This window comes from Chryseobacterium sp. 22532, from assembly GCF_052044665.1.
GTDB classification, from domain to species: domain Bacteria; phylum Bacteroidota; class Bacteroidia; order Flavobacteriales; family Weeksellaceae; genus Chryseobacterium; species Chryseobacterium lathyri.
The window spans coordinates 222,570-453,255 of sequence record NZ_JBQENJ010000003.1 but is presented as its reverse complement, the minus strand read 5'-3'; the positions used below and the strand labels follow the sequence as shown (position 1 = coordinate 453,255).

The 230,686-nt window shown below is 37.5% G+C and carries 192 protein-coding genes and 1 tRNA gene (1 of these 193 running past the window's edge); 102 read left to right on the top strand and 91 right to left on the bottom strand.

Going from position 1 to position 230,686, the window contains the following annotated elements:
* Positions 1 to 542 carry the 3' portion of a polyribonucleotide nucleotidyltransferase gene (locus tag ACTJIV_RS09875; RefSeq protein ID WP_440627159.1) on the top strand. 1,738 nt of this gene lie to the left of the window's left edge, so only the last 542 of its 2,280 coding nucleotides appear in the window; its start codon lies off the left edge, out of view; its stop codon occupies positions 540 to 542.
* A gap of 303 nt (positions 543 to 845) precedes the next feature.
* Here ACTJIV_RS09875 and ACTJIV_RS09870 read toward each other — a convergent pair whose 3' ends face one another.
* From ACTJIV_RS09870 to ACTJIV_RS09855, 4 genes are all read right to left on the bottom strand, one after another.
* The gene (locus ACTJIV_RS09870; RefSeq protein WP_440627157.1) at positions 846 to 4,013 is read right to left on the bottom strand and encodes a M1 family aminopeptidase; all 3,168 of its coding nucleotides are present in this window, start codon (positions 4,011 to 4,013) and stop codon (positions 846 to 848) included.
* Positions 4,014 to 4,015: 2 nt separating this feature from the next.
* Complete coding sequence (locus ACTJIV_RS09865; RefSeq protein ID WP_440627155.1) at positions 4,016 to 4,888, bottom strand: ABC transporter ATP-binding protein; 873 nt, start codon at positions 4,886 to 4,888, stop codon at positions 4,016 to 4,018.
* A gap of 203 nt (positions 4,889 to 5,091) precedes the next feature.
* Entirely contained in the window at positions 5,092 to 5,295 is a 204-nt protein-coding gene (locus ACTJIV_RS09860; protein WP_040995723.1) for a helix-turn-helix domain-containing protein, read from the bottom strand.
* 1 nt (position 5,296) lies between these two features.
* Positions 5,297 to 5,812, bottom strand: coding sequence for a DUF2975 domain-containing protein (locus ACTJIV_RS09855; RefSeq protein WP_440627152.1), 516 nt, complete (start codon positions 5,810 to 5,812; stop codon positions 5,297 to 5,299).
* 161 nt (positions 5,813 to 5,973) lie between these two features.
* On the opposite strand from ACTJIV_RS09855, the gene ACTJIV_RS09850 reads away from it, so the two are divergent.
* Positions 5,974 to 6,318, top strand: a complete 345-nt coding sequence (locus ACTJIV_RS09850) for a TfoX/Sxy family protein (RefSeq protein ID WP_440627150.1) — start codon at positions 5,974 to 5,976, stop codon at positions 6,316 to 6,318.
* A 68-nt stretch (positions 6,319 to 6,386) separates the two neighbouring features.
* Here ACTJIV_RS09850 and ACTJIV_RS09845 read toward each other — a convergent pair whose 3' ends face one another.
* The 5 genes from ACTJIV_RS09845 to ACTJIV_RS09825 all read right to left on the bottom strand — a co-directional run bounded on the left by ACTJIV_RS09845 (position 6,387) and on the right by ACTJIV_RS09825 (position 10,346).
* Positions 6,387 to 7,445, bottom strand: a complete 1,059-nt coding sequence (locus ACTJIV_RS09845; RefSeq protein ID WP_440627148.1) for a nucleotidyltransferase domain-containing protein — start codon at positions 7,443 to 7,445, stop codon at positions 6,387 to 6,389.
* Positions 7,446 to 7,513: 68 nt separating this feature from the next.
* A complete protein-coding gene (locus ACTJIV_RS09840; protein WP_440627146.1) occupies positions 7,514 to 8,263 on the bottom strand; it encodes a nucleotidyltransferase domain-containing protein in 750 nt (249 codons plus the stop codon).
* A 162-nt stretch (positions 8,264 to 8,425) separates the two neighbouring features.
* Positions 8,426 to 8,563 carry a hypothetical protein gene (locus tag ACTJIV_RS09835; RefSeq protein WP_165570718.1) on the bottom strand — a complete coding sequence of 46 codons (138 nt, stop codon included), beginning with the start codon at positions 8,561 to 8,563 and terminating at the stop codon, positions 8,426 to 8,428.
* A gap of 285 nt (positions 8,564 to 8,848) precedes the next feature.
* Positions 8,849 to 9,868, bottom strand: a complete 1,020-nt coding sequence (locus tag ACTJIV_RS09830; protein WP_440627144.1) for a helix-turn-helix transcriptional regulator — start codon at positions 9,866 to 9,868, stop codon at positions 8,849 to 8,851.
* A gap of 145 nt (positions 9,869 to 10,013) precedes the next feature.
* Positions 10,014 to 10,346 (bottom strand): HopJ type III effector protein, encoded by a 333-nt coding sequence (locus ACTJIV_RS09825; RefSeq protein WP_440627142.1) that lies wholly within the window; start codon positions 10,344 to 10,346, stop codon positions 10,014 to 10,016.
* Positions 10,347 to 11,061: 715 nt separating this feature from the next.
* Here ACTJIV_RS09825 and ACTJIV_RS09820 point away from each other — a divergent pair.
* The 3 genes from ACTJIV_RS09820 (at position 11,062) to ACTJIV_RS09810 (ending at position 14,029) form a co-directional block, all read left to right on the top strand.
* On the top strand, positions 11,062 to 11,862 hold the full coding sequence (locus ACTJIV_RS09820) for an RtcB family protein (RefSeq protein ID WP_373865954.1): 801 nt from the start codon (positions 11,062 to 11,064) through the stop codon (positions 11,860 to 11,862).
* Between the two features lie 104 nt (positions 11,863 to 11,966).
* A tRNA-OTHER gene (locus tag ACTJIV_RS09815) sits at positions 11,967 to 12,078 on the top strand.
* Positions 12,079 to 12,274: 196 nt separating this feature from the next.
* Positions 12,275 to 14,029: a hypothetical protein gene (locus tag ACTJIV_RS09810; RefSeq protein ID WP_440627140.1), complete on the top strand. Its 1,755-nt coding sequence runs from the start codon at positions 12,275 to 12,277 to the stop codon at positions 14,027 to 14,029.
* A 175-nt stretch (positions 14,030 to 14,204) separates the two neighbouring features.
* Here ACTJIV_RS09810 and ACTJIV_RS09805 read toward each other — a convergent pair whose 3' ends face one another.
* Positions 14,205 to 15,389 (bottom strand): DUF1501 domain-containing protein, encoded by a 1,185-nt coding sequence (locus ACTJIV_RS09805; protein WP_440627138.1) that lies wholly within the window; start codon positions 15,387 to 15,389, stop codon positions 14,205 to 14,207.
* A 185-nt stretch (positions 15,390 to 15,574) separates the two neighbouring features.
* Positions 15,575 to 16,954, bottom strand: coding sequence for a DUF1800 domain-containing protein (locus ACTJIV_RS09800; RefSeq protein ID WP_440627136.1), 1,380 nt, complete (start codon positions 16,952 to 16,954; stop codon positions 15,575 to 15,577).
* A 236-nt stretch (positions 16,955 to 17,190) separates the two neighbouring features.
* Between ACTJIV_RS09800 and ACTJIV_RS09795 the strand changes: the two genes are divergently transcribed.
* The 6 genes from ACTJIV_RS09795 (at position 17,191) to ACTJIV_RS09770 (ending at position 22,731) form a co-directional block, all read left to right on the top strand.
* A complete protein-coding gene (locus ACTJIV_RS09795; protein WP_223558637.1) occupies positions 17,191 to 17,754 on the top strand; it encodes a hypothetical protein in 564 nt (187 codons plus the stop codon).
* 115 nt (positions 17,755 to 17,869) lie between these two features.
* Complete coding sequence (locus tag ACTJIV_RS09790) at positions 17,870 to 18,919, top strand: glucokinase (RefSeq protein ID WP_440627134.1); 1,050 nt, start codon at positions 17,870 to 17,872, stop codon at positions 18,917 to 18,919.
* Between the two features lie 145 nt (positions 18,920 to 19,064).
* On the top strand, positions 19,065 to 19,631 hold the full coding sequence (locus ACTJIV_RS09785) for a YceI family protein (protein WP_111956120.1): 567 nt from the start codon (positions 19,065 to 19,067) through the stop codon (positions 19,629 to 19,631).
* A gap of 78 nt (positions 19,632 to 19,709) precedes the next feature.
* A complete protein-coding gene (locus ACTJIV_RS09780; protein ID WP_111956122.1) occupies positions 19,710 to 20,339 on the top strand; it encodes a YceI family protein in 630 nt (209 codons plus the stop codon).
* A gap of 300 nt (positions 20,340 to 20,639) precedes the next feature.
* Positions 20,640 to 21,281 carry an alpha/beta hydrolase gene (locus ACTJIV_RS09775; protein WP_440627131.1) on the top strand — a complete coding sequence of 214 codons (642 nt, stop codon included), beginning with the start codon at positions 20,640 to 20,642 and terminating at the stop codon, positions 21,279 to 21,281.
* Between the two features lie 106 nt (positions 21,282 to 21,387).
* Entirely contained in the window at positions 21,388 to 22,731 is a 1,344-nt protein-coding gene (locus tag ACTJIV_RS09770) for an ammonium transporter (RefSeq protein ID WP_111956126.1), read from the top strand.
* 77 nt (positions 22,732 to 22,808) lie between these two features.
* Here the strand turns inward: ACTJIV_RS09770 and ACTJIV_RS09765 are convergent, their stop codons facing one another.
* The gene (locus tag ACTJIV_RS09765; protein ID WP_440627129.1) at positions 22,809 to 23,432 is read right to left on the bottom strand and encodes an FMN-dependent NADH-azoreductase; all 624 of its coding nucleotides are present in this window, start codon (positions 23,430 to 23,432) and stop codon (positions 22,809 to 22,811) included.
* A 60-nt stretch (positions 23,433 to 23,492) separates the two neighbouring features.
* A complete protein-coding gene (locus tag ACTJIV_RS09760; protein WP_223558639.1) occupies positions 23,493 to 24,071 on the bottom strand; it encodes a Crp/Fnr family transcriptional regulator in 579 nt (192 codons plus the stop codon).
* A 189-nt stretch (positions 24,072 to 24,260) separates the two neighbouring features.
* On the opposite strand from ACTJIV_RS09760, the gene ACTJIV_RS09755 reads away from it, so the two are divergent.
* Positions 24,261 to 25,679 (top strand): L-serine ammonia-lyase, encoded by a 1,419-nt coding sequence (locus ACTJIV_RS09755; RefSeq protein WP_336380045.1) that lies wholly within the window; start codon positions 24,261 to 24,263, stop codon positions 25,677 to 25,679.
* Positions 25,680 to 25,871: 192 nt separating this feature from the next.
* On the opposite strand, the gene ACTJIV_RS09750 is transcribed toward ACTJIV_RS09755, so the two are convergent.
* The gene (locus tag ACTJIV_RS09750; protein WP_111956134.1) at positions 25,872 to 26,714 is read right to left on the bottom strand and encodes a prephenate dehydrogenase; all 843 of its coding nucleotides are present in this window, start codon (positions 26,712 to 26,714) and stop codon (positions 25,872 to 25,874) included.
* A gap of 358 nt (positions 26,715 to 27,072) precedes the next feature.
* On the opposite strand from ACTJIV_RS09750, the gene ACTJIV_RS09745 reads away from it, so the two are divergent.
* Both ACTJIV_RS09745 and ACTJIV_RS09740 read left to right on the top strand, forming a co-directional pair.
* The gene (locus ACTJIV_RS09745; RefSeq protein ID WP_440627126.1) at positions 27,073 to 27,810 is read left to right on the top strand and encodes a hypothetical protein; all 738 of its coding nucleotides are present in this window, start codon (positions 27,073 to 27,075) and stop codon (positions 27,808 to 27,810) included.
* A 183-nt stretch (positions 27,811 to 27,993) separates the two neighbouring features.
* On the top strand, positions 27,994 to 28,659 hold the full coding sequence (locus ACTJIV_RS09740; RefSeq protein ID WP_440627124.1) for a hypothetical protein: 666 nt from the start codon (positions 27,994 to 27,996) through the stop codon (positions 28,657 to 28,659).
* A 127-nt stretch (positions 28,660 to 28,786) separates the two neighbouring features.
* On the opposite strand, the gene ACTJIV_RS09735 is transcribed toward ACTJIV_RS09740, so the two are convergent.
* The 7 genes from ACTJIV_RS09735 to tsaE form a co-directional block, all read right to left on the bottom strand.
* Positions 28,787 to 31,069, bottom strand: a complete 2,283-nt coding sequence (locus tag ACTJIV_RS09735) for a cation:proton antiporter (RefSeq protein WP_440627122.1) — start codon at positions 31,067 to 31,069, stop codon at positions 28,787 to 28,789.
* Positions 31,070 to 31,394: 325 nt separating this feature from the next.
* Positions 31,395 to 31,784: a hypothetical protein gene (locus ACTJIV_RS09730; RefSeq protein ID WP_440627120.1), complete on the bottom strand. Its 390-nt coding sequence runs from the start codon at positions 31,782 to 31,784 to the stop codon at positions 31,395 to 31,397.
* A 109-nt stretch (positions 31,785 to 31,893) separates the two neighbouring features.
* Positions 31,894 to 32,604, bottom strand: coding sequence for a LytR/AlgR family response regulator transcription factor (locus ACTJIV_RS09725; protein ID WP_111956142.1), 711 nt, complete (start codon positions 32,602 to 32,604; stop codon positions 31,894 to 31,896).
* Positions 32,579 to 33,352: a histidine kinase gene (locus ACTJIV_RS09720; protein ID WP_111956144.1), complete on the bottom strand. Its 774-nt coding sequence runs from the start codon at positions 33,350 to 33,352 to the stop codon at positions 32,579 to 32,581. Before ACTJIV_RS09720 ends, ACTJIV_RS09725 begins: the two co-directional genes overlap by 26 nt.
* 49 nt (positions 33,353 to 33,401) lie before the next feature.
* Positions 33,402 to 33,773 (bottom strand): hypothetical protein, encoded by a 372-nt coding sequence (locus tag ACTJIV_RS09715; protein WP_111956146.1) that lies wholly within the window; start codon positions 33,771 to 33,773, stop codon positions 33,402 to 33,404.
* The gene (locus tag ACTJIV_RS09710) at positions 33,773 to 34,966 is read right to left on the bottom strand and encodes an alanine dehydrogenase (RefSeq protein ID WP_111956148.1); all 1,194 of its coding nucleotides are present in this window, start codon (positions 34,964 to 34,966) and stop codon (positions 33,773 to 33,775) included. The genes ACTJIV_RS09715 and ACTJIV_RS09710 overlap by 1 nt, the downstream gene beginning before the upstream one ends.
* A 68-nt stretch (positions 34,967 to 35,034) precedes the next feature.
* Positions 35,035 to 35,442 (bottom strand): tRNA (adenosine(37)-N6)-threonylcarbamoyltransferase complex ATPase subunit type 1 TsaE, encoded by a 408-nt coding sequence (tsaE, locus tag ACTJIV_RS09705; RefSeq protein ID WP_111956150.1) that lies wholly within the window; start codon positions 35,440 to 35,442, stop codon positions 35,035 to 35,037.
* Between the two features lie 292 nt (positions 35,443 to 35,734).
* Between tsaE and dnaG the strand changes: the two genes are divergently transcribed.
* The 3 genes from dnaG (at position 35,735) to ACTJIV_RS09690 (ending at position 40,137) form a co-directional block, all read left to right on the top strand.
* Positions 35,735 to 37,717, top strand: a complete 1,983-nt coding sequence (dnaG, locus tag ACTJIV_RS09700) for a DNA primase (RefSeq protein WP_111956152.1) — start codon at positions 35,735 to 35,737, stop codon at positions 37,715 to 37,717.
* Between the two features lie 122 nt (positions 37,718 to 37,839).
* Positions 37,840 to 38,526 carry an ATP-dependent Clp endopeptidase proteolytic subunit ClpP gene (gene clpP, locus ACTJIV_RS09695; protein ID WP_047487818.1) on the top strand — a complete coding sequence of 229 codons (687 nt, stop codon included), beginning with the start codon at positions 37,840 to 37,842 and terminating at the stop codon, positions 38,524 to 38,526.
* 345 nt (positions 38,527 to 38,871) lie between these two features.
* Complete coding sequence (locus ACTJIV_RS09690; protein ID WP_440627115.1) at positions 38,872 to 40,137, top strand: esterase-like activity of phytase family protein; 1,266 nt, start codon at positions 38,872 to 38,874, stop codon at positions 40,135 to 40,137.
* A gap of 92 nt (positions 40,138 to 40,229) precedes the next feature.
* Here ACTJIV_RS09690 and tpiA read toward each other — a convergent pair whose 3' ends face one another.
* The 6 genes from tpiA to ACTJIV_RS09660 all read right to left on the bottom strand — a co-directional run bounded on the left by tpiA (position 40,230) and on the right by ACTJIV_RS09660 (position 45,931).
* Positions 40,230 to 40,991, bottom strand: coding sequence for a triose-phosphate isomerase (gene tpiA / locus ACTJIV_RS09685; RefSeq protein ID WP_111956156.1), 762 nt, complete (start codon positions 40,989 to 40,991; stop codon positions 40,230 to 40,232).
* A 66-nt stretch (positions 40,992 to 41,057) separates the two neighbouring features.
* Complete coding sequence (locus tag ACTJIV_RS09680) at positions 41,058 to 43,184, bottom strand: S9 family peptidase (RefSeq protein ID WP_223558644.1); 2,127 nt, start codon at positions 43,182 to 43,184, stop codon at positions 41,058 to 41,060.
* A gap of 27 nt (positions 43,185 to 43,211) precedes the next feature.
* Positions 43,212 to 43,562 carry a TerB family tellurite resistance protein gene (locus ACTJIV_RS09675; RefSeq protein WP_223558645.1) on the bottom strand — a complete coding sequence of 117 codons (351 nt, stop codon included), beginning with the start codon at positions 43,560 to 43,562 and terminating at the stop codon, positions 43,212 to 43,214.
* 1 nt (position 43,563) lies between these two features.
* Positions 43,564 to 44,244: a DUF6058 family natural product biosynthesis protein gene (locus ACTJIV_RS09670; protein WP_440627112.1), complete on the bottom strand. Its 681-nt coding sequence runs from the start codon at positions 44,242 to 44,244 to the stop codon at positions 43,564 to 43,566.
* A 4-nt stretch (positions 44,245 to 44,248) separates the two neighbouring features.
* Entirely contained in the window at positions 44,249 to 45,361 is a 1,113-nt protein-coding gene (locus ACTJIV_RS09665) for a BT_3928 family protein (RefSeq protein ID WP_440627110.1), read from the bottom strand.
* Between the two features lie 6 nt (positions 45,362 to 45,367).
* Positions 45,368 to 45,931, bottom strand: coding sequence for a DUF1599 domain-containing protein (locus ACTJIV_RS09660; protein ID WP_111956166.1), 564 nt, complete (start codon positions 45,929 to 45,931; stop codon positions 45,368 to 45,370).
* A gap of 406 nt (positions 45,932 to 46,337) precedes the next feature.
* Here ACTJIV_RS09660 and folP point away from each other — a divergent pair, with 406 nt between their 5' ends.
* From folP to ilvA, 7 genes are all read left to right on the top strand, one after another.
* The gene (gene folP, locus ACTJIV_RS09655; RefSeq protein ID WP_440627108.1) at positions 46,338 to 47,225 is read left to right on the top strand and encodes a dihydropteroate synthase; all 888 of its coding nucleotides are present in this window, start codon (positions 46,338 to 46,340) and stop codon (positions 47,223 to 47,225) included.
* 336 nt (positions 47,226 to 47,561) lie between these two features.
* Positions 47,562 to 48,434, top strand: coding sequence for a branched-chain-amino-acid transaminase (gene ilvE / locus ACTJIV_RS09650; protein WP_440627106.1), 873 nt, complete (start codon positions 47,562 to 47,564; stop codon positions 48,432 to 48,434).
* 209 nt (positions 48,435 to 48,643) lie between these two features.
* Positions 48,644 to 50,326 carry a dihydroxy-acid dehydratase gene (gene ilvD, locus ACTJIV_RS09645; RefSeq protein ID WP_440627104.1) on the top strand — a complete coding sequence of 561 codons (1,683 nt, stop codon included), beginning with the start codon at positions 48,644 to 48,646 and terminating at the stop codon, positions 50,324 to 50,326.
* Between the two features lie 7 nt (positions 50,327 to 50,333).
* Positions 50,334 to 52,061: a biosynthetic-type acetolactate synthase large subunit gene (gene ilvB / locus ACTJIV_RS09640; RefSeq protein WP_440627102.1), complete on the top strand. Its 1,728-nt coding sequence runs from the start codon at positions 50,334 to 50,336 to the stop codon at positions 52,059 to 52,061.
* A 19-nt stretch (positions 52,062 to 52,080) separates the two neighbouring features.
* Positions 52,081 to 52,362 carry an ACT domain-containing protein gene (locus tag ACTJIV_RS09635; protein ID WP_111956172.1) on the top strand — a complete coding sequence of 94 codons (282 nt, stop codon included), beginning with the start codon at positions 52,081 to 52,083 and terminating at the stop codon, positions 52,360 to 52,362.
* A gap of 47 nt (positions 52,363 to 52,409) precedes the next feature.
* The gene (ilvC, locus tag ACTJIV_RS09630) at positions 52,410 to 53,456 is read left to right on the top strand and encodes a ketol-acid reductoisomerase (RefSeq protein WP_072922848.1); all 1,047 of its coding nucleotides are present in this window, start codon (positions 52,410 to 52,412) and stop codon (positions 53,454 to 53,456) included.
* Positions 53,457 to 53,467: 11 nt separating this feature from the next.
* Positions 53,468 to 54,724, top strand: a complete 1,257-nt coding sequence (ilvA, locus tag ACTJIV_RS09625; RefSeq protein ID WP_440627559.1) for a threonine ammonia-lyase IlvA — start codon at positions 53,468 to 53,470, stop codon at positions 54,722 to 54,724.
* A 494-nt stretch (positions 54,725 to 55,218) separates the two neighbouring features.
* On the opposite strand, the gene ACTJIV_RS09620 is transcribed toward ilvA, so the two are convergent.
* The 4 genes from ACTJIV_RS09620 to alaS all read right to left on the bottom strand — a co-directional run bounded on the left by ACTJIV_RS09620 (position 55,219) and on the right by alaS (position 62,142).
* Complete coding sequence (locus tag ACTJIV_RS09620; protein ID WP_440627100.1) at positions 55,219 to 56,688, bottom strand: M20/M25/M40 family metallo-hydrolase; 1,470 nt, start codon at positions 56,686 to 56,688, stop codon at positions 55,219 to 55,221.
* Positions 56,689 to 56,697: 9 nt separating this feature from the next.
* The gene (locus ACTJIV_RS09615; protein ID WP_111956178.1) at positions 56,698 to 56,934 is read right to left on the bottom strand and encodes a hypothetical protein; all 237 of its coding nucleotides are present in this window, start codon (positions 56,932 to 56,934) and stop codon (positions 56,698 to 56,700) included.
* A gap of 30 nt (positions 56,935 to 56,964) precedes the next feature.
* Complete coding sequence (locus ACTJIV_RS09610) at positions 56,965 to 59,379, bottom strand: hypothetical protein (protein ID WP_440627098.1); 2,415 nt, start codon at positions 59,377 to 59,379, stop codon at positions 56,965 to 56,967.
* Positions 59,380 to 59,538: 159 nt separating this feature from the next.
* Entirely contained in the window at positions 59,539 to 62,142 is a 2,604-nt protein-coding gene (gene alaS / locus ACTJIV_RS09605) for an alanine--tRNA ligase (RefSeq protein WP_440627096.1), read from the bottom strand.
* 306 nt (positions 62,143 to 62,448) lie between these two features.
* On the opposite strand from alaS, the gene ACTJIV_RS09600 reads away from it, so the two are divergent.
* From ACTJIV_RS09600 to msrB, 4 genes are all read left to right on the top strand, one after another.
* Positions 62,449 to 63,003, top strand: coding sequence for a sigma-70 family RNA polymerase sigma factor (locus ACTJIV_RS09600; protein WP_440627094.1), 555 nt, complete (start codon positions 62,449 to 62,451; stop codon positions 63,001 to 63,003).
* A gap of 12 nt (positions 63,004 to 63,015) precedes the next feature.
* Entirely contained in the window at positions 63,016 to 63,288 is a 273-nt protein-coding gene (locus ACTJIV_RS09595) for a hypothetical protein (RefSeq protein ID WP_223558654.1), read from the top strand.
* A gap of 79 nt (positions 63,289 to 63,367) precedes the next feature.
* Positions 63,368 to 63,811, top strand: a complete 444-nt coding sequence (locus ACTJIV_RS09590) for a DUF417 family protein (RefSeq protein WP_223558655.1) — start codon at positions 63,368 to 63,370, stop codon at positions 63,809 to 63,811.
* 20 nt (positions 63,812 to 63,831) lie between these two features.
* Positions 63,832 to 64,923 carry a peptide-methionine (R)-S-oxide reductase MsrB gene (gene msrB, locus ACTJIV_RS09585; protein WP_440627091.1) on the top strand — a complete coding sequence of 364 codons (1,092 nt, stop codon included), beginning with the start codon at positions 63,832 to 63,834 and terminating at the stop codon, positions 64,921 to 64,923.
* A gap of 190 nt (positions 64,924 to 65,113) precedes the next feature.
* Here the strand turns inward: msrB and ACTJIV_RS09580 are convergent, their stop codons facing one another.
* Positions 65,114 to 65,959 carry an ABC transporter permease gene (locus ACTJIV_RS09580; protein ID WP_440627089.1) on the bottom strand — a complete coding sequence of 282 codons (846 nt, stop codon included), beginning with the start codon at positions 65,957 to 65,959 and terminating at the stop codon, positions 65,114 to 65,116.
* Positions 65,952 to 66,863, bottom strand: a complete 912-nt coding sequence (locus ACTJIV_RS09575; protein WP_440627086.1) for an ABC transporter ATP-binding protein — start codon at positions 66,861 to 66,863, stop codon at positions 65,952 to 65,954. Before ACTJIV_RS09575 ends, ACTJIV_RS09580 begins: the two co-directional genes overlap by 8 nt.
* 203 nt (positions 66,864 to 67,066) lie before the next feature.
* Here ACTJIV_RS09575 and ACTJIV_RS09570 point away from each other — a divergent pair, with 203 nt between their 5' ends.
* The 5 genes from ACTJIV_RS09570 (at position 67,067) to ACTJIV_RS09550 (ending at position 72,957) form a co-directional block, all read left to right on the top strand.
* Positions 67,067 to 68,053: an alpha/beta fold hydrolase gene (locus ACTJIV_RS09570; RefSeq protein ID WP_440627084.1), complete on the top strand. Its 987-nt coding sequence runs from the start codon at positions 67,067 to 67,069 to the stop codon at positions 68,051 to 68,053.
* Positions 68,054 to 68,177: 124 nt separating this feature from the next.
* Positions 68,178 to 69,542: an AAA family ATPase gene (locus ACTJIV_RS09565; protein WP_440627082.1), complete on the top strand. Its 1,365-nt coding sequence runs from the start codon at positions 68,178 to 68,180 to the stop codon at positions 69,540 to 69,542.
* A gap of 184 nt (positions 69,543 to 69,726) precedes the next feature.
* The gene (locus ACTJIV_RS09560; RefSeq protein WP_440627080.1) at positions 69,727 to 70,833 is read left to right on the top strand and encodes an NAD(P)/FAD-dependent oxidoreductase; all 1,107 of its coding nucleotides are present in this window, start codon (positions 69,727 to 69,729) and stop codon (positions 70,831 to 70,833) included.
* 228 nt (positions 70,834 to 71,061) lie between these two features.
* Positions 71,062 to 72,174: a peptide chain release factor 2 gene (gene prfB, locus ACTJIV_RS09555; protein ID WP_111956201.1), complete on the top strand. Its 1,113-nt coding sequence runs from the start codon at positions 71,062 to 71,064 to the stop codon at positions 72,172 to 72,174.
* An 87-nt stretch (positions 72,175 to 72,261) separates the two neighbouring features.
* The gene (locus ACTJIV_RS09550; protein ID WP_111956203.1) at positions 72,262 to 72,957 is read left to right on the top strand and encodes a DedA family protein; all 696 of its coding nucleotides are present in this window, start codon (positions 72,262 to 72,264) and stop codon (positions 72,955 to 72,957) included.
* 40 nt (positions 72,958 to 72,997) lie between these two features.
* On the opposite strand, the gene ACTJIV_RS09545 is transcribed toward ACTJIV_RS09550, so the two are convergent.
* Positions 72,998 to 73,867 (bottom strand): alpha/beta hydrolase, encoded by an 870-nt coding sequence (locus tag ACTJIV_RS09545; RefSeq protein ID WP_336380018.1) that lies wholly within the window; start codon positions 73,865 to 73,867, stop codon positions 72,998 to 73,000.
* Positions 73,868 to 73,970: 103 nt separating this feature from the next.
* Positions 73,971 to 75,362: a serine hydrolase gene (locus ACTJIV_RS09540; RefSeq protein ID WP_440627078.1), complete on the bottom strand. Its 1,392-nt coding sequence runs from the start codon at positions 75,360 to 75,362 to the stop codon at positions 73,971 to 73,973.
* Between the two features lie 165 nt (positions 75,363 to 75,527).
* Between ACTJIV_RS09540 and ACTJIV_RS09535 the strand changes: the two genes are divergently transcribed.
* Positions 75,528 to 76,427, top strand: coding sequence for a DUF808 domain-containing protein (locus ACTJIV_RS09535; RefSeq protein ID WP_111956209.1), 900 nt, complete (start codon positions 75,528 to 75,530; stop codon positions 76,425 to 76,427).
* 95 nt (positions 76,428 to 76,522) lie between these two features.
* On the opposite strand, the gene dnaJ is transcribed toward ACTJIV_RS09535, so the two are convergent.
* The 5 genes from dnaJ to proS form a co-directional block, all read right to left on the bottom strand.
* The gene (gene dnaJ / locus ACTJIV_RS09530) at positions 76,523 to 77,641 is read right to left on the bottom strand and encodes a molecular chaperone DnaJ (RefSeq protein WP_111956211.1); all 1,119 of its coding nucleotides are present in this window, start codon (positions 77,639 to 77,641) and stop codon (positions 76,523 to 76,525) included.
* A gap of 105 nt (positions 77,642 to 77,746) precedes the next feature.
* On the bottom strand, positions 77,747 to 78,283 hold the full coding sequence (locus ACTJIV_RS09525) for a nucleotide exchange factor GrpE (protein WP_111956213.1): 537 nt from the start codon (positions 78,281 to 78,283) through the stop codon (positions 77,747 to 77,749).
* Positions 78,284 to 78,843: 560 nt separating this feature from the next.
* Entirely contained in the window at positions 78,844 to 80,175 is a 1,332-nt protein-coding gene (locus ACTJIV_RS09520; protein WP_111956215.1) for an Nramp family divalent metal transporter, read from the bottom strand.
* Positions 80,176 to 80,289: 114 nt separating this feature from the next.
* A complete protein-coding gene (locus ACTJIV_RS09515; protein WP_440627076.1) occupies positions 80,290 to 81,600 on the bottom strand; it encodes a DUF937 domain-containing protein in 1,311 nt (436 codons plus the stop codon).
* Between the two features lie 118 nt (positions 81,601 to 81,718).
* A complete protein-coding gene (proS, locus tag ACTJIV_RS09510; RefSeq protein WP_111956267.1) occupies positions 81,719 to 83,194 on the bottom strand; it encodes a proline--tRNA ligase in 1,476 nt (491 codons plus the stop codon).
* Between the two features lie 145 nt (positions 83,195 to 83,339).
* Here proS and ACTJIV_RS09505 point away from each other — a divergent pair, with 145 nt between their 5' ends.
* Together ACTJIV_RS09505 and ACTJIV_RS09500 are read left to right on the top strand one after the other, a co-directional pair.
* Positions 83,340 to 84,401 carry a prolyl-tRNA synthetase gene (locus tag ACTJIV_RS09505; protein ID WP_440627074.1) on the top strand — a complete coding sequence of 354 codons (1,062 nt, stop codon included), beginning with the start codon at positions 83,340 to 83,342 and terminating at the stop codon, positions 84,399 to 84,401.
* Positions 84,402 to 84,430: 29 nt separating this feature from the next.
* Positions 84,431 to 85,834 (top strand): OmpP1/FadL family transporter, encoded by a 1,404-nt coding sequence (locus tag ACTJIV_RS09500; protein WP_440627072.1) that lies wholly within the window; start codon positions 84,431 to 84,433, stop codon positions 85,832 to 85,834.
* A 78-nt stretch (positions 85,835 to 85,912) separates the two neighbouring features.
* Here the strand turns inward: ACTJIV_RS09500 and ACTJIV_RS09495 are convergent, their stop codons facing one another.
* Complete coding sequence (locus ACTJIV_RS09495) at positions 85,913 to 86,638, bottom strand: ZIP family metal transporter (protein WP_111960944.1); 726 nt, start codon at positions 86,636 to 86,638, stop codon at positions 85,913 to 85,915.
* The gene (locus ACTJIV_RS09490; protein WP_223558667.1) at positions 86,638 to 87,366 is read right to left on the bottom strand and encodes a class I SAM-dependent DNA methyltransferase; all 729 of its coding nucleotides are present in this window, start codon (positions 87,364 to 87,366) and stop codon (positions 86,638 to 86,640) included. Before ACTJIV_RS09490 ends, ACTJIV_RS09495 begins: the two co-directional genes overlap by 1 nt.
* 135 nt (positions 87,367 to 87,501) lie before the next feature.
* On the opposite strand from ACTJIV_RS09490, the gene ACTJIV_RS09485 reads away from it, so the two are divergent.
* Complete coding sequence (locus tag ACTJIV_RS09485; protein WP_440627070.1) at positions 87,502 to 88,668, top strand: THUMP domain-containing class I SAM-dependent RNA methyltransferase; 1,167 nt, start codon at positions 87,502 to 87,504, stop codon at positions 88,666 to 88,668.
* A 583-nt stretch (positions 88,669 to 89,251) separates the two neighbouring features.
* Here ACTJIV_RS09485 and ACTJIV_RS09480 read toward each other — a convergent pair.
* Positions 89,252 to 90,058 carry a helix-turn-helix domain-containing protein gene (locus ACTJIV_RS09480; protein ID WP_440627068.1) on the bottom strand — a complete coding sequence of 269 codons (807 nt, stop codon included), beginning with the start codon at positions 90,056 to 90,058 and terminating at the stop codon, positions 89,252 to 89,254.
* A gap of 39 nt (positions 90,059 to 90,097) precedes the next feature.
* Complete coding sequence (locus tag ACTJIV_RS09475) at positions 90,098 to 91,111, bottom strand: SDR family NAD(P)-dependent oxidoreductase (RefSeq protein WP_440627066.1); 1,014 nt, start codon at positions 91,109 to 91,111, stop codon at positions 90,098 to 90,100.
* 194 nt (positions 91,112 to 91,305) lie between these two features.
* Here ACTJIV_RS09475 and ACTJIV_RS09470 point away from each other — a divergent pair, with 194 nt between their 5' ends.
* The gene (locus ACTJIV_RS09470) at positions 91,306 to 92,310 is read left to right on the top strand and encodes a glycosyltransferase (RefSeq protein WP_440627064.1); all 1,005 of its coding nucleotides are present in this window, start codon (positions 91,306 to 91,308) and stop codon (positions 92,308 to 92,310) included.
* Positions 92,311 to 92,362: 52 nt separating this feature from the next.
* Here ACTJIV_RS09470 and ACTJIV_RS09465 read toward each other — a convergent pair whose 3' ends face one another.
* Positions 92,363 to 93,589: an aminotransferase class I/II-fold pyridoxal phosphate-dependent enzyme gene (locus tag ACTJIV_RS09465; protein ID WP_440627062.1), complete on the bottom strand. Its 1,227-nt coding sequence runs from the start codon at positions 93,587 to 93,589 to the stop codon at positions 92,363 to 92,365.
* A gap of 159 nt (positions 93,590 to 93,748) precedes the next feature.
* Between ACTJIV_RS09465 and ACTJIV_RS09460 the strand changes: the two genes are divergently transcribed.
* On the top strand, positions 93,749 to 94,207 hold the full coding sequence (locus ACTJIV_RS09460) for an Lrp/AsnC family transcriptional regulator (RefSeq protein ID WP_440627060.1): 459 nt from the start codon (positions 93,749 to 93,751) through the stop codon (positions 94,205 to 94,207).
* A 1-nt stretch (position 94,208) separates the two neighbouring features.
* Here ACTJIV_RS09460 and ACTJIV_RS09455 read toward each other — a convergent pair whose 3' ends face one another.
* From ACTJIV_RS09455 to ACTJIV_RS09445, 3 genes are all read right to left on the bottom strand, one after another.
* Positions 94,209 to 95,234 carry a bestrophin family protein gene (locus tag ACTJIV_RS09455; protein WP_111960932.1) on the bottom strand — a complete coding sequence of 342 codons (1,026 nt, stop codon included), beginning with the start codon at positions 95,232 to 95,234 and terminating at the stop codon, positions 94,209 to 94,211.
* A 127-nt stretch (positions 95,235 to 95,361) separates the two neighbouring features.
* Entirely contained in the window at positions 95,362 to 97,434 is a 2,073-nt protein-coding gene (locus tag ACTJIV_RS09450; RefSeq protein ID WP_440627057.1) for an alpha-ketoacid dehydrogenase subunit alpha/beta, read from the bottom strand.
* Between the two features lie 76 nt (positions 97,435 to 97,510).
* On the bottom strand, positions 97,511 to 99,625 hold the full coding sequence (locus ACTJIV_RS09445) for a S8 family peptidase (protein WP_440627055.1): 2,115 nt from the start codon (positions 99,623 to 99,625) through the stop codon (positions 97,511 to 97,513).
* 289 nt (positions 99,626 to 99,914) lie between these two features.
* Between ACTJIV_RS09445 and dnaE the strand changes: the two genes are divergently transcribed.
* From dnaE to ACTJIV_RS09430, 3 genes are all read left to right on the top strand, one after another.
* Positions 99,915 to 104,579 (top strand): DNA polymerase III subunit alpha, encoded by a 4,665-nt coding sequence (gene dnaE, locus ACTJIV_RS09440; RefSeq protein WP_440627053.1) that lies wholly within the window; start codon positions 99,915 to 99,917, stop codon positions 104,577 to 104,579.
* A 332-nt stretch (positions 104,580 to 104,911) separates the two neighbouring features.
* Positions 104,912 to 108,010 carry a T9SS type A sorting domain-containing protein gene (locus tag ACTJIV_RS09435; RefSeq protein WP_440627051.1) on the top strand — a complete coding sequence of 1,033 codons (3,099 nt, stop codon included), beginning with the start codon at positions 104,912 to 104,914 and terminating at the stop codon, positions 108,008 to 108,010.
* Positions 108,011 to 108,244: 234 nt separating this feature from the next.
* Positions 108,245 to 109,837: a GEVED domain-containing protein gene (locus ACTJIV_RS09430; RefSeq protein ID WP_440627049.1), complete on the top strand. Its 1,593-nt coding sequence runs from the start codon at positions 108,245 to 108,247 to the stop codon at positions 109,835 to 109,837.
* Between the two features lie 259 nt (positions 109,838 to 110,096).
* Here the strand turns inward: ACTJIV_RS09430 and ACTJIV_RS09425 are convergent, their stop codons facing one another.
* Positions 110,097 to 110,924, bottom strand: a complete 828-nt coding sequence (locus tag ACTJIV_RS09425) for an ion transporter (protein ID WP_111960938.1) — start codon at positions 110,922 to 110,924, stop codon at positions 110,097 to 110,099.
* 62 nt (positions 110,925 to 110,986) lie between these two features.
* Between ACTJIV_RS09425 and ACTJIV_RS09420 the strand changes: the two genes are divergently transcribed.
* Positions 110,987 to 112,084 carry a Nif3-like dinuclear metal center hexameric protein gene (locus tag ACTJIV_RS09420; RefSeq protein ID WP_440627047.1) on the top strand — a complete coding sequence of 366 codons (1,098 nt, stop codon included), beginning with the start codon at positions 110,987 to 110,989 and terminating at the stop codon, positions 112,082 to 112,084.
* A gap of 2 nt (positions 112,085 to 112,086) precedes the next feature.
* Positions 112,087 to 112,863, top strand: a complete 777-nt coding sequence (locus tag ACTJIV_RS09415) for a zinc ribbon domain-containing protein (RefSeq protein WP_111960940.1) — start codon at positions 112,087 to 112,089, stop codon at positions 112,861 to 112,863.
* 158 nt (positions 112,864 to 113,021) lie between these two features.
* Here the strand turns inward: ACTJIV_RS09415 and ACTJIV_RS09410 are convergent, their stop codons facing one another.
* A complete protein-coding gene (locus tag ACTJIV_RS09410; RefSeq protein ID WP_111960941.1) occupies positions 113,022 to 114,800 on the bottom strand; it encodes an AMP-dependent synthetase/ligase in 1,779 nt (592 codons plus the stop codon).
* Positions 114,801 to 115,020: 220 nt separating this feature from the next.
* On the opposite strand from ACTJIV_RS09410, the gene ACTJIV_RS09405 reads away from it, so the two are divergent.
* Both ACTJIV_RS09405 and ACTJIV_RS09400 read left to right on the top strand, forming a co-directional pair.
* Positions 115,021 to 116,160 (top strand): acyl-CoA dehydrogenase, encoded by a 1,140-nt coding sequence (locus ACTJIV_RS09405; RefSeq protein ID WP_062652654.1) that lies wholly within the window; start codon positions 115,021 to 115,023, stop codon positions 116,158 to 116,160.
* A gap of 23 nt (positions 116,161 to 116,183) precedes the next feature.
* Entirely contained in the window at positions 116,184 to 116,549 is a 366-nt protein-coding gene (locus ACTJIV_RS09400; protein WP_111960942.1) for a hypothetical protein, read from the top strand.
* 244 nt (positions 116,550 to 116,793) lie between these two features.
* Here ACTJIV_RS09400 and ACTJIV_RS09395 read toward each other — a convergent pair whose 3' ends face one another.
* Complete coding sequence (locus ACTJIV_RS09395; RefSeq protein ID WP_440627044.1) at positions 116,794 to 117,738, bottom strand: DUF4349 domain-containing protein; 945 nt, start codon at positions 117,736 to 117,738, stop codon at positions 116,794 to 116,796.
* A gap of 536 nt (positions 117,739 to 118,274) precedes the next feature.
* Between ACTJIV_RS09395 and ACTJIV_RS09390 the strand changes: the two genes are divergently transcribed.
* Complete coding sequence (locus tag ACTJIV_RS09390) at positions 118,275 to 120,581, top strand: reprolysin-like metallopeptidase (RefSeq protein ID WP_440627042.1); 2,307 nt, start codon at positions 118,275 to 118,277, stop codon at positions 120,579 to 120,581.
* Positions 120,582 to 120,646: 65 nt separating this feature from the next.
* Here the strand turns inward: ACTJIV_RS09390 and ACTJIV_RS09385 are convergent, their stop codons facing one another.
* Complete coding sequence (locus ACTJIV_RS09385; RefSeq protein ID WP_440627040.1) at positions 120,647 to 122,242, bottom strand: peptide chain release factor 3; 1,596 nt, start codon at positions 122,240 to 122,242, stop codon at positions 120,647 to 120,649.
* A 334-nt stretch (positions 122,243 to 122,576) separates the two neighbouring features.
* Here ACTJIV_RS09385 and ACTJIV_RS09380 point away from each other — a divergent pair, with 334 nt between their 5' ends.
* The 8 genes from ACTJIV_RS09380 to ACTJIV_RS09345 all read left to right on the top strand — a co-directional run bounded on the left by ACTJIV_RS09380 (position 122,577) and on the right by ACTJIV_RS09345 (position 135,435).
* The gene (locus ACTJIV_RS09380) at positions 122,577 to 123,407 is read left to right on the top strand and encodes a CPBP family intramembrane glutamic endopeptidase (protein WP_336380000.1); all 831 of its coding nucleotides are present in this window, start codon (positions 122,577 to 122,579) and stop codon (positions 123,405 to 123,407) included.
* 57 nt (positions 123,408 to 123,464) lie between these two features.
* Positions 123,465 to 124,052 (top strand): RdgB/HAM1 family non-canonical purine NTP pyrophosphatase, encoded by a 588-nt coding sequence (gene rdgB / locus ACTJIV_RS09375; RefSeq protein ID WP_262901771.1) that lies wholly within the window; start codon positions 123,465 to 123,467, stop codon positions 124,050 to 124,052.
* An 87-nt stretch (positions 124,053 to 124,139) separates the two neighbouring features.
* Positions 124,140 to 125,054 carry a ribonuclease Z gene (locus tag ACTJIV_RS09370; RefSeq protein ID WP_336379999.1) on the top strand — a complete coding sequence of 305 codons (915 nt, stop codon included), beginning with the start codon at positions 124,140 to 124,142 and terminating at the stop codon, positions 125,052 to 125,054.
* A gap of 7 nt (positions 125,055 to 125,061) precedes the next feature.
* On the top strand, positions 125,062 to 125,832 hold the full coding sequence (locus ACTJIV_RS09365; protein ID WP_223558685.1) for a TIGR02757 family protein: 771 nt from the start codon (positions 125,062 to 125,064) through the stop codon (positions 125,830 to 125,832).
* 12 nt (positions 125,833 to 125,844) lie between these two features.
* Positions 125,845 to 126,375, top strand: coding sequence for a DUF1003 domain-containing protein (locus tag ACTJIV_RS09360; protein ID WP_111960357.1), 531 nt, complete (start codon positions 125,845 to 125,847; stop codon positions 126,373 to 126,375).
* Positions 126,376 to 126,816: 441 nt separating this feature from the next.
* Complete coding sequence (locus ACTJIV_RS09355; RefSeq protein ID WP_440627036.1) at positions 126,817 to 129,177, top strand: choice-of-anchor L domain-containing protein; 2,361 nt, start codon at positions 126,817 to 126,819, stop codon at positions 129,175 to 129,177.
* A gap of 171 nt (positions 129,178 to 129,348) precedes the next feature.
* Positions 129,349 to 132,948, top strand: coding sequence for a choice-of-anchor L domain-containing protein (locus ACTJIV_RS09350; protein WP_440627034.1), 3,600 nt, complete (start codon positions 129,349 to 129,351; stop codon positions 132,946 to 132,948).
* A gap of 108 nt (positions 132,949 to 133,056) precedes the next feature.
* Complete coding sequence (locus ACTJIV_RS09345) at positions 133,057 to 135,435, top strand: choice-of-anchor L domain-containing protein (RefSeq protein ID WP_440627032.1); 2,379 nt, start codon at positions 133,057 to 133,059, stop codon at positions 135,433 to 135,435.
* Between the two features lie 73 nt (positions 135,436 to 135,508).
* Here ACTJIV_RS09345 and rsmA read toward each other — a convergent pair whose 3' ends face one another.
* A complete protein-coding gene (rsmA, locus tag ACTJIV_RS09340; protein WP_111960365.1) occupies positions 135,509 to 136,279 on the bottom strand; it encodes a 16S rRNA (adenine(1518)-N(6)/adenine(1519)-N(6))-dimethyltransferase RsmA in 771 nt (256 codons plus the stop codon).
* 91 nt (positions 136,280 to 136,370) lie between these two features.
* Between rsmA and ACTJIV_RS09335 the strand changes: the two genes are divergently transcribed.
* From ACTJIV_RS09335 to ACTJIV_RS09300, 8 genes are all read left to right on the top strand, one after another.
* Positions 136,371 to 137,270 (top strand): cell division protein FtsX, encoded by a 900-nt coding sequence (locus ACTJIV_RS09335; RefSeq protein WP_111960367.1) that lies wholly within the window; start codon positions 136,371 to 136,373, stop codon positions 137,268 to 137,270.
* A gap of 2 nt (positions 137,271 to 137,272) precedes the next feature.
* Positions 137,273 to 137,569 carry a DUF3098 domain-containing protein gene (locus ACTJIV_RS09330; RefSeq protein WP_111960369.1) on the top strand — a complete coding sequence of 99 codons (297 nt, stop codon included), beginning with the start codon at positions 137,273 to 137,275 and terminating at the stop codon, positions 137,567 to 137,569.
* Positions 137,570 to 137,670: 101 nt separating this feature from the next.
* Positions 137,671 to 138,489, top strand: coding sequence for an undecaprenyl-diphosphate phosphatase (locus ACTJIV_RS09325; RefSeq protein WP_111960371.1), 819 nt, complete (start codon positions 137,671 to 137,673; stop codon positions 138,487 to 138,489).
* Between the two features lie 4 nt (positions 138,490 to 138,493).
* Positions 138,494 to 138,943: a hypothetical protein gene (locus ACTJIV_RS09320; RefSeq protein ID WP_440627029.1), complete on the top strand. Its 450-nt coding sequence runs from the start codon at positions 138,494 to 138,496 to the stop codon at positions 138,941 to 138,943.
* Positions 138,943 to 139,641 (top strand): tRNA pseudouridine(55) synthase TruB, encoded by a 699-nt coding sequence (gene truB / locus ACTJIV_RS09315; protein WP_336379996.1) that lies wholly within the window; start codon positions 138,943 to 138,945, stop codon positions 139,639 to 139,641. Before ACTJIV_RS09320 ends, truB begins: the two co-directional genes overlap by 1 nt.
* Positions 139,642 to 139,721: 80 nt before the next feature.
* On the top strand, positions 139,722 to 140,216 hold the full coding sequence (locus ACTJIV_RS09310) for a hypothetical protein (protein WP_440627027.1): 495 nt from the start codon (positions 139,722 to 139,724) through the stop codon (positions 140,214 to 140,216).
* Positions 140,216 to 140,938, top strand: coding sequence for a 23S rRNA pseudouridine(2604) synthase RluF (rluF, locus tag ACTJIV_RS09305; protein ID WP_111960379.1), 723 nt, complete (start codon positions 140,216 to 140,218; stop codon positions 140,936 to 140,938). The genes ACTJIV_RS09310 and rluF overlap by 1 nt, the downstream gene beginning before the upstream one ends.
* 242 nt (positions 140,939 to 141,180) lie before the next feature.
* Complete coding sequence (locus ACTJIV_RS09300) at positions 141,181 to 142,404, top strand: hypothetical protein (RefSeq protein WP_336379994.1); 1,224 nt, start codon at positions 141,181 to 141,183, stop codon at positions 142,402 to 142,404.
* Between the two features lie 81 nt (positions 142,405 to 142,485).
* Here ACTJIV_RS09300 and ACTJIV_RS09295 read toward each other — a convergent pair whose 3' ends face one another.
* Complete coding sequence (locus ACTJIV_RS09295) at positions 142,486 to 143,754, bottom strand: hypothetical protein (RefSeq protein WP_336379993.1); 1,269 nt, start codon at positions 143,752 to 143,754, stop codon at positions 142,486 to 142,488.
* A gap of 236 nt (positions 143,755 to 143,990) precedes the next feature.
* Positions 143,991 to 144,335, bottom strand: coding sequence for a MerR family transcriptional regulator (locus ACTJIV_RS09290; protein ID WP_034704939.1), 345 nt, complete (start codon positions 144,333 to 144,335; stop codon positions 143,991 to 143,993).
* Positions 144,336 to 144,532: 197 nt separating this feature from the next.
* Between ACTJIV_RS09290 and ACTJIV_RS09285 the strand changes: the two genes are divergently transcribed.
* Positions 144,533 to 145,414 carry an AraC family transcriptional regulator gene (locus ACTJIV_RS09285; RefSeq protein ID WP_440627024.1) on the top strand — a complete coding sequence of 294 codons (882 nt, stop codon included), beginning with the start codon at positions 144,533 to 144,535 and terminating at the stop codon, positions 145,412 to 145,414.
* Between the two features lie 141 nt (positions 145,415 to 145,555).
* Here ACTJIV_RS09285 and ccoG read toward each other — a convergent pair whose 3' ends face one another.
* Positions 145,556 to 146,998: a cytochrome c oxidase accessory protein CcoG gene (ccoG, locus tag ACTJIV_RS09280; RefSeq protein ID WP_440627022.1), complete on the bottom strand. Its 1,443-nt coding sequence runs from the start codon at positions 146,996 to 146,998 to the stop codon at positions 145,556 to 145,558.
* Positions 146,999 to 147,266: 268 nt separating this feature from the next.
* Here ccoG and ACTJIV_RS09275 point away from each other — a divergent pair, with 268 nt between their 5' ends.
* Positions 147,267 to 148,160 (top strand): SMP-30/gluconolactonase/LRE family protein, encoded by an 894-nt coding sequence (locus tag ACTJIV_RS09275; protein WP_440627020.1) that lies wholly within the window; start codon positions 147,267 to 147,269, stop codon positions 148,158 to 148,160.
* Between the two features lie 235 nt (positions 148,161 to 148,395).
* On the opposite strand, the gene ACTJIV_RS09270 is transcribed toward ACTJIV_RS09275, so the two are convergent.
* Together ACTJIV_RS09270 and ACTJIV_RS09265 are read right to left on the bottom strand one after the other, a co-directional pair.
* Complete coding sequence (locus tag ACTJIV_RS09270; protein WP_440627018.1) at positions 148,396 to 149,703, bottom strand: DEAD/DEAH box helicase; 1,308 nt, start codon at positions 149,701 to 149,703, stop codon at positions 148,396 to 148,398.
* A gap of 176 nt (positions 149,704 to 149,879) precedes the next feature.
* Complete coding sequence (locus tag ACTJIV_RS09265) at positions 149,880 to 151,145, bottom strand: hypothetical protein (RefSeq protein ID WP_440627016.1); 1,266 nt, start codon at positions 151,143 to 151,145, stop codon at positions 149,880 to 149,882.
* A 278-nt stretch (positions 151,146 to 151,423) separates the two neighbouring features.
* On the opposite strand from ACTJIV_RS09265, the gene rpsA reads away from it, so the two are divergent.
* From rpsA to ACTJIV_RS09245, 4 genes are all read left to right on the top strand, one after another.
* On the top strand, positions 151,424 to 153,220 hold the full coding sequence (gene rpsA, locus ACTJIV_RS09260; RefSeq protein ID WP_111960397.1) for a 30S ribosomal protein S1: 1,797 nt from the start codon (positions 151,424 to 151,426) through the stop codon (positions 153,218 to 153,220).
* A gap of 281 nt (positions 153,221 to 153,501) precedes the next feature.
* Complete coding sequence (locus ACTJIV_RS09255) at positions 153,502 to 156,132, top strand: T9SS-dependent M36 family metallopeptidase (protein WP_440627014.1); 2,631 nt, start codon at positions 153,502 to 153,504, stop codon at positions 156,130 to 156,132.
* A gap of 126 nt (positions 156,133 to 156,258) precedes the next feature.
* A complete protein-coding gene (locus tag ACTJIV_RS09250; RefSeq protein ID WP_111960401.1) occupies positions 156,259 to 157,239 on the top strand; it encodes an EamA family transporter in 981 nt (326 codons plus the stop codon).
* An 80-nt stretch (positions 157,240 to 157,319) separates the two neighbouring features.
* Positions 157,320 to 158,315 (top strand): alpha/beta fold hydrolase, encoded by a 996-nt coding sequence (locus ACTJIV_RS09245; RefSeq protein ID WP_336379985.1) that lies wholly within the window; start codon positions 157,320 to 157,322, stop codon positions 158,313 to 158,315.
* A 400-nt stretch (positions 158,316 to 158,715) separates the two neighbouring features.
* Here ACTJIV_RS09245 and rplS read toward each other — a convergent pair whose 3' ends face one another.
* Positions 158,716 to 159,072 carry a 50S ribosomal protein L19 gene (gene rplS / locus ACTJIV_RS09240; protein ID WP_034704964.1) on the bottom strand — a complete coding sequence of 119 codons (357 nt, stop codon included), beginning with the start codon at positions 159,070 to 159,072 and terminating at the stop codon, positions 158,716 to 158,718.
* A gap of 281 nt (positions 159,073 to 159,353) precedes the next feature.
* On the opposite strand from rplS, the gene ACTJIV_RS09235 reads away from it, so the two are divergent.
* Positions 159,354 to 162,092, top strand: a complete 2,739-nt coding sequence (locus ACTJIV_RS09235; RefSeq protein ID WP_440627011.1) for a fibronectin type III domain-containing protein — start codon at positions 159,354 to 159,356, stop codon at positions 162,090 to 162,092.
* Between the two features lie 109 nt (positions 162,093 to 162,201).
* Here the strand turns inward: ACTJIV_RS09235 and ACTJIV_RS09230 are convergent, their stop codons facing one another.
* Together ACTJIV_RS09230 and ACTJIV_RS09225 are read right to left on the bottom strand one after the other, a co-directional pair.
* Positions 162,202 to 162,798, bottom strand: a complete 597-nt coding sequence (locus ACTJIV_RS09230) for a DUF3667 domain-containing protein (protein WP_440627009.1) — start codon at positions 162,796 to 162,798, stop codon at positions 162,202 to 162,204.
* Between the two features lie 435 nt (positions 162,799 to 163,233).
* On the bottom strand, positions 163,234 to 164,757 hold the full coding sequence (locus tag ACTJIV_RS09225; RefSeq protein WP_440627007.1) for a membrane-binding protein: 1,524 nt from the start codon (positions 164,755 to 164,757) through the stop codon (positions 163,234 to 163,236).
* Between the two features lie 372 nt (positions 164,758 to 165,129).
* On the opposite strand from ACTJIV_RS09225, the gene ACTJIV_RS09220 reads away from it, so the two are divergent.
* Positions 165,130 to 165,831 (top strand): CoA transferase subunit A, encoded by a 702-nt coding sequence (locus ACTJIV_RS09220; protein ID WP_440627005.1) that lies wholly within the window; start codon positions 165,130 to 165,132, stop codon positions 165,829 to 165,831.
* A 144-nt stretch (positions 165,832 to 165,975) separates the two neighbouring features.
* On the opposite strand, the gene ACTJIV_RS09215 is transcribed toward ACTJIV_RS09220, so the two are convergent.
* On the bottom strand, positions 165,976 to 167,781 hold the full coding sequence (locus ACTJIV_RS09215; RefSeq protein WP_111960413.1) for an ABC transporter ATP-binding protein: 1,806 nt from the start codon (positions 167,779 to 167,781) through the stop codon (positions 165,976 to 165,978).
* A 121-nt stretch (positions 167,782 to 167,902) separates the two neighbouring features.
* Here ACTJIV_RS09215 and ACTJIV_RS09210 point away from each other — a divergent pair, with 121 nt between their 5' ends.
* Positions 167,903 to 168,556, top strand: coding sequence for a CoA transferase subunit B (locus ACTJIV_RS09210; RefSeq protein ID WP_111960415.1), 654 nt, complete (start codon positions 167,903 to 167,905; stop codon positions 168,554 to 168,556).
* A gap of 480 nt (positions 168,557 to 169,036) precedes the next feature.
* On the opposite strand, the gene ACTJIV_RS09205 is transcribed toward ACTJIV_RS09210, so the two are convergent.
* Positions 169,037 to 169,855: a DUF4197 domain-containing protein gene (locus ACTJIV_RS09205; RefSeq protein WP_440627002.1), complete on the bottom strand. Its 819-nt coding sequence runs from the start codon at positions 169,853 to 169,855 to the stop codon at positions 169,037 to 169,039.
* A 102-nt stretch (positions 169,856 to 169,957) separates the two neighbouring features.
* Between ACTJIV_RS09205 and ACTJIV_RS09200 the strand changes: the two genes are divergently transcribed.
* From ACTJIV_RS09200 to ACTJIV_RS09155, 10 genes are all read left to right on the top strand, one after another.
* Positions 169,958 to 172,225: a glycoside hydrolase family 20 protein gene (locus tag ACTJIV_RS09200; protein ID WP_440627000.1), complete on the top strand. Its 2,268-nt coding sequence runs from the start codon at positions 169,958 to 169,960 to the stop codon at positions 172,223 to 172,225.
* Positions 172,226 to 172,406: 181 nt separating this feature from the next.
* On the top strand, positions 172,407 to 173,399 hold the full coding sequence (locus tag ACTJIV_RS09195; protein ID WP_440626998.1) for an isoaspartyl peptidase/L-asparaginase family protein: 993 nt from the start codon (positions 172,407 to 172,409) through the stop codon (positions 173,397 to 173,399).
* Between the two features lie 100 nt (positions 173,400 to 173,499).
* The gene (locus ACTJIV_RS09190; RefSeq protein ID WP_440626996.1) at positions 173,500 to 174,057 is read left to right on the top strand and encodes a hypothetical protein; all 558 of its coding nucleotides are present in this window, start codon (positions 173,500 to 173,502) and stop codon (positions 174,055 to 174,057) included.
* 20 nt (positions 174,058 to 174,077) lie between these two features.
* The gene (locus tag ACTJIV_RS09185; RefSeq protein ID WP_440626994.1) at positions 174,078 to 174,740 is read left to right on the top strand and encodes a copper homeostasis protein CutC; all 663 of its coding nucleotides are present in this window, start codon (positions 174,078 to 174,080) and stop codon (positions 174,738 to 174,740) included.
* Between the two features lie 365 nt (positions 174,741 to 175,105).
* Positions 175,106 to 175,492, top strand: a complete 387-nt coding sequence (locus ACTJIV_RS09180; RefSeq protein WP_440626992.1) for a GxxExxY protein — start codon at positions 175,106 to 175,108, stop codon at positions 175,490 to 175,492.
* Complete coding sequence (locus ACTJIV_RS09175) at positions 175,485 to 177,971, top strand: beta-mannosidase (protein WP_440626990.1); 2,487 nt, start codon at positions 175,485 to 175,487, stop codon at positions 177,969 to 177,971. Before ACTJIV_RS09180 ends, ACTJIV_RS09175 begins: the two co-directional genes overlap by 8 nt.
* 155 nt (positions 177,972 to 178,126) lie before the next feature.
* Complete coding sequence (locus ACTJIV_RS09170; RefSeq protein ID WP_223558714.1) at positions 178,127 to 179,038, top strand: AEC family transporter; 912 nt, start codon at positions 178,127 to 178,129, stop codon at positions 179,036 to 179,038.
* 330 nt (positions 179,039 to 179,368) lie between these two features.
* Positions 179,369 to 181,816 carry a replication restart helicase PriA gene (priA, locus tag ACTJIV_RS09165; RefSeq protein WP_440626988.1) on the top strand — a complete coding sequence of 816 codons (2,448 nt, stop codon included), beginning with the start codon at positions 179,369 to 179,371 and terminating at the stop codon, positions 181,814 to 181,816.
* 160 nt (positions 181,817 to 181,976) lie between these two features.
* Positions 181,977 to 183,446 (top strand): D-alanyl-D-alanine carboxypeptidase/D-alanyl-D-alanine endopeptidase, encoded by a 1,470-nt coding sequence (gene dacB, locus ACTJIV_RS09160; protein ID WP_440626986.1) that lies wholly within the window; start codon positions 181,977 to 181,979, stop codon positions 183,444 to 183,446.
* Positions 183,447 to 183,532: 86 nt separating this feature from the next.
* Positions 183,533 to 185,461, top strand: a complete 1,929-nt coding sequence (locus ACTJIV_RS09155) for a M1 family aminopeptidase (RefSeq protein WP_440626984.1) — start codon at positions 183,533 to 183,535, stop codon at positions 185,459 to 185,461.
* A 223-nt stretch (positions 185,462 to 185,684) separates the two neighbouring features.
* Here ACTJIV_RS09155 and ACTJIV_RS09150 read toward each other — a convergent pair whose 3' ends face one another.
* A complete protein-coding gene (locus tag ACTJIV_RS09150) occupies positions 185,685 to 186,563 on the bottom strand; it encodes a cupin-like domain-containing protein (protein ID WP_440626982.1) in 879 nt (292 codons plus the stop codon).
* Between the two features lie 160 nt (positions 186,564 to 186,723).
* On the opposite strand from ACTJIV_RS09150, the gene kbl reads away from it, so the two are divergent.
* From kbl to gldG, 4 genes are all read left to right on the top strand, one after another.
* The gene (gene kbl, locus ACTJIV_RS09145) at positions 186,724 to 187,920 is read left to right on the top strand and encodes a glycine C-acetyltransferase (protein WP_440626981.1); all 1,197 of its coding nucleotides are present in this window, start codon (positions 186,724 to 186,726) and stop codon (positions 187,918 to 187,920) included.
* Between the two features lie 190 nt (positions 187,921 to 188,110).
* Positions 188,111 to 188,662 (top strand): CopD family protein, encoded by a 552-nt coding sequence (locus ACTJIV_RS09140; protein ID WP_440626979.1) that lies wholly within the window; start codon positions 188,111 to 188,113, stop codon positions 188,660 to 188,662.
* A gap of 57 nt (positions 188,663 to 188,719) precedes the next feature.
* Positions 188,720 to 189,448 carry an ABC transporter permease gene (locus ACTJIV_RS09135; RefSeq protein WP_440626977.1) on the top strand — a complete coding sequence of 243 codons (729 nt, stop codon included), beginning with the start codon at positions 188,720 to 188,722 and terminating at the stop codon, positions 189,446 to 189,448.
* Positions 189,449 to 189,452: 4 nt separating this feature from the next.
* A complete protein-coding gene (gene gldG / locus ACTJIV_RS09130; RefSeq protein ID WP_440627556.1) occupies positions 189,453 to 191,123 on the top strand; it encodes a gliding motility-associated ABC transporter substrate-binding protein GldG in 1,671 nt (556 codons plus the stop codon).
* Between the two features lie 47 nt (positions 191,124 to 191,170).
* Here the strand turns inward: gldG and ACTJIV_RS09125 are convergent, their stop codons facing one another.
* The 3 genes from ACTJIV_RS09125 to ACTJIV_RS09115 all read right to left on the bottom strand — a co-directional run bounded on the left by ACTJIV_RS09125 (position 191,171) and on the right by ACTJIV_RS09115 (position 193,729).
* Positions 191,171 to 191,989, bottom strand: a complete 819-nt coding sequence (locus ACTJIV_RS09125) for a DUF2314 domain-containing protein (RefSeq protein ID WP_440626975.1) — start codon at positions 191,987 to 191,989, stop codon at positions 191,171 to 191,173.
* 146 nt (positions 191,990 to 192,135) lie between these two features.
* Positions 192,136 to 192,774: a hypothetical protein gene (locus ACTJIV_RS09120; protein ID WP_440626973.1), complete on the bottom strand. Its 639-nt coding sequence runs from the start codon at positions 192,772 to 192,774 to the stop codon at positions 192,136 to 192,138.
* 526 nt (positions 192,775 to 193,300) lie between these two features.
* Positions 193,301 to 193,729 (bottom strand): DUF4268 domain-containing protein, encoded by a 429-nt coding sequence (locus ACTJIV_RS09115; RefSeq protein WP_223558722.1) that lies wholly within the window; start codon positions 193,727 to 193,729, stop codon positions 193,301 to 193,303.
* A 131-nt stretch (positions 193,730 to 193,860) separates the two neighbouring features.
* Between ACTJIV_RS09115 and ACTJIV_RS09110 the strand changes: the two genes are divergently transcribed.
* The 3 genes from ACTJIV_RS09110 to ACTJIV_RS09100 all read left to right on the top strand — a co-directional run bounded on the left by ACTJIV_RS09110 (position 193,861) and on the right by ACTJIV_RS09100 (position 195,721).
* The gene (locus tag ACTJIV_RS09110; RefSeq protein WP_111957926.1) at positions 193,861 to 194,268 is read left to right on the top strand and encodes an RrF2 family transcriptional regulator; all 408 of its coding nucleotides are present in this window, start codon (positions 193,861 to 193,863) and stop codon (positions 194,266 to 194,268) included.
* Positions 194,269 to 194,455: 187 nt separating this feature from the next.
* The gene (locus tag ACTJIV_RS09105) at positions 194,456 to 195,343 is read left to right on the top strand and encodes a sulfite exporter TauE/SafE family protein (protein WP_223558723.1); all 888 of its coding nucleotides are present in this window, start codon (positions 194,456 to 194,458) and stop codon (positions 195,341 to 195,343) included.
* A gap of 87 nt (positions 195,344 to 195,430) precedes the next feature.
* Complete coding sequence (locus ACTJIV_RS09100; protein ID WP_111957874.1) at positions 195,431 to 195,721, top strand: putative quinol monooxygenase; 291 nt, start codon at positions 195,431 to 195,433, stop codon at positions 195,719 to 195,721.
* A 177-nt stretch (positions 195,722 to 195,898) separates the two neighbouring features.
* Here the strand turns inward: ACTJIV_RS09100 and ACTJIV_RS09095 are convergent, their stop codons facing one another.
* Together ACTJIV_RS09095 and ACTJIV_RS09090 are read right to left on the bottom strand one after the other, a co-directional pair.
* Positions 195,899 to 197,194: a T9SS type A sorting domain-containing protein gene (locus tag ACTJIV_RS09095; protein WP_440626970.1), complete on the bottom strand. Its 1,296-nt coding sequence runs from the start codon at positions 197,192 to 197,194 to the stop codon at positions 195,899 to 195,901.
* 201 nt (positions 197,195 to 197,395) lie between these two features.
* The gene (locus ACTJIV_RS09090; RefSeq protein ID WP_440626968.1) at positions 197,396 to 198,214 is read right to left on the bottom strand and encodes a T9SS type A sorting domain-containing protein; all 819 of its coding nucleotides are present in this window, start codon (positions 198,212 to 198,214) and stop codon (positions 197,396 to 197,398) included.
* A 93-nt stretch (positions 198,215 to 198,307) separates the two neighbouring features.
* Here ACTJIV_RS09090 and ACTJIV_RS09085 point away from each other — a divergent pair, with 93 nt between their 5' ends.
* The 9 genes from ACTJIV_RS09085 to def all read left to right on the top strand — a co-directional run bounded on the left by ACTJIV_RS09085 (position 198,308) and on the right by def (position 207,825).
* On the top strand, positions 198,308 to 200,413 hold the full coding sequence (locus tag ACTJIV_RS09085; protein WP_440626966.1) for a TonB-dependent receptor plug domain-containing protein: 2,106 nt from the start codon (positions 198,308 to 198,310) through the stop codon (positions 200,411 to 200,413).
* Between the two features lie 12 nt (positions 200,414 to 200,425).
* Positions 200,426 to 201,535, top strand: a complete 1,110-nt coding sequence (locus ACTJIV_RS09080; protein WP_440626964.1) for an HmuY family protein — start codon at positions 200,426 to 200,428, stop codon at positions 201,533 to 201,535.
* A gap of 20 nt (positions 201,536 to 201,555) precedes the next feature.
* Positions 201,556 to 202,434, top strand: a complete 879-nt coding sequence (locus ACTJIV_RS09075; protein WP_440626962.1) for a heme/hemin ABC transporter substrate-binding protein — start codon at positions 201,556 to 201,558, stop codon at positions 202,432 to 202,434.
* Positions 202,418 to 203,458, top strand: coding sequence for a FecCD family ABC transporter permease (locus ACTJIV_RS09070; RefSeq protein ID WP_440626960.1), 1,041 nt, complete (start codon positions 202,418 to 202,420; stop codon positions 203,456 to 203,458). Before ACTJIV_RS09075 ends, ACTJIV_RS09070 begins: the two co-directional genes overlap by 17 nt.
* Complete coding sequence (locus ACTJIV_RS09065) at positions 203,458 to 204,231, top strand: heme ABC transporter ATP-binding protein (protein ID WP_440626958.1); 774 nt, start codon at positions 203,458 to 203,460, stop codon at positions 204,229 to 204,231. The genes ACTJIV_RS09070 and ACTJIV_RS09065 overlap by 1 nt, the downstream gene beginning before the upstream one ends.
* Before the next feature lie 2 nt (positions 204,232 to 204,233).
* Positions 204,234 to 204,884 (top strand): class I SAM-dependent methyltransferase, encoded by a 651-nt coding sequence (locus ACTJIV_RS09060; RefSeq protein WP_440626956.1) that lies wholly within the window; start codon positions 204,234 to 204,236, stop codon positions 204,882 to 204,884.
* Positions 204,885 to 204,888: 4 nt separating this feature from the next.
* Positions 204,889 to 205,917 carry a hemin-degrading factor gene (locus tag ACTJIV_RS09055; RefSeq protein ID WP_440626954.1) on the top strand — a complete coding sequence of 343 codons (1,029 nt, stop codon included), beginning with the start codon at positions 204,889 to 204,891 and terminating at the stop codon, positions 205,915 to 205,917.
* Between the two features lie 132 nt (positions 205,918 to 206,049).
* A complete protein-coding gene (locus ACTJIV_RS09050) occupies positions 206,050 to 206,922 on the top strand; it encodes a ChaN family lipoprotein (protein WP_440626952.1) in 873 nt (290 codons plus the stop codon).
* Positions 206,923 to 207,195: 273 nt separating this feature from the next.
* Positions 207,196 to 207,825 carry a peptide deformylase gene (gene def / locus ACTJIV_RS09045; protein ID WP_111957852.1) on the top strand — a complete coding sequence of 210 codons (630 nt, stop codon included), beginning with the start codon at positions 207,196 to 207,198 and terminating at the stop codon, positions 207,823 to 207,825.
* 18 nt (positions 207,826 to 207,843) lie between these two features.
* Here def and ACTJIV_RS09040 read toward each other — a convergent pair whose 3' ends face one another.
* The 5 genes from ACTJIV_RS09040 to ACTJIV_RS09020 all read right to left on the bottom strand — a co-directional run bounded on the left by ACTJIV_RS09040 (position 207,844) and on the right by ACTJIV_RS09020 (position 210,804).
* Positions 207,844 to 208,404, bottom strand: a complete 561-nt coding sequence (locus ACTJIV_RS09040) for a YdcF family protein (RefSeq protein WP_336379872.1) — start codon at positions 208,402 to 208,404, stop codon at positions 207,844 to 207,846.
* A gap of 41 nt (positions 208,405 to 208,445) precedes the next feature.
* On the bottom strand, positions 208,446 to 209,168 hold the full coding sequence (locus ACTJIV_RS09035) for an NERD domain-containing protein (RefSeq protein ID WP_440626950.1): 723 nt from the start codon (positions 209,166 to 209,168) through the stop codon (positions 208,446 to 208,448).
* Between the two features lie 115 nt (positions 209,169 to 209,283).
* Positions 209,284 to 209,706, bottom strand: a complete 423-nt coding sequence (locus ACTJIV_RS09030; RefSeq protein WP_223558734.1) for an organic hydroperoxide resistance protein — start codon at positions 209,704 to 209,706, stop codon at positions 209,284 to 209,286.
* The gene (locus ACTJIV_RS09025) at positions 209,703 to 210,140 is read right to left on the bottom strand and encodes a MarR family winged helix-turn-helix transcriptional regulator (protein ID WP_336379874.1); all 438 of its coding nucleotides are present in this window, start codon (positions 210,138 to 210,140) and stop codon (positions 209,703 to 209,705) included. The genes ACTJIV_RS09030 and ACTJIV_RS09025 overlap by 4 nt, the downstream gene beginning before the upstream one ends.
* A 31-nt stretch (positions 210,141 to 210,171) precedes the next feature.
* Complete coding sequence (locus ACTJIV_RS09020) at positions 210,172 to 210,804, bottom strand: NAD(P)H-dependent oxidoreductase (RefSeq protein ID WP_111957842.1); 633 nt, start codon at positions 210,802 to 210,804, stop codon at positions 210,172 to 210,174.
* A gap of 249 nt (positions 210,805 to 211,053) precedes the next feature.
* Between ACTJIV_RS09020 and ACTJIV_RS09015 the strand changes: the two genes are divergently transcribed.
* Positions 211,054 to 211,806, top strand: coding sequence for an SDR family oxidoreductase (locus ACTJIV_RS09015; RefSeq protein WP_440626947.1), 753 nt, complete (start codon positions 211,054 to 211,056; stop codon positions 211,804 to 211,806).
* Between the two features lie 98 nt (positions 211,807 to 211,904).
* Here the strand turns inward: ACTJIV_RS09015 and ACTJIV_RS09010 are convergent, their stop codons facing one another.
* The 17 genes from ACTJIV_RS09010 to ACTJIV_RS08930 all read right to left on the bottom strand — a co-directional run bounded on the left by ACTJIV_RS09010 (position 211,905) and on the right by ACTJIV_RS08930 (position 228,524).
* Positions 211,905 to 212,180 (bottom strand): hypothetical protein, encoded by a 276-nt coding sequence (locus tag ACTJIV_RS09010; protein WP_111957838.1) that lies wholly within the window; start codon positions 212,178 to 212,180, stop codon positions 211,905 to 211,907.
* A 105-nt stretch (positions 212,181 to 212,285) separates the two neighbouring features.
* Positions 212,286 to 213,239: a protein-glutamine glutaminase gene (locus tag ACTJIV_RS09005; RefSeq protein ID WP_440626945.1), complete on the bottom strand. Its 954-nt coding sequence runs from the start codon at positions 213,237 to 213,239 to the stop codon at positions 212,286 to 212,288.
* A 301-nt stretch (positions 213,240 to 213,540) separates the two neighbouring features.
* Positions 213,541 to 214,587 carry a serine hydrolase domain-containing protein gene (locus ACTJIV_RS09000; RefSeq protein ID WP_440626943.1) on the bottom strand — a complete coding sequence of 349 codons (1,047 nt, stop codon included), beginning with the start codon at positions 214,585 to 214,587 and terminating at the stop codon, positions 213,541 to 213,543.
* A 178-nt stretch (positions 214,588 to 214,765) separates the two neighbouring features.
* Positions 214,766 to 215,494 (bottom strand): lipoyl(octanoyl) transferase LipB, encoded by a 729-nt coding sequence (gene lipB / locus ACTJIV_RS08995; protein ID WP_440626941.1) that lies wholly within the window; start codon positions 215,492 to 215,494, stop codon positions 214,766 to 214,768.
* An 80-nt stretch (positions 215,495 to 215,574) separates the two neighbouring features.
* Entirely contained in the window at positions 215,575 to 216,309 is a 735-nt protein-coding gene (gene trpA / locus ACTJIV_RS08990) for a tryptophan synthase subunit alpha (RefSeq protein ID WP_440626939.1), read from the bottom strand.
* Between the two features lie 84 nt (positions 216,310 to 216,393).
* A complete protein-coding gene (gene trpB / locus ACTJIV_RS08985) occupies positions 216,394 to 217,578 on the bottom strand; it encodes a tryptophan synthase subunit beta (protein ID WP_440627555.1) in 1,185 nt (394 codons plus the stop codon).
* Between the two features lie 532 nt (positions 217,579 to 218,110).
* Positions 218,111 to 218,635 (bottom strand): hypothetical protein, encoded by a 525-nt coding sequence (locus tag ACTJIV_RS08980; protein ID WP_111957828.1) that lies wholly within the window; start codon positions 218,633 to 218,635, stop codon positions 218,111 to 218,113.
* 26 nt (positions 218,636 to 218,661) lie between these two features.
* Complete coding sequence (locus ACTJIV_RS08975) at positions 218,662 to 219,321, bottom strand: phosphoribosylanthranilate isomerase (RefSeq protein WP_440626936.1); 660 nt, start codon at positions 219,319 to 219,321, stop codon at positions 218,662 to 218,664.
* Between the two features lie 18 nt (positions 219,322 to 219,339).
* Complete coding sequence (trpC, locus tag ACTJIV_RS08970) at positions 219,340 to 220,119, bottom strand: indole-3-glycerol phosphate synthase TrpC (RefSeq protein ID WP_440626935.1); 780 nt, start codon at positions 220,117 to 220,119, stop codon at positions 219,340 to 219,342.
* A 112-nt stretch (positions 220,120 to 220,231) separates the two neighbouring features.
* Positions 220,232 to 221,221 (bottom strand): anthranilate phosphoribosyltransferase, encoded by a 990-nt coding sequence (trpD, locus tag ACTJIV_RS08965; protein ID WP_440627553.1) that lies wholly within the window; start codon positions 221,219 to 221,221, stop codon positions 220,232 to 220,234.
* A 32-nt stretch (positions 221,222 to 221,253) separates the two neighbouring features.
* Positions 221,254 to 221,862, bottom strand: a complete 609-nt coding sequence (locus tag ACTJIV_RS08960; RefSeq protein WP_440626933.1) for an anthranilate synthase component II — start codon at positions 221,860 to 221,862, stop codon at positions 221,254 to 221,256.
* Between the two features lie 40 nt (positions 221,863 to 221,902).
* Positions 221,903 to 223,327: an anthranilate synthase component I family protein gene (locus tag ACTJIV_RS08955; protein WP_440626931.1), complete on the bottom strand. Its 1,425-nt coding sequence runs from the start codon at positions 223,325 to 223,327 to the stop codon at positions 221,903 to 221,905.
* A 250-nt stretch (positions 223,328 to 223,577) separates the two neighbouring features.
* Positions 223,578 to 224,222: a hypothetical protein gene (locus tag ACTJIV_RS08950; RefSeq protein WP_336379884.1), complete on the bottom strand. Its 645-nt coding sequence runs from the start codon at positions 224,220 to 224,222 to the stop codon at positions 223,578 to 223,580.
* 224 nt (positions 224,223 to 224,446) lie between these two features.
* Entirely contained in the window at positions 224,447 to 226,789 is a 2,343-nt protein-coding gene (locus ACTJIV_RS08945) for an outer membrane beta-barrel family protein (protein WP_111957816.1), read from the bottom strand.
* Positions 226,779 to 227,663 (bottom strand): HTTM domain-containing protein, encoded by an 885-nt coding sequence (locus ACTJIV_RS08940; protein ID WP_111957814.1) that lies wholly within the window; start codon positions 227,661 to 227,663, stop codon positions 226,779 to 226,781. Before ACTJIV_RS08940 ends, ACTJIV_RS08945 begins: the two co-directional genes overlap by 11 nt.
* On the bottom strand, positions 227,656 to 228,270 hold the full coding sequence (locus tag ACTJIV_RS08935) for a DUF5819 family protein (RefSeq protein ID WP_440626928.1): 615 nt from the start codon (positions 228,268 to 228,270) through the stop codon (positions 227,656 to 227,658). The genes ACTJIV_RS08940 and ACTJIV_RS08935 overlap by 8 nt, the downstream gene beginning before the upstream one ends.
* Before the next feature lie 62 nt (positions 228,271 to 228,332).
* The gene (locus ACTJIV_RS08930; protein WP_146896856.1) at positions 228,333 to 228,524 is read right to left on the bottom strand and encodes a hypothetical protein; all 192 of its coding nucleotides are present in this window, start codon (positions 228,522 to 228,524) and stop codon (positions 228,333 to 228,335) included.
* 502 nt (positions 228,525 to 229,026) lie between these two features.
* On the opposite strand from ACTJIV_RS08930, the gene ACTJIV_RS08925 reads away from it, so the two are divergent.
* From ACTJIV_RS08925 to rlmF, 3 genes are read left to right on the top strand one after another with little or no spacing between them, the layout of a single operon-like run.
* Positions 229,027 to 229,248 carry a hypothetical protein gene (locus ACTJIV_RS08925; protein ID WP_440626926.1) on the top strand — a complete coding sequence of 74 codons (222 nt, stop codon included), beginning with the start codon at positions 229,027 to 229,029 and terminating at the stop codon, positions 229,246 to 229,248.
* Positions 229,248 to 229,622, top strand: coding sequence for a c-type cytochrome (locus tag ACTJIV_RS08920; protein ID WP_111957806.1), 375 nt, complete (start codon positions 229,248 to 229,250; stop codon positions 229,620 to 229,622). Before ACTJIV_RS08925 ends, ACTJIV_RS08920 begins: the two co-directional genes overlap by 1 nt.
* Before the next feature lie 3 nt (positions 229,623 to 229,625).
* Positions 229,626 to 230,552 (top strand): 23S rRNA (adenine(1618)-N(6))-methyltransferase RlmF, encoded by a 927-nt coding sequence (rlmF, locus tag ACTJIV_RS08915; protein ID WP_440626924.1) that lies wholly within the window; start codon positions 229,626 to 229,628, stop codon positions 230,550 to 230,552.
* Positions 230,553 to 230,686: the final 134 nt, after the last annotated feature.

The window sequence follows — 230,686 nt, the reverse complement described above, 5'->3', positions numbered from 1 at the left end:
GTGGAAAAATCATTCAACAACTTCAAAAAGATACAGATACTGTTATTGCTATTGAAGAAGTAGGAGAAATCGGAAGAATTGAGATTTCTGGTGTAAGCAGAGAGAAAATCAATGCAGCAATCGCCAGAATCAACGAGATTACATTTGTACCTGTAGTAGGTGAAGTATACCAAGGAAAAGTGGTAAAAGTAATGGATTTCGGAGCTTTCGTAGCCATTGCAAAAGGAACTGAAGGACTTCTTCATATTTCTGAAATTGAGTGGGCTCGTCTGGATAAGGTACCTTATAACGAAGGTGACGAAGTAGAAGTGAAGTTCATGGGTTACGATGACCGTAAGAAAATGAAACTTTCAAGAAAAGTTCTTTTACCAAGACCTGCAAGACCTGAATCTAAACCAAGACCAGAAGGACAGGACAGACCACAAGGTGACAGAAGACCGGAAGGACAGGGTAGACCTGACAGACCGTCAAGAAGAGAAGAGAATACAAGACCGGAAGGGGAAAAACCTGCCGGAGATCAAAATCCTTCTTCTGAAGCTTAATCAAAATCTTTAGATATAATAAATCCCTCAATTTTTTGAGGGATTTTTTTTTTGCATTACATGTATATCATTACAACTCATATTCCTACGATTAATTAATGAGGATTTCGCTGGGCGGAGCGGAGCTGAATTGTTCTATTTTTCTTCAGCTGATATTCCCTGATTGAAAAAAATTAGGTTGAAGAAACTTGAAGTCATACAGTTTGAATAGTAGAAAAAAGAAATCTGCTCAATCTGCGAAAAAATATTTTAATCTCTCGCAGATTAAGCAGATGTTTGTGTAAAGTTTTGTTGGTGAATGATTTATATGGTTTTAAATAATAGGTCAACCTGCTTTCTTGTGGCTTCATCAGGGCAGACTTTATAAAATTCATTGAGTAGATCCAGAGAAGAAGGTTTTTTAGGGTACTGATTGTTCTGTAGAAAATTCTTTAACGCTTTATTTACTTTTTCTTCCCCGATCAGTTCACTTAATTTTACCATGGCCACAGCCCCTTTTGAATAAGATATATGAGTGGTGTCTCCCGTTACTTTATAAATCGGAATATTTTCAGAAAAACCTTTTTCACTGTCGTAGATCTGCTGGTGCATTTTTATTCTTTCCAACATTTTTTCTCTGCCGTGCATTTTTTTGTAGAGCATCATTTCGGTGTACATAGCGAGTGTTTCGGTAAGCATTACTGCGCCTTCCCTGTCATCAGGATCAATCTGGTTATTTCCCCACCACAGATGGGAAAGCTCGTGCCCGGCAAGTTCGTTGATCACATCCTGCTTCTTATCTGCATGAATATTGGCATGGAAAATCATATCCTCAGGCATAAAAACAGCAGACGGATAAGCGGTAGCTGCAAATCCTCTGGTAAAAGATGAAATTTCAGCAAAACTGACTGTTTTGAACGGATATTTTCCAAAGTTCTTTGTACAGTAATCCAATGTAATTTTTGCATTTTCAAGGAGATGATCTGTATTTTCAAAATGGTTTTTCTGATAAAATATATTCACTGTAATTCCTTTGTATAAAACACTTTTCATGGTATAATCTGCCGAAGAGACGGCAAACCGGAACGGAATATTTCCTGCCTTGTACTGAAAATAGCTGCGTCCTGATTTTGTCCATTTTCTAACCAGATCCCCTGTGCCTATTGCGGTCTGGCTTCCTTCTGTAGAAATGATCATGTTCAAATTAATAAAATCCTTTTTAAAGACTTCAGGGGCTTCTGTTTTTTTCAATGCGTCCAGTTTTCCGAGACGATTTTCTTTTCTGAGCTTTTCATCCTGAATTTCTTCTGATTTCTGGTATCCGATCACCGGATAATATCTGCTAATCCTCATAAAAGAACCGTTGCCTATGATTGCATTGAAAGACTGATGCCCGTTTACGGCATACCATTTATAAGATAGTTTGAATTCAAGATGAGCGGTTCCGTTGGGTTTCATTGGTTGGTTTAATTCAACTTCCGATATATTTTTATTAATTCTCAGAGATTCGGATCCGGATTGAAAAACAGCGGATTCTAATTTGAGATCAGGGTTAAAATTGATGAGGATTTTATTGATCTGCTGATCGGTAAAGTTGACCAAAGTATATTTTCCAATGATCTCGTATGCATTTTCTGAAGGATACAACCTGATTTCGGTGATAACATCTGAAATTTCAGGCTGTGGCAGGTTTTCATATTTCTTAAACGCTTTTTCGTACCGGATAGCTTCTGTTAATGCTTTTTCTTCATTTTCAGGGATATAACCTTTCGTGAAAAATATACCGGAAAAAATCCCTGACGAGAGCAATAGAATACTGGCAATAAGAACAATAGTGCTGAGCTTTTTAGTTCTGAAAATTCTATTGATCATCCAAAGAAATGCAATAATTCCGGAACTGAATAAAAGTCTTTCTGCAAAAGCAAGAACGTAAGGTCCATATCCGTTAAAATCACTGTAAGTCCCTTTAAAATCTGAAAATATTCTGAAAAGAGGATAAGGAAGTATTTTACCGGAAACCGGGCCGGTCAGAAGGAATACTGCTAAAACGGAAACGCCCAAAGCAATAAACTTATTTCTGATACAAGCATTAACCAAAAGGATCAATCCTGAAAAAAGCATTAACGGAAAAGTATTAAAAAGAAAAACACCCAGATAGGCACTCCAGTCGATATGAAGGTAATGATACGATGCCTGAAATAAGATGCCTTCGGTTATTAAGATTCCGGTAAAGAAAAAAAGAAGAATACTCATGGAAATAAAATGGCCCATAAGTTTGCTTTCCGAAAAAAATGTTGTGTTTTCGATGGGTGAAAAACCTGATGAGTGACTTCTCCAGTATAAATCATTGATAAAATAAGCTGTAAGGAGAAAGCCGAACAGAGGAAAATTTTCTGAAATGGTTGTTGCCATAAGACCTGATCCCGCATATTTTTGTGGAAGACGGATGCCTTTTTCAATCTCAGCATACATTTCCATCCCGATAAAGAAAAGCAGAAGTATGGAAGCAGAAGGAATGATAATGCCTCTGAAAAGGTAGAGCAGATCAATCTTTACAAAGGACAGCATCGATCTGAGGGCGTTTTTCCGGCCGAAATCTGTTTGTGATGTCACATAAGAAAATGTTGGACTGTTTGTGATTTCGGATTCCGGTAATGCTTTTTTTACTTTTTGTTTTGAATGATCTGAGAAAGAAAATAAATGGTAGGTAAGTAAAAGAAATACTGCAGAAGTGAGTAGATAAATTACCCTGTTAAGTAATAAATATCCTGAAAGAGGAACAATTAGCGTGTTTTTCTGTTGAAAAGAGAATGTTCCTGCTTCAAAGAAATAAGACGATAATCCGAATGGGTCCAAAATGGATGAAAGCTGCTGTGTTTCTATTGACTGGGGTAGGCTTCCTGTCATAAACGGAGAATTGGAAAAGACCAAAACAACCATATACAATACATATAAAAGCAGCCCGCCTACAACGACCAGCAGTTTTTTCTTAGCCGTGAATGAAACAAAAAACAGAAAGCTGCATACAAAAAAACAGTTGATAAACCCGAAAATCAGCATAGGATAAAGATAATATCCTATATTAAAGTAAGTCTGCATCTCACTTCCGGTCCGCAGAACCTGGCCTATGAGAAAGCCTGTCATTAAAAAAGAAAAACTAAGGAAAGTCTGCAGAAAATAGACAAAGAATTTTCCACTCAGATAAGTCCATCTGGAAAAAGGAAATGAAAATAATACAAGATCAAATTTTGAATCATAATCCTTAAAAAGAAACTGAACAGCATAAATTACAGCCATAAACAGGATGGACAGGCTTAGCATTCCTGTCATAAAACCGATGGTATAGGGTGAATTCAGATAGATCCCGTCTCCAACGGTAAGGTTGAATTTGTTACCGCAGAATATACCTGTACTTACCAGGATCAGGGCTATAAGATAGGCTGGCCAGTGCTTGGAAATGCGTCCGGCTTCGAATAAAAATAAAGCATTCATAGTTAAGGTTTTTGGGTAAGGGTATGGAAGTAAACGTGTTCCAGCAGTGGATTTACGGGATCAAAATCTTCAGGTTTTTCTTCTGAAAATATGGTGATGTGGAGTTCTCTTTCAATCAGCTGCCTGCTGATGATCTCATGGCTTGAATAGTAACTTTCCAGCTCATCTTTGCTGATCGGTTTCGACCAGATCCTGTTTTCCAGTTCGGAAATCAATACTGCAGGTTTCCCATGCCGGAGGATCTGCCCTTTGTTCATGACTGCCATCTCCGAGCAGAGGTTTCTGACATCCTCCACCAAATGGGTGGAAAGAATTACAATAACATCCTGGCTGATTTCATTCAGTAGAGCATTGAAACGGTTGCGCTCCTCAGGATCTAGACCAGCGGTAGGTTCATCCACGATAATAATCTTCGGATTTCCCAATAGAGCCTGGGCCACCCCGAAACGCTGCTTCATGCCTCCGGAAAAAGTATGGACCTCCTTCTTCCTGAATTCTGAAAGGTTAACTTTTTCAAGCAGGCTCAGGATCTGTTTTTTACGTTCTGCACTGTTCGTGATTCCCTTTAATATGGCAATATGTTCCAGGAGATCATAAGCTGACACTTTTGGATAAACCCCAAAATCCTGTGGAAGGAAACCCAGATTTCGCTTAATATGATCAGGATCTTTTAAAACATCCGTCCCATTAAAAATAATATTTCCGGAAGTAGGTTTTTGCAATCCTACAATAGCTTTCATCAAAGATGATTTTCCGGCGCCATTGGGTCCAAGCAGACCGAATATTCCGTTTGATATTTCAAGCGATAGGTCTTTAACTGCCTGATATCCATTTTTGTAGATAAGGCTGAGATTGTTGATTGTTAAGGTATTCATAGGTTAAGGTTTGGATAATAGAAGGGTAGAGCAGACCTGTACGGTTGCTTAAAAAGATGAAAAAGGAAGATGGAGGGGGACGTTATCGAGAGAGTCAAGAATCAAGAATCAAGAATCAAGAGCCAAGAGCCAAGAATCAAGATTTTTTTTAAGATTAAGAGATTATTTAAGACTTTTTCACTCTCAAACCTCGCAACTCGAACCTATTCCCGGTACTCAAGAATATCGCCGGGTTGGCATTCCAGAATTTTGCAGATGGCTTCCAGGGTATCAAAACGGACACCTTTTGCCTTGCCGGTTTTAAGAATGGAAAGATTAACGGGGGTGATTCCCAGTTTTTCTGCCAATTCCTTACTCTGCATTTTTCGTTTGGCCAGCATGACATCTAAGTTGACTATAATTGGCATTTTATATAAATAGATCTTGTTCGTTTTGCAAATGTAGTCCTTGCTTAAAGATATTTGCAAGAAACAGACAGAAAATTCCCAACATGAAATGGATAAAAACCAATCCCCAGACAATACTTTCGACCTCCACAAAAAAGCTTGCCGTGATGACCACAGGCAGTGGAATAAAAATATTATACATGTAAAATCTCTTAAGGTGAAGTATATTTTCCTTTGTAAACAGTTTTGACTGAAAAAATACTCTGAAAACTAAAGCTGAAAGCCAGAAAAAAATTCCGTAAGAAACTAAAACCAACAAAAAAGAGAAGATGATATACGAATTATTGTTTTCAATATTCATAAACGGATTTTCTGTAAAAGGATAATTGATATGAAGGTATTGATCATTCTTGTAAGGTGTAACAGAAAAACCTGTAGTCAGGCAAAAAACTGAGTAGGCTAAAGTGATCAGGTACCCTGCAGACAAGAGGATGCAGATATAGTAAAGTATCTTCGAAATAATTTTGGTCTGGTTCATGGCAATAATTATTTAAGTATTGCAAATGTATAATTAATTATCGTAAAACAATAATTATTTTAAATAAAATTTTATTTATATAGATATGATTAAGTTTATTAACAATGAAAATAAGCCTTCTTAACGCGTTTTTTGCTAAATTTAATTCTAAAAATTATTTTATGGCTTACAGTACAGATCTTGCAGACAGAATCCGGGAAAGGCTTTCTGAAGTGGCCGGAATTGAGGTCAGCGAAAAGAAAATGTTCAGCGGATTATCATTTTTGGTGAATGGTAAGATGTGCATTAATGTAAGCCATGATAACCTGATGTGCCGTTATCATCCTGATCTGGAAGAGGAGGTTTCGGAAAGAGCAGGATTTCTTCCGATGATGATGAAAGGAAAGCAGCTTAAAGGATATTGTTACGTGGAACCTATAGGTTTTCAAAAACCTGATGATTTTGAATACTGGATTAAAATATGCCTGGAGTATAATTCGATAGCCAAAGCTTCAAAGAAAAAATAACCTTAATATTCCTGACATTTTAAAATTTAACCATTAAGGTAAAGTTTAGTTATTAAGAATATTAAGATTTAACTATATAAGTTTTCACGTATCTCTATTAAGATTTTCTCCGTCTTTTTTACATCCGGATAATCGGGAAGGGTAGAAGCTGCATACTCATGTTCTATAGACTTTATCAGATCTTCTGCCTTTTGCATGACTGCTTCATAGGACCAGTTTCCGGCTTTGATATCAAGTAATTCCTCTCTGTTGTCTACACGGATATGTAACGAATTTGTTTTGAATATATGCTCGCAGGACTGTAATAAACGGATAGTGTGCATCATATTCTTACTGTCATAATTCTGGCCGTGTTCCTGATTAACGTTATAACGGTCTTCATTGCGCTCGGAAACCCATTTCCAGTATTCCCTGTAATCTTTACAGTACGTAGAATAGGCATCCAGATTGCAAAATAAATAGGCAACAGACTGTTCTCCTTTCGGGAGTGAAGATACGGATACCTGATTGGCTTCTTCATTCTGAATAATTCCTCTGTAACCTGAACTTCCCGATTCATCATAAAAAAGAGCAAACATGCCTTTTGTATGATCAATGCTTACCAATCCACATTTTTCCTGAATTTTTCCATTATCTGAAAGCCATTTTTTCAATGGAACAGAAGTATCGTTCTGAAGGATATAGCAGAAATCAAGAATAGACTTTCTTTCCTTTTCTACAGGATTGAGGATTTTTTTATTCAGTCCCTTTGCTTTTTTAATCTGAGAAACGGCATAACCGGCAAAAGTATCCTTACACAATTTGGAAAGAAAATCTTCCGGACGGAGAAGATCTATCAACGAATCTTTATGGAGGATACAGTCTTCCGGGCTTGCCAGAACTTCCATAATATTGGGATTGTTTTTCTGTAACAGCTCTATAAATCGTCCGATCTCATAATAGGTAATATCATTGGTTTCATTGGAGATCTGCGGGATATAATTCAGACCGAAGAAGTCTTCTTTTGGTAGATAATATATCCCACGGATATCTGTGTCAGAGTTTTCAGTGGCCAGCCCGAAAGAGCGGCTTCCGGAGATGGCTTCGAGGAGGATGAAGTTATTAGTTTTTAGAAATTCAATAGTCATAATTTGTTTTTTTTCTTTGGATACATGAGTTTCTTCCTTTTCTTTAAAGTTAAACATTGTAGTAGTTTCTAGGCCTTTAATATCTCCCTAAAAACCCTTTCCATTTCATTTTTATCAGATTTTCCTCCGGTCAAACTCTTTGCTCTTTCTTCATTATCGAGTATTGTTTTCTCTAAAAACCCAAAAAGCTTCCAGTCATTCGGGTGGTAGTAGGATTCTCCTTTAGTAGCTTTTAAAGCGATAAGGTCTTCTATCTTTTTTCGGGTATAATCATCAACCAAAACTAACAATTCGCTGAATAAAACTGGAGGAACCGTTCCTTTTTCTATGATCCATTTACCGGTCAGTGCCGTTCTTAAGCAGTAAAAATAGCTTTTCAGTTTTATTTCTTCGTTTCTGCAGGCTTCCAGATACTTTTTGCTCATGCTCAGATAGTGGAAAGAAACCGCTATCGGAGAAAAACAGGCATCCGCTAAAGGCCTGAAAAGCTCCACAAACTTGTCGTCCTTTTTGTAAACGATGGGAGAATAAAACCAGCTCAGTAAAGCTGCATTCGACTTCAGTAACAAATGAAAAGTCTTTCGTAAATCCCATCCGGAACCGTCCAGATCGTCCTCCGTCATAAACTCTATCGTTTCATCCTTATCCCACGGAGAAAGATACCAATCTTTTTCATGACGGTAGATAAAGCGTATATCATAATCACTGTCCGGAGAGGCAAAACCCCATGCCCGGCTTCCGGATTCTACGGCCAAAAGGACTTCTACACCGCGTGTTTTCTCTATTTCTTTTATTTTCTCTAGTATTTTTGGTGTCATTGTATTCAATTTTAAAGCAAAGTAAAAGCAGTAGTGCGCAGTGTTTTTGCGTAGATTTTCCGCTGGAAGTTTTATTTTGAAGCTGTTGAACAAAAAAAAGAGACTGTACATGATTAATGACAGTCTCTTTTCAATAAAATTAAATTCTAACTACTTCTACGTTTAAGCAGTAATCTGCTTAGGTCCTTTTCCTTTATCTTCTTCTTTTTTATCTAATTTCTCAGATATTTTTTTTACGATATACTCTATCGCAATAGGTGCTATAATGGCAATCAATGCTTTAAATATTCTTGATTTCATAGTAAGATTTTTTAATGTGTAAATTAATACAATTTCTGAGCCATTTTAAAAATGTCGGGATTGATCAATATTGTAGAGGGTATGGAGTGATTATTTACCACCCCGTCAAAAATTCTATGAATTTTCGCCACCCCTCCAGAGGAGGGGAATTCTGATCCTACGAATTTAATCATCATGAAAATCAAAGATTTTCACAAAACTTAAGTGATCTTTTTTTCAACATTATTAAGTTTAAAAATAACTAAAGTGTTCAAAAAATTTTGCAGCTTTTATGGTTGAAAAAGATCAGTTCTCATCAGGAATTACTAAATTCTCATAGTTTTTTAATCCTGCTTTAAATTTGTCCTGAAGCTTCAGCCTTAGTTTTTTAGGCTGATGGACAACCAGGCATTCTCCAAAACCCAGCAGAAGCCTTTCGAGTTCAAAATTAATTTGTACACAGATCTTAAATAATGTGCCATCTTCCGTTTCGCTTATAATTTCCTGGCTTCTATGAAGTGGTTTTGTTTTTACATAAGGCGCATTGGAAGAATCTACAAAGAAAACAACATTTCTGGGTGCCATCGTATCGGAAACTGTAACCCCTACAATATCTTTAAAATATTCATCGCCGTCCAGATCTTTGTCGATATACTGTATGCTTTCCTCCACATCAATCTTTTCCATTCTATCCAGGGCTAAATTGTACATTTTACCTTTATGTTGACAGATCAGGAACCACCTGTTATTAAATTCCTTCAGAAGTTGCGGATGAACCACATAATTGCTGGATTCCCTGGCGGTAAAGCTGCGGTACAGAATATTCAGTACCTTTTTGTTGGATATGCTTTCATAAAGGACATCAATATATTCTAGCCCTTTCAGCTGTTCATTTTTATCCAGATGAATGATGGATTTTTGTCCGGTAGAATGGATGGAATCCTCCAGCTTCTGAATGACTCCGTTCATCTCTTTGAACATAGAAAAATCCTTAAACTGTTTCAGGATCTGAACTGCATTATTCATCGCTTTTAGGTCGCTTTCATTCACAGAAATATTATGGATGCTGTACTCAGGATCGCTGTAGCGGTAGTATTTTCTATCATATACTTCAATAGGTGCTTCATACCCGAATTTTTCACTTCGCATATTCTGCAGATCCAGCTGGACGGTACGTCTGCTTACATAAGATTCCTTTCCTTCAAACTCGAACAGGGCATCAGAGCAGGCATCGATAAGGTCTTCAAGCGTATATTTCCGGTATTTGTTCTTAAGACATTTGTCTAATGTTTTGTAACGGATCAGGGCATTTTTATTGGATGACATTTTTTGTGATTTTTTATAGAAAGAGTGAAAAGGTGAATGGTGAAAGGTCAATTTTTGCTTCGCAATTCAATTTTTAATGTGTCAATTCTTTTTTTTCAAACTAATCATTCACTTGCGAAGCAAAATTCACAATTGACCCGTATAATTACTTCTGTTTCAACGCTTCCCCTTCAAAGGAAATCCCTTCCCATCCGTATTTCATAAAGTTTCTGATGTTCTGGTGATCTGTTCCTTCCGGGTTTTTTAATACATCTTCCCTATAAAATTCTCCAAAAAGAGGAAGTGCCTGCTCTTTTGACAATCCCTGAAGTTTTGCAAAACTGAAAACTTTGCATGAACCATTATTCTGACCAGCTTCATTGACGGTATTGCCGTTTTTAAAAGAAGTAGGTATAAAATCGTGATGCTCATCAATATAAGCAATAACTTCTTTGAACTGAATGGTTTCAGGATTGTTTTTTAATTGTTCTAATAACATATTCTAAATTTTAATCAAATGAAAATAAACAGGTCTTTTGACCTTTTTTACAAAAATAATTAAAATATTTTTATCTGCGCAGAATTATTGCGCACTTGTGGTTTTACTTTGCACTATCAAAATGAAAAGACAAATGGAATTTAGCGGAAATAATTTAATTGAATTAGGATACAGACCAGCCAAATGGTTTAAAGATGCCATTACACATATCAACGAAAACAATCTGGATGAAGTTCAGATCAGAGAATATCTGGATCAGTTCAAACAGCCGGATATTATCCCTCTTCATGAAACGGCTAAAGATTTTATCATCAACATCAGAGCAGAGCATGAAAGTGAAAATGACAATGTAGAGAAAGTGATCAACACAATGAAAGTTCTGATGAAAACACCTACGCTTACTGCCGGAGCATTGATGCCCGATGCATGTCCTACAGGACCTGAAGGGTTGATCCCGGTAGGTGGAGTGGTGGTCGCCAAAAATGCCATCCACCCTGGATTTCATAGCGCAGATATCTGTTGTTCTGTAATGCTGACAGATTTTGGTGATGCCAATCCTAAAGAAGTGTTGGATGCTGCCCATTCAGTAACGCATTTCGGATATGGAGGAAGACCGAGAGGGGAGCAGATGCCGATGTCCCAGGAACTAATGGATGCGTTCAGAGAAAACTATTTCCTAAATGATGAAAAATTAATCAGCATTGCCCGTTCTCATATGGGAACCCAGGGAGACGGAAACCATTTCCTGTTTGTCGGGAAGTCCAAAAATACAGGAAATACCATGCTGGTTACCCATCACGGATCAAGAGCTCCGGGTGCGGCACTTTACGATAAAGGAATGAAGGTGGCCAACCGTTTCAGACAGGATATTTCCCCTGAAACATTGAGAGAAAATGCATGGATTCCTTTCGATACGGAAGAAGGACAAGCCTATTGGGATGCTCTTCAGCTGATCAGAACATGGACGAAGGAAAATCATACGAATATTCATGATGCGGTTTTAAACAAACTAGGTACTGAAAAACAAGATAGATACTGGAACGAGCATAATTTCGTCTTCAGAGATGGTGATCTGTTTTATCATGCTAAAGGAGCCACTCCGCTGGATGATAAATTTATGCCGGATATCACCGGACCAAGACTGATTCCTTTGAATATGTCAGAACCAGTTTTAATTGTTCAGGGAAAAACTAACGAGAGAAATCTGGGTTTTGCCCCTCACGGAGCCGGAAGAAATTTCAGCAGAACACAGCATAAAAGATCATTGGCCCATAAAACGGTTGAAGAAATCTTCGATGAGGAAACTCAAGGATTAGATATCCGTTTCTTCTCCAATGAAATTGATATTTCCGAACTGCCAAGCGCTTATAAAAGTGCCAAAAACGTAAGAGCTCAGATTGAAGAATATGGACTTTGCGAAGTTCTGGATGAGGTGATGCCTTACGGATGTATTATGGCAGGTGATGTAGGAAAAAATGCGCCGTGGAAGAAAAAGAAGAAATTCAGAAAAGCATAATTATTAATATAATATTCAAAACCTATAAGGTTTATAAGAACTAATAACCAAACCTTGCGGGTATAAAAGCCTGTAAGGTTAATGAAAACTTTTTTCATAAGGCAGGGGCAGTAGCTCAGATGGTAGAGCAACAAAAATTACTTTTCGCTGCAGGCACATAAAGTTCCTATAAATCACCAGGTTTGTGTGTCACAGGTTCGAGTCCTGTCTGCTCCTCAAAATAAAAAATAAGGCAAAGAAAGTTCCTATAATTTAGAATTACTTTCCGCTTTTTTACAAATTATATGGCAAAGGGAGTTCCTATATTTTCGGTAAATTACTCCCCGCTTTTTATAAACTATAGGTAAAAGGAGTTCCTATACACTTCACTTTTAATGAACCTACTCCTCACTTATTTTTAAAATTAAAAACAATGAAAACACTAAAATTATTCAATGCAGTATTAGCTAAAGAATCAAATGCAGAGCCATTTGTTTCTAATGACGGTTTTATCATTGAACCTGATGCACTATGGGCAAAAAATGAGATCATTTCTTATTATGCAAAAGAAAAGTTAAATGGAAATGATTTGAATAAAACCTTTCATAAATCCTGGGAGAAAATAAAAAATACTTCCAGAATTGATTTGTTTTTTGAACAGATTCAACATTATATTTCAACATATGGAAGCGATTTCCAGAATGAAATCTATATTCCTGCTGAAATATTGAATGTTCCGGATACAAAGCTGGTTTTTAAAGTAATCAAAGCCTATACTGTAGAAGAGATGCAGGAAAAGTGCCTTTCTCTTTTGAGATCAGGAATTGCTTTAAAAGAAGAAACTATTGATGAATTGCTTTATATTTTACATACAGAGCTGGAATATGATTTTACGGGAAAAGAAAACATCAGAAATAAGGAAGCTGTTATAAAAATAGCTGATCTGTACGATATCTATCCTGAAAATCCTGTTGAGTTTTTCCGTTATGTTATTTATAAAACAACCAATACTACGCTTTTAATTAAAAGTGATGATCTGATTGATTCAATCAAGCAAAGTAAGTTTAACCCAACCTATTTGTTTGAAAGCTTCGGGCTGGAAAAACTGGCAGAAATTTTTAACAGGTTCAAGCCGTTATTTCTTGCCTATAAAAACAGAGCTCCGAAAGCCATCAATAAAATTTCGAAGCTGTCTAAAGTACATCATAAACCATTGATTTCAAATCCTTTGAATGATGCTACGAATACATTGCTGGAAAACAGTGATTGGCACTGGCTGGAAAATGCAACACCGTTTGCACTATTCAAAGCATTGTCAGCATGTTATTCTAGAATGTATGGTCAGGATACTTTTGTGTACAGAGTCCGAAACGGAAAATCTTGGGTGAAAAAAGGTAAGGAAACTTATGTGAATCAATTCAACTATGATTTTATCCTGGATTATCTGAAACTGAAATATGATAACTTATCCGGAAAGAAATTCTATTTCCCGGAGAATGTAGAATTTGCATTACCCACTTCTGAAAAAATGTTTGTTGGAAATATTCCTACCGGAACCCGTTTTTATGGCGACAGACTGGCTGTAGGTATTTATTGGGAAGATCAATGGGGTGCCCGTGACCTTGATCTTTCAGGATTAAATATCTCCGGAAAAATAGGTTGGAATGCCGCTTATAATCATGGTGACGGACAATTGATGTATTCAGGAGATATGACTTCCGCTCCTAACGGTGCCGTTGAATATCTTTATGCCAATAAAGGACTGTGTACTCCAACACTTGTTATGAATAATGTTTTCAGCGGAAATGCAGATTGCGGATATAAAATCGTTGTCGGAAAAGGAGACAACATTTCCTACGATTATATGATGAATCCTAACAATCTCTTTGCTGAAGCCAGATGTAACTCTGTTCAGAAGCAAATGATTCTGGGAATGCTGGTGGCAAAAAACGAAAAACAATGTTTCGTACTGTTGAATTTCGGAGCCGGACATTCTCATGTTTCAGGAAATAATCAGGTTTCCATGATGGCAACAACTGCATTGTATCAGCAATGGTACGAAGCCATGTCTTTCAATGAGCTTGTAAAAGAGCTTGGAGCAGAGATTACAACAGAAAAAGCGGAAGCCGACTTCGATTTCTCACTGGAAACGCTTGAAAAAGATAGCTTCATAAAGATTTTTAAGTAGATATAAAATAAAGCGTAAGCATCTGCGGCATCAGCAAAATCTGCGAGAGATTTTAAATGAGATAAGCAATAAAAACATTACGATGTTCAAATTTTACAGACATAAAAACCTGTAAAATTTAATTAACTGCCATTTTGATTAATACAATCAGGGTGGCCGTTTTATTTAGATTCAATTATATAAAATCATAGATCCCGTTCTTCCAGCCCAGAACTTTTGAAGAATCTGCTTTAAGCCAGTTTTTAAGAACAGTAGCATAAACTTTTCTGAAGTCTTCGGTATAGATCAGATCGCCTTCATTCAGCTTTTGCAGATCAGGAAGTGCGTTCAGAAGGCCTTTCTTTTTAAGACCTCCGCTTATAAAAAACATTTGGTTAGCTGTCCCGTGATCGGTTCCATTGCTGGCATTTTGGGCAACCCTTCTTCCAAATTCTGAAAAAGTCATTAACAGCACATTTTCAAAAATTCCATTGCTTTTCAGGTCGGTTACAAAAGATTTTACTGCTTCATTGATGTCGCTGAAGAGCTTTTTCTGCCTGTCATTCTGATTGACGTGCGTATCAAAGCTTCCTACCGAAAGATAATAAACCTGAGTATTGATATCAGATTTAATCAAGGAGGCGACAGTTTTAAAATCCTTTCCCAGCTGGGAGTTTGGATAAGTCTGCTCTGTTTTTTTAGACTTACTTTTTTCAAAAATATAATCAGCATTATTAATGGTAGAACCCAAAGTCTGATATAAATAAGAAACTGTTTCATCTTCATGATGATGATCGTAGAGAGATTTAAAATACTTCTCCTGGCTTGTTTGGTAAAGTCTTTTCGGGTCTTTGAAAGCAAATGCTTTATTGTTTTCCCCTTTCAATGCAAGACTCAGCATATCATCAACTTCAAGAGCTTGCGTGGGATGTTCGCAGCGGTAGCATTCTTCATCCAGAAAACGACCCAGCCAGCCTGTTTCCAGGAATTCGTCGCTGCGGCTGGCAGAGTGCCAGATATCCATACTTCTGAAATGCGATTTGTCAGGATCCGGGTATCCTACATTATTCATCACCGACAGCTCACCGTTATCGAAAAGTTCTTTGAAATAGGACAGTGCCGGATTAATCCCCGTTTCATCATTAAGCGGTAAAGAATCTTTGATGGCGATACTGTTTCTTTCTTTAAAATAAACATCGTTTTTTATAGGAATGATTGTATTCAGTCCATCATTTCCGCCCGTAAACTGCAGCACGACAAGAATTTTCTGATTAGACACTAAGGCTTCATCCAACGCCATTGCTTTCAGAAAATTGGGCATCATGAACGATGCGGTAGCTAATGAACTTATTTTGAGGAATTCTCTTCTCTTGATTAACATAATTTTGTTTTTTTAGGTAAAAGGTAGCAGATAATAGATGACGGGTAGCAGGACTGAATCTTGATTTTACTAATATTGGAAGCTTTTATTAATATTTTAAAGTGACAAATAATAACTCAAAGGCTGCAGAGCCAAATGGCGGTTACTATTACTGCAACCTTTTATCTGCAACCTGCTATCTACACTTAACATAATTGGTATTCCGGGGTAGACATCAGATTGATGATATTCATTTTTATACTTTTATCAGAAAAGTTTTTCACAGAATCCATATCCAGTGTTTTGACATTCTGGATCAGATAATCTTCACATTTTTTATCAGCAAATACTTTTTCCAGCCTGTTCCAGTCTATCGTGATGTTGGGATTCTTAAATGATTTGTTCAAAGCGGTTTCACGGGATTTCATACCCATGTCGATATCATCATCCTGTCGGGGACTGTATTCTAAAGGGCGCAATCCGGACCATATCTGTGGAATCTGCAATCTCAGCATCAGGGTAGAGCTGTCTATCCATGACCTTCCGCTGGGCCATCCGGCTACGTTGGGAGGGTAGAGTAGCATTTGCCCCAGCAATTTCTGGTAAACGATGAGATTTTCCGGATTCTGAATGTTCATGGGAAGCATCCGCATCATTCCGGCCATCAGTTCTACAGGAGATTTTATTCTGTTTCCGATATTCTTTTGCGCGTAGAACCATGAACTTGAGAAAATTTCAGTCATAAGCTTTTTGATATCATATCCGGAATTGTAAAAGTCTGCACTTAACTGATCCACAATAGGACTGTCTACATTTTCATTAACGAAGAACTTATATATTTTTGTGGTAATAAACCTGGCTGTGGCTTTCTGTTCAAGGATAATATTTAAAATGTCAGTTCCGGTAAAATTTCCGGTTTTCCCTAAAAATATTTTAGAACCTTCATCATGCAGGTTTTTTCTTTCTTTAAAATAGCCTTCTTTGTCATAACCCCATCCTGTAAATGCTCTTGCGCCTTCCCTGATATCTTTTTCAGTGTAATTTCCCCTTCCCATGGTAAATAATTCCATCACTTCGCGGGCAAAGTTTTCATTTGGGTGGCCTTTCTTGTTTTGCTGATTGTTGAGGAAATTCAGCATTGCCGGCGACTGGCTAACTTCAAAGAGAAGATCTTTAAAATTGCCCAACGCATTCTTCCTGATCGTATTAAGGAGCTGTTTATTGAATTTTGAATTATTGATTCTTGTTGCAAAATGTCCATGCCAGAAAAATGACATCTTTTCTCTCATCTGCTCCTTGCTGTTCACCATTCTGTCTAGAAAATTAAGGTTCAGTTCATTATTTTGCTGCCTGCTGATGCGCTGCATTTCTTTTCTTTGTTCTGCAGGGGTTTTACCGACCATCATATCCTCTTGAATAAAAGTGTCGGGAGTATCATAATTAACTTCTGTAAAGTTTTCTTCTTTAAATAAATCATCAGTCAGCACCTTTATACTCTTGTTTTTAAGATCACCGATCTGGTTGATTTCGACTCCGAAACCGGCACGCCAGAGAAGATGTTTATTATGTAATAATGAATCAGGCATGGTGGAGATTTAATTTTTTGATTAAATAGAACGGAAAAGGTTAAAATAATAACGGTTAAGATTTCTTAATATTATCTTTTTTTAAGATTTAATTTAAACAATCATTTGAATTTATTATAAATTAACATATTGATAATCATTATATTGTAATGCGATTGAATGTTAAAGTCGAAAAAAAGGCCTCCCTTGGCATGATTTTTACAGCTTATTGGAATAGTAAAATTAAAATTAGAGTTATGAAAATGTTAAAACAAGCAATAGTACTGGCTGGAATCTTAACAGCAGGTATCGCAAGCGCACAGAACTCAAAGATGAATAATATGATCAAAGTAGGTGCGAATGTTGGTTTAGCAGTGCCTGCGGATAATCTTTCTGCAGCAGCAGGTGTAGATGTATCTTACCAGAATTTGATCACTCCAGGATTTGGATTAGGTATTGCAACAGGGTATACTCACTATTTCGGAAAAAGCAACAACGGTTATGATAACAACGATGTAGGAGTAATTCCTGTAGGAGCTTTAATAAGAATTTATCCTAAACAGACTGGTTTCTATTTTGGAACAGACTTAGGATATGGTTTTCTTGTAGGAGATGATAAAGTAGCTTCCAACAGTTCTGCTGACAGACCGGACGGAGGTTTTTACATCAAGCCGGAGATCGGATACCACAACAGAGACTGGAATTTCTTCGTACAGTATCAGAAGGTTTTTGTAGGAGATAAAGGAGATATTGCAGGACAGGATTATAATGTGGGGAATATCGGAGTAGGATTCGGATACAATATTCCATTAGGAAAGTAGTTAGATTTTTATATAAACAATTATTAGCCAAAACCTTTTTATGAAAATGAAAAGGTTTTTTGCTTCCCTGCAAGATTTACGAAAACTATTATTATATTTGATAAAATTTGAGGTTATGATTTTGAATCCAAAATTTCCGCTTTATTTACCAGGAGTAGAGAACAGTAATAATGATAATGTCACTATCATTGGAGCAAGTCTCCGTGAAGATATAACAATCTTAGGCTATTTTGTTTCCAGTAACGGAGGCCTTGAGATTAGAATTCAGAATGAGTATAACACTAAAGATTACACTTCATTTTCTGACATACTAAGAAAATTCATACAAGATAACCAACTGGACAATGTGAAGCGTCTGGCAGTGGCTGTACCGGGACCTGTAATTAATGGCAAAAGTAGCCCTGCACGATTGGGCTGGGATCTGGATATTGAAGAATATACCAGAGACTTCGGATTCGAGAAAGGGGATATGCTGAATGACCTTGAAGCGTCAGCCTATGGAATGGGACTTCTTGAGGACAGCGATCTGGATCCTATTTATACCGGCGGACATCTTGAAAAAGGAAATGTAGCGATCCTTGCTCCCGGAAACGGACTGGGTGAAGCCGGATATTTCTTTGACGGAAAAAACCTGAGACCTTTTGCAACAGAAGGAGGACACTCAGAATTCTCACCAAGAACAAATGTTGAGGTAGAATTTTATCAGTTCTTAAATAATATCTATGGTATTGTAAGCTGGGAAAATGTACTCTCTAAAACCGGTCTTTTCAATATCTACAGATTCTTGAGAGACGTAAAAAGGCATCCCGAACCGGAATGGCTTGCAGAACGTCTTAACGGAGGAAACTTTGTAGAGGAAATTTACAAAGCTGCGGTAGAAGATGATGTGCTGATTTGTAAAATTGCCTTAGACACCTTCGTGGAATTCCTTGCAAGAGAAGCCAATAACCTTGTACTGAAACTTAAGGCTACCGGAGGACTTCTGATCGCAGGAGATATCCCGCAGGTGATCAGAGAATATATCGACAAGGGTAAATTCTATGATAAGTTCAAGATCAGCGACAAGATGGAAGCATTACTGAAAAGCACACCCATTTATCTGATTAAACAGAATCATACGGCATTAAAAGGAGCCGCTCTGTACACTGCCTACTATCAAAATTAACATACAAAACTCCGAAACTTTCGGAGTTTTTTTATGGACTGATATTATTCATAAAAATAATTGATTTTATTGATATACATCAATGAAATCTATCAGATAAGTTGGCTACATTTGCACCATTAAACAAGTAAATAACTTATTCAAAATGAAAAAAATATTCTTATTAGCGGTTTTAGCTGGTGGCCTTGCATTCGGACAGTCAAAAAAAGTAGTGGCATCTGATGTTCACTGGTGGGGATACAAAGTAGCAAAATCTGAGGCAAGTTCTCATGACGGTACAGTGAAAGTAAAATCCGGAGACATGATCATGAAGGGGAATAACCTTGTAGGAGGAAGCTTTGTACTGGATATGACTTCCATCAACTCAACTGACCTTACCGGAGAATACCAGCAGAAATTAAACGGACATCTTAAGAACGGTGACTTTTTTGAGGTTGAAAAATTCCCAACTGCTTCTTTCAAAATCACTTCTGTAAAGAAAAACAGCGATAAGATCTATAATTCTTTAGTAACTGGAAACCTTACCGTTAAAGGAAAGACAAATCCTATTACTTTCCCTGCAAAAATTGCTTACAGCAAAGGAGTGGTAAGTCTGGTTTCTGAAAAATTCTCTTTCGACAGACAGAAATTTGATGTGGCTTACAAATCTACAATGCAGGATGTTTTTGTGAAAGATGACATCGAAATGCTTGTAAAGGTGACTGCTAAATAATTTAATCAAAAAAAGATTATTAAAAGTGTAGAAGTTCTACACTTTTTTTTATTTTTGTTGAATTGTAAATAAAAAAGAATGAAAAGATTACTATTGTTTGCTATGATGTGTGTGAGCATATCATTTGTTTCTGCACAGAAGAAATTTGATAAGGTTTCAAAAGTGACTTCATCAGAGATCAGGTGGTGGGGATATAAAGTTGTAAAAACTGAAGCTTCTTCGCATTCAGGGACGGTAAAGCTGAAAAGCGGGAAATTCAATTTTGATAAAACAGTCCTTGTAGATGGAGAGTTCATTATAGATATGAGAAGCATAATGGCGGGAGATGTTTCCGATGAAGATCAGATTAAGCTTACCAATGATCTGAAAAGCACCAATTTCTTTGAAGTTAAAAAATTCCCGATCGCAAAATTTCACTTGACTAAAATCATTCCTTTAGCAAACAGTGAGTACAATTCAACGGTGTATGGTGATGTTACCATCAAAGGAGTAAGAAAAACAATTACTTTTCCTGCCAATGTATATGTAACCCAGTTTACAGTAGTGGTAGAGTCTGCCAAGTTCTCTCTGAACAGAAGAGACTTTAAAGTATTCTACCAGTCTTCGCTGAAAGATTACTTCATCAAGAACGAAATGGATATCCAGTTCAGGGTTTCTACGGAAAAGCTTGATAACGAAAACAGGGTTCCTGTAAAGAAAAAGAAATAAGTACAATATACTTCAAATATTAAAAAGGGCGGTTTTTATAAACTGCCCTTTTTTGTGGTATAAACAGGGTGTCGAGATTAATTATTCTTTAATTCGGTTTGCAATTCGACCGTTTATTCAGTGGCGTAGCCACGATCCTTTGCCTCTCTTAAATAAAAGGATGAATAAAGGCTTCGCGTTAAAAACTTCGTATGTACCAAATCTGGCATTCTAAAAACCTTCAATAAGCTTAATGGTTCCAATAATGCATAACCAAAATTTAATCACTGTCTTTTCCTCCATTTTTCATAAATTAGTACTATGAAAATTTATGTAGTAAGCGGTCTCGGGGCCGATTTTAAAGTATTGGAAAGACTGGAATTTCCCGAGAACTGTGAATTAATTTTTATAGACTGGCTCATTCCCGAAAAAAACGAGCCTTTTCATTCCTATGTCCAAAGAATGGCAGAAAAAGTAGATGATTCTGAGCCGTTCTGCCTGCTTGGATATTCTTTTGGCGGCATTATGGTGCAGGAGATCAATAAGCTGAAGCCTGCACAAAAAGTAGTCATCATGGGAAGCATTAAATCAGATAAAGAAAAATCTAAATTTATCAGGACCGGTGAGATTACAAAGATTCCAAGAATACTTCCTGTCGGGATGTTTAATGACAAAGCTGCCAATGTGTATTCTGTAGTCAGAAAACTTTTTGACCCTAAAAATCCTAAAATCCTTGAATATTTCAGAGTCAGAGATCCCTATTACCTCAAATGGTCTGTAGAAAAAGTTTCGGAATGGAAATTTGAAGAAACTCCGGAAGTTATTCAGATATTGGGAGATAAAGACATTGTTTTTCCTATTAAATATTCAAAACCGGATTATGTGATCAAAGGAGGAACCCATCTTTTTCCGGCTACAAAATACAAAGAAGTATCTAAAATATTAAAGGAGGTTTTTATTTAAAACTGCTTGCATTTTAATTTAGGTGTAATATTTAAGGGTTATTTGATTAAAATATATGTTTTTATAAAATTTATATTTAATTTTGATAGGGTTAAATGTAAATTGTATGAAAATTGGTTTAAAATGGATCGTCTCATTCTCGGTCATTACCCTGGTGGCATTCGGAGGATTATTTTGGAGTCCGGTTGTTGATCTTCCCAATACCGGAGAATTTCTCAGTGAAGATAAAATTGTAGGGGCAGATGTAGCATGGATTCTTGCAGCAGCAGGGCTTGTACTTTTGATGACACCCGGACTGTCGTTCTTTTATGGAGGCATGGTAGGAAAGAAAAATGTGATCTCCACGATGCTGCAAAGCTTTATTGCGCTCGGGGTTATTTCTATTTTATGGGTCGTTGTAGGGTTTTCCTTATCGTTTGGGGATTCATTAGGTTTTGAGATCAATGGTATACATTACGGAATCATTGGAAATCCCTTAAGCTATCCATTCTTCAGCCATGTAGGAGTGTTACCTCACAAAATGATGGCTTCCACCATTCCTTTCGTCCTTTTTGCCCTTTTTCAGATGAAATTTGCCGTTATTACTCCCGCACTGATCACAGGTTCTTTCGCTGAACGGGTGCGTTTTATCTCTTATTTGTTGTTCATGGTGCTTTTCAGCATTTTTATCTATACACCGCTTTGCCATATGGTATGGCATCCGGACGGACTTCTGAATAAATTTTTTGGAGTAAAAGATTTTGCCGGTGGAACCGTAGTCCATATGAGTGCCGGTTTTGCAGCTTTAGCCGGAGCTATGGTCCTGGGAAACAGGAAAAATCCACACCATGAGCCTTCCAATATTCCTTACGTACTTCTTGGAACAGGAATGCTGTGGTTCGGGTGGTTTGGGTTTAATGCCGGTTCCGCTCTGAGCGCAAATGCATCTGCTGCAATGGCTTTCGGGACAACGACCATTGCTTCTGCTTCTGCTATGATGACCTGGATATTCTTTGACAGGATCAATGGAAGGAGCGTTTCTGCATTGGGAGCCTGTATCGGGGCTGTAGTAGGGTTGGTAGCTATTACCCCCGGCTGTGGTTTTGTCAGTATTCCGGAAAGTCTTTTTATAGGATTCGCAGCCGCTATTGTTTCCAATCTTATGGTAAACTCGAAAGCGTTGAAAAAAATAGATGATACCCTGGATGTCTTTGCCTGTCATGGAGTAGGGGGAATTATGGGAATGATCCTGACCGCTGTTTTTGCCCATGGTGAAAATGCCAGCCTTCTTCATGGTGGTATTGAAGTTTTTGCCCATCATATGGCTGCTCTGGTGCTTGTTTCAGCTTTTACATTCTTTGGCTCGCTGCTATTGTATAAAATTACAGATTCCATAATTACCCTTAGAGTTTCCGAAGAAGCAGAATCTATTGGGCTGGATCTTTCCCAGCATGAAGAAAGTTTCAAGTGATGATTACTAAAAAAAACAGGGCATAGGCAGTAAAGCTGAATGCCCTGATAAATACTCAAAAGGGATTTTTCCCGAGCTTATTCAATGGATTGGATGGCGCTGAAAATTTTGTTTTTTGATTTTTCAAATACTTCGCCCCCAAACTCTTCATTATCTAATGAAAAAATGGTAATATCTTTGACTCCCATGATTCCGAAAATGTGTTTTAGGTAGGCTGTTTGAAAATTGATATGTCCGTTTTTTTCATTTTCTCCGTATCCCGTATCGCCCCGGGCAGATAATATAAATGCTTTTTTGTTTTCAAGCAAACCTACGTAGTCGCCATCGGGAGCCCCTGATCTGAATTTCCAGGTTTCGTTGATGCGCATTACCTGATCTATATAAGCTTTTAACCCACTTGGAACAGCCCAGTTATACATTGGAGTTCCAATGACATACATATCGTGTTCTTTAAGCTCTTGTACCAGCTCATTGCTTAGCCGTAATGCCTTTTGGTTTTCTTCTGTCCTCTCTGAAGGCTTTTTAAAGGCTCCTGCAATCCAGGATTCGTCAATATTGGGAATACTGTTAATACCTGTTTCTCTGTACGTAAATATATCTGAGGGATATTTGGCTTTCCAGTTTTCAACAAAAAGCTGGGTTAATTTTCGGCTGTAAGATCTCTCATTTCTTACACTGGCGTTAATAATCAATACTTTCATTATGATGAATTTTATAATAACAAAATTCCTGATTATTCATTTCTGAAAAATTGATCTAGTTCAAGAGGATTTATTTTTTTTCCGGATTCGGCTTATAAATTCGGCTGACACGCCTAAATAGGATGCAATTAAATATTGAGGAACTCTGGAGGCAATATCAGGATAAGTATCTAGAAAATCATAATATTTCTGTTCAGCTTTGTACATGTTATTAAATACAATTCTTTTCTCAAGAGTTCCTAAATAGCCTTCTAAAATAATCCTGAAGTATCTTTCCAGGGAAGGAATTTCCTGCAGCATTTTTTGAAAAGACTGATGACTGATCTGTAAAAGGTTTGTTTTTTCTACGGCCTGTATATTGTAAATGGAAGCCTTTTGTTTAGAAAAGCTGGAAATATCGGTTGCCCACCAATTGTCAATAGCTAAAAAAAGAATCTCCTCATTTCCGTTTTCTGAATTGATGCAAAACGCTTTTAAAACACCCGAAACAATATAGCTGTCATAGCGACAGGTTTCTCCGTTTCTTAAAAGAAATTCACCTTTTTCCAATGTTTTTTCTGTCCAGAAGCTTTTGAAAACAGCTTCTTCTTCAGAACTTAACCTGACATGTTGTGCAATATTCTTAATTAATGTTTCCATTTGAAGTGATTAAAAGGAGAGAAACTTATATAATGGATTGAGGTGACCACTATAATTGCTAATTTACAAAAATACCTATTATAAAGGTATTCCATGATTTATGAACTGTTATTAATTCTGAGATCCGGGAACGCTTTTATTGGGATTTATCGCGTATCTTTGTTTTAAGAGGAAAATGAAGAATTATCTATGGAATCAATATCGGTTTTTGAGATTATTAAAGTAGGAATAGGGCCATCCAGTTCGCATACGATGGGCCCATGGAATGCAGCTTCTGCATTTATTAGAATTATAAAAAGGGAAAGATCCATCGAGGAAGTAAAGGAAGTTTTCCTTGAATTTTTTGGCTCTTTAGCTAAAACCGGAATCGGACATGGGACGGATATTGCCGGAATGCTTGGACTGAATGGAGAAGATTTCAAAACAATAGACACAACAAAGATCGATGAGAAAGTCGATAAGATAAAAAATACCCAGATCCTGAATCTGGGTGGCGAAAAAGAAATTCCTTTTGTGTACGGACATCACCTGATCCTGAATATGGAAAAATCACTTGATTTTCACCCAAACGGAATGATCTTTAAAGCTGTTTTTGAAGACGGCACCGAGCTTGTTCAGGATTTTTATTCTGTAGGAGGCGGTTTTATTGCCAGCCAGGAAAAAAATTCCATAGAAAAGCACTGCGTCCGAACATTATATCCTTGCCATCACGGTTCGGATATTGTGAAATACTGTGAAAAATTAGGATTTAAAAGATTTTCAGATCTGATCCTGATTAATGAAGAAAGCTGGAGATCCCAGGAAGAAACCAGACAGGAAGCACTGAATATCTGGAAGAATATTAAAGAATGTATCTACAAAGGTGTCAATAAAGAAGGCATTCTTCCAGGTGGTTTAAATGTGACCAGAAGAGCTGCAGGCATCAACAGAAAGCTTTTAGGAGACAAGATCTATAGAAATATCGATGAATGGTTTAAATTGGTGGTCGATGCAGAAGAGAATTTCACCAATATCAATAAATGGATTGCTTGTTTTGCTTTGGCTGTGAATGAAGAAAATGCGAGCTTCGGAAGAATCATTACGGCACCTACCAATGGAGCCAGCGGTGTTATTCCGGCAGTTTTAATGTATTCGCAGGCATTTACAGAATGTATCAGCGAAGATGATATCGTAAGGTTTTTACTGGTTGCTGGAGAAATTGGAACTTTATTCAAGAAAAATGCAACCATTTCTGCTGCAATGGGTGGATGCCAGGCTGAGATCGGGGTTTCATCAGCGATGGCAGCAGCCGGACTTACAGAGATTTTAGGCGGAAGTATCGGCCAGGTATTGATGGCGGCTGAAATAGCTATGGAACATCACCTTGGACTTACCTGCGACCCGATCAAAGGATTGGTGCAGATTCCCTGCATTGAAAGAAACACAATGGGGGCCATGAAAGCGATCACAGCAGCTAATATTGCCCTTGAAAGTGATCCTGCTAAAGCAAAAGTAACACTGGATGAAGTAATTCAGACCATGTGGGAAACAGCTTTATCAATGAGTGACCGTTTTAAGGAAACTTCAGAAGGTGGACTTGCCATTGCGGTCAATGTTCCTGAATGTTAACAGAGAAATCTTAAAGAAAATATAAATCCTTAGAAATCAATCTAAGGATTTTTTATGATGTATTTAAAGCTTAATAATTTTAAACCATTAAGAGGTATGAAACGATTAAGGAAATTAAGACAAAATCAATTGCTTGTTAAGGACAAATCAAGCTCAGCTTAGTACTTTTAAGACCTTAAAAAAGGCTTGTTTTTATCTTAAAATACCTCTGATCCTGTTGGCATTGCTGATCAGTTCTTCAAGGTATTCATAATTTTCTTTTTCTAATGCGGCTTTGAATTTTCGGAGCTGTGTGATGTGCTCATTCAGAACATCCAGAACATTCTCCTTGTTTTGCTTAAAGATAGGCACCCACATTTCAGGATGAGATTTTGCAAGACGTACTGTACTGGAGAAACCGGAACTGGCAAGCTGAAAAATGGTCTCTTCTTCCCGTTCCTTTTCCAAAACGGTATTGGCCAGAGCATATGATGTAATGTGTGAAATATGTGAAATATAGGCCGTATGAATATCATGAGCTTCCGCATTCATATAGATCAGGTGCATATCAAGGTTTTCTGCCACTTTTTCAACCAATTGAAGCGCATCAGGGGCAGATTCCTCTTTATTGCAGATCACTCCGGCTTTTCCCGAAAAACTGTCGGAAACAGCAGATCCTGGACCACTGTTTTCTGTACCCCACATTGGGTGAAATGCTACAAACCTGGAACGTTTCGGATGGTCTTTGACAGCATTTACAATTCCGGCTTTGGTTGATCCCGCATCCATAACGGTCTGTTGGTCTGATATAAGGTCCAGAACCTCCGGAAGCAGTTTTCTGGCCGCATCTACAGGAACGGCAATGATGATGAAGTCGGCATTTTTAACCCCATATTCTAGATCTGTGCCGGCATCGATAATATGACGATTCAATGCTTCCGTAATATGCTGCTGATTATTGTCGATTCCGTAGATAAAATCTGCAATGCCTTTTTCCTTTAATTTTAAAGCCATTGAGCCTCCGATTAACCCTGTACCAATAATACTTATTTTCATCTTTTAAAATTTTTTAAAATAAAAAACCCCGTCAAGGACGAGGTTTTTAAGTTATGTTCATAAGAATCCTAGCCCAGTTTTGAGTTAAAAATTCTATAATAATATGTTCCGTTATTGAAATTCACAGAGCGAAGGTATAAAATATTTTTTAAACTCAGGATATTTTTGACTTAAATTATTATGGTGCTTCTTTGCCGGCTTAACCTTCAAACTGAAACTCAATATCTGTTTTTCTCTAGAGAACCTTATACCTGATGGATACTAGGCCGCCTTTTTGTACTTTTGTATAACGAGGCCTTTTTGTGAAAAAAAATGATTTCACTGAATCGTATCCATTTTATCATTAAAATCTAATAATATGAATTATCTGAAAAAAATATCATTCATGATATGCTTTGCTGCAGGCATCTGTCAAGCTCAGCAAAAGAATACTGATGCGGATTATAGTTTTAGCGGTCTTATTGACCAAAAAATTCCTGTTGAACTAAATGTCAGCGTTTCAAAGAATGTCGTTTTAGGGAACATCAGATATGTAAAAACTAAAGAAAAGAAACCCATTAAAATAATAGGAACGCTGAATTCTGGGAATCATTATCATCTTGAGGAATTTGAAAATGATGGGAATATCAGCGGAATTATTGATGGGGTCTTAAAAAATGGAAAATTAGAGGGAGACTGGTCTTCCACAAAGTCTGACGCAGTTTATCCCATCACACTTGATGTTCAAACTAACGTAAATCCGAAGCCGGAAATATTTTCACCTGTTCCGTCTGATCATTTTGAAGGAACGTATACCTATCAATATGGAGAAAATGGGTATCAGGGAAGTATTACTATTAAAAAGATAAAAGGTCAGATGTATTCCTATGATATTGGTTCTGTGACCAGGGCTCCGGGCAGAAATATTGCAGATGCGTCAGGAGAAGTGATGATTAAAAATAATCAGTTTACTATTGAAATCAATAAATCATGTTCATTCCTCGCTACATTTTATAATGGATTTATATCAATTACATCAGTCCCATCTGAGCAGTCGCGTGATTGTGAGTTTGGACTGAATGCAACTTTAGATGGAACTTTTCTTAAAGTAAAATAGATTGGTGAATTAACGCAAAACAAACTTATTGAATCACTCTTGTAAAAATAAAAACCAACTTTTAAAAGTTGGTTTTTATTATAGAATGCACCAATGAGCCTCCCTACATAGTTGCATTATCATGAAGATTAACTAGCTTTGTTACAGAGCAGTAAATCAATATCACGACAAAATACAATGATCATGAAGAATTGTTTTTATACTTTACTGGTAGTAATTGCTGCCATACATTGGAGTAATGCGGAAACTTTCACACCCGAAATTGTAAAGCATCAGCTTCCTGCTTCTTTACAGGTCATATCATCTGATACGGTAAAGATCAAAGAATCTTTCAGGGAAAATGATATTGCCGTCAACGAATATTTAACAGACAGGCTGAAGCCGATCCGAGCCAATTTTAAAAGAATCAATTCCATTACTCAATGGAGTTCCATCAAAAAGAAAGACATAGAAGGGGAATCCGCAGAAGGCGGGGAAGCTGTATTTTATGAACAGAAAGGGCGCTTAGAAAAAATAACGGCAAGACTTTACGGAGAAATGGGGCAGGTACTTACCGAATATTATCTGCTTAACGGACATTTGTCTTTTGTTTTTGAGAAGATATATACCTACAACCGTCCGATGTTTTATGATGTCAAAGTCATGAAAGAAAATCATGATACGGAAGCTTTTGACTTTAAAAAATCAGAGGTTGAAGAAAACCGGAATTATTTTGAAAAAGGAAAATTGGTTCATGTAACCAATAGTCTGGATTGTGGTGCACCTTTCAGCAGTGATTATATTGAAGGAGAGCAGAAAAGAATTTTTGAGGCATTTCAAAAATTTCTAAAACTCAGGAAGGAAAAATAATGTAACAATATAACAATGTACCAGTTTATCAATCATTTAATCAGGCCGGATACTACAAATATCTATTATAATACCCTGGGATTATTCTATTGTTACATTGTTATACTGCTACATTGTTACATTAATTCTATGGGTTCGAGATAATCAGTGTCGAAGGAATATCAGACAGCCAAAGACTCTTAGTATCGATCAGATTTTTCCAGCTTTTGCTGCTGACCAGCATCAGATCCTGCGAGTTCAGGAATTCTTTCTCGATCTTTTTCTCGTTATATAAAGTGATATGATTCGGGGCTACCTGTTCAATGCTTCTGATCAGTTCTTTCACCTCGATATTATTGCGGATCTGTCCGGCCGCATCAAGGATGATGATCTGGGAATTGTTATTGTTGATCAGTCTTTTAGCATATTCCAACAGATAAAAATCGCTGAGGTTGAACATAGGGATAAATACTTTGTCTGCAGATTTGAAATCTTTTTCTACCAGAATTCCTACCGGAATATGGGTCTTATCAAGGATCTGGAGGGTAAAATCGTCAAAAGGAGAATTGTTGAAAATATTTCCTTTACCTTTTACCGTGTTCAGAAGTTTTTCCGGGTTAATGATCTTTGTCGTAAATCCTAGCAGCCTTCCCAGTAAACTTCCTTCATACATAGATTTGCCGAGCATAATCAGAAGAAGGTCGTAATTTCCTTTATTTGAAATGCCTGCAAGGTCACTTTCAATATCCGTGGAAGCTTTGAAAAGGGTAGTGACTTCAAGTTTTAGGTCGTGAGAGGTTTCAATAACGTTTTTAAACTGTGCATCTTCATATTCATTGATATCATAAGCGTGCATTTCATCTACCGGAGCAATATTCATGGCTGTGATACTTTTGTTGCCGTTCATTTTGTTGGTGAAATCATGGGCCAGCTTCAGCAGTGTGCTTCCGGATTCAGGCTTATCAAAAGACAGCAGTACACGGTATTTTGAATCGTTATTGCCGGGACTATCTTCATCTGAGCTTTTTTTAGATTTAAAAATAAAATTAATAAAGTCTAAAGCCGGTCCTGTCATAAAAGTGGTAAACAAAGCCATGATCACCAGCATAGCAAAGATCTCTGGACTTAATACTCCAAGATCATACCCGATGTTCAGGACAATAAGCTCCATTAATCCTCGGGTATTCATCAGGGCACCAATCGTTAAACTTTCCTTCCAGTTGATTCCGACGAACCGTGCGGTAAGTGCGCTTCCTATAAATTTACCGGTAACAGCTGTTAAAATGATAAACCCTGCCATCATCCACAAATGACTGTCATTTAATAGCCCGATTTGTGTACGGAGACCTGTAAATACAAAGAACAATGGAAGAAGAAGCACTAAAGCCACATCTTCAACCTTATCGATGAAAAGGGTACGGAATTTTGCATTTTCCGGCATAATAGCTCCTGCCATAAATGCCCCGAATAATGCATGGATACCAATAACTTCAGTAGCATATGCAGAAAGAATAAGTGTCAGGAAGAAAATAGCGACCATTGGCTTGCTGATGGTGTTTTTACCCGCCTGAAGATCTCCGATCCTTTTCAGGAACGGTCTTACAATTTTAATCATTAAAAAGACATAAGCGACAGCCATAATGATCACATAGATGGAACTGGCAAAAGAGCCTGCTTTTACAATGGCAATAACAGCTGCAAGAATGCACCATGCTGTAATATCATCTGCAGCAGCACAGGTAATAACGATTGTTCCCAGTTTGGTTTTCTGAAGATTTCTCTCCTGAACAATTCTGGCGAGTACCGGAAATGCGGTAATACTCATTGAAATTGCTATGAACAGGGCAAATGAGGTAAACTGAATTCCTTCCGGTGCAAATTCCTGATATACAAAATAAGAAAGCCCGATACCCAGTGCAAAAGGAATAATGATACTTGCATGGCTGATTACCACTGCATCATGTGCTTTTTTTCTCAACACACTAAGATCAAGCTCCATCCCTACGATATACATAAACAGGATAAGGCCTATCTGACTTAAAAACTGTAGGTTGCCTAAAGATTCTTTCGGGAAAAGAAAAGCTGAGAACTCAGGGAAGTACATACCCAGCAATGAGGGGCCTAGAACAATCCCCGCGATCATTTCACCAATTACCGTAGGCTGCTTGATTTTCATACAGATCCACCCGAAAAGCCTGGCGACAAGAATAATGGTGACGATCTGTGCCAGAAGAAGAGCCAGCGGATGATGAAGATTTGCTTTAAAAGATTCCTGGAAATTTTCCCAGGTAGAGCCCGTGTTGGTTTTTGTTACTATATTTTCCTTGATCTCCAGCGTCTGTCCCTCTATGATGAAGAAGTACATCAGACAGGAAAAAAAGGCGATGGTGGCTATGTAAAAAATTAAATTTCTGTATTTTCCCCAGTTCATGATTCCTAATATTTTAATGCAAAGTTGATAAGAATATATTGATGTTAAATACTATTCTTTTTAAAATGTAATAAATGTTCTAAAAAATGTAATAAAAACCGGAAGAGGTTGGGAAGCTGGAAAAGGGAGGTCGGACGTTATTGTTGAGAACTTATTTTAATATCTATTTTAAAATTTAATTTCCTACCCTTGTCAAGGTTCAAAACCTTGACAAGGGTAGCTAGTATAAAGCAGCTCTGGAAATTAATAAAACTGTATTTCAGTTATGTTTCAGACCTCAATAACCTCACTCTCCGGGCCTCCATCTTCTTTACTTCAAAAAAGTCTATCTGAACGAATACCCCAATCCGATTCCAGCTTTCCAGGTTCCGTTTTCTGCGGCTGTTTTTGTATTATAATAGACGGGTATCTGAAGAGCAATTTTTTTATAAACTACCGTAAGACCAGCTCCCAGATTAGGCGTAACCGGGCTGTTTTTAGTTCCGGGAGAACGGTCCTCTTTGATCCGGAGTGAAGGAAGCATTCCGGCGATAAGTTTAAGGCCTTTATGGCTAAAATTCACATTAGGGCCTGTAAAGTTAATAAAAGCTCCATGATCTACATATCCGGCCACTACAATTCCATCAAAAAAGGAGGCCTTGACCTTTGGACCAGATTCCTGGGAAAAGCAAAGTCCGGATATGAGAATTCCTGCTGCATACATAATTTTTTTCATTATAAAATCATTTAATCTGCAACAAAAATACGCTGTACAGCTAATGTAAAGTGGGAGGGTGTAATGAAACCACCAGATTCTGCAATGAAACCTTAAATGTCTGAAAGATCTACTTTCCGAACAATTCCATTAATGAATGTTTATAAGCTTCTCCGATCTGGAGCTTAAGAAAATTATCGCCATCCGATTGAATTGTAGTAATAATTTCGTTGGTAGAAAACACTTTGATGGAAGACAGGGCAATAATCTCTTTTTTATTCACCTGTGCAAAATCCTTTGGAGGAAGCATTTCAAGGAGGTTTTTAAAGCTGAGGTTTTTTAAGACGATCGTGGTTCCGTCATTCAGAATAATATCTTTGTCGCGGCTATCGATTTCTGAGGTTTTAATATAAGCGATCTGTTCAGTAAAAATCACGGTTCTGCCGATGTTGGTGTTCCATTCAATCAAATCCTTTTTATGAGGAATGTCTACCAGTTCTTTTGCTTTTTCAAAGGCCTGGATCAGTCTTTCTTTTTTGATGGGTTTTCTGACATAATCGACTACATTGAGGTCGAAAGCTTCTGCTGCATATTCTTTGTAAGCGGTCGTGAAAATGATTTTTTTGGAACCGGAAATGAGCTCTGCCACTTGGAGTCCTGTCATACCCGGCATTTCAATGTCCAGGATGCAGAGGTTACAGTCGATATTGTCTATTTCGCTCAGGAAAATTTTAGGATCATTGAATGCTTTTACGACTTCTACATTTTCGATCTGTTCGCATAGAAGTTTTAAATAGCTGATTGCCAGCAGTTCATCATCGAGAATAACGCATTTTATCATAGAACTCTCCTAAATTGATTTGTAATTCTGCCGTGAAGATACCGTTTTTCGAACTTTTTTCCAGCTGGTAATGATTGCTGTAAATCATTTTAAGCCTTTGATCCAGTGACTGGCTTCCGAAACCGCTGTTTTCCTTTTCAAGAATATTTTTCAATGAAGCTTTGTTGCTTACTTTCATGGTGAAAATGCTGTTTTCAAGCTCCAGATAGATTGAAATAAAAGAGTCCTGGGCCAGAAAATCAGTATGTTTAAAGGCGTTTTCAATAAGATCAACGGAGATCAGCGGGGCAAAGACTTTTTCTTCATATACCACATCAGACTTATTGATCTTTGATTTGATCCTGAAATCAAAAAGGGGATTGATCTTTATTTTATTGATTTCGATGAGGCTTAGGGCGAAGTTTAGTTCTTCTTTGGGGCTGACAAATTTATTGTTACTTTCATACAGGATATAATCCAGAACATTCGCAAGTTTATCAAGAGACATATAGGTTTGATAAGCATGCGACTGCACAGAATTAAGAATATTTTTAAACAGATGGGGGTTCAGTTTCGTACCGATATGTTCCAGCTGAACCTCATTCAGTTTCTGTTCGATAATCCTGTTGGTTTCGGAAAGGCGGATATTTTTCTTCTTAATCCTGCTGTTTTGGCTGAAAAGGTAAATACTGACCGTAAGCAGGAAGAAAATAGCAAAAACTCCAATGAATATCAGATAATCGTGGATCATGTAGTAATTGCCTTCCATAAAAATAGCTTTAATGATCTTCTACAAATTTAGTAAAAGATCTTTAGGATTATTTCAGTTTTTTCAGACTGTTTACATTAACCGTTTCCTCACACTTTTCAAAGGTGATCTCATAAGAAGGATTTTTCTCAGGATAGGTCAGAACATAGTCAGGACAAGGCTTCTTCTGTGCGTGACTTCTGTCGAAATCTATTTTTCCTTTGGTAATGATACTGTCTTTTATAAATTTTTCATCAATTTTATACGTACTCATCCCGTTTTTAACGTCTTCAGAATACTTGAATTCTTTGGACAGGGTTTCTGCAATCACACGGCTGTTGGGAAGATATCCGCTGCAGCTCGCCCCTTTTTTGTTTAGAATAAAAAATACAAGAATCAGACCCGGAATAAGGCCTATTAAAAAGAATTTAACTTTTTTCATTAGAAAATTAAAAGATTGATATCATGGTAAGTAAGTCCGAAACGGTCGCAGATCACTTTTTTGGTGTGTCTTCCTTTGTACATGTACAGGCTCTGCTTCATTTCGTTTTTGCGGATCAGCATATTTTCGAAACCTCCTTCTTCATCATAATTCAGGATATAGGAAAGGAAAAAATTGGAAATAGCTTTTGTTGTCGTTCTCGGCATTCTGGACGTAAGATTCGGAAGTCCGCAGTGGATTACGCCGTGTTTGATGATATAAGGATTATCCATGGTCGTAAGCTCAGAGGTTTCGATTACCTTGCCGTTGTCGATCGTAATATCAATAATTACACTTCCTTTTTTCATTTTTGCGACCATTTCTTCAGTAACGATCGGGGTCATATTCAATCTTGGAAGAGCACCGATAACAACATCTGCACGTCTTAAAGCTTTACTCAATTCTTTCGGATCAATAATGGAAGTCGGAACACGGCTGTCTACTAAGGTATGAAGCCTTCTCAACTTTGAAAGTGAATTATCAAAAACCCTTACACTGGCTCCAAGCCCGATAGCAGCTTTCGTGGCAAATTCGCCTACGATACCGGCTCCTAAAATAACAACTTCTGCCGGTCTTACTCCTGTAATGCCACCCAGCATTAAGCCGTTTGACAGAGCAAGAAGTTCTGACGCGTATAAAATAGAAACTGTCCCTGCAATTTCACCGATCAGTCTTACTAAGGCAAGCTGCTTATACTCATCTACGATAAATTCAAAAGCAATGGCATTGATCTTTCTCTCTGCAAGTTTTAAGAAATAATCTTTGTCCCTCAGGTTGATCTGAAGAGCTGAAACCAAATACGTATTGGGTTTCATATAGTCTATTTCTTCTTCTGTAGGAGGGTTGACCTTTAAGATAAGATCCTGTCCGAAAGCCTCTTTGGGATCATTGGTGATCTTTGCCCCGGATTCAGAATACTGAAGATCTGTAAAAAAAGAACCTTCTCCGGCACCTGCTTCTATAATAAGCTCGTGACCGTGTTCTACCAATACCTGTACTGCATCCGGAGTAATGCATGTTCTCCTTTCGTTAAGACAGGTCTCCTTAGGAATTCCAATGCTGAACTGTTTTCCTTTCTTTATAACCTCCAACTTTTCTTCCTTCGGCATCAATTCTTCTTCAGTGAAAGGAGTAAAAATATTTGTAGTACTCATTCTTTAATTAAATTAGGTCTTACAGGTTGTTATTTTACAATGAATTAATAAGCAAAGATACATAATATTTACTCGAATGAAACTTCTCTTTCGTCCCCTGTATTCACGATGCTCATTGTGTGGTAGTTAAGCCCGTGGAGCTCTTCTTCATACACTTCCGGCCATTCTATGATGCATAAAAAAGCATTATCCAGGTATTCTTCGATGCCAATGTCGTACGCCTCTTCAATGTTTTTTAAACGGTAAAGGTCAAAATGATAAATTTTTCCTTCCGGTGTGCTGTACTCGTTGACAATAGAGTAGGTAGGAGAATTGACTTCATCATTACTTCCCATATTTTTAAGAAGAAACTGAGTAAATGTTGTTTTTCCTGCACCCAGGTTTCCCTTTAAAAGAAGAATGTTATGCTTTAAGTCAGGAATAATCTTATCGACAACTTCCTGCCAGTCTTTGATCTCTTGTATAGTGAACTGCATAAAAGTAATTTGTGCAAAAATAAGCAATTTAGTTGGAGACTGGGAAGGTTTGAGAGTGGGAGAGTTTTAGGGTGGGAGTGTGGGAATATGATAGAGTGGCGGGTTGTTGTGGGAAATATGGTTTTTTGTTTGTTAATTGTAGAAATATTTGTTTTTCATATTTAATATAGTCATTGTTAAACTCTGAAAAACTCTCAAAACCCTAAAACTCTCCTACACTCCAACTCTAAAACACTCCGACTCGAATGCAAAACACTTTCTCCATCTCTATAAATTTACTTATTTTTACACTATGATTTCCAAACAGACCATAGATAAAATTTTCTCAACGATACGGGTAGAAGAAATAGTGGGAGAGTACGTTCAGCTGAAAAGAGCCGGGTCTAATTTTAAAGGACTCAGTCCTTTTCATGAGGAAAAATCTCCGAGTTTTGTCGTTTCGCCAAGCAAGCAGATCTGGAAAGATTTCTCAACAGGAAAAGGGGGAACGGCCATTTCTTTCCTTATGGAAATCGAAAATTTCACCTATCCTGAAGCCCTTCGTCACGCCGCTAAAAAGTATGGAATTGAAATTGAAGAAGATCAGCGGGAATTTTCTGAAGAGGCAAAACATGCACAGACGGAAAAAGATCAGCTGTATAAAATTCATGAGGTTGCCAACTCCTATTATCAGGATATTCTTTGGGATTCGGAAGAAGGAAAAAGTATTGGTCTGGCTTACTTCAGAGAACGTGAGCTTAAGGATGATATCATAAAGAAATTCCAGCTCGGATATTCACCGGAAAAGAAAAATGCCTTTACAGTGTATGCTGAAGAAAAAGGGTATTCGAAGGAAATCCTTGAGAAATCAGGACTTTCCATATTTCCTGAGAATACACCTTCCGGGATCGACCGTTTCCGGGAAAGGGTTATTTTCCCGATTCACAGTTTTTCGGGAAGGGTTTTAGGGTTCGGAGCCAGAATTCTTAAAAATAACGTCAAAACGGCCAAGTATCTGAATTCTCCGGAAACGGAAATTTACCATAAGTCTAATGTACTTTATGGCTTAAATCAGAGTAAACAGGCTATTTCACGAAAAAATATCTGCCTTCTTGTAGAAGGTTATATGGACGTGATTGCCCTTCATATGGCAGGGATCGAGAATGTAGTGGCGAGCTCCGGAACGTCTCTGACAACAGAGCAGATCAAACTCATCAAAAGACTTACTGAGAATGTAACGATTCTTTTTGACGGCGACAATGCGGGGATCAAAGCCAGTTTCAGAAGTATTGACATGCTTCTGACCGAAGGTATGAATATCCGTGTCCTGCTGTTTCCGGATGGTGATGACCCGGATTCTTTTTCCAGAAAACATCCGCAGGAATATGTTGAGAAATTCATTGAAAATGAAGCGAAGGATTTTATTGATTTTAAAGCTGAAATTCTTTTAAGGGAAGTCGGAAATGATCCGATTAAAAAAGCTGAAGCGATCAGAGATATTGTAAAATCCGTAGGTTTCGTTCAGAATGCTTTAAAAAGAGAAGTTTATCTGAAGGAGGTTTCCAATAAATTCGGACTTTCGGAGCAGAGTCTTTTCAATGAGCTGGATGTTCAGAAACAGATCACACAGAACCAGCATCAGCATGTTCAGCAACAGAAAGAAAAGGTTCAGCCAAAACTGGAGATTGTGCCTTTGAATGAAGAAAAGGAAGATCCTTATCTGTACGATGTTCTGTTTATGGAAAGCAAACTTGTAGACCATATGCTGATGTTCGGAGATATCGTTCTGAAAAGAACCAATGAAAAAAATGAGGAATACCAGATCACGGTTATTGAAGAAATCCTGATGCATTTTGAAGAAGAGCAGTACAGTTTTTTAGTAAAAGGCAATGAAATTATCATTGATCAGGTAAAGGAAGGTATTCAGAAAGACGAGCTGAGAAGCGGGAACTTTTTTGTGACATTCATGGATGAAGAGATCACCACTAAAGTAGTGGATGCTCTGATGCCTCCTGATGAATTGGAGAACTGGGGTTCCAGAAACATTTATCCTCCCAATTACGGCGACAAAATAGCAGAACAGGTGCAAGGTGATGTTCTGTTGCACAAATACAGGTATATAGATTATCTGATTAAAGAAACAGCACGACAGTTGGATGAATACAGAGGCTCTGATGAGACAAAATATTATGAACTGATTAAAAAGATTACCCTGTTGAAACAAGCATCTATCAGATTGAGCAATATTATTGAATATTCACCGATCAAAGGAATCTACATTGATAGGAAACGATAAATTTACAGACATAATACTGATGATCAGACGACTATTCTGTGACAAAAAGTCCTATAAAATTTTAGGAATAAAAGTTGTAATTTAAACTTCGAAAAAAATATTTAATAATACATAATAGAAATATGGACATTAAAAAAGACTTCAGAGATTTCTCTGTAAAACATTTAGGAAACAGCGGTCTGGTTACCGATCAGTATATGGGAATGTATGGTCCAACGAATCTTACGCCATATATCATGGAAGAAAGAAGATTAAACGTTGCCCAGATGGACGTATTTTCGCGTCTGATGATGGACAGAATTATCTTCTTAGGAACCGGAATTGACGATCAGGTTGCAAACATCGTAACCGCACAGCTTTTATTCTTAGAAAGTGCAGATCCATCGAAAGATATCCAGATCTACATTAATTCTCCGGGCGGAAGCGTTTATGCAGGTTTAGGAATCTATGACACAATGCAGATCATTAAGCCGGATGTGGCTACAATCTGTACAGGAATGGCAGCTTCAATGGGAGCGGTTTTACTTGTAGCAGGAGAAAAGGGAAAACGTTCTGCGCTTAAGCATTCAAGAGTAATGATTCACCAGCCTTCAGGAGGTGCTCAGGGAGTAGCTTCAGATATGGAGATCAACTTAAGAGAAATGTTGAAATTGAAGCAGGAACTTTACGAAATCATTGGTCACCACTCAGGGCAGACTTACGAATGGGTAGAGAAATCTTCTGACAGAGATTACTGGATGACTTCTGAAGAAGCAAAAGGCTACGGAATGGTAGACGAAGTTTTACAGAGATCTACAGAGAAAAAATAATTTCCTTTTTAGGAATAATTGAAAACGCACTGATTCGGTGCGTTTTTTTGTTTTACCACAAAAGAGACAAAAGTTTTTAAACACTTTAGTTGTTTTAAGTTTAAAAGCTTTGAAGAAAAGATCACTTAATTCTTATGAAAATCAAAGATTTTGATATTGACGAAAAATTCGTCGGATCACATTCCCTTCCACTGGAGGGGTGGCAAAAATTCAGAGAATTTTTGATGGGGTGGTTAAAAACGATTAACAATGAATACTCTTTAGATCATATTGTTAAAATACAATTATTATTAAATTCAAGATCAGTTTACAATCAATGTATATTTTCGCGGCATAAAAGTAATTATGAAAAAACTGCTGTTATCGGCGATCGTATTCACAGCGCTTGCATCATGTAAAGATGATGACAACCAGATGAATAACCAGGATATCAATTATGCTAAACTTCCCCAGGAATTTCCTTTCTCCAAATTAGTAACGGTCAATGGTGTAGATGTAATTAACGGCGGCTTTGGTTCAGGTGCAGCGGCACATCCGACCAGAAAAGGAGAGTTTTATGTGATCACCGATCGTGGCCCGAATACAGACTACCTGAATGGGAAGAAATTTCCGGCCCCGAATTTTACGCCTACCATCATGCATTTTAAGATCAATGCAGAAGGAAATATCGAGGTCATTAAATATATTAAACTTAAGAATCCTTCCGGCCAACCGATTACAGGCTTACCCAATCCTGCAGGAATGGGAAGTACTGGTGAAACGGCCTATGATTCATCAGGAAATGTTTTAGGAACAGATAATTACGGACTGGACAGCGAAAGTATTGTGGCAGCAGCAGACGGAACGTTCTGGGTTTCGGATGAATATGGACCACATATTGTTCACTACAATGCAGATGGGGTAGAACTGGAAAGGATAAGTCCGATAGGAGTCAATACAGGACCACGTAAACTTCCTGCCGTTTTAGCCAAAAGAAGAGCTAACAGAGGAATGGAAGGCTTGTGCATCACTCCGGACGGAAAAACACTGGTAGGAACAATACAGTCTACCATGTATGTCCCAACAAAGGCTCTGGCAACCAATACAACTTTAACAAGAATTGTAACCTTCGATATTTCAACGGGACAAACGAAACAGTATCTGTATAAACAAAATGGCGGTGCTTCAGACTCGGTATGTGATATTACAGCCATCAGCAGTACAGAATTCCTGGTGATCGAAAGAGATGGGAATTACGGTTCGCAGGGTGGCACTAAAAAAGTATACAGGATTAATATAGCCGGCGCTTCAGATGTAAACGGAACCGATATTACAGCCGTTGACGGAATGAAGATTAACAATAAAACTTTAGAACAGTCTACCTGGGATGAAATTACAAATGCTGGAATCAAGCCGGTGTCCAAAATTTTAGCCGTGGATTTGGTGGCAAAATTAGGATATGAGCATGATAAATTTGAAGGAATCGTTTATTTGGGAAATAATAAACTGGCCGTCTTCAATGATGATGATTTTGGAATCTTAGATGACGGAAACGGAAATCCAAAAGCCAAGATTCTTCCTAAAACAGGGAAAGTAGACAAAGGAACAATGTATGTAGTCGATATTCAATAATTAGATTTTTTTAAGAAAGCGGCGGCATCGAAGATGCCGCCGCTTTTGATTGTATATTTTTAAATTAAATAGGAATGGACTTTAGTCAAAACCTATGAATTGAATCCCTCAATAATCTTAGAAAAGTCCTCCAGTTTTAAAGCCGCACCTCCGATTAATCCACCATCAATATCAGGCTGAGAAAAAATCTCTTTGGCATTATCCGGCTTCACAGAACCTCCGTAAAGAATAGAAACCTCGTCAGCAACTTCCTGTCCGTATTTTGCAGCGATGATACTCCTGATATGTGCGTGGATTTCCTGGGCCTGCTCCGGAGAAGCTGTTTCACCTGTTCCGATCGCCCAAACCGGTTCGTAAGCGATCACCACTTTTTTGATCTCTTCCGCAGAAAGCGTGAAAAGAGCAACTTCAGTCTGGTTTTTCACCACCTCGAAATGCTGTCCCGCTTTTCTCTGCTCAAGCGTTTCACCATTACAATAAACGGGAATTAGACCTTTATCAAGCGCTAATTTTATCTTTCTGTTGCAGTGAGAATCTGTTTCACCGTGGTACTGTCTTCTTTCAGAGTGTCCGATCAGTGAACCGGTTACATCAATAGATTCCAGCATATCTGCAGAAAGTTCACCGGTATAAGCACCACTTTCATGCTCGCTCATATCCTGAGAAAATACACCGATCTCATCCTTTTCGAAGATATCTTTAGCCATCATCAGATATAAAGAAGGCGGCGCAATCCATACTTCGCAGTTGGTGGTGTTATTGTTTTTATAGCTCAGTAATTGAATCATCAACTGTTGTGCGTCAATGACATTTTTATTCATTTTCCAGTTTCCTGCAACTATTTTTCTTCTCATAGTCTTATTAAAATGTTATTTGTTGATATTATATTGCAAATTTATTAAGTAATAATCTGCACGATATTATTTAGTAATTCCCTCTAGTTTAAACATGAAAGCATACACCAGAGAAATATCCTTCAGATAATCAAATCTTCCCGATGCTCCACCGTGACCGTAATCCATATCAGTTTTTAATAATAATACGTTTTTGTCAGTTTTCATATCCCTAAGCTTGGATACCCATTTTGCAGGCTCAAAATACTGTACCTGAGAATCATGCAGCCCTGTAGTTACCAAAATGTTAGGATAGTTTTTCTTTTCAATATTTTCATAGGGGGAATATGATTTCATGTAGAAATATGCCTCTTTATTATTCGGATTTCCCCATTCATCATATTCATTGGTAGTCAGCGGAATACTTTCATCAAGCATGGTATTGACAACATCAACGAATGGAACCTGCGAAATAACGCCATTCCATAAATTCGGGCTCATGTTCGCTACTGCACCCATCAAAAGGCCTCCGGCACTGCCGCCCTGTGCATAAAGATGTTTTGGTGAGGTATATTTTTCCTTAACAAGATATTCTCCGGCATCGATGAAATCGGTAAAAGTATTCTTCTTTTTCATCATTTTTCCGTCCTCATACCATTGTCTTCCCATTTCCTGTCCGCCACGGATGTGAGCGATGGCAAAAGCAAAACCTCTGTTCAGAAGACTCAGTCTAGTACTGCTGAAAGAAGCATCCATCGAGCTTCCATAAGATCCATATGCATAAAGAAGCAGCGGACTGTTTCCATCCTTCTTGAATCCTTTTTTATAAACAATGGAGATTGGAATTTTCGTACCGTCTTTTGCCGTTGCAAAAAGTCTTTCAGTAGTATAATCATCTTTAGCATAACCACCAAGAACTTCCTGCTGTTTCAGTAATATTCTTTTACCAGTCTTTAAATCCTGCTCAAACTGAGAAACAGGCGTAATCATTGAAGTATACCCGAAACGGAAATTGTCTGTATCATATTCAGGATTTTCCAGTGAAGAAATGGTGTAAGCCGGCTCCTCAAATGTCAGTGCTTCCTTTTTACCGGTCTTTCTGTCATAAATAACCAATTGGGTAAGCCCGTTCTGTCTTTCACTGAAAACCAGATAATTTTTAAAGGCACTTACAGATTGCATTAAAACATCGCTTCTGTGCGGAATGAAATCTTTCCAGTTCTCTACACCTGTCTTATCCAAAGGAGTTTCCGCTATTTTAAAATTAAGCGCATCCTTATTCGTTCTGATCAGGAATTTGTCTTCCAAAGGCGTGATCGTATACAATACATTCTTCATTCTCGGCTGAAAAACCTTGAATGTTCCGTTGGGTTGGTCAGCATCAAGATATCTCGTTTCAGAAGAAGTGGTAGCACCGGAATAGATCAGAAGGTATTTGTGATTTTTGGATTTATATACTGAAATATAATTGGTCTTATCTTTTTCTTCGTAAACTGTCACATCTTTGCCTGGATCGGTTCCCAGCGTATGTTTCTTGATTTTCTCAGACAAAAGGGTTACCGGATTATTCTCTGTGTAAAAAATGGTTTTATTATCATTGGCCCATTCTGCGGAACCTTCTGTATTTTTAATGCCAAGATCGGTCGTTTTCCCGGTCTTTAAATCCTTTAAGAATAAAGTATACTGCCTTCTGGAAACATCATCAACACCATATACCAGTTTACTGTTGTCAGGGCTGATGCTGAAGCCTGTTGCAGAATAATAAGCATGTCCTTCCGCAAGCTTATCCACATCCAGAAGAATCTCTTCAGGAGCGGTAAGGCTTCCCTTTTTTCTGCAGTATTTAAAATATTGTTTTCCGGCTTCTGTACGGGTATAATAATAGTATCCGTTTTCAAAAACAGGTACAGATTCATCTTTTTCCTTGATGCGGGCTTTCATTTCCTGGAAAAGCTTTTCCCTGAAGGGTTCCGTGTCTTTCATCATGCCTTCCCAGTAATTGTTTTCGGCTTTCAGATAATCAACGACTTTCGTGGAATCTTTTCCCTTTTTAAAATAATCGATCATCCAGTAATAGGGATCGTTTACTTTATCACCATGAATTTCCCGGATATGTTCCTGCTTTTCAGCGATCGGAGCTTTAAGGGCAGGAAATTTTTGAGATTGTATCGTAGATGCGCTCATAATTAATATTCCCAGATAAAATTTTTTCATAGTATATTTTGCTTTTTTGGTATGGACTTATGCCAAATTCCACAGATTTTTCAGAAGCTTGTAGAAAGTATGCTCTTCATCGGTGACTTTATTGTCAGCTTTGATCAGTGTTTTAGCAAATTCTGCGAATTTTACGCGCTCCTCGGCTGTAGAATCATCAAAGAAACATCTTGCGTGGAATTCAAAGTGGTCTTTCCATTCTTCAGGTTGTAAAAGAGCCAGGGTTTCCAGTTCATTGTCAAGATTCATTCTGAAAGGAAATTCGTCCGCCATATACTGTTGAATCAGCATCCCTTCTTCAGGAGCAAATTCTCCGTCTACAGAAGAAAGAATCATTAAAAGATGATAGCCGGCGATTGATTTATTTGATTTTTGCATATTAGTAATTCTTTATTAAATGATCTAAATTATTTTGTTCTAAAATTTTATCGAGATATTTTCCTCTGCTGCTTGCTTCCCTTTGATAAGGTGCAAATTTTGAAGCTACTTCGTTAAACTCTTCATTTAATTTCATTAGCTCCTCTTTTTCATCATTGCTAAGTGTCTTTTGAGAAAACAGGGAGTTGTATTGGATGAGTTTCTTTACAATAATTTCCTTTCTTACGATTTCTTCTTCAGTTGAATGGAGAGTACAGATTCCATAAATACCTTTACAATAAGCATCCCATTCATCCTCAAAAATTTCATTTATCTTTTGTTGATCTTCAAGATCATTTTCCGAAATATGATGATAAGCAAAATTTTTATCGGGATGCTTCATTAAGTCACGAATGAATTTCTCTTTAAATTCAGCTTTATATTGTAGAGAATTCTCCAGATTTTTATGTTCCTGAATCAGTTGAATACAATTTTTACTGAAATATTTTTCAGTGATCTCGCTTTGGAATTCATCGTTCAGAGATGAAGTGATTTTTATATTTTGAGAAATCACATAAGAGGCATCCGGAACTAAATGGTTTTGAATAAGTATATTAAGTTCATCTTTGGTAATACCTGCTACAGCGCATATATTATCTTCAGTAATGTAATTTTCGTTAATATATCTCAAATTCTTTTCCATGGCCTTATTTTATATAATCTTTTGCAGGTTGCTTGTCCACAATTTTCCCTTTCTCCAATATCAGTATAAACGGATTGCTTCTTGCGATTGTTTTGATAGCTGTTGCGTCCATCATAGCATTTTTAATGGTTTTAAAAGTGTTATGATCCGTAGAAACACCATAGATCACAGCTCCTTTTTGAGCATTCACTTTAGCTTCAACTTTTTTAATAAGATCAGCAGAAACTTCTTTTGGGTGATAAGAGAATACCAGAACAGCTTTCGGTGCATTGATGATTTCATCCGTCAAATCCATGCCCGTTGGATCTTCAATTTTGAATTTTACGATCTCTGATTTATACCCTTCTTTCGTCAAAACAGATTCATTTTTTCCTTCCTCAATTTTCCATGGAGAACCCTCTGCCCAGTATTTTGTTTCTTTAATATAATCGTCCTGATTAACCTTTAAAACTTCCCCCGTCTTCTGGTTTTTAAGAGAGTAAAAAGTCTTGTATTCTGAAGGATTTTTATTGATCTTTTCCTTTTCAGCTTTTATATTCGTCCCGATCTTATAATCCCGGAAATCGATTAGCGGTTCATGCATGATTCCCTGAGCCATAATGTAAACCATGATCACAGAAAAAAGGCCTAACAGAACATATCTGAACTTGTTGGAAGATTCTTTCGTACCAGTACTGCTGTATTCGTCTTTTTTACGGAGTTCCTTTCTGTAAAGGATAAACAGGATAATGAGACCGGCAAGAAGCACAATGTCTTTAATAAAGCTCTGCCATGGCGTAAACTTTATCGCATCTCCAAAACATCCGCAATCTGTTACCACATTGAAGTAAGCAGAATAAAAAGTAAGGAATCCAAAGAAGATACAAAGGGCAATTAACGCTGAAAGAGTGAACTTAAGCTTCAGTTTCAGCAACAGCATAAATCCTAGGAAAAGCTCCAGTACAACCACAATGATCGAGAAGAGAAGCGCGAATTTTTCCAGGAACGGCATATTGAAAACCGGTGGTGCAAAATATTCTTCCATTTTGAAAGAAAATCCTACCAGATCCACAGCCTTTACAAAGCCTGAAAGAATGAAGATAACAGCAATAATAAAGCGTAATAAACCTTTGATCATAGTATTTTATTTTTGAGTTTCGGAACTATTTTCTTTTTCAGAGAACTTGATCAGGCAGAAAACAGCGTAATTCAGCATGTCGAAATAGTTCGCATCCAGCCCTTCAGAAACAATAGTTTTCCCCTGGTTATCCTCAATCTGCTTTGTTCTCAGTACTTTTTGGTAAATAAGATCAGTGATGGAAGAAATTCGCATATCTCTCCAAGCTTCACCATAATCATGATTCTTTTTTTCCATTAAAGCCTGAGCATCATTCGCATATTTGTCGTAAAGACTTAAAACCTCTTCCTTATTTTCATTAAAATCATTCGAAAGTCCTTTTTCAAGTTGAATAAGCCCGATAATAGAATAGTTAACGATCGCGATGAATTCATCCTCTTCACTTTCATCCACCATTTTTTTATCCGTCATCTGCAGCGTACGCACCCTGTTCACTTTGATGTAAATCTGATCCGTAATAGAGCTGGGTCTCAAAACCCTCCATGCTGCCCCGTAATCCTGCAATTTTTTACTGAAAAGATCACGACACTGACTGATCACTTTCCCGAACTGTACTGATGTTTTTGACATAAATTCTCTTAATCTCCCAAATATACGAATTCGGTTTTAGGTAGCAGGAATCGGGGATTGATTTTTGTCAGAGTTTGGGTTTTTTGGGTTAGAGAGTTTTAGAGTGGGGAGAGTTGGAGGGTGAGTGGGTTTTAGAGTTGTAGGATTCGGGGTGAGAGGGTTTGAGAGTAAGAAAGTTGGTTACTGGTTGTCAGTTGCTGGTTCTTGTCAGGAAATTTTGAAAGGAAGAGATTCTAAATTTAATTTCTATCTAAAAGAGTATTCGTTTCCGCACAAGCCCTTATCAACCAAGAACAAACCAGCAACCAGCAACTGACAACCAGTAACTAGCAACTGACAAATAGCAACATTCCACAATAAGTCTTAATTTTGCAGGATATCATCACGTATCAATCATCAATAAGACATGCTTTCAAACTCCGAAACCCTCCGACCCTCAAACGCTCCGACTCTCAAACCTTTCCACTCTATTAACTGCAATGGAAGACTGGTAGAACTTGACATCCCAAAGATTATGGGTATCCTCAATCTTACCCCGGATTCCTTTTCAGACGGGGGGAAATTTAACAGTGAAAAATCAGCGTTGGAGCATGCAGAGACACTTTTGAAAGACGGGGCAGAATTCATCGACATCGGACCGCAATCCACACGTCCGAATGCTGAATTTCTAAGCAGTAAAGAAGAAATAGCCAGGATCGGAAACATAATTTCCCAAATCAAAAAAGAATTTCCGGAAGCATTGATATCGCTGGATACGTTCTATGCTGAAACCGTGAAATTTGGGTTTAATGAAGGAATTGACATGATCAATGATATTTCAGGCGGGCAGTTTGATAATACCATGTTTGAAGTTGCGGGTGAAACAAAACTTCCCTACATCCTGATGCATGTGAACCCATCTTATGAGACGATGCATGACAAAGTGAAATTTGAAGATATTACACTGGAAGTCAATCGTTATTTTTCTAAAAAGAGTACTGAACTTCTCGAAAAAGGAGTAAAAGATATCATCCTTGATCCCGGTTTTGGTTTCGGAAAAACGGTGGAAGATCAGATGAAAATGATCAATGAAACTGAGTATTTGGGTTTTGAGCGATTCCCTTTACTTATCGGAATTTCCAGAAAATCATTTATCTATAAGCCGCTTGGGAAAACTCCTTTGGACATTAATGAGGAAACGCAGAAACTTCATAGGACAGTTTTGGAACAGGGAGCTAAAATCCTGAGAGTACATGATGTGGCTGAAACCGCAGTAACCATCAAACAATTTTGCGAAAAAAATAAAAAGTATTAAAAAAGCTTGCTCAATATTAAAAAATGAATACATTTGCAGTATGAATTTTACAAATCAGAAAAATATTATTGTCATTTCTAGCATTATTGTTGTGATTAACAACAGTACAGAAGCGGCATTGTAAATATTTTAATTAAAATTATATAAGCCGTTTCATATTGAAGCGGCTTTTTTTATTTCAGAATTTATGTATCAGTTATTAACAGTAATTATTATCGTCATTATTATTCCCTTGCGTTGGTGAGAAGGATAGAGTATGACTGTACATATTTGAGCCCTCTCACATCGTGAGAGGGCTTTTTTTATATCCATTTGTTAATTTTTAAACCCTATACAATGTATTACAACGACAAAACTATCGTGTATTTTGATGGAAACTTCCTCAAGGCCGGAGAGGCCGGAATGGATCTTTACGGACAGTCACTTCATTATGGTTATTCCGTTTTCGAAGGTATAAAATCCTACAATACAGATCACGGAACCAGAATTTTTAAAGCAGAAGAACATTATGAAAGGCTGAAAAAATCAGCAGAACTGATGTACATCCCGTTTGATTATTCAGTCAGTGAGCTTACAGATCTCACTTATGAGCTTTTGGAACGTAACGGGTTCAGCGATGCTTATATCCGCCCACTGGTAACCTGTTCGCCGAATATGTCCCTTTCAAAAGGAAAAAAATCCTACCTCTCTCTGCTTGCCTGGGAATGGAGCAACGGCTATCTCGCAGACAAAATGAAAATCATGACCTCAGGTTTTCAACGTCCAAATCCTAAGGCCTTTAAAGTGGAAGCCAAAGTAGGTGGCCACTACGTCAATTCTATTCTCGCCTGTCAGGATGCCAAAGACAGAGGTTATGACGAAGCTCTTTTGCTTGATGAAAACGGAAATGTCGCTGAAAGCTCGGGAGCCAATATATTCTACGAAAAAGACGGAACATTATTTACGCCCGCAAAAGGGAGCATACTGCCGGGCATCACAAGGCAGACCGTGTTTGAAATATGCAGTGAATTGAATATTCCCGTTAAAGAAACCTTCTTTAAACCTGAAGACATGAGAGGAGCTGATGCCGCTTTCTTTTGTGGTACAGCAGCTGAAATTGTAGCGCTGGATTCTTTGGATGATGTTCCTTTTACCAAAAACTGGGAGGATACAGCAAGTGGAAAAGTACAGCAGGCCTATCAGAAACTGGTAAGAGTTCTGTCATTGTAAATTTAAGGAATTTAAATTATTGATAATCAGATAAATGTATCTATTTTTCAGACAATTGAATATTGTAGTTTTCCTAAAAGTGAAAATAAAAAAGAGATTACAAGCTGTAGTTTTGGACCAAAATTAAGTAAAAGCTTCAGTGATGAATTCCAAAAAAATGAAATTATTGATACACACAGAGAGGATAAGAACAGCAAATGCAGGATAATATGTTAAATAAATATTCAAAAACATTCACACAAAACAGCGAACAGCCCGCCGCAAAAGCAATGCTTTACGGAATAGGCTTTACAGAAGAAGATATGCACAAGGCCCAGATCGGTATTGCCAGTATGGGATATGATGGGAATACCTGCAATATGCACCTCAATGATCTTGCTAAAGTGGTAAAAAAAGGAACCTGGAACCATGGTCTTGCGGGATTAATATTCAATACCATAGGCGTAAGCGACGGGATGAGTAATGGCACAGACGGAATGCGGTATTCACTGGTCAGCCGCGACGTGATCGCAGACAGCATCGAAGCCATCTGTGGAGCACAGTATTATGACGGAATTATCGCATTACCTGGTTGTGACAAGAATATGCCGGGAACCATTATCGCCATGGGAAGGCTGAACAGACCATCCATCATGGTCTATGGAGGAACAATAGCTCCTGGGTGCTATAAGAACGAACCGCTTAATATCGTTTCGGCCTTTGAAGCTTTAGGAAAAAAAATTGCCGGAGAAATTTCAGAAGAAGATTTCAACGGAGTGATTAAAAATTCCTGTCCGGGAGCAGGCGCATGCGGAGGAATGTATACAGCCAATACCATGTCATCAGCCATAGAAGCTTTAGGAATGAGCCTTCCGTACTCATCTTCCAATCCCGCACTAAGTGAAGAAAAACAGAATGAGTGTCTTGAAGCAGGAAAATATATTAAAATATTACTGGAAAAAGATATCAAACCATCTGATATCATGACCCGTAAGGCCTTCGAAAATGCGCTTCGTCTGATCATCATTCTTGGAGGCAGTACTAATGCGGTTCTGCATTTTATAGCAATGGCAAAAAGCGTAGGCGTTTCTGTTACTCAGGATGATTTCCAGAAAATGAGCGACATCACACCGGTATTGGCAGATCTTAAACCAAGCGGAAAATATTTGATGCAGGATCTTCATAATCATGGAGGAACACCCGCTGTCATGAAGTATTTATTGGAAGAAGGTTTACTGCATGGTGACTGTTTAACGGTTACCGGAAAAACCATCGCTGAAAATCTTGAGAATGTTCCAAGCCTTGATTTTACAAAGCAGAAGATCATCAGACCCTTATCAAATCCAATCAAAGAAACAGGACACTTGAGAATACTGTACGGGAACCTTGCTGAAAAAGGAAGTGTAGCCAAGATCACCGGAAAAGAAGGTGAAAAATTTTCAGGAAAGGCAAGAGTATTCGATGGCGAAAAAGATCTGATCAAAGGAATTGAAAACGGAAGAGTTCAGCACGGAGATGTCATTGTCATCCGTCATGAAGGTCCAAAAGGAGCACCGGGAATGCCGGAAATGCTGAAACCTACCAGCGCTCTTATTGGAGCGGGCTTGGGTGGAAGTGTTGCTCTGATTACCGACGGAAGATTCAGCGGTGGTACTCATGGATTTGTGGTGGGACATATTACTCCTGAAGCCTATGAAGGCGGTCTGATTGCTTTTGTGAAAGATAACGATCTTATTGAAATCGATGCCGTCAACAATACCATACAGCTCCAGGTTTCCGAAGAAGAAATTGAGCACCGAAAGAAAGGATGGCAAAAACCTGAACTTAAAGTAAAAAAAGGATTGCTGTACAAATATGCACTTACCGTGTCATCGGCCGCAGAAGGCTGTGTAACAGATGAAATCACTCAATAAAAAAACAATGAAGAATCTAAATGTATCCACAGAAACAGAAATCAGCGGCAGCCGGATCATCCTTGAAGCATTTCTTCAGGAAGGGGTAAAAACAATATTCGGATATCCGGGCGGAGCCATTATCCCAATCTATGACGCACTTTACGACTATAAAGATCAGCTTGAGCATATTCTGGTCCGCCATGAGCAGGGAGCAGTCCATGCAGCGCAGGGGCTTGCCAGAGTATCCGGAGAAGTGGGAGTGGTATTAGCGACAAGTGGTCCGGGAGCAACCAATTTGGTGACAGGATTAGCTGATGCCCTGTTGGATAATACACCTATTGTATGCATTACGGGACAGGTTTTTGATCATCTTCTGGGAACCGATGCGTTTCAGGAAATTGATGTCATGAATGTCACGAGCCCCGTTACCAAGTGGAATTATCAGGTAACCGATGCCGATGAACTTCCGGAAGTATTGGCGAAAGCGTTCTACATTGCAAGATCAGGAAGACCCGGCCCGGTATTAATTGATGTAACGAAAAATGCCCAGTTGCAAAAGGTGTTCAACAGAGGTTACACACCTTGTGATTCTTTGAGAAGTTACAGACCCGATCCGGTTCCCCATATGGATGCTATTGAAAAAGCTTCTTTTCTCATTAATAATGCAGAAAAACCATTCATCATTGCCGGACAGGGGATTATGCTGGGAAAAGCAGAGAGTGAGTTTTTACAGTTTGCTGAGAAATCAGGAATTCCGGTAGCATGGACGGTCTTAGGAATGAGTGCGATCCCAACGGACCATCCACAGTCTGTAGGAATGGTAGGAATGCATGGAAACTATGGTCCCAATATCCTTACCAATGAATGTGATGTATTGATTGCTGTAGGAATGCGCTTTGATGACCGTGTGACCGGAAGACTGGATCAATATGCGAAACAGGCGAAAATCATCCATCTGGATATTGACAAAGCAGAAATCAATAAAAATGTAAAAGTTGAGGTTCCCGTTCTCGGAAACTGCAAAGAAACCTTACCACTTTTAACACAGCTGATAGAACCGGGAGCGCATACGGACTGGCATCAAAAGTTTAAAGACTGCTATGAAATTGAACATCATCAGCTGATCAGCCACGAATTGTATCCTTCCGAAGGAGAAATTACAATGGGAGAAGTTGTTCGTCACCTAAACGAAATGACTAAAGGAGAAGCCGTGATTGTTACGGACGTGGGGCAGCACCAGATGGCTACCTGCAGATATTCAAGCTTTAAACATTCCAGAAGCAATATTACCAGCGGAGGATTGGGAACCATGGGATTCTGTCTTCCAGCTGCAATAGGAGCCGCTTACGGAGTCACCAACCGTCATGTTATTGCCGTGATGGGAGATGGTGGTGCACAAATGAATATCCAGGAATTGGGAACACTGATGCAGTATCAGCCTGATATTAAGATCTTGATTCTTAATAACTGCTATCTGGGAATGGTAAGACAGTGGCAGGAGCTTTTTCACGAGGAAAGATATTCCTCGGTAGATATTCAGAGTCCGGATTTTGTACAGGTAGCCAAAGGATATAAGATCCCGGGAAGAAAAGTGACGGAGAGAGAAGAACTGGAAGCAGGACTCAGTGAAATGCTTCGTCATAAAGGAGCCTTTCTGCTTGAAGTCATGACCGGGAAAGAACATAATGTTTTTCCAATGATTCCTCAGGGAAAAAGCGTATCAGAGATCGTATTGACCAACAATAAGACATAACAATTTAAATAGGAAAAAGATGAATTCAGAAAACAAGGAATACACCATAACAGCCTACACAGAAGATTATCTGGGGCTGATCGGCAGGATCAATGCTATTTTTTCAAGGAGAAGAATCTCTATTGTGAATTTTAATGCAGGGCCTTCCGATATTGAAAAAGTAAAAAAGTTTGTCATCGTTATCAGGGAAACTGAAGAATCTGTACAGAAGATTACCCGGCAGATGGAAAAACAGGTAGATGTTCTTGAGGTTCATTACCATAAAAATCCATACCTGACCGCAGCTGCACACGCAAGCTGAATAAAGCAACAATCAAATATCATTAACAACATATAAAAATTTAAAAAATGGCAAAATTGAATTTTGGCGGAGTAGAAGAAAATGTAGTAACAAGAGAGGAATTTCCATTAGATAAAGCTCAGGAAGTATTAAAAGATGAGATCGTAGCGGTGATCGGCTATGGCGTACAGGGGCCGGGACAGGCACTGAACCAGAAAGACAACGGGATCAATGTGATTGTGGGCCAGAGAAAAAACTCAAAATCATGGGATAAGGCTGTAGCAGATGGATTTGTACCCGGAGAAACCTTATTCGAAATAGAAGAAGCTCTGCAAAAAGGAACGATTATTTGCTATCTCTTGAGTGATGCGGCCCAGATCGAATACTGGCCGAAAGTAAAACAGCATCTTACTCCCGGAAAAGCACTGTATTTTTCTCACGGTTTCGGAATTACCTTTAATGAAAGAACAGGAATTATTCCGCCGGCTGAGGTTGATGTGTTTCTGGTTGCCCCTAAAGGATCCGGAACATCACTAAGAAGAATGTTCCTGCAGGATCGTGGATTGAACAGTAGTTTTGCTGTATACCAGGATGCCACCGGAAAAGCAAGAGAAAGAGTGACTGCATTGGGAATAGCTATCGGAAGCGGGTATTTATTTGAAACAGATTTTAAAAAGGAGGTGTTCAGTGACCTTGCAGGAGAAAGAGGAACATTAATGGGTGCCGTACAGGGAATATTTGCCGCCCAATACGATGTGTTGAGGAAAAATGGGCACAGTCCTTCCGAAGCATTTAACGAAACAGTTGAAGAACTTACACAATCATTAATGCCATTGGTTGCAGAAAACGGTATGGATTGGATGTATGCGAACTGCAGCACCACAGCACAAAGGGGAGCATTGGACTGGTGGAAACGTTTCAGAGATGCTACTTCCCCATTATTTGAAGAATTGTATGAAAGTGTTGCCAAAGGAGATGAAGCCCAGCGTTCCATCGACAGCAACAGCAAACACGATTACAGGGAAAAACTGGAAGTAGAACTGACTGAGCTTAGAGAAAGCGAAATGTGGAGAGCAGGGAAGACGGTCCGCAGTCTCAGACCAGAGAACAATTAATCACGAAAATAATGGAAGAAACATATCCTTCTGTTTTGGACAATGTCTATAAAGCAGCAAAAAGACTCAGAAATGTAGTGGTAAGAACACCTCTGGCTATTAATAATAACCTTTCCGGCATTTATGACGCGAAGATAAGCTTTAAAAGAGAAGATCTGCAGCAGGTAAGATCCTACAAAATCAGGGGAGCTTACAATAAAATGGCGGTGATGTCTTCTGAAGATCTTGCAAAAGGGGTGGTTTGTGCCAGTGCGGGAAACCATGCTCAGGGGGTCGCTTTTGCATGCAGTACGATGAAGGTGAAAGGAACTATTTTCATGCCTTTGCCCACGCCGGGACAAAAGCTGGAACAGGTGAAAATGTTTGGAGGAGATGATATAGATATTGTGCTTTACGGGGATACTTTCGATGAAGCTAAGGATGCCGCATTGAAGTTCTGTAAAGAGAACCAAGGGATATTTATTCACCCGTTTGATGATCAGGATATTATTAATGGCCAGGCTACGGCAGCGCTGGAGATTCTTGAGCAGTCGGATGAGTCCATTGATTATCTTTTTCTTCCAGTTGGAGGCGGTGGTTTGGCTGCAGGCGTTTGTTCTGTATTCAGAGAATTGTCTCCACATACGAAGATTATAGGAGTGGAGCCTTCTGCAGCGGCAAGCATGAAAAAGGCACTGGAAAAAGGTCAACCGGTGCTTCTTGAAAAAATAAGCCGTTTTGTAGATGGAGCGGCTGTACAGAAAGTAGGAGATCTTAATTTCGAACTCTGTAAAAATGTGCTGCACGATATGGCTTTAGTGGATGAAGGAATGGTGTGCGAAACTATTCTTTCCCTCTACAATAAAGATGCTGTGGTCGTGGAACCTGCCGGGGCTCTTTCTGTGGCTGCACTGGGAAAATATAAGGATCAGATCAGAGGAAAAAATGTGGTCTGTATCATCAGTGGCAGCAATAATGATATTACCCGGATGGAAGAGATCAAAGAAAAAGCTCTTCTCCACGCAGGGTTAAAGCATTATTTTCTCGTTAGATTTGCACAGCGTCCGGGAGCTTTGAAAACTTTTGTGATGAATGTTTTGGGGCCGAATGATGACATTACTTTTTTTGAATACACGCAAAAGAACTCAAAGGAGAAAGGAATTGCTGTTTTAGGAATTGGATTAAAAGATAGTGAAGATTTTACTCCGCTGCTCGATAACATGAAGAAATATGACTTTTTTGTCAATTATCTGAATAATGATCCGTCTTTGATGAATCTGCTTATTTAAAATGGTGTATGTATGGTGTTGGTTTATCGCAAAGACGCTATTTTTTTCATAGAATGCGTTGTTAAGGCGCAAGGATTTTATCTGTGATAAAATTTAATATTGTTGATTTGTTATAATGTTTGCTGAATATTGCTTTAGCCACTATAATCCGGCTTCGGAAAATGAAGCGTTAAGAAAATAAATGCTGTGAACGTTAAGAAAATTCTACTGTCCGAAGCGCGGGACTGTGACTGAAAACGAAGCAGAAATAATACATCCGCGCAAGTTTTAGAATTTTTAGAGAACAGGATTTATTTTTAGCGGAAGTTTCCAGGACTTGAATTTTTGATTCTTTTGTTTCAAGACAAAAGAATAATGTAGAATATCTGGCAGAATGTAAGCAATGGTAAAGCAATCTGAAAAATAAAGAATAAAGAGATTGCTTCGTCGCTGCGCTCCTCGCAAGAAAAGAAAAAGGGGGTTGGGGGGGCTGGGGGGCCCCCCGAAACTTTTATTTATCTCTCAAGCGTAAAATTAGAAATCACTTTTGGACGTTCAGCCTCATTGGCTACTTTCCAGGATGTCCTGTACATCCATTCCGTCATTTTATACAACTTTTTGTAATTGATATTTTCAGATTCATCCTGAGGGGTATGGTACTGGTCATGCAGTACGCTGGTGAAAAATACGGCTGGAATTCCAATTTTTGCATATGGTAAGTGATCGCTTCTAAAGTAGAAATATTCAGCGTGATTTGGAGAATCCCAGTCTTTCAGGTATTTGAATTTTGTACTTTCATTATTGGCGTCTTCTGCCATTCTTACCAGTTCCTCAGAGTTTTTATGCGGGGCATTTCCTCCCAGAAGAGCGGCTTCATTATTATCATTTCTGCCGATCATATCACCGTTCAGAACGGCTACGATTTTTTCTTTCGGAACGACCGGATGAGCAGCATGCCATCTGGAACCCAGCAATCCTCTTTCTTCCGCTCCATGGAAAACAAACAAAATGCTTCTTTTTCCGGGCTGTTTCTTGTAAGCTCTGGCCATGGCTAGCATGGCAACGCATGTACTGGCATTATCGTCGGCACCGTTGTAGATGGTGTCATTTTTCACAGGATGTCTGATTCCGTCATGATCCTGGTGACCGCTCAGCAAAACGTATTCTTCTTTAAGGGCAGGATCTGTGCCTTCAATTTTTCCGATGATGTTTACAGAAGGATATTTGTAGGTTTCTGTGATGAGGTTCAGCGCAATTTTAGGATTGTTTTTTACCCAGTCTGCATTTTCTCTCTTGATCCATACAACAGGAATATTATCCGTTATTTTCTCTCTCAGACCTTCCACGCCGTAGGTTCCTCTTGTCATTTGAGGAAGAACTTCAACCCAGCTTTTTTCAGAAATATCATCGGTGATGAAAATCACGGCTTTTGCACCCAGTTCAAGAGCTTTATTGTAATATTTTGTTCTTACAAAACCGGGATATCTTCTTACAAAAAGAGTCATTTCCTTGTTGATGTTTTTATCGGAGGCATTCACTGCAAGAACTTTTCCTTTGATGTTTAATTTGGAAAGCCCTTCAGGCTCTGTATTTCCTGCGTACACAATTTCAGTCTCAATCGCTGCATTGACGGGTTCTGCAACAAGAAAATCTTTCCAGAGCTTAAGGCTGCTGTTTCCAATTTTCAAACTACTTTGAGGGGTCACCTGATGCCTATACATATCAAAAAACTGGAAAAATGTACCATTGTCACCGGCGGGTTTCATTCCGGCTTCTTTGGCTTTGTCAGCAAGCCACATCGAAACTTTTAATTCATCTAAAGTTCCTGCTTCACGTCCCCAGAACTGATCTGCAGCCAGCTCATACATGTCTTTCCTTAAATCGGCTTCTTTGATGGCAGAAACTAAAGGCTTTTTATAATTCTGAGCAGTCCCAAAGCTGAAAAGGAAAATACTCAATAGAGAGAATATGTAGCTTTTATTCATTTAAAATTTTTAATTGAAGTTAGCCAATTTATCTGAGAACTGTTTTGAAAATTCTTTTCTGTCTTCCTCAAGTTTTTCCTGTTCTGCAGGGAGGATATAATTAAAAAGGACTTTATCTTCATTGTTAAGAAATATAATTTCCTTTTCATTACCATCGATCATCTGCGAGAAAATCTCCCACATTGAAGTGTCTTTTAGTTTTAATAATTCAAAAAACTGTTCCGCTTTTATTTCTATTCGCTGCATTTTTTGTTTTTATGTATTTATAAATATTATTTAAAATTCTAATAGTTTCAGTTTGAACTGGATGGCAAAATTCTGCTTGAAATTGGGAGTGGTGTAATATCCAACTCTGTAGAATAGTCCTAAATTAAAATAACTTGATAAGAAATTATTCCATTCCAGACCCACTTCCTGATACAGATGATCCAGTTTTCTGAATTTGAACTCATGATATTCCGGATGCTTCATATCTCCGATTGTTCCTCTCAGTACAAAATCAAAGCTCGAAATATTCTGTCCGAAACTTTTAAAATACAAAGGAAGTTTGTGGGTGAAATAATAGGCAACGAATTTATCATTGTAATACTTTCCGCCCTCCAGCGTTGCAAAACCCAGGTAAGACGTAAAGTTGAAATTAAAATCCTTTCTTGGAGAGGCCAGCCCATTCATTGTAAAATGTTTCCAGATAGGCGCTTCACCCAATACCATTCCGCCATACAACCTGAATCCGGTAGTTCCGAACATCGTTTTAAAATTGTGCACAAACAGGGCATCAAAACGCGTGTAATTGAAATCTCCTCCCAGAACTTTGTAACTCTGCTCATAGTTGAAATACAGCTCGGGGTATTTCTGATCGATGATGGATTTTCCCTGAGGAGTCATGATATTCGTAGAATTCGGTGAATATTTTAAGGTAAACAAGGTATTGAAATTATCAAACTCACCACCTTTCCCCCGGAATTCATAATCAAATTTAGCTTCTTCAACATTTCTTTTGGCTGCGAAAACCAGTGTAAGTCCGTTCGTAACATCGTTCAGATAGGATAGGGAAGCACCTCTGTAATGGTAGTATTTATCATTGTTGATGTTATTTCCGTAATTCATTGTTCTCATCTTGAAATTCCACAGTCGTCTGTAGAATTCTCCCGATGCCGTCACATCATTATAATATTCAGCTCTGAAAAATGAATTTTTATCCAGAGAGGTCTTTATATCAAGACCGATCCCATATTTCCATTTATCATCTTTGAAGCCGTACGCGAAATAATAATCCGGTGAAAAATAAGGATTAAAAGTTTCGTTAATCTTTGCCTTCAAACCTAATCTGAAGCCTTCATACAGGTTGTAGTTTACAATTTCATCTACTGCGAAATCTACAATTCCCATCCGGATCTGCCCATTGATAAGCCCGGTCAGGATTTTTGCTTTACTATCGATATTGTATTTTTTACCCAGACTGTCTATCGTAGTATATGTATTTCTTTCCCTTTCCGTCAGTGGATCGGTTCTGTATTGATCCAAAAGGTGTCCGTCTGCATTTTTTACCGAAAATGTATAGCCTTTAAAATCATTCTGGTTTTCCTCAATTGGCGACTTGAAGTCAAAATAGGTAGAAGTGAGAAAAGCATACGTCCCAAAACTGGTTCTATCCTTTTTCCCATGGTGCTCTTCGGTCTTTCCTTTGCCTTCCTCTTCCATGGCCACCCTGCTCATTCTCAGTTTTACTTTTTCCTGAGCCAGGAACCATTTGTTATTATAAAAAATCCAGGTACTCGTAATAATACCGTCGTTCTTGTTTTTGCTAAAATTTTCGATCTTCTCGATGCCGTAGGTTTCGGTATCTATATAGATCGCACCGTTGTATTTTCTCCTTTTATCTGGTTTTTTATAGTTCACCTCACGAAAACGGATCACGAAAGTTTTTCTTCCGTTCACTTCAATGGTATCCGAAAGAAAAAACCGGTAAAGCCCTCTGTTTTCCTGCTTGATCTGGTTGGGGATTTTATCTCTGTTGCTTTGCTGAATGGCGATCATTTCATAGATCGGCTGCTTCAGACCGGAAATCCGGTTGTCCAGGACATTAATCTTTTCACCATATTGTTTGGAATATAAAAATTCCTGCGCTCTTTCCCACAGAAAGAGTTTGCTTTTTGAAAAGATCTGTTTGGCGGAGATATTATTTAATGAATCTTTTTCCCTCTTTTTTTTGAAAAACTGAGTGTCATTAAAAAACTGATTAAACTGCGAAATACTGTCCTGGTCGATATCCAGAGATATTTTTTCGTAAGATTTAAAAGAATACGAGCCTAAACTTTTTGGCGAATTCTCCCTGAACAGCCTGTTCACCTTTTTAAGGATTTCCAAAGCCCGGGGATCACTTCGGTCTTCAATGATTACAGTTTCAATATCTGTTGTTTTTGATATTTTTTTCATCATCAAAACTTCCATGTCTGCCTCAACAGACGCCGTCTCGTTTTGATATTTTTCTGCCTGGATTTCAAGAGTACTGCAGGACGACTTAAATTCCAGGATGCCCTGGATATCTGTAAAGCCTAAGACCTTGCCATCACAGGATATTTTGGCGTTGGATATTGGTTTCTGGTCGGTTTCATCAATGACCTTAATCCTTGATTGGGTAAAACCAAAGAAGCTGATCATCAAAAACAATAAAACTAAAAACCTTTTCATGCAAGAATTAGGTCAAAAGTAGTAATATTTCTTGTGTTGGGAAAGTTTTTATGATTTGTTAATACATTGATTTCATCTAAGGTTCAGATAGAAAAAATAGAGAAAAAAAACTCCTGATATTTTCAGGAGTTTTGATGTTTTATGATAAAAGGATTATTCCTAAATATTCAAAGCTTTTTGGTAAGCATTTTCCAGGCCGTCAAGGTTTTTGCCTCCCGCTGTTGCAAAGCCCGGATTTCCGCCTCCGCCGCCCTGGATCTCTTTTGCCAGGTCTTTTACGATAGCTCCTGCCTGATAATCTGCTGCCAGATCATCAGAAACTCCAACGGTGATCATTGGTTTTCCGTCTGCATCGGAAAGAATAATCGTTACCGAAGATGGGATTTCTCTCTTCAGCTGGAATACAATGTCTTTCACAGAACCTGCATCCAGGGAAGTTTTCTTCACCAACAGCTGCTTGTTGCCTTTCTGCTCGTAAGCATTTTTCCATTCACCGATCTCACCTTTTGCTTTTTCCTTTTTAAGGGCTTCCACTTCAGATTTTAAAGATGTATTTTCTTCAATCAGTTTTTCGATAGATCTTACAACATCTTTAGACTTCAATAGTTGAGAAAGCTCATGAATCTGATTTTCCAGATTTTTAAAATATTCCTCAGATTTATCTCCTGAAATGGCTTCAATTCTTCTGATCCCTGCAGCAGCAGAACCTTCAGAAGTAATTTTGAAATGACCGATTTCGATTGTATTTTTTACGTGAGTTCCTCCGCAGAGCTCCTTAGAGCTTCCAAACTGGATCATTCTCACATTGTCACCGTATTTTTCACCGAATAAAGCCATAGCTCCTTTATCCAAAGCCTCCTGAATAGGAATGCTTCTGAACTCCTGTAAAGCAATGCTTTCTTTGATCTTGTGGTTTACTTTTTCTTCTACCAATGCCAGTTCTTCTTCCGTCATTTTATTGAAATGAGAGAAGTCGAAACGAAGATAATCAGGACCTACGTAAGAACCTTTCTGCTCTACATGTGTTCCTAAAACCTCTCTTAATGCCTCATGTAAAAGGTGAGTTACCGAGTGATTCGCTTGAGAATTTTTTCTGTCGGTCGCATTAACTTTAGCGTAGAAAACGGCCCCGGCATCTTTCGGAAGACCATTGATCAGGGAAATGATCAGTCCGTTTTCTTTTTTGGTTTCTAAAACTTCAAAGCTTTCAACGGCATTTTCCAGAATACCTTTGTCTCCCACCTGGCCACCGCCTTCTGGATAGAATGGAGAACTGCTCAGTACTACCTGATAAAATTCTCCGTCTTTGTTTTCTACTTTTCTGTATCGGGTAATATAGGTTTCAGACTCGATCTGATCATATCCTACAAAGTTTTCAGGTTTTGTTTCTAAAGTTACCCAGTCATACACTTTCTGAGCAGAATCAGCTTTGGAACGGAGTTTTTGCTTTTCCATTTCAACTTTGAATCCCGCTTCATCAATGGTAAGTCCTTTTTCTTCTGCAATAATTCTCGTTAAATCATCCGGGAACCCGTACGTATCATATAATTCAAAAACTTCTTCGCTTGGTAATACTTTTGAATTATCTGCAATAGTCTGCTGAATCAACTTTTCAACTCTGATCAGTCCGTTTTCAATAGTTTTTAAGAATGAATCTTCCTCACTTTTGATCACCTCGGAAACCAGTTTCCCCTGCTTTTCGATCTCAGGGAAGAAAGGTCCCATTTGCTCTTGAAGTACAGCAACAAGTTTGTAAAGGAAAGGTTCTTTCACTCCTAGGAATCGGTAAGAATAAGAAATTGCTCTTCTTAAAATTCTTCGGATTACATACCCTGCACCTCCATTGGAAGGAAGCTGTCCGTCAGCAATTGCAAAAGCAACCGCTCTGATGTGGTCTACCACAACACGGATTGCAATATCTTTTTCGTCTTCTAAAATTCCCGTATATTTTTTACCTGAAAGTTCTTCCACTTTAGCAATAAGCGGAGTGAAAACGTCGGTATCATAATTTGAAGATTTGCCCTGAAGTGCCATACACAGACGCTCGAAGCCCATTCCTGTATCCACATGCTGCTGAGGAAGTTTTTCCAAACTTTTATCTGCCTTTCTGTTGAATTCCATGAATACCAGGTTCCATACTTCCACTACCTGAGGATGGTCGTTATTTACCAGATCAAGTCCTGAAACTTTAGCTTTTTCTTCCTCAGTTCTAAGGTCAACGTGGATTTCTGAACACGGTCCGCACGGTCCGCTTTCTCCCATTTCCCAAAAATTATCTTTTTTGTTTCCATTGATAATTCTGTCTTCCGAAATGTGTGATTTCCAGAAATTGTAAGCATCCTGATCTCTTTCCAAATTCTCAGAAGTATCTCCTTCGAAAATAGTTACGTATAAATTTTCTTTTGGAATTCCGAATACTTCAGTCAATAGTTCCCAGGCAAAAGCAATAGCATCTTTTTTGAAATAATCACCAAAAGACCAGTTTCCCAACATTTCAAACATGGTGTGGTGGTATGTATCTCTTCCCACATCATCTAAGTCATTATGCTTTCCGGAAACTCTAAGGCATTTCTGTGTATCTGCAATTCTTGGTGCCGTAGGCGTTTTGTAGCCTAAGAAGAAATCTTTGAACTGTGTCATTCCTGAATTGGAAAACATAAGGGTAGGGTCGTCTTTCAGAACGATAGGTGCTGAAGGAACGATAAGGTGGTCTTTACTTTTAAAATAATCTAAAAATTTTTGACGTATCTCTTGTGATGTCATAGTATTGCTTTGCTTTTAAAACTATCAAATTTTTGATAAGATGCAAATTTAATGTTTTTAAGCGATTTGTAAATAATTTTATGCTATGTTTTGAATGGTGTAGGACGGGAAGTGTTTATATTTTGAGATTGCTTTACCTGTAGTTGCAATGACGATCGTAATAAAACTTTGTATATTATCATTTAACTTTTTATATTCGTTTTAATATTAAATAAAGCCTTGATAGATTTTTATGATTTCGAAGTTCAATATATAATGTTCTGCGCAATTGATAAAATGAGTTTTTATGATATTAAAGAATAAAAAATGACGAAAAATGAAGTGCTGAAAAGCTGGGTAGAACAGTATTCCGGGCCTCTTCTGAAAAGAGCAGCTTATCTGCTTTCAGATAAAGTGGAAGCAGAAGATCTGGTACAGGATGTGTTTTTAGCGGCCTATTCGTCTTATGACTCTTTTGAAGAAAAAAGCCAGCCGCTAACCTGGCTGACGGCTATTTTAAACAGAAAAGCTGCCGATTTTTACCGTAAAAAATATAAATCAGAACCGGAGATCAGGCTGGATCATTTTTTTGATGAAACAGGTTCCTGGAAGAATGACAGTGTTTTGAATGACTGGAATGCTTCGGATAAAGAGCCGGAGCTTTTGGATAATAATGATTTCAATAAAACGCTGGAAGATTGCATTGAGGATTTGCCCGCCAGATGGAAGATTCCGATGAAAATGTATTATCTTCAGGAAAAAAAAGCACCGGAAGTGAGTCAGGAATTGCAGATTTCTGCGACCAATCTATGGAAGATTCTTCAGAGAAGCAGAATGCAGCTGAGGGAGTGCCTTGAGGTCAACTGGTTTGCCAACTTATAACCATATCATAAAATGTTGAGAAAATTTATTCATATTCTGTTCCTGCCATGCAGCAAAGCTACAATGCTGATGGAAAAAAGGAATGCCAAAGCGATCTCCCAAAAGGAAGACTGGCAGCTTTCCATGCACATAAAGATCTGTAAATGGTGCAGAGCTTATGAAGAGAAACTTAAAATTTTGGATGATATTTTAAAACGTAAACTGTCTCAAAAAGAAAATACTGAAATTAATGATTCTGATATTCAGGGTGTTAAAAATAAAGTTTTAGAAAAATTAAATCTTTAGAAGAAATGCTGTCAGGATTTTGAAATGTTTCCGACTATACTTTTGACAATAATAAAGGATCATTCAAAATCTTAAAGACATGAACGGAACATTACAACTTAACGTAGAATCGCCGACGTACAAAACAGGATATTATATTTCGCTTTTTGGTGCCGCGTTTATTTTACTCTGGATTGGCGTATTTAAATTCACACCCACAGAAGCTGCTGCCATTAAACCTCTGGTCGAAAACCATTTCCTTACTTTTTTCGTATATAAAATAGCAGGCATCCAGATGGTGTCAAATGCTATCGGAGTGATAGAAATTATCATTGCTTTATTACTGATATTTAGTGTGAAATTTGCATCTCTAAGAAAGTATGCCGGAGGCGGGATGATTATGACATTTCTTGTAACACTGAGCTATCTGTTTACCACTCCCGGAATCTGGAAAATAGTGGATGGAGTTCCTGTCACAGATTTTTTTATTCTGAAAGATCTAATGCTTTTAGGATTTGGATTAATGATATTTCAAAAAAAATGAATACAAATAAAAAGATAAAAATGAAAAATATATTAATATTACTCGGAATGATTCTGGGAATAGGAGTATTTGCAATGAGTTGTGGAGATTCAAAAAAAATGAAATCCACTGAAACTAAAAGAGAAAATGAGACCATTATGGATAGTAAAAATGTAAAAGAAGTTTATTTTGCAGGCGGATGTTTCTGGGGAACAGAGCACTTTTTTCAACAAATTCGTGGCGTTGTAGCAACTGAAGTTGGCTACGCAAACGGAAATGTTAAAAATCCGACGTATGAGCAGGTGGTAAGTCATACGACAGGTTTTGCTGAAACGGTAAAAGTGAAATATGATCCTGAACAGGTTGATCTTAGGCTGCTGATTGATTTGTATTTTAAAACAATTGATCCGACGAGTTTAAACCAACAGGGAAATGACAGGGGAGATCAGTACAGAACAGGGATTTATTCTACAGATAAAGATACAGAGGCTATTGTAAAAGAAGAAGTTACGAAATTATCTAAGAATTTCAGCAAGCCGGTTGTAGTAGAAACAATTCCGTTGAAAAACTTCTATAAAGCGGAAGATTATCATCAGGATTATCTCGGCAAAAATCCGGGAGGTTACTGTCACATTGAACCGGGCCTTTTTGAAATGGCTAAAAACGCCAACCCGCTTCCCAAAGCAAAATACCAGAAGCAGGATAAAAAAGTATTGAAAGAAAAGCTGACTGCCGAACAGTATAAAGTAACCCAGGAAAACGCAACGGAAAGACCTTTCCAGAATGAATACTGGGACGAAACCCGTGAAGGTATTTATGTAGATATCACCACAGGAGAACCCCTGTTTATTTCAACAGATAAGTTTGAATCAGGTTGTGGATGGCCAAGTTTTTCAAAACCGATTACCAAAAAACTGATCGATGAGAAAATGGACAAATCTGCCGGAATGGTAAGAGTGGAAGTAAGAAGTAAAACGGGAGATGCTCACCTTGGACACGTTTTCACAGACGGTCCTGCAGATAAAGGAGGTCTTAGATACTGTATCAACAGTGCTTCGCTGAAGTTTATTCCTAAAGCTGACATGGAGAAAAAAGGCTACGGAGATTATCTCTCTCTGCTGGATAAAAAGTAATATGAAGACAGACCGCTGAAAGGCGGTCTTTTTTTTGATCAAAATGTAAATTTTTTGCGGATAGCGCGGATATTTGAGCACCCTTTTAATAATGAATTTGAAACCTCCTTTCCCTGATCAAAACAAAAAAGTGATCCAAAGGACCACTTCATTTTTAATTATTTAATCTTTAAATTTTCAATCTTAAAACCTACCAATCCCTTTTTCTCAGAATCCAGTAAGAACCCCCAATAAAGATTACAGACCAAATGATACACGCTATCATACTTTCTGTAGGATAATGAGCTTCATATTTTACCCCCATAACTTTGATTATATTTAATCTCATCAGGGGATTCGGGATTAAATTTGACATGCTTTCTAAAGGCAAAAGATTGGTGATGAAGAAATCATTCTCAAGAACTGCTTTTCTTTGTGCCCCTTGCATTCCTGTTAATTTCTGGTAAGCTTCGAGCCCTGCCAAAATCTTTTCAGCAACCCAGTATGCGAAGAAACCAAGAAATACAAACATAGATTTTCTCAGTAATACAGAAAGGAACATCAGGAAAGAGAAGAATGTAAACAGCTTTACAAAATAATTTCCGATATAGTAAACCTCTGCATAAATTTTTGAAGCATCAGTAACCTTGGAATACTGGTGTCCCAAAAACATAGTAATGATAAACACAATCAATGTGGAAACTGTTGTAAAGATGGTAATCGTTAAAAGCTTTGAACTTATAAATTCCTTTCTGCTCAGTCCGTCGATCGTATTTTGCTTAAACATTCTGTTGGTAAATTCCTGGGAGATTGAAAAAACAATAATTAATCCAAGAAAGATCTTTAGCAAAGCGACAATCCAGGTGGTGAAATTCCAGATCTCCGGGAAATTATAAATGCCCTCTTCTTTTAAATTAACAGTTCCTCCGAAAACATTCAGATCCACCAGCCCGATGAAAAGAAGAGCGATGAGAATGGCGAAATATAAGATTGTGAAAACCTTGAACGGTTTGTAATTCAGGTTTTTATAATATTCTAATTTTAATAGTTTAAGCATGGGTATTCGTGTTTTTTACAAGTTCAAGGAATTGAGACTCCAGAGACAGTTTTTTCTTCGTTAAATGAGAAAGATAAATCCCTTTTTCGGCAAGCTTCTGATTTAAAGTTGAAGCAGAAATAGAGGCATCATCGCGAATCTGGGCTTTGATGATCTCACCGTCTGCTTTCACAGCACTGAACCACTCCAATTCTTCCAAAGCATTTAAAAGAAGTGTATTGTTGTCCGCCTTTAGCTCAAAATATCCGTTGTTAGCCGTTATTTCATCCACCCGTCCGCAATAAATGGAATTTCCTTCCTTCAAAACAATAACGTGGCTGCAGATCTTTTCAATTTCGTCCAGAAGATGACTGGCAATGATAATAGTGATACCCTGCTTGGCAATTTTGCTGATGATATCTCTGATCTGGATAATTCCTTCAGGATCCAGTCCGTTGGTAGGTTCGTCAAGAATCATCACCTCCGGATTATTCAGCATGGCTGATGCTATGGACAGACGTTGCTTCATCCCCAAAGAATATGTTTTGAAAGCATCTTTTTTCCTTTCCAAAAGACCAACAGTTTTCAGGACTTCATCAATTCTTGTGTGAGGAGTTCCTTTGATTTCAGCGACGATCTTCAGATTCGTTTCAGCATCCAGATACGGATAAAAATTAGGCTGTTCTATAATAGCTCCAATCTTTTTCAAGGTATCCGGATCCGTTCCTTTCTGCCCAAACCAATACCAATCTCCGCTGGTTGGATTGATCGTAGATAACAGCATTCCGAATGTCGTGGATTTTCCGCTCCCGTTTGGTCCTAATAAACCATAGACATTTCCTCTTTCTACATCAAAAGAGATATTGTTGACAACAGTTCTCTTGAATTTCTTGGTTAAATTCTTTACTGATAAAATTTTTTCCATGTAATTTGTTTTACATAGTAGTAGTCTATGTAATTAAGGGATTGTTACAGCGTTATTGTTTTTTTTAGATAATATTTTAGCCAAATACCAAAACTCACTGTAACAAGATTCACGGTCTTATTGTTTTATAGATGTAACTATTTTTATGGAGTACAGACCTATTGAGGAAACTATCACAACAAAAAAAACAAACTATGAATATTATGAAATGGATAAAAAGACTGTTAATGGCCTTGCTTTTAATCGTCATCCTATTACTAATTACCGGATTTATTTTTGAAAAAATATCCCGTTCAATAGCTGAAAAAATCCAGCCGGATGGCCAGTTTGCAGAAGTTGAAAACCATAAAATACACTATTTACAGGAAGGAAAGGGCGGACCTACAGTCGTTTTCGAAACAGCTTTCGATCCAGCGGGTCATCTGCAGTGGTATCATATCCAGAAAAATCTTCCGAAAACCTATACTACATTTTCTTATGACAGATCCGGGATTCTGTGGAGTGAGCGAGGAACAAACCCTAAAACAGGCGAAAAAATGGCAGAAGAACTTCATACGCTTCTAGAAAAATCAAAAGCCCCGAAGCCCTATATCCTTGTCGGACATTCCTTCGGGGGAATGCTTACCCGGTTCTTCGTACAAAAATATCCGGCGGATGTAGCAGGAGTGATATTGGTAGACAGCCAATATCCGGCAGATGAAAAATACCTGTCACCTGAAATGCATAAAATGGTAAATCAAGGGCTTCCGGGAGGATTTCTCCAGTTTGCAAATACTTTCGGTATGGTAAGACTTATGTTTGAAAATATGTTTCCGGCCACGACTGAGTATAAATTCCAAAACTCTGTGATGCCTGCGCTGCTTTACAAAAGTGCTGATGCTACCCTGGAAGAACAGGACCATATGAAATCTATTAAAGCTGAAGCTGCTGCCATCAATTCTTTTGGCTCAATTCCTTTGTGTGTAATTACAGCAGGTGATAAGACAAGATATAATACCTTTATTAAAGATCAGAAATTAAAAAACGAAATGCTTCAAGCGTGGGATAAAATGCAGAAAGATTTGCTGAATTTATCTACCGACAGTAAACAGATCATTGTACCAAAAAGTGGGCATTATATTAATCAGGACCAGCCGAAGATCATAGAAGAAGCTGTAAACGATATGGTTAAAAAAGTTACGGTTAAGTAAAAGGCTCTTGCTTTCCTGTTTTTCTTCTTCATAAGACCAGGGTGGGTTTATGTTAAACTTTAATATATTTTCCCATAGATTTTAAGATTAAAATATTAAATTTGATAGAATTAATCGGTAGTTTATGAAGTTAATTGAGTTAGCTAAGGAGCTTAATGTTTCAGCAGAAGCCATCAAACAGTTTATCCAGGATTTTGATCTTGAGCTGGGGGTATGCATCAGTACAAACTTTGAAGTAAAGAAAGATTTCGAAAAGTTTGCCCGTGAAAACCTGGACTTTTTAAAGCTTTATGAAAAAGATCTGGACAAAAATAAAACCCTGGAGCAGATCGCTGAGGTGATCAATCAGCCCAAAGAAAAGATCGAAGAAGCGATTAAAGAAGGAAATCCCAATATTTTTGATAACGGCTTTTTCCGTTCCTCAATCTCAAGTTATGGTATAGATAATAAATTGGGTGGCAATTATCAGTTTGTCTATGATTATTTCGGGCAAAAAACGACTCTTCAACATAGAGATTTTATCGGATACAGAGACTTATTCTTTTATATATCGGCTGTTTTAGAACCATTCTTAAATCCTCAGCAGATCAAAGATTGGGGCATTCACAAACCGGCAGGCATTATTCTGTACGGGCCTCCCGGCAGTGGGAAAATATTCTGGGCGACCAAAATCTCCGAGATTATCGGATATCAATTTAAAGAAGTCAAAAAACATTATTTGGGAACCTCTTTCATAGACGGAAATAAAACCAACTTCAATGATTTTCTGCTCACCATGATGAAAGAAGAAAAAGTTCTGCTTTTTCTTGACGATTTTGATGAGATTATGATGGAGAGAAAAGCGGAAACAAACCTTGCTTCCTGTAATCTGGAAACCCAGGAATTAATCCTGCATTACATCGGGAAATTTGAAAAAGAAGAGCTGTTGATGGTGGGGTCCGCCAATTCTGTTTCGGAGATTGACGAAGAAATTCTCGCTCCGGGAAGATTTGATGTGATGATTCCTATATTCCCTCCCAATGCTGCAGAGCGTTCAGAGATTATTCTGTATGCGATGACCAGAGAGCTTGAAGAAGATTCTCTTTTGTATAAAATTCTTAAAAATAACAAAGCCGATAAAGTTCCGTTCTGGCATGAGATTTCATCTAAAATGAAGGCATTCAGCAATACAATGCTCATTGATTTTACGCAGAGTCTGAAGAAACGTCTTAAAAACCGATATCAGCAGACCAAAAATGAAAATCTTAAGATCGATCAGAAACTTTTGGAAGCAGCGCTGAGAGATGCTGCCGGAAAGCTGACCGGGGAGTATCTGGATCAGGTCGCAAGATTCCTGGCAGATGCTGTGATCAATAATTTCGACGAATTTAAATTCAGGATTCAGGCTCTGAAAAAAGAGCTGGATACTTATAAAGCCGTTGAAGAGCCAAGAAGAGCAATCGGTTTTCAGCATAATGGTGAAGAGGGACATGATCCTGAAAAAGGGTAATGCGGGATTCGGGTTTGAGAGTTTTTAGTGTGGGAAAGTTTTAGAGTAAGAGAGCTTGAATGCGATAACGTTTGAGGATGGAAATCTTTAATCTGAAATTTGAAATCCGATATCTTGGCTCTTGATTCTTGACTCTTGGTTCGGATCTTTAATTAACATACATACATTCTACATTGTACAAAAAATGAACAGCATCTGGGAACTGGAAACCTTTTACAGAAAAAGAGATATGGTCATCATCGGATCAGGGTTTTCCGGGCTTTGGACTGCTATATCCATTAAGGAAAAATATCCTGAAAAATCTGTTTTAATTATTGAAAGAAATACCGTTCCGCTCGGAGCTTCAACTAGAAACGCAGGTTTTGCCTGTTTTGGAAGCTTAACGGAAGTCATTGCCGATTCCGGCAACATGGGCTGGGAAAAAACACTTGCTCTTGTTAAGATGAGGTTTGAAGGGCTCCAGAAGATTAGAAAATATTTTAAGGACAGTGAAATAGATTTTGAGCTCAATGGAGGCTATGAAATTCTAAATAATGATGAACCTTTACAACAATTAGATATGGTCAATGAAAAGCTGAAAGAGATAACCGGTCTCGAAAAAACCTATTTTCTTAACCAGAAGAAGATCGAAGAATTCGGTCTTGGGAAATCTAAGTTTTTGGTAGAAAATCCCTGCGAAGGAAGTCTGCATTCCGGAAAATTATTGCAGAAGCTTTTAGAAAAATGTAATGAACTGAAAGTCGAATTCCTGTTTGGAACAGAAGTGAAAAACATTGATGAGAATACAGGAGAAATCGAGATATGTCTTTCGGAGAATCTTTCTGTAAAGTCGGATCAGATTATTTACTGCACGAATGCTTTCAGTGCAAAGTTTCTTGAAAAAGAGGAAATTATTCCGGCACGGGGACAGATTCTTTTAACCGAGCCAATTGATGGATTAAAGCTCAGAGGGACATTCCATTATGACGAAGGATTTTATTATTTCAGAAACCTTGGAAACAGGGTTCTCTTAGGCGGCGGAAGAAATCAGGATTTTAAAACCGAAGAAACAACCGTTTTTGAAACCACAGAATTTCTACAGAAACATTTGGAAAACTTTTTAAAAGAAGTTATTTTACCAGGGCAAGACTTTAAGATTGCGCTCCGCTGGTCTGGAATTATGGCTATGGGTTCAGAAAAAATACCGATTGTAAAACAGCTTTCAGAAAGGCAGTTCTGTGCCGTAAGGCTTTCAGGAATGGGAGTGGCTTTGGCTCCGGAAATAGGGGAGATGGTGGCTGAAATGATTTGATAGAAGATGGGAGGTTGCCAATGGTGAATTTTACCTAAGTGAATGGTCTATGGATGAATTGTAAATTAAATAAATGATATTAATCCAATAATATTAAGCAACATGTCTTACATATCAAACTCATACCTACATATCAAACTCATACCTAAGAATTCTCCCACACTAGAACTCTCAAACCCATTCCAACTCACAAAAGAATTCCGTATTTTTGCATAAAATAACAAATTCGTGATCAACAACGACCAGATAAAAGAAGTTCAGTCCAGAATTGGCGACTTATATAAATACCTTCAGATCGAAAAAAAGAAGATAGAAATAGCGAATGATGATGAAAAAACCGCTGCACCCGAATTTTGGGACAATCCAAAAGAAGCCGAAGTATTTCTGAAGCAGTTACGTTCCAAAAAAAGATGGGTAGAAGATTATGAAGAGATCAGTACCCAATTTGAGGACCTGCAGGTTCTTGCAGAATTTGCCAAAGAAGATCCGGACTCTGAAAAAGAGCTGGATGAAACATTTCCACAGCTTGTAGAAAAAATAGAAGACCTGGAATTTAAAAATATGCTTTCCAATGAAGGAGATGAGCTTTCTGCTGTTCTTCAGATTACTGCAGGAGCCGGAGGTACGGAAAGTTGCGACTGGGCTTCGATGCTGATGAGAATGTATACCATGTGGGCAGAAAAACAAGGCTATAAAATCCGTGAGCTTAACTATCAGGAAGGTGAGGTAGCCGGAGTAAAAACCGTTACACTGGAAATTGATGGTGAATATGCCTTCGGATATCTGAAAGGTGAGAACGGGGTACACAGGCTGGTAAGGATTTCCCCTTTCGACAGCAATGCAAAACGCCATACCAGTTTCGTTTCAGTATATGTTTACCCTTTAGTGGACGATACCATTGAAATTAACATTAATCCTGCCGATATTTCATTTGAAACGATGAGGTCTTCCGGAGCTGGGGGACAGAACGTCAACAAGGTAGAAACTGCCGTACGTCTTCGCCACGCACCAACCGGAATTATTATTGAAAACTCAGAGTCGCGTTCCCAGCTTCAGAACAAAGAAAAAGCCATGCAGCTCCTTCGTTCAAGACTTTATGAAATGGAGCTTGAGGCGCGTATGAAAGCAAGAAACGAGATAGAGGCCAATAAAATGAAAATAGAATGGGGAAGCCAGATCAGAAACTACGTGATGCATCCGTATAAACTGGTGAAAGATGTTCGTTCCGGTCACGAAACTTCAGACGTGGATTCCGTCATGAACGGAAATCTTACGCCATTCCTGAAAGCTTACCTCATGGCCGATGGTACCGCTGTTTCAGACGATGATATGGACTTGTAAAATATCATGTCCTTATTTTAGTTAAAATCTTATAATTAATTTTTGTTTAAGACTTTTTACGCTTACTTTTGTTGTTAATCGTTATATATGGAAGATTTCAATAGCTGGAGAGATTTACTGAACCCCGAGTTTTATATCAAAATGGGTGGGTTCTGGCTTATTTTATTTATTGTTTTTGCTGAAACAGGTCTTTTTGTAGGATTTTTCCTGCCCGGAGATTCATTACTGTTTGTGTCAGGAATTTACGCTGTTGAAATTATCAAAGAGACTTTTGGCTCCACTGGGAGCGACTTTTTAGATACGACTATTCTGGCTTCCTGTGTAGCACTTGCTGCTATTATTGGGAATGAGGTTGGATATTATTTTGGAGTGAAAACAGGTCCCGCTTTATATAAAAAGCAGGATACCATGCTGTTTAAGAAGAAATACCTTTACCAGGCCCACGACTTTTTTGAAAAGCACGGAGCACTGGCGATCATCATGGCCAGATTTTTGCCGGTGGTAAGAACCTTTACTCCAATTGTTGCGGGTATTGTGAAAATGGACAAAAAAGAATTTTTAAGAGATAATATTATCGGCGCAGTTCTTTGGTCATTCATCCTCATCTTTGCCGGACATTATCTGGACAAGCTTTTCCAGGAGCAGTTCGGAATCAATTTAAAAGAGAAACTGGAACTGATCATCATCATCATCGTATTAGTAACAACACTTCCGGTAATCATCAAATTTGTTTTTGGGAAGAAAGAAGACTTCTCTAAATACGAAGACAAAGATCCTGAATAAAAAATATAAAACAATATAGATAACCTGTCTTTTCGGCAGGTTATTTTTTTATCCATTCCAGAATATTCGGATAGATAATGCTGTCTCTTTTTATTTTGCTGAAAAATCTCGGGGCGTGACCTGTTCTTTTCATAAAAACAAGTTTATGGGGTACATTCTGTTCGGTAAGCACAGAATCCATGGATAGTCCCTGATGCTGATTCACCAGAAAGTCATTATTACCCTGAAAAAGTAATGTGGGAACGTTGGATATATTGGCAATCGGACTCGCTTCTCTAAATGCTTCAGATATATTTTTACGGTCAAATTTTGTTCCTACCACTTTCTGGAAGGTTGGAGAAGTATATTTTGAATAAAATGATTTCAGGTATTCCGGGCTGTAAAAATCCGTCGGACCGCTCATTGAAATAATTTTTTTGATCTGTTCAGGATGTTTGTATCCGTAGAGTAGGGCAAGATGACCGCCGGCACTTTCCCCAAGCAGAATATAATTATTGGGTTGAAGCTCTGCTTTTTCAGCCAGGGAATTAAACTTTTCAATAGCAGCGCCAATATCCTCCAGCTGCTGCTTATAAGTGATATTTTTACGCTTTGAAACAAGCCTATAATTCATATTGATGCTCGGAATCTTATGTTCAAAAAGCATTTTCTGCACCTGGATCATGTGTTCCTTTTTCCCCAGAGTCCAGGCACCGCCATGTACAATAAGTACTACAGGTACATCTTGTGCATAATCCAAAGGAAGGAAAACGTCCATTTTCTGCCTTTTATGCTCCCCGTATTTTAAATTATATATTTTCTGCTGTCCGCCGGTGCCTACCCAAACCCTGAATTTTGTATTGCATGACTGCAGCACGAAACTAAGGCATCCTACAACAAAGAAATGGTATCTCAGAATGAGCTTTTTCATTAATTAAAATTACAGAAAAATTATAGTAAGTAAGGTTTTTAGATAATGATTTTTGATAGGTAGGAATCCAATATTCATACACAGAGATGAGAAAAATTAAAGCTTAAAGCTTTTCTCCTGTTTTTGATGAAAGTCCTTTTTTGATGATAATTACACCTTTCTCGCCCTCTTTGAAAATAAAGGTAATTTCACTGTCGTCATCCTGCAGAAAAAACGAATGGTCATTTTCAGCCAGCATTCTTACTTTTGGTTCGTTGTTATTCTGAATAAAAAGCTGCCCATTTTCATACAAAATATGGATTGTATTATCTTCCGACAATGTATAATTACCCGCATATTTTTTAAGAATGGAATCGTCCGGGAGTATTTCTTTTTTTGGCTTTGGAAGCTCATAAGGTTGATTTAAAAGCGCACCCAGAATCGTATTGCCTGCTTTTTCCAGCTTTTTACTGGTAATATTGTTGAGCAGTATAATGCAGATGTCATCATCAGGAATCATCGCCAAATAACTTGTCGCACCTTCAATATTTCCTCCGTGATTAATCACTTTTTTTCCGTAAAGATCATCAATAAACCAGCCGTAGCCGTAGCCGCTTAGAAAAGGTGTTGTTGCTTTCCTGAACGTTTCTTTAGAAACAATCTTATAATCTCTGAGTCCTTTATAGTATTTGTAAAGATCTTCAGCTGTGCTGTAAATCTGCCCTGCAGAAGCTGTTAATTCAGGATTCCATATTTCTGTTTTTTCCTGTCTTGTTTTTGAAAGGTAAGCGTAAGGAACGGTTTTGTCCGGACTTTTCAAAGCTGGGTAATCAAAGCCGGTATGATTCATTTTCAGGGGATCTAAGATGAATTTTCTCACAGCATCTTCATAAGAAAGGCCTGTAATTTTTTCAATAATAACTCCAAGCAGAATATATCCCGAATTGGTATATGAAAACTGGCTTCCCGGTTCAAAATCTAAAGGCTCATCCTTGAAAAAGGAAATTTCCTTATTTGGGCTAATGCTTTCTCCCGTATGAAGAAGACGGAAATATTCCTTGTTTCGCAATGGTTCATAAATTCCTGAAGTGTGGGTGAGGAGATGCTCGACTGTAATTTCATTTCCTCTGGGATAACCTGCAATAAATTTAGAGATAGGATCTTTTACAGAGAGTTTTCCTTCTTCGCTTAGCTTTATGATAGTTAATGCAGTAAAAGATTTCGTTAAAGAAGCAATCTGGTAAATGCTGTTGTTTTGATTAGGAATTTTCTTTTCTGCGTTCTGCCAGCCATAAGATTTTTCAAAGATGGTTTTATTTTGATAATGGATCAGTGCTGTTCCATTAAATTTATTAATTGCAGAATAAGCCCTGATAATCCCATCTATTTCCTTTTTTTTCTTTTCTAAGTTATCCACGGGAACATCCGTTGTATTTTGGGCCTTGAATGGAGAACAGAATGTACTGGATATAAAAGTTATACACCCTAAAAAGAAAATATAATGTTTACAGTTCATGGTATTGCCGTTTTTTTTAACAGGGTAAAAGTAAGCAGAGTTTTTTCAATTAAACCGCTCCTCATCAGAAAATATTTAAAATTAATATCCAGAAACAAATTGAAAATAGATTTTAATAATTATTTTTGCTCGACTTAACATATATTAAAAAAACATTAAAATAATATGGCATCTGGTTTTTTTGCAATTTTAGATGATATCGCGGCACTGATGGATGATGTAGCGGTGACAAGTAAAATAGCCACACAGAAAACAGCGGGTATCCTTGGCGATGATCTGGCTGTGAATGCAGAGAAGGCAACAGGTTTCCTTTCTTCACGGGAAATTCCGGTTTTGTGGGCAATTACAAAAGGCTCATTTATCAACAAATTGATCATTCTGCCCGTTGTATTTTTGCTCAACTGGCTGTATGCACCTGCAATTAATTACGTATTGATTCTCGGAGGATTATATTTGGCTTTTGAAGGGGTTGAAAAAATTATAGAATTTCTTTTTCACCGCGAAAAAGAAGGTCATGAAGTTGTGGAAGAAATTATTGAGGATGAAAAAAGTGATGAAGAGATAGAAAAAGCAAAGGTAAAATCGGCAATTACTACAGATTTTATTTTATCAATTGAGATTGTAATTATTGCTTTAGGAACAGTTTTGGAAGAAAATCATCCTTTCATTACTCAGATTTTAGTAACCAGTTTGGTAGCATTTATTGCGACTGTAGGAGTTTACGGAATTGTTGCTTTAATCGTAAGAATGGATGATGCAGGATTTAAGCTAATCAAAAAAAGTAATGATAAAGGGTTCTTTGGAAAGCTTGGACATCTGTTGGTAAAAGCTCTCCCTATCGTTATTAAAGCTTTGGGAGTTATCGGGACAATTGCCTTAATTATGGTAGCTGGTGGTATTTTTGCCCATAGAATTGAATTTCTTCACCATGTTTTACCTTCCTGGTCTTCTAATGAATTTCTGACTATTTTAAAGGAAATTATTCTTGGTCTTATAGGAGGATTAGGTGCTGTAGCTATTTTTACGGCAGGGAAGAAAATCTACTCACTGGCATTTAAAAAATAATTGTTTACAGATATAACAACAAAAAAACTCAGCAGTACTGTACTGCTGAGTTTTTTTATATTTGAATAAAAAGAGGCCTTGTAAGCCTCTCCGAATTAATTGAATAAATCTTTTACTTTATCAAAAAAAGTCTTCTCCTTTCCGGAAGGTTCTGCAACCATTTCTCCACTTGACATCTGCTTTTCAAAGAAATCTTTCTGTTCTTTAGTCAGTTTTTGTGGGGTCCATACATTAATGTGAATGAACATATCACCTTTTCCATAGCTGTCGATGCTTGGAAGGCCTTTTCCTGCCAGTCTAAGGATCTTTCCGGACTGTGTACCCGGATCAACAGTAATTTTCACTTTACCGCCTACTGTAGGAACTTCTTTCTTAGTTCCCAAAGCTGCTTCTGCAAATGAAACATATAATTCCTGGTGAAGATTATCTCCCTCTCTCTTAATTGTTTTATCTACTTCCTCTTCAATGATCACTAAAAGATCTCCCGGGATTCCGCCGAAAGGAGCATCATTTCCTTTTCCTCTTACATTAAGCTGGATACCATCTCTTGCCCCTGCCGGAATATTGATGGAAATTTCTTCCTCATCTTTTATTAATCCCTGTGCATTGGCTCCTGCTGGAATTTTATCTGCCACTTTACCGATTCCCTGACAGGTACTGCAGGTAGTCTGTGTCTGCATCTGTCCGAACATGGTGTTCATCACTTTAAGCTGAACACCGGAACCGTTACAGGTAGGGCATACTTTTGAGGTGGCACCTTCCGCCATCTTCATTTTTTTTACTTTGATGGTTTTTTGTGTTCCGTTTACCATTTCTTCAAGATTCAGTTTGATTCTGATCCTTAAATTAGATCCCTTCACCTGCTGACGTCCTCCGCCGTTTCCACCAAAGCCGCCAAAGCCACCACCAAAAATATCTCCAAACTGGCTGAAAATATCCTCCATGTTCATCCCTCCGCCGAAGCCTCCGCCTCCGAAACCTCCATTACCACCCATTCCGGCATGGCCGAACTGGTCATATCTGGCACGTTTCTGGTCGTCGCTCAGTACTTCATAAGCTTCTGCAGCTTCCTTGAATTTTTCTTCAGCCTCTTTATCTCCTGGATTCTTATCCGGGTGATATTTGATGGCCATTTTTCGGTATGCTTTCTTTATCTCGTCAGCTGATGCAGATTTACTGATCTCAAGAACTTCGTAATAATCTCTTTTTGACATGTTGATTATAATTGATTACTGATAAATGATAACTGATGTTTATTGCATATGGTTTAAAGCCTGCTGCCAATCAATTATCTATCACCATTTATCATTTATTTAATATTAGTTTCCTGTTACTACTTTTGCAAAACGGATCACTTTATCACCTAAAGTATATCCTGTTTCAATAACATCTACGATTTTGCCTTTCAGATCTTCAGATGGAGCAGGAATCTGAGTAATGGCTTCATGGAAATCTACGTTGAACGTATCACCTGCATTAACTTCCATAGCTTTTAAGCCTTTTTCCGTGAGTTTGTTTTTAAACTTCTGATAGATCAGCTCAACACCTTGAAGGTCAGATGGATTTCCGTTTTTAGCAATTTCTTTTAAAGCCCTTTCAAAGTCATCCAAAACACCCAGCATAGAAACCATCATATCCTGGTTGGCATACTGGAAGAATTCCATTTTCTCTTTGGATGTTCTTTTTTTATAATTTTCGAATTCAGCGTACAATCTGATATAACGGTCCTTTTCTTCTGCCAAAAGTTCTTCTGCAGAAGGTTTAGCTGTCACATTGTCCTCAGATACTGCTTCGTCCTGAATGTTGTTTATTTCCTGATTATTGATGCTTTCTTCGTTAATATCCTGGTTTTCCATAATTCAATATTTATTTAAAGAATTGATTGACAAAGAACCTGCCAAATACAAAAAATGGACATTAAGGCAGAAAATGGAGAAGCTGATTGATTGTGAAAGGTCAATTTTGCTATGCAAGTTAATGGTCAATTACCGGTGTGGTAAAAATTCACAATTGCCAATTCACTATTCACTACACTTTTAATTGTGAAAGGTCAATTTTGTTACGCAAGTTAATGGTCAATTACCGGTGTGGTAAAAATTCACAATTGCCAATTCACTATTCATTACACTTTTAATTGTGAAAGGTCAATTTTGTTACGCAAGTTAATGATCAATTACCGGTGTGGTAAAAATTCACAATTGCCAATTCACTATTCACTACACTTTAAGTTTGAATGGTCAATTTTGCTACGCAAGTTAATGGTCAATTACCGGTATGGTAAAAATTCACAATTGCCGATTCACTATTCACTACACTTTTAATTGTGAAAGATCAATTTTGCTATGCAAGTTAATGGTCAATTACCGATGTGGTAAAAATTCACAATTGCCAATTCACCATTAACATTTCATCTTTTCTATCCGGTAAACGTTTGGTATAGTAAGTACAGATTCAGGATAATAATGATAATAGAAATGAGCCAGACAGATATTTTCAAGAAAGGCTTATTCACGAATTCTCCCATTTTAGTCTTGTCGTTGGTAAACATAACCAGGGGAACCACTGCAAAACTCAGCTGCATGGATAAAATTACCTGGCTTAAAACCAGTAAATCAGTTGTCCCCTGTTCACCATAAATAATAGCAACAATTAAAGCGGGAATAACAGCAATAAGTCTTGTAATCAGTCTTCGTAGCCATGGTTTTAACCGGATATTTAAGAAACCTTCCATAACGATCTGGCCTGCAAGCGTTCCTGTAAGTGTAGAATTTTGCCCTGATGCCAGTAAAGCAATCGCAAAAGCAATACTTGCCATAGAAGCACCTAAAATAGGAGTCAGCATTTTGTAGGCATCATGAATATCTGCCACGTGTTTATTTCCTGTAGTATGAAAGGTTGCGGCAGCAAGAATAAGAATGGCTGCATTGATAAAGAAAGCCAGCATCAATGAAACGGTACTGTCCAGAGTTGCAAATTTTATGGCTTCCTTTTTACCTTCCCGGTCCCGCGGATAATCTCTTGTCTGAACGATACTGCTGTGTAGGTATAAATTATGAGGCATTACGGTGGCGCCTAAAATACCGATAGCGATATAAAGCATGGCAGGGTTCTGGATGATTTCCTTTTGAGGAACCAATCCGCCAAGGATTTCATTAAAAGCCGGCTCTGAAATTATAATTTCATAAATGAAGCAGGCCAAAATAATAAAAATAAGTCCGCCCACAATACTTTCTATCCATCGGAAACCCTTGGACTGAAGCAGAAGAATGATCAGAACATCCACTGTGGTAATCACAATTCCCCAGGTAAGAGGAATATGAAACAGGAGATTTAATGCAATGGCAGAACCAATCACCTCGGCAAGATCACAGGCAGCAATGGCTATTTCACAAAACACCCACAGAATAAAATTGGTGGTAGGATTAAAGTGATCACGACAGGCCTGAGCAAGATCCCTTTCGGCAACAACTCCTAATTTCACAGATAAATGCTGTAAAACCATTGCGAAAATATTTGAAATAAGAATTACAGAAAGCAGAGTATACCCAAATTGGGCACCTCCGGCAATATCAGTAGCCCAGTTTCCCGGATCCATATATCCAACGGCAATCATGAGCCCCGGACCGGCAAATGCCAGATACTTGCGCCAAAACGGGGCATTTCGGGGAACTTTTATAGAGGAATAGACCTCGGAGAGGGAGTGGGATGTTTTATCTTTACGCCAGGCGCTGTTTAATTTGAAATTCATAAATGTTAGAAATGACTAACAAATTTAATTAAATAAATATAAATGTGAAAGTATGTAAATAAAAAAATCCCGGAAATTAATTTCCGGGATCCTATTTTTAAAGATTCTAAAGATCTATTTTGCAAATCTTACAGACATTTTTCTGTCCGCAGCTCTTTCTGCATCTGAAGCTTTGGCATCTACTGTAGCAAATTTGCTTCCGTAACCTTCAGCACCTAAAACCTGAGCACCAACTCCTGCTTTTGCTAAAGCACTTTTGATGAAATCAGCTCTGGCCTGAGATAGTTTTACGTTAGAAGCTTCATTTCCTGTTTTATCAGTATATCCTCCTATTTTGATTTTTGCATCCGGGAATGCTTTTAAAATAGCCACCAAGTTATCAAGCTGTCCCTGAGAACCTGCTTCCAATTCAGTAGAACTTCCCATTTTGAAGTTTACATGGTCAAAATCATACCACTTATCTTTCAATGCTGCATCATCAGCTGCATTTTTATAATCACCTGACTTAAGGAAAGTAATCATCTGATCTTCCATACCTCCTTTGTATCCTTTCAGCATTACACCATTAAGATCAATATTTTCATCTGTTCTGGTTGTTGTTGCAGTTGTTGCGGAAGTATCTGCAGGGGCAATGGTAGCCGCAGTATCAGTGGTTGATCCTGTAGAGTCCACTACTGTGGTAGTTGTAGTTGTTTCTTTCTTCTCACACTGCTTCCAAATAAAATAAGCTGCAGCGATTAAAAGTAAAAGCGGAAGCAACCATTTCCAGATTGAACCTCCGCCATCATTATTATTTCTGTCAGGATTGGTTCCTGCAGATGTAGTACTTCTTGTAACTTCTATTTTAGGCTCTGCACTGGCTGCTGGTCTGGTGGCATCATTATCATTATCATTATCAAATTTATACCCTTTTGCCCAGTCGCCGATATTAAGAGATGCAAGAGAAAGTCCTGCCGGTAAAAGTGAAGAAATGATTCCTTTTTGTTCACCTAACAGGTTCGAAATTCCAGATTTGCCTAAATTATTATCAGTAGCATATTTTCCGATAGTACCTACCGTAGCTCCTGTTACTAAATTAAGCAGTGAACTGGAAGAATTATTACTGATTCCTGCATAGGTTGCAATGGCATTCACTATTCCACTGATCTTGTCTCCAAAAATAGACGTCAGTAAATTGGAAATTATAGGATTACTAGAAGCACCTCCTACTAAATTTCCTAAAATTCCGCTTGATGAAGCGTTGGTAATTGCATCCAAAACTCCCGGATTATCAGAATTATTGGCTAATCCTCCTACAACTGCAGGAAGCAATCCTCCAATTGCTTTTGAAATACCGGATTCACTTTCTCCAAACTGAGAAGCTGCTTGCGAAATTAAAGCGGGACCTAACTGTCCTTTAATTAAATCAATGACATTTAAAGACATAATAAATTATTTTTTTAGATTAATGTTGCATAAATTTAAACAAAAATCTGTCCAAAAGTCATTTTTTTTAAATATTTATTTAATTTCCAGCAAAGTTTTTGAAAATCAGTAAAAATTACTAGTAAGCTTTTGCGAATAATACACGTCTCTTCGACGGTTTTCCACTGATCAGAGAAATACCTTCTTCAATATCATCATCTAAAGGAATACATCTAATAGTAGCCTTTGTTTCGTCCTTGATCTGTTCCTCTTCTTCAGCAGTTCCATCCCAATGTGCATAAATAAAACCTCCTTTTTCTTCAAGAACTTTCTTGAATTCCTCATAAGTATCTACTCTTGTGATATTATCTTTTCTGAAATTAAATGCTTTTTCATAAAGGTCTTTCTGTATGGTCTGCAACAACTCCTGAATATAAGTGTCAATTCCTTCGATAGAACGAACTTCTTTAGTCAGGTTGTCTCTTCTTGCAATTTCTACAGATTTATTTTCAAGATCTCTTGGTCCCATTGCAATTCTTACAGGAACTCCTTTTAATTCGTATTCTGCAAACTTCCATCCCGGTTTGTTATGGGTATCATCATCAAATTTAACAGAGATGCCTTTTGCCTTTAATTTAGCTACGATATCAAGTGCCACTTCACTGATCTGGGCCAATTGCTCTTCTCCTTTGAAGATAGGAACAATAACCACCTGAATTGGAGCCAGGGTAGGAGGAAGCACCAATCCGAAATCATCGGAATGGGTCATGATCAAAGCTCCCATCAAACGGGTGGAAGTTCCCCAAGAAGTTGCCCATGCATGTTCAATCTTCCCTTCCTTATTGGTGAATTTCACATCGAATGCTTTCGCGAAATTCTGGCCTAAGAAGTGAGATGTTCCTGCCTGAAGTGCTTTTCCATCCTGCATTAACGCTTCGATACAATAGGTTTCGTCAGCTCCGGCAAATCTTTCAGACGGTGTTTTTAGTCCTTTAATAACAGGCATCGCCATGAACTTTTCTGCAAAATCTGCATATACATCATTCATTTTTTCAGCTTCTTCCACAGCTTCATCTTTGGTAGCATGTGCCGTGTGTCCTTCCTGCCAAAGGAATTCCGCTGTTCTAAGAAACAAACGGGTTCTCATTTCCCAACGGACAACATTGGCCCATTGGTTGATCAGGATCGGCAGGTCTCTGTAAGACTGGATCCAGTTTTTGTATGTATTCCAGATAATGGCTTCAGAAGTAGGGCGTACAATAAGCTCTTCCTCTAATTTAGCATCTGGATCTACGATAAGTTTGTGTGGATTGTCCGGGTCCGTTTTTAATCTATAATGGGTAACTACTGCACATTCTTTAGCAAAACCTTCTGCATTTTTTTCTTCTGCCTCAAACAGGCTTTTGGGCACAAAAAGCGGGAAATAAGCATTAACGTGACCTGTTTCTTTGAATCTTTTATCCATTTCATCACGCATTTTTTCCCAGATTGCATAGCCGTATGGTTTAATCACCATGCATCCTCGCACTCCAGAGTTTTCAGCTAAGTCAGCTTTTACCACCAACTCATTATACCATTTGCTGTAATCTTCGCTTCTTGAGGTTAATTTTGCCATTATTTTTTTTAATTTTTTTTAACTTTTGTACATTATTGTAATCTAAAAATAAAAATCTATTTTTGATAGATTTTTTTACCAGTGTTTTGGTACATTTTTGGTACAGATTGCAAATATAATTTAAATTAAAAATCTTTACGTTATCATGAAAAGAAATATACATAAAAATTTGCTTGGTGTGTTAAAATCCAAAGGGATTTTGGCAATATCAGGCGGATTGCTGCTTGTGTCTTGTGGTGCTCAAATGGGAGGATACACGGAGACCGATGGGGTATACTACGACCCTAATAAAGATACCCTGCCAGAAGGAGTAATCATCCATGATGGCGGTAACAGGGTAGGAGAAAATTATGATTATTATCAAGACTCTAATGTGATCCAGAATGCGCAGGCTAATTCCAGAGAACAGGACAACAAATACAGTACATGGAGCGATAATAACTGGAACACGAACGCTACCGATTCAGACTGGGGTGCATTTGCCGGGTCTCAGACCAACTATTATGATAATTCCTGGGGTTCTCCTTGGGGATGGTATGGCGGTTATAGCCCTTATTGGGGAATGAACCGCGGCTGGGGCTGGGGAATGAATATGTCCTGGGGCTGGGGTGGATCGTTTGGATGGGGAGGATCATTCGGCTGGGGCTGGGGAAGTCCTTACTGGGGATATGGATATTCTCCTTATTGGGGTGGATATTATGACCCGTTCTGGGGCGGCGGTTACGGTTACCCATATTGGGGCTGGAATGGCGGCTACTGGGGTAATGGCTACAGACCGGTTTACAGAAGAAGCGGCGGTGGTGGATTCAGCAATCCTGGTTTAACGAATGCTGTGTACAGAACCAATACCTCTGGCTTCCGAAACAGTGGAAATGGTTTCCGCAGTACATCGACTAATAACGGTTTCAGAAACGGCAGTACGAACGGCGGTTTCAGAAACAATGGTTCATATAACAACGGAGGATTCAGACAAGGGAATGGCGGATATAGAACACAGCCACAGTCAGGAGGATTCCGTAATTCAAATTCTCAACCAAGACCTAATTATAACTCTCAGCCAAACTACAATAACGGAGGTTTCAGATCCAATGACAACGGAGGTTTCAGGTCAAGCGGAGGCTCTTCAGGTGGAGGCTTTAGAGGCGGTTCTTCAGGCGGCGGTATGAGATCCGGCGGTGGAGGCGGCGGCTTCAGAGGCGGAAGATAATTTCAAACTTAATAACTATTAAAAAAATAATGTTAAAAAAATCTTTAGTATTAATGAGTGTTTCTGCTGCATTTTATGCGCAGGCACAGGATGTTTCTATATTGAGAAATACTGTAGATGTTTATTCCAGCACTCCCATGGTGGGTTCATCAAAATTCAATGCAATGGCAGGAGCTAACGGAGCATTAGGAGGTGACACGAACTCACTGCTTACCAATCCTGCCGGTTTGGGGGTAGCTATTTCCGGGGAAGTTTCCGGAACGGTATCTATTGCAGGAAATAAAAATAAAAGCAGCTGGGGAGGAACTTCCATTGATTACAGCAAAACTAATACGGATCTTGGAAATATAGGAGGGGTAATTGCTTTTCCTTTGATGAGCGAATCTGGATGGAAGTTTATCAATATCGGAATCAATTATTCCAACCAGTCACTGGATAATTATGTAGAATCTCCCGGAAGCAATAATGTGATCAAGGATTTTACTGATAAAAGTGCATCTTTTGCAGGTCATGCCTACAACAGATACGGAAACCTTTCAAAAACAAGTTTTGGGGTGGGTGCCAATTATAATCATAATTTATATGTTGGAGCAGGATTTAATTTTTTCAACACATCTATTGATCAGTACGATACAGCAGCCTTCCAGTCATTGGATAATGGTTCCATGGAATATTTTGACAGACAAAACACTCCTATGTCTGAAAGATCTTCAGGATTTTCTGCCTCATTAGGGGTGATCGGAAAGCTCAGCCCTAATTTCAGAATTGGTGGTGCTATAGAAACTCCGACCTTCTGGCGTATAGACAGAAGTTATAATTTCTATAATGATCCGGATTACGGTGATGGTAGCGGAGCCGAATCAAGGGATCTTACAACACCGCTTAAAGCGACAGTGAGTGCTGCATTTGTTGCAAGCAAGAACTTTTCATTAAACGTAGATTATACTCTAGGATTAACAAGACCTAAATATAAAGTGGTTACAGGTGCTGAAAGCGAGCTGAACAGTTTCTTCAAAGACAATTATAAAAACCTTTCAGAGGTAAGAATAGGTGCAGAATACAGGATACAACAGTTCAGATTGAGAGGTGGTTATTCTTACACATCCAATCCTTTTGATGCTTTAACAGTAAGCCAGGTAAATCCGGATGCTTCCACATCAGATCAGTCATACAGCGATATGATGCTTAATAACAGAAACCTTGCCTCATTCGGTTTGGGGTATGATTTCAAATCATTCTATATAGATGCATCTTATCAGTATGTAACTTCTACATACAGCAATCCTTTCTTAAGAGGTATTGAAACAGGAAATCCTTCTACTGATACAGCGTATTATTCTGATACAAGAATTATGTCATCAGACTATTTTGCTGTTTCAGAAGTGAAAAATAACAGGAATAACTTCTTTATTACATTAGGCTGGAAGTTCTAATTCCAGATTGTGTAATGAGTGATTAAATTGAAGGCTCCGGATTTAATTCGGGGCTTTTTTGTGCTTAATAAAAAATGATTAGTGAGAATGTCCGGCAGCCGGATGATGGTGGAAAAGATGCATGATGAGTGCTAATGAAACTCCAATAATGACCAAACCTATCTTCATCCAGTCGATATTGTGATTCTTATTGCTCTCAAAAATAATCACAGATGATATGTGAAGGAAAATACCTCCTACAATAGCCAGAAAATAAGGCTGTAGATCGGGATTGAAATAATTCCCAAGCAGCATTCCCATCGGTGAGGCAAGGGCAAATAATGCAACAATCAGAATGGAAGGATAGGGTGACGTTTTGGACTCATTTTTTCTGTTGAATAAAAAGGCTCCAAGAATAAAGGAAATAGGAAGATTGTGAAACAGAATTCCCAGAAGGTAAGGCGAAAGCTGATGCTCTTCATTAGCCAAAGGAATTCCTTCTATAAAAGCATGTATAAATAGTCCTACCATCAAAGCTACAGGAAGAATATTGTGTTCATTATGATGGTGAAAATGGCCGTGTTCGAAACCCTTTGTCAAAGCTTCCAGGATCATCTGAAGCAATACGCCTGCGATCACAAAAATTCCGAGACTGCTTCCTGCTTCAGAAGTATATACCTGTGGGAAAACTTCGTTCAGGCAGATGGTAATCAGGAATCCGGCACTCAGGACCAGCAGGTTTTTAGCCAGCTTTTCTTTTTTTCCGAAATGCTTGCCCAGAAATACCCCTGTAATAACGCTTAATATCAGTAAAACAACTGTTATCATGCTTTTTTCTTAAATAAATTGATGCAGCGTGGTGAAACTTCACGGTCAAATTCATTCAGCTGGTAATCGCCCCAAATCTTTACTCTTTCAAAACCGCAGTCTGTTGCGTAGGAATTGATGGTTTCCAAAGTGTGAAGCTTTACTTTTTCAAAGAAATGAAAAGATTTTCCGTCCGCTTCAAAACGGATGTCTTTGACGATGTGTCGTCCTTCAATCTTTTTCAGGATTTTAAAATCAATATTGCCACGGGTAATGGTAGATTCAGGAATTAAGTTTTTTCTTACGTATTCTTCATTCAGATAATCCAGAACAAAATACCCACCCGGCTTTAAAATACCATAAACTGACTGGAAAACTTTTTTGTCATCGCTTTCATTGTCAAAATATCCGAAGCTGGTAAATAAATTGAATACGGCATCCATAGGATCGGCATCAATCGGGTTCCGCATATCGTGGACATTGAAAAGAAGTGTCTGGGTTTCAAACTGCTTGTCGAATTCAATACTTTGTCTGGAAAGGTCAAGACCCAATACATCATAGCCCAGTTTATTCAAAAAAACAGAGTGTCTTCCTTTTCCGCAAGCCAGATCAATAATCTTGGATGAAGGGGGTAACTGAAGGTCTTCAGTAAGCTTTGTAATGAAATTTTCGGCTTCCGTATAGTCCCTGTTGCTATAAAGAAGATGATAATAAGGTGTATCAAACCAAGATTCAAACCATTCCATAATGCAAAAATAACTAAATTTGTGCGGTTAAAAGCAAAGTATTTAAATAATGAAAGATCAGAAGCTTCAATTAACAGTAAAATTGAACCCGTAATCTTTTCATTTTTAAATCATTAAATCTTTTAATAAATATTTATGGACACAGAAAATCTAAAGATTCAGATAAAGACCTTCTTCGGTCTGGAGCAGATCCTTGCAGAAGAAATTAAAAAATTAGGCGGAAAAAACGTTGAAATTAAAAACCGTGCAGTCAATTGTGAAGGCGACCTCGGTTTTCTTTATAAAATTAACTACTCGGCAAGAACAGCATTGAAAATCTTAATTCCTGTTTTTGAATTTAAAGCATTTAATCAGCATCAGTTTTACAATAAGCTTTCTGCCATTGCATGGGAAGAATATATGGATGTAGATCAGTCTTTCGCAATTGACTCTACTGTAAATTCGGAGACATTCAAGCATTCGCAGTTCGTGACTTTAAAAATGAAGGACGCCATCGTAGATTATTTTCAGGAAAAATTCAAAAGACGTCCTGATGTAGAGACGAAAAGCCCGGATATCAAGTTTCATCTGCATATTGACAGAGAATTAGTAACAATTTCTTTAGATTCTTCCGGAGATCCTTTATTTAAAAGAGGCTATAGAAAAGAGCAGGGTGAAGCACCTATCAATGAAGTGCTGGCTAGCGGAATGCTGCAGCTGGCAGGCTGGGATGGAAAAGGAAACTTTCTGGACCCGATGTGCGGTTCAGGAACCCTTCTTGTTGAAGCGGCAATGATTGCAATGGATCTTCCTGCTCAGATTTTCAGAAGGAGATTTGCGTTCCAGAACTGGGCTAATTATGACGCGGATCTTTTTGCAAAGATTAAAGAAGTTAGGGTAAACAGAGTAAGGGAATTTACCGGAAAGATTGTTGGTTATGATATTGATAACAGAATGCTGAATGCGGCCAGAACGAATATCGAAGCAGCAGAAATGGAAGATGTGATTGAAGTGAAAAAACAGGACTTCTTTGAGTCCAAAAAAGAGCTTTTCCCATTATTAATGGTTTTCAATCCGCCTTATGATGAGAGAATTGCTATTAACGATGATGATTTCTACAAAAAAATAGGAGATACATTCAAAACAAGCTATCCGAATACTTTGGCCTGGCTGATCTCATCCGATCTGGAAGCCGTGAAGAAGATCGGACTCCGTCCTTCAAGGAAGATCAAACTTTTTAATGGAAAGCTGGAAACCAGATTCCTTCAGTATGAAATGTATGAGGGCACGAAGAAACTTCATAAAATTGAAAAAGAAGAATAAGATTTTAAATATAAACCTTCCGGTCACGGAAGGTTTTTTGTGCTGTATTGAAAAAAGGAATAGTTTTGCTCAAACTAAAATGAAACATGTGGAATTTTTTTGATGGATTGGGAAATATATTGAACGGACTGGATTTACTCCTCAATAGTTCATCATCTTTAAGAATGAATTGTAATAAAAAGGCTGAAAAAAAGAAGAAAACAAAATATTTTACTGAGAAAGTAAGTGCAAGTTTTATAGTTGCTGCTGTGGTTTTACTTTTTTTTGTCTTTAAGGATCCGCTTCCGGAGGAAAATTACTTACAAACTTTAATTATAATTTCTTTGATAGGAGCTGCTATTTCAGGGGTGTTGTTTTTTCTTCTGTATGTTCTGGAGCTGTATTATTTTAAAAGTCTTTTTAAGCTCTTGCTTTTTAGTGGTTCTGTGATCCTGTTTTTTATTTCGTTGGTATCATTCATTTATTTTAAATCAGGTTTATTTTTATAGTTTGAATTTACTATAGAAACTCGTTGATTTGGCAGATTATGCAGATCTTTTTGTCTTCTTAAGCAAGCTCCCATACCTACAGATTGATAAACTAACTATATCAAAACAGAAGGTACATGCCCATACTGCTTTTTGAAAGCATAAGAAAAATGAGAAAGATCTTCAAAACCGACTTCCAAAAATACATCCGAAGGTCTTTTATGTTTTTCTTTTAAATGATAATAAGCCAGTTCAAGACGTTTTCGGGTAAGCCACCGCTGAGGCGTAGTCTGAAAAACCTTCCTGAAATCCCTGTTGAAAGTGGAAAGGCTTCTTCCCGTCAGATAGCCAAATTTTTCCAAAGGCATATTGAACATATAATTCTTTTCCATAAATCCAATCAGATCAATTTTTCCCGGTTCTTCAAAGTCGTTAAGGACAGTATCTATATCTTTATCAATTTCCCTTAAAATACTGATAGCTTCAGTAATTTTCAATGAGGCAATATTTTCCGGAAAAGTTCCTTCCATTTCAAAATATGGAATCAGGGAGGCCAGACAGCTTTTCAGCAACGGATGGTTTTGAAAACTATGAATTTTAGACTCCCGGCTAAAAGTCTTATGCTTCACGTCAACGGAAGCATAAAACTGTTTCAGTCTTTCTGTGGTGAGATGCATCACCACAGCTTTATGAGGAAGCCCATCTTTAGGATAATTGATGATCGTGGCCAGATGATTTCTAGGAATCAGGAAAATATCCCCAGCTTTGAATACATAGGTTTTATCCGCCTGGATAATCTTTGTTTCCCCCGATATAAACCAGACCAGCATATGGAATTCAAAAACAGTTTCTGTTTTGAAAAGCCTGTCGTCATAGGTAGAAAGTTTGATGTCCGGAGTGATATACTGTATGTTGAAATCCATGATCTGTAGTTTATAGTTACAAATGTATTTAAAAATGGATTATTCCGTATCGAATTTGAAGCCAAGCATTTTTTCACTTAATGTCCATAATCTTTCCGCATTGTCTCTATCAATTGAGTAGGGCTGGACGCCGCTGATCGTTGCAGGTTCATCATATCTGTGCTCTATCTGTCCAAAATCAATTTCAGCGATATCACAATTTTCACAATAAACGCCTCCGATATTTTGAAGCATAGGGCTTGTTGCACACCAAACGGTTGTAGCAGCACCTTGCGGAATCGTTTTTAGTTTCGCTTCAACTTCAGGTTTTATTTTTCCGTTTTCATCATGGGTTCCCATCTGAATATAAAGATCGATGGGCTCTTCTCTTCCAAGGTCCGTGCCATAAACAGAGCCAGGATGCAATGAATAAGCTCTGATATTGAACTTTTTTCCTCTTTCATCTAATGCCGTGGCCAATAAATTACAGGCTGTCTTAGACTGTCCATATCCCAACAGTGTCTGGTATTCTCTTTTCTCAAAGTTCGGGTCTTCAAAGTCAAACGGAGCCATCTGGTGACCATAAGATGAAACATTCAATACCCGCGCGCTGTCTGCTTTTTTAAGTGCTGGCCAAAGCCTTGCTGTCAAATGAAATGATCCAAGATAATTGGTTGCCAGCTGTGACTCGATACCCCTGCTGTCTCTTCGGAGAGGGACCCACATAATTCCGGCATTGTTGATCAGGAGATCAAGTTTTCTCCCGGATGCCAGGAATCTTTGGCCAAAGTTATCGATAGACGCAGGGTCCATCAGGTCCATTTTTTCAAGTTCAATATTTTCAATACCTGCAAGATTCTTTCCTGCTTTTTCAATATCTCTTGCAGGAATAATTACTTTGGCACCCGCAGATGCAAGAACTTTAGTAGTTTCGAGGCCTATTCCTGCATAGCCGCCTGTGATGATTGCTGTTTTGCCGGTAAGATCTATTTCTCTGATGATTTCCTGAGCCGTAGATTCTGCATTAAATCCTGACTGGACAGGATGCTGTAGTGGATTGATGTTGTGTGTCATTTTTTAGGTTTAAATTTCTACAACAAAGGTACAGGCTGTTAATTCTTAAGATTTTGTTTAAAATGTCAAATTATTGTGTTGAGAGTTTCAAATCGATACTTTTACATGCCTATTTAAAAGTTAATTTCTTTGAATAAGCTGTTAAACTGTTTGTAGATTCCTCTGCGAATAAGTAATTTTGAAAAATTTTCAATTTGAGACCTACCATTTCCATTGTTGTTGCTATTTTCAACCGAAAGGATGAACTTTTTGAACTGCTGAATTCTTTAACTTTTCAGACGGATAAAGAGTTTGAGGTAGTTATTGTAGACGACGGTTCTCTTATTGATCTTAAGCCTACTATTCATAATTTTGAGGGTATATTAGATATCAAATATTTCAGAAAGGACAATTCAGGTCCCGGACTTACCAGGAATTATGGTGCAAAAAGAGCTCAGAATGAATGGCTGCTTTTTGTAGACAGCGATGTGATTGTAGAAAAAGACTATATCGAAAATATTAAAAAAGATATAGAAACCATTCCGTGTGATGCTTTCGGTGGGGCGGATAAAGCCCATAAAGGTTTTAACCTGATGCAGAAAGCCATTTCCTATTCTATGACCTCAGTTTTTACAACAGGAGGAATCAGGGGAAGTAAAAAAGCGGTATCCAGATTTCAGCCAAGAAGCTTTAATATGGGGGTGAATAAAGAGGTTTTTGAAAAAGTAGGTGGGTTTTCCGAAATGAGGATCGGCGAAGATCCGGATCTGTCCATGACACTTTGGGAAAACGGTTTCAAAACTGCTTTTTTTGATGACATTGCAGTATATCATAAGCGGAGAGTGGATTTGGGTAAATTCTCGAAACAGGTATATCAGTTCGGATGTGCAAGGCCTATTCTTAACCAGAGACATCCTAATTATGTAAAGATATCTTTTGCATTTCCAACACTTTTCATGTTGGGATATATTTTAGGTTTTATAGAATATTTTATTCTGGGAAGAGGGATTATTCTAGCATTTTACGGACTGTATACATTCCTTGTATTTTTCCATGCCATGTTTGTAACGAAGAATATAAGTATTGCCGGAATGGCGGTAATTTCCACCTACATTCAGATGTTTTCCTACGGATACGGTTTTCTTAAATCATGGGTGCTCCTGAATATTTTCAGAATGAAGCCGGAAGATGCTTTCCCAAAACATTTCCATAAAAAATAGATTTAAAAAATAAAAGCTGTCAGAAATTCCGACAGCTTTTATAACAATAAAATTAGGATATGTATAGAGTTTCATGGTTGAGAACGCCTGTCTTCAGCATGCATTCCCGCATTTTTTCATAAGTTCTGGCGATATCGTGATCCAATCCGATCGAGAATCTGATCAGTCCGTCCGATATGCCCATTGCTTCACGCTCTTCTTCAGGAATCTCTGATGAAGTTGAACTTCCCGAGCATGAAAATAAAGTTTTGTAGAATCCTAAGCTTACAGCCAGATACCCCAGATTTTCCTGCTGCATCATTTCCATCAGCTCATTGGCTTTGTCAGTGGTGCCAGCATCTACCGTCAGCAATCCTCCGAATCCATATTCCTCGTACATCATACTTTTCATCAGTTCATGATCCTTGTGGGATTTCAACCCCGGATAAGATACTTTAAGCCCGTCTTTTTCAAACCTTTCTGCAAGATACATGGCGTTATGGCTGTGCTGTTTCATTCTGATGTGAAGTGTTCTCAGATTTTTCAGGATACTGGCAGAACGAAAGCTGTCCATAGTAGGTCCCAGCAGCATGCAGGCTCCGTTGTTTACATTTTTCGTATCATTGATGAATTCCTGTGTTCCGCAGTATACACCGCCTACCGTATCGCTGCTTCCGTTAATGAATTTGGTTAAACTATGAATAACGATATCAGCACCTAATAATGTAGGTGAAACAGAAAGAGGGGAGAAGGTGTTATCTACGATCAGTTTCAGATTGTATTTTTTACAGATTTCTGAAAGTTTTCTAAGGTCTGCCACTTCAAGAAGCGGGTTGCTCACACTTTCGCAGTAAATAACTTTGGTATTAGGGGTTATAGCATTCTCTATAGACTCAAAGTTGCTGATGTCTACAAAAGTGGTATCAATATGAAAAGGAGGCAGAAAGTTTTTAAGAAAAGCATAAGTTCCACCGTAAATCGTTCTGCTGGAAATAATGTGGTCACCACTTTTACATACTTGCATTAATACAGAAGTGATAGCGCCCATTCCGGATGCCGTAACGTTGGCTGCCTCGGTATTTTCCATTTTGGCAAGTGCCTGGGCAAGGTAAAGATTCATCGGGGATGAATGCCTGGAATATAAATAACATCCTTCAGCATTTCCCTCAAAGGTATCAAACATGGTTTTTGCGGAAAGGAATGTATAAGTAGAGCTGTCAGAAATGGATGGATTTACTCCTCCGAATTCACCAAAATACTGAAGATCCTGGATCTCATTAGCCGCATTAAAATTTTCCATAAGCTTTTAGATTTTATTTGTCGGCTTAAATATGCTTTGTTTTCAGAATTATTACAAGATATATTTAAATATGTAGAATATAAATCTATAATTTATGCTTTAAATAGAAAATATGTTTGTTATATTTGAATTTATTAAACTTTCCCCAAAAAATTATCTATGAATTTTGATGAAACGGATAAAAAACTGCTTCTTTTACTCCAGGAAGACTGCAAACAGACCACCAAAGAGCTGTCTTACAAGCTTAATTTGTCTGTAACGGCTGTTTATGAACGCATAAAAAAGCTTGAAAACCTGGGTGTAATCTCAAAATATGTGGCATTACTGGACCGGCATAAAGTAAGCCGGAATTTTATAGTGTTATGTCATATAAAATTAACCCAGCACAAAAAAGAATTTGTGCTGCAGTTTGAAAGGGAAGTCATGAATCTACAGGAAGTCACAGAATGTTTTCATGTAAGTGGCGATTACGATTATATCCTTAAAATAGGTGTAAAAGACATGGGAGATTATCGTAATTTTATGCTCAGCAAACTAACGACACTTCAGCATATAGCAAGCACTCACAGCTCTTTTATGATCTCTGAAGTGAAAAATACAACGGCTATTGTTCTGTAAATTATACAAGGACCCCGTTTTTTGAAGCGATAGGTTCAGGAAGATCTTCATGTTCTCCTATCATTTGGAGGACATCGATTTCAATGGTCCGGCATATGGAAAGCATTGGGATATCGAACATCATTCCCTCAAATGGGTTTTCGGAGTAGTCGCCAACCAGTTCCATGACAATATAGATCCAGCCAATAATAACACAGAAAGGGACGCTTACCAATATTCCCCAGTTTCCTAATTTTGCAAATTCATTGACAAGCCCCAAGGGAAGAAGCATAATGAAGATCACATTAAAAATAAAAGCAGTACTCGCGAACTGTCTGGGTGAAGGGAATTTTTTAATTCTTTCCGCCTGACCCTGGTAATCATAAAAAAGGTTGAGAGCATCCTGAAGCTGCATCTGGTTGAAATCTGAAATGTCACCTAAATTTTTCAGATCATTGACTTCTTTGGCTTGTTTTGAGATCAGGTAGGTGGCAAAATTCTTATATTCCGGCTGCAGTTCAAGTTCTTGCTCTGAAAGGTATTTATGTAGGAAAATCGGTGTTCTGCCATAATCGGGAAAGCCTGCTTTAATCAGTCGGTGCCTTCTCACATTAATATCCCCAAAATGTCTTTTTTGAGACATATGTTCCCATTCTGTAGGAACCAGTAATTGCTCACGGAAAGTGTATAACCATGCAATGTGACGGTAGGCAATTTTCTTTTTCATGGTTTCAGTCTCACTGTTGCCTTCCCCTGTGGTATTAAAAGCATACAGCATGGAAACAAAAGAACGGCTGGAATTGACGATTCCGCCCCATATTTTCCGGGCTTCCCATAATCTGTCGTAGGCCTGATTGTTTTTAAAGCCCACATAAAAAGCTTCGGCAGTACCAATCAGGGCTACAGGCACCCATGGAATGATCATCCACTTCCACTTAAAGAAATAGAAAAGGGCTGCCACTAAGGTACACCAAGCCGTAAGCCATATAAGATGGCCGCCTGCGAGGTTTAGAACTTGTCTGTAATTGAAATATTTTGTGGTGATCATAATGCTGTGTGAAATTTGGTGTGCATACAAACAAAAGAAATACCAAAGTAAGCTATTCTAATGCTTATTAAATGTAATAAAAAAAACCTCTAAAAAATTAGAGGTCTTATATATTTAATACTGCTGATTAATATTTCAGCATTTCTTCGATTTTTTTGCTAAGCTTTTCTGCATTTGGAAGCATTTCTTTTTCCAGAACCAGGTTGATTGGAACAGCTGGCACATCAAGAGATCCCATGGTTTCTACAGGAGCATCCAGATACTTGAAGCAGTTTTTCGAGATTCGGTGTGCAAATGCTTCGGCAAATGAGTTGTTCAGCTGTTCTTCTGTCAGAACAATACATTTCCCGTGTGCTTTTACTCTTTCAAAAACAAGCTCTTCATCCAGAGGGATTATTGTTCTCAGGTCGATGACTTCAACTCTTCCGTTAAAATTCTTCACCGCTTCTTTTGCCCAGTAAACCCCCATTCCATAGGTTACGACCAATAAAGTTCTGCCTTTTTCAGTTTCATTCTGGTCTGCTTCAATGATTATTTTACCTTTTCCGAAAGGAAGGATATAGTCTTCTGCAGGCTCAATGGTTTTAGCGTCTTCAGTTCCCGGGACTTTACTCCAGTATAAGCCTTTGTGCTCCAGCATGATCACAGGGTTGGGATCATAATAAGCTGCTTTTAATAAACCTTTGAAATCGGCTGCGTTGCTTGGATAAGCAATTTTAATTCCTTTAATATTGGCTAAGATACTTTCAACGCTTCCGCTGTGGTAAGGACCGCCACCGCCATATGCACCGATTGGTACACGGATGATATTACTTACAGGAAATTTTCCCTGGCTTAAATAGCTTGATTTTGAAATCTCAGTGATCAGCTGATTGATGCCCGGATAAATATAATCTGCAAACTGAACTTCTACAATAGGCTTTAATCCTACCGCACTCATTCCTGCCGTTGATCCAATGATGTATGCCTCCTGAATAGCTGTATTAAATACTCTTTTGCTTCCGAATTTTTTTCCTAAAGTAACCGTTTCTCTGAAAACGCCTCCAATTCTTTCTCCTACATCCTGTCCGTAAAGAAGGGCTTCGGGATGTTTCCACATCAGTTCCTGAACAGCATGGATGGCAGCATCTACCATAACAATTTTCTCACCACCTTCAGGCTCACGGGTTCCTGTTTCCTCAGTAATTGGAGTGGGAGCAAAAACGTGCTGCATTACTGTTTCCGGCTTTGGATCTTCTGCGTTTTTAGCTCTTTCAAAAGCTTCCTCAGCTTCCAGGCGGGCTTTTTTAGTGATCTGCTTTAAAAGATCTTCATCAACTCCTGATTCAAGAAGCTGCTTTCTAAGGATTTCACCCGGGTCTTTAGCTCTGTGTTTGGTTAAATCTTCTTCGTCTCTGTAAAATTCTCTTCGTACTCCGGAAGTATGGTGACCGATAAGAACTGTTTTAGCGCAAACTACTAAAGGTTTTCTTTCAGTTCTTACAAAATCTACAGCCTTCTTCATAGCTTCGAAGCTTTCCACAAAATCTGTTCCGTCTACACGCATTCTGCTAAGGCCTGTGAAACCGGCTACGAAATCATAGGCATCACATGTTCTTGCTTCTTCCTTAGTTACGGAGATTCCCCATTCATTATCCTGTACAAGGAATATAATGGGAAGCTGGTGAAGGGCAGCAAACTGCAAAGCTTCACTTACTTCACCTTCTGTTACAGAATTATCTCCCAGACTGCACACTACAACCGGGTTGTTTGCGAAATTCTGTAAATTAAAATCCTGAATATATTTTATCCCCTGCGCAACACCTGTGGTAGGAATGGTCTGCATCCCTGTAGCCGAGCTCTGGTGAATAATCTTAGGCTTGTTCTCGTCTTTGCTCGATGGATGTGAGTAATATGATCTTCCTCCTGAAAAAGGATCTTCAGCTTTGGCGAGAAGTTGCAGCATCAGTTGGTATGGCTCAAAACCGATTCCTAGAAGAATACTTTCATCACGGTAATAAGGAGATACCCAGTCTTCTTTTTTTAACTGATAAGCTGTTGCCAGTTGAATGGCTTCATGGCCTCTTGATGTACTATGAACATATTTACAGATATTTCTGTTTTCTTCGTAGATATCTGCCATAGCTTTGGCCAGCATCATATGATTGTACGCTTTAAGCAAAATATCCTGAGAAACTTTTTCGTGAAGTGTATTTTCCATAGGAAGCAAATATACACAAAAAAACAAAATACTAACAAGCGTTAGTATTTTGTGTGAAATCTATGTATTTTAAGGATTATTCCTTGATTACTTTTTTAGAAATAACATCTTTGTCTGTTCTTACTTCAATGATGTAAATACCTTTAGTGTATGTAGATAGATCTACAGATTCTTTCTCAGTGTTGATTACTCCATTCTGTAATTTTTTTCCAGAAAGATCATAAATTACGAAAGTTGACTTTTTGGGAGCTTTCAATATGTTTACAATATCTTTTGTAATGGTTGGAGCTATTGCGAGACCGCTTAATGCGTTGGCTTCACCTGTTCCTAAAACAGCTGGTGTCTGGCCTGTAGCTATAATAGAGTAGTTTTGTGGGGCATTGGCGCCAGCATTGTTTTTTAAGGTTCCTTTGTTAGTAATCTCAATTCGGTAAGTTCTACCGGCAACCGGGTTATCTATTACCACTTGTTCTACATTATCTACTGTATTATCCGCCTTAGTTGCAGGAGTCATTGGAGAAGTAGCATTCAGCTTCCAAGGATAATAAATCGTATTGTTTGTTGTATCTATAATTCTTAAATCTAAATCATTTACCAATCTTGATGCTCTGTTGTTATACGCATCAGCCCACGTTAGGTTGGCAGGAATAACGTATTCAGGATCAATCCATGAAATTGTAACTTTCAACGGCTCAGTACCAGATGCTACAACATTCTTTGTGTTTGGAGTACCGCTGGTTAATGTTTCGTTATTAAAGATAACAGTATTGTTAGCTTTTCCCACTAATAACTCAGCACCTTTTTTAGCATTGATGTATCCCCATCCAAACCATGGATCTGGACCTACATTCCCCGCTTCAGAAGCTGAATGAATCATTAAGGTTTTTGCACTTGCTGCATTTAATAACTGATTTGAGAAAAGTTCTTTATTTACTTGTGTCCATAGCCCGATAACTCCGGTCACTACTGGTGCAGAATAAGAAGTTCCGCTTCCGTAGCTATATGTTGTACTGCCAACAGTATTTTCTGCTGTGGCGGCAGAGAATACATCAGTACCTGTAGTTGAAATATCCGGTTTAATTCCTCCGTCATCTCTCGGTCCTGCACTACTGTAGTCAGAATGAACAACATCAGAAGCAGTAGTATATTTAAAGTTATTGGTAGAAATTACATCCGTAGCTCCAACAACGATAATGTTTTTGGCTAAAGATCCAGGTCCGATACAATCAGCTCCATTGCTACAGTTTGTTGTAGGAAGTGTATCTGTTGCAGCAAACTGAACTTGGGCACCATTATCATCGGTATAATATTTAGGAAAAGCAGATGTTCCTGGATAATCAGGTCCGTAACCAAAATAATTACCGGAAGATTTTACAATAATATAAGAAGGATTGTTATATACAATCTGATCATAGTTTTGATCTTGACTGAAATAAGTTCCCTGTAAATCCATAGAAGTAGAAGGGCTTTCAAAAACACCTGGCCAAACCCATGCATTTACACCATTTACAGTTTTAACATCCCAACCTTGATTGGTTCCATATGAGTGATTAGACAGATTAGGCTGGGCAGCAAGTATTTTTTGAAATACAGTACTTGGTGTAGTATTGCCAGGTAATGTAGTAGTTGCAAATCTGTAAGAATCCATTGTAGAATTGATAGCAACTCCTCTTGTATTTCCACTAAGGCCACCACCACTTACGTTTATACTTTTACCGCCGATAAAACTCGCTACACCTGTTGCATGTGCACTGTAAATTTCTGTTGTAGCTTCTTTATTGGTAATTCTTCCCGCGAGATTGTCGAAAGCGAGATGAGCTGCATATACTCTGCCTCCATCAAAAATTGTATACTTAATGCCTTCACCATTATAGGCGTTGGTTAATCCTACTACACCGCCTGCTGTATTAAGATTATCAGCATTGGCATTCGCAACCTGTCTGCTATCTTCTTTTTGATAAAAGAAAGGCTTACCATTTGGAGTAAATCCAGCTAAATTACTTCTTAGTTCTTCAATTTCTTTTAAAGTCTCCGAAGATTTGTCTGCTCCGTAATGTTTTGAAACATAAGAGTCAAACTTTGCAGAATTCTCTTTGTTTTGTTTTTCAAACTCTCTTTTTAATCCTTCATTGTTTTGCGCACTTATTAATGTAATTGCCAAAGTGCTGACCAAAAGTAAATGTTTCTTCATAATGGTTCAGTAAATATTAAAATTTTTAGATTAGCAAATATATACTAAAATCTTTAATCGTCTTATTTTTAGTCTGTATAATTTTATTGTTTAGATGGATTTTAATAGATTTATATTGATTTTTGGTAAATTTTTATTTCTTTTTATATGTTTTGTATTTTGTGAATTTTAAAATTGAGATTTAAAAAAAGAAATTTCTGATACTCTTTTGAACCGAAATCATGATGTTCATTATTAGAAAAATTGAAGTAACTTTACATTCTCTTTTTTAAAAAAGTTAGAAACTTATATGTATTTAATTTTTGACACAGAAACAACCGGATTACCTAAAAATTTCAATGCACCGCTTTCAGATTCCGACAACTGGCCAAGAATGGTTCAGATTGCATGGCAGGTTCATGATGATGATGGTAGATTAATTGAAAATCAGGATTATATAATAAAACCTGAAGGGTATGATATTCCCTTCAACGCCGCAAGGATTCACGGAATTACTACTAAAATTGCTCATGAAGAAGGCCGGGACCTGCAAGAGATTTTGGAAGAGTTTTCTAAAGTGCTGGACCGAGTAAGAATAGTGTCCGGACATAATGTAGAATTCGATTATAATATTGTAGGAGCAGAATTTTACAGGAAAAATTTAAAAGACAATCTTCAGGATAAACCTAAAGCCGATACAATGGTTTTGGGAACAGATTACTGTAAGCTTGGCGGTGGAAGAGGAGGAAGATATAAATCTCCGAAACTGGAAGAGTTGTACGAAAAGCTGTACGGTCACAAATTTGACGAAGCGCACAACGCTGCTGCCGACGTGAATGCGACTGCCCGGGTATTCTTTGAAATGATGAGAATAGGAGTAATCCCTGCTGAAGTACTGAAGATCTCTGAAGATCAGCTGAGTTACTTTAAAACCCTTTATCCGGACCCGATAAAGCCGTTTAATATTGTTATCAGAAGACAGGTTGCAGAATTTAATAATAAGAAAAAGCAATCTGATTTTGGAAGTATAGATGAAATTGATCTCGGAAAATATTTCAATTTTAACAGTCACAGTGTTTTCTCTACATTGATGGCTACTTCAAGCATCAATGACCTGATCAAAAAAGCTTCTGATGAAAACTTTCCCGCTGTGGGAATGGTAGATATCGGAAATATGATGGGAGCTTTTAAATTTGTTTCAGCAGTAGAATCTGCCAATTCGGACCGCTCTAAAAAGCATAAAGAGTTTCTTGCCAAAAAACAGGAAGCTGAAGAAAATGGAACAGAATTTACCGAGCAGGAACCTGTCTCAGCTCCGCTTATTCCTGTTGTGGGTTGTGAATTTTATATCTCAGACCGGTATGAGCAGAAGCAGTTTACAAAAGATGACCCGGACAGAAGAACCCAGGTTGTTCTTTTGGCAAAGGATTTTAACGGGTATAAAAACCTGGCAAAACTTTCGAGTATAGGATTTTTAAAAGGATTTTATTTTGGAGTTCCGAGGATTAGCAGAGAGCTGATCGCTGAATATAAAGAAGGTTTAATTGCTTTGACATCCGGGATTTTAGGGGATATCCCTGATGCCATTCTTAATACCGGAGAACAAAAAGGGGAGGAACTCTTCAAATGGTGGAAAGATACTTTCGGAGATGATTTCTATGTACAGCTTCAGAATCATAAACTGCCTGAAGAAGAGCATTTAAATGAAGTTTTATTGTACCTCGCAGATAAGTATAATACTAAAATACTGGCACAGAACGAAACATTCTATACCCATAAAGATGATGCAAATATCCAGGATATTGTAAGCTGTATCAAGGACGGTGAAAAATTAACCACACCTGTAGGAAAAGGCTTCGGAAAACGTAGAGGACTTACCACAGGAGAATATTATATTAAAAACAGTGATGAGATCAAGGAAGCATTTCTGGCTTACCCGGATGCTTTTGAGGCTTATGACGAATTTCTCGCAAAATTCAGTCCTTATACCTTAAAAAGAGACGTTCTCCTTCCTAAATTTGATATTCCGGAAGAGTTTATCCATGCGGAAGATGCAGTGGATGGTGGAAAAAGAGGAGAGATGGCGTATCTTACTCACTTAACCTATGAAGGTGCGAGAAAAAGATATGTTATGACCGGAATTACAGACGAGATTAAAGAACGTTTGGATTTCGAACTTGACGTAATTGCTAATACCGGATATCCCGGATACTTTCTTATCGTACAGGATTTCTGTAACGAAGCCCGGAATATGGGGGTTTGGGTCGGTCCCGGAAGAGGTTCTGCAGCTGGTTCTGCAGTAGCCTATTGTATTGGAATTACTAACGTTGATCCCATCAAGTACGATCTCCTTTTTGAGAGATTCCTGAATCCGGAAAGGGTTTCGATGCCTGATATTGATATTGACTTTGATGATGAAGGACGTGACAGGGTTATTAAGTGGGTAATTGAAAAATACGGACAGAGCCAGGTAGCGCAGATCATTACCTATTCGGTTTTAGGTGGGAAATCTGCCATTAAAGACGCCGGAAGGGTATTGGATCTCCCGATACCCGATACCAATAATATCGCCAAACTGATTCCTGCCAGTCCCGGAATGAACATAGCCAAAGCTTTAGCTAAATATGATAAACTGAAGCCCGAAGAGCAGATGCTGGTGGATGAAATGAGAATGGTGCTGGATAACCCTGATGATCCCCGTTTTGATGTACTGGCAAGTGCCAAGAAAATGGAAGGATGTATCAGGAATACAGGGATTCATGCCTGTGGGGTGATTATTACTCCCGAGGATGTAAGTAATCTTGTTCCGATAACAATTGCAGCGAAAGATGCAGATATTTTAGTTTCCCAGTTTGACAACTCAGTAGCGGAAAGTGCAGGACTCTTGAAAATGGACTTCCTGGGACTCCGTACCCTGACGATCATTAAAGATGCCATGAAGCTGGTTAAGCAAAGGCATAATATAGATCTTGATCCGGACGAAATTCCGCTTGATGATACTAAAACATATCAGTTATTTAAAGAAGGAAGGACGATTGGGATTTTCCAGTATGAAAGTCCGGGGATGCAGAAATACATGAGAGAGCTTAAGCCTACCGTTTTTGCCGATCTTATTGCCATGAATGCCCTTTATCGTCCCGGTCCAATCAAATATATCCCGAACTTTATCAACAGAAAACACGGAATTGAAGAAATTGTTTATGACTTACCGGAAACCGAAGAATATTTAAAAGAAACCTACGGAATTACCGTATACCAGGAGCAGGTAATGCTTTTGTCCCAAAAGTTGGCCAACTTTACCAAAGGTGAAGCCGATACGCTGAGAAAAGCGATGGGTAAAAAGCAGATTGATGTTCTGAATAAAATGTATCCGAAATTCATTGAAGGAGGAAAGAAAAACAACCTTGATGAAGATCGTTTAAATAAAATTTGGAATGACTGGAAGGCTTTTGCTGAATATGCCTTCAACAAATCCCACTCCACCTGTTATGCTTTGATTGCCTACCATACCGCTTATCTGAAAGCCAATTACCCGGCTGAATATATGGCGAGTGTGATGAGTAATAACATTAACAATACGGACTCTATCACCATGTTTATGGAGGACTGTAAAAGTATTGGAGTAGATGTTTTAGGACCCGACGTAAATGAATCCCAGTATAAATTCTCTGTAAACGAAAAAGGACAGATCCGTTTCGGTCTTGGAGCAATCAAAGGAATAGGAGAAGGGCCAAGTGAGGCAATTACAAGGGAAAGGGCTAATGGAAGATTCAAAAATATCTATGATTTCTTTGAAAGAATTCCTCCTTCCCAAATGAATAAAAGAGTAGCGGAAAGCTTAGTGCTTGCCGGAGCTTTTGATGAGCTCGGTTCCTATCACAGGGGTCAGTATTTTGATATTGATATGGCTGGAAAAACGAACCTGGAAAGATTGATCAGATACGGACAGAGTTTCCAGGAAAGTAAAAATGAAATGGAACATTCTCTTTTTGCTGATTTTGCTGATGAAGTACAGATTGAGCAGCCTAAACTGCTGCCATGCCCGGAATGGCCTAACATGCATAAACTTAACAAAGAAAAAGAAATCATAGGATTCTACCTGTCCGCTCATCCGCTGGATGAATTTAAATACCAGTTCCAGTTTATGCAGGGCAGACTTTCTAAAAAAACTGTGCTTGAAAAAGACGATGAAAAAGTGATTCCGGATGAAATTCCAATTTTAGAGAAAGATTTCCAGGATGAAACGGTGGATCTTATTGAGATTGTTTCTGATGATCTGTCAATAGGAGAAGAGGAAGTTATAGAGGAAGTGGTGAAGAAAGCCGAGCCGAAAGGTAATTTCCTGTTTTTAAACCTTGATGAGGTGGATGCTTACAAAGAACAGGCTTTTTCCAATAAACAGGAAGAGCTTTTCGAGGAAAAAAAGAAAGACTGGAAAACGCTTCAGAAAGAAAGAGATAACGGTGGTGGCGGAAAAGAGTATACGGTAGCAGGGCTAATCACTGAGTATAGGGTACAGGATGGATTCAGAAGTGGAGAAAAAGTGGCTTTTGTTACCTTGGAAGATTATTCGGGATCTTATTCTTTCAGGCTGGGAGATAGGGATTATATGCGTCTGAAGGAGAAATTAGAAGTTCAGAGATTTGTGATTTTCAAAATAAAATTTGCACAGGTCAAGGACGGAAGGGTTTTTGTTAACGTCAATGATGTTATCGAGCTTCAGGAAGCTTTTGAAAGATTTGCAAAAAGCATTTCCCTCGTTATGGATGTTATGGATGTCCGCCCTGAGGATCTTGACTTTTTTAGAAAAGTTCTTGACCGGAATAAAGGAAATCAGAAACTTAAATTCTTTATAAAAAATATTGAAGATGATTCCCAGATTGAAGTTCAGTCTATGAAACATTCTGTAGATCTGAACGGAGATCTGATTAAGGAAATTCAGCTTCTTAATAAATATGAATTCTATTTGAATTAAGAAAAGCGAAATATAAAATTAAAAAGCGGCATTTTTTGCCGCTTTTTTTATTTAGAATTAAGTCGTTAATTGGTGAAAAATAAAATTATTTTTTATGTTAAATAAATAATTACTCCACTTTTTAGTGATTTTAATTTTAATATAATAAATTGAAAATCAAATGTTTAAATTTTTATCTTTATTTGATGATTTAATATTAAAACTAAATATATATTTGATTTTAGGTAATGATGTGTTTTGTTTATGATTTTGTCTTTAATTTTTTATGATAATTTTTGATATTAGATGAAATATTTGATTACTTTTACCCCCTAATTTTATTTTTACTACGTATGAAAAAACTTTTACTAACGTGCCTATTTTTTCTGATAGCCACTATTGTGAATGCCCAAATTACTTTGGGCAGTGGGACAACTACGGGAACATATCCTATAGCATCAAATTGGGGATATAATTATACCCAACAAATTATATCCAAAACAAAAATTAATGCGGATGCTCCTGGCTCTATTACTGGTCTGAAATTTTATTTAGCTGCTACTGCTAATCTTGATAAATCAAATCAGTGGGAAGTGTTTGTAGGACATACTACTCTTACTGCTTTTGCTGGTACTGCAGCTTCAAACTGGATTGCTACATCAGCAATGACTCAGGTGTTTTCAGGTACTATTACCAATAATGCAGGAGTAGTGGAAGTTACTTTTACAACTCCATTTGCATATAATAATATAGATAATCTTGTTATAGCAGTTCACGAGAATACTCCGAATTTTAACACTTCTTCAGATTATTTCTACGTATCTGCTTCCGGTACAACCAATAGCAGTATGTACTATAGAAATGATACAACAGATTTCAACCCAGCAGCTCCAGTTGCTGCGGGATCACGTGCTGCTACACTTTCTAATGTTACTCTTTTAGGCCTTACGCCCAATCCGATTCCAGGATGTCCTAGTGTATCTGCTCCGGCAGCAGCAGCAACAGGAGTTTCTGTTACTCCGGCTATTACATGGGGAGCAATTAGCAATGCTACAGGATATAGATTATCTATCGGAACTACTGCGGGAGGAACGGATGTACTGAATAATGCAGACCTAGGAAATGTTCTTACCTATACTCCTGCAACACCACTGAATTATAATAAACAATATTTTTATACTGTAAATGCATATAATGGAGCAATTCCATCTGCAGGATGCAGTGAAAGATCTTTCACAACGTTAAATATCCCTTGTCCTACAGTTTCAGCACCAGCTTCAGCTGCTACTGGGGTATCTCTTACTCCGACTATTACCTGGGCTGCTGTAACAGGAGCTACAGGATATAAACTGAGAGTAGGGACCACTGCCGGTGGAACTGATATTGTAAATAATGCAGATCTAGGAAACGTAACTTCTTATACGTTCAGTTCTCCTTTATTAAACAATACTAAATACTATTACAGTGTTAATTCTTATGATGGAACTACAGCATCAGCTTCATGTTCTGAAAGAAATTTTACAACTGTTTGTGCTGCTTTATCAGCTCCTTTCTTAGAGTCATTCAATTCAGGGACTTTACCTAGCTGCTGGTCCAATTCCAGTACCAATAATACAAGTTACGCTTTATGGCAATTTACCGGTACTCAGGATTATGGTACTACAGGTAATGGAGCTTCGGGAACAGTTGCTTTTGTAGATGCATCTTCTCCTTACACTGGAATTCATGACGTTACTTTAACATCTCCTCAAATTAACTTGGCGGGACTTACAGTACCTTATGTTCAGTTTAAATGGTTTAAAAATCATGCAGCTTCTGCAGGAGGGACCCAGCCAGCTTATGATAATAACAAGCTTACTGTGCAGGTTAAAAATGTAACAGGTTCAACATGGGAAACTATCTTTACTTCATCTACCAACAGTACTTTATGGAGAACAGAAGGTGCTGTATTACCTGCTGCCTATAACGGAGCTACTATACAGGTGAGATTCGTTGTTGATAAAGATGTAGCCGGTAACGGATACTTCTATGATAACTTATTGTTAGATGATGTAGAAATAAAAGAGGCTCCTACATGTTTAGTTCCTATCACTCCTGTTGTTACGGCAACTACAACTACAACAGCTACGATAGGTTGGACTGCACCAGCTACTGCACCAGGAAACGGATATGACATTTACTACAGTACTACAAATACAGCTCCTACAGCTGCATCTACACCAAATATGACATCTATTACAGGAACAAGTTATGTAATTAATGATGCTGTTACAGCTAGTACATATTATGTTTGGATAAGATCCCGTTGTTCCGCAAATGATCAAAGTGCTTGGGTAGGACCAGTTTCCTTTGCTCTGGTACCTGCAAATGATGACTGTGCAACAGCTGTTACTTTAACAGTAAACCCTGATACTACTTGTACTGCAACAACTGTAGGAAATACTTTAGGTGCTACCAATTCAAATGTACCTGTAGGTACTTGTTCAGGAACACCGGATGATGATGTTTGGTATTCTTTTGTAGCAGGATCTGCTGCTCATACAGTTTCTCTTTCTAATGTGGTTTCAACAGGAACTGCTTCATCTACAAGCTTATATACTCAAATATTTAGTGGTTCTTGTGGATCTTTAACGAGCATTAAGTGTGGAACAACAAATACTACAACAGTATCTGGATTAACAGTTGGGCAAACTTACTATGTAAGAGTTTATAACAGCAATGGCGCTGGATATAATAATAGCTTTAATATCTGTTTAAATACTCCACCACCGCCACCTGCAAATGATAATTGTTCATCTGCAGTAGATTTAATAGTAGGAACTGCATTTGCTCAGAATGCTATAGTAGGAACTACTGTTAGTTCTACAAATACGCCTGCATTAACGGCTAGCTGCCTTACAACGCCAACAAATGTGGGAGGGAATGTATGGTACAAAGTAGTGGTTCCGGCTTCAGGTAAGATTACTCTTGAAACAGACACCAATACAGGTACAGCATTAACTGATACAGTAATTTCTGTATTTGCAGATTGTACAAGTACTACTTCTATTGCTTGTGATGATGATACAGGTAATGGGAATTTCTCTAAATTGTCATTGACAGGTCAAACACCGGGTGCTACATTATATGTTAGTGTTTGGAGATATTCTACAGCAACAGATGGACAATTCCAGATCTCGGCATATGATGCAAGTGCTTTGTCAACATCTGAAGTTTCAGGTGCTAAAAATGAGATCAAAGCTTATCCAAATCCTTTTGCAGATGTCTTGAATATTTCTGATATCTCTAAAGTGAAATCAGTATCAGTTGTTGATCTTGCTGGAAGAGTAGTAAAAACAATTGATAATCCTTCTTCAGCTCTTCAGTTAGGAAATCTGAAACAAGGAATGTATTTAGTAACATTAAATATGAAAGACGGATCAAAACAAACGATCAAAGCAATTAAAAAATAGTCTTATTGATCATACTCAATAGAATAGCAGCTGAAAGGCTGCTATTTTTATGAATGCCATAGCCCCTTATTCAATGCTAGAATAGAGAGGCGCATTTTCAGTTTTTTACTGATGAAATTTAAAGTTGAGCATATATAATCAAAGAGACGGCTTTTTAACTGTCTCTTTTTCTATTTGATAAAGTTTTAATGTATTTTTTTTATTAGATTTGTTTAAACCATAAAAAAATATTACATGAAAAAGCTTTTACTTGTGAATTTAATAACGATTAGTGCATTTGCCTTTGCTCAGACCTATTGCACACCTGTATTTCCGAGCGAATGTAGTGGAGGAGATATGATCGACAGCTTTACGATTCCATCGGCGGGATTCAGTCATCTTGATACGGGATGCTCCCAGGGCTCATATGGAGACTATACAGCCCAAACAATTAACCTGAATGCAGGTCTCAGTTATGCATTTTCTGTTACTCACGAATATTCCAGTCAATATGTACGTATCTGGGTAGATTTTGACAATAACGGAACCTTTGATGATGCGGCACCGGAACTGGTAGCAACAGGAAGTAGTACCGGACCGGATGATAATTCAGTTACCAATAGCAATATAACTATTCCTGCAACAGTTACACCGGGAACCTACAGAATGAGAGTTGGGGACCGTTTTAACAATGAACCGGAACCATGCAACACATTAGGCTACGGAGAAGCACATGATTATACTGTAGTGATTGGAGCTGCACCGAGCTGTCTGGCACCAGGTAACTTGTCTGCGGGTACCCTAACTGCCAACTCAGCTGTTATTTCATGGGCAGCTTCTACAAGTACAGTAGGAGTAGGGTATGAATATTATTATTCCTCAACGAATACAGTTCCAACAAGCACTACTGTAGCATCAGGAAGTGTAGGTGCTTCGGTTTTATCTGCGCCTTTGTCTGCATTAACTCCTGCCACTACTTATTATGTATGGGTAAGGTCTGTATGCAGCACTTCCGATAAAAGCGCATGGTCTTTAAGTGCATCATTTACAACTGATTGTGCCGCAATAGTTCCTACTGCTGCTTATACCAATGATTTTTCAACATTCCCCGGAAATTGCTGGGAACAGGCTTCTGGTGGAGACCCGGCTACAGGATCTACTGATACAGATGAATTATGGTCTGATGGAGACTTCCTGAATGAAGGAAATAATAATAATTCTGCTAAAATAAATCTTTATTACAACGAAACCATAGCGTGGCTAAAGACGGTACCTTTCAACCTTTCAGCAGGAGGATACAGAGTGAAATTCGATTATGGGGTAACAGCGTTTTTAGATACCACTGCTTCGGCTATGGGATCTGATGATGTGATTCAGTTCTTGGTTTCAAATGATGGAGGGACTACGTGGACCGTTCTGCAGACATGGAATGCGGCTAATGCACCATCCAATACTCCTACAGTTTATTCTTACGATCTTACTTCCTATACGGGAGCCAATACTGTATTTGCATTTTATGCTTCTGAAGGTACTGTAAATGATGCTGAAGATTATGAATTCTTTGTTGATAATTTTAAAGTAGAGACTGCAACATTAGCAACATCCGAAGCTTCCAAAGAAAAAGAAAATGTTAAAGCATACCCGAATCCTTTTACTGATGTATTGAATATTTCAAAAGCAGATCTTGTAAAATCAGTTTCTGTATCTGATGTTTCCGGACGATTGTTAAAAACTATTGAAAATCCATCTTCTGCTCTTCATTTAGGGGATCTTAAACAAGGATTGTATTTCATTACTTTAAACATGAAAGACGGTTCAAGGCAGATGATCAAAGCGATCAAGAAATAATAAAAAACCATATTAAACTAAAAAGACGGCAATTGCCGTCTTTTTTATATTAGTGTCACTTATTGGGTACTGGTTGTATATCTCCTGTGTTCATTTGTTCAAAGACGGCAGGGAAAAACATCACGAGTATAAAATAAATAATGATCATTAATACAACTAAAGAGAAAAGAATAATGACCAGGCTGTTAGGCTTATTTTTCTTTTGTGGTTCCATGATTTTTGTGGTATTTGGTTAACAGATTAATATCAATACCAAATACTAAGCTAATTTCTTGCCACACTGTTTGCAGTACCGTGCATCATCATCTATATCTTCATTGCCGCATTGGTCGCAGATCTTCTCCAGATTCTGTCTTTTGTTGCGCATTTCTGCCGTTACAATTCCTGTAGGAACTGCAATAATAGAATAACCTGCAAGCATTAAAATAACAGCAAAAAATTTACCCATCGGAGTGATAGGAGAGACATCTCCATAACCAACGGTAGTTACCGTAACCACTGCCCAGTAAATAGATTGTGGAATCGTTTCAAAACCGGGTCTTCCGCCCTCCACCATAAACATAAGCGAACCTACGATCACTGAAAAAATAATCAGGAACAAAAGGAAAATATAGATCTTTCTGGAACTGTTCTTTAAGGCACGAACGATAAGGTAACCATCGTTCATAAAATCCAGAAGATTGAAGATCCTGAAAATTCTCAGCATCCTCAGCATCCTGAAGATTAAGAAATACTTGGTAACAGGAAAGAAAAAGCTAAGGTAAAAAGGAACCAGTGCAAGAAAATCTATGATTCCGAAAAAGCTGAAAATATAATTTTTTTTATTCTTCACAACGCTGATGCGCATCCAGTATTCAATTGTGAAAAAAATAGAAATAATCCATTCCAGGATCAGAAAGGTGTAGTGAAATCTTTTGTCAAGCTGAGGAACACTCTCCATCATAATAATGGCAGTGCTTATCAGGATAAGGGATAATAGAGTGATGTCGAATAATTTGCCTAGTTTGGTATCAGCACGGTAGATAACCCTGTAAAGAAATCTTTTCCAAAGTTTGTCTTCAGGAACAAGATTATGTTCTCTTTCCATTTTTTACTATTTTTTAAAATTAACAAATTATCGTTATTTTCGTAGCAAACATACAGAATAAAATGACAATAAGCGAAGTAATTTCAAAAATAGAAAACCGTATTCCCCTGCAGCAGGCAGAAGATTTTGACAATGTAGGATTGCTGTGTGGTGTCCCGGACCGAAATGTCAGCGGAATTCTGGTGTGCCACGATGCTTTGGAAAATGTTGTAGAGGAGGCTATCCAGAAAAACTGCAATCTGATTGTATGTTTTCATCCTATTATTTTTTCCGGATTAAAATCTCTGACCGGAAAAAATTATGTGGAAAGAGCTATATTGAAAGCAATTGAGAATAAAATTGCCATTTATGCCATTCATACTGCATTTGATAATGATTTCTTTGGAGTCAACCATAAGATCTGCAGTCAATTGGGATTAAAAGATCTCAGGATTCTTCAGCCTAAGAAAAATAATTTAAAACAGCTGAGCGTATTTGTGCCGAAAGACCATTCGGAAAAAGTGAAAGAGGCGCTATTCACTGCAGGAGCGGGAAATATAGGTTTTTACGACGAATGCAGCTTTACTCTTAATGGAAACGGAACATTCAGGCCTGTTGAAGGTTCAAATCCATTTTCCGGACAGCAGAATATCCGTGAAAATGCCGATGAAGATATGATTTCCGTTATTTTTGAAGATTATAAAAAAGGAAAGATCATTTCAGCAATGAAGGCTGTGCATCCCTATGAAGAAGTAGCCTATCAGGTATATCAGCTGGATAATGAGAATCACCATTCAGGCTTGGGAATGTATGGGGAACTTGCCGAAGAAATGGATGAACAGGACTTTTTAAGAATGGTAAAAGAAAAATTTGAACTAGAAGTCATTAAACATTCCAATTTTATCCATAAAAAAATCAGAAGAGTAGGCGTTCTCGGTGGGTCCGGAGCCAGCGGAATAAAGGCTGCTTTATCGCAAAAATGCGACGCTTATCTTACAGGAGATATCAAATACCATGATTATTTCCAGGCAGAATCCAAAATGTTGATCTGTGACATAGGCCATTATGAATCCGAACAATTTGTAACTCAACAATTATTTGAAATTTTGTCACAAAAATTTAGTACATTTGCAATTTCAAAATCTATTGAAAAAACCAACCCAGTAAATTATTTCATTTAAATATGGCAAAAACCAACGATATTTCAGTTGAAGAAAAATTAAGAGCTTTATACGATTTGCAGATCATTGATTCAAGATTGGATGAAATCCGAAATACTAGAGGAGAATTGCCAATTGAAGTTGAAGATCTTGAAATTGAGATCGAAGGACTTGAAAAAAGAGCTGAAAAATTTCATGCAGATATCAAAGATCAGGAAGATCAGATCAAAACAAAGCATGAAGTAATTAACCATGCAAAAACTTTAATTGAAAAGTACAAATCTCAGCAGGATAATGTAAGAAACAATAAAGAGTTTGAAGCATTAGGAAAAGAAATGGAATTCCAGGATCTTGAAATTCAGCTTGCTGAAAAAAGAATTAAAGAATTCGGAGTTAAAATTGCTCACAAAAATGAAACTTTAAGCGAACTTAACGAGAAAATCAAAGATCTGAAAAACCACTTGAAATTCAAGAAGGAAGAATTGGATGATCTTGTGTCTGAAACCCAGAAAGAAGAAGAATACTTAATAGAGCAGTCTAAAGAGTATGCAGGTAAGATTGACGAAAGATTACTTTCTTCGTATAACAGAATCAGAAAGAGCTCTATCAACGGATTGGCTGTTGTAGGATTAGAAAGAGGAGCACCAAAAGGGTCGTTCTTTACTATTCCTCCTCAGAAGCAGATGGAAATTGCTCAGAGAAAGAAAATCATTATTGATGAGCATTCTGGAAAAATCCTTGTAGATGACGAATTGGTAATGGAAGAAAACGAAAGAATGAAATCTGTAATTAAATTCTAATTACAATTCAAAATAATAAAAATGTGCTTCAGCAATGAAGCACATTTTTTGTTTAACATATACATAACTGGAAATTCAAAAGGTGGAAGGTTTTAATCCTGTCACAATATAAGGATATTAAAAAAGCTGCTTCATTTCTGAAACAGCTTATTGTATTTTTACTCTTGATGCTCGTACATTTTATTATACAGATCTATGAATTTCTCTTTTATTGCTTTTCTTTTAAGCTTTAAGGTAGGAGTAAGCAGTCCTGTATCAATGGCCCATATCTCAGGGGTCAGTTCGATTTTTTTGATCTTTTCCCAGTTTCCGAGATGTTCATTGATATTTTCCATCTCCTTTTCAATTCTTTCCTTTAATTCAGGGCTTTTTGCAATTTCTGCAGGGGTAGAGCCTATATTCAGATTATTTCTCATTGCCCAGCTTTTAGCAAACTCAAAATCAGGCTGTACCAAAGCACACGGCATTTTTTCACCGTCTCCTACTACCATGATCTGTTCAATGAATTTTGAAGCTTTTGCCTGGTTTTCAATTGTCTGAGGGGCAATGTATTTTCCGCCTGAAGTTTTAAACATCTCTTTTTTACGGTCAGTGATCTGCAGGAATCCTTCACTGTCGATATGTCCTATATCTCCTGTTTTGAAAAATCCGTCTTCAGTAAAAGCTTCTTTTGTCATAGTTTCAGCTTTAAAATAACCTTTAAAGACAGAAGGTCCTTTTACTGTAATTTCACCATCTTCCTGGATTTTTACCTGAAGGTTGTCCAATGGTCTGCCCACGGTACCGATCTTCATTTTATCAAAACTGTTTACAGAAATAACCGGCGAAGTTTCAGTTAAGCCATATCCTTCTAAAATAGGAATACCGGCATTCTGAAACATCAGGTTTAATCTTGTCGATAAAGCTGCAGAACCGGAAACTAAAGTAATGATTTCCCCACCCAGACCTTCTCTCCATTTAGAAAATACCAGTTTATCCGCAATAATTCCCTGCAATCCTGAAGGTTTGGAGATTTCTTTTTTCTTGCTGATCAGATTCAAAGCCCAGAAGAATATCTTTGATTTTAGCCCGCCTGCTGAAGAACCTGTGTTGTAAATTTTATCATATACCTTTTCCACCAGCCTGGGTACCACACTCATATAATGCGGTTTTACTTCTTTTACATTTTCTCCCATTTTATCAATGCTTTCAGCGAAATAAACCGAAAAACCATTATACTGGAAAAGATAAAAAAGCATCCTTTCAAAAATATGGCATATAGGAAGGAAGCTCAGCACCCTCGTATCCTTGTAATCCAGGCTTTTTTTCTTAGGAATTCTAGGAACAGAGCCTAAAACGTTAGAAACAATATTATGATGGGTCAGCATTACTCCTTTCGGTCTTCCTGTAGTGCCTGAAGTGTAAATAATGGTAGCCAGATCCTCAGAATTGATGGCATTGGAAAGATCCTCCACCTCAATCTGGGTAGAATCGTCCTCACCAAGATCCAGAATTTCTCTCCAGTTGGCTGCCCCGCTTATCGTATCAAAAGTGAAAATTCCCTGTAGTGAAGGGATATTATGTTTCACCTTCATTACTTTATTAAGCAATTCTTTATCAGATACAAAACAATACTGTATTTCAGCATTATTAAATATGAACTCATAATCTTCAGCAGAAATACTCGGATAAACCGGAACGGAAACCACACCGATTTGAGACAGTCCAAAATCCATAACTGCCCATTCCGTACGGGAATTGGTGGTGATCAGAGCAATCTTGTCACCAGGTTTTATACCCAGCTTCAAAAGCCCCCTGGATATTTTATTTCCCTGATTGATAAATTCTAACGTTGAGGTTTTTTTCCATTCACCCTGATATTTGGTCACAAACATATCTGCTTTAGGAAATTTCTCCAAAGCATAATGTGGAATATCGAATAATCTTTTGATTGTCATGATTTTTTAAGCAATTTTTAAAGAATTTTAAATATAAGCATTTTTTTTAACTGTAGTAATCAGAAATCATCAATTGACAATTAATTGAATGCCTGCCATAATATTAGGGGCTTTTACCAATTATTCTGCGGAAATTTAAAGGAGTCTGTCCCTTACTTCCAATTCTATTTTCAGATTTGGTTAAAAAGTGTAAATTTACGGCTACTAATTATTATTTTTTATGGACTTTAATTTATCGGAAGAACAGCTGATGATTCAGCAGGCTGCAAGAGATTTTGCACAAAATGAACTATTACCTGAAGTTATAGAAAGAGACCGCGATCAGAAATTTCCTACAGAGCAAGTAAAGAAAATGGGTGAAATGGGGCTTTTGGGAATGATGGTAGATCCTAAGTACGGAGGAGCAGGGATGGATAGCGTTTCTTACGTTTTGGCAATGGAGGAGATCGCAAAAATAGATGCTTCTGCAGCTGTGGTAATGTCCGTAAATAACTCTCTGGTATGTGCAGGTCTTGAAAAATTTGCTTCCGAAGAACAGAAAGTGAAATATCTTACTCCTCTTGCCAGTGGAAAAGTAATTGGCGCTTTTGCATTATCTGAGCCTGAAGCAGGTTCTGATGCTACTTCCCAAAAAACAACCGCAGAAGATAAGGGAGATTATTATCTTTTAAATGGTATCAAGAACTGGATCACGAACGGTGGTACGGCTTCTTACTATATTGTCATCGCACAGACAGATCCTGAGAAAAAACATAAAGGAATTAACGCTTTCATCGTTGAAAGAGGATGGGAAGGTTTTGAAGTTGGTGTGAAGGAAGATAAACTGGGAATCAGAGGAAGTGATACGCACTCTTTGATCTTCAATAACGTAAAAGTACCTAAGGAAAACAGAATCGGGGAAGACGGATTCGGATTCAATTTTGCTATGGCAGTATTGAACGGAGGAAGAATCGGTATTGCTTCTCAGGCATTGGGTATTGCTTCAGGAGCTTATGAACTGGCTTTAAAATATGCTAAAACAAGAAAAGCTTTCAAAACTGAAATCATTAATCACCAGGCAATTGCATTTAAATTAGCAGATATGGCTACCCAGATTACTGCAGCAAGAATGTTATGTTTCAAAGCCGCATGTGAGAAAGATGCCGGTAAAGATATCTCTGAAAGCGGTGCAATGGCAAAATTATACGCTTCCCAGGTGGCAATGGATACTACCATTGAGGCAGTACAGATCCACGGTGGATACGGATATGTGAAAGAATACCACGTAGAAAGAATGATGAGAGATGCAAAGATTACGCAGATCTACGAAGGTACTTCGGAGATTCAGAAAATTGTGATTTCCAGAAGCATCGCCAAATAAATTAATATAAAAACACACTGCTTATGAAAAAAACTTTGTGGATCAGCCTCGGGGTAATACTTCTTCTGATAGGGGTAACGGTATGGTATAAATACTATTTCGTCTTTGGAGAAGGAGTAAAGTCCGGCTATCTGAATTATGCCATGAAAAAAGGCTATGTTTTCAAAACCTATGAAGGAAAACTCATCCAGGAAGGTTTTGGAAAAGGAAAAACAGGAACCATTACAAGCTATGAATTTGAATTTTCGGTAGAAGATCCTGAAATTTTTAAACAGCTGGAAACCAACAGCGGCAAAACTTTCGATCTTCATTATAAGGAATACAATGGAGCGCTTCCGTGGAGAGGAAACACAAAGTTTATCGTAGACAAAATAGTGAACATGAAATAGCGAAAGGCTCCCATCGGGAGCCTTTCTTATTACAAACCACTTTTATAATATACCTTTAACCAGGCTGAATACATGGTGTATCCTGTTGATTAAATACATACTTATTTAAATTCCTGCGAAATAACTTCCGTAACTGACCAATACCATCAACCACGAATATTTAAATATACAAAGAACAAATTCGGCAGAGATTTGATTTTTATTAAAATAATATTAAAAAATCCATCTTTCGATGGATTTTGTTTTATTGGAGATTGTTGTCCGTGGTTTTTTTCTTTTTATAGAAATAGTATCCTATTCCGCCGATCAGGAATAATGGCCAGAGCGGAAGAATGAAAAGAAAGACCGATGTAATCACATTCCATCCTGATGAAACTGCTGCCAGTGATTTTTCGCCGAAAGTTTTAGGTTCTTTTTCGAAACTCGATTTATCGGTAAGAGTCACGGTTATTGTACATAGGGTATTCTCTGCGTAGTTGTTTCCGGAAACCTGTATACTTTTAGTTTCAATATCTCCAATCTCACTTAGGTCATTCATTAAACTGTCAAAATTACGGATAGGAACTTTAACGTCCATATAATATACCTTTTGGTTGTTTTCTTCGTACGAAGAGTTTCTGTTGGCTGCTTCTGTCGTAACATAAGAAAGCTCTTCGCTTTTTACATAACCGTTATTTTTTATGATTTCATCTTTTACAAGTTCCTTTACCGTTTCTGCATGGTCAGCTTTTATAGAAAGAATAGCTGTTTTCACCATCTTATTTTTAAGCTCATAAGCATCATTCTGAGGTTTGTCCTTATAAACAATTTGGGTTTCTTTAATTACTTTTGGAGCAGGGACATTCACCACAATTTTTTCGGCTTTTTTCTGTGCCGAATCTTTCTTCTCAATCTTCGATTCCAGTTTTGTTGAAGCAATTTTATCGGTTAAAGAGTCAACCATCTTAGACGTATTTTCTATTTTCTGCTGAATTTCGCCTTTGGCATCTTCAAAATCTTTTATTCTGACGTTAGCAGAATCCAGAACCTTGTCCGCAGTATTGTTGATGGAATTGATAGTTTCATTTACTACAGCAGCCGTACTGTCTGCCGTATGAATTGTATCTTCTATTTGAGATTTTGTCGCTTCTGCTTTTTTACACATAATGAAAGTGCTGGATACAGCCACCAGTAATAGGTACTTTTTCATAACATTAATTTTTTTGATGATGTAAAATTAGTGGTGAACAGAAGCATACTTTTGTAAATAGAAAGTATTATTCCGGTAAAATTTTAATGAATTGAAAATCATTGTATTGGATCTGTTTTACAAAAGATTTACAAAAACAGAATGGATGAAAATTATCTTCAACAATAAATTAAATGATTAATTTTTTATAATTATGAGGTTAAAAAAATAAAGCTTTATGAAAAATGAGTAGAAGAGTAAGCTGTTTTTTTATTAGTACTTGGCATTTTTTTCTACCGGATAGTGGTAATGGTTTATTATATTTTGGGATTGTTTTATAATAATTTAACATTTTTTTTGAAAAATAACATTCAAATGCTGATTCTGAATATTATAATATTTACATTTGCTTTTTAGATTTTTATAATGAAAGGAGTGTATTTTGTTCTCATTTTTAATAGTGTAATGATCCACATTTGTTGATGATGAAATTATATTATTTAATATTAAAAAGATAAGCACAGTAATAATAAGTTTAAAAAAAAAAGAAAAACTATATGAAAAAACAAATACTTTTGATGGGGATATTTCTTATTTCCAATGTTTTTTTAGCACAAACAAGCAGACTTTGGAAGGAAGTGTCTCAAAAAAATACTTCGGAAATCTTTGAAAATAAGACCAGCATTCTTCACCCCAAAATTTATAATCTTGATTTTGATAATTTAAAGAATGTTTTAGCGAAAGCACCCAAAAGATTTGCTGTTAAAGGAAAGTCTGATGTTATTGTTTCTTTCCCAAATTCTAATGGCAACCTTGAAAGTTTCAAAGTAAGAGAAAACTCAAATTTCGATCCTGAATTAGCAGCAAAATATCCGGATATTAAATCTTATGTTGGTGTAGGTGATGATGACCCTAGTTCTACTATTTATTTCAGTATTTCACCATTGGGATTATCTTCAATGGAGATTTATGGAAACAAATCAGCGGTTTTTATCGAGCCATATACAAAAGACCTTTCAACTTATGTTGTTTATAAAAAATCAGATAAAAAAGAGAGTTTAGATAAGTTTGAATGTACTGTGCTGGATGTTGCTCAAAAAGGTCTGGATAATTCTGATCTTACCGCAAGACCAAATGCCGATGATGGAAAATTAAGAACTTTCAGATTAGCCTTATCTTGTACAGGTGAATATACAACCTATTTTGGAGGAACAGTAGCGGGTGCATTGGCAGCGATGAACAATACAATGACTCGTGTAAATGGAGTTTTTGAAAAAGATTTCTCTGCAAGAATGATCATTATTGCAAACAATAATGCTGTAATTTATACTGACGCAGCTACAGATCCTTATTCTCCTTCAGCCCAAATGAATAACTGGAATGCTCAGTTACAGAATACTTTAACTGCGACGATTGGAGAAGCAAACTACGATATCGGCCATTTATTTGGGGCAACTGGTGGTGGTGGAAATGCTGGTTGTATTGGTTGCGTTTGTACCAATGGATCAAAAGGAAGTGGATATACTTCCCCGGCAAATGCTATTCCATCTGGTGATAGTTTTGATATTGATTATGTTGCCCATGAAATGGGGCATCAGTTTGGAGGAAATCATACATTTTCTCATAATATTGAATCAGCAGGGGTAAATATGGAGCCCGGTTCAGGATCTACAATTATGGGGTATGCAGGGATTACCAACCAGGATGTGCAACAACATTCAGATCCATTTTTTCATGCTATAAGTATTCAGCAGATTACCAATAATATTAAAACAAAAACCTGCCCGGTAATTACAAATACCGGAAATGCTATTCCTACAGCTGATGCAGGATTAGATTATATCATTCCGAAGGGCACTCCATTTATGCTTACAGGAACGGGCACTGACGGAGATGGAGATGCTCTAACCTATATTTGGGAGCAAATGGATAAAGCTGTTGCTGGACAAACCGGAGCAAATTCTGCGGCAACTGCAACAAAAGCTTCTGGTCCTACTTTCAGATCTTGGACTCCACAAACTACTCCTATTAGATATTTTCCAACAATGACTTCAGTATTAGCTGGAGCAACTACTACTCAAGGCTTGGCAATTCCTGTAGAAGCTTTATCAAATGTTGCCAGAACATATAACTTCAGGTTTACCACTCGTGACAATAGAGCGGGAGGTTCTGGAAACAATTCTGATGATATGGTAGTTACAGTGAATGCAGCTGCAGGCCCGTTTACCGTAACTTCACAAAATACTACTGGCGTTGTTTGGACTGAAGGTCAGTCATATGCAATTACATGGAATGTTGCCAATACAACAACGGCACCGATAAGCGCACCTAATGTAACAATCCTGTTGTCAAAAGACGGCGGTCTCACGTTCCCAACTGTTTTGGTGGCAAGCACTCCTAATACAGGTTCTTATAATTATACTGTTCCAGGCGGTCTTGGTACAATTTCCAACAATGCCAGAATTATGGTGAAAGCTGTTAATAATATATTCTTTAATGTCAATTTACAGAACTTTACAATTAATTCATCAGTGGTAGTAAACCCACCACCAAATCCAAGAGATCCGGTAACAGTCCCTACAAGAGTTTACCAGGGACTGATGATATATCCTGTGCCTTCCAACGATGGGTATGTGTATATCAAAGCTGATTTCCCTAGACAGGTTCCACTTCGTCCTTATGTTATTACCTACGAATTATTTTCAATGGATGGAAAGCTGATTGTTCCTAAAAAGACCAAATATATATTTGATCAACTTCTGGAACAGATTAACTTAAAACATTTGCCTACCGAATCCTATATGATTCATGTTACTGTAGACGGAGAGAAAATTGTTAAGAAATTAATGATGATACCTAAGTAAACTATCCAAATAAATTATATAAAAAAACCGTTCATCTGAACGGTTTTTTATTTTTTTATTGCAATTTAGTCTTGTTGAAATTCACTGATGAAATGCAGTTTCACATTCGGGAATTTTTCCTGAGTCATGTGAATCGTAAACGAAGAATCTGCGAGGAATACAAGCTGATCATATTTATCTCTGGCAAGGAAACGCTGCTTTAATCTTGCAAACTCCTTAAACTCGTCAGATTTTTCATCCGCTTCCACCCAGCACGCCTTATGCATAGAAAGAGGTTCGTAGGTACATTTGGCGCCATATTCATGCTCCAAACGGTATTGGATAACCTCATACTGAAGTGCCCCTACAGTTCCGATGATCTTTCTGCCGTTCATTTCAAGAGTAAATAATTGGGCAACTCCTTCATCCATCAGCTGATCAATACCTTTGGCCAACTGTTTAGCTTTAAGCGGATCGCTGTTGTTGATATAACGGAAGTGTTCCGGAGAAAAGCTTGGCACTCCTTTGAAGCTCAGTTTTTCACCTCCTGTTAACGTATCACCGATCCTGAAACTTCCTGTATCATGAAGACCAACAATATCCCCAGGGAAACTTTCATCCACAACTTCTTTTTTATCAGCAAAGAATGCATTAGGGGAAGAGAATTTCATTTTTTTGCCTTCTCTTACCAACAGGTAATTTTCATTTCTTTTGAATGTTCCCGAAACAATTTTTACGAATGCAAGTCTGTCTCTGTGCTTCGGATCCATGTTCGCGTGGATCTTGAAAACGAATCCTGTAAAATTATTCTCTTCCGGCTTTACAAGTCGTATGTCACTTTCTTTAGGCTGTGGCATTGGAGCAATTTCAATAAATGCATCCAATAGTTCACGCACTCCAAAATTATTTAAAGCCGAACCAAAGAAAACCGGCTGTAAATCACCGTTCATATATTCTTCGCGGCTGAATTCAGGATAAACAGACTGTACAAGCTCAAGCTCATCTCTCAGGTTTTGAGCAGCTTTTTCACCGATCACCTCATCTATTGAAGGATCATTGATATCGTCAAACTTAACCGTTTCACCAACTCTTTGCTTCTTTTCTTCAAGAAACAGCTGGATATTATTTTCCCAGATATTATAAATACCCTGGAAATCACTTCCCATACCGATTGGGATAGATAGCGGAACCACTCTTAACCCCAATTTCTGTTCCACTTCATCCAGAAGATCAAATGCATCCTTACCCTCACGGTCCAGTTTATTAATGAAAACAAGCATTGGGATGTTTCTCATTCTGCAGACTTTTACTAATTTTTCAGTCTGTTCCTCAACTCCTTTTGCAACGTCAATTACAACGATCACAGAGTCTACGGCAGTTAAAGTTCTGTAAGTATCTTCAGCAAAGTCTTTGTGACCGGGTGTGTCAAGGATATTGATTTTGTGATCTTTATATTCAAAAGCCAATACGGAAGTCGCTACAGAGATCCCTCTCTGTCTTTCGATTTCCATAAAGTCGGAGGTAGCTCCTTTTTTTATTTTGTTGGATTTTACCGCACCGGCTTCCTGGATAGCACCCCCGAAAAGAAGTAACTTTTCTGTAAGTGTAGTTTTTCCGGCATCCGGGTGGGAAATGATCCCGAAAGTCTTTCTTTTCTGTATTTCTTTGATTAAGTCTGACATAGTGTATTTTGAAGTTGCAAAAATCGGGATTTTTTATGAGGTTTCAAATAATTTGGGAGAATAAGTTGTGGGATCAAGGTTTAAGTGTGGGAGAGTGGTAGAGTGATAGGGTTTTTAGAGGTTGAAGAGAAGATGTAGGATGATAATTATTAATATTATACAGTTGGGAGAAAAAATAAGCAATTACCTTCAAATACAGTATTTCCATTAAAAAATTCTCTCACTCTCCCACACTCAGATCCGACACCGTACCTGTGTCCAAGAATTTCCTTTTTTAGTTGCCTAGGGCTTTCAAAAAAATTATCTTTGTTTTTCAAACTTACAGAGAAAAAGTATGGAGAATAGCAGGTATCCGAAGTTTACCTTTACATGGATCGGCGGTCTTGTTTTAGTGGCAGGATTATTTATAGGAACAATGGCTGTTTCTTTTTTCGGCAGTTTTTGGAAAATTGCTTTTAGGGAAAACCTCGAACTGAAAGATTGGTTCCTGATGGTGACCAATGCTGCAGGTTTTCTGACTGCTATTGCTTTTTTCGATTTTTTCATTGTAAGACCTTCAACCGGGAAAAAACTGAACTTCAATTTTTCTCCTACGAATTTTTCTACCTACCTCCTGATATTTCCTATGATGATGGGTATGATGCTCATTTCAGAATTCATAACATCTCTTATTCCTACCACAGGGCCGTTCTGGGGAAAATACTATGAGTTTTTCTCAAAGCTTATGGAGCAGCTGACTTTTGAACCGGTCATCATGATCATTATGACCGTGATCATGGCCCCTATTTTTGAAGAAATTATTTTCAGGGGTATTATCCAGAAAGGACTTATCAATAAAGGGGTAGATCCACGAAGAGCTATTTTTTATGCATCCGTTATTTTTGGGCTGGTTCACGGAAATCCATGGCAGTTTGTAGGAGCCGTATTGCTGGGATGCGTATTGGGGTTGGTTTACTATAAAACAAAATCGTTATTACTGCCGATGCTGTTGCATGGGTTTAATAATCTGTGTTCTTCATTGCTGGTTACCTACACCAAAAGTGAGAGCTTTGCAGACGCTTTTAAAATTTCCGAATGGGTTATTCTGGCTGTCGGGATTGTGCTTTTTTCTTTGTTCTATTATCTTTTTACGAAAAAGTATAAAGTACATTACGCTGAAATTTAACAAAATTCGGATATAAAATTAACCGTAAATGATACGGAAAAAACAAATTGAGCAAAAATGAATATAGATATGGAATTATTGGTTGCCACACACAACGAACACAAAAAAGAAGAGATCCAGCAGATCCTGGGAAATCATTTTACAGTAAAAAGTCTTACCGATTATAATATTCATGAAGAAATTGTAGAAGATGGCGACTCTTTCAATGCCAACGCCCTGATCAAAGCAAAATACTGTTTTGAAAAAACCGGAATCCCAAGTTTGGGAGACGACAGCGGACTTGCTGTTGAAGCTTTGGACGGAAGACCCGGAATTTTTTCTGCACGTTATGCAGGAGATCATGATTTTGCTAAAAATATCGAAAAGGTTTTAAGCGAGCTGGAAGGTCAGGAAAATAGAAAAGCCTATTTCATTACGGTTCTATGTTACTATGACGAGAATGGAGCCCGTTATTTTGAAGGAAAAGTTCACGGAAATTTACTCACAGAAAATAAAGGACATAAGGGTTTTGGATATGATCCCATCTTTGTTCCCGAAGGACATGACAGGACTTTTGCAGAAATGAATCCTGAAGACAAAAACAAAATAAGTCACCGCAAACAGGCATTGGATCTGTTTCTTGACTTCCTTAAAGTAAAAGAATAATTAATTCTATGCGGGTCGTATTTAAACTGGCATCCAAAAGATATGTTTAAATTTTCTGTCGTACATTTGTTATAATAAACTATTGATTTGAGTACTTATTTAACGATATTAGGCTTTAATTCAGCTATTCCGACCATTAATTCTTCGCCCACGGCACAGCTGCTGGAAATGGAAGAGAGACATTTTCTGATCGATTGCGGAGAAGGAACCCAGGTACAGCTGAGAAAGGCGAAAGCGAGATTTTCAAAGATCAATCATATCTTTATATCACATCTTCACGGTGATCACTGTTTCGGTCTTCCCGGACTTATCGCCTCTTTCCGTTTGCTCGGAAGGGATATTCCTCTGCATGTTTATGGCCCGAAAGGAATCAAAAAAATGCTGGAAACCATCTTTACCATTACGGAAACGCATCGTGGTTTTGAAGTGGTTTATCACGAGCTGGACAAAGACTATTCCGAAAAAATTTATGAAGACAGCAGGGTAGAAGTATATACCATCCCGCTGGATCACAGAATATACTGTAACGGTTACCTTTTTAAAGAAAAACCTAAAGACAGGCACCTTAATATGAAGGAAATCGCCAAATACAAAGAAATAGAAACCTGTGATTACCACAATATAAAAGCAGGCAAAGATGTTGTGCTGAGCGATGGCTATGTTCTCAAAAATGAAGTATTAACCTTGGATCCGGCACCTCCTGTTTCCTATGCTTTCTGCAGCGATACCCGGTATCTTGAATCGGTACTTCCGATTATTAAAAATGTAACGGTTCTGTATCACGAATCCACTTTCCTCCATGACCTGAAAGAAATGGCAGACTATACCGGACATTCAACAGCTTTGGAAGCGGCAACGATAGCCCAGAAAGCTGAAGTGGGAAAACTGATCCTGGGTCATTTCTCAAACCGGTATGCAGACCTTACGGTATTTACGGACGAAGCCAGAAATGTTTTTCCCAACACCTTCCTGCCAAAAGCACTGGAAAGCGTAAAAATTTAAAACCTGTATGCTTAATTTTGAAGAATTGAAAAGCTTTTTGAATGAAAAGGCAGACCAATACAACAGCCCCGATTTTATTGAAGATGATCCCATACAGATCCCGCACCGTTTTAATGTAAAGCAGGATATAGAAATTGCAGGTTTTTTGGCTGCAACTATTTCCTGGGGCAACCGGAAATCAATCATTAAATCTGCAGATAAAATGCTTGATATTATGGGGAATTCACCTTATGATTTTGTATTGAATTATTCTGAAAAAGATCTGGATATCCTTCAGAACAAAAGTATCCACAGAACTTTTAACGGTCAGGATTTTGCTTACTTCATCAGGCAGTTCAACAAGATTTATAAAGAAAATGAGAGCCTGGAAAACTTATTTAAAGTAAACGATCAGGAAACTAATTTTCAGCATGCTATTGAAAGGTTCAGAAGCCGTTTTCTGGAACCTGAAAAGCACAGAAGCCACAAACATATCAGCTCGCCTTATAAAAACTCTTCCTCCAAAAGAATTATAATGTTTCTGCGGTGGATGGTGCGAAAAGACAAACATGGCGTAGATTTTGGTATTTGGGAAAATATAGATCAGAAATATCTTTCGATCCCGTTAGATGTACATACGGGAAATATTTCCAGAAAGCTTGGACTGGTTTCCAGAACACAGAACGACTGGAAAACCGTAGAAGAACTGGACGTAGCCATCAGGAAATTTGATGAAAATGATCCGGCTAAATATGATTTCGCCCTATTTGGGCTTGGAGTGACCAAAGAACTCTTATAACACTAAGAAACGATGAAAAAAGAAACTGAAAAAATAGACGCTTTAGAAAAAATAGCGAACGGCATTACATGGTGGGTAGGTTCTATCCCGTCACTCATTGTTCATACTTTATTTTTTATCACCTCATTTCTTTTGCCGATGCTCAATATCGTTGAGTTTGATAAGATGCTTCTGATCCTTACAACGGTAGTTTCTCTGGAGGCCATTTATCTGGCTATTTTTATTCAGATGTCCGTGAACAAAAGTCACGAAAAGATTGAAGATATCCAGGAAGATATTGAAGACATTCAGGAAGATATCGAAGAGATCAGCGAAGATATTGAAGAGATCAGCGAGGATATTGAGGAGATTAATGAAGACATTGAAGACATCCAGGAAGATATTGAAGAGATCAACGAAGACGAAGATGAGGAAGACCATAATGAAAGGGCCAAGAATGTCATTCTGAAAAGCAATGTCAATTCCAATAAGAATGAAATCAAAGCTTTAAAAGATATCATCAGCCAGCTGCAGACAGAAATAGACCAGCTGAAAAAAGAATAATACTACCTGAGTTCGGGTTAGGACATTTCTGTTTTAATAAATAAGTAAGCCGGGAGGGGGATGTGAGTTGAGGTTAAAAAAATAGTTACAACCCTGTAATTTATTATTCTTTTAAAGACTGCTTCATCAAATTTTACGATAACGTCAGAAATTGTAGGTCTGATAGTAACTTCCAGTCTCCCTATTCAAGCTTCCAGCCTATTATCCTTAATATAAATTATAATTGAACGTAGTTTTCAAGATTAAAAGCAGGCCGTCCGTACAGGTGGTCTGTTTTTTTTATGCACATTTCAAAGTTTAAAAATTAAATTCTACTAATTTTGTGGAATATGTAATTATAAAATAAATTTATTATTAATATAGATGTTAAATTAATTGAATTGACTGAAAAAGAGTGTTTTTTATTGATATTTTTGTTACATTTGAACAAATAAAAATAAAATGTTCAATTATAGACTGAATAATTACTTTTTAGTTACAATGTTTCTATTGGCTTCTGTTTCTGCTTTTTCCCAGAAAATGAACAGAAAGCCGCAGCTCGAAAAGTTTAGCACCCAGAGTAAAAAAGCCGGGGCATTTATTGATGTAAATGTACCTACTTATGCGCCTTCCGCGTTCACCATAGATCAGCTGGTAAAAAATGTACTGATTTCCGGAGGATCTGTGTGTGCAGCCCCCAATGTGAGCAATGTAACCATATCACCCAATCAGCCGCCAACAGATACAGAAAGAGCATGGGGATATTTTCATAAAGGAACAACTAATTTTCCTTTTACTGACGGAGTTGTGCTTGTTTCCGGTAAAGCAAGAAGAGCTGGAAATGGATTGGAAGCATCCACATTAAGCGATATTGTTCCTGGAGCCGGGATGAATGATCCTGATCTGGTAGCCGCGATTAATCCGCCGGATGACCTTAAAGATGTTGTGTCTCTGGAATTTGATTTCGTTCCGAACAGCAACCAGGTAAAATTTAATTATTTATTTGCCTCAGAAGAATATACAAGTGGATTCCCATGTGGTGATTTTGCAGACGGTTTTGCTCTCCTTCTGAAAAAAGTAGGGGACCCAACCTATGAAAATTTAGCCGTTCTTCCCAATGGAGCAGGACCGGTAAGTGTTCTTAATATTGTACCACTGGGAGTAGGGTGTGATGGAGAAACCATTAATGAGCAATACTTCGGCGGATTGAATACGCAGAATATCGAAACCAATTTCATCGGGAGAACCATACCTCTTACGGCAGTGGCCACAGTTGTTCCGGGGCAGACCTATCATTTTAAAATGGTGATGGCAGATGCGGTGGATAATAGTTATGATTCTGCAGTTTTTTTGCAGGGTGGATCATTTGACATCGGAATGACCATCGTGGATGGTAACGGAAATCCTTTGGGGGAAACTCTGAATATGTGTGATAATACACCACAGACTTTAAAAGCACAAGTGTCAACTGTGCCGGGAATGACCTACAAATGGTACAAAAACGGTGTGGTAATTCCTAACGCAACCAGTGCTGTATATATAGCCACTTCACCCGGAGTATACGAAGTAAAAACTTTTGTGGGCGGAACAGAATGTCAGAAAGCAAGCATTACCATTATAGGCGGAACTTCTCCGACGGCTCAGAATGCAATATTGAAGCTTTGCGCGACTCCTACTCTGAGCACTTTTAATTTAGAAGATGCAAAACCACAGATAAGTACAACACCAGGCGCCGTATTTCGTTTTTATGCCAATCAGGCGGATGCGCAAGCTCAAAACAACAGCTTTATTACCAATCTTACCAACTACAATGGTACCGATGGACAGATTATTTATGTAGTCGTTTCCAATGGTGCATTTTGTAGCAAAATTGTGACCCTGACGCTAAGAAGAGAAGAAACACCTGTTGCCCAGATTACTGCTCCGAGAATGAGGATCTGCGAAGGAGAATCTCTGATATTAACAGCGGGAGGCGGTGTAACCTATCAATGGGGAGATACTTCTTCTACCGGGGGAGTAAGAACGGTAAACCCAACCCAGACCACAACCTATACCGTATATGCTATTGGTGCACAGGGCTGTAAATCCCTACAACCCGCATCCATTACCATTGATGTAGTTCCGACTATCGTATCTACACTAAAAGGAGGGCAGATCTGTGAAGGGGATATGATCCTTTTGGATGCCGGATCAGGACCGGGTTATACCTATGAATGGAGTACAGGAGAAACCACCCAGGGCATTACCGTATCAACTCCGGGTGAATATACCGTTATGATCAGTAACGGGGTATGTTTAAAAGAATTTAAAACCCAGGTAATACGCGCTGTAGTTCCCGAAATTATAAAAGTTGATTATAACGACAGCGGAACAATGGTTCTTACGGCAAGTAATCCTAGTAACGGTACATTAGAATATTCTGTAGACAACGGCTTTACCTGGCAGGCGTCCAATGTATTCTCCAATGTTCCTAAGAATACCGTAATATCCATCCGTGTCAAAGTGAAAAATACCAGCTGTGTAGGATTTCTGGAATACTTTACATTTGTTATGAAAAATGTAATCACACCAAACGGAGACAATGTAAATGATATTATTGACTTTAGCGGAGTAAGCAGTTACAAAGATTTTCAAGGGTTCGTTTTTGACCGTTACGGAAGAGAAGTATTCAAAGCCGGAAAAACAAGGCCGTATTGGGATGGCTATTTCCAGGGAAAACGTCTCCCAACTGCATCTTACTGGTATCAGGTAACCTATCAGGATCCTGCCAGCAAACAGACAGCAGTGAAAACAGGATGGATTCTTCTTAAAAACTTAGAATAATCTTTTATATAATTTATAGAAAGGCTGGCATTTTTGTCAGCCTTTCTTATTATTTTCAAACAAAGCAAATTTATATTGCTGAATAAATAAACTTGCATTAGTGATAATGTAAATTGTGCTAAATTAAGTTTCAATCAAAAAAAATAGTATTTTTGTTTAAAATACTATAAAATGTTAAATAGGAGGATTGGAAATTTATTTTTGGCGTTATTTTTTGCACTCATCGGCAGTTTGGTTTTTGCTCAAAACACAGACAGAGCAGCGATGCCTGCAAAAAAAGCTAGTGCCGCCTCTATGAAAGCAGGTGTTTTTATAGATGTAAATACACCCAATTATCCGGAGTCCGGCTACAGCATTACACAGCTGGTAAAAGACGTATTGATTTCCGGAGGAGCTTGTTCCACGTCCAATGTAAGTAACGTCACTGTTTCTCCCAATTTATCAATAAATGATCCTGGCCGAAGCTGGGGGTTCTTTAATAAAGGAACCACAGCTTTTCCTTTTGCAAAAGGAATTGTTCTTTCCACCGGATACGCTGCAAAAGCAGGTAACAGTTATCAGGGAATTTTAAGTGACGGTCTGAATACTTTTGGAGATACAGATCTGGCTGCGGCTTTGGGAATCAATAATGGTGAACTGAGAGATGCTACCTATATAGAATTTGATTTTGTACCGGCTTCTACAGAGGTTACATTCAGATACCTGTTTGCTTCCAAAGAATATGCTCCCGCATTCCAGTTTGCATGTACCAAATCAGACGGATTTGCTTTACTGTTAAAAAAAGCAACTGATCCTAACTATACCAATCTCGCAGTACTTCCTAACGGAGCAGGCCCCGTGAGTGTAACTAACATACATCCTGCAATTTCCGGAAGTTCTGGCTGTGGCCCTATAAACGAACAGTATTTCGCAGGAATCAATAACCCTATTGTTGAAACTAACTTTGATGGACGTACCGTTCCCTTGACCGCAAAAGCGACTGTAATTCCAGGCCAGACCTACCACTTCAAAATGGTCTTGGCAGATTTTAGTGACAGGAGTTATGACTCAGCTGTATTTCTGGAAGCGGGATCATTTGACATAGGAGTGAAAATTCTCGATCCTGCCGGAGTACAGCTTCCTGATACAGTTTATATGTGCGATAATGCACCTCAGACATTTACAGCCTCTGTTCAGGTTCCTAACGTTACTTATCAATGGTTCTTAAATAATAACCCTATTCCCGGTCAAACCGGAGCTAGTTATACTGCTACGCAACCAGGTGTATACAGTGTTCAGGTATTCATCCAGGGAAACACATGCCCGGGAACGGGAACGATTACAGTAGTTGGAGGAACTTCCCCTACCGTACAGAATGCGACCCTGACAGCCTGTTACGCTGCTGGAAATGCAACCTTTAATTTACCTTCTGCAGACGCTTCTATAAGTACAACCCCTGGTGCAACATTTACATATTACTTAAACCAGGCAGATGCGCTCGCTGGAAATGCAAATACCATTCCCAGCCCTGCCACCTATTCAAGCCCTGGAGGACAAACAGTATATGTTCGTGTTAAAAATGGCTTCTGTTTCAAAGTAGCTCAGTTGCAGCTGGTAAAAGCACCTCAGATGACTGCATCAATTTTGCCGCCCGCGGTATTAACCTGTGCCAGCTCGCAGACCACTTTAGATGCTTCAGCTTCTGTTTATCCTGCGGGATCTACTTTTAACTGGACGACAACCGGAGGAAATATCGTTTCAGGAGGAAATACACTAACTCCGGTTATCAATGCTCCGGGGACTTATACTTTAACAATATCAAAAACGTATCAGCCGGGACCTGTTACCTGTATTGCTGTTGCCAATGTTACAGTTACAGGAGACAGCGCTCCACCTGTAACAGGACTTACAGCAAGTAAAACACAGATATGTAGTGGTGAATCGGTCACTTTAACTGCTTCAGGAGGTACTACTTATAATTGGACGGGCCTTCCCGGAACAGGTAATACTCAGACAGTATCACCTACTGCAACTACTACGTATACAGTAAGTGCTGTAGGAGCCAATGGATGTGTATCTCAAAATCCTGCCACAATCACTATTGAAGTTTCACAGCCCATCACTGTACAGAATGCTATATTACATAAATGTTATGCTCCGGGACTTACCTATGACCTGACAACTGCTCAGAGTCAGATCACTTCTGCAGGAGCAGGTGTTACTTTTACCTATTATATCAATCAGGCTGATGCTCTTGCGGGAAATGCTAATTTTATTGCAGCGCCAACAACCTATTCGCCACCGGGAAATCAGACTATATATGTATTAGTAAAAAACGGAGGATGTCATTATGTAGTTTCCCTTCAGTTACTAAGAACAGCCGAAACAACACTTACGATAGCAGCACCGCAGGAAATAACCTGTACAACCCCTCAGACTACATTAAATGCTTTGGCATCTGTAGTGCCTGCTGGATCTACTATTGCATGGACAGCAGCAGGAGGTGGAAATATAGTGTCAGGTGCCAATACGCTTAATCCTGTAGTGAATGCAGGAGGGACCTATACACTTACAGTTACCAATGTATCCCAGCCGGGAAATTTAACCTGTACCTATACAGCAACAGTTACCGTAACGCAAAATACAACATTGCCAACGGCCACTCTTGTTTCCTCTCAACCCAGAATATGTGTCGGAGAATCAGTAACGCTGACTGCTTCAGGAGGTGCAACCTATAACTGGACGGGCCTTCCCGGAAACGGAAATACCCAGGTGGTTTCTCCGGTTGTTACTACCGTTTATGAAGTATTTGCAGTAGCAGCTAACGGATGTGTTTCTGCAACCCCGGCAACAGTTACTGTAATAGTTGGACCACCAACAGCAGGCATATCCGCATCCAAATCAAAAATATGTGTGGGAGAATCCGTTACTCTTACGGCTACCGGAGGAATTACCTATAACTGGGTAGGCCTTCCCGGAAACGGAAATACTCAGGTGGTTTCGCCAACCGTTACTACGGAATACTCAGTGTATGCATTGGGAGGTAATGGTTGTAGTTCTGTACTGCCTGCAAAGGTGACCATTGAGGTGGTACCGGCTATTGTATCTACATTAGAGGATGTATATGTATGTGCCGGCGATACAGGGGTTCTAGATGCTGGTGCAGGTACTAACTATACTTATTTATGGAGCACAGGTGCAACTACCCAGACTATATCGACCAATGTTCCCGGAACCTATACCGTTACCATCAGTAATGGAGTATGTTCTAAGACTTTCACCGGAAAATTATTAAATCCAGATCTCCCTCAGTTTACAAATATAGTATATGATAATCATGTGCTTACCCTTACAGCAAGCAACCCTACGGGAGGTGAATTGGAATATTCAATAGATGGAGGTGTGGTATGGCAGTCGTCCAATATATTTTATAATGTCTTAAATAATACAAACTACCATGTGATGGTAAGGGTAAAAGATGCAAATTGTAGTACCTCACTGGATTATTTCACATTTGTAATCAGTAATGCCATAACACCTAATATGGATGGAGTAAATGACACAATAGATTTCTCAGGACTTAGGGGATATAATAACTTTGCAGCATCAGTTTTTGACCGGTATGGTGCAGAACTTTTCCGGGCAACCAAAACCGATGCTGTCTGGACAGGTTCTTTAAAAGGAATGAACCTGCCTACAGGCACTTACTGGTATAAAGTACAGTGGGAGAATCCGGCCAGCAAAAAGCTGGAACAGCGATCAGGCTGGATATTGCTAAAAAACAGAAACTAATAGATAAACCTTCCATATTTGGGAGGTTTGCTTTTTTTATATTAAAAATTTTATAAAAAATATAGGATATATTTAGAAATAAATTAAATTTGTTGAAACAAAAGTATTATGCGAAGAAATCTACTATTCATTTTATTTTTCTTAGTCGTTTCGACATTTTTATTTTCACAAACAACAGGCCCCCGAAAACCTCCTAAAGATAAGCCTGCAGGATCAGTTACTCAAAAAGCGGGCAATTTTATTGATGTGAATACTCCGGGGTATGCGGAATCCAGCTATTCTATTACGCAGCTGGTGAAAGATGTCCTCATCTCTTCAGGAACAAATACTTGTGTAACGCCTGCAGTATCCAATGTGAAAATTACACCTAACCATGCTGTGAGCGATGCAGACAGATCCTGGGGATATTTTCATAAAGGAACCACTAATTTTCCTTTCAAAGACGGGATTGTACTTTCTACAGGAAAAGCAAGAAGAGCAGGAAACGGACCTGAAGGAAACCTGAGTGATAATAATGGTGGCGGTACAGATTCAGATCTTGCACAGGCTATTGGATCTACCGGAACGCTGACGGATGGTGTTCTTTTGGAATTTGACTTTACCCCTACAACATCACAGATCAAATTTAATTATATTTTGGCTTCGGAGGAGTACTCCGGCTCATTCCCATGTCAGTATGCAGATGCTTTTGCTATTTTGCTTAGACCGACATCTGGAGGACCTTATCAGAATATGGCGGTGCTTCCAAACGGTGCCGGTCCTGTAAGTATTACGAATATCCACCCGTTAATTCCTGGCGGTGGCGGTTGTGCTGCAGTTAATGAACAGTATTTTGCAGGATATAATACAGGCAATGTTGAAACCAATTTTGAAGGAAGAACAATTCCTCTTACTGCAACTGCGACTGTAATGGCAGGGCAGGAATATCACTTTAAAATGGTTGTTGCCGATTATGCACCGGGAAGCTTTGAAGATCATGGCTGGGATTCTGCTGTATTTCTGGAAGGAGGATCATTTAATATCGGTGTAGAACTTCTGGATCCCAGCGGTGCTACATTACCTTCAGAAATCAATGTCTGCGATAATGAACCGCAGATAATTACAGCATCAGTAAGTGACCCTAACTTATTATACCAATGGTACCTCAACGGAGCTCCGGTAGCTGGTGCCACTACCAATACGATTACGGCTGTACAGCCAGGAACATATACTATCGAAGTAAGTGTTCCCGGAAATCCTTGTCCGGGTAAAGCAACCATAGAAATTCACGGGGGAACCACTCCGCAGGCCCAGGATGCAACACTTTTACTGTGTTCTACGCCGGATATTACCACTTTTGACCTGACGAATGCTATGCCGTCAATAAGCCCGACACAGGGAGCTGTATTCAGATTCTATGTAAATCAGGCTGATGCTGTGGCTCAGAATAATAACTATATTCAGAATATTTTAAATTATAACGGTACAGATGGGCAGATTCTGTATGTTGTAGTTTCAAACGGAGGTTTCTGCAGCAAGATGATAGAATTAAAGCTACTAAAAGAAACTACACCTAAGGCAGGGATAAAATCTTCCAGAATTAAAATATGTCCGGGAGAAGCGGTAACTCTTACGGCTGAGGGAGGTGTTACCTATCAATGGGTTAATTTTCCGGGTACAGGAAATACACAAACTGTAACTTTGTATCAGACTACAACATTTTCTGTGTATGCAGTGGGGACAAAAGGCTGTCGTTCTTTAAATCCTGCTACCATAACCGTAGAGGTTACCCCAGAGATCACTTCACCTTTAAAAGATGTGGAAATGTGTCTGGGTGATCGTGTTACTTTAGATGCAGGTGCTGGACCTAATTATAAATACTTATGGAGTACCGGAGCTACAACACAAACTATCACTGCGGACAGCTGGGGTGTTTATACGGTAGAAGTGGATAACGGCTTCTGTAAAAAGATCTTCACCGCGAAAGTAGGAGGTGCAGCCACTCCTTTCGTGACAGCAGTGAATTATGAAAGTGCTAAAAAAACCGTGATGATTATTGCGGAAAATCCCATGATGAATAATACCCCAAGTACTTTAGAATATTCTATCGACAATGGAATCACGTGGCAGGATTCAAATATTTTCACCAACCTTTTGGACAATACAAATTATACCGTATTGGTGAGAAGAGTAGGAACTCATTGTGTGGGAACCTTTGATTTCTATACGCTGCAGATCAATAATATCATTACACCTAATGATGATGGTGTAAATGATATTCTGGACCTTACAGCATTGGTTGGATTCAAAAATTTCACAGGATCTGTTTTTGACAGGTATGGAGTGGAAATGTTTAGATTCTCTAAAGAAAAACCTGTATGGGATGGAACTGTGGGTGGAAAAAAACTTTCTACAGCAACTTACTGGTATAAATTTAATTTCGAATATCCTAAGTCAAAAATTCAGATGAACTGGTCCGGATGGATCATGCTTAAGAATCGAGAATAAGATACAGAAATCATGCATAGAAAAGCCTTTCAAGTTTACTTGAAAGGCTTTTTATTTTTTTGAAATAGACTACTTATTGATTTTGTTTCCAGAGATTGGCAAAGCCTATAAAATCCAGAACGCTGAGCTCTTCCGCCCTCTTGTCCAAAAATTCGTGGGTCTTTAAAGCTTCAGGAATATTCAATATTTTCAAGGAGTTTGAAAGCTTTTTTCTTCTCTGGTTAAATCCTGCTTTTACAATCTGCTTAAAAAGAACCTCGTTTCCAGCCAGACCTTCTTTTGGATTTCTGGTCAGTCGGATGACTCCTGATTTTACTTTCGGAGGTGGATTGAACACATTTTCATGAACGGTAAACAGATAAGAAACATCATAATAGGCCTGGATCAGAACAGAAAGAATACCGTAATCTTTAGTTCTGGGTACTGCAGCTGTTCTTTCCGCAACTTCTTTCTGGAACATTCCTACCATTTCAGGAATCTGCTGATAATAATCAACAATCTTAAAAAGGATTTGCGAAGAGATATTATAAGGAAAGTTACCAATAATGGCAAGCTGCTCTCCATTGATAAAATGGAAGTCCTGTTTCAGAAAATCTCCTACAAAAGTATTTTCTGTAATCTTTGAATAGTTCTTTTTCAGGTATTCAATAGATTCGGTGTCTATCTCTGCCAGATAGATAGTCTGTTCTTTTTCAAACAGATATTTGGTAAGGACACCCATTCCGGGACCTACTTCCATGACATTTTTATAGTCTTCAAAACTAAGACCCTCCACGATTTTTCTCGCGATATTTTCATCTGTCAGAAAGTGCTGTCCAAGATGTTTTTTTGCTTTTACACTCAAAGTTTTTTATGATTTTATTAACAATGATTTTCTTTATTTCTCCCCAAATTTCGGAAGATTTTTTCTAATTTAGCCAAAAATTTTAATATTAATGGCTAAATCTGTAGATGAGTTTAATAAGAAAAGGCTTCGGTCAAGCAATATTACAGTCGTAATAAGTATCGCATTAGTGTTATTTTTGTTAGGATTAATGGGGCTTATTTTAATTAATGCCCAAAAGTATTCTGACTATATTAAAGAGCAGCTGGTAGTAAATGCTTATTTTGATGAAAACTACGATGCAAAAGATTCTGTAAAGATTGCAAAACTGGAGGAAGAAACTTTTAAAAAGGTACAGACCTTAGCTCCTGTAAAAAAAGCAACGTATATCTCACGGGACATGGCGGCTCAAGAAGCCAAAAAAACAATGGGGATAGACAGCGATGCACTTTTTGAGGAAAATATTTTCCCTTCATCCATCGAAGTTGCATTAAAGCCAGAATATGTAGATCCTGCAAAAATTGACGGGGCAATTAAAGTGATCAAAGCTGTTCCGGGTATTGTAGATGTTAAGAATGACAGCACTTTAATGGTGGATGTTTACAATAATCTAAGCAGAATCCTTAAGTGGATCCTGGGATTCTCTATTCTGTTTCTTGTCTTGGCAGTAGTACTGATCAACAACTCGATCAGACTTAAAATATTCTCCAAAAGATTTATCATTAAAACCATGCAGCTCGTTGGAGCAAAAAGAAGATTCATCCTTAAGCCGTTTATCATCGAAGCCATTATTTTAGGGGCTATCGGATCAGTGATTGGACTTCTGGCACTGGGAGGAGTTTGGTATTATTTTACAAGCCAGATTGGTTCGGCTTTCGTACAGGATAACAACCAATATTTCTGGCTGATTGTTTTAGTGCTTGGAGTAGGAATTTTTATTTCTGTTTTAAGTACCATTTTCGCTACATGGAGATTCTTAAAATCAAACGTTGACGATCTATATTACTCTTAATAATGAGCAAAAAAACAAATAAATTTGCCGCTTCAGAGTTTGGCAAAGAAACCGAAGTACCACAGGAAAATACCTTTTACTTCGGACAGCAGAACTTTAAGTGGATGCTGATAGGACTGGCTTTTATCATAGTAGGCTTCCTGCTGATGATGGGGCCGGATGCTAATACAGTAGACGGTAAATTTGATCCTAACTCATGGAATGATGGTATTTTTTCCATCCGAAGGATCAGAATTGCACCACTGTTTATAGTGATAGGCTTTGGAATAGAAGTTTATGCTATTTTAAAAAGAAAATAAATTAATACATTCTTTGTTTAGAGATTAAAAGGTTAAGTGGTTTAGAACTCGTTCTAAATTTCAGAATCTTTTAATCTTTAAATTTTTATATACACCAAAATATGGATTTAATTAAAGCAATCATTATTGCTATTATTGAAGGACTTACAGAGTATCTTCCTATTTCTTCTACGGCACACATGGGATTTGCAGCGAACCTTTTGGGTCTGCAAGAGGATGAGTTTCTGAAAATGTTTCAGGTGTCTATTCAGTTCGGTGCTATTTTATCCGTTGTAGTGGCATACTGGAAAAAATTCTTTGATCTGAAAAATCTCCAGTTTTATTATAAGCTTGCTTTTGCAGTTGTTCCGGCATTGGTTCTGGGGTATTTATTTGATGATAAAATTGAATCCGTCCTTGGAAACCAGATCGCCATTTCTTCAGTACTCGTATTGGGAGGTATAGTTCTGCTTTTCGCAGACAAATGGTTCAAGAACCCTACAATTGATGATGAAAAAGGGATTACCATAAGAAAAGCAATCACAATAGGCTTCTGGCAGTGTCTTGCAATGATGCCGGGAACCAGCCGCAGTGCAGCTTCTATTATTGGAGGAATGTCACAGGGGCTGACCAGAAAGGCTGCTGCAGAATTTTCTTTCTTTCTGGCCGTTCCGACAATGCTGGCAGTAACGGTATATTCTGTTTTCCTGAAAACTTGGGGGAAAGAAACCGGGAACCCTCAGAAGGGGTATGAAATGATTATGGCATCTCAGGATCATATTATGATCTTCATAGTAGGAAATATTGTAGCATTTATTGTAGCATTGATTGCCATTAAAGCATTCATCGGAGTACTGAACAAATATGGTTTCAAACCTTGGGGTTGGTACCGTATCTTTGTAGGAATTGCTTTGTTGATCTATTTCTATTTCTTTAAATAAGCCTATGAAAAGTAATATTTTAAAAATATTGGCTTTTTCCGGCCTGATCGTGTCCTGTGCTCCGGCACATACGCTGTTTGTAAAAAATAATACAGGAGAAAGGATAGAATTTTTCGTTGAGCTGAAAGAAAAAAATCTTGCTGAAGATCTACTGATCTGTAAGGAGCTTGTCCCGGACGAAAGACTGGACCACAAACCTTTTATGGAATATTCCAAAGAAGGAAAATGTTACCGCCAAAAAATTACATCTGTTAGCAAAACCAGCTATAAATTTAATTTACCTGAAAATTATACAGTGAACATTGCTCCGAATAATTCAGTGTACCCTTTTCAGAATATATACTACTTCATTGGTGATAAAAAATGCTTTGTCAATGTAGAAAACGGACCTGACTGCAAGCAGAAGGTCAATAAGTTGCCAAGCTTAGTAAGTATCACCGAAATTTTAGAATAATGACAGCTGAAGAACTGCAAGCAGGATATGTATTCTTATTGGATAAACCTTTGGATTGGACCTCTTTCCAGGCGGTCAATAAGATGAAGTATAAACTCAAAAGAGAATTTAATCTTCCCAAGAAATTTAAAATAGGCCATGCAGGAACCTTAGATCCGAGAGCAACCGGTCTGCTTATTGTCTGCTGTGGAAAATTTACAAAGAAAATTCCCGAAATTCAGGATGCTCCCAAAGAATACTGGACGGAAATCAAAATAGGAGTACAGACAGAATCCTATGATACGGAAAAACCAGAGATCCTTCATCAGGATATTGCCCACGTTACAGAACAGCAAGTCAAAGAAACTCTTGAAAAATTCGTTGGGGAAATAGAGCAGAAACCTCCGGTATACTCAGCCATAAAAATTGATGGACAAAGAGCTTATAATTTAGCTAGAGCAGGAGAAGAAGTTGAAATGAAATCCAGGAAAACGACAATCTTCTACATTAAAGATATTAACATTGAATTTCCTTTGGTCAGCTTTACGGTAGGATGTTCAAAAGGTACCTATATCAGAAGTCTGGCTCATGACATTGGGCAGGAGCTGGGAGTGGGAGCTTATCTTACACAGCTTAGACGCACAAAGATCGGAGATTATACGATTGAAAATGCGACCGCTGATTTTCTGGAGAATGAATACAGATTCGAAAGCTTATGATAAAAAATTTCCTCTTTCTTTTAAGCCTGTTATATACTGCTACTTGTTTTTCGCAGGAAACGGAGACTAAAAAAGTTAAAATGGATTTTTACCTCAATCCATCACTCAATATCGGCTATAATCTTCAAAACAGAGATAATCAGTTTACGGATTCGCAGTATATTGAACCAAAAAGGATTGGTAAAATAACATATGGAATATCAGCAATAGGCGGTTACAATTTTCTTCCTAACTTTGCACTCGGAACAGGATTTAAATACAGTTTTATAGAAGACAATTACCATCTGGTCTACTGGATGATCCAGCCGAAGATCATATTCAGTCCGGGGGACCGTCCTTTTTATGTTGATTTAAATTATGGAAAGCAGCTTAATCATTCGGCGATTTCTGATTCCGAATTTTGGGGAGCAAGATTGGGAATCATGGTTTCCTACTCAAAAAGGCTGAGCCAGGAAGGTGGAATTACTTTTGAAGGGCATCAGCTGAATGGTAAGTCTAATGGCTTTTTCATTGGATTAAGTTACGGAATTACTATTTTCAGCAATAAAAATTATACAGGTTACGGAGAAGATTAATGGAAAAAACGCGCATCAATAAATATTTATCAGAAGTTGGCTATTGTTCAAGAAGAGCCGCTGATAAACTTTTGGAAGAAGGAAGGATAACAATTAACGGAAAGGTCCCGGAAATGGGAACCAAAGTTTCTGATGAAGATCTTGTAGAAGTAGATGGAAAACCGATCCGTGAACCGCAGGATAAGCCCATCTACATCGCTTTTAACAAGCCTGTGGGGATTGTATGCACTACAGATACCAAACGTGAAAAAAACAATATCGTTGACTATATCAATCACCCGAAAAGAATTTTCCCGATCGGAAGACTGGATAAGCCTAGTGAAGGCCTGATTCTTTTGACCAGTGACGGCGATATCGTAAACAAAATTCTAAGGGCAAGAAATAACCACGAAAAAGAATATATTGTACGTCTTGACAAACCTATGTCACCCAAATTCCTTGATAAAATGAGGAATGGTGTTCCGATCCTGGATACCGTCACTAAAAAATGTGAAGTTGAAAGAATCGACGATATGACGTTCCGTATCATTCTTACTCAGGGACTGAACAGACAAATCCGAAGAATGTGCGAATACCTCGGCTATGAAGTGAAAAAACTGAAACGTATCCGTATTATGAACATCAAGCTGGATCTTCCCGTTGGAAAATGGCGTGACCTTACAGAAGAGGAACTGAGTTCGCTTAACAACCTCCTTTCTGATTCTGTCAAAACAGTCGATTAAGATTATATCATAAATAATATGACGGTAAGCAGGGGGATATTTCTCCTGCTTACTTTTTTTATTCCTGTTTTCTGGTAAGGGAAATCAGAATTTCTGTCTTCAATTAATCTATCTGAAGAAATACAATAGAAAAGGTACTTTGGGTGTTGTTTTTTAATAATATTCACACATTGGTGTAATATTTTTAGTTTGTTAGTGAAAATATATTATATTTATAATAATAACTATTAAAACTAAAAACCATGAAATTTAAATTTAATCTGCTTTCTCTAATCATTATTTTAATAACATTTTCTAATTGTCAGAATGATAACCATAATTCAGATCTTCCGCACGATTCTTCTTTTTACATTGACTATAGAAGCTTGAAAGGATTACCAGATGGAATAGCTGTCATTGAGCTTGATCCTGAAGCCCCAAATTTTGGACATATTAGCAGCCAACTTGAATTAGGCATTGGGGTCCTGCCTCATCATCTTTATTATAATCAGAGTGCAAACAAATTATTTACCACTGCTTTAGGAGGGAGTTATCTCTACCAGATAAAAACGGAAAAAGACAAAAACGGACAGCCAAAATTAGTTAATGCAACACCTATTGATACAGGTGAGAATACGGTAGGAGAAAATTTGTTTTTTACCAATGATGGAAGATATTTTATGACTTTCATGGGAGGCGCAGGAGGGCCAAAAGATGGCAGTATAGGTGTTTTTAACGCAAATAACAACCAGCTTATCAAAACTATTAAAGCACCGATTCAAACCAATCCCAATCAATTTATTATGTATCCGCATGGTATTTCTGTTAATGAGGAAAAAGGAATAATGATGGTTACCTCAACCATTCACCCGGACCTTACTACTGGAATGGGAAACACCTGTACTTTATTAGATCTGAATACCTATGAATTAAAAGAGACCTATCTGGTAGCAGACTCACAAACGGATATGTCCAGTCCTGTCGAGGTTCTGTTGCTACGGGGGAAATTTCCACAATACGCCCTTGCAACAACAATGCTAGGTGGCGATATCTGGATTGCTCCATACAATGCTGCAACCAAAAAATATGATGCTTTTAGTAAAATATTTGACGGAAGCACACAAGGATTAGGCTGGGCACTCGAAATGTACATCGATGATAACAGCAAGCTTTATGTAAGTTTTGCAGATCCCGGAAAAGTTTTGGTCTTTGATATAAGTAATCTTCCTCAATTAAAGCTTTTAAAAACTCTTACCGCGGATAAAGGAGCACATCACATGGTTTTCTTTAAAACCAAAAAAGGAAAAGAAGTTGTAGCAGTACAAAATAACCTGTTGAACATTCCTAACTTAAATTCCGGCACCATCAGTGTCATTGAAATTGAGACAGGGAAAACATTAGGTACCGTCGATTTACGAACCAAATATGGAATACTACCTGAATCAATTGAAGGAACCAATGGTCCCAGCAGCTACATGCATCACTAAAACTTAAAATAATACGCCAGATCAGAAGCTACCCAAAATAGCAGAAATTGTTTTGGGTAGTTTTTATTATATAGTTTTCAGTTATTTTAAATATAATTTCATTCTTTCTTCATACTCAGGCTTTAATTTTAAGAGCTTCAGAATTTTCTTGTCATCCGTGTAGGTAGTCCGGTAGAATATGATCTTATCAGCAGAATATTTGAAGTAGGGATGATCTTTCAGCCATTCTTCAGGGGCTTCTGTTAGAGTATATTTAGGAACATTTGAAATATCTAGCGGAGCAATAGAAATTAATTTTTGAACCAAATTTTTATCAATATTATAGGTGTCTAAAATTTGTTGCTTATTGACAAAACCTCTCAGTTTTTTTCTAAAGCCGATCATCGACCCGGCACTTTTTTCATCCAAACCAAATTCCAGCAACTGCTTGAATGTGATCCTATTTAAATCAATTTTTGAAAAATCAGTTTCCTGTTTTTGAAGGGTTGTATTTGTATTGAGTTTAATATAAGGACTTAGTTCCTGGAACTTTTCCGGAGAAATAACAAAACATTTCTTTATATCTTCAAGTGATTTGAAGGTTCCTCTAAGATTTCTTTCCCGGTAATTGATAATTGTATTCGCCTGTTTTTCAGAGAATCCTAAACCTTTCCACCCATCCAGATCTAAAGTATTAGGATCAAATGAATGATACTGAATAGTAGATTTTATGGCGTACTGATTACCGGACTTTCTAAAATTGTCTGGGGTTTTTACCGGAAGCAGTATATAGGGCTCAAGTTTGCTGTAATTTTCTGAAGAGATGATAAAACATTCTTTGAATTTTTCCTTGCTTACGAAACTTCCGCCCAAGTAATTCCTGTATTTTAAGATAGCTTCAGCCTGTTTTTCACTGAAACCCATTTTCATCCATTCCGAAGCAGAAAGACCATCCGGATTGAATTTTTTAGAAACGGAAATTTCTTTTTTGTCATTAGCTTTAAACTTTTCAAAGTGGCCTTTGCCATTTTCAGGAAGCAGAATGAAGGAATTCAGCTCCGTGAATTTTTCTTCAGAAATTGCATAGCATTTTTTGAGCTGGTCTTTTGATGTAAATTCTCCTCCTACAATTTTTTTGTAGTTAAGGATCGTAGAAACCTGCTTTTCAGAAAATCCTAAATGCATCCATTGTTTTGCATCCAGATCATTGGGATCAAAATCAGTAAGGTTGAGAGCGGCAGAACTTTCCGTAATAAATTTTACCTCAGGAAAATCTTCTTTTTCCCGGCTGGTATATTTCTGAAAAGCCAGCAGGACGATCAGCAGCATTCCCATGAATGCCAGTTTCTGGTAATAGTTTTTTCTCATCATAAAGTAAACTTATCAATAAAAACAAGCCGAAGCAATGATGAAAAGCAGAAACGATCGTTTTATCAAGTAAATTCAATACAATCACTTAATAAAATAAATTGAATTATATTGTACGTTAAAATATTTTAAGGCTACTTAAAATCAATAGGTTACATTGTCGTGGAAAAAATGACAACGAAATCACAAAACCGGAACAGAATCTGCTCCAAAATAGAAATTCTAAAAAAAAATTAAAATTATTCGGAATCTCTGTCCGCCAGAGAAGCCTTCAGTTTCTGAAGCTCAGCTTTTATAAATTCAAGACGGTCAATGATGGTTACTGTTTCAGAAATTTTACTGTTGGTCGTCAAAGCAATCCTTGCTCCATCCAGTGTATAGCCTTTTTCCTTTACCAGATGGTAAATCATCTGCAGGTTCTTGATGTCTTCAGGAGTAAAGTAGCGGTTGCCTTTCTTGTTCTTTTTAGGCTTAATAATAGGGAATTCCTGCTCCCAATAACGTATTAATGAAGTATTTACATCAAAAGCTTTTGCCACTTCTCCAATGGAATAATACAGTTTGTCAGGTAAATTTATTTTCATTTTACGAATCCTAAAAGCCAAAGATAAAAATTTTTTAACCTCGTATGCAAATTATACAGGTTCTATTCCTGTCTTCCGGATCATATTAAAAATTTTCGCATAAATAATTGATGAAAGCCTGCCTGTTTATGAAGCTTGTATTTTTTCTCTTTTTGCAGTACTTTTATACAATAACTACGCTCCGCATATTATCAGTAATGAATTCTATCTCCGTTCTCCATATTGACCTTTTCCAATCCGGCAGAAATACGTCCGATTTTTACGTTAATACCATGAAAGAACACCTGGTAGTAGGGCATCGGCATATTGAAAAACCGCACCGGCATGATTTCTATGCTGCTGTTCTTTTTACCCGGGGACAAGGAGTTCATGAGATCGATTTTCAAAAATACGATGTCTCTGAGGGAAGCCTTTTTTTTCTTTCTCCCGGGCAGATCCACAGCTGGGAGCTTTCAGAAGATATTGACGGGTATATTTTCTTTTGTTCTCAGGAATTTTACGAAATGCATTATGTGAATCAGAAATTAAGAAACTTTCCGTTTTTCGGTTCCGTATCTTTTCCCAGGAAGCTGCAGCTGGATGCTGATGAGCTGATAAAAAACAAGATTCTATTTCAGGAGCTGGGAAGAGAGCACCAGTCCCAGAATCTTATGAAAGAAGGGTTGATCCTTTCATTAATGTCTCATATTTTCATTAATTCAGCCAGGCTGTTTTCAAAAGAAATTGACAGCCTTTCTTCTTCCGCGAGCCTTTCTTATTTTAAACATTATCAGGATTTTGAAAACCTGATCGAGCAGTATTTTACAACTCAGAAATCTATATCTCATTATGCTTCGTTATTGGGAATTAGCCCAAAGCACCTGAACCGGATTGCACAGACCGTTGTTCAGAAAACAGCAACCGATGTTATCACTGCAAGAGTAGTGCTGGAAGCTAAAAGGATGCTGATGTACCTTGATGAAAGTCTTGTGGAAATTGCTTTCAGGCTTGGTTATGAAGAATATTCCTACTTTGTAAGAGTATTCCGGAAAAGTTCCGGAATGACTCCTACTCAGTTTATGAGAAAATACAAGGTTTAAAAATTTTAAATTTAAAAAAAGGGAGATGGAAGGCCGAAGCTGGAAGTTAATAAATGCCTTTATATTAGCTTCACATGCTCTCCAGTGTGAAATCTTATGTCTGAAATCTAATCTTTATTCTTGTCTCTTGGTTTCTCTCCTTTACAACAAAAGTTTAAACGGTCCTTCAAACGTCGTCTCAAAAGAATCCAGCATTTCTCCTTTTTCATCAAAAACACCGATCACCATATTCTGTTTGGAAAACTTAATATCTTCTTCGGGAAAGGTAATATTGATATTTCCTTTCAGGATTTCGTCACCTTTCAGAATGATCTTTTCAGAACCGAAATAAGTGATCTCTGCATGAGCAGGAGTCATTACTTTAATCGTAAGAGTCTTCTTCTCATTGGATTTATTTAAAAGGGTATAAATAAAAGTATTCGTGATCTTGCCGTCTTTAATAAAGAATGTGGAACCAGCCGGCTTGATGAATTTAGCCTCCATAGATCCTCGGTCATAAATTAAGAATCCCAGAAATCCGATCAACAGGGCCAGAAATATCGTGGTTGCCTTCATTCTTGATGTAAACCTGAATGTTTCCCGGTTTTCAATTTCTGCTTCCGTAGCATAGCGGATTAATCCTTTTGGAAGTCCTACCTTATCCATTACCTCATCACAGGCATCGATGCAGGCTGTACAGTTTACACATTCCAGCTGCTGGCCGTTTCTGATGTCAATACCTGTAGGACATACCACAACACACTGATGGCAGTCGATGCAGTCTCCTTTTCCTGTGGCTTTACGGTCTTCATTGTTTCTCCATTTTGAGCGGTTTTCACCTCTTTTGAAATCATAGTACACATTAATGGTCTGTTTGTCGATTAATACGCCCTGAAGCCTTCCGTATGGGCATACCAAAGTACAAACCTGCTCACGGAGCCAGGCGAAAACAAAGTAAAATGTCATCGTGAAAAATATCATCACAAGGAATTTTACGGAATGAGCCTCAGGCCCTTCCTTCATGATCCGGAATACTTGTTCGTATCCTACAATGTACATGAACATGAAATGAGCAATGATCAGTGAGATCAGTGCAAAAACAGACCATTTAAGTACTCTTTTTCTGATCTTTTCAGCATTCCATTCCTGTCTGTCCAGCTTCATCTGCTTATTTCTGTCACCTTCTATCAGGTATTCAATCTTTCGGAATACCATTTCCATGAAAAGTGTCTGCGGGCATAGCCATCCACAGAATATTCGTCCGAAAACGACCGTAAAAAGCATTACGAAGATCACGGAGGTTACCGCTCCCAATGCAAGAATAAAGAAATCCTGCAGATAAAAAGGTTGTCCAAGGATAAAAAACCTCCTGTCGATCACATTGATCAGGAGAAAAGGATTGCCGTTGATTTTTACAAATGGCAGTCCGAAAAATATAGCCAGCATGAGATAACTTGCATAATTTCTGTAATTGGTATACTTTCCTTTTGGTTTCCGGGGAAATACCCATTTTCTTTTCCCCGTTTCATCCATGGTTCCTACCGAATTTCTAAACGTCTCATTTTCAAATTCTACAAATTTGTCGCTGCTTGATTCTGCACTCATTGCGGTACTTTTGTTAAGTTAAAAAGTATTAAGGTGATATTTTGAGGCTGGATCAAACTGTTTTTCAGTCAGTTTTTAAGAGGATAAAAATAGTGTTGATCTTACCGTAGCAAAGGTCCGGATAAAACTATTTTTTAACTAATACCATCTGCTTCAAAAATAGGACAATTGAGACATTTTTATTTCAAATTTTATTATATCAAAATGAGTAAATGTATTGGGATGTTATGACTGATATTGTAACTTGCAGTCTTTAAATAAATGAAGAATGAAAAAGATAGGTTACATAAGTGTAATTGGTTTGGTTTTCGCATTGGTAAACTGTCAATCAGTAAATTATAACAAAATGTTTTATGAAGGTGTGCAGCCGGAGAAGATTTCGGATCAGTTCAGTTTTACAGAAGGACCGTCTTCGGATCAACATGGGAATGTTTATTTCACTGACCAGCCCAACGACAAAATCTATTACTGGGACTGGAAAACAAATAAGATCATAGAGTTTTTAGGAAAAACAGGGAGAGCAAACGGCACTCACTTCGATAAAGACGGAAACCTCATCACCTGTTCCGATGATCAGGGCGAAATCTGGAAAATTTCAAAAGATAAAAAAGTAGAGGTGCTCTTGAAAGGTTTTCAGGGGAGAAGGCTGAATGGACCTAATGATATCTGGAATGATTCAGCCGGAGGAATGTATTTTACAGATCCTTTATATGAAAGAGATTACTGGGTAGATTTTAAACAGGAAATTCCTCATAAGAGCCTTTATTACAGATCCAAAGAAGGAAAAATAGTTAAGCTTGATACTTTTGTGCAGCCCAACGGAATTGTAGGAAGTGAAATGTTTAATAAGCTTTATGTTTCAGATATTGATGCGGGGAAAACCTACGTTTATGATATTCTGGGCGAAGGAAAACTATCTGAAAAAAAGCTCTTTTGTGAAATGGGCTCAGACGGTATGACGCTGGATAAACACGGAAACCTTTATTTAACAGGAAAAGGGGTCCATATTTTCAGTCGTCACGGGAAAAAGCTTTATCATATTCCTATCGAGGAAGACTGGACGTCTAATGTAACTTTTGGAGGAGAGAACAATGATGTCCTCTTCATTACGGCCTCAAAATCTGTCTACAAGCTTCCAACTAAAGTAAAGGGAGTGAAATAATGTCATTGCGAGAAGCGTAGCGACGAAGCAATCTCTAATCATATGTATTAAATCTGTGTGATTAATAGGAGCTTTTAAAGAAAGATTCAGTACAATAATAATTCTTAAATTTTTGTAATCTTTTTTGAGATTGCTTCACATTCGGTTCGAAATGACAGTCTAAAAAAATAAGAGAAGCCCACAACGGGCTTCTCTTAATATTCTTAAAAGCTTAATACTGACTTAATGGTTCAAATTAATAAGCAACCTCCATTTTCACTTTCTTGCCCTTCAGCTTTTCGTTACTTAATTTCTTTAAAACAGCAACTGTTTTATTTCTTGCAACTGCTACATAAGAAGTTGTGTCTTTCACTTCAATAATGCCGATATCTTCTTTCTGCAGTTCACCTTTTTTAATAAGGTATCCTACAATATCCACTTTATTCACTTTATCTTTTTTTCCGGCACTGATATAAATGGTCTGGAAAGGAGTTTTTTCCGGAACTTTATTAAAACCGGCTACACTCTCTTCCGGTGTATTGCTTTTAATGAATGGAAAATTTTCATCTTCGGTCATGATCAGGTAAGCAAAACCTTTGGCATTCATTCTTGCCGTACGGCCGTTTCTGTGGATGAAAGCATCTTCTTTCGGAGGAAGCTGGTAATGAACAATAGATTCCACTTCAGGAACATCAAGACCACGGGAAGCCAGGTCTGTAGTGATTAAAATTCTTGCAGAATCATTCCTGAATTTCAAAAGGGCACGTTCTCTTTCATCCTGCTCCATACCGCCATGGAACGTTTCTCTGTCAATTCCTTTTTCCCTTAAAAGTTCAGAAATACGGTCTACAGCTTCACGGTGATTGCAGAAAATCAGTGTTCTTTTGTTTCCGATCTTGCATATTAAATTAAAAAGGGTATCTAGTTTTTCTTCAGAAATAGTCATTACTTTTCGCAACTGGATATCCGGTTTTACTTCGCTTAATTTTAGAAAATCAATGACCTTTTCATTTTTTAACCCTGTAAACGTTGGAATTTCATCCATTGCCGTTGCTGAGGTTAGAATTCTTTGTGAAAGGCCCTTAAGTGAACTGGAAATATATTCCATATCTTCATGAAAGCCTAATTCCAAAGCTTTATCAAACTCATCCAGAACCAAAGTTTTGATCGTTTTGGGATCAAAATTATTGTTCCTTAAGTGATAAGTAATCCTTCCCGGAGTTCCGATGAGAACTGCGGGAGCTTCAATTAAATTATTGACTTCAATTTTTTTATCGTGGCCACCATAACAAACCGAAACCTTAAAATCTGTTCCCATCGATTTGAAAACCTGCTCAATCTGCAATGCCAGTTCTCTTGCCGGAACTAAAATCAATGCCTGAATTCCTGAAATATCTTTTTTAAGATTTCTAAGGACCGGAAATAAAAAAGCAAGTGTTTTTCCTGAGCCTGTGGGAGAGAGCAAAACAACATCCGTATTGTTTTCCGTAGTTTTATAGGTAGATTTCTGCATCTGATTCATATCCTGAATCTGCAGCTTTTGATAAATTGAGTCTAATTCCATTTTGCAAAGATAATGAATTTAGAGGGCAAGTTTTGAGTTGGGAAGTTTGAGGATTTTAGAGTGGAAGTCTCTTAGTTTCGGGATACGGGAATAATTTTTTAATCTAAGTCTATATCTAACCTAAGCCTCTACAATTGATATCTAGCATCTTGGCTCTTGATTCTTGATTCTTGACTCTACCTAGGCAACCTGCCCAGCATCTCTTTCCCCCTTAATAAAGTCACAGGATAAGCTTCATCAGAATTAGCTATGGCTTTCTCATAAAACTCTTTTGCCATACTTTTATTTCCTTGAGTAAAATTAATAAAACCTGACATTTCGTACATGAAATTACGGAGTTTGAGATCTTTTTCTTCTTTGTCTGACAGATATTTTAAAAGTTTTCCTGCAGAAGTGAGCCTGGTGTCTTTATATGGTTTGATATCATATCCATTAGGTTTGCTGAACCAGTAATCCCACATGGCGCCATTATTGTGCTCGTTCCAGGAATATTTAATCAGCTGTAGGGCCACTTCCAGTAGAGCAGGATCCAGGTTTTTATTTTTCGGATCTGCTTTCTCGCTTTCTGCAATATACTGGTCGATAGTGATTTCTATACCTTTATCCTGCATTTCCTGGAAAATAGATTCTTTGAGATATAAAGGATGATTCTTAGAAAAGTTTTCGTAGGCGAATGAAATAGGAAAATGATCGGCAAGATTTTCTATGTGGTAACCTTTTTTCAGTTCAGATTTTAAATCAATTTTATAGACAGTATTGTAATCATGAAAAAGATAGACATAGATAAGTCCTTTTTTAAGATCGCAGATGGTAGAATACAAAGTGTTCAATTCTCCTTCCTGATGGGTTTTATCCAAAATATTCTTCAGGAAATCAATATTGTTTTCCTTAGAGCCGGAAAGCATTTCGTTGGCAATGTCAGGTCTTCTGCATGACAGCTTTCCATTAATCATATTACAGTTTGAATTCACCTGAAAATCACCATTCTTTTCTATGATGCCTCCGGGGGTGATCACGATAGAATTTCCTTCTTTATCGGCTAATAAAGTTTTAGCGGATATTGCATAATCATATTTCTTCAGAATGACCATGGCCTCTTTTACCGTTTTACATTTCCCTAATATTTCCCACATCAGATCGCCTTTATAAGGATTTTTCAGGCTTAATTTACTCAGATCATAGTTAGCAGCTGCAAAATCATAGAACAGGCCATATTCGTTCATCGCTGCAGCTGCCTGCATATCCGGGGCTCCAAAGCTGACGGACCCATAGCGGTCCTTGGTAGCAGGATTATACCAGATCCTAGTAAAAGGAGTGACATCATCTTCATTAGCGGCTGCAAATGTTTCTCCTCCTCTTGAGCAGGAAAAAATAGTACATGCTTTTACCGTATTAATACTATATAAAAGTAAGCTGAAAACCAGAAGAAATATTTTTTGCATGACTTTTTTCTTTGTTAATGACTTAGATGTATATAGGGTTCCCTATTAAAACACTTCAGGAAATGAATGTGTTACATTAAGCATATGATTCTACTTGATTTCTAATAAGAAAGGGAGCAAAATCCGTTGTTAGTATAAAATAAATTTCATATCTTTGCACCCACTTTTTGTGTGAAAGGTTTGAAAGGTAAATTATTAAAAATTAATTACTTCCGTATTTTTTAGATCCACATTTATTCAGACCATTAAAAAAGAAGGAATACAAATTTTATTAGAAAATGTCAAAAGAGACAAATTCAGCAGAGGTTTTATTAAACCAAAACGTAGCACCGGAACAATTTGATTGGGATTCTTTCGAATCAGGTCTTGATGCAGACGCAAGAAAAGAAAAGAGCGATTTAGAAGAAATCTACAACGGATCTCTTAGCAGTTTAAATGATAACGACGTTATCACTGGTAAAGTTGTAAGATTAACTGATAAAGAAGCTATCGTTGACATCGACTTCAAATCTGAAGGTGTTATTTCTCTTAATGAATTCCGTTACAACCCAGGCCTTAAAGTAGGTGATGATGTTGAAGTAATGGTAGACAGAAGAGAAGACAAAACTGGACAATTACAGTTATCTCACAGAAAAGCAAGAACGCTTAAAGCTTGGGATAGAGTAAACGAACTTCATGAAACTGGAGAAATCGTTAACGGTTTTGTTAAGTCTAGAACTAAAGGAGGTATGATCGTTGACGTACACGGAATCGAAGCATTCTTACCAGGTTCTCAGATTGATGTTAAGCCAATTAAAGATTACGATCAGTTCGTAGGTAAAACTATGGAATTCAAAGTTGTGAAAATCAACCCTGAGTTCAAAAACGTAGTTGTATCTCACAAAGCATTGATCGAAGCAGATATCGAAGGTCAGAAAAAAGAAATCATCGCTCAGCTTGAAAAAGGTCAGGTTCTTGAAGGTACTGTTAAGAATATTACTTCTTACGGTGTATTCATCGACTTAGGAGGTGTTGATGGATTGATCCACATTACAGACCTTTCTTGGTCTAGAGTGAACCACCCATCTGAAATCCTTGAGGACGGACAGACTGTAAAAGTTGTTATCCTTGATTTCGATGACGAGAAAACAAGAATCCAGTTAGGTATGAAGCAATTAGAAGCTCATCCTTGGGATGCTCTTTCTGCTGACATGAAAGTTGGTGACAGAGTAAAAGGAAAAGTAGTAGTTCTTGCTGACTATGGTGCATTCGTAGAGATCGCTCCAGGGGTAGAAGGATTAATCCACGTTTCTGAAATGTCTTGGTCTACTCACTTAAGATCTGCAGGAGACTTCGTGAAGGTAGGTGATGAAGTAGAAGCTGAAGTATTAACATTAGACAGAGAAGAAAGAAAAATTTCTCTTGGTATCAAGCAGTTATCTAAAGATCCATGGGAAAATATCGAAGCTAAGTATCCGGTAGGATCTCAGCATGTAGGAACTGTAAGAAACTTCACTAACTTTGGTGTATTCGTAGAGTTAGAAGAAGGTATCGACGGATTGATCTACATCTCTGATCTTTCTTGGACTAAGAAAATCAAGCACCCATCTGAATTCTGTGCAGTTGGTGATAAATTAGATGTAGTAGTTCTAGAACTTGATATCCAAGCTAGAAGATTATCTCTAGGTCACAAACAACTTCAAGAAAACCCTTGGGATAAATTCGAAACTAAATATGCTGAAGGTACTATCCACGCTGGTAAAGCTGTAGAAGTTCACGATAAAGGAGCTTCTGTACAGTTTGAAGACGTAGAAGTAGAAGCTTTCTGCCCATCAAGATTATTAGAGAAAGAAGATGGATCTAAAATCAAGAAAGGTGAAGATGCTCAGTTCAAAGTAATCGAATTCAACAAAGAGTTCAAAAGAGTAGTAGTATCTCATACTGGTATCTTTAGAGACGAAGAGAAGAAAAACGTAAGAGAGTCTTCTAACAATAGATCTAATAATACATCTTCTTCAAACAATGAAGAAAGATCAACTCTTGGAGATATCGATGCATTAGCAGAATTGAAAAGAAAAATGGAAGAAGGTAAATAATCTTTAACTCCATTGATCATATGAAGCCGCTCATTTGAGCGGCTTTTTTTGTTATAATTTCAGTTCGGATTGATTCCTGTAATCAAGACAGGAAAAGTAACCTGTTAATATTTTTTCTACAGAGAGTTTTAATAAGAAGGGTTGGTATAGCTTAATTATGAGAATGATAAAATTTTGATGAAAATGTTTATTTAAAATTAATAATATATTTTTTAAAAATATTTTATATAAAAACATGTTAATTGTGAATTATTTGTAAATTAGCGGCTTTATTAGTAAAAATGAAAAAAATAATTCTACCTCTTTTGTTTGCTGCATTCGCAGTGTTTCCTTCTGCTTTATTTTCACAAGATAACGAGAAGCTGATTAAAGATTATATTTCTCAAAATAAGATCAGAGAATATAAAAAGGACGGCCTTACCAATTTCATCATTGATAATGTTGATCATTCAAAATCAATGAATGGAGAAGTTGTAAAGTTTTTACAAACTTATAACGGCCTTCCGGTATACAGTTCTGTAGGAACAGCCCTGGTCCAGGATAATAAGATTGTCTATTATACAGATAATTTTGTTAAGGATTATGCCGCGTCTACATCAGGCAATGCTACAATCAATAAACATACAGCACTTCAGAAAATCGCTGAGGAATTGAAAAATCCTGATATTGCTAATTTTACCATCCTGGAATATATTGAGAAAAATAACAAACGGGCAACATCAGCAAATCAAAGATTAGTTTATACAAATGATGAAAATGGTAACCTGCGTCTGGCATATGAATATACGTTGACAGAGCCTAAATCTCCCAACTATTGGAACATCTTGGTAGATGCAAATAATGGGAAGATTTTGGTGAAAAATAATTTAACATTATCTTGCAATTTCCATCCTGAAGCATTTGCTTCAGATGCTAATCATAACCATGCTGATCATTTTGAGAATACAATTATTGGCCCTCAGAATAGTATGACAAAAAACAATGCACCTTTATTTGCTCCTGATAATGCATCATATAATGTATTTCCTATGCCGATAGAAGCACCTACTTTTGGAACAAGATCAATCATCAGCAATCCTTGGATACTGAATGCTTCTCCTGAAGGATGGCATTCTGACGGAATTACGCACTATACGGTTACAAGAGGAAATAATGTTTTTGCATATGAAGATGTTGCAGGAACTGCTTTAACGATAGCCCCGGAGTATCTGCCAGGTACTCCGGCAGAAGGCGGGGCAACAAGAAATTTTGATTTCCCTTTCAATATTAATGAACTGCCTGCAAACAACAGGAATGCTTCCATTACCAATCTGTTTTATCTGAATAATAGAATTCATGATGTTTTTTATCAGTTTGGATTCACAGAATCTGCCAGAAACTTCCAGCAGAATAACTTTGGAAAAGGTGGGGTAGATGATGATTCTGTGTATGCAGAAGCTCAGGATGGAGGAGGCACAAACAATGCCAATTTTTCTTCACCCGAGGACGGTTATAATCCGAGAATGCAGATGTACCTTTGGTCACCTGTAGGAAGAGTATTTTTTTACAATGCACCGGGACCAGCGGTTTCCCGAACACCAGGTGCAGGAACTGCACAGTTTGGCAATCCTCTTACTTTTACCGGAACTACCGGAAATGTTAAGTTGTCACCGGTTTTAGATGGTTGTACAGCCTTACCGGCAGGATCACTTGCAGGAAATATAGGCTTGGTGGAAAGAGGAACATGTGCTTTTGCCATTAAAACAAAAAATCTTCAGGATGCGGGTGCCATTGCTGCTGTAATCTATAATAATCAGGCTAACGGTGCTACTTTGAGTAATATGTCAGGAACAGATGCAACGATTACTATTCCATCTGTACTTATTGCTTATTCAGAAGGAGAATACATCAAAACTCAGCTTTCCGCAAATACAACAGTAAATGTTACATTAAAATCAAACATGACACCGGATGGAAGCTTTGATAACGGAATTGTAACCCACGAATATGGTCATGGAATTTCCAACAGGATGACAGGTACGGGATATGGATGTTTAAATTCAAATGTAAGTAAAGAGCAAATGGGAGAAGGCTGGTCGGATTTCTTTGCATTGATGCTGACAAATAAGTCTGGTGATAATGCAGCTGTACCAAGAGGTATGGGTACTTATGTAGGCGGACAGGCAATTACCGGTTCTGGAATCAGACCAGCAAAGTATTCTCCTGATTTTACGATTAACGACTATACGTATGGAGATACAAATGGTATGCAGTATACTAACCAAAGTGGCAATGTCGTACCGGATGTACACTCTATTGGTTTTGTATGGGCAACGATGCTTTGGGATCTTCATTGGAAATATGTTGCAAAATATGGTTATTCTTCCGATGTACTGGCAAATACAACGAACGGAAGCTCAAGAGTTTTACAGCTTGTAACCAATGCATTGAAACTCCAGGCATGTAATCCTAGCTTCATAGAGGGCAGAGATGCAATATTGGCAGCAGAACAAGTGGCTACTCAGGGACAGGACAAATGTATGATCTGGCAGGTTTTTGCAAAAAGAGGTTTAGGAGCGGGAGCATCAGCAGGGCTTAAGGCCAACATCAATGATCAGGTAGAAAGCTTTACTCTACCGGCTGAATGTGCTGTGTTGAATACTGATGAGGTAAAATCGGCTAAGGAAAACAGAATTTCTATTTATCCAAACCCAGCTAAAGACGAGTTTTACATCAACTTCCCAAGCAATACCATTGGAAAAGTAAGCCTGGAAATCTATGATATGTCCGGAAAATTGATATCTTCAGAAGATAAGATTTCACCAGATGCTAAAAAAGCGGTTTCCACAAATAACCTGGTCAACGGAACCTATATGGTGAAAGTTAAAGGCCTTGGTTTCGAAGCAGCTTCTAAAGTAATTGTTAAGAAATAATATTTACATCCATTAACTATAAGGATCGCCGCAAGCTCTGCTTGCGGCGATTTTATTTATCTATCATATTGATGCCTCCGATATTTCAATTATTATATTGTAACTTTGCAGGCTGTTAAAAAAATTATGAAGAAGAAAAATATACTTAAGGGAGTTTTGTTCGTAGGAATTGGGGCTAGTATATACGGAATGCTGGCTACATTTGTGAAAATGGCTTATCATGATGGCTATACCACGTCAGAAGTCACTACTTCCCAGTTCTTGCTGGGACTGATTGGACTTTTAATCCTGAATTTTATACAAACTATTACATCAAAACAGAAGCTTTCATCACCGAATTCCAAAGAACTGAAGATGCTGATGATTGCAGGAACATCTTTGGGGTGTACAAGTTTATTCTATTATATTGCAGTTCAGTATATTAATGTTTCCATAGCGATTGTATTGCTCATGCAGTCGGTTTGGTTCAGTGTTGTTGTGGAAAGTATAATAGCAAAGAAATTACCCAATGCCAGAAAAGTAGTTTCTGTGATTATTGTTCTGGTCGGTACTATATTGGCTACAAATCTGATTAATATGGATATTGAGCTCGATTGGCATGGAATCTTCTGGGGATTAATGGCAGCAGCTTCCTATACAATGACTATGTTTACATCCAATACGCTGGCTACACATCTTCCTGTATTCAGAAAAAGTATTATTATGCTTTGTGGAGGGGCGGTAGTAGTCATTGCATTCCTGTTTTTTGCCCAGATAGGACCTATGTATTTCGGTGGGTTAAGATCATTATATCTCAATTTCACGGAAAATACAGAACATATTCACTCGTTCAATTATTCAATATTCTGGACGTATGGATTTGTACTCGCTTTATTTGGAACTATTATTCCGCCTATTTTATTCAACATTGGTTTCCCGAATGCCGGACTTGGCTTAGGAAGCATTGTTTCATCACTTGAGCTGCCGGTTTCAGTGACCATGGCTTTTGTTTTACTGGGTGAAAAAGTATTACTGATACAGTGGGTGGGGATTGTCCTTATCCTTTTTGCGATTGTACTGATGAATCTTCCTGCAAAAAAAGAACTGAAAGGAGTAGAAGTAGCTTAAAAAAATAATCATAAATAATATTAAAAACCGTTTCTTTTGAAGCGGTTTTTTTAATTTTAAAACTTCAAATAAAGTTTCTTATGAAATATTTCAGAAAGGTAATGGCATTTATCATGCTGTCTGCAGTGCCAACTTTCCTATTTTCGCAGATAAAACCCTTGGATGCGATGCTGTCGGAGTATCAATATCCTTACGAGGTTCATTTTATAGATCTAAAGTCCCAGAATAATAATCTTAAAATGGCTTACATGGACGTACAGCCACAGAAACCTAATGGGAAAACAATCATGCTTCTCCATGGAAAGAATTTTAACGGAGCTTATTGGGAAAAGACAGCAAAAGATCTTTCTGATAAAGGATTCAGGGTCATTATTCCGGACCAGATTGGATTCGGAAAATCATCTAAGCCTCAAAGCTACCAGTTTTCTTTTTCACAGCTGGCCGAAAATACCAAAGCTATATTAGATAAGCTGGGAATTGATAAAACCATAGTGCTGGGACATTCCATGGGAGGAATGGTTGCAGTAAGATTCACACTGCTTTATCCTGAAAAAGTTCAGAAGCTGATCCTGGAAAACCCTATAGGGCTGGAAGATTATAAAACTTTTGCTGCTTACCAAACCATAGATCAGGCCTATCAGTCCGAGCTTAAAAATACGGCTGAAACCTACAAAGCTTACCAGCTAAAATTTTATTATGATAATAAATGGAAAGATGAATATCAGCCATGGCTGGATCTTATTGCCGGCTGGACCCTTCATAAAGATTATCCGCAAGTCGCATGGGATGCTGCGCTGACTTCCGATATGATCTACAATCAGCCTGTCTGCTATGAGTTTAAAAATATCAAAACACCTACACTGCTTATTATCGGAACGAGAGACAGAACGGCAATAGGAAAGGACAGAGCTCCTAAAGATCTTCAGCCTAAAATGGGGCAGTACCAGGAATTAGGCAAAAAGACACAGCAGGAAATTTCCGGATCAAAATTAATTGAGCTCGAAAATGTAGGCCATCTTCCTCATATAGAAGTGTACCCAAAATTTATTAGTGCTTTGTATGAGTTTATTAAGTGAAGTTGAGGAAAAGGATAAGGCAGAAGCGATTAATATTGAGTTGTGCTTTATTGATTATTAGGTAACTTATAATTGACATAGGAAGCTGTAGCGTTAAAAAAATTACAACTTAATCCGTTAAAAAATTCCCGCTGTCTGAGTGCGGACGAAATATTGAACCGGAACAACAATGTTAAAACCCGCACGAGTTTGGGAATTTTAGGAGTAAGTTTTAATTTTTAGCGAAAGATTCCAGTCTTGAACTTTTGGTTCATTTTGTTTCAAGACAAAAGAACTAATTGAACAATAATTTTTTTATAATTAAAATTGTAAAAAGGCTTTTAAAGCTCCGCGATTATAGCAAAATAAAAAGAGACTACCTGAATTAGATAGTCTCTTTTTGTATGTATTGTTGTCTGAATTACTTTTTCTTGTAAGCAGCATCCTTGATTCTAGCTTTTTTACCTCTAAGGTCTCTGAAGTAATAAATTCTAGATCTTCTAACTCTACCTCTTCTGTCAACTTCAATTTTCTGAAGTGCAGGCATGTTGATAGGGAATACTCTCTCTACACCTACATCACCACTCATTTTTCTGATTGTGAATGTTTTTGTAGCGCCAGTACCTCTCAATTGGATAACGGTACCTTTGAAGAACTGAGTTCTTGTCTTTTGTCCTTCTTTAATTTCGTAATACACAGTAATTGTGTCTCCTGCTTTGAATTCAGGGAAATCTTTTTTAGTAATGTACTGGTCTTGTACGTACTTTAATAAATCCATTATTAATAAAATAAAATGTTAAAGCTAAGCAACTTACACGTTCTTCGTCAGAGGTTGAATAACAGGTCGCAAAGATACAAAATACTTTTTGATTCCACCAAATAATTAATGTACTAAAAACTATAATTTTTTCATTGCGGATTTGCCATAAAGTTAACGGTTCCTTTAAGTTCCCAACAGCTACAGTTTATATAGGAAGTCTACTTTTGCCCGAAATTAAAAGAATCAGATTAATGGTCTGATTTACAATTGAAATAAATCTATACCAAAATAAACTATCTATGAAACACTATTTCTTCTTTTTCTGTTTTGCCGTCCAGATGGCATTCGGACAGACGCTGTTTCCTTATCTCCAGAACCCGACGCCGAATTCGATGATCGTCAACTGGAAAACAGCCTCCAATAACGAAACAACCGTGATCTACGGAACATCTCCTGCCAGTCTGAATGTGACGGTTACCGGAACAACCAACATTTTTTCCGATACAGGATATAATAACAACTATTATTACCACACTGCAAAGATTGCCGGACTGCAGCCCAACACCAAATACTATTATAAAATAAAGACCGGGACCACCGAATCTGCAGTTTATAACTTCAGAACGCTTCCTCTTCCCGGACAAGCTGCCACTGCAGACGGTAAAATTCGTTTCCTGATTATGGGAGACAACCAGATTAAAGCGGAACCAAGATATGATAGCCTTACCCTTAACGCCTTCAAGAGATTAAAGCAGAAATTCGGAGCCAATTCCGATCCTTCTGATAATATTGCGCTTACCTTTATGGTAGGAGACCAGGTAGATGTGGGAACATTGGACCATTATGAGAATGTCCATTTTAAAAAGAACATCAAATTATCGCCGTATCTTCCTATTCAGACCACGGTAGGAAACCATGAGACGTACGGAACGCTTGGGATGAATTCTTATTACGCGCATTTTTATATTGATGAAATTAAATACAAAAATATTTCATCAGGAAACGAAAATTATTATGCCCAGCAAGCCGGAAACGTTCTGTTTATAAGTTTAAGTTCGGAACATACAGGTACCGCACAACAGACATGGCTTTCCCAGATCCTGAATGAAGCAAACGGTGATCCTACGGTGGACTGGATTATTTCTTTAAGTCACAGACCTTATCAGGCTGAACAGTATGTAGGAGATATTTCTACATGGGTAAGAAATAATGCAGTACCATTGTTGACTACTTCCAATAAATATTTAATGCACGTTGGAGCCCATCATCATTTATATCACAGAGGCCAATTGAAGGATACCCCGAATTACCAGATCATTTCCGGAGGAACGGCATGGGATCAGTATTGGGGAATGTCCAATGAGCAAGATTTTGACGATGTACAGAAAACACTGACCGACTGGACGTACCAGATCGTGGAAGTAGATGTACAGACCGGAAAAGTAGATATTGAATGTTACTCCATAGGAGGAGTTTATAACAGAAAATACAATGAGATTGTGGATACTTTCCACAGGTATAAAAATCAGCCGAAACCTTCAAAACCGTCCGTTACCAATACTTTTTCTGCACCGGTAACGCTGCCTTTGACTTTGGATGGAAGTGCTTTTGTGTCCTCTAACGGAGAATTACTGAATACCACACAGTTTCTAATCAGTAAGGCATCTAATTTTTCAGTGATTGAAAAAGAATTTTACCGTGATTATGAAAACTGGTTCGGAAAAGACGGAAACGGAACACCGGACAGAACAAAAAACTTAAATGCCGGGGTTGATATTACAAAAGCAACCATTCCTGCCAACTCTATTTCCAACGGAATGTATTATGTAAAAGTCCGTTACAGGGACAAAAACCTGGAATGGAGCGACTGGAGTGATGTGAAGCAGTTTGAGGTATCCGGAAGTGTGGTTTCCAATCCTACCTTTACATTAGACAAAACCGAATATACGCAAAGTGAACCTATCACGGCCACTTATACCGGAGGACCTGGAAACCAGCAGGACTGGGTGGGAATTTATAAAAAAGGACAAACTCCGGCAACAACTACTTCTCAGAGTTTCCTTTATACGAACGGACAGACGGCAGGAACCGCTGTTTTCCCTAATGGAATTGCCAATAAAGGTCAGTATTTTGCAGGCTTCTTTGCCAATGGAGGATATACTGAAATCACAGGCAGGAAAAGCTTTTACGTAGGACCGAAAGTACAGCTTCAGACAACTGCGGATACTTATCCTGTAGGAGGAACGGTGGTCATCAATTACAGCAACGGACCGAATCTGGTAAAAGACTGGATCGGGATTTATAAGATGGGACAGACACCGGGAACGAATCCGTCTATCAAATGGAGCTATGTGTCAACACCTTCAGGAACATTGAATTTTACAGGTCTTCCGAAAGGATATTATTACGCTCAGTATCTGCTTGAAGACGGGTATACAGGAATCGGAGATAAGGTATTCTTTAAAGTAGGGGATATTGTTACAGAGTTATGGATTAATAAACCGGTATATACATTAGGTGAAAATATTACCGCTTCTTGGACGGATTCTCCGGGAATTATCAAAGACTGGCTGGGAATTTATCCTCAGAGTGTTCAGACTCCGGATGATAATTTTGTTTCTTATACTTATTTCGATGGAGTTACCCAGGGAACAAAGACCATTCAGGGAACAGCGCTTCCTACAACACCCGGGAATTACTATATGGTGATGTTTACGAATGACTCTTATACAGAGGTTTCCAACAGAAAACAATTCCAGGTAACCTCCGGAACACTGGGAACCGATGAGGTAAAAAGCACGGAGAAAAATGTAGTGATATATCCGAACCCAACGAAACCGGGCGAACCTACATTCATCAAGAGTGACTATCCTATAGAGAAAATTGAGCTGTTATCTGCAGCAGGACAGCTGTTGTATGAATCCAAAAACATCAACAACCAACGTTTCTCTCTGGTGAATGAAAATCTTCCGAAAGGGGTATACTTCGTGAAAGTGCATACCAGAAAATTATTTACTTTAAAGCTGGTTATACAGTAATATTCTATCAATATATTGGGAAAAAGCAGGAAAATTATTTCCTGCTTTTTCTATTTAATACAAACAGGAACAGTAAAATACAAATAACAATGATCATATCTTTTACTTTTTAATGGGAGATTAAGTTCATTAAAGCTCCTAAAATCATGATCGAAATACCGAACGTAATCATTCCCAATACATAGGAAACAAGTGCTTTAAAATAACTGGCCACCTTGCCCTTATCGAAGAACTGTCCTACAGACCATGAAAAATAGACAAACACGATCACTGCAGCAATCTGCATGAGATGATATTTCGTAAGTCCTTCAACAATGGCAAAAACAGAAAACATCAGCATTTCCATTCCAAGAATGAAACATAGCAGGATTAATATTTCAAAAAAATTGTAATCGTATTTTCTGAAAAATATTTTTAACCAAAAAGCAATAAATGCACCCATGATGATATTGGAATATCCATAATGACTTTGAACCCAATTATTAATGGCATTGAGCTTCGAATCTCCTGCACCATCAATTTTTATATAGCTTTCTTCGATATGGAAAAAATGATTGATGAGGGTGTAAATTAACGATGTAACAATAATAAATATCACCGGTTTAACAAGCCGGCTTCTGTTTTCACTGATAAAATTCCTGATGTTTTCTCCGGGTCTTATTAAGAGTTCCCGTATGGTATACAAAATACCTCTGTCAAAATGCAAAACGTGTTCAATTTCATGGAGGATGTAAGTCCGTCTATTCTTTTCGGTCTTAAATTTTGTTTACAGTTTGAGCAAAATTCTTCATTCATAGCAGTTAAAGTTTTAAATGCAAAAAAAGATAAATAATTTTATATATACTTTACACTCTAGTTTAGTTTTTAGCCCTTTTAGCATTCAAATACTTTCTAATCTACAATCATCATTCTTGGCATTAAAAAAATTCCGCAGATTCCACAGATTTCGCAAATTTTTTATCTACACATACACTTAGCTTTGTCAATTCAACTGAGTTGATTCCATCTTTGCCACCCTTAAACCTCCGGCATAATTAATCTTCCTTTGCGTCAAAAAAATACAGAGACAAGAGTTTAAATTTTTCGCAAAAAAAATCGGCCATTACTAATAGCCGATTTTTTATTAAAATTAGAAAATATTTTAAAAATCATACAGAAGATCATCTTCCTGAATGGTTGTACTCAAAACGTTATAAATATCCTGATCCTCAACCTCTGCAAGGATTTTTGAATCCTGGACGAGCTTTCCTTCGGGATTATAAACCTTTAACAGGATCCACTTTCCGCTGCGCTCCATTTCCTTTAATCCGGCTTCCGTTTTATATTTAATTTTCCCACTCTGAAGCACCCCGTCTTTTACAACAGCTTTGTTGCCTGCTTTTCCCTTTACATACTGTACAATCTGGGCAGTGAAACCTTCAGCTTCTTCCAAAGATTGTGTATAAGTATACATTAAGCCGCCTTTATCATCATAAACCGTAGCATCATATCCGTTCTGCTTTGCATTCAGTTTTTTCTCATATTTTATCTTTTCATCTTCCCTGAAAGACTTCGAAAGAACCAGAACACCATCTTTATATTGCTGCTCATTAAGTTCTTCATACAAAGTACCGCTGTACGGCATATCATCTTTATAGGTTAAAGTGCCCTTCAGCCTTCCGTCCGGATGATAATATTTGATCTCCTGCACCATATCATCCTTTAGGATTTTTTCAGAGGATAATTTTCCATTCTCATCAAAAGATCTAGTAAGAATAACCGAACCGTTTTTATAAACATCAATGGCAGAAAACCCGGTAAATTCATAATTAAACTGATAATCCTCACCATCCTGAGGCTTGTAGTAATCAGATTCTTTATCGTAAGCAAAGGTTAGATTTCCTATTTTCTTACCATTTTCATCATAAGTAGTTTTATAGCCGTCTTTTTTATTTTTTTTCTCTTCCTGCAGGATCTTTCCGTTTTTGGAATATATAATGCCTTCTTTTACAGTTCCGTCGCTTTTATATTTCTCAATTTTGGATACCCTCATTGGATTATAGTAGTATTCTACCATTACATTATCATCAGAGCTGCCGGTATTATTTGTTCCGATTTGCTTTCCCTTGTCACCGTAATACTTAGTTTCGTATTTTCCGTCACTGTCAGCAGTTATCTCATACCGGATTCCTTTGATATCTTCATCATAAACAACGGTTTTAAAACGGTCAGAACTTTCATAAGTCGTAATGCTGTTATAGAAAAGTGCATTCTCCGGATCTTTATAAGTATAAACTTTTCCTTTAAACGTACCGTCTTCCTTATAAACCAGATCGTCCAAAGGTCTTCCTTTCTCATCAAATGTCTGGGACGGTCCTGTCTGTTTTCCCCCTGAATATGTTCCTGTATTTAATACTTTGCCTTCTGGGGTATACCAGGTCACTTTGCCCTCATAAACCTCGCTGCCCGGTGTGGCATCCGAAGCAAGGCCTTCCATCTGAAGCTTTCCGTTTTTATAAAAATCTTTAATTAAAATAAGCTTTCCTTTATTCTCTGTTTCCCGGTAAAATTCCATTTTATCCTGAGTTGTTTTTTCCCAGTTTTCGTCAAAATAGATTTTCTCCTGTGCAGCTGCACTGATGCTGAGAAACAAAGCAAGAATAGCTGACGTAAATAATTTTTTCATGTTTTTATTAAAGTTTTAAAATGATGTTCTTTTGTTATTGAAATAGATCTTAAGAGTCGAAGTGCTCTTAACAATCTGAAATACAGAATAGAGAAGTCTGCTGCAGAAAAATTCCATATAATGTATTTAACGAATTTATTTCATAATATCAATTGATGGCAACGAATGATATCTTCTATTGTCAGTTTTACCGTGTCAAATATAAATCAATTTGCTGAGAAATAAAGAAAATTTAAAGCATAAAACCTCCGTGAAATCACGGAAATTTTCTTTCATCTGCTTCGCAATCTTCTCTTAAAAACAGAATAGATTTCGTCTTTAGGATATATGATAAAATTTATTAAATTTAACGGACAGAAAATCTAGTATTTCATGATAGATAAAAGAGTAAAAAATGCGAAAGAAGCCATCAGCGGAATTGAAGATGGGATGACCCTGATGTTGGGCGGATTTGGTCTTTGCGGAATCCCTGAAAACTCCATAAATGCTTTGGTAGAGAGTGATGTAAAGGACTTGACCTGTATTTCAAACAATGCCGGTGTGGATGATTTCGGATTAGGATTGCTGCTTCACAAAAGACAGATCACAAAAATGATTTCTTCTTATGTAGGAGAAAATGCAGAGTTCGAAAGACAGATGCTTTCGGGAGAGCTGGAAGTTGAGCTTACTCCTCAGGGAACTTTGGCAGAAAAATGCAGAGCGGCGCAGGCCGGAATTCCAGCTTTTTATACCCCGGCAGGTTACGGAACGGAGATTGCAGAAGGTAAAGAAGTAAAAGATTTCGACGGAAAACCTCACATTCTGGAACACGCATACAAAGCAGACTATTCCATTGTAAAAGCATGGAAAGGAGATCATGCCGGAAACCTGATCTTTAAAGGTTCTGCAAGGAATTTCAATCATCCTATGGCAGGAGCAGCAAAAATTACCATCGCAGAAGTAGAGGAGCTGGTTGAACCGGGAACATTAGATCCCAACGAGATCCATATTCCGGGGATTATGATCCAGAGAATTTTCCAGGGTGAAAAATTTGAAAAGAGAATAGAGCAGAGAACAGTTCGAACAAAAGAATAAATATTCTAAACCACAAAAGTTAAATTAAATCAGAAGTTCATAAGATGAAAGCCTAAGAGTTTTCTAAAAAACTTAAGTGTTGAAAACTTTTGTGATTAATATTATAAACAAAGCGCTGAAAATATCTTCAGCGCTTTGTTTATGTTATGCTTCCGGTGAAATGAGCATTTTTCTTTCCCCGATCTGTTGTCGCCACATAGCATAATACAATCCTTTTTCGGCAATCAGATTATCGTGGGATCCCATTTCAATCACCTGTCCGCGTTCCAGTACATAGATTCTGTCAGCATGCATAATCGTGCTTAAACGATGGGCAATAAGAACGGTAATCTGTTCTCTTTCTTTTGAGATGTCTTTTATAGTAGAGGTAATTTCTTCTTCCGTAATACTGTCTAAAGCCGAAGTTGCTTCGTCAAAGATCAATAAATGAGGTTTTCTTAAAAGTGCTCTTGCAATGGCAATTCTTTGTTTTTCTCCGCCGCTCAGCTTCAGTCCGCCCTCACCGATAACAGTTTCGATACCCTTTTCTGCTCTCTCCAATAATGCTGTACAGCTCGATTTCTGCAACGCAATATCCAGTTCAGATTCTGTAGCGTTAGGATTTACAAAAAGAAGGTTTTCCTTAATGGTTCCTGCAAAAAGCTGTGTATCCTGGGTAACAAAACCAATCTGATTCCTCAGCTCATCAAAATCAAATTCTTTTCCATTGATACTATTGTAAAAAATATTTCCTTCCTGTGGTCTGTACAGTCCAACCAGCAATTTCACCAATGTACTTTTCCCTGAACCGCTAGGCCCTACAAAAGCAATGGTTTCTCCATTTTTAACATCAAAAGAGATATTATTTAAAGCTTTATACTGAGCCGATTGATGTTTAAAAGAAACATGTTTAAATTCCAGTTCTTCAATAGCACCAATCTGTTTCGGATGGAGAGGTTTTTCTTCCACCTCTTTTTTCATTAAATTATCAAAATTGAAAAGAGAAGCCTCAGCCTCACGGTAAGAAATAATGATGTTCCCGATTTCCTGCATTGGTCCGAAAATAAAGAAACCATAAAACATCAGAGAAAGGTACTGTCCGGGAGTCACAATATTTTTAAAAATTAAAAGCAATAGGGTCATGGTAATCATCTGCTGAAGAAAATTGACCATCGTACCCTGGATAAAGCTTAAAGAACGGATGCTTTTTACCTTTCTGAGCTCAAGTCCAAGAATCTTGTAGGTATTATTATTTAAACGGATCACTTCCTGATTCGTTAAGCCTAAACTTTTAACGATTTCTATATTTCTTAAGCTTTCTGTAGTACTTCCGGCTAAAGCTGTAGTTTCCGAAACGATATTCTTCTGAATGCTTTTAATTCTTTTACTCAGTAAATTAGTGATGAAGGCAATCAGGAAAATCCCGCAGATATAGACAGGCATGATCGACCAATGTAAGCGGATCGCATACACGGAAACGAAAATAATACTCACTAAAATTCCAAAGAAGATATTAATAAAACTGGTGATGAACTTTACAGTATCTTCTCTTACTTTTGTTAAAATAGACAAGGTTTCACCACTTCTCTGATCTTCAAATTCCTGATAAGGAAGAGCCATTGAATGTTTTAAGCCATCCGTAAAGATTTTTGCGCCAAACTTCTGAGTGATCACACTTACTGCATAATCCTGAAAAGCTTTGGCTATTCGGCTTACCATCGCTGTTCCAATGAGCAGCCCTAAAAAATAGAACACCCCATGATAAATTCCGTCTCCGTATAAATATTGGTTAAGATTTCTGGGTAAAAGTTTTTCCTTATCAAAAAAGTTAGGATGTGTTACCAGCCGGTCCAGGATATTACCCGTGATGGCCGGGGCAAATAAAGAAAAAACCTGATTAATGGTTGCCAATAACAAAGAAAGGATAATCAACCATTGGTAAGGCTTAAGGTATCTTAAAAGTATTTTCATTTTAATAAATAATGTTGCAAAATTAGAGATATTATTTTGACTTATGGTATTAATAATTTTGAATAACAAAGACCTTTTGTATTCAAGTGAAAAGAATTAAATTGCAGTCTAAGTTTTTATTATGCTTACAAAAGAACAAATTGCTAAAAGGATTTCAAAAGAACTGAAAGACCGTTATTATGTAAACCTGGGAATAGGAATCCCTACGTTGGTGGCTAACTATGTTCCGGAAGGTATTTCCGTAGAATTTCAGAGTGAGAACGGAGTTCTAGGGATGGGACCTTTCCCGTTCGAAGGTGAAGAAGATGCCGATATCATCAATGCAGGAAAGCAAACCATTACCATACTGCCAGGAGGTTCATTTTTTGATTCAGCCTTTAGTTTTGGGATGATTCGTGGCCAGAAAGTAGACCTTACTATTCTTGGAGCGATGGAAGTTTCAGAGAACGGAGATATTGCCAACTGGAAAATCCCCGGAAAAATGGTAAAAGGAATGGGGGGAGCAATGGACCTTGTTGCCTCAGCAGAAAATATTATTGTTGCCATGATGCACGTGAATAAAGCAGGAGAAAGCAAAATCCTGAAAAAATGCAGTCTTCCGCTCACAGGGGTTAACTGTGTGAAAAGAGTAGTGACCGAACTGGCAGTACTGGATGTAACTCCAGCCGGATTCAAACTGGTGGAAAGAGCTCCAGGGGTTTCAGTGGAGCACATCATAAAATCTACAGAAGCAGATCTGATCATTGAAGGTGAAATTCCTGAAATGCAATTCTAAATAAAAAATAAAGCCTTGTCACCGACAAGGTTTTTTTATGCATTTAACCGACATTTTCTCCCACCGATTAAGCAGATAACACAGATTTTCTTATCACTGTAAATTTAAAAAATTGTAAATGTTCTCAAAAAGTGTTATGAAAAATACTATTTAACCGACATAGGAAAATGGAGCGTTAAAAAAATAAATGCTGTGAACGTTAAGAAAATTCTCCTGTCCGAAGCGCGACACTTTAACTGAACCGAAGAACATATACAGAATTCGCGCAAGTTTTAGAATTTTTAGAGAACAGTATTTATTTTTAGCGGAAGTTTCCAGGTCTTGAATTTTTGTTTCTTTTGTTTCAAGACAAAAGAAAAGTTACTAAAATTTTTTACCCACAGATTGAGCAGATAATGCACATTTTTTAATACAAAAGAAAAACTGCTTCAAAAAATGAAACAGTTTATATATTGATAAAGTTTTTGAAAAAAAACTAAATTATTTCCCATCCTGCGCCCCAAAAACCTTCTGTAAAATAGAAGTGGTTCTCATCGCCGGAGTATTTCTGATGCCGCTTTCCTTATCAGCTACCATTTTAAATACACCATTAATTGTTTCAGTCGTCACATATTCGTTAAGATCGGTCGTTACAGATTGCCCTGTGAAAGTATTGTACTTTGAGATCAGATTTTTCCAAACCGTATCTGCACCCACTTTACCCAGTGAAGCCTTTACCTTTGGCTGGAAAGCTGTGAATAACTGACTTTGCGTTTTGGTCTGTAAATAATTGGTTGCTGCATTATCACTGCTTAATAAAATGTTCTTAGCGTCCGTGATCGTCATCGAAGTAATTGCTTTGGTGAAAATAGGAGCGGCTTCTGTTACCGCATCTTCAGCAGCCCTGTTTAATAATTTTACCCCTTCATCTGCAAGGCTTCCCATTCCCAGGGAACGCAGCGTGGTATCGATCTTTCTTAACTTTTCAGGCATTAAAATTTTTACCGCTTCATTCTTAAAGAATCCGTCCGTTAAAGCCAGTTTCTTTACACCATCAGTTACTCCAAGGCTTAACGCTTCCTTTAACCCTGAAGATATCTGTGTTGAGGTTAGGTTTCCCAGATTAACAGGAGAAGCTTTAGTTGGAGTAATTGGAGTGGTATTAGTTGTAGTGGTGGTTGTAGAACTTTTAGGTTTTGAGGGATTATCAAGATCGACACCGGTTTTGTTTTTGACGGTAGATTTGATGATGTCTAAGAGCTGTGCCTGTGAAGAAACTGAAAATAATAGGGTAGCAGCGAATAAAATATTTTTTCTCATTGTATCTTTTTTGCAAATTTAGATGTTTTATTATTTAATAAGTTAAATCACCAAAGAGTTTTAGAAAATAATTATATTAGCTAAAACCTTAATCATACCTAAATGCGACATTTTCTTTTTATGTTTTCTGCTATTTTTTCCACAGTTTTTCATGCCCAGAAGAAGCCAGATTTAATTCCTTATCCTCAAAGTGTAACCATGCAGGAAGGAAGGTTCATCATTCCTGAAACGCTGATCCTGAACGATAAACTTCCAAAAGAAGAAACAGAGTATTTCAAAAAAAGGCTTGGTTCCGGTGTGAAATTTCAGAATAGCAGTAAGACGGAAGGAATTCATTTGATGTACATGCCGTTTCCACAGCCAAAAATCCCAATTCATCCCGAAGAAGATAAAGAAAAGTATACTATTGACATTTCTCCCCAAAAGATTTTCATAACTTCCAATACCAGACAGGGGTATTTTCTGGCTCTTCAAACCCTGGCTCAACTTTTTGAAGAACATAAGGAAGATAGGGAAATTCCTGCTTTAAGAATTGAAGACCAGCCTAAATTTGCATGGCGCGGAATGCACCTGGATGTCTGCCGCCATTTCTTTAATGTAGATGAGGTTAAACAGTATATTGATTATTTAGCCATGTACAAGCTGAACACTTTTCACTGGCATCTTACAGACGATCAGGGCTGGAGAATTGAAATTAAAAAATACCCAAAACTCACCCAGATCGGTTCAAAACGTAAAGAATCGATGATTGGTGCTTATGTAGACAATACTTTCGACGGTAAACCTTATGGTCCTTATTTCTATACCCAGGAGCAGATTAAGGACGTCATTAAATACGCCCAGCAAAGGCATATTACTATAGTTCCCGAGATTGAAATGCCCGGTCATGCTTTAGCTGCTTTATCAGCTTATCCCGAGCTTGCCTGTACAAAAGGGCCGTTTGAAGCTGCAACAAAATGGGGTGTTTTTGATGATGTTTTCTGTCCGAAAGAAGAAACCTTCACTTTCCTTGAAAATGTTCTGGATGAAGTTATTGCCCTGTTTCCATCACAATACATCCACATCGGTGGCGATGAATGTCCGAAAACAAGATGGAAAGAATGTGCCCATTGCCAGGAGCTGATCAAAAAGAATAATCTGAAGGATGAGCATGGATTGCAAAGCTATTTCATTCAGAGAATTGAAAAATATGTTAACAGTAAAGGAAGAAAGATCATCGGTTGGGATGAAATCCTTGAAGGCGGTCTGGCTCCAAATGCTGCCGTTATGAGCTGGACAGGTGTAAACGGAGGCATCGAAGCTGCAAAATCTTCTCACTTTGCCGTAATGACTCCCGGAGCCTACTGTTATTTTGATCATTATCAGGGTGATCCTCAATCGGAGCCGAATGCTTTCGGAGGTTTTACCCCTTTGGATAAAGTCCATTCCTATAATCCTATTCCTGCAGAGCTGAACGCAGAGCAGGCCAAATATATTTTAGGAGTTCAGGCCAATCTATGGACGGAATACATCATGGATTTTAAGCAGGTACAGTATATGATATTTCCAAGACTGATGGCGCTTTCCGAAGTAGGATGGGGAACGGCAGATCCTAAAAATTATAAAGAATTTGAAAGAAGAGTAATCAGTCAGTTCAAAGTTCTGGATAAAATGAAGGTGAATTATGCCAAAAGTATCTATAATATTTCCGGAAAAGTACTTCCTGCCGGGAACGGTATTTCTTATGAACTTAATGTATCACAGGACCCGAAAGGAATACGGTATACAACGGACGGGACAGAACCTTCTATACATTCACAGGTTTATCAGGGACCGATTGCTGTTTCAAAATCTCTAACCGTTAAATCCGCCTATTTTGAAGACGGAAAACTGAAAAGTGCTGTTTCTTCCCAGGAATTCAAAATTTCAAAAACAACAGGAAAAAAGATCACCCTGGAACAACAGCCCAGCGAAAACTATTCTTTTGGCGGAGCTTTTACCTTGGTGGATGGAATTATCGGAAACATAAGACAATTGGGCAAAACATGGTTGGGCTTTCAGGGAAAAGATGTAGTGGCAACCATTGATCTGGGACAGAAAACCAACTTTTCTGAAGTTTATTTTAATACCTTAGAAAATAAGGGAAGCTGGATCCATCTGGCGAAATCTGCACAGATCTTTGTTTCGGATGATGGAAAGGCCTTTAAAATGATCAAAGAGATCGGGAAAGATGAAATTCAGAACTCAAAAGGAAAAATTAAGCTGAATGTAGGAAATCAGAATGCAGAGTACATTAAGCTTAAAATAGAAAATGCAGGTATTATTCCTGCCGGAAATCCCGGTGCAGATTCAAAAGCATGGCTGTTCGTTGATGAAATTGGCATCAATTAGAAATAAGTTTCTGAATATACTGGATGCAATAGCTGTTGCAGCCGTCAATACATAAAGTTATGTTATTTCAGAAGTAAATTGCCTTACTCTTATTAAAAACCAAAAGACCATAGTACTCTGTGGTCTTTTTCCTTTTCTGCTAGCGGGAAAATTCCTAATTTGGAGCCAAATATATCTGAATATGCAAAGTAGACGAAACTTCATTAAAAAAACGGCTGCTGCTTCTCTGGCACTTGCCGTAAACCCACTGGATCTGATTGCCGGAGAACTGTCTGAGAATCCTGTAAAACCAGGAAAACCCATTGTTCTTTCCACCTGGAATTTCGGACTGAAGGCAAACGAAGAAGCCTGGACTATTCTGGGAAAAGGTGGAAAAGCCCTTGATGCAGTGGAAAAAGGAGTTCGCCTCGTGGAATTGGACCCAACTGAAAGAAGTGTAGGCTATGGAGGACGTCCGGATAGAGACGGAAGAGTTACCCTCGATGCCTGTATTATGGACGAAAATTATAATATCGGTTCCGTTGCCTGCCTGGAAAATATCAAAAATCCTATCTCTGTAGCAAGAGCAGTGATGGAAAAAACGCCCCATGTTATGTTGGTTGGAGACGGAGCATTACAGTTTGCAATATCCCAGGGGTTTAAAAAAGAAAACCTTCTCACTCCCGATTCGGAAAAAGAATGGAGAGAATGGCTGAAAACCAGCGAGTACAAACCAGTCGCCAATATTGAAAACCATGATACCATCGGAATGATTGCTCTGGATGCACAGGGAAATCTTTCCGGAGCCTGCACCACCAGCGGGATGGCCTTTAAAATGCATGGAAGGGTGGGAGATTCACCTATCATCGGCGCAGGATTGTTTGTAGACAATGAAGTGGGTGCTGCTACGGCTACTGGGCACGGCGAAGAAGTAATCCGTACTGTCGGGACACATCTGGTTGTTGAATTGATGAGACAGGGCAGGAATCCCCGGCAGGCCTGCAAAGAAGCAGTTGAAAGAATTGTGAAAATTGCTCAAAGAAGAAATAAAAACCTTAAAGATATTCAGGTTGGCTTCATCGCTTTAAATAAAAAAGGCGAATATGGTTCTTACTGCATTCAGGACGGGTTTAATTTCGCTGTCTATGACCAGAAAGGCAATCGTCTGGAAAAACCGGAATTTGCTCTGAAATAATGTATTTTATTTAAAATTCAATAGGAGCGGGCTTTAGCCCGCTTACAAAATAAAAAAACACCAAACGGCTTTAGCCAAAATTTAGAATATCAAAAAGAATATGAAAAGAATGATCATTGCATCTTTGTTTCTGATCACAGCATGTAAAGAAGAAAAGAAAGAAATCCAGACTCAGGCACCGCAGGAATCTGTTTCCCAAGAAACCGAAACCGAAATTTCAGAAAATAAGCATGATGAATCCGGAGAAGCAAAAAAATGGCTGGAAAAAAGTATCAAAAATTACTTTAAAGAAGATCTTAGGAGTTTGGATAAAGAAATGCAGAAAATCACAACCAAAGACTATTACGAGTATAAAACAGATGCAATGAATGTGGATATGGATGTTGATGGAAGTCTTACCTTAAAAGAATTCCAGGACAAATGGAAAGGTAAGTTTGATACTGATAAAGCTGGAATAGACTCCGGATTCCTTATTTCCGGACAGGACTGGATTAATATTGAAATTAGAAATTGTGACTTAAAATCCTCGTCAGACAATAATTACGTTTTTAATGTAGTCCTGGCTGATGATGGGTTTAAAGCCAAATATTCCCGTCAGATTAAAGTTATAAAAACAGATAATAAATTTCTGATAGCAGATGTTATTGAAGAAGAGTAAAATTTAAATAAAACGAAAAAATGTCAAAAATAGAAATAGCATGTTTCAATCCGGAATCCGCAATGACTGCATTTGAAAACGGAGCCGATAGAATAGAACTATGTGACGGATTGAGCGAAGGCGGAACAACTCCGGATTTTGAAACGACAAAAGAACTCAGAGAAAAAATAAATATTCCGGTTTTTGTAATGATCCGCCCAAGAGGTGGAGATTTTACCTATTCGGAATCTGAGTTTGAACAAATGCAAAAAGATATGCTCCAGCTGAAATCTCTGAAAGTAGATGGTTTTGTGTTTGGAATTTTGGACGAAAATAATCAGATACATGGAGAACACAACAAGATTTTGGTTGAGATGGCATATCCTCTTCCATGTACTTTTCACCGTGCTTTTGACAGAGCAAAAGGCCTTGAAGATTCTTTGGAAAAAGTAATTGGCTGTGGCTTTAAAACGATCCTCACCTCAGGCCAGGAACCAAATGTTTCAGAAGGTAAAGAGAATCTGAAAAAACTGGTTGAGCTTGCTGCCGGAAGAATAGAAATTCTGGTTGGAGGCGGACTTCGTTCTACCAATATTGAAGAGATCAGAGCATTTACAAATGCCAGCTATTTTCACTCTTCTGCAATTACAGACGGTGGATCTTTTGCCAGCGCAAATGAGGTCCTCGCTTTGAAAAATAAGTGATTTTTAACGCAAAGTTCTATTTTAAACAACGTTGAGTTTGAGGGAAGCAAAGAATTGACTATGTCATTGATGAAGCTAACTGGATAAAACGTTCGCTTAGTCGAATCAATGTTAATTGATTCCGTCTTTGCAGACTTAAAACATGCAATATCTAAATGAACCTTTGCGTTAAATATAATGTGTTTTAAACGGAAATTTTTCATTTAGAATCACCTTAAGGCAAGCAAAGAATTCGACTATGTTGATTTCCTTCTTACATTCTTTAAATCTAAGAGTTAGATAATAAAACTTTGTGTCAAAAAAGATTTTCATTATATTTAAAAATAATGATTTCAATATAAAATGCTAAATATAAACACAAATGAATGACAGAAAACGAACTATCCTACAAAATAATAGGAGCCGCAATTGAAGTACATAAAAATCTTGGAGTTGGCTTATTGGAAAATGCTTACGAAATAGCTTTGGCGTATGAACTGAAACAGCTTGGAATGGAGGTGAAACAACAAACCCCCTTACCCTTAAAATATAAAGAAGTTACAATAGAAAATGCATATAAAATTGACTTAATTGTAGAAGGTAAGGTTATTATTGAAGTAAAAGCTGTTCTTGAGTTGAATCCCGTCTTTTATTCTCAGCTTTTAACCTATCTGAAGCTGACTAATGTAAAACTAGGCCTACTGATAAATTTTAATACTGAACTTATTAAATATGGGATTCACAGAATTGTAAATAAACTTGTTAATGAATAAATCTATTTTTTTTGCTTTTCTTTTTATTCAAAGTATTATGAATGCACAGCTTACAGAACGAAGTTTGTCTTCCGAAAAATGGCAGTTCAAAAATACACAGGAACAGAAATGGTTGCCTGCAAAAATTCCGGGCACTGTACATCTTGATTTGATGGATAATAAGATCATTTCCGATCCTTTTAAAGATGAAAATGAAAAAAAAGTACAGTGGATAGAAAATGAAGACTGGGAATATCAGACCCGTTTTAATGTATCATCAAAAGAACTTCAAAATGAACATATAGACCTTTTTTTTAACGGTCTTGATACTTTTTCAGAAATCTATCTGAACGGAAAACTGCTGAAAAAAACAGATAATATGTTCAGGAAATGGGAGGTTTCTGTAAAAGAGCTTCTGAAAGAAGGAAATAACGATCTGAAAATTAAATTTACATCAGCTGTAAAAGAAGGAAAAGAACTGGCCGGGAAGGTTCCGTTTACCATGCCGGAGTCGCCCAGGAGTTTTATAAGAAAAGCTCAGTATCAGTTTGGATGGGATTGGGGTCCAAGACTGGTTACTGCCGGAATCTGGAAAGATGTAGAACTTCGTTTCTGGAATCATGCTCAATTAAAAAATATAAAAATTGAGCAAAAAAATCTGACAAAACAACAGGCAGAGCTCAATATTCAAGCAGAAATTTTTGCAGATAAAGAAGGGGAATATTCTATTTCTATTAATACTCAATCAAATAAATTTCAGTTAAAAAAAGGTGAAAATAAGATCAAGATTCCTTTTAAAATTAGCAATCCAAAACTTTGGCAGCCCAATGGATGGGGCGATCCGAATTTATATGACATAAAAGTTTCTCTGCAAAAAGATTCCAAAATCCTTTCTGAAAAAACCGAAAGAATTGGGTTAAGAACCATTGAACTCATCCAGGAGAAAGATCAGGCAGGAAAATCCTTCTATTTTAAAGTCAATGGGAAATCGTTGTATGCAAAAGGAACAAACTGGATTCCTTCCGACAGCTTTTCACCCAGAATAACCAAGGAAAAATACCGGAAGCTCATCAATGACGCCAAAGACGCCAATATGAATATGATCCGTGTGTGGGGTGGTGGCATCTATGAAGATGATGAATTCTATAAAGCCTGTGACGAAAACGGTATTTTGGTCTGGCAGGATTTCATGTTTGCCGGCAGCTTTTATCCGGCCGATGAAGATTTTTTAAATAATGTAAAAGAAGAAGTAAAGGATCAGGTCAACAGGCTTCAGAACCATCCATCCATTGCTTTATGGTGCGGAAATAATGAAATTGATGAAGCCATCGTCAACTGGGGCTATCAGAAACAGTTCAAATACTCAAAAAATGATTCTTTTCAGGTTTGGAAAGACTATAAAAAACTGTTCCATGAAGTGATTCCTAATGCTATGAAGGAAATTCTCACTCCGGATAAAAATATCTACTGGCCGAGCTCGCCGTCTATCGGATGGGGGCATAAAGAAAGCCTTACAGAAGGAGATTCCCATTATTGGGGAGTGTGGTGGGGAGAGCAGCCGTTTGAGATTTATAATCAAAAAGTAGGAAGATTCATGTCAGAATATGGTTTTCAGGGAATGCCAAGCCTGGAAGCTGTAAAATCTATGTTTTCAGGAACTCCGGATCTCAGCCTTCAGAATCCGGTTATTAAAGCCCATGAAAAAAATGCCAGAGGTTGGGACATCATTGCTGAATATATGAAAAGGGACTATAAAACGCCCTCAGATTTCGTGAAATACAATTACATTTCCCAGCTGCTCCAGGCCCGAGGAATGAGAATTGCTGTTGAAGCCCACCGACGTTCAAGACCCTATAATATGGGAACGTTATACTGGCAGCTTAATGACTGCTGGCCTGTAGTTTCCTGGTCCTCAATTGATTACCTTGGAAACTGGAAAGCTTTGCATTACCAGATGAAAAGAAGCTTTGAGCAGCAGGTCATTTTCACTGAAGAAAAAGAAGGTATTTTAAATTTTTATGCTGTTAATGACGGATTGAAGCCATTCAATAATATCAATTTAGAAGTAAAAGCAGTACGTTTCGATGGCACGGTTCTAAAAGAATTCAAAGCTCTTTCAAAAGAAAAAATACAGGAAAGTATTCTCAAATTTGATCCCGTTCAAGTATCAGCTCTGGTTTCTGATTCTGATAAAGATAAAGCCTTTTTACAACTTACTATAAAAGATAAGGATGAAATAATCATAGCGGTCAATCAACATTTCTTTACTAAACCCAAAGATCTGCAGCTGACACAACCTAGCATTAAGATCAGAAAAACTGCACCGGACGAAATTGAAATTTCCACAGATGTTTTGGCAAAAGATATTTATCTAATGGGAGATACCCATTTCAGTGATAACTTTTTTGATCTCCTTCCTGGTTCATCAAAAAAGATAAAACTCTCAAAACCTTTGGAAAATATAGAAGTGATGAGCCTTTGGGATACACTGCAAAATTAAAACATCATACCGCAATAAAAATCTGCTCAATCAGCCCAATCTGCGAGAATTTAAAAAATAAACCTTAAACCCATGCAATTCTAAGCATACATTTATTTTTAAATAAATTGATTTTCCTCAAAAATCAACCGTAACTTTATATTCAATTTTTAAATATGATGGTCAATTTTGTTCTGATTGCGGTGTGCATTATTGCAGGAATGGTATTCAAAGCAACAAAATCTATCCATCCCGATGCTCACAAAGGTATTAATACCTGGATTCTTTATCTTGCCCTGCCCGCAGTTTCTTTTAAATACCTGCCCAAAGTTAAATGGACAACAGAAATGCTGTTTCCCATTGCGGCTACCTTTCTTGTTTCTGTTTTCTGCTTCTTTTTTATGATGTTCTACAGTAAAAGTAAGGGCTATTCAAGGCGGTCCAGAAGTACAATGGAACTGACTAGCGGCTACAGCAATACATCCTTTATCGGTTTTCCTCTCATTAGTGCATTTTATGGCGAAAGTCTTTTAAGTATTGCCATTATTTGTGATCAGACCATGTTTTTTGCCCTTTCCACATTAGGAATTATAGCAGCAGTGAAGGGTGGAAGCAGATCAGGAAAAGTAAGTGCAAAATTTATTTTAAAGAGACTGGTCACTTTTCCTCCATTAATAGGTTGCATTGCAGCATTGGTATTGTCGCAGTTTATTGATTTCACATTAGCAGAACCATTTTTTGATAAATTAGCAGCAACAGTGAGTCCGTTGGCTTTATTTTCTGTAGGACTCCAACTGAAATTTAACGGATGGAAAAAGCTGATCCCGCAAATGTCTGCTTCTATGCTCTACAAGCTCATTTTAGCGCCGGCTATTGTTTTAGGACTGGCTCTACTCCTGAATATAAAAGGAGATGTAGCAAAAATTACTGTATTTGAAGCTGCTATGCCAACCGTTGTCACCTCAAGTATTATTGCAGAACAGTTCAGGCTCAATACCAAGCTTACCAATCTCATTGTCGGCTTCAGTATTATTGTCGGGTTCTTTACCTCTGCGGTCTGGTATTATATCACAGAATTTCTTTTCTAAAATTGTCATACCGGTCTTGTATACAGGACGATGCGGCTGAATGTTTAAATATTCTTTCGCAGATTTTGCAGATTGAGCAGATGTTTGTGTTATAATTATACTTTTATTTATTAAGATATAAGAGCACTATTGAGCCTGTTTTATTCATAATTATAACATAAACATCTGCTCAATCTGCGAGAGTAAAAAATGCAATCACTCATTTAAAAAAATAAAGAGGAACCATAAGTTTAATCAGAAAAACAGCATCAGACTGCTTTACCCTTTGATCTCAATAAAAAATTGCAGTTCTCTGAATAAAAATCTAATTTTACACTTTAAAAATTTCCCTTGCAGTACGCTCAAATAGTTTTACCGCTCAATTTAAAAGGATCTTTCACCTACAAAGTTCCTGAAGAACTAATGCCCATGATTCAACCGGGAATGCGGGTTCTCGTGCCTTTCGGGGGAAAGAAAATTTATACGGGGATTGTTTTTGAACTTCATGATAACGCCCCGGAAAGTTTTGTAGCTAAAGAAGTTATCAGTATTTTAGATGATAAACCCATCCTTCCTGAAGAGCAGATCAATTTCTGGAACTGGCTTTCAGAATATTACCTCTGCGGGCTTGGAGAGATTTACCGTTTTGCATTCCCATCTTCTTTAAAACTGGAAAGTGAAACTTATTTAAAATTAAAACCCAATATTACGGTTGATTTTGAGAATCTGGATGTCAATGAAATGTACCTTATCCAGGCACTGGAAGTACGTCAGCTCATCAACCTTACTGATATTGAAGCATTTATTCCTAAAAAAGAGATCATCAAAACAATCAATTCCCTGATTGATCTGCAGTACATTGAAATTGATGAAAAAATTGCCGAAAAATATAAAGCTAAAGAAGTAGCCTATGTCAGGATCAATGATGAGGTTTTAAGCAACCAGAATCTCACGGATATTCTTTTAAAGCTGAACAAGGCTCCGAAGCAGAAAGATCTTTTTCTGGCTATTTTAGAAAAACAGACCGAGCATCCGGAAGTTCCCATTAAAAAAGCAGAACTCTTTGAGGACGGATATTTTGGAAGTTCCCATTTTAAGGCGTTGGCAGATAAAAATCTTGTCGCAGAATATCATATGCAGAAAGACAGGATCGAAAGCTATGAAGGTGAAATTGAAGAACTTGAAGAACTTTCCGAAGAGCAGAAAGAAGCTAAAACCGAAATTGATGAGGCCTTTGAAGAAGGCAAAAATGTATTGCTGCACGGTGTTACTTCCTCAGGGAAAACCCATATTTATTTAGAGAAAATTGAAGAATGTATTCAGGAAGGAAAAAATGTTCTGTTCCTGCTTCCCGAAATTTCTCTGACTAAACAGATCACTCAAAGATTAGAGAAGAAATATGGCCGACAACTTGGCTTCTATCATCAGAAATTAACCGATTTTGAACGAGTGGAAGTCTGGAGAAGAATCAAGCAGAATGATATTAAAATTCTTATAGGAACACGTAATGCATTATTCCTGCCATTTCAGGATCTTGGGCTTATTGTAGTGGATGAAGAACATGATTCTGCATACAGACCAAGGGAAGCTTCACCTTATTTCAATGCCAAAGATGCCGCATTGGTTTTAGGTAATTTTTATGGGGCCGGAGCGATTCTGGGGTCGGCAACACCATCTGTAGAAAGCTACTACAACGCCAGAAAAGATAAAATAAAGTACATTTTACTGAATGAGAGATTCGGAAATGTGAAGCTGCCGGAATACGAACTCATCAACTTTAAAGAAGCCCAGGAATCTAAAAAAGTTTCAGGGAATTTTTCTTTACACTTAATTGATGAGATTAAAAAAACGCTGGACGAGAAAAATCAGGCCATTGTGCTTCACAACCGCCGTGGTTATGCCAATGTAATTGAATGTGAAACCTGCGGCTATGTGAATTACTGTTCAAACTGTGATGTCGTAATGACCTACCATAAGGCAGCTAACGAGATGAAGTGTCATTACTGCGGACAAAGAGCTTCAAAGCCGAGAACCTGTCCGAAATGTCATTCAGAAAACCTTAACGAAAGAGGGGTAGGAGTAGAACAGATTCATGAAGAAGTATCCAAGATGTTTCCTGATCATGAAGTGGACAGAATGGATGTGGATTCTATGCGTAAAAAGTTTGCGTATGAAAAACTGTATGAAAAAATAGAAGAAGGCGAAACAGATATTATTGTAGGAACCCAAATGATATCAAAAGGACTCGATTTTGATCATATTGAGCTTGTCGCTATTCCTAAAGCGGATTCCCTGCTGTATGTTCAGGATTTCAGAGCGGAGGAAAGAGCCTACCAGCTGATCACCCAGGTTTCCGGAAGAGCCGGAAGAGTTTCCGGAAAAGGGAAAATTTTAATTCAGACCTATAATCCTGATCATTCCGTTTTTCAGCTGATCAAGATGAATAATCCTGCAAAAATTTACAAATATATCCTTACCGAACGTCAGAAATTCCATTACCCTCCGTTCACTAAACTCATTATGATCGAGCTGAAACACCGGAAAGAAGACAAAGTGAACCGGGCTTCCCAGTTTTTGGGATCTGTTTTAAGAAAATATCTTCCTGAAGAATGTGTTTTGGGACCCGAAAGAGCCCAGATTGCCAGGCTTAATAATCTATACCAATTCCAAATCATGCTGAAACTTCCCCGCGGGAAAAAGTATGATGAATTCAAAAAAATGGTTTTGCTAAGTTTGAATGAATTTGATGAAATCACTGCTTATCAAAGTATTAAAAAAGATGTTTTTGTGGATTTTTAACATTTTTTAACAAACTTTACGCTCTTTTATAAGAACCGTGTAACCCTTTTTATAACAATAATTTCTACTTTTGGTCGTTCATTAAATGTTTGGCTCTTTAAACGGATGATTTAACTTATCATTTTTTATAACGTCAAACTATGGAAACAAAAAAAGATACATGGTAAATTACAGAAAATATATTTCAGGTGTAGCGGTATTGGCTTCTGGGTTTTTCCTTGCCCAATCTACCGTTTCTACAGTTCTTTACTCACAGGCATACGACAATCAGAAGAATACTTTGAATCTACCTTCTCCGGTTACCTCAATGGCGGAGAAAACAATTCTGTCGGCCAAAGAGCTTGTAGATATTAATGTAAACACAATGATGACGGATCCTGTGCTGAAAAATGCAAACTGGGGATTCGTAGTGTATGACCCCAAAACGAAGAAGGTCATTTCTTCGTACAATGAAAATACTCCTTTAGTACCGGCTTCTACCACAAAATTACTCACCACGGAAACAGCATTGAGCCTTTTAGGTGAAAACTACCGTTGGATGACACAGCTGGAATATTCGGGGACTATTGATGAAAACGGAGTTTTGAATGGTAATCTGTATCTCATAGGCAGCGGCGATCCTTCTTTAGGAACCAATAAAGCCGGTGCATGGTCCTACAGAGATATTATTTCAGACTTTATGGGCGGACTTTCACGCGAAGGAATCAGAAAGGTAAACGGTGATATTATCATTCAGACAGCGCTTTTCAAAGGCAATATTACAAGGCTTCCGGAAAATGTTGTATGGCTTGAAAACAATAATTACTATCTGCCTGTAGGAACTACCCGCGAGATCAACCCTGCCAACGAAAAACTGATCATGAAAAAATCAGGATTGGCTTCTGAGAAAAAGTATTTCTATATGTCGCCTTACGCCAACCAAATGGTGTATGCAGAAAAATATGAGGGAGACGGATTTTTAACAACAAAACTTCCTGATGCTCCGGCTTATCTTGCCAATACTTTCAGAACAACGCTGGTAAAAAGCGGCATTGGTGTTACCGGAAAAGTAACCCCTAGAATGACTGATGCAGCTCCGGAGAGCAGAAAGCTGGTTTCAGCCTATAAATCTCCTACATTAGCGGATATCATATTCTATACGAACCAACATAGCGACAATTCTTTGGCAGAAGCTTTACTGAAAACAGTAGGCTTCCAGAAAATGGGTGACCAGACCTCGGAATCAGGAAGGATAGTGGTAACCAACCACCTGAAGGAGGAAAGTTTTGATATGATGGGTCTGAATTATATGGATGGAAGCGGACTTTCCAGAAACAATAATGTAACGCCAATTTCGCAGGTTAAGTTTTTAACGTCTTTAATGGATGAGAAATATTACAAAGCTTATTTCACTTCACTGCCTGTTGGCGGACAGTCCGGAACGCTGAAAAGGATGTTCATCGGTACCGGAAACGGTCAGATTTTTGCCAAAACAGGAACTTTGAATAAGGTAAAAACATTGGCAGGATACCTGAAGACCAACTCTGGAAAAACATTAGTATTTTCTTTAATGGTCAACAATTATTCCGGATCAGTAGATATGGTAAAGAAAAGAATGGAAAAGATTCTTGAACCGGCTCTCGATCTCTAAAAAATATTATTTTAATATTCTAAAAACCTTTTAATCAATGATTAGAAGGTTTTTTTTTATCTTTGGTCATATCTAATATTCTGAGTATGAGAAAATTTTATCTTCTAATTCTGGGCTTTTTGATCTCCCAGCCGTTCTTTGGACAGATACAGGATCAAAATATTGAAATAAAAGGGCTTATCGCAAAAGAAATGAAATCTTTTACGAAGAAAATGACCACCTACAATATTAATCCCAACACTCTAAATTACGATCTTCAGTATCAAAGGATGAATGTTACTCTGGATCCTGCGGTATATAATATTTCAGGTTCTGTGACCTCACATTTCAAGCCTAATCAGAATATGAGCAGCATTTATTTTGATATGTCGGATATTCTGGTCGTTTCACAGGTGCAGTATCATGGAAGCAGTCTCACTTTCCAGCAGCTTCCGACAAAAGAAGTGAAAATAGATTTTCCGGCTTCAATTCCCGCAAATACTCTGGATTCCTTAACGATTCATTATTCCGGTGCCCCTTCTGCTGCTGGAGGCGCTTTTACAGCATCTACACAGGGCGGAACACCTATTATCTGTACTTTAAGTGAGCCTTATGGTGCGCAGGACTGGTTTCCAACGAAACAAAGCCTTAATGATAAGATCGAAAGATTTGATTTTAAAATTACCACACCTTCCCAATATAATGTTGCAGCCAACGGGAAACTGATGTCTGAAACAATGCTTCCGGGAAATCAGAAACTTACTTTCTGGAGAACAGCTTATCCCACATCTGCTTACCTGATTGCCCTTTCCATTACCAATTTCGTTAAACTGAATGATACCATGGGAAATCCGCCGTTTCCGTTCGTTAATTATGTTTATCCTTCAACCAATGCAAATGCAACAAGTATGTCTAATATTGAGTGGACGAAAGTGGTTATGAATACTTTTGAAACCTATTTCGGACCTTATCCGTTCCGCAACGAAAAATACGGACATATGGAGTTCACCAATGGAGGCGGAATGGAACATCAGACGATGACGTCTATGGGAAGCTGGAGCAAAGGTCTTATTGCCCATGAGCTTGCTCATCAGTGGTTTGGTGATAAGGTGACCTGTGGCGCCTGGAATGATATCTGGCTGAATGAAGGTTTTGCCACTTTCGGTGCTGTTCTTGCCAACGAAAAATTACTGATGACCAATACTGAGTTTAAGAATTTCCTGCTGGGAGAAATCAATAATATTACTTCTGCTCCTGATGGTTCTACATATGTCCCGGATTCCGGCCTTTCCAGTGTAAGCAGAATATTCAACAACAGGCTAACCTATGTAAAAGGAGCCTATATTTTAAGAATGATCAAATGGATCCTTGGGGATACGGCCTTTTATCAGGCAGTAAGAGATTATCATGCCAGACCGAATTTGGCCTATAATTATGTGAGAACTGCAGATTTTAATACATCGCTGCTGCAGTCTACAGGAAAAGATTTTACGGGATTTTTTAATGACTGGCTATATGGTGAAGGTTATCCAACCTATACAACAAAATGGAAACAGACCGGAAATCAGATCCTGTTTAAAGTTTCCCAAATCCAAAGCAGCCCTTCAGTGAGCTTTTTTGAAATGCCATTGCCGATTAAGGTGAACGGAACCGGCGGACAGACTGCTTATTTTGTCCTGAATCATACCTCTGATAACCAGTATTTCCTGGAAACAGTTTCTTTCCCTGTAGCCAGTGTTGAATTTAATTATGAATACCAGATCCTGGAGAAAAATTCTACAGTGGCTCAGGATAATACATTAAGCGTATCATCTGTGGAGAAGGAAGATTTTGCACTATATCCGAATCCTTCAAAGAACGAGCTCTATATAAAAGGAATTGATAAGGCTGTTGAGTTTTCTATTCATTCTATGGATGGGAAACTGATCAAAAAAGATGTATATCAACCCGAAAAAGCGGTTAGAATCTCAGACTTGGTTCCGGGCTCTTATATTTTCACTATTCATGAAAAGAATATTAAGTTTCTAAAACAATAGTAAAAAAGAAACATTCAGGTATTGTTCTACTGATAACAGAGAACTGAGTATTAGCTAAGAATGACTTTAAATACCCAGAAAACCTTCAGCAATGAAGGTTTTTTACATTGGAGAAATTTAAAACATCGGATAAAAAATATACAGAGGGCGTTCAGGGGATAATATGGCATATATAAATTCCATTGTTAAATAATTTTATTGTTAAGAATTATAATAAAGGCTTTCAGATCAGAAAGCTTTTTTGTTTTCTGGCCGCTGTTGCTGCTCTTCTTCTGGCTGTTTTTACTTTGTATTTGAACCACTTTTCTTTAAAGAGTTTTCGCATGATATTGTCAAAGTTTCTTGTAATTACCATATTTTTGAAACCGCGCCATTTTTCCAGAATACTGGACGGGAGTGCTCTTACAGAAACGGAATAGCCTTCAGTTTCATATTGGATGTAATGCCACCAGCCGGAAGGAATATAAAGTGTTTCACCAGGCTGTAGTATAGCTTCATAACCGTCAAGATAGAGTAGAGACGGAAATTCTCTGTAATCCGGATCTTTAATATTCGGTAAGCTGTGAAAATTATAAGGAAGTTTATACATAAGATCCGACTGCTCCCAAGGGAAAAGCCAGATCCTTTTGATTCCCTGAAATTGCGTGATAAAAACATGTGACATATCTATATCAATGTGATTTCTGGTAATAGAGCCTTCGCCTCCGAAAAACATAAAAGGCAGCCATTTCAATATTTTCCCGTTTGTAACATCATTATAAAGAATATCATCCTTAAGTTCGGGCCTGATAGTAAGCAGATTAAATAAAAACAGCCTGTGTTCTGTAGGAGTGCTGCTAATCAGGTCGAGGTATTCAGCGAATGTAGTCTGACCAATTGGGCTGCTGGCCACTTTATCCAGAGATTCCAGCTCACTTCCATAGATATTAACTTTGTGATCACCTGCTATTTCTTTGAAGTATTCATAATTCCATTTTTTGAAAGCAGGACTTTCAGGATCAATAAAATCCTCCATAATAACAGGAAATCGTGGCTTCATATGGTTATTTATAAAGCTTCCGGAACTTATTTTCTTTACTTTTTGTATCGGGCTCAATCTCATAATCCAGAATTTGTAGACAAATATAATTATTATCCTACTAAATTAGTAGACTAATTGTGTTAAAACTGAAATTGAATTGTTGTTTTGAGAATTAAAACTTATAAAAGCTGATATTTTAACGCCTTTTTATTAAATTAGCACATCTAAAAAATTACTAAAAATGATCTCTGAAAAATATCTTCAGCATTTACAGAACGAACTGCAAAACATTGAAAATGATGGTCTTTATAAAAGAGAAAGAATCATCACTTCCCAGCAGAGTGCGGAAATTGAAGCCAATGGAAAGAAGCTTTTAAACTTCTGTGCGAATAATTATCTGGGTCTGTCAAACAATCCGGAAGTAATGAAAGCTTCCCAGGACATGATAGAATCTCACGGTTATGGAATGTCTTCTGTACGTTTTATCTGCGGAACCCAGGACATCCACAAACAACTGGAGAAGAAAATTGCAGACTTTTTAGGTCTTGAAGATACTATTCTGTATGCCGCATGTTTTGATGCGAACGGTGGTGTTTTTGAGCCATTGTTTACTGAAGAAGATGCTATTATTTCAGATGAGCTGAATCATGCATCCATTATTGACGGGGTACGTCTTTGTAAATCGGCAAGATACCGTTACAAAAACAATAATATGGCTGATCTGGAAGCTCAGCTGATTGCTGCTTCCGAAAAGAATCACCGTTTCAAGATCATTGTTACAGACGGAGTTTTCTCTATGGATGGTATTGTTGCAGACCTGAAAGGGGTATGTGACCTTGCTGATAAATACAATGCACTGGTAATGGTGGATGATTCCCATGCTACAGGTTTCATCGGGAAAACAGGCCGTGGAACTCACGAAGCCAATGAAGTAATGGGAAGAGTAGATATTATTACTTCTACCTTAGGAAAAGCTTTGGGAGGAGCTCTTGGAGGATTTACTTCCGGTAAAAAAGAAATCATCGATATGCTGAGACAGCGTTCACGTCCATATTTATTCTCCAATTCATTAGCGCCCGGAATCGTTGGGGCTGCCTTGAAAGTTCTGGATATGATTTCTGAGGATACCTCACTTCGTGACCAGGTAATGGAAAATGCAGAATATTTCAGAAAGGAGATGGTGGCTAAAGGCTTTGATATTCCGGAAGGTGATGCAGCTATCGTTCCGGTGATGCTGTATGATGCTCCTCTTGCCCAGAAAATGGCTGAAAAGCTGATGGATGAAGGCATTTATGTAATCGGATTCTTCTATCCTGTGGTACCGAAAGGAAAAGCAAGGATCAGAGTACAGCTTTCTGCTGCTCATACAAGAGCACACCTTGATAAAGCGATTGCGGCTTTTGAGAAAGTAGGAAAAGAGCTTGGTGTTATTTCTTAATTAAACATTCAGGATATAGATGCTTCGGCTTTGCTTAGCATGACAATGTTCATTATTACGTTTGATTTTTAGATGAAAATTAAAACAGTTAGTATAAGCGATGTCATGCTGAGTGAAGCCGAAGCATTTTTATAATTATTTCTAACAAATATTTTTGTTATTAACATTATATTTGCCATTATTTTAAAAAATGCTTTATACAATAATCAAAGCACTGCACATTATCTTCATGGTAAGCTATTTTGCGGGAATATTTTATCTCGTAAGAATTTTTGTTTACTACAAGGATACGGATGAATTTGCTGAAGAGAAAAAGAAGATACTTAGAGAACAGTATACATTCATGGCCAGACGACTGTGGAATATCATCACTGTTCCGGCAGGTATTATTATGGCTGTCTGCGGAGTTGTCATGATCTTCCTGAATACCGGATTGATGAAAATGCCGTGGTTTCATTTAAAACTGACTTTCCTGATCGGTCTTGCTGTTTATCATTACTGGTGCTGGAAAAAAGTGCTGAAACTGAAAGAACTGAACGGAGAAACTATCGAAACTCCTAATATCAAGCTGAGACAGGCCAATGAAATTGCAACCTTCATTCTGTTTCTGGTAGTGTTTACAGTGATTCTGAAATCTTCAGTTATTGAGTACTGGTGGCAATTAATTGCAGGATTTTTCGTTCTTGTATTTCTGATCATGATGACCGTTAAACTCGTTAATAAGAATAAAAAAAACAAATAATTGTTTAGGTAGAATGCATACACCATACATTCTACTTTTTACATTTTACAAAAAACTATGATTGCAATTTTAAAAAAGGAACTTTGGAGTTACTTTGGAAACTGGAGCGCATGGGTAATCATCGCTGCATTCAGTCTCATAACAGCTCTTTTCCTGTTTTTCTTCGAGAATGATTCTAATATTTTCGACATCGGGATGGCCTCCCTGCAGAGCTATTTCGTACTGGTTCCATGGCTGCTGATGTTTATTATTCCTGCGCTTTCTATGAAAACCTTTGCAGAAGAGCAGCAAACAGGAACGCTGAACTGGCTGTTTTCCCAGCCTTTAAAAGTTTCAGACCTGGTAGCAGGAAAATTTCTTTCAGTATGGATCGTTGGGGTTTTATGCCTTATTCCGTCACTGATCTATCTTTATACGGTATACGTTTTAGGTGTTCCGGCAGGAAATATTGACCTTGGAATGGCCTTCGGAAGCTATATTGGATTAATTGTTTTAATTGCTGCTTTCTCTGGAGTAGGTATTCTGGCTTCTTCACTTTCTCAGAACCAGATCATGGCCTATCTGTTGGGAGTTTTCATGTGTTTTATCATGTATTTCGGGATAGAGCAGCTGGCGAGCTACAAACTGTTGGGTGGTGCAGATTTTATCCTTCAGAATATAGGGTTTTATCAGCATTTTCTTGGCTTTACCAGAGGTCTTATAGATCTTAAAGATGTGGCTTATTTTATTCTGATCATTGGTGCTACGTTATTATTGTCCAACCATTTTATCACTAAAAAGAAGTAGCATGATGAAGAAGTTCAATATTAAATCTCCATTAGGAATTTTCTTAATAGCAGTGATACCCTTGGTTATTCTGCTTACGTATTCAGGAATCAGATTAGATTTAACCAAAGAAAAAAGATATACGCTTTCGGATAATACGGTAAAGGTATTGGAATCGGTGAAAAAGCCGCTTACGGTAGATGTTTATCTTGAGGGTGATTTTCCGGCAAGCTTTAAGCAGCTTCAGAGCGAAACCAGATTTATGCTGGAAGAGTTCAGAAAAATCAACCCGAAGATCGATTTCAAATTTATTGATCCGATTAAGACAAAAATGTCCCAGGACACATTGATGGCGATGGGAATGCAGCCTTCTGTTCTTCCGGATGTTAAAGACGGAAAGATTTCCCAGATCACCCTTTTTCCATACGCTGTTATAAAATATGATAAAAGAGGGGTTTCTATTCCGCTGGTTGTACAGCAGGCGGGAATAGATGCGGATCAGCAGCTGACAAGATCTATAGAAGGTCTGGAATACAGCCTGGTTTCCAATATCAAGAATATTGCAGCTAATAAAAGAAAGAAGGTAGGAATCCTGGTGAATCATGACGAACTGGGACCTGAAGAGTTCCATAGCTTTATGCAGCTGGCACTGGAAAATTACGATGCAGGACCGGTTATTCCAAAAAACCAGACAGAGCTTACTCAGGAAGATCTTCCTTTGCTGAAACAGATGAGTGCTCTGGTCATTGCAAAGCCGAGAAAAGCATTCACAGATAATGAAAAAGTGATTCTTGACCAGTTTATTATGAATGGCGGGAAAACGCTTTGGATGATCGATGCCGTAAATGCCGAAATGGATACGCTGACAAGGTCTCAAAAGGTAATGCCTTTCCCTGTGGATATCAATATGACGGATTTCTTTTTCAATTATGGGATCAGGATCAATCCGGCTTTGGTGAAGGATGTAAAGAAATTTGCACTCCTGAAACTGGTTACGGGTGAAGTAGGAGGGAACCCACAGTATACAAGCCTGCCTTGGCCCTATTTCCCTTTGGGAATTGCTGAGAATGATAATCCGATCACGAAAAATATCAACCCGGTAAAATTTGAGTTTCCAACTTCCATTGATACTTTGGGAGGAAGAAAAAATATCAAAACAAAAGTACTTTTTGAATCCAGCGAAAGAACACTTCTGAAACAGGTTCCCAACTATGTGGATCTGAAAGAGATTGCCAGTGTAGACAGTCTTGGCCAGATGGAAAAACCAAGCACCCCGAAAATCTTTGCCGTTGCGCTGGAGGGGAAGTTTAATTCTGCCTATGCATCAAGAATTGAACGAAAAGGTTATCCCGGATTTAAAAGTCAAAGCCCTGAAAACAAAATGATCATTATTGCAGACGGAGATGTAGGAAGAAACAAAATGCACAAAGGTGAGCCACTCCCAATGGGAATTGACCGTCTCACCAATCAGGAGTTCGGAAACGAGCAGTTTCTGAGAAATGCACTGGATTATCTTCTGGATGACAGCAACCTGATGGCTCTCCGAAACAGAAATATAGAAGAAAGACTCCTGGACCGAAACCGCATTACGGAAGAAAAAACAAACTGGCAGTGGCTGAATTTATTACTACCTTTGGTAGTGATCGGCCTGCTGGGAGGATTGTTCTTCTGGCTGAGGAAGAGGAAGTTTGGATAATAAAAGAGAAACCGGAAGGTTTCTCTTTTTTATATGAAATATTTTATTTAGCCTTCCAGAACCGGAATAATATGTTCCCACTTCAGCTGTTTCACATAGTCCAGAGCGGTTTTTCCGTTGTTAGATTTTATATTTTTATCTGCACCGGCTCCCAATATAATTTTTACAGAGGTAAGATTTCCGGCGATGGCCTCTCTATGAAGAAGAGTAAGTCCATTTTCATCTTTGTTGGTAAGTTCGTCGGGGTATTCCTGAAGGAATTTTAGGAATTCTCCTTCCATATTTTTACTCATCGGATGCTCTATAAGATTTTCTGGTTTTTCCTTCTGTTCATTCACTACCTCTATATCATTGAAATCTCCGAAATCAAGCTGCCATGCGTCGTCGTGCTCTTTTCTTTCATCTTCAGGCATATCAGCTCGCATTTTATGAATGGTAAATCCGCCATAGGCTTTTGGTAAAGGATTGACGGGTGAAGAAAATAGTTTGGAGAGTCCTTTGGGCTTCTTAGCAGCAGGAGTGATGGCAAAAAGCCAGTCGCTGATCTCATTCAGTGGAATCTCAAAATAATCTCCGGCCTGGATGTTGGTAAGGTTGTTGGGATTGTTAATCAGGAATCCACTTACCGTATCACCGTCAAAATCAATCTCGTTGATCCACATGTGTTCTACCGTACTTTCTCCTGTTTCAGGATCTTCTTCACTGAATGCTGCCTTTACGCAGGCAAGGTCAAGACCGGGAATAATTCTTCTGTTTTCCCAGGACTGTTCCCGCCAGAAATATTTAAAAGTTTCTCTTGCTCTTTCATATGCTTCGATCATTTTAGGATCCTGTCCATCAGTAAATATAAACGAATTCTCTTCCATTGTGATTGGTAATTGATATTAATATTTGATCATGATGAAGAGTTTAAAAGTATTGTATAACACTGTTAAACCCGACATTTTTATTTTATTAAAAAATACGAAAAAATGTAAACGGTTGTTTGATTTTTGATGCAATAAAGATTTTATTATTCTTGCTCTACAGGCTCAGGAAGCAGACGGGCGGTCTTATAATAGGCTATATCAGTTGGAATTTTATTCTGCAGATCCTTAAAAGTAGAGTATTCATAATGTTCCCATTCCAGGTCATTATCAGGGTTAGGTGTTTTATCTATAGCAAGCTCAAGTTTTCCGTCTTCCTGATAACTGAACTCTATAGCAGCATATTTTTCGCCGTTTTCATCAGAAGTATACCAGCATTTTGTTGTTCTTTCCGGGATAGGTTTCAATGTTTCAGTGTCCAGGATCTGGGAACAGATAAAATTTTCAGGATCATCGTGATAAAAAACCGTTTTTGAGATCAAAGGCTTTTCATCTACGGTTAATGAATATATTTTGTTGGTGGCAATGATGAAGTCTCCGGCAGATTCCCTCTTTTCAATATCGAAAAGGTCAGATTTCTCTTTCAGATAATTGATAATCTGCTCTTCATCCTCATCGTGACTCATAAAATAATTGATGTTGTATATCTCATCCTCAGCGAGAAACTCAATTTCTTTCAGGATCTCGGAATCTTTTTCATAATAATATAAATGATAATCGTCCAGTTTCTCAGCTTTTGCTTTTGAAATCACTTCTCCAAAAATGTTTTTATATACTTTTTTCATGGTTAGTAGTTAATATATGTTGTGTTATCAGTGTATTGGTTTTTGCAGTTTTTAATCCTTATTATATTGATGATAAATAATTTAAAATTTATTGATGCAGATTTATAGTACTGCATTTTCAGGGCCATTTTTTATATTCCGTAATGTTTCTTATAATTTCACAATTTCTTTATTCATATACCAGGAGGGTACAAGGAAGCGGTCAGAATGAGGTTGCTTATTGTTAGGGTTTGGCTAAGATAAAAATGCCTGTATCATCTGAATTTTCTTCACAGGCATGCGAATGGTCTTTGAGCTTGAAATTCTCATCTCTGTATTCTGTTTTCATGGATTAGTTTTTGTAAGTGCAAATATATTTAAAATCAGAGAATTACAGAATTATATCTGGGCTTTTATAATAAGAATTTTTTGTTAAGAAATTGCGAACAGCAGATGCAAAAAACTGTATTGAGCTATAGCAAATATTCTTATCAATAATACAAAACTATTTATATGAGGATGATTAGTGTCGGCATTATGCCTGAACTTAAACATCCTTTATAAAATCCTCATATTCATAATAAAACCTTTCAAAACCATCCATTTTTTCCCGGAAAAATTCAAAAGTTTCCTGCCATGTATTTTTATTGAATATAGAAACGTTATGTTTTTCAACCCAGATTTTGCTGATCACTTTTCCGTTATCAAGGGTAAAATGCTCTTCCTTTTGAAAGTCGCCTATAAAATCTTTCAGGATGTCTTCCAGAGACCATATCTTTTCATAATAAGCATTCCGGAAGATCTCGTCTTTCATTTCTATATCCAATGAAACTGCTGCTTTTTTGTTGTCGGCATAAAACTTAAATGACAAATCCTTGATCTTGGTGTCATACAAAATCCATTTTCTTGGAAAAGATTTTCCAAAAGCTGTCCAAAACTCTTTTTTTAACTGTTGTGCTTCTTGCTTACTGAACATATGAGCAAACTTAAGAATTTAATGGGAAAGGAACAACGTTATGGAAGTTAATGTATCAATTAGAGAAATTAACTTTTACGATCATCATTCTCCATTTATCTAATTCAAACTATTTTCTTATTTTTGCTGTAATGCTTTCAAAAAAATCCCAATATGCTTTTAAAGCGCTTTCATACCTTGTAGAAAAAAGGAATGATGGCCCGGTCCTTATTTCCGAAATTGCGGAACATAAGAAGATCCCTTTGAAGTTTTTAGAAAATATTCTGCTGGAATTGAAAAAAGCGGATATCCTTGACAGTAAAAAAGGAAAAGGAGGCGGGTACTTTTTAAAAGGAAATCCTGAAAATGTAAAACTGGCAAAGATCATCCGTCTCGTAAACGGGCCTATTGCCATGCTGCCGTGCGTCAGCTTAAATTTCTATGAAAAATGTGAAGACTGCAATGAAGAGCATTGCGGACTGCATGATGTACTTATAGAAGTCCGGGATGCCTCTCTGAATATTCTTGAGAAAAAAACTTTGATGGATCTGGTTGACTAACCCGGTCCTTTTTTTTGAATAATTAGTCTACTTATTTGGTAGGATAATATTTTTATTTGATATTTGCAGTAAGCCAAATGCTTTAATCACAAGAATACCGCTTTATTTCAGTTTTTAGATTCTGGAATACAGATGATACAAATCTCTGAATGAAACGGTAGAGCAGGAGCTGTAATGATATTGTACTATGATAATTTCAAGAAAAATCCAGGTAAGACTCAATATATTCTTTATTACGGCTGCAGTATTGCTGATCACTATTTTATCCATGTATGAAATGGGTTATCTGGATGAGCTGCTGAATGTTCTTGCCAAAGACAATTATATTTTTTATTGGATGATGCTGGTCGGTGTATTTGCTGAGATTGTAGCCGGATCTATGGGCATGGGGTATGGCGTGATCTGTACGACAACGCTTTTATTCCTGAATATTCCGCCTCATATCGTAAGTGCCAGTATTCATTCCGCTGAAAGTTTTACCACAGCTGCGGGAAGCTTAAGCCATATCAAGCTCAAAAATGTGAGTAAAAGTTTAGTGAAGAAACTTGCTGTTCCGGCAGTTATAGGAGCTATTATTGGGGCGGTAAGTCTGACCTATTTAGGTGAATATTATGCCAAAATTACAAAAACACTTATTGCTTTCTATACTCTTTATCTCGGTATTCAGATCCTGTCCAATGCATTTAAAGATAAGCAGAATAGGGCAATGAAAAGAAAAACCAACCTGACAAGGCTTGGGGTGATCGGAGGTTTTATAGATTCGTTTGCAGGAGGAGGCTGGGGGCCGCTGGTTACGGGAACCCTTATTAAAAATGCTTTTACACCCAGATTTGCGGTTGGAAGTTCTACCGTTGCCAAATTTATCCTGACGATTACTGCTGCCGTGACTTTCTTTTTTACCCTTGGGATACAGCACTGGAATATTATTCTTGGTCTTCTGATAGGAGGGATTATCACCGCTCCTTTTTCTGCGATGCTTACAGCAAAACTTCCCGTTAAAAAAATGTTTCTGATTATCGGAATCCTTGTTATTGTAATGAGCTCCATAACTATTTATAAATCAGTTTTCAAGTAAAATTTATGTGCTTTGCAAAAAAATAAATGCCTCAAAAACATGTTTAGCTTTGAAAATATTCTACTTTTACACCCTAAATATTAGAACATGAATTTGCATATAGTAGCGCTTTTTAAGTTTAACGAAAACTACCTGATGGACGCTGTGGAACTGTTTCAGAACCTTGTAAAAGAGACCAGAAAAGAAGAAGGATGCCTTCAGTACGATCTTATTGAAGACAAAGATAACAAAGGAACCTTCTTCCTGATCGAGTTGTGGGAAAGTGTTGATCATCATAACAGACACAATGGGCAGGATCATCTTCTGGATTTCCGCAAAGATGCTTCAAAAATCATGGAAAGCTCCGCAGAAGTATATAAAGGGTTTAAGATTTATTGATTTTAAAGATTTAAACATTCAAGCATTTAAAAATTAAAAGATTCAGGGTTACAGAAATTGTAGTCTTTTAATATTTTAATCTTTCAATCTTTGAATTAAAAATACATATAAAAGGCGGTCTCAGAATACTGAAGCCGCCTTTTGATTAGAAAAAATAGAAAGTATTAAAATTTTGAGTTATTTTACGATAAGTTTTTTCGTTTCCGTACTGCCTCCGAAAGTGATTTTTACTAAATAATTTCCTGCAGTAAGATGGGATAAGTTCAGATCCTGCTTGTAAAAGCCCGCCTGGTTGGTCAGTTCAGCAGTGTGTACTTTTTTTCCTGTAAGATCATAAACCTCGATGCTTCCTTTATTATTGGCCTTTTCTTTTACATCAAAAAGTACAGTCACCTTTTTGTCCGCTGTTGTAGGGTTGGGATAGATCCCGAAAGATGCTTTTTTGCTCACTTCCGTTATTCCCAAAGTAGCTGTGATTTTTTTGTATTTAAAATACATATCTCCGGTAGAAGCACCTCCGTTGGTTGTGAAGTACATCCTGTAATAATCATTACCTTTTTTCACGTAATACACCACATTATTGTAAACGTTTCCGATCCCCTTCCATGAATGACCTATTGTGGTAATGTTAGAAGAGAAATTGGTATCGGCAGGTGTGGAGAAAGCAGCTGTTTCCTGTGTTTCAGGCTGTACCTTTGCTACTTTTACACTAGGCCCCTGGATGGCTCCTGTAAGCGGATACATCATCATATTGTTATAGAAAGTGTAATACTTCGTAAACATAAAGTCCCATGCACTTTTAGAGGGCTCCATATTAGGAACTTTTGCACCTGTAGTAAATGAGAAGTAATTGAAATAGGCATCATCCGATCCGTTGGCTAGAGTTCTTGTCTCAGTAGGCCCCCAGGCAGTTCCGTTCCATTTGGAATATTTGAAGGTATATCCACCAAAAGCATCTTCAATGGCAAATTTCACATAAGTATTGGATGTGGTATATTTTAAGACAAAAATAGCCTTTCCTTCAATGTGATGAGTTAAAGAATTGTAAACTCCCCAACCTGTTGATGGAATGTTAGGATTAGGGGATGTAACGGGCCCCTGCTCAAAAGCTCCCTGGCTGATATCAGTCGTTTGGTCAGGGTTGTATAGAGGCTCACCCCAGTTTGCGATATTGTTGATATTAATAGTATCCCAGTCTGCCAGGTTGGTAGAAGCTGTATACACTTCAATATTCAGAGCATCGTTAACTCTTGAACCGAATGCAAAATTGGAATTTCTGTAAAAAGCGACATCCCAGGTATTTGCCGGCTGAGAAACCATATTACCATTTGCAAGATTAAAAAACACACGATTCTGGTAGGAAGGTCCCATCGTCATATTTGCCTGCGTGTATCCTAATGCATCAGTTTGTGCCAAAACAGTCTGTTGAACAGAAAGAGCCAGTACCGAAGCCAATAATAGTTTTGTTTTCATAACTTATTTTTAAATTATTATTTAGAATGATTCTACAAAAGTAGATAATTATTTTTAATCATTCTAAATAAAAACATGATTTATATCTTGTTTTACAGCTATTATTCTGTGGAAATAACGGGTTTGCTACAAAAAAGAGCCGGCCGGAAATACTTCCCGCCGGCTTCAAAGGCATCATACTAGTCTAATAATAATAAAACCTTATTTCTTAATGAACTTGGATTTCACTACGGAGCCTTCTGCAGTTTCTACCAGCATGTAGTAAACACCGGTCTGAAGTCCGCTGATATCGAATCTCTGTCCTTTTAATTGTCCTTCGGCTGTTTTTTGTCCTGCAGCAGAATAAATCTCAATCTTTTTTAGTTCCGTTTTGGTAACAAATTCCAATGCAGTTTGGTCAGTATTAACGGTAAACCTGAAGTTTTCTTTAGATTGGGCAGTATCGCTAACCCCTAGAGTAGTAGAAGAGTTGTACACCACATCATCTATTTGTATAGCAACATGGGCAGCGCTTGGAGTGAATTTAAATACAATATAAGAACCTGTAGTTGAAGGAATATTAATACTTATGTTTTGAACCACTCCAATTGTAGTTACGTTGATAGGATTTCCTACACCTACAAAAGTCGACATATCGCTGGCGCTTGTCGCTAATCCGATCTGGATCGTTCCAGGCCCTGGCGATGGGGATACTAATGTAGTTTTAAATTTTAAAACACGATCTCCTGTAAGATTCTCAATCATAGGCGTAATAAGATATGAAGGAGCTGTCGCATTATTGCCGGCATAAGACTGGATAAACCTCTGTGTATTGTCGTTTTCATGGGCTGCTACAATCATTCTAGGGGATGCCGGAGGAAATGCTCCTGTTATAGGGGCAACCACAGCAGACCATCCATTTTGAGGAAAAGTAGTCGTTCCAATAGTAAAGTTGTTGAAATTTTCATTAAGCGTTGCTACTTGTGCATGCGCTGTAGCAGCCGTAAACATTAATGTTCCTAAAAGTAGTTTTAATTTCATAACGTTATTTTTATTTAGAATTATTCCACAAAAATAAGTATTTATTTTTAACTATTCTAAATAAAGCATTATATTTGCCAAAATTTTTGCTTTATGAAGAAGAAAGTGCTTTCCGTTCTATCATTGTCCATTGCCTTTTGGATGACTGCACAAGAAAAAGATTCTCTTAATAAAAATAAAATAGAGGAAGTTGTCATTACAGGACAGTACACACAGCAGTCTATCAATAAATCAATATATAAAGTTGAAGTTATAGATGCCCAGCAGATAAAAAATATGGCTGCTACCAATGTTGCAGATGTTTTAAATCAAAGTCTTAATATCCAGATTACTCCGGACACCCGTTCGGGAAACTCTACGGCCAATATGATGGGGCTTGATGGCAATTATGTAAAAGTACTGATAGACAATATCCCTGTAGTAGGTGATACAGGATTAGGAAGTAATATTGACCTTACGAAACTTTCACTGAATAATGTAGAGAGAATTGAAGTGGTAAAGGGAAGCATGGGAGTGGAATATGGTAACGGAGCAGTAGCCGGAGTTATCAATATTATCACCAAAAAAAGCAATACAAAAAAGGTAAGTGCAAGAGCTTCTCTGCAGGAAGAAACCGTAAGGGATAATTACGACCTGAAGAAAAAAGGAAACGGAAGGCATATTCAGAACCTTAATGTAGACTATAATATTGATAATAACTGGTTTGCCAATATCAGCTTTAATCATAATCAGTTTATGGGCTATGAAGGGGAGAGCAAAGGTTATAAATATTTTGAAAGAGATAATAAAAGAGGCTTTGAATGGAACCCTAAAGATCAGTACGATGCCTCTGCACTAATACGGTATTCAAAAAATAAAACGTCTTTCTACTACAAACTGTCTTACCTGTACGAAAAATTCAATTTCTACAATCCGGAAGTTAACAGGATTCCCCTGAACGATGGAATGGGCGGTGCACTTTACGAAAGTATAGACCGGGAATATAATACCAAACGATGGGCCCATCAATTTAATATTCAGACCAATATTGGGAATATCCGCTATATGGGAGATTTTTCTTACCAGAACCAGGATAGAAAATACCATGACTATAACTATGATATTCCCAACAGATCTGTCAGGATCAGCAGAGAAGACAGATCTTATTACAAGACAGATGTCATCTATTCAAGAGGAATGTTCAGTAATTTTCTCAATAATAAGACATTCGATTTTCAGCTTGGATACGAATTGGATTATACCAATGGATATGCAGCGCTCATTGCCGGAGATTTTTTTGGTGAAGCGGTAAAAAGAAAGATTTTTACCTATTCCAACTTCCTTTCTGCAGAATGGAATATTTCAGACAGTTTTTCTGTAAGGCCGGGTGCAAGACTATCCGTCAGTGAAAATTTTGACAACCAGTTTAATTACTCACTTTCAGCAAGATATAAAACTTCTGAAAATTCCAATTTAAGGGCTGTGGCAGGTACTGCAAACCGTTTCCCTACCTACGATGAGCTTTATACGTATTTCGTAAATATCAATCACGATGTACAGGGAAACCCTGATCTGAATCCTGAAAAGGGCTTTTCAGCAGGCGCCTTCTGGGACCAGAATTTTTCAGCAAACGACTGGAAAATTGGGTACAGCGTTAATGCATTATATCTGGACGTACGGGACAGAATAGAAATGGTACTCGTAAAAGATCCCTCTACCTACAAGTATATGAATATGGACAAGTACAGAAACATGCTGTTCTCTGCCAATATAGACTTTAAAAAAGACCAGCTGGCCTTATCCTTAAGAGGATCTGTAAGCGGGACTTCAGTATCCCTGAATTCATTAAATCATACATCGCCTACAGATTACCAATATCTTGTTCAGGCAGGAGCATCGGCAAATTATAAATTGAAAAATACCAAAACGGGTTTTGCCCTTTACTATAAATATACCGGTCCGGGAAGAAATTATGTGCTGGAAAGTGAAGGTACAGGCTTCAGACTGGGAAAAACTGATGATTTTCATATGATGGACTTTATTGTAAGCCAGCCATTCTGGAAAGATCATATGGAACTTTCTGTAGGAGTGAAAAATATATTTGATGTAACGACTATTAACACAACTGCTACTGCCGGAACTGCCCATAATGGCGCGACTGACCGTCTTAATCTGTATTACGGAAGAAGCTATTTCGCGAGATTAATCTATCAATTTTAAAAAGCTACCCTTATGAACTATTTAAAAATATTCGCCCTTTTCTCAGCTGTTGCTTTACAGTCCTGTGTTTCTGCTGATGAAGATCCTGTTCCGGCACCGCCAATTACCGGATCTGTAGTAGAAGTAAAGGTAGGAGGCGCTACCGAACCTAATCAGGTCTGGATAGACTTAAGTGATTATGAAAAGCCTTCTATCAATAAAAGAACAGACTGGGATCTTGGTTTCTATACCGGAGATGGATTTCATGTAGTGATCAACAGCTCTCTTGCTATGACAGTGGCAAAAGTACCTAATAAAACGGATATTAAAACAGTAACAGAAGCCGACGTTGCCACCCTTAAAGGAAGCATAATGGTTGGGACATTTGATCCGGCCAATATGCAATACATTGATCATCCTGACGGGAATTTCCTTACCCAGACCTCAGGAATTGAACCTATTAAGGAAAATGATGCAGAAAATCCTGTGTATCTGTTAAACCTTGGAAGAGATATTCCGTCTTCTGATAATATCGGGCCAGGCTCAGTTAGTTTATCCGGTGCGGCCAGAGGCTGGAAAAAAATTCAGATTTTCAGAGCCCTGAACGGATACAAAATACGTTATGCCGATATAGGAAATACAACAACTTACAGTGAATATTTTGTACCGAAGGATACAGATTACAATTTTACTTTTTTCAGTTTTAATACAGGTACAGCTGTGAAAATTCAGCCTAAGAAAAAAAATTGGGACCTTGGCTTTACCACATTTACCAATGAAGTCTTTACAGCACCGGGAGTAAGTGCCGGAAGTTATTTCTTTGCGGACTTTGTGGTAACAAATACCCTTAACGGAGTAGGAGTATACCAGGTAACTGCGGCAGGGAATCTTGATCAGGCTTACAATTCATTTAAATTAGGAGATATGGATCAGTCAAAGTTTATATTTAATGATCAGAGGGCTCTTGGGGATAAATGGAGAACCACTACGGGAACAACAGATAACCCACAGCCTCATGTTTACGCAGACCGCTTTTTTGTCCTGAAAGATGCAGAAGGATTTTACTTTAAGTTAAGATTTAATACCATGAAAAGCGAAGACGGACACCGCGGCACTACCAATTTCGAATTTGACCCTTTATAATAATCAAATAATAGTATATCATGAAAAAATTAATCCTTGCAGCTTCCATTCTGATGGCAGTATATTCATGCAAAAAAGCAGAAGATGCTAAAAAAGAAAATACAACAGAAACCTCTTCTGAAGCTCCGAAAACCAATAACAAAATCGTTACCCTGAGCGGTGGAATTACAGAAATTGTAAGCGCGCTGGGTCACGAGAAAGAAATTGTAGGAACAGATGTTACCAGCACCTATCCCTCAACATTAAAAGCGACAGCCAAAGACCTTGGACACGTAAGATCCATGACAATCGAGCCGATTATGGCGGTAAGTCCAACTTTGATTTTAGCTTCAGAAAAAGATATCAACCCTGAATTGATGGCTAAAATCAAGTCTTCAGGAATCCAGGCTGAGGTTTTCAAACAGGAATACACTGTGGAAGGAACTAAAAAACTGATCGCTGACGTTGCCAAAGCAGTAGGAAATACAGATTATCAGAAATTAAACGATAAAATCGATGCTGATCTGAAACAAATTCAGCCTATTGCTAAAAAGCCAAAAGTATTGTTCATCTACGCAAGAGGAAACATGCTGATGGTTTCAGGTAAAAATGCCCCTATGGCCTCTCTGATCGGCCTTGCTGGTGGAGAAAATGCAGTGAACGATTTTGAAGATTTCAAGCCATTGACACCAGAGGCTGTTGTAAAAGCTAATCCTGATATTTTATTCTTCTTTGAAACAGGACTTCAGGGTGCCGGCGGAAACGAAGGAGCTCTTAAAATGCCGGGCGTAGCACAGACCAACGCAGGTAAAAACAAAAAGATCATTGCAATGGACGGAGGATTGGTTTCAGGTTTCGGACCTAGACTGGGAGAAGCAGCAGTAGCATTAAACAAACTTTTAATTGAGAACACAAAGTAAACTATACTTTTATCTGACTATAGGTGCCGTACTGCTAGCTATTATAGCAGTACTGGCGCTTAATACAGGAGTCTACGATTTTGGAGGAACATCAGCCTTCAAAGTTTTATGGCACTATATAAAAAGTGATCCGGGCTTATCTTTAAGCGATCAATATGTGATTTGGGAGGTAAGAGCATCCAGAATTGTCATGGCCATTTTAGTAGGAAGCATGCTTGCTGTTTCAGGGACAAGTCTGCAGGGGTTGTTTAAAAATCCGTTAGCAACCGGTGAAGCAATAGGTTTAACTTCCGGAGCTACACTACTTGCGGCAATTGCCATTGTTTTAGGAGGGCATTTCAAACAATATCTTCCTGAAGTGGTTCAGTTTTCACTGGTTGGTATTTCAGCTTTTTTAGGTGCTTTATTAGCCATGATGCTGGTGTACAGGATTTCCACAAGCGCCGGAAAAACCAATGTTGTCATGATGTTGTTAAGCGGTGTGGCCATCACATCCATCGGCTTTTCTATTACAGGATTCCTTATTTATATATCAAAAGATGAACAGTTAAGAGATCTTACGTTCTGGAATATGGGAAGTTTAGCCGCTGCCACCTGGACCAAGAATATTGTTTTGGCTGTAGTGATTGTTATTTCTTACTCAATTTTGCTTCCAAAAGGAAAAGCCCTGAATGCGATGATGTTAGGAGAAAGAGATGCCCAGCATTTAGGAATCAACGTTGAAAAACTGAAAAAGCAGATTGTGATTATTACCTCTTTGATGATAGGAACCTGTGTGGCATTTTCAGGAACCATTGGTTTTGTAGGTCTTATCGTACCTTATATTTTAAGACTTTTATTTAAATCAAATTATGTTTTCATTTTACCGTTGTCAGCTGTTTTGGGAAGTGTTTTGCTGTTGATAGCTGATACATTCAGCCGCAGCATTGTGGCACCATCGGAATTGCCTATCGGTATTTTGACCTCCCTGATCGGAGGACCCATTTTTATCGCTATTTTAATTAAATTTAAAAAATCACTCTAATGATAAAAGCGCATCAGATCAATTATCTTCACAAGGATTTCCATATTCTTGAGGGCGTTGATGTCTCTTTAGGGTATGGCGAATTTTTGGCGATTGTAGGTCCCAACGGAGCCGGGAAGTCAAGCCTTCTCAGTGTTTTGGCTAATGAAATAAAACAGGGAAAACAGGAGATTTTATTTAAGGAAAAATCCATTTCAGACTGGGAAGTGAAAGTATTATCTCAGCATAAGTCTAAATTTTCACAGCATAATTCCAATGAGATTCCTCTGGATGTAAAAGACGTGGTCATGATGGGACGTTATCCGTACTTTGATTCACAGCCACGTAAAGAAGATTTTGAGGCGATGAATAAAATGATGTACGAAACAGACGTTTATCACCTGAAAGACAGAGAATACAATACACTCTCCGGAGGAGAAAAGCAGCGTGTCCATCTTTCAAGAGTAATGGCCCAGCTGGAAAATGAGATTGCCCACAAACTGGTATTTCTGGATGAGCCTTTGAATAATTTAGATATAAAACATCAGTACAAAGCTTTAGAGATTATTAAGAATTTCACTAAAAAGGGCAACAGTGCTATTGTTGTATTGCATGATCTGAACCTTGCTGCACAATTTGCAGATAAAATTTTATTAATGAAATCAGGAAAGGTTTCCGCATACGGAACGCCACAGGAAGTATTTACTGCTGAAACGATCAGCCAGGCGTACAATTTTCCGTGCACCATTTGCGGGCACCCTATTACCAATAACCCAATGATCATTTTTGGATAACCATGGAAAAAGATGAATTAAAAATCCTTGCGCAGAATCTCGCCAATCCACAGGGAGAAAAAGGCATAGAGATCGGCGAGATGATGAACGCTACCAATATCAGCATGACATTGGAAAGCATTCAAACGCTTTTAATAGAAGATGATGAACACATTCTTGAAATAGGCCACGGTAATGCCGGACACCTTAAAAATATTTTAAGCAGAGCCCAAAATCTGAAATATACAGGAGTAGATATTTCTGAAACCATGTACAATGAAGCCAGAAAGCTGAACAAAGACTTTGAAAGCCAGGCTGATTTTGTGCTGTATGAAGGAAAAAAACTTCCTTTTGAAGACAAAACTTTTGATAAGATATTTACTGTCAATACCGTGTATTTCTGGGAAGAACCAGTTGAGTTTCTCAATGAGATCCACAGAGTTTTAAAGAAGGACGGAACTTTCGTTCTTACGTTCGGACAGAAAAAATTTATGGAAACGCTGCCGTTTACAGAATATGATTTTACCATGTACAGCAACAGCGAAATGGAGCAGCTTGTTTCCAAAAGCCACTTCAAGAGAATGAAAATATCTGAAAAAGAAGAAGATATACAAAGCAAATCAGGAAACGAAACCATCCATAGAATTTATACAGTTTTAACCATAAAAAAATAAAATAATGAGCACATTAGTTAATGATTTAAAGGAAAAATGGGAAGCTCTGAAAGCAGACAATCCACATATAAGAATAAGAAATGCTGCAACACAGCTGAGTGTAAGTGAAGCAGAACTACTGGCAACAAGCATAGGCGAAGGAGTAACGGTACTTAAACCTGAATTTCCTGCTATCCTTACCGAAGCAGAACAGTTAGGCAAAGTAATGGCGCTTACCCGCAATGACGAATGTGTACACGAAAGAAAAGGAATCTACCAGAACGGTGATTTCAGCAGTCCTCATGCACAGCTTTTCGTAGGAGAGGATATCGATCTCAGAATATTCCTTAACCACTGGAAATCTGCGTTTGCTGTAGTGGAGGGAGACAAAAAAAGCCTTCAGTTCTTCGGAAAAGATGGTCTTGCCCTTCATAAGATTTATCTGATCAAAAACAGTGATGAAGCTGCTTTCGATGCCATTGTAGAAAAATTCAGAGCAGAAGACCAGAACCAGGTGTTCACTATTGAAGCAGTAGCTCCAAAAGCTCCTGAAAAGGCTGATTCCGAGATTGATGCTGAAGGATTCAAAAAAGCGTGGACGGAATTAAAAGATACCCACGATTTCTTTATGATGACAAGAAAATTCGGGGTAAGCAGAACCCAGGCACTGAGACTGGCTCCGGAAGGATTTGCTAAAAAGATAGATAATTCTAAAGTGGTGAATGTTCTGGAAGACGCTTCAGAAAAGAATATTCCGATCATGGTATTCGTTGGAAACAGGGGAATCATCCAGATTCATACAGGAAACGTGAAGAAAACACTTTGGCACCAGCAATGGTTCAATGTCATGGACCCGGATTTCAACTTACATTTGGATGTTACGAAAATTGCAGAGGCATGGATCGTTAAAAAACCTACTGAAGACGGGGAAGTAACGGCTATTGAAGTGTTCAACAAAGAAGGGGATTTCATCGTTCAGTTCTTTGGGAAAAGAAAACCTGGAATTCCTGAATTGCAGGAATGGAAAGATCTTGTGGCAGAATTAGTGAAATAAATAGTTAGATGATTTTTAATGGACCGTTTTGTTTTAAATTCAAGGCGGTCCTTTTTATGAGAGGATAGAGCGGAAAATTTGTGATATTTGTGAAAGAAACATTTGTACAATTCGTGATTAAATAAAATAAAAATGAAAAATATTTTCATCGCCGTTTTGCTGGCAGTTTTTTGTTCGTTAAGCGGACAGGATTTCAAAGCCTACCAGTTTTATGACAAGAAAGGAAAGGAAGTAAAAACAGATAAACTGATCAAAGAACTGGCTGAATATGATGTTGTTTTCTTTGGGGAGAATCATAACAGCTCTGTCAATCACTGGCTTCAGCTGAAAGTGACGGAAGGTTTATTTCAAAAGAAAAACGGACAGATTATTTTAGGGGCAGAAATGTTCGAAAGAGATAATCAATCGCAGCTGAACAAGTATCTGAATGGGAGTTTTGATGCTAAAACATTAAAAGACTCTGCCAGATTGTGGAATAATTATGCAACAGATTACAAACCGCTGGTTGATTTTGCCAAAACTAAAAAACTGAATTTTATCGCGACCAATATTCCAAGGAGATATGCGTCTCAAACGGCAAAAGAAGGATTGGAATCTCTGAATAAATTAAGTGATAAAGAGAAAGTATACATTGCACAGCTCCCGATCAAAGTAACTTTGGATACGCCGGGGTATCAGGAAATGAAGGCAATGATGGGTGATCATGCCGAAGGAACCAAAGTGATGAACTTTATTTCTGCCCAAGCTACAAAAGATGCCACCATGGCTGAATCTATCCTGAAGAGCATGCAGGCCGGGAAAACGTTTATCCATTACAACGGAAACTATCACAGTAAGGAATTCGGTGGAATCTATTGGTATATCAAACAGAAAAATCCGACCCTTAAAATGGCGGTGATCTCAGTTTTTGAATCTGAAGATCCGGAGCTGAAAGTACCTGCGAAAGAATATATTCCGACAGATTTCAACCTGATCATTCCGGCTGATATGACGAAAACATTTTAAAATTCTTAGGTTCTTTTTGATGACCAGATTTTTTATAACAAAATAGAGGCTTCGACTCCGCTCAGCCTGACAGTCGATACTATTGTGACTAGTAATAGCGTTATCAGGCTGAGCGGAGTCGAAGCCTTTAGCTTATAATCTATATGTAATAAACCCCTTTAAAATTCAATAGAAACGGGCTTTAGCCCGTTTAATTTTATGAAAATAGCCAAACAGGGCTTCAGCCCAATTATATGAAACACATTAGCTATCTTTGTATAACAAATAATAAAAATGAAAAAAATATCTTTTCTGTTTATCTTTTTTATCGGCTTCATGAATGCTCAAAAATTGACTTCAAACGAAACCTCAATTATTAATCAGGGAGATATTACTACAGCATTACCGATTTATCAGACTACAGATTCTCATCAGCATAAAACCTTATTAAGTCTTTCAACAGAAATTGATCCGGTTGATTCCAATACCGCAACTTTGGTCAAGAGAATGAAAGAATCTCTTTTATCAACAGACGGTGGAGTGGGAATTGCGGCGCCACAGGTCGGGATCAACAGAAAAGTGATCTGGGTACAGCGTTTTGATAAAGAAGGAAATCCTCTGGAATACTTTATCAATCCTGTGATTGTGTGGAGATCAGAATTACAGAATCTCGGCCCGGAAGGAGATTTATCCATTCCTGAATTCAGAGACCAGTTTTACAGAAGCAAAGTGATCCAGTTAGAGTATGTTGATCTGAAAGGACAGAAATATTCCGAGATTGTAGAGGGGTTCACGGCTGTGATTTTCCAGCATGAAATCGACCATCTTTTCGGAATCCTGATTTCTGATAAAAAAGAAAAGGAGAAAAATGATTCTTATAAAAAGGTGGATGCGTTTAAAAGGAGTGACTCAACAACGAGATAATTTGTCATTTGCAATATCTTATCCTATATAATAAGCCACAAATTCTCTCAATAACGAATATATGTCTCTCAATTCAAAATATTGAGGACTTACACTGCTTACATTTTCAAAATGTTGCTTTCTGAATAACATTTTAGTTCTTGTCAAATGAAAATATTGAGAAACGACAATTAAACTTTGAAAATGTAAACTGTCTTTTAATTTAAGGGTGTTGTTCACGGTTGCGAGTGTGTTGTTGCCAAAATTGTCGACAATTATAACGCTGTCAGGTACTTTGTTTTTAATTAAATACTCTTTCATTTTGTCACCTTCGTAAAATCCTTCTTTTCCAAGTCCGCCACTGACTAATATTTTTTTCACTCGTCCATAACGATAAAGATTAAGTCCACATTCCATGCGTTTTTCAAGTCTTTCTGAAAGTGTTCCGTCTTCATTGACTGTATTGCCTAAAACCACAGCAATATCTGCGTGCATATTTTTGTCTGTCAAACCGTCAACAATTATATAAATCAAATGTCCACATAACCATAAAAGCAGAATGGTAATAAATATTTTGAATGTTCGTTTAAGGGTTTTCATAAATGACTATTCATTTTTACAATACAGTTTTAATAGAATTGTTACTTTTTATTTCTCGTATACTTACATTTGGGAAAATTATTACAGCCCAGAAAAGTTCCATATTGACCATTTCTTTCAATAAGATTTCCACCACAATTCGGGCATAAGGTATTTTTATTCATACCAGAATTAACCTGGAGTTTTTTATCTTTATTTCGGCTGTTTGTTTTTGCCGTTAGAATTATTGCAACAATTTCATTCTTAGTGTGTTCGTTAATATAATACGAATCATATTTTTTTATTGTTCTGACTAACCTGTTTATATAAACAACATCGGTATATGTTTTGGTTTTAAGCGTTGCTCTTTTTGTAAAGGTAATTATTGAATAATATCTCAGATATTTATAATTTTTCAATACATGTTTTAAAGCATAAATATGCCCTTGGTTTTGTAAAATAGGGTTGTAAAACTTACGTCTGTATTTATAAATAGCCTGAGTCCAGAATTTATCTTTTTCATAGCCTAAAATCCAGCCTTTGTAGTTCTTGGTTTCAATAACAAATATCCCGTAATCTGAAACAATGATGTGATCTATTTGTGAAGTGGAGCCTTTAATATTTAATTCAATATTATTCAGAACAATGTATTTTTCATTGTTGAGCCTTTTTAAAGCTTTTGAGGCTTTATTCTCACCAATTAATCCCTTTATTTTTGGAGTGTAGTATTTAATTAATAAAATACACAGAGCTAATAGAAAAATAATTAAAAAATTACTATCCATACTATTTGTATATTATTTCTGTTAATGCTTCTACGCTTATTGGGTTGGTTGTCATTGGTAAATAAAAAAATCTGTCTCCAAAGAAACAGATTTTTTTATAAAAAAGAAACTAATCTTAGTGATTCGTCACCGAAAGCTTCACCTCCATATTACCTCTCGTCGCATTAGAATATGGGCAAATCTGGTGCGCTTTTTCAGTTAATTCCTGTGCTTCTTCAATAGAAACTCCCGGAATATTTACATCCAGTTCTGCTGCCAAACCGAAACCTCCGTTTTCCAGCTGTCCTATACTAATCTGTGCTGTAACTGTTGTTTCACCGGTTTTTACCTTTGAAAGGCTGATCACCCTGTTAAGAGCGCTGTCAAAACAGGCTGAATATCCGGCTGCAAAAAGCATTTCAGGATTAGCGAAGTCATCATTGCCGCCACCTAAAGCTTTAGGCATTCTTACCTCAAGGTCCAAAACTCCGTTTTCACTTTTTACATGACCGTTTCTTCCGCCTTGAGCTGTTACTTTGGTTGTATATAATGTTTTCATTTATTTTCTATTTTGTTTAATATTTTTAAGATGGTTTCTTTGAGATGGAGCAGATCTTCTGTTTCTACCCCGATTTTAGTCTGTATTTTTCCGGGAATTTCACAGGCTTTCTGTTGCAGCTGTTTTCCGGCTTCGGTTAAAAATACTTCAACTACTCTTTCATCTTCTTTTTTTCTCTTTCTGGAAATGATTCCTTTACTCTCAAGCCTTTTCAGAAGAGGCGTTAAAGTTCCGCTGTCCAGAAACAGTTTCTCTCCGATATGGTTCACTGCAAGACCGTCATTCTCCCATAATACCATCATCACCAGATATTGAGGATACGTAATATCGATCTCGTCAAGGAATGGACGGTAAAGTCCTGTGATCTCCTTGGCAATAACATAAAGCGGAAAGCAGATCTGGTTTTCTAATTGTAGTGATTTTGAATTTTCCATAAAGCTGAACTTGAGAGTGGTAATAAATATATTACTTTTTGATGATGAATTCCTCCATAGGAACTCTTACTTTTTTCATTGTGGATAGCCAGTCCTTTTCTTCATCCCTGTAACCAAGGTATAAAAGGCTGACACTTTTTAATCCTAGTTCTTTTAATCCAAGAATTTCATCCACTATTTCATTACTGAATCCTTCTGCAGGGGTACTATCGATCTTTAATTCTGCAGCCTGAGCCATAGCTAAGCCAAGTGCAATATAAGTCTGGCGTGCAGTATGGGCAAAATGTTCTGCGGAAGTCTGAGCTCCGTACATTTCTTTAATCTTATCGGTATAGCTTCCGAAACGACCTCTTGGCAAATCTCTTACATCGGTGTGATAATCGTAAACCTTATCGATTTTTTCGTTAGAATAACTGTCCCAGGCAGCAAATACTAAAACATGGGAACTGTCTCTCATTACTTCAGGGTTTAGGGCACCCTGTACCATCTTTTCTTTTAATTCCTGATTTTCTACAACGATAACGCGGAATGGCTGCAGCCCTGATGAAGTGGGAGCCAGTCTTGCCGCTTCTAAAATAGTGTTAAGATCTTTTTCTGTTACTTTTTTTGAAGGATCATATGCTTTTACGGCATGTCTCCATTGTAAGTCTTCTATTAATGACATTTCTATTATTTTAAATTTATACTTTTTGTGTTTTCATCACTTTTAAAGGTGGTGATTAAATTCTGATACAAATGTAGGATTAATTAAATTGTGCACAATTTAATTTTGATAGATTTAATTGATGCCAATTTTAGAAAAAACAAATTGATACAGTAAAATCAAGCCTGGTTTCTCTGTTTCAACAAGAATCGGATTTTTTATGAAACTCTTTATTTGAAACTTTGCAGGAGAATTTATAATAAAAAAACAATGCAGAGATTTAAAAACAAAACAGCCCTGATCACAGGAGGAACCAATGGAATGGGATTTGCAACAGCACAGCAGTTCATTGGTGAAGGAGGACGTGTCATTATCACAGGCCGAAGCGAAGAAACGGTTAGCAAAGCATTAACCAAACTGGGCGATCAAGCATCCGGGATTGTTTCTGATGCAGGAAATATGAAAGACCTTATGAATCTGCAACAGGAGATAAGAAAATATGCAGAAACTATCGATATGCTTTTCGTTAATGCAGGTTATGGAAAGTTTTTTCCCATTGAGCATGTGGATGAAGGTCATTTTAATGAGCTTTTCAACATACTCGTAAAAGGTTCTTTCTTTACGGTACAGCAACTATTGCCTTTAATGGACAAAGGAAGCTCAGTCATTTTCAATACTTCTGTGGCCACTGAGATTGCAATGCCTAATTTTTCAATTTATTCTGCTGCTAAATCAGCGGTGCAGTCTTTTATTAAAACCTTCGCTGTAGAGCTTACGGAAAGAGGAATACGGGTCAACGGGGTCAGCCCGGGACATATCAAAACCAATATTTTTAATAATACAGGTTTGAATGCAGAACAGATTGAAAGTGCCGTTCACGATATTATTCCCACTATTCCTTTTAAAAGACAGGGAGAGCCGGAAGAGATTGCGAATACGGTTCTGTTCCTGGCTTCAGAAGAGGCTTCTTACATTCATGGAACAGAAATTAAGGTAGATGCTGGAATTTCAGTGATACGATAAATGGAAATCCCCATCATCAGTGATGGGGATTTGAAGGAAATCATTTAATGTTGTTCAGTCAATTTTTAAGTACATTATTTTTGCAGAAAGGAAATCTATTATGGAATTTCATTGATTTGTTTTATAATATTCGTATTATTTTCAATACCTATATTATAAGCTTTTCCTCTTTTATGGCTTTGGTTTGTTTTTTCAAGAAGCGCTTTATAATTGGCTCCTTTTTTAGACAAGTAAAAAATCTGTGGGCTTATTCCGATGGATATACGGGTGAACTCTTCCGGTTTTTCAGGGTCTTCAGTTACATTGGTGATCACTGAATTATTATACCAGGTCAGGTTCTGTGAACTTGAGCTGCCGGAACAGGATGTGATCATAAATAATATTATTAGTATATAAGTCCAGATTTTCATAAAAAAATATTTGGCAAACAGCTTCTGCCACTAAGTTATGATAAAAAATGGCAGAAGCGTTTATGTTAATTAGAATCCACAGCTTGCAACACTTGGAGCCGGTGATGGTGAGCATCCGGAATATGGTGAGAATATCGTCAGGACGCAATTCGTGTTCACTAAATTATTGTCATACAGATAAGAATTGGTAGGACTTCTGTAATACACATTTCCTGCTGTATTCGCGTAAGAAGAAACCGATGCAGATCCACAGCTGGTGTTGATACATGCATTTCTCCATGCCGTATCCGTAACAGGTCCGCTAGGGAAAAGGGAAGGATCTATGATTCTTTTTTCTGTAACACCCGATGCATTTTTATAGCTTACAAGGATCGCAACATGATAGCTCCATGCTACACAACAAGTACCTGTAGAGGCTTTTAAGTTTCCGTATACAAACTGCTTCTCACAGTCGTAGCCGTTATTGATCAGGATCTGTCTCATTTTGTGAGCTCTGGCATAGCATCCGTCTACCGGGTATCTGAATGTAATGCATGGTGAAGAGGCTGTAGAAGTACCACAAGCCTGGTTTTTGATCAGGGCAAACATGCTGTTTAATGTTGCTACATTGGGAAGAACACTTGTTAATTTGTTCGTTTCATTTTTAACCTCTTTGGTATAAGCAGATTTGAAAAAGCGGATATCCTCCTCACTTCCTTTTTCTACTTTCGCAATTTCATGCGTGTTAGGCTTGATAAAAACCTGGATTGGAGATTCGTTTTTTACCGCTTCCCTGATCAGGCTGATGTACTTTTCATTTTCTTTCGTAGGCGTTATCGTATAGAATTGGGCCGTAACAATGAATGATACTTTCAGGGTACCGTTCTCGTCGTCTATCCCTACCGGAACTGTTTTTCCCAGATCCGTCAGGTTTTTGTTGCTGGTTTCATTCTGACTCATCTGCTGTTCTGCGCTGGAGTCTGTACAGGAATTCAGTGACAGGGCTGTCACAAATACCATCATTGATAACAAAAAATTTCTCATAATTCTCATAGTTTGGTGGTTAGTAATATATTGCTCTAAGTTTTTGGTGTGTCATCTTTTGAGCTGAATCTATTATAAAATAGTTCACTTTATTGTGATATTAAAAGTAAATAAAAATAAAATACCGGCAAACTATTTTTCAATAAAATGTTAATTATTTTAACATAAGTTTGAATTATATCTGTGTTTAAGGGTGTTTGAGTGGATTTTCATTATCAATATGTAAGAACAATTCCGATAGTCATAAAAATTGAAAATCCCGCACAGTAGAATGAGCGGGATGATTTATTTTAAAAATTAATTATTTATTTTTGATCAGGCTGCTTTCCAGAACAATATCTCTGATCAGTGCTTCCTGATAATAATATAAATTACTGTCTTCACTCATTTGATTTTCCATAACAATAATGCTTACATCGGAGCCGGGAACATAGACATTCAGAGATGCGAAACCATCACCAAGACCTGTATGTCCCAAATAAGGAATGCCATTATATTTCACAATACGCATATTATAACCGTAACCGGATTTCTCTTTTCCAAATACATCGTGTTGTGACAATGTGGAAGGTGTAGTCATGAGCTTATAACTTTTAGAGCTCAGAATTTTCCCCTTATGAAGAAGTGAATTCCAGGCTGCCATATCTTCTGCTGTGGTAATCACACCGTCAGCAGGCATGTTTTCATTGGTAATAAATGAATTTTCAACAGGAGTAAAATTATTATCCTTATTCATATGTCCCGAAACAAGATTTCTGCGGTTATCTTTAGAATAGCAGAATGTATTTTTCAGATGAAGTTCTTTGAACAGATCAGTAGCCTGCCGGATATAGGATTTACCGGAAGTCTTTTCAACGATCTTTCCTAAAAGAATATTAGACAGATTTCCATATTTGAATTCTGTACCGGGCTTAAACAGTAAAGGTTTTTCTAAATCAACAATTCCATGGGTATGATTTAAGAGCTGATGAACAGTAACCGAATCCGCCCATGGCTGTGTCAGGGAAGGAAGATATTTTTTAATCGGAGCCTGCAGATCTACTTTTCCTTTTTCAAATTGTTTTAATACTAATACAGAAGTGATCTGTTTGGTATTGGACATGATCTCAAACTGGTCATCTATTTTCAAAGGAACTTTCGTCCGGCTGTCCTCGAAACCATAGGCTTTTGAGTATTTTATTTTTCCGTTTTGCGTGATCAGAAGGACCCCGTTAAATGGCCTGGGAGAAGTTGGAGATTGTATTAAACTGTCAATGCGTCTGGCATAGTCATCTTTGCTTTGGGCATACGATACGGATGCAGAAAAAAGAAATGCTGTAACGCAGAAGATTCTGATAACTGGTTTCATTGGACTTAAAAGTTTGGGCTTGGTTTGATATTATAAGAAACCAAAAATAAGTTTTAAAATAATACAGGATCAGAAAACTTTGAAATAAAAAACGTTAGAATTTAGAATAATGATTCATCTGTAAATAAAAAAACCGACTGTAGAATTACGGCCGGTTTTATTTCTGGTAAAATTTTTATTATTTATGGACAAGTTCAGCTCCGAAAACTTCTGCAAAGTGCTTTCTGATCTTTCCTTTCAGGTCTTCCATTTCTTCAGGTGAAAGTTCTCTTTCAAGCTCTCTTTTTACAGAAGTCACCTGCTTGTCTTTAATACCACACGGAATAATATATTCAAAATACCGCATATCCGTATTCACATTCAATGCGAAACCATGAAGGGTAACCCATCGCGAGGCTTTTACACCCATCGCGCAGATCTTTCTGGCATAAGGCTTTCCCACATCCAGCCATACACCGGTTTCTCCCGGGGAACGCTCACCTTTAATACCGAATTCACCAATGGCCCGGATGATCACCTCTTCGAGATTTCTCATATACAAATGAATATCTGTAAAAAAGTTTTCAAGATCCAAAATCGGGTAACCAACGATCTGTCCGTATCCATGATAAGTAATATCTCCGCCACGGTTCACTTTCACGAAAGTAGCATCTATTTCCTTCAGTTTGTCGATACCCGCAAGCATATTTTCTTCATGACCGCTTTTTCCTAATGTATAAACATGAGGATGCTCTACCAATAACAGGTGATTTGGAGTCGTGATGTGTTGTCCTGCAGGCAAATCACGGTTTTTTATCTTGGTATCAATGATGTTTTTCATCAGGCTTTCCTGATAATCCCAGGCAGGCTGATATTCTTTTATACCAAGATCTTCAAATTCTACCGATTTATTTTGATGTGTATTCATACGTTGATGTCTGTTTTCTTGCAATGGTTATATGAAATTACGATCTCATACCATTTTTTGACATACAAATTTAGTGAATTTTACCCTTTTACAGCATGGATAAAATCTATGGCAGCATTCTTCCAGTCTTTATGGTTCAGAAGGGTATTGACAAAGGCTGTTCCTATAATTCCGCCGGATGCTTTTTCCGTTACATTCTCAAAATCCTCCTTGGATTTTATACCGAATCCTATCATCACCGGATTTTTTAAATGTAGTGACGCCAGACGTGAAAGATAATTTTCATTTTTAAGAACAGCATTGTCATTTCCTGTAGTTGATGAGGAACTTACCGCATACAGAAATCCGGAGCTTAAAGAATCTAAATACAGAATCCTTTCATCAGAAGTTTCAGGAGTGACCAGAAACGTAAAATTAAGGTTGTATTTTTTTAAGATCTGCTGGTAATTATTTTCAAATTCAATAGGAGGCAGGTCAGGGATGATCAGTCCTGAAACACCACTTTCCGAACATTCACGACAAAACTCTTCAAATCCAAAACTCAAAACAGGATTGATGTATCCCATCAGGATAATCGGAATATGAATATCATTTTTCACTGTTTTCAGTTGAGAGAACAGTTTTTCAATGGTCATTCCGTTTTTTAGTGCCAATTCGTGGGCCTGTTGGATCACCGGACCGTCTGCTACGGGATCTGAATAGGGCATCCCGATTTCCATCATATCAGCACCAGAATTTTGAATGAGTTTTATAATATCAGCGGTATCTTCCAATTGCGGAATTCCTGCTGTGAAGTATATATTTAGTTTTTTCATTGTTATAATAGATGTTAGAAGTTAGAGATTAGAAGTTAGAGAAGTATTATAAATTGAAGCTGTCAAAAGACTAATTTCTAATCTCTAACTTCTAATTTCTCTTAAATACGTTTCCATATCCTTATCCCCACGTCCGCTCAGGCAGATCACGACAATGTCTTCTTCACGGAATTTCTTTTTGTCTAAAACGGCCAGCGCATGTGAGCTTTCCAATGCAGGAATTATTCCTTCCAGTTTTGTAAGTTCAAAAGCAGATTGTAAAGCTTCCTCATCATTAATACTGAAAAACTCTGCCCGTTTTTCCTTAAACAAATGAGCATGGAAAGGCCCGATTCCCGGATAATCAAGACCTGCAGAAATAGAGTGGGGTTCGATCACCTGACCATCTTCGGTTTGCATCACAAGACTTTTGCTTCCATGAAGAACACCTAATGTTCCCAGAAAAGTAGTGGCTGCTGATTTCCCGGAATCAATACCCAGTCCGCCGGCTTCCGCAGCAATGATCTTCACTTCTTTTTCTTCTACAAAATGATAGAAAGTTCCTGCTGCATTGCTTCCACCGCCTACACAGGCAATCACATAATCCGGATTTTCTCTCCCGATTTTCTCTTTAAGCTGCTCCCTGATTTCCTTTGAGATAATGCTTTGAAATCTGGCGACCAGATCCGGAAAAGGATGAGGTCCCACCACACTTCCGATCACATAATGTGTTGTCACCGGATTATTGATCCAGTCCCTAAGCGCTTCATTTACGGCGTCTTTCAGGGTTTTGGAGCCAGAGGTTGCCGGAATCACTTCTGCACCCAGCATTTTCATTCTTGCTACATTAGGAGCCTGTCTCTGAATGTCGATTTCTCCCATATAAACGATACATTCCAGGCCAAGAAGGGCACAGGCTGTAGCTGTGGCCACACCGTGCTGCCCGGCTCCGGTTTCAGCAATAATTCTGGTTTTACCAAGACGTTTTGCCAGTAAAACCTGTCCCAGGGCATTGTTGATCTTATGCGCTCCGGTATGGTTGAGATCCTCTCTTTTTAAATAAACTTGAGTATGGTATTTCTGGCTTAAATTCTTAGCGAAATAGAGTGGGGTAGAACGTCCTACATAATTTTTAAGCAGGTCCTGATACTCATCCTGAAACTCTTCAGACTCTATGATCTTAAGATAGTTTTTCTGCAGTTCCTCTACATTCGGATAAAGCATTTCAGGGATGAAAGCTCCTCCGAATTCTCCATAATATCCGTGTTCATCAGGGTTTTTATAATTCATTGTATTGTTTTTAGTTATTAAATAAGCATTTTTTTCCGGGTTAAGCTGTCTGAGGAGCTCCCTGGTTTCTCCGGAACCATTAAAAATCAAAATATCATCGTCTTCAGAGCTGATCCATCTGTTTTCACTATTTTCAAGAATAGCTTTGGCCTTGTTTTCCAGAATTTCAATATTACATGGTTGATAAAAGGGGCGAAGATCAGCAAAACAGAAGCCTATGGTTTCAATTTTCCTTTGAATCAGATTTTCCTTAAAAGACTGAACCAGCTGTGATCCGTATCCTCTTTTTTTCTGAGCAGAAACCAGTCCTACAGCCTCAGCAAAAGAATACTGCTTTTCTGAAATCTCTAAGATGAAGTCAAAGTTAAGGCGTATCATTGCTAGTATTTCATCTTCAAATCCTGATATAAAATGAAATTCTGAATTTTTAAAAAAACTGCGAAAATCTGACGGAGTCATCCCACTCCACTCAGGGACTTCCCAAAGGCTTAAAATATGTTGTGTATCGTGATCCGTTAATTCACTTGACTTTTTAATTTGATAATTCATCGGTTAAGCTGTTGATAAATTGTATATAATAATTCCGTTGCTGTCTGGTGATCAGTTTTTTATGATGCAGTAATTCAATTTTACTGATCAGGTCAATTAAGGTGGCAACATCTATTTTTGAGTCGTACATGGTAACGGCAATTTCCAGATTGTCAATTAAGAAATAAGGATCGGAATCTTCATAAAGCAGAAAAATTTTAGCATAAATCTTTCCCAGGTCATATTTCACATTTGTTTTGACGTGAATATCTAAAAATTTGTCAGAAATTATCACGAGATAATAACTGTTCCAAAGACCTATTCTTTCAAAGAAATACTGGATATCATCACCGTTAAAAATTTTGATAATGTCTATAAACTCCTGTAACTGTTTGTCCATAGTCCAGTTCTCTGCATCGCTGTCATTCTGTGAAACAAAATTGTACAGAGCCTGAATTTTTTCATTCCCGAATTTAGGCGGAAATAAGGTTTTATAAAATGTTTTTTTTAGCAGATGGATGTTCATCATCTTATGTGTATTTTTTAGCCGTTCTTTTAAAACGGTTTAGAAATGAATTTTCTTATTTTTCCCAGGTCTTTAATTCCCGGTTCCAGTTCAAATTTTGAATTGATATCTATGACAAAAGGCTTCTTATTCAAAAGACTGATGCCTTCAATATTTTCCTCTGAAATACCACCACTCAAAAAATAGGGAAGTGGAATCTCAAACTCATTCAATAAGGTCCAGTCGAACTGCTTTCCCGTTCCTCCGAATGCTTTACTGTCTGTATCAAAGAGAAAATAATCAACAAGTGAAACGTGAGAGCTAATTGTTTTTTTTATTTTTTCCTTCGTTTCCTGATCATTATTTCCGATCCTGACAGCCTTTATGATTTTAATCTCAGGTTTAAGGTTTTGTTTTAAGGCGATCATAAAATCTTCGTTTTCATCGCCATGGAGCTGAATCATATTCAACCTTGCTTTTTCTGCAATATTGGTAACTTTATCAATGGTTTCATTGACAAAAACTCCTGTTTTTCCCGGATGACTGATTTGCGAAATATCTTCCAGACTCAAATGATTCAAAACATATCTTGGTGATTTTTCATAGAAAATAAAACCGAGAAAATCTGTTTTTAGGGAAATCAGCTCATGAATTTGATTTAATTGGGTCAATCCACAAACTTTTAGCTTTGGCCGCAGGTTTTTATTCATTGCTAGATTGATAAACTGTTATATGGCTACATTAGAAACAAATTCAGCGAATTTATTTGCCGGATCTTCATTTTTCATAAAATATTCTCCCATCAGAAAACCGTCGAATCCTTTTTCCTTTAAGTACCTGAAATTTTCTGTACTGTAAATGCCGCTTTCTGCGATGGATAAGACATCTTTCGGAAGCTGGTCTTTTAAAAGTACGGAATGCTGAAGATCAACTTTAAAGTCTTTCAAATTTCTGTTGTTGATACCGACAAGATCAATTTTAGAATTGAAATGATTCAGCTCGTCTTCTGTATGAATTTCCAGAAGGACTTCCATATCCAGCTGATGGGCCAGCTCTGTAAATTCCAAAACCTGATCTTGAGAAAGACAGGCTGCGATCAGTAGAACGGTATCGGCACCGATACTTTTGGCTTCATAAAACTGGTATTCATCCACCATAAAATCTTTCCTGAGAATAGGGATATGGATATGATTTCTTACATTCAAAATATCATCAAAGCTTCCTCCGAAAAAATCTGTGTCAGTCAGAATAGAAATTCCGGATGCTCCAAAATTTTCATAGGCAGAAACGACTTTTAAAGGCTGAACCTGATCGTTGATAATCCCTTTTGAAGGAGATTTTCTTTTAAATTCAGCAATAATTCCGCTTTTATTTTTGATAGATTCTTTCAGGGAAAAACTTTTTCTTCCAAAAAAATCAGAATTCTTCAGATGATCAATTGAAATTTTTGCTTTTGAAACGGTAATTTCTTCCTTTTTTCTTTCAATAATTTTATCAAGTATTGTCATTGTTTAACTAGAAGTTAGAGGTTAGAAATTAGAGGTTAGATATGCCGGAGAAGAGTTTAAATTTTTATTATCAACTAATAACCAGCAGCTAGCAACTAATTAATTATCAATATTAGCCATTTACCAGTAATTCAAGGCTTCTTAGTGCCTTTCCACTTTCCAGACTTTCTTTTGTCAGTGCAAGGCAATCTTCATAGGTTCCGAATTTTTTAGTGTGGAAAAGAGCAGTTGATGCATTGGCAAGAACCACAGCGTTTTGTTGTACCGAACCTTTTCCTTCCAGGATATTCCTGAAAATCTTAGCTGATTCCTGAGGGGTTTCTCCCGATTTAATGCTTTCCGGACTTACAGAATCAAATCCCAGATCCCGGGCAGAATAAATTTCTTCACCATGTTTCGTAATAATCTTGCTGTCCTGGGTAAGGCTTATTTCATCATATCCATCCAGGCCATGTACAAGGATAAACTCGCGCTCTTCTTTCTGCAAGAGGTATTGGTAAATTCTTGCAATTTCAAGATTATAAACTCCAATTACAGAATATTTCGGTTTCGAAGGATTGACCAACGGACCCAACAAATTGAAAAACGTTCTAAGTCCTAAGGCTTTCCTCAAAGCACCTACAGATTGAAGAGCAGGATGAAAATACGGAGCGTGCAGAAAACATATATTGGCTTTTTCAAGGTCTTTATTCAGCTGATCTGAAGTATTTTTGAACTGATAACCAAGTTCTTCCATGACATTGGATGATCCTGTGGTAGCAGATGCCCCGTAATTTCCGTGTTTGGCAACTTTCTGTCCAGTTCCCGCAACGACAAAGCTTGCCAGCGTTGATATATTGATTGTGTTTTTGCCATCGCCTCCGGTTCCCACAATGTCCATCGTATCGTGATGGTCAAGATGTACGGGAACGGCCATTTGCAGAAGTGCTTCTCTGAAACCTTCCAGTTCTTTTAAGGTAATATTCCGCATCAGAAAAACACTGATAAATGCAGTGACTTCTGCAGAATTGAATTTATTCTGTGCGATCTCGATCATCGTTGCCTTTGCTTCCGATTTGGACAAAGTCTGATGATTGAACAGGTATTGGAGGATTTCTTTCATCTGGGGTGCTTTTATAGGTGTTTCTGTAGTTTTCAATGTAAAAGAAAGTTTTTGATTATCACTTCCCCGTCAGGAGTTAAAATACTTTCAGGGTGGAATTGTACCCCATGTACATCATAGGTTTTATGTTGCAGTGCCATGATCATTCCATCTTTGTCTACGGCTGTAATTTCCAGTTCTTCAGGAAAGCCTTCCGGGTTGACAGCCCAGCTGTGGTATCTTCCCACTTCCATTCCTGAAGTTAGGTTTTTGAAAATTTTAGTGTTTTCTTTAACCAGTTCGGCAGAAGTAGCCACCCCATGAAAAATTTCAGAAAGATTGATCAGGCTTCCTCCAAAAGCTTCAGCAATAGCTTGTTGTCCGAGACAAACGCCTAAAATACTTTTGGTAGGGGCGTATTCCCTGATCAGATCCAGCAAAATTCCTGCCTCTTCCGGAATACCGGGACCGGGTGAAAGGATAATTTTATCATATTTCCCGATCTCTTCCAAAGTGATCTGATCATTTCTTACTACATCTACTTTCTGATCCAGAATTCGTTCAATGATCTGAACCAGGTTGTAGGTGAAGCTGTCGTAGTTATCAAAAACCAGAACTTTAAGTTGATTAGGAGTTGCTGGTTGGTTTATATCGTTGCTCATTTTTTGTTTTTTATTGTTGGGTAGGAGTTGAAAGTTGCTGTTAACTCAATACTATTTTACCTGCTTTGTCAACTGCTTTTTTCAGCGCATTTAATTTATTATTCACTTCCTGCAGCTCATTTTCAGGGACAGATTTTGCCACCAGTCCGGCTCCGGCCTGATAATAAAGGGTATTGTTCCGGCTTAAAAAAGTACGGATCATAATGGCCTGGTTGCAGGTTCCGTTTAATCCGATCATTCCGATGCATCCTCCGTAATAACCTCGGGAGTCTTTTTCATACTGATCGATAAGCTGAAGGGCTTTATGTTTTGGGGCACCGCTTAAAGTTCCCTGCGGAAAAGTGGCAGAAACCATATCAAGGGGATTGATGTTTTCCGGAAGATCGGCAGTAACTTCGCTTACCATATGGATGACATGGGAGAAAAGCTGGATCTCTTTCAGTTTGGTGACAGTTACATTTTTGCCTAGTTTGCCAAGGTCGTTTCTTGCTAAATCTACCAGCATGGTATGTTCCGCATTTTCCTTCGGATCATTTTTTAAAGCCTCAATAGACTGGAGATCAGTTTCCAGATGTCCGGTTCTCTTGAAAGTTCCTGCAATAGGGTGAATGACAGCTTTGTTGTCTTTGATGATCAGCTGGCTTTCTGGACTGGAACCGAATAATTTATAGTTTCCGTAATCGAAAAAGAAAAGATAGGGAGAAGGGTTGATATTCCTAAGGGCACGGTATACATTGAATTCGTCCCCTTTGAATTTCTGTTCAAACCTCCTGCTTAAAACCAGTTGGAAGACATCACCTCTCATACAGTGTTTCTGGGCTGTTTTTACTAGTTCGATATATTCTTCATCGGTAAGATTAGAGGTTTCGCTGTCAATTTTTTCGAAAGGATAGACCGGAGTATTCTGATTTCTGATCAGGTTTTCCAACAGATAAAGTTCAGATTTTAACCCCGGGATTTGGTTTTCGATAATGTGCATCTCATCATTGTAATGATTGATGGCAATAACATATTGGTATAGTCTGTAACGAAGAATAGGAATTTCTACTTCAGGACTCTGTGGCTTTAAGCTGATGTCTTCAAAAAACTGTACGGCTTCAAAGCTTGTATATCCGAAAAGGCTTTGCGCTGTCTGTTCAATAGGGTCATGCGTGGTTTCACATTCAAAAACGCTTTGGAATTCCTCAAAAATCTCCGTTATATTTCGTTCGCCTATCAATTGCTTTACAGGATCTGAACCCGGCAGCTTGATTTCAAATTCAGTAAGATTTTTAACCTCAATTCCTGCAACGGCATTCACTGCGATAAAAGAGAAATTATTATCAATATTCTTAGAATCCGAACTTTCCAAAAGAATAGTATCCCTGAAGCGGTCTCTGATCTGAAGATAGATGTTCATGGGAGTATAAAGGTCTCCCAGTGTTTTTTTAGAACCGGTCTTTATTTTTATTTTCTGAGTGGTCATCTGACTTGTATTTTTTTGTTTTGGATTAAATAAAAAAGGCTTCAACGGAATCCGTCAAAGCCTATATATTGTTTATTTTAATTATTCTGCTATCTCATTAGCAACATGACAATACCTCCAGACCCGACGAAGAGTTTGAAAGCCACCACCAAATATTGTTGCTCATATTAAACATGGTACAAATGTAGAAATTTTTTTAATATAAAAACAAAAAACGGCCAAAAATAAAAAAACTTAATATGGAGATCTTTTATTTAAGTTGCTTTAATTCCTTTTTTAATTCTTCAATTTTTGTTTTGTATTCGTCATTGTTATAGGAACTTACATAATCCTCTAAAGCTGAAATGTATTCTTCAATAAACTCTTTATTCGTTCTGTCCGCTTCATATTTGATCTTTGCGGAGTTTACCGGAGCCATCTTTTCATACTGCAGCAAAGCGTTTCCTTCTTCAGACTGATAATACAGGATTACTATGTTTTTTTCATATCCCGGAATATATTTTACCGGGAAATACTGTTCCGTTCTGGGGATTCTGATGGCATTTTCAATTGGATAAATAGTAGCACTTGTTGTTGAAAAATAAGTTGAAACATATTTTCCGTCCTTTTTTTTTACAATAGCTTCATAATCATGAATATACATCTCATTCAGGGTAGAGTTGGTTTCTACATCGGAGGTGATAACGGCTGTACTTTCTACGCCGTATTTATTTAAAAACCAGGCATTCAGATATTGTCCTGCAACACCGTTCAGAATGGCGAGAGGAAGAATCGGGGCTAGAAACCATGCTTTTTTGGTAACATAAGAAAGTAAACCAAAGAATACTAAAAGTATGATCACCGTGTAAAAACCATGATGACTGGTGAAAAACAGAATTTTGGATATAAAGATCATTTGAAAGTTTGTTAAGTTAAAAAGATAAGCAGATAAAATTGATTTGCCTTATGAGTAATGAGGGATTATTTCTAATTCTATTATATTTTTGTTATGTATTTTGTACAAAAGACCTGTTTTTTTGTTTTCCAATTTAAATTTCATAATCCTTTTTTTATTTCAAATAGTTAATATTTTCAAATATTGTAGAATTAAGTTGATTGTTGTAAAAAAATAATTAGATTTTATCGGGCTCTTGATTTTAATTCTTCAGAAAGTTTATCAGTACTGGTGCCATCTTTCTTTATACCTTTTGCCAATTTATATACCAATCCCAATCTTATCCAATGTGTATCAAAATTTTGGGTAATATTTGATATTTGATTTTCTATAATTGAGGTATTTTTAACAGTATAAGTTCTGAATATATCATTACCAACTAAAGATACTTTCAGTTTATTATCAAAGAATGATTTACTAATTCCAATATTTGCTGTAAACAGGTCTTGTGTCTTATATGGACCTTGAATAAATGGAGTTCTATAATCTGTTGTAAATTCCAATTTTAAAGTCTTAGGTAATGAAAAAATATTAGATACAACCATTTGACCAGACCAGATACTAGAATTTATATTTATGGTATTATCACTTATTCTATTGTATAAAATGATTCCATTTAAATTCAGATTCCACCATTTGAGTGGCTGTAATGAAATATTAGAACTAAAAGATAATGAATTGCTTTTATTTACATTTATTGGAGTAAGTATGGTTGAAGTATTGTCATTATCCTGAATAGGAGTTTGATATATTTGATTTTTATTAATAAAATAGGCAATACTAAAAATATATTTATTTTTCAGGATATATTGCACCTCTAATTGGTGTGAAAAGCTGGGCTTTAATTCAGAATTTCCTACGAGTCTTGTATACTGATCCACATAATAAACAAACGGCATTAGATTTCTAAATTTTGGACGATTAATCCTTTTATTATATGATAAACTAAAACTGTTATTTTTTGAAGGGTTATAAGAAAAATTGAAAAAAGGGAATAAATTGATATTATCCCTTTTCAAAGTGAAGTTATTTTTTTCATCTACGCCTTTCAAAGGATTATATTCTAATCTGCTTCCAACGGTAAAACTCGTTTTATTAAAATTTTTATTATATTGAATGTAACTTCCAAAAATCCATTCATTATACTCGTATTTATCTGATTTAGAAAGGGAAAATACTGAAGATTCATAGAAATTATTTTCACTGTCTATACTTTGATAGATTGCTTTCGCTCCTGTTTCAAGTTTTGATAAGGAGTCTAATTTTATTTCATAATCGAGCTGAGAAAGAACTATATTTACTTTATTGGGAGATTCATTTTGTAAATCATCATAAGTATGAGTTGCAGGATATTGAAAGGAAGAAAGAAAGGAATTATTTTTTATATTATAGAAAATATAGTTTGACTTAAACGTTATTTTTGATTTCTTATTTGTAATATTATAATCAAAGCCTATATCAAATGTTTTTAAATTATTTTTACTGTTTTGGTTCGAAAACAATGTTGAGGTCGGTTCATTTTGATTATCATAAAAATGGAGATCGGTATTTTGATTTATTTTTTCATTATAAAAAGAAAAAGAAGAGTTTATCAATAAATTCGACTTATTGAACTTGTGCTCATACTGGGAATTCAGGGTATTGGTATTTCCTTTAATTTTTGCATAAGTTTCTTGATTGGTGCTTGTATTTAAAAAATCTCTGTAAGTATCTGCTTTTTCAAAATCAGTATTAAAGGAATTGATATAATAAAGCATATACCGGTTTTTTTGGGTATTATACTGTCCTTTAATTCCTAAGTTTTGTTTATAATATTTCCCCTGAGTTCCGTTAAATGACATGCCTAAATAATAACCTTCTCTTGTTATCTTTTTTGTTTTGATATTAATAATTCCTGCATTTCCACTTGCATCGTATTTTGCAGACGGCGATGTGTTTATTTCTATTTCGCTAACGTCACTGGAAGAAATATTTTTTAAATAATTGATTACTTCACTATTAGACATATAGAGAGTTTGTCCATCTACTTGTATTTGTACACCAGGTTTTCCTTTTACATTAAAAGAATTGTTAGAATAATTAAAAGATACGCCCGGAAGTTTGGATAAAGTTTCAAATGCAGTTCCATTAGATAAAATTGGGCTGCTTTCAACACTAATTGCCAACACTCCATTTTTATTTTGGACTAAAGGTTTTTTGTTAGAAACAATAACTTCCTGAATTTTATTTTCCCTTTCAATTGAGATTATATCATTTATTAAATTATTGTGAATAGATATAGTATCGCATTTAAGAAAGCTATTAGCTGTAATGCATCTTTTATAGTTGCCTGTTGATATATTTTTGAAAGTGAAATTTTGGGCTGATGTTGATTCTGAAAAGGAATTTACCGGATTGTTTAGATCAGTAAGAATAATAAGATATTCTTTAGCAGAATTACCCTCTATTTTACCGCTGTATTGTACAGTCTGGGAAAATATTTTGATGAATCCGAATAAAAATATCAGTACTAAAAACTTATATACCATATTTGATTTTTAGTTTATTGTAAATCGAGTAATATTGATCATTAGTAAAAAATATGGCATAGCAAGAGATCATAACTAAAGAAAAATTATCAATTTTCATTAAAAAGAATATGCCGATATGTAATATAATTCCAATTAAAATGGTTATAAATCTTGTTTTTTTGATGAAGATAAAAATAGGAAATAATAATTGAAAAATAATTGTAAACCAGGTTGATAATTTGACCATAAAAATTGAATTCGTAAAAAAAGAATTGAATTTTGTCGGAGAAAAATCATCGGAATTAAGTATATAATATAACGCTGTTCCTTCTCTCCACATTCCACCTTGTAATTTATGCAATCCGGCAAAAAAATAGATAATACATATTTGAATCATTATGGCATAAGAAAAATATAGACTCAATATGTTGGAATATTTTGACGTTTTTTTATAAGTTTTATTTTTAAATGCTTCATATTTATTGCTAAAACTATATGTTTCAATAAATAAGAAAAAAGGCAGTATTACAGAAATAACATTATCTGCACCATCTAAAAGATATAAATTCCTAATCTTAAAAATAAACAAAAGAAAAAATAATATTAATACAGACAATCTTTGCAAAATACCGAGCATGAATAAAAATCCAAAAATAATCCCCAAAAAACAGAATATCATTACATTATTTGATTTTGTAAAGTCTATATATAGCCAATTCAGCTTGAAGAACCGAATAATATCTGTATATGTTTCATAAGAGACAATTCCACCGTTTCCAAATAAGTACTTCCTATTGATAAAATATACTATAAAATCCTTAAATATCAAAAATCCTATAAGAAATCGCAATATTGATGAGCCTATTTTCCTATCGTAAATAAGATTATTCATATAAGGACTGTTTGTTGGTGAGATAAACATTTGTTAATGTAATGTATTTTTTTTCTTCAAATTTATTTTTAGAGTATGGAGGTATTAAGGATTCATTAATTAAGTATATGTCCACAAATACAGAATCTTTATTATTTATTTTGTCTAGAAAGCTTTTTTGATTTTTCAATGTAAGTTTAGAGTAATTCAAAATCGATTCTAAACCATGAGATTTGCTTTTATCCGCATAAATTCTATCTAAATTTCCTTTTGAAATTTTCTGTATTATATCATTATAGCAACCGTTTTGATATTTCAGCAACCTTTGGTTAATATTAAATAAACCCTGATTACTGTTGTTTTTAATATCTTCGTGTATATCAATTGTAATATTATTAGTATTTGTATGGTACTTTATTATAAAGTACTGATTTCCATGTGGAGGAGTAGGAGAAAACATTCCCCAATTCTGTTCGAAAAAAGGATTAATATAAAAATCTTTTATTTTTTTTATTGTTCCATTTTTAGTATAATCTAGATCATAGAATTGTACAAGAATAACAAACAAAAAGTGGATGCTCAAACATCCTATAGTAAAATTTTTTAAGAGTTTTATTTTTTTCGTCATTCTGAATTAATGAAATAAAAAGAGCTATCATCATTTTGCAAATTTTGATAGCTCTTAAGAATTTAAAGGCTTGGATCTAACGACGATGCTCCAGTTGTTGTTGTCGTAGTCGTAGTTGTAGTGGTTGTAGTGGTTTCCGTAGTTGTAGAATTTCTACTTGCTTCAACAATATCATTTGATTTGCTTCCAGAAACTACGGTATTAGTACCTTTTCCTATTGCTGAATTACCTGCAGCAATAGCTACTACTCCCAAAACTCCACTAAGTAATAGTGATTTAATTAATTTCATAGTACTTTGTTTTTTGGTGTTATACTTCCTTGTACAGTTTTATTTCCACACAAGGCTTTACAGAAATATATTTTTTATCAATTATCATGAGATAACTAACGCCACTAATATATAAAATATTTTAATATAACAACATGTAGTGAGTTAAATTATGAATGTTTTTTTTAAAATATTCATAATTTAGGGAACTATTATCGTTTGATATCACTAATAAACATCTTACTTTTTTATATATGGAAATGAAATTAAATAAAAGTTCTTCACTCAATCATCAGCACTTTCGCTGAATTAAAATTAATAAATGTGAAAGTTTAATTATCCGTATCTTGTATCTAAAAATAATCTTTTGGCTATGCAATTCTTTTTTTGACTGTTTTATATACAGTAAAATCTTATTAAATGGGAAAATGTCAGTAATTTAAAAGCTTATTTTTTATACTTTTGTCTAAATTTTATAGAAAAAATAATGAAAAAAGTATTAGCAATTGCATTCATCGGAAGTTTGTTCGTAGTAAACTGCTCTAAGAAACCGGATCATAATTTACAGGACAGCAACACAATGCTGGCGGAACCAGATGCTCCAACAGTAGTAGATTCTACAGCGAAGACAGTAACTCCGGCTGCTGCAACAACTCCTGCACCAGCTACTGAGGCTGCTAAAACAGATTCTACTGCAGCAAAAAAATAATGAAAAAATTCCTTTTGGCAGGAACTATAGGATTTCTGATCCTTTCCTGTTCTAAAAAAGAAAACACGGAGGTACCAAGTATGCCTGCCGAAACATCTGCTGTTTCGGAACCGGCAAAAGCTAATCTTTCAGGTGACCAGATCATCGAAACATTAGACTGTTCAGGTTGCCATGCCGTGAATGAGAGAATGATAGGACCTTCTTATAAGGAGATCGCAGAAAAATATTCTGAAAAAGATATTGAGCTGCTGGCTTCCAAGATCATAGAAGGCGGGAGCGGAGTTTGGGGAGGCGTTCCGATGGCTGCCCATCCACAGGTATCTAAAGAAGATGCCAAAAAAATGGTAGAATATATTCTGAGTCAGAAAAAATAAATAATGTCTACTGAAAAATCCAGTCTGCACACAAGAAATCTGCATCGCAATCCTTATGATTTTGATCAGCTTATTTCTTGTGTGCCAGAACTGAAACACTATGTGTTCGTTAATGCTTACGAAACGCAGACCATTAATTTTAGCCTTCCCAAAGCGGTAAAACTGCTTAACCAGGCATTACTTTTACATTTTTACCATATCAAAAACTGGGATATTCCCGAAACCAATCTTTGTCCTCCTATTCCCGGACGGGCTGATTATATCCATTATATTGCCGATCTTATCGCCGAACAGCAGCCTGAAATCCCGACAGGGACTTCTGTGTCAGGGTTAGATATCGGAACAGGAGCGAATCTTGTTTATCCCTTACTGGCTCACAGATCTTATGGATGGAAGATGATGGGAACAGATATTAATAAGGATTCGTTGGAAAATGCACGGCGTATTTTGGATCAAAACCCGGATTTATTATCTGTTATTCCATTAAAACAACAGCCTGATTCCAATCATATCTTTAAAAATATTATCGAATCTGGAGACCGTTTTGCATTTTCTATGTGTAATCCTCCTTTTCATGATTCCGAAGAATCTGCGCTGAAAGGAAACCTTAGAAAAACAAAGAATATCAATAAATCAAAGTCTAAAAAGCCTCTTCTTAATTTTGGAGGACAACAATCCGAATTATGGTGTGAAGGTGGTGAACTGGCTTTTATCTCAAAAATGATTGAGGAAAGTGTTCAGTATTCCTCACAGGTCCTTTGGTTCACATGTTTGGTGTCTAAAAAAGACAACCTATATAAGCTCAACACACTATTAAAAAAAGTCAAAGCATTAGAAATTAAAACCATTGATATGGCTCAGGGGCAAAAGATAAGCAGAATGCTGGCCTGGACATTTATTCCTGAGAAGGATAGGACAGGGTGGATATAAGATGTAAATAGTCAATTTTGCTGCGCAAGTCAAATGTCAATGGTAACCTTCACTAACAATTCACTGTGAAACAGATTCACCATTGACAGTTCACTTTTCACAATTAAAGTCAATAGTCAATTTTGCTGCGCAAG

What these genes read in the sequence shown, in the direction of transcription:
- ACTJIV_RS09870 (WP_440627157.1), bottom strand. Translation starts at nt 4,013, where the DNA reads ATGAATGCTTTATTTTTATTCGAAGCCGGACGCATTTCCAAGCACTGG.
- ACTJIV_RS09865 (WP_440627155.1), bottom strand. Translation starts at nt 4,888, where the DNA reads ATGAATACCTTAACAATCAACAATCTCAGCCTTATCTACAAAAATGGA.
- ACTJIV_RS09860 (WP_040995723.1), bottom strand. Translation starts at nt 5,295, where the DNA reads ATGCCAATTATAGTCAACTTAGATGTCATGCTGGCCAAACGAAAAATG.
- ACTJIV_RS09855 (WP_440627152.1), bottom strand. Translation starts at nt 5,812, where the DNA reads ATGAACCAGACCAAAATTATTTCGAAGATACTTTACTATATCTGCATC.
- ACTJIV_RS09850 (WP_440627150.1), top strand. Translation starts at nt 5,974, where the DNA reads ATGGCTTACAGTACAGATCTTGCAGACAGAATCCGGGAAAGGCTTTCT.
- ACTJIV_RS09845 (WP_440627148.1), bottom strand. Translation starts at nt 7,445, where the DNA reads ATGACTATTGAATTTCTAAAAACTAATAACTTCATCCTCCTCGAAGCC.
- ACTJIV_RS09840 (WP_440627146.1), bottom strand. Translation starts at nt 8,263, where the DNA reads ATGACACCAAAAATACTAGAGAAAATAAAAGAAATAGAGAAAACACGC.
- ACTJIV_RS09835 (WP_165570718.1), bottom strand. Translation starts at nt 8,563, where the DNA reads ATGAAATCAAGAATATTTAAAGCATTGATTGCCATTATAGCACCTATT.
- ACTJIV_RS09830 (WP_440627144.1), bottom strand. Translation starts at nt 9,868, where the DNA reads ATGTCATCCAATAAAAATGCCCTGATCCGTTACAAAACATTAGACAAA.
- ACTJIV_RS09825 (WP_440627142.1), bottom strand. Translation starts at nt 10,346, where the DNA reads ATGTTATTAGAACAATTAAAAAACAATCCTGAAACCATTCAGTTCAAA.
- ACTJIV_RS09820 (WP_373865954.1), top strand. Translation starts at nt 11,062, where the DNA reads ATGGGAACCCAGGGAGACGGAAACCATTTCCTGTTTGTCGGGAAGTCC.
- ACTJIV_RS09810 (WP_440627140.1), top strand. Translation starts at nt 12,275, where the DNA reads ATGAAAACACTAAAATTATTCAATGCAGTATTAGCTAAAGAATCAAAT.
- ACTJIV_RS09805 (WP_440627138.1), bottom strand. Translation starts at nt 15,389, where the DNA reads ATGTTAATCAAGAGAAGAGAATTCCTCAAAATAAGTTCATTAGCTACC.
- ACTJIV_RS09800 (WP_440627136.1), bottom strand. Translation starts at nt 16,954, where the DNA reads ATGCCTGATTCATTATTACATAATAAACATCTTCTCTGGCGTGCCGGT.
- ACTJIV_RS09795 (WP_223558637.1), top strand. Translation starts at nt 17,191, where the DNA reads ATGAAAATGTTAAAACAAGCAATAGTACTGGCTGGAATCTTAACAGCA.
- ACTJIV_RS09790 (WP_440627134.1), top strand. Translation starts at nt 17,870, where the DNA reads ATGATTTTGAATCCAAAATTTCCGCTTTATTTACCAGGAGTAGAGAAC.
- ACTJIV_RS09785 (WP_111956120.1), top strand. Translation starts at nt 19,065, where the DNA reads ATGAAAAAAATATTCTTATTAGCGGTTTTAGCTGGTGGCCTTGCATTC.
- ACTJIV_RS09780 (WP_111956122.1), top strand. Translation starts at nt 19,710, where the DNA reads ATGAAAAGATTACTATTGTTTGCTATGATGTGTGTGAGCATATCATTT.
- ACTJIV_RS09775 (WP_440627131.1), top strand. Translation starts at nt 20,640, where the DNA reads ATGAAAATTTATGTAGTAAGCGGTCTCGGGGCCGATTTTAAAGTATTG.
- ACTJIV_RS09770 (WP_111956126.1), top strand. Translation starts at nt 21,388, where the DNA reads ATGAAAATTGGTTTAAAATGGATCGTCTCATTCTCGGTCATTACCCTG.
- ACTJIV_RS09765 (WP_440627129.1), bottom strand. Translation starts at nt 23,432, where the DNA reads ATGAAAGTATTGATTATTAACGCCAGTGTAAGAAATGAGAGATCTTAC.
- ACTJIV_RS09760 (WP_223558639.1), bottom strand. Translation starts at nt 24,071, where the DNA reads ATGGAAACATTAATTAAGAATATTGCACAACATGTCAGGTTAAGTTCT.
- ACTJIV_RS09755 (WP_336380045.1), top strand. Translation starts at nt 24,261, where the DNA reads ATGGAATCAATATCGGTTTTTGAGATTATTAAAGTAGGAATAGGGCCA.
- ACTJIV_RS09750 (WP_111956134.1), bottom strand. Translation starts at nt 26,714, where the DNA reads ATGAAAATAAGTATTATTGGTACAGGGTTAATCGGAGGCTCAATGGCT.
- ACTJIV_RS09745 (WP_440627126.1), top strand. Translation starts at nt 27,073, where the DNA reads ATGAATTATCTGAAAAAAATATCATTCATGATATGCTTTGCTGCAGGC.
- ACTJIV_RS09740 (WP_440627124.1), top strand. Translation starts at nt 27,994, where the DNA reads ATGAAGAATTGTTTTTATACTTTACTGGTAGTAATTGCTGCCATACAT.
- ACTJIV_RS09735 (WP_440627122.1), bottom strand. Translation starts at nt 31,069, where the DNA reads ATGAACTGGGGAAAATACAGAAATTTAATTTTTTACATAGCCACCATC.
- ACTJIV_RS09730 (WP_440627120.1), bottom strand. Translation starts at nt 31,784, where the DNA reads ATGAAAAAAATTATGTATGCAGCAGGAATTCTCATATCCGGACTTTGC.
- ACTJIV_RS09725 (WP_111956142.1), bottom strand. Translation starts at nt 32,604, where the DNA reads ATGATAAAATGCGTTATTCTCGATGATGAACTGCTGGCAATCAGCTAT.
- ACTJIV_RS09720 (WP_111956144.1), bottom strand. Translation starts at nt 33,352, where the DNA reads ATGGAAGGCAATTACTACATGATCCACGATTATCTGATATTCATTGGA.
- ACTJIV_RS09715 (WP_111956146.1), bottom strand. Translation starts at nt 33,773, where the DNA reads ATGAAAAAAGTTAAATTCTTTTTAATAGGCCTTATTCCGGGTCTGATT.
- ACTJIV_RS09710 (WP_111956148.1), bottom strand. Translation starts at nt 34,966, where the DNA reads ATGAGTACTACAAATATTTTTACTCCTTTCACTGAAGAAGAATTGATG.
- tsaE (WP_111956150.1), bottom strand. Translation starts at nt 35,442, where the DNA reads ATGCAGTTCACTATACAAGAGATCAAAGACTGGCAGGAAGTTGTCGAT.
- dnaG (WP_111956152.1), top strand. Translation starts at nt 35,735, where the DNA reads ATGATTTCCAAACAGACCATAGATAAAATTTTCTCAACGATACGGGTA.
- clpP (WP_047487818.1), top strand. Translation starts at nt 37,840, where the DNA reads ATGGACATTAAAAAAGACTTCAGAGATTTCTCTGTAAAACATTTAGGA.
- ACTJIV_RS09690 (WP_440627115.1), top strand. Translation starts at nt 38,872, where the DNA reads ATGAAAAAACTGCTGTTATCGGCGATCGTATTCACAGCGCTTGCATCA.
- tpiA (WP_111956156.1), bottom strand. Translation starts at nt 40,991, where the DNA reads ATGAGAAGAAAAATAGTTGCAGGAAACTGGAAAATGAATAAAAATGTC.
- ACTJIV_RS09680 (WP_223558644.1), bottom strand. Translation starts at nt 43,184, where the DNA reads ATGAAAAAATTTTATCTGGGAATATTAATTATGAGCGCATCTACGATA.
- ACTJIV_RS09675 (WP_223558645.1), bottom strand. Translation starts at nt 43,562, where the DNA reads ATGCAAAAATCAAATAAATCAATCGCCGGCTATCATCTTTTAATGATT.
- ACTJIV_RS09670 (WP_440627112.1), bottom strand. Translation starts at nt 44,244, where the DNA reads ATGGAAAAGAATTTGAGATATATTAACGAAAATTACATTACTGAAGAT.
- ACTJIV_RS09665 (WP_440627110.1), bottom strand. Translation starts at nt 45,361, where the DNA reads ATGATCAAAGGTTTATTACGCTTTATTATTGCTGTTATCTTCATTCTT.
- ACTJIV_RS09660 (WP_111956166.1), bottom strand. Translation starts at nt 45,931, where the DNA reads ATGTCAAAAACATCAGTACAGTTCGGGAAAGTGATCAGTCAGTGTCGT.
- folP (WP_440627108.1), top strand. Translation starts at nt 46,338, where the DNA reads ATGCTTTCAAACTCCGAAACCCTCCGACCCTCAAACGCTCCGACTCTC.
- ilvE (WP_440627106.1), top strand. Translation starts at nt 47,562, where the DNA reads ATGTATTACAACGACAAAACTATCGTGTATTTTGATGGAAACTTCCTC.
- ilvD (WP_440627104.1), top strand. Translation starts at nt 48,644, where the DNA reads ATGTTAAATAAATATTCAAAAACATTCACACAAAACAGCGAACAGCCC.
- ilvB (WP_440627102.1), top strand. Translation starts at nt 50,334, where the DNA reads ATGAAGAATCTAAATGTATCCACAGAAACAGAAATCAGCGGCAGCCGG.
- ACTJIV_RS09635 (WP_111956172.1), top strand. Translation starts at nt 52,081, where the DNA reads ATGAATTCAGAAAACAAGGAATACACCATAACAGCCTACACAGAAGAT.
- ilvC (WP_072922848.1), top strand. Translation starts at nt 52,410, where the DNA reads ATGGCAAAATTGAATTTTGGCGGAGTAGAAGAAAATGTAGTAACAAGA.
- ilvA (WP_440627559.1), top strand. Translation starts at nt 53,468, where the DNA reads ATGGAAGAAACATATCCTTCTGTTTTGGACAATGTCTATAAAGCAGCA.
- ACTJIV_RS09620 (WP_440627100.1), bottom strand. Translation starts at nt 56,688, where the DNA reads ATGAATAAAAGCTACATATTCTCTCTATTGAGTATTTTCCTTTTCAGC.
- ACTJIV_RS09615 (WP_111956178.1), bottom strand. Translation starts at nt 56,934, where the DNA reads ATGCAGCGAATAGAAATAAAAGCGGAACAGTTTTTTGAATTATTAAAA.
- ACTJIV_RS09610 (WP_440627098.1), bottom strand. Translation starts at nt 59,379, where the DNA reads ATGAAAAGGTTTTTAGTTTTATTGTTTTTGATGATCAGCTTCTTTGGT.
- alaS (WP_440627096.1), bottom strand. Translation starts at nt 62,142, where the DNA reads ATGACATCACAAGAGATACGTCAAAAATTTTTAGATTATTTTAAAAGT.
- ACTJIV_RS09600 (WP_440627094.1), top strand. Translation starts at nt 62,449, where the DNA reads ATGACGAAAAATGAAGTGCTGAAAAGCTGGGTAGAACAGTATTCCGGG.
- ACTJIV_RS09595 (WP_223558654.1), top strand. Translation starts at nt 63,016, where the DNA reads ATGTTGAGAAAATTTATTCATATTCTGTTCCTGCCATGCAGCAAAGCT.
- ACTJIV_RS09590 (WP_223558655.1), top strand. Translation starts at nt 63,368, where the DNA reads ATGAACGGAACATTACAACTTAACGTAGAATCGCCGACGTACAAAACA.
- msrB (WP_440627091.1), top strand. Translation starts at nt 63,832, where the DNA reads ATGAAAAATATATTAATATTACTCGGAATGATTCTGGGAATAGGAGTA.
- ACTJIV_RS09580 (WP_440627089.1), bottom strand. Translation starts at nt 65,959, where the DNA reads ATGCTTAAACTATTAAAATTAGAATATTATAAAAACCTGAATTACAAA.
- ACTJIV_RS09575 (WP_440627086.1), bottom strand. Translation starts at nt 66,863, where the DNA reads ATGGAAAAAATTTTATCAGTAAAGAATTTAACCAAGAAATTCAAGAGA.
- ACTJIV_RS09570 (WP_440627084.1), top strand. Translation starts at nt 67,067, where the DNA reads ATGAAATGGATAAAAAGACTGTTAATGGCCTTGCTTTTAATCGTCATC.
- ACTJIV_RS09565 (WP_440627082.1), top strand. Translation starts at nt 68,178, where the DNA reads ATGAAGTTAATTGAGTTAGCTAAGGAGCTTAATGTTTCAGCAGAAGCC.
- ACTJIV_RS09560 (WP_440627080.1), top strand. Translation starts at nt 69,727, where the DNA reads ATGAACAGCATCTGGGAACTGGAAACCTTTTACAGAAAAAGAGATATG.
- ACTJIV_RS09550 (WP_111956203.1), top strand. Translation starts at nt 72,262, where the DNA reads ATGGAAGATTTCAATAGCTGGAGAGATTTACTGAACCCCGAGTTTTAT.
- ACTJIV_RS09545 (WP_336380018.1), bottom strand. Translation starts at nt 73,867, where the DNA reads ATGAAAAAGCTCATTCTGAGATACCATTTCTTTGTTGTAGGATGCCTT.
- ACTJIV_RS09540 (WP_440627078.1), bottom strand. Translation starts at nt 75,362, where the DNA reads ATGAACTGTAAACATTATATTTTCTTTTTAGGGTGTATAACTTTTATA.
- ACTJIV_RS09535 (WP_111956209.1), top strand. Translation starts at nt 75,528, where the DNA reads ATGGCATCTGGTTTTTTTGCAATTTTAGATGATATCGCGGCACTGATG.
- dnaJ (WP_111956211.1), bottom strand. Translation starts at nt 77,641, where the DNA reads ATGTCAAAAAGAGATTATTACGAAGTTCTTGAGATCAGTAAATCTGCA.
- ACTJIV_RS09525 (WP_111956213.1), bottom strand. Translation starts at nt 78,283, where the DNA reads ATGGAAAACCAGGATATTAACGAAGAAAGCATCAATAATCAGGAAATA.
- ACTJIV_RS09520 (WP_111956215.1), bottom strand. Translation starts at nt 80,175, where the DNA reads ATGAATTTCAAATTAAACAGCGCCTGGCGTAAAGATAAAACATCCCAC.
- ACTJIV_RS09515 (WP_440627076.1), bottom strand. Translation starts at nt 81,600, where the DNA reads ATGTCTTTAAATGTCATTGATTTAATTAAAGGACAGTTAGGTCCCGCT.
- proS (WP_111956267.1), bottom strand. Translation starts at nt 83,194, where the DNA reads ATGGCAAAATTAACCTCAAGAAGCGAAGATTACAGCAAATGGTATAAT.
- ACTJIV_RS09505 (WP_440627074.1), top strand. Translation starts at nt 83,340, where the DNA reads ATGAAAAGAAATATACATAAAAATTTGCTTGGTGTGTTAAAATCCAAA.
- ACTJIV_RS09500 (WP_440627072.1), top strand. Translation starts at nt 84,431, where the DNA reads ATGTTAAAAAAATCTTTAGTATTAATGAGTGTTTCTGCTGCATTTTAT.
- ACTJIV_RS09490 (WP_223558667.1), bottom strand. Translation starts at nt 87,366, where the DNA reads ATGGAATGGTTTGAATCTTGGTTTGATACACCTTATTATCATCTTCTT.
- ACTJIV_RS09485 (WP_440627070.1), top strand. Translation starts at nt 87,502, where the DNA reads ATGGACACAGAAAATCTAAAGATTCAGATAAAGACCTTCTTCGGTCTG.
- ACTJIV_RS09480 (WP_440627068.1), bottom strand. Translation starts at nt 90,058, where the DNA reads ATGGATTTCAACATACAGTATATCACTCCGGACATCAAACTTTCTACC.
- ACTJIV_RS09475 (WP_440627066.1), bottom strand. Translation starts at nt 91,111, where the DNA reads ATGACACACAACATCAATCCACTACAGCATCCTGTCCAGTCAGGATTT.
- ACTJIV_RS09465 (WP_440627062.1), bottom strand. Translation starts at nt 93,589, where the DNA reads ATGGAAAATTTTAATGCGGCTAATGAGATCCAGGATCTTCAGTATTTT.
- ACTJIV_RS09460 (WP_440627060.1), top strand. Translation starts at nt 93,749, where the DNA reads ATGAATTTTGATGAAACGGATAAAAAACTGCTTCTTTTACTCCAGGAA.
- ACTJIV_RS09455 (WP_111960932.1), bottom strand. Translation starts at nt 95,234, where the DNA reads ATGATCACCACAAAATATTTCAATTACAGACAAGTTCTAAACCTCGCA.
- ACTJIV_RS09450 (WP_440627057.1), bottom strand. Translation starts at nt 97,434, where the DNA reads ATGGAAAATACACTTCACGAAAAAGTTTCTCAGGATATTTTGCTTAAA.
- ACTJIV_RS09445 (WP_440627055.1), bottom strand. Translation starts at nt 99,625, where the DNA reads ATGAAGAAACATTTACTTTTGGTCAGCACTTTGGCAATTACATTAATA.
- dnaE (WP_440627053.1), top strand. Translation starts at nt 99,915, where the DNA reads ATGTATTTAATTTTTGACACAGAAACAACCGGATTACCTAAAAATTTC.
- ACTJIV_RS09435 (WP_440627051.1), top strand. Translation starts at nt 104,912, where the DNA reads ATGAAAAAACTTTTACTAACGTGCCTATTTTTTCTGATAGCCACTATT.
- ACTJIV_RS09430 (WP_440627049.1), top strand. Translation starts at nt 108,245, where the DNA reads ATGAAAAAGCTTTTACTTGTGAATTTAATAACGATTAGTGCATTTGCC.
- ACTJIV_RS09425 (WP_111960938.1), bottom strand. Translation starts at nt 110,924, where the DNA reads ATGGAAAGAGAACATAATCTTGTTCCTGAAGACAAACTTTGGAAAAGA.
- ACTJIV_RS09420 (WP_440627047.1), top strand. Translation starts at nt 110,987, where the DNA reads ATGACAATAAGCGAAGTAATTTCAAAAATAGAAAACCGTATTCCCCTG.
- ACTJIV_RS09415 (WP_111960940.1), top strand. Translation starts at nt 112,087, where the DNA reads ATGGCAAAAACCAACGATATTTCAGTTGAAGAAAAATTAAGAGCTTTA.
- ACTJIV_RS09410 (WP_111960941.1), bottom strand. Translation starts at nt 114,800, where the DNA reads ATGACAATCAAAAGATTATTCGATATTCCACATTATGCTTTGGAGAAA.
- ACTJIV_RS09405 (WP_062652654.1), top strand. Translation starts at nt 115,021, where the DNA reads ATGGACTTTAATTTATCGGAAGAACAGCTGATGATTCAGCAGGCTGCA.
- ACTJIV_RS09400 (WP_111960942.1), top strand. Translation starts at nt 116,184, where the DNA reads ATGAAAAAAACTTTGTGGATCAGCCTCGGGGTAATACTTCTTCTGATA.
- ACTJIV_RS09395 (WP_440627044.1), bottom strand. Translation starts at nt 117,738, where the DNA reads ATGAAAAAGTACCTATTACTGGTGGCTGTATCCAGCACTTTCATTATG.
- ACTJIV_RS09390 (WP_440627042.1), top strand. Translation starts at nt 118,275, where the DNA reads ATGAAAAAACAAATACTTTTGATGGGGATATTTCTTATTTCCAATGTT.
- ACTJIV_RS09385 (WP_440627040.1), bottom strand. Translation starts at nt 122,242, where the DNA reads ATGTCAGACTTAATCAAAGAAATACAGAAAAGAAAGACTTTCGGGATC.
- ACTJIV_RS09380 (WP_336380000.1), top strand. Translation starts at nt 122,577, where the DNA reads ATGGAGAATAGCAGGTATCCGAAGTTTACCTTTACATGGATCGGCGGT.
- rdgB (WP_262901771.1), top strand. Translation starts at nt 123,465, where the DNA reads ATGAATATAGATATGGAATTATTGGTTGCCACACACAACGAACACAAA.
- ACTJIV_RS09365 (WP_223558685.1), top strand. Translation starts at nt 125,062, where the DNA reads ATGCTTAATTTTGAAGAATTGAAAAGCTTTTTGAATGAAAAGGCAGAC.
- ACTJIV_RS09360 (WP_111960357.1), top strand. Translation starts at nt 125,845, where the DNA reads ATGAAAAAAGAAACTGAAAAAATAGACGCTTTAGAAAAAATAGCGAAC.
- ACTJIV_RS09355 (WP_440627036.1), top strand. Translation starts at nt 126,817, where the DNA reads ATGTTCAATTATAGACTGAATAATTACTTTTTAGTTACAATGTTTCTA.
- ACTJIV_RS09350 (WP_440627034.1), top strand. Translation starts at nt 129,349, where the DNA reads ATGTTAAATAGGAGGATTGGAAATTTATTTTTGGCGTTATTTTTTGCA.
- ACTJIV_RS09345 (WP_440627032.1), top strand. Translation starts at nt 133,057, where the DNA reads ATGCGAAGAAATCTACTATTCATTTTATTTTTCTTAGTCGTTTCGACA.
- ACTJIV_RS09335 (WP_111960367.1), top strand. Translation starts at nt 136,371, where the DNA reads ATGGCTAAATCTGTAGATGAGTTTAATAAGAAAAGGCTTCGGTCAAGC.
- ACTJIV_RS09330 (WP_111960369.1), top strand. Translation starts at nt 137,273, where the DNA reads ATGAGCAAAAAAACAAATAAATTTGCCGCTTCAGAGTTTGGCAAAGAA.
- ACTJIV_RS09325 (WP_111960371.1), top strand. Translation starts at nt 137,671, where the DNA reads ATGGATTTAATTAAAGCAATCATTATTGCTATTATTGAAGGACTTACA.
- ACTJIV_RS09320 (WP_440627029.1), top strand. Translation starts at nt 138,494, where the DNA reads ATGAAAAGTAATATTTTAAAAATATTGGCTTTTTCCGGCCTGATCGTG.
- truB (WP_336379996.1), top strand. Translation starts at nt 138,943, where the DNA reads ATGACAGCTGAAGAACTGCAAGCAGGATATGTATTCTTATTGGATAAA.
- ACTJIV_RS09310 (WP_440627027.1), top strand. Translation starts at nt 139,722, where the DNA reads ATGGATTTTTACCTCAATCCATCACTCAATATCGGCTATAATCTTCAA.
- rluF (WP_111960379.1), top strand. Translation starts at nt 140,216, where the DNA reads ATGGAAAAAACGCGCATCAATAAATATTTATCAGAAGTTGGCTATTGT.
- ACTJIV_RS09300 (WP_336379994.1), top strand. Translation starts at nt 141,181, where the DNA reads ATGAAATTTAAATTTAATCTGCTTTCTCTAATCATTATTTTAATAACA.
- ACTJIV_RS09295 (WP_336379993.1), bottom strand. Translation starts at nt 143,754, where the DNA reads ATGATGAGAAAAAACTATTACCAGAAACTGGCATTCATGGGAATGCTG.
- ACTJIV_RS09290 (WP_034704939.1), bottom strand. Translation starts at nt 144,335, where the DNA reads ATGAAAATAAATTTACCTGACAAACTGTATTATTCCATTGGAGAAGTG.
- ACTJIV_RS09285 (WP_440627024.1), top strand. Translation starts at nt 144,533, where the DNA reads ATGAATTCTATCTCCGTTCTCCATATTGACCTTTTCCAATCCGGCAGA.
- ccoG (WP_440627022.1), bottom strand. Translation starts at nt 146,998, where the DNA reads ATGAGTGCAGAATCAAGCAGCGACAAATTTGTAGAATTTGAAAATGAG.
- ACTJIV_RS09275 (WP_440627020.1), top strand. Translation starts at nt 147,267, where the DNA reads ATGAAAAAGATAGGTTACATAAGTGTAATTGGTTTGGTTTTCGCATTG.
- ACTJIV_RS09270 (WP_440627018.1), bottom strand. Translation starts at nt 149,703, where the DNA reads ATGGAATTAGACTCAATTTATCAAAAGCTGCAGATTCAGGATATGAAT.
- ACTJIV_RS09265 (WP_440627016.1), bottom strand. Translation starts at nt 151,145, where the DNA reads ATGCAAAAAATATTTCTTCTGGTTTTCAGCTTACTTTTATATAGTATT.
- rpsA (WP_111960397.1), top strand. Translation starts at nt 151,424, where the DNA reads ATGTCAAAAGAGACAAATTCAGCAGAGGTTTTATTAAACCAAAACGTA.
- ACTJIV_RS09255 (WP_440627014.1), top strand. Translation starts at nt 153,502, where the DNA reads ATGAAAAAAATAATTCTACCTCTTTTGTTTGCTGCATTCGCAGTGTTT.
- ACTJIV_RS09250 (WP_111960401.1), top strand. Translation starts at nt 156,259, where the DNA reads ATGAAGAAGAAAAATATACTTAAGGGAGTTTTGTTCGTAGGAATTGGG.
- ACTJIV_RS09245 (WP_336379985.1), top strand. Translation starts at nt 157,320, where the DNA reads ATGAAATATTTCAGAAAGGTAATGGCATTTATCATGCTGTCTGCAGTG.
- rplS (WP_034704964.1), bottom strand. Translation starts at nt 159,072, where the DNA reads ATGGATTTATTAAAGTACGTACAAGACCAGTACATTACTAAAAAAGAT.
- ACTJIV_RS09235 (WP_440627011.1), top strand. Translation starts at nt 159,354, where the DNA reads ATGAAACACTATTTCTTCTTTTTCTGTTTTGCCGTCCAGATGGCATTC.
- ACTJIV_RS09225 (WP_440627007.1), bottom strand. Translation starts at nt 164,757, where the DNA reads ATGAAAAAATTATTTACGTCAGCTATTCTTGCTTTGTTTCTCAGCATC.
- ACTJIV_RS09220 (WP_440627005.1), top strand. Translation starts at nt 165,130, where the DNA reads ATGATAGATAAAAGAGTAAAAAATGCGAAAGAAGCCATCAGCGGAATT.
- ACTJIV_RS09215 (WP_111960413.1), bottom strand. Translation starts at nt 167,781, where the DNA reads ATGAAAATACTTTTAAGATACCTTAAGCCTTACCAATGGTTGATTATC.
- ACTJIV_RS09210 (WP_111960415.1), top strand. Translation starts at nt 167,903, where the DNA reads ATGCTTACAAAAGAACAAATTGCTAAAAGGATTTCAAAAGAACTGAAA.
- ACTJIV_RS09205 (WP_440627002.1), bottom strand. Translation starts at nt 169,855, where the DNA reads ATGAGAAAAAATATTTTATTCGCTGCTACCCTATTATTTTCAGTTTCT.
- ACTJIV_RS09200 (WP_440627000.1), top strand. Translation starts at nt 169,958, where the DNA reads ATGCGACATTTTCTTTTTATGTTTTCTGCTATTTTTTCCACAGTTTTT.
- ACTJIV_RS09195 (WP_440626998.1), top strand. Translation starts at nt 172,407, where the DNA reads ATGCAAAGTAGACGAAACTTCATTAAAAAAACGGCTGCTGCTTCTCTG.
- ACTJIV_RS09190 (WP_440626996.1), top strand. Translation starts at nt 173,500, where the DNA reads ATGAAAAGAATGATCATTGCATCTTTGTTTCTGATCACAGCATGTAAA.
- ACTJIV_RS09185 (WP_440626994.1), top strand. Translation starts at nt 174,078, where the DNA reads ATGTCAAAAATAGAAATAGCATGTTTCAATCCGGAATCCGCAATGACT.
- ACTJIV_RS09180 (WP_440626992.1), top strand. Translation starts at nt 175,106, where the DNA reads ATGACAGAAAACGAACTATCCTACAAAATAATAGGAGCCGCAATTGAA.
- ACTJIV_RS09175 (WP_440626990.1), top strand. Translation starts at nt 175,485, where the DNA reads ATGAATAAATCTATTTTTTTTGCTTTTCTTTTTATTCAAAGTATTATG.
- ACTJIV_RS09170 (WP_223558714.1), top strand. Translation starts at nt 178,127, where the DNA reads ATGATGGTCAATTTTGTTCTGATTGCGGTGTGCATTATTGCAGGAATG.
- dacB (WP_440626986.1), top strand. Translation starts at nt 181,977, where the DNA reads ATGGTAAATTACAGAAAATATATTTCAGGTGTAGCGGTATTGGCTTCT.
- ACTJIV_RS09155 (WP_440626984.1), top strand. Translation starts at nt 183,533, where the DNA reads ATGAGAAAATTTTATCTTCTAATTCTGGGCTTTTTGATCTCCCAGCCG.
- ACTJIV_RS09150 (WP_440626982.1), bottom strand. Translation starts at nt 186,563, where the DNA reads ATGAGATTGAGCCCGATACAAAAAGTAAAGAAAATAAGTTCCGGAAGC.
- kbl (WP_440626981.1), top strand. Translation starts at nt 186,724, where the DNA reads ATGATCTCTGAAAAATATCTTCAGCATTTACAGAACGAACTGCAAAAC.
- ACTJIV_RS09140 (WP_440626979.1), top strand. Translation starts at nt 188,111, where the DNA reads ATGCTTTATACAATAATCAAAGCACTGCACATTATCTTCATGGTAAGC.
- ACTJIV_RS09135 (WP_440626977.1), top strand. Translation starts at nt 188,720, where the DNA reads ATGATTGCAATTTTAAAAAAGGAACTTTGGAGTTACTTTGGAAACTGG.
- gldG (WP_440627556.1), top strand. Translation starts at nt 189,453, where the DNA reads ATGAAGAAGTTCAATATTAAATCTCCATTAGGAATTTTCTTAATAGCA.
- ACTJIV_RS09125 (WP_440626975.1), bottom strand. Translation starts at nt 191,989, where the DNA reads ATGGAAGAGAATTCGTTTATATTTACTGATGGACAGGATCCTAAAATG.
- ACTJIV_RS09120 (WP_440626973.1), bottom strand. Translation starts at nt 192,774, where the DNA reads ATGAAAAAAGTATATAAAAACATTTTTGGAGAAGTGATTTCAAAAGCA.
- ACTJIV_RS09115 (WP_223558722.1), bottom strand. Translation starts at nt 193,729, where the DNA reads ATGTTCAGTAAGCAAGAAGCACAACAGTTAAAAAAAGAGTTTTGGACA.
- ACTJIV_RS09110 (WP_111957926.1), top strand. Translation starts at nt 193,861, where the DNA reads ATGCTTTCAAAAAAATCCCAATATGCTTTTAAAGCGCTTTCATACCTT.
- ACTJIV_RS09105 (WP_223558723.1), top strand. Translation starts at nt 194,456, where the DNA reads ATGATAATTTCAAGAAAAATCCAGGTAAGACTCAATATATTCTTTATT.
- ACTJIV_RS09100 (WP_111957874.1), top strand. Translation starts at nt 195,431, where the DNA reads ATGAATTTGCATATAGTAGCGCTTTTTAAGTTTAACGAAAACTACCTG.
- ACTJIV_RS09095 (WP_440626970.1), bottom strand. Translation starts at nt 197,194, where the DNA reads ATGAAAACAAAACTATTATTGGCTTCGGTACTGGCTCTTTCTGTTCAA.
- ACTJIV_RS09090 (WP_440626968.1), bottom strand. Translation starts at nt 198,214, where the DNA reads ATGAAATTAAAACTACTTTTAGGAACATTAATGTTTACGGCTGCTACA.
- ACTJIV_RS09085 (WP_440626966.1), top strand. Translation starts at nt 198,308, where the DNA reads ATGAAGAAGAAAGTGCTTTCCGTTCTATCATTGTCCATTGCCTTTTGG.
- ACTJIV_RS09080 (WP_440626964.1), top strand. Translation starts at nt 200,426, where the DNA reads ATGAACTATTTAAAAATATTCGCCCTTTTCTCAGCTGTTGCTTTACAG.
- ACTJIV_RS09075 (WP_440626962.1), top strand. Translation starts at nt 201,556, where the DNA reads ATGAAAAAATTAATCCTTGCAGCTTCCATTCTGATGGCAGTATATTCA.
- ACTJIV_RS09065 (WP_440626958.1), top strand. Translation starts at nt 203,458, where the DNA reads ATGATAAAAGCGCATCAGATCAATTATCTTCACAAGGATTTCCATATT.
- ACTJIV_RS09060 (WP_440626956.1), top strand. Translation starts at nt 204,234, where the DNA reads ATGGAAAAAGATGAATTAAAAATCCTTGCGCAGAATCTCGCCAATCCA.
- ACTJIV_RS09055 (WP_440626954.1), top strand. Translation starts at nt 204,889, where the DNA reads ATGAGCACATTAGTTAATGATTTAAAGGAAAAATGGGAAGCTCTGAAA.
- ACTJIV_RS09050 (WP_440626952.1), top strand. Translation starts at nt 206,050, where the DNA reads ATGAAAAATATTTTCATCGCCGTTTTGCTGGCAGTTTTTTGTTCGTTA.
- def (WP_111957852.1), top strand. Translation starts at nt 207,196, where the DNA reads ATGAAAAAAATATCTTTTCTGTTTATCTTTTTTATCGGCTTCATGAAT.
- ACTJIV_RS09040 (WP_336379872.1), bottom strand. Translation starts at nt 208,404, where the DNA reads ATGAAAACCCTTAAACGAACATTCAAAATATTTATTACCATTCTGCTT.
- ACTJIV_RS09035 (WP_440626950.1), bottom strand. Translation starts at nt 209,168, where the DNA reads ATGGATAGTAATTTTTTAATTATTTTTCTATTAGCTCTGTGTATTTTA.
- ACTJIV_RS09030 (WP_223558734.1), bottom strand. Translation starts at nt 209,706, where the DNA reads ATGAAAACATTATATACAACCAAAGTAACAGCTCAAGGCGGAAGAAAC.
- ACTJIV_RS09025 (WP_336379874.1), bottom strand. Translation starts at nt 210,140, where the DNA reads ATGGAAAATTCAAAATCACTACAATTAGAAAACCAGATCTGCTTTCCG.
- ACTJIV_RS09020 (WP_111957842.1), bottom strand. Translation starts at nt 210,804, where the DNA reads ATGTCATTAATAGAAGACTTACAATGGAGACATGCCGTAAAAGCATAT.
- ACTJIV_RS09015 (WP_440626947.1), top strand. Translation starts at nt 211,054, where the DNA reads ATGCAGAGATTTAAAAACAAAACAGCCCTGATCACAGGAGGAACCAAT.
- ACTJIV_RS09010 (WP_111957838.1), bottom strand. Translation starts at nt 212,180, where the DNA reads ATGATCACATCCTGTTCCGGCAGCTCAAGTTCACAGAACCTGACCTGG.
- ACTJIV_RS09005 (WP_440626945.1), bottom strand. Translation starts at nt 213,239, where the DNA reads ATGAGAAATTTTTTGTTATCAATGATGGTATTTGTGACAGCCCTGTCA.
- ACTJIV_RS09000 (WP_440626943.1), bottom strand. Translation starts at nt 214,587, where the DNA reads ATGAAACCAGTTATCAGAATCTTCTGCGTTACAGCATTTCTTTTTTCT.
- lipB (WP_440626941.1), bottom strand. Translation starts at nt 215,494, where the DNA reads ATGAATACACATCAAAATAAATCGGTAGAATTTGAAGATCTTGGTATA.
- trpA (WP_440626939.1), bottom strand. Translation starts at nt 216,309, where the DNA reads ATGAAAAAACTAAATATATACTTCACAGCAGGAATTCCGCAATTGGAA.
- trpB (WP_440627555.1), bottom strand. Translation starts at nt 217,578, where the DNA reads ATGAATTATAAAAACCCTGATGAACACGGATATTATGGAGAATTCGGA.
- ACTJIV_RS08980 (WP_111957828.1), bottom strand. Translation starts at nt 218,635, where the DNA reads ATGATGAACATCCATCTGCTAAAAAAAACATTTTATAAAACCTTATTT.
- ACTJIV_RS08975 (WP_440626936.1), bottom strand. Translation starts at nt 219,321, where the DNA reads ATGAATAAAAACCTGCGGCCAAAGCTAAAAGTTTGTGGATTGACCCAA.
- trpC (WP_440626935.1), bottom strand. Translation starts at nt 220,119, where the DNA reads ATGACAATACTTGATAAAATTATTGAAAGAAAAAAGGAAGAAATTACC.
- trpD (WP_440627553.1), bottom strand. Translation starts at nt 221,221, where the DNA reads ATGAAAGAAATCCTCCAATACCTGTTCAATCATCAGACTTTGTCCAAA.
- ACTJIV_RS08960 (WP_440626933.1), bottom strand. Translation starts at nt 221,862, where the DNA reads ATGAGCAACGATATAAACCAACCAGCAACTCCTAATCAACTTAAAGTT.
- ACTJIV_RS08955 (WP_440626931.1), bottom strand. Translation starts at nt 223,327, where the DNA reads ATGACCACTCAGAAAATAAAAATAAAGACCGGTTCTAAAAAAACACTG.
- ACTJIV_RS08950 (WP_336379884.1), bottom strand. Translation starts at nt 224,222, where the DNA reads ATGATCTTTATATCCAAAATTCTGTTTTTCACCAGTCATCATGGTTTT.
- ACTJIV_RS08945 (WP_111957816.1), bottom strand. Translation starts at nt 226,789, where the DNA reads ATGGTATATAAGTTTTTAGTACTGATATTTTTATTCGGATTCATCAAA.
- ACTJIV_RS08940 (WP_111957814.1), bottom strand. Translation starts at nt 227,663, where the DNA reads ATGAATAATCTTATTTACGATAGGAAAATAGGCTCATCAATATTGCGA.
- ACTJIV_RS08935 (WP_440626928.1), bottom strand. Translation starts at nt 228,270, where the DNA reads ATGACGAAAAAAATAAAACTCTTAAAAAATTTTACTATAGGATGTTTG.
- ACTJIV_RS08925 (WP_440626926.1), top strand. Translation starts at nt 229,027, where the DNA reads ATGAAAAAAGTATTAGCAATTGCATTCATCGGAAGTTTGTTCGTAGTA.
- ACTJIV_RS08920 (WP_111957806.1), top strand. Translation starts at nt 229,248, where the DNA reads ATGAAAAAATTCCTTTTGGCAGGAACTATAGGATTTCTGATCCTTTCC.
- rlmF (WP_440626924.1), top strand. Translation starts at nt 229,626, where the DNA reads ATGTCTACTGAAAAATCCAGTCTGCACACAAGAAATCTGCATCGCAAT.